The following is a 227,281-nucleotide window of genomic DNA, read 5'->3' on the forward strand; positions in this document are numbered from 1 at the left end:
CTCGCGGCGAAATCCGGTTCACCCCGGTCGCCGGAAACCGGCCCGGGGCCGGAGCGGAAGTCCGAACGGGCGGCGCGGCCGGCGAAAGGGACACGCATGCGAGGGGGCGTCGAGGACGGCCGCCTGTGGTGGCAGCGCGCGGTGGCCCGCGGTTTCGATCCGGCGCCCGCTCCCGACGGGCCCGTGGCGCTGGTGCGCGACGGCCGGGTGCTGCCGGACCACGACGCGCTGACGGCCCTGCCCACCGGCGGGCTCGGCGTCCTGCTGCCCACCTACGTCGCCCGCTGCGGACTCGACGAGCAGCGCACCGCTCTGCGGCACCTGCTCGACGCGCTCGCCGAGGTGCGCGCCTCCCGTCCCGGCCTGCCGCTGACCCTCTGGCTCGGGATGCAGTACGGGCCCGGAGAACTGGGCGAGGCGGTGCACCGGCTGCGCGCACTGACCGGCACGGCGGCGCGGGCGGAGGGGGCCGGGACCACCGCTGCTGCGGACGGGGCCGGGCCCACTGCCTCGGCGGGCGGGGCCGGGGCCGGCGCGTCGGTGGACGCTGTCGAGACCGGCACGTCGGCGGATGGGGCCGGGGCCGGCGCGTCGGAGGACGCTGCCGGCACCGTCCCGGCGCACGCGGCCGACACCACCGGGGCGGGCGCGGCCGGGGCCTTTCCGGCGGATGTGGTGGGGTTCGCGCTGCCGGGCCCCGGGAAGATCCGCACCGTCAACGCGGCCCTGCGCCTGTCCCGGCCGCTGGGGCACACCGGCTGGCTGTGGACCGACGACGACGTCCACCTCGCCCCCGGCTGCCTGGCCCGGCTCGTCGCCCGCTTCCAGGAGCGCGGTGCCACCGGCGCCGTCGGCGCGCACCTGGCCGCCCTGCCGCGCGCGTCGGCCGCCGCCCGCACCATGGACCGCGTCTCCCGGGTGACGACTCCGCCAGCGCCGTGCCCGGCGGCGGCCTGCATGCTCGTCGCCGCCCCGGTCCTGGCCGGGGGCATCCCGGCCCGCCGGCTCGCGGACGACGGCCATGTGCTCTTCGAACTCCTCGACCCGGCCGCGCCGGATCCGTGGCACGACCTGGAGGTGCTGCCCGAGGCCCGGGGTTCCTTCTACCGGGTCGGCCGGTCGCACGACACGCTGCGCCGGTTGCGCCGCTCCCTCTACAGCCATGTGACCTGCACGGCCGACTACCCGTGGCCGGTCGCCCGCCTCTACCTCACCGGGGTGCTCTTCCACGGCCTGTGGCCGCTGGCGCCCTGGAACGGTGACGGCGGATGGGCCTGGGGAGCCAAGCGGTGGACGGTCAAGGCCGTGCAGGCGGCCTGGTTCTGCTCGGTCGCCGCGGGCCTCGCCGCACGCGGCCTGCTGGGCCGCCCGCTGCGGCACGTGCCGTGGGGCGACGAGGGCGACTTCCGCAGCCCGGCGGCCGAGGGGCGGCCCACGGCCGTGGCGGCGGCCCAACGCTGACACACGACGGCCGCCCCCGCGCGGCCCGGGAAGGGAGACTGCGGTGCGGGCAACGGCAGACGAGAAACCGGCGGTCACCGTCATCCTGCCGCACTACGACTGCGCGGCCTACCTCGGCGCCGCCGTCGCCTCGGTGCTCGCCCAGGACCGGCCCGACCTGCGCCTGGTCGTGGTCGACGACTGCACGCCCGGCGAGACCTGGACGCACGCGCTGCGTCCGTACGCCGCCGACCCCCGGCTGTCGGTGCTGCGCGCCTCCCGCAACGTCGGGCACCTGCGGCTCAAGAACGAGGTGCTGCGGCGGGTGGACACCCCGTACGTGGCCTTCCAGGACGCCGACGACATCAGCCTGCCCGGCCGGCTGCGCCACCAACTCGCCCTGCTGGAGGGCGGCAAGGCCGACCTGGTGGGCTGCTCCTACGAGTACATGGACGCCGAGGGCCGGCGTTCGGGGCGGCGCCGGATGCCCCGCAACGGCAACCTGTGGCTGCGGCTGGGCCGGTCGACCGTACTGCTGCACCCCTCCAGCGTGGTCCGCCGCGAGGTGCTGGAGCGGCTCGGCGGATTCGACGGCACCGTACGGCTCGGCGCCGACACCGACTTCCACCTCCGGGCCGCGCGCCTGTTCCGGCTGCGCAGCGTGCGCCGCGTCCTGTACCGGTACCGGATCTGGCCCGACTCGCTGACCCAGGCGCCGGGCACCGGGTTCGGTTCCGCCGAGCGCCTGGCCTACACCCGGGCCATGAACGACCAGGAGGCCCGCCGCCGCGCCGCCCGCACCCGCGAGGAACTGCTGCCGCTGCTCGTCGCCCCGCCCAACGACGTCGAGTTCACGCTGCACCCGGTGGCACCGGCCGGATGAGCACCGTGGGAGCAGCGGACTTCACCGTGGTCGTCGCGGCGCCCGAAGGGGACTGGGAGCCGGCGCTGCGCGGCCTGGCGCGCCACGTGCCGCAGGCCGCAGCGGTCGTCGTGGTCACCGGCGGCCGGGAGCCGCGCGGACCGGGGGTGCGCGTCGCGCGTACAGCCCCCGGCGCCGCCGGCGCGGCCTGCCTGGCGGCGGCCCGTGCGGCGCGTACGCCCTACGTCGCGTTCCTCCAGGGCCGGGACGAGGTGCTGCCGGGCTGGCCGGCGCACCTCGCCCGGGCCGCGGCGGACGACGCGGGCCTGATCGAGTACGGCTGCCTGCGCCTGCGGCCCGAAGACCCGGTCGCCCCGCCGGACGCCGACGTGGACCTGGACGCAGACACGGACGTAGGCGCCGCGTACCGGCGCGACAATGACCGGACCGCCGTGAGCCGGTCCGGCAACCCGCTCGGCGGCCTGATCGACGGCATCGTCCTGCCGTCGATCGCACCCGGCGGTGCCCCCGTCGCCTACGCGGTCCGCCGGGACCTGCTCGAACCCCGGGAGGACGCCGCCGAGGGGGGTGTCCCGGCCGCGCGGATCACCGTGCCCCGGCTCCTGGTGCGGCGCCGGAGCGACGACAGCGCGGCGGCGGGCGCCGCCGCCCTCGCCGTCCGCGCCCATGTCCTGCGCACCACCCGCCTGTCGTCGCGCGTCACCGAGCCGGACCTCGAACCGCCCCGTCCGGGCCGCGCACCGGAGCTGGTCTCCGTCGTGCTCCCCGTCCGCGACGGCGCCCGCACGCTGCCGGCCCAGCTGGACGCGCTGGCCCGCCAGACGTACGACCGGCCCTGGGAGGTCGTCGTCGTCGACAACGGATCGACGGACGGCACCCGCGAGGTGGCCGAGGCGGCGCGCTCGGCGCTGCCCGCGCTGCGTGTCGTGGACGCCGCCGACCGGGCGGGCGAGAGCCACGCCCGCAACCGCGGGATCCGCGCGGCGCGCGGCGACCTCATCGCCTTCTGCGACGCCGACGACGTCGCCGCCGCGGGCTGGCTCGCCGCGCTGGCCGAGGCCGCGCCGGACGCCGGGCTGATCGGCGGCAGCCTGGACACCGCCCTGCTCAGCCCGGCCCACCCCGACGAACAGCCGCTCCCGATGACCGCGCAGACGGACTTCCTGCCCTTCGCCAGGGGCGCCAACTGCGCGGCGTGGACCGAGGTGCTGTCCGCCATCGGCGGCTGGGACGAGTCCTACGTGGGCGGCGGCGAGGACATGGACCTGTCCTGGCGCGCCCGGCTGTCCCACCACCGGGTGGGCTACGCGCCCGACGCCCGCATGCACTACCGGCTGCGCGCCGAACTCTCCTCGCTGGCACGGCAGAAGTGGAACTACGGCCGCTCCGGGGCCCGGTTGTACGACGCCTACCGGCACGCCGGGTTCCAGCGCCGCGACGGCGGCACGGTCCTCATGAACTGGTCCTGGCTGCTGCTGCACTCCCCCGACCTCGCCCGCTCACCCGGGCTGCGCCGCCGGTGGGTCCGCTACGGCGCCCGGCTCGCGGGCTTCCTCGCGGGCAGCGTGGAGCAGGGCGTCGCCTATCTGTGAGGGTCCGGCGCCCGGGGACGGCGGTGCGGGTCAGGTGCCGGTGGCGCCGCCGCGGGCCGCGTCGACCAGGGCGTGCAGGCAGGCCATGAACAGGCGGTGGGTTCCGGCCGCGTGCTCCTGCTGCAGGATGGTCGCGAAGTACTGGCTGAGCGCGGCACCGACGGCGGCACCGACGACGGCGTTCATCGGATGGTCCGCGGGCAGTTCGGTGGCGGCGGCCAGGGCGGGGCCGGTGATGCGTACCGCCTCGGTGATCTGGCTGCTGCCGTGCGCCCTGAGCGCCGGGTTGGCCTCGTACATCGCGGTGAGCAGGGCGACGAGTTCCGGGTCCAGGGCGTCGGCCTCCCCGGTGAGCCAGGCGTCGACGACGTCGAGGAACCCCGAGCCGGGCCGGTCCCTGAAGACGGCGGTGAGCCGGGCCGCGATCTCGTCGGGCACCGACAGGGCGATGTCGTGCTTGGAGGGGAAGTAGAGGGAGACCGTGCGCGGCGCGACGTCGGCCGCCTCCGCGATGTCGGCGATGGTCGTGCCGTCGTAGCCCTGCTCGGCGAACAGGCGCATCCCCGAGCGTCTGATGGCCTCGCGGCGTCTGGCCTTGCTGCGCTCCCGGTGGGACGTGGACGCCCTCGTCTCGCCAGTCATGGCCGTAGCGTAGTCGGCGCGGCGGGCGCGGGCGGCCGGCGGCGGGCCGCCGCCCGGCTCACGGCCGACCGGGGAGGCCGCATTCGCCGGAGGGCGGTGTCACGACCGCTCCGCGCCCGCCGCACCGCCGCCTACTCCTCGGGGGCGATACGGGCGCCGGTGGCGCGGTGGGTCACCGAGATCGCCTCCATCGGGCAGGACTCGGCCGCGTCGACCAGTTCCGGCGCGGGCGCGGCGGTCTCCGACGTCGGGTGCGAGGCACCGTCCCGCACCTGGAACCTCCCCGGTGCGACGCCCGCGCAGATGCCGGTGGCCATGCACGCCTTCTCGTCGACCCGGACGCGCCACACGTCCTCACCCGGCCCCAGGACCGCGCCGGGACCCGGCCGCTCGGGCCCGTCGTCGCGGCCGCTCATGCCGCGTCCCAGGTCACGAGCATCTTCTCCAGACCCTTCACCCCGGCGCCCGCCTTCCACACGAGGTCCTCGCCGGTGCCGGCCAGGCGCAGGCCGGGCAGCCGCTCCAGCAGGGTGCACAGGGCCACCTGCAGTTCCATCCGGGCGAGTTGGGCGCCCAGGCAGTGGTGCGGGCCGTGGCCGAACCCGACGTGCGACGCCTCCTGGCGGGTCAGGTCGAGTCTTTCCGGGCAGGTGTAGACGGCGGTGTCGCGGTTGGCCGCCGCGTTCGAGGCGACGACGGGTTCGCCCGCACGCACCACTCCGCCGCTCAGTTCGACGTCCTCCAGGGCGTAGCGCGCGATCCCGGCACTGCCCAGGGGCACGAAGCGCATGAGTTCCTCCACGGCCTGGGGCACCAGGTCCAGGTCGGCGCGGAGCCGGGCCAGCTCGTCGGGGTGGCCGAGCAGCGTGTACACGAAGTTGGGGATCTGGCTCGCGGTGGTCTCGTGGCCCGCGACCAGGACGCTGACCCCCATGGCGACCAGTTCGTCCTCGGAGAGCCGGTCCTCCTCGTCCCGGGCCGCCACCATCACCCCGAGCAGGTCGTCCCGGGGCTCCTTGCGCCGCTCGGCGACCAGTGCGGCCATGTAGGCGGACAGCTCGTCGGCGTAGCGTTCGACCTCCTCGGGGCGGAAGCGGGTGGTCGACAGCAGGGCGTCCGACCAGAGGCGGAACCGTGTCCGGTCCTCGAAGGGCACCCCCAGCAGTTCGCAGATGACCGTGACGGGCAGCGGGAGGGCGAAGTCGGCCACCAGGTCGGCGGGGGCGCCCCGGACCGTCATCGCGTCGACGAGGCCGTCGGCGATCGCCTGGGCCCGCCTGCGCAGCTCCTCCACGCGGCGCGCGGTGAACGCCTTGGCGACCACCCGCCTGAGCCGGGTGTGCTCGGGCGGGTCGAAGGCCAGGATGTTGCCGGCCAGGCCCCGGTGGTACCGCGTCCTGGGTTCGTCCCGCGCCACCGCCTCGGCCCGGCTGAACCGTGGGTCGCCCAGGACGGTCTTGACGTCCTCGTACCGGGTCACCAGCCAGGCCGGTTCTCCGTGGGTCAGACGCACCGGGCACAGCGGCTCGCTGGTGCGCAGCTGCTCGAAACGCGGCTCGATGTGCAGTTCGTCGGTCTCGTGGAACGGAAACGCCTGGGGGTCGCTGATGGTCATGAGGTGCCGCCTCTCGGTGGGGGAAACCATCTGCAGGGGCTGTCCGCACGGGCGGGAGGCCGCCGGCCGACCCGGCATCGGGTCCGGTCGGCGCACGAGGTCCGGCCGTCGCACGGCCCGCGGCGCGCCTCGGCCGCCCGGAGCATCACATTTCGTCCATGTTCGAACCGTAAGCAATCTTGCAGCCGGACGCAATATTGCTTTCGGACGCATGCAGGTTGACTGCATATGGGCGGTGGACGGACTGCTCATGGGCGGCGGACGGCGGCGACGTGGGCGGCGCGTAGGGTGTGGGGGTTCCGATCAAGCCATGACAGGCGGTCCGCCTCCGCGCCGCCGCCCGGCGGCTCGTGGCAGGCACCGAGGAAGCTGGAGTCACGTGAGCGAGACCGAGACCGGGGTCGTCACCGCGCCCCGCCCGCTGCTGCTGGAGGACGGCCGGCCCGCCGTCGCGGCGTGGTCCCTGGACCCCGGCATGCTGCACCTCAACCACGGGTCCTTCGGCGCCGTCCCGCTGGTCGCCCAGGAGCGGCAGAACGCCCTGCGGGCCGAGATGGAGCGCGCGCCGGTCGTCTGGTTCCCCCGGCTGCCCGCCCGGATGGCCGCGACCCGCGGCGCCGTCGCCCGCCATCTGGGCGTCGAGGCCCGCGACCTCGCGCTGGTGCCGAACGCGAGCGCGGGCGCGAGCGTCGTCCACGCCGCCCTGGCCGCGCAGCCGGGCGGCGACATCGTCGTCACCGACCACGGCTACGGCGCGGTCACCATGGGAGCACAACGCCTCGCCCGCCGCTGGGGCCGCCGCGTCCGCACGGCCCGCGTGCCGCTGGCCGCCGACGCGGACCAGGCCTACCGGGCGGTGATGGCCGAGGTCGACGACGGCGTCGCGCTCGTGGTGCTGGACCAGATCACCTCGGCCACGGCCCGCGGGCTGCCCGTGGAGCGGGTCGGAGCGGAACTGGCCCGGCGCGGCGTCGCACTGCTCGTGGACGGCGCCCACGCCCCCGGCCTGCTGGCCGCCCCGCTGGACGGTCTGGTCTGCGACGCCTGGGTCGGCAACCTCCACAAGTGGGGCTGCGCGCCGCGCGGCACGGCGGCGCTGGTCGCACGCGGGCCGCTGCGCGAGCACCTCTACCCGCTGATCGACTCCTGGGCGGCGGACGAGCCGTTCCCGGACCGGTTCGACCAGCAGGGCACCCTGGACGCCACCGGTCCGCTCGCGGCGCCCGCGGCCCTGGACTTCGTCGAAGCCACCTGGGGCTGGGACACGGCCCGCCGCTACATGGACGAACTGGCCGACTACGGCGCCCGGGTGGTCGGCGCGGCGTTCGCCGGCTCGGCGGGGCCGGTGGAGCGCGCCGAGGTCGGCATGCCCGTGCCCGGCATGCGGCTGGTACGCCTCCCCGACGGGCTGGGGACCAGCCGGCTCGCGGCGGACGCCCTGCGCGACCGGGCGACGGCCGAACTGGCGGCGGAGACCGCCTTCACCAGTTTCGACGGGGTCGGGTACCTGCGCCTGTCGGCCCACGTCTACAACACCCCTGCCGACTACGAGCGGTTCGCCGAGTCCTGCGTCCCGGTCGTGCACGCGTGGGCGCGCCGGGCCCGCGCCGGGAGCTGACCGCAGCCGAGGGGCACGGTTCTTCGAAACCAGCCCCCGCGATCACGTGTCTTCCCCACCGACCGACGACCGCGGCCGCCGAACGGCGGCCGGGCGAGCAGCCGATCCCCGGGGGGAGACATCCGTGCGTATCCGTTCCGTCAGCTCCGCGCGGACGGGCGCGCGCGGCGCGGCCGTCGCCACCGCACTGGTCGCGGTGGGCACGCTCCTGGCCGGCGCCGGGCCCGCCGCCGCGGTGAAGGGCGGCGGTCCCGCCACCACCGCGGCGCGTCCGTACACCATGCTCATCGAATGCGACGGCAGCCAGTTCTGCGGCGGGACGCTCGTCGCACCCCCCAAGGTGCTCACCGCCGGACACTGCGTGCAGGACGCCGGCAAGGTCTCCGCGCTGCGGGTGATCGGCGGCCGGATCCGGGTGGACGGCACCGGCGGGACGGTGCGCCGGGTGGCCTCCTACCGGCTCGACTCGCGCTACGGCTCGCCCGGCGCCGCGCACGACGCGGCAATCCTCACGCTCGACCGCCCGATGCCCTACCGGACGATCCCGGTGGCCGGGCTGCGGGACGCCGCTCTGGTCGCCGACGGCCGGACGGCGCTCGTCCTGGGCTGGGGGCGCACCGGCCCCGGCACCGCGGCCACCCGGCTGAAGCAGGCCCGGCTGGTCCTGTCCCCGCTCGCCCGCTGCCGGCCCTACGCCGACACGGACACGGACCCGGCCCAGATGCTGTGCGGCACGTCCCGGCCGGGCAGCGCCGACAGCGTCTGCCCGGGCGACTCCGGGGGGCCGCTCGACGGCGGCGGGAAGGTCGTCGGGATCGTGTCGGCCGGCAACAAGTACTGCGACGGCCAGTACCCGGTGTCGCTCTTCGTGCGCGCCGACGCGGTGGCGGCCGATCTCGGGATCCGCACCCGCTGACGCCGTCCGGCCTCACCGGCCGAACCGTACGGGCAGGCTCCGCGGGCCCCGGATCATCAGCCCGGGGCGCCAGGTGATCGCCGCCGGGTGGATGTCCAGGGCCAGATCGGGGCAGCGCTCCAGCAGGGTCCGCACGGCGATGCGCGCCTCCAGGCGGGCCAGCGGCGCGCCCAGGCAGTGGTGGATGCCGTGGCCGAACGCCACATGGCCGCGGGCGTCGCGGGTGATGTCGAAGCGTTCGGGGTCGGAAAAACGCCCGGGATCGCGGTTGGCGTCGGCGATGGCGACGAGGACGAGTTCACCGCCGCCGGGGACGACGGTGTCGCCGATCGTCACCGGCTCGGTGGTGAAGCGGTAGGTGGGGGTCTCCAACGGGCCGTCGTAACGGAGCATCTCCTCGACGGCGGCGTCGATCAGCGTGAGGTCCGCGCGCAGGGCGGCCAGTTGGCCGGGGTGGGTGAGCAGCGCGAGGACTCCGTTGGAGATCAGGTTGACGGTGGTCTCGTGGCCCGCGACGAGCAGCAGCCAGGCCATGCCGACCAGTTCCTCGTGGGAGAGGCGGTCGCCGTCGTCGTCCTCGCCGTGGATCAGCGCGCTCAGCAGGTCCTCGCCCGGCCGTTGCCGCTTGTCCGCCACCAGTTCCCGCATGTACCGGGCCATCGCGTCCGCGGCGGCCCTGCGCTGAGCGACGTCGGCCGCGCCGATCGCGTCGTTGGACCAGGTGCGGAAGGACGCGCGGTCCAGGCCGGGGACGCCGAGGAGTTCGCAGATGACGGAGATGGGCAGCGGGAAGGACAGGGCCTCGACGAGGTCGGCACGCCCGTCGGGGGCGCCGAGCATCCGGTCCAGGAGCGTGTTGGTGGTCCGCTGGACGCGCGGGGCGAGTTCCTCGACCCGGCGGGCCGTGAACTCACGGGCGACCAGTCGGCGCAGCCGGGTGTGGTCCGGCGGGTCGTACCGGAGCATGTGGGGTCCGGAGGAGACCGTTCCCAGCGGCAGCGCGGGCGACGCCTTCGCCCAGTCCTTGGAGAGTCCGGCGTCGGCGAGCGCGGCGCGGCCGGCCTCGTACCCGACGACCAGCCAGGCCTCCGCGCCCCCTTCGGGCATCCGGATGCGGTGCACCGGCCCCTTCGCCCGCAGCCGGGCGTACACGGGATGGGGATCCCGGGTGAACGACTCACCGAGCGCGGCCAGATCGACGATGCTCATGGACACTACCCCCTCGTCACGGCCCGTCGACTGTAGACCCCCGCCGCCCCGGCCCGCGCCCCCCTTTCGCGATCGGCGGGTGACCCGGGCGCGTCAGCCGGGCCGGCGGCCGGGGCCCAGGTCGGCGTGGACGGTCGCGGTGCCGTCGGCGATGACGACCTCGGTCGTGAGGGACGGGCGGTCGGCGACGCCGACGGTGTACGTCCCCGGTGTCAGACCGGCGACCCCGTACGTGCCGTCCGCGGCGGACGTGGCCGAGCCGACCGCGTCGCCCCGCTCGTTCAGCACGGTCAGGCGGGCACCGGCGAGGGGCCTGCCTGACTCGGGGTGGCGGACGGTGCCGCGCAGGGCCGCGGCACCGTCCAGCACGATGTCGTGCGGGGCCGTCCGGTTCGCCGCGGTGAGCCGGACGGTGCACGGCCGGTACCCCTCGGCGGACACGATGAGGCTCCAGTGGCCCGGCCCGGGGTCGGGCAGCGTGAAACCGCCGTCCTCGCGGGCCCGGGCGACGTCGTGCTCACGGCCGTGCTCGTCCACGACGGTCAGGGTGGCCCCGGCCGGCGGGCCGTCCGCACCGCCGCGCACGCGGCCCCGCAGGGCGGCCCCGGTGGCCGCGCGGACCGGGCCTGCCGGACGCGGCACGCCGACGGGACCGGCAGGCGCCGGGGCGCCCGGGCGACCGCGGACGAGCGAGGCGGCGGCAGCGGCCAGGGACATGGCGATGGCCAGCGAGAAGACGACGACGAGGCCGTGGTGGAACGGCTGCGCGATCAGGTGCGGGAAGTACTCGCGGCCGGTGAGGTGCGCGGCGGCGGACGGCGAGAGGTGGCCGAGGATGTCCGGCCCGAGCAGGTTCTGGATGGGGTTGTAGCCGAGGAACGCGGCGAACAGGACGCCGACCGGGGGCAGTTCGGCGACCGTGTGGGCGGCGTCCGCCGGGACGCCCTGGGCGGTCAGGCCCGAGGCCAGGGTGTGGGGCAGGGTTCCCGAGAGCCCGGCGACCATGAGCGAGAAGAACACGCCCATGGACAGCACCATGCCGGCGTTCTGGAAGGTGGCCCGCATGCCGGAGGCGGCGCCCCGGGCGTCGGCGGGCACGCTGGACATGATGACGGAGGTGTTGGGCGCCGCGAACAGGCCCCCGCCCAGTCCGTTGAGGAGGATCAGCCCGGCGAAGACCCAGTAGCCGAAGTCGCTGGGCAGGACGAGCAGTCCGGCGAACGACACGGCCATCACCACGAACCCGGACGCGGCGAACAGCCGTGCCCCGAACCGGTCGGACAGCGCCCCGGCCACGGGGCCGGCGAGCAGGAAGCCGATGGTCAGCGGCAGCATGTAGATGCCGGCCCACAGGGGAGTGTCGGCGTAGTCGTAGCCGTGCAGGGGCAGCCAGATGCCCTGGAGCCAGATGATGAGCATGAACTGCAGTCCGCCTCGGGCGACGGCACCGAGCAGGGTGGCCGCGTTGCCGCCCGCGAAGGCGGCGTTGCGGAACAGGCCGAGCGGGAACATCGGCTCGGGCACCTTGGTCTCGACGAGGCAGAACACGCCGAGGAGCACCAGGCCGCCGATCAGTCCGGCCATGACCCAGGGGTTGGTCCAGCCCATGGTGTGGCCGCCGTAGGGCTGGATACCGTAGGTGATCGCGGCGAGCAGCACCGTCAGACCGGCCGCGAAGGTGACGTTGCCCCACCAGTCCATCCGCCCCGGCCTGCGCACACCGGTCTCGTGCAGCGACTTGTACGCCCATACGGTGCCGATCAGACCGATGGGCACGTTGACCCAGAACACGGACCGCCAGTTCCAGGTGACGAGCACACCGCCCAGGACCAGGCCGAGGAACGAGCCCGCGATGCCGGCCACCATGTTGACGCCCAGAGCCATGCCCCGCTGCCGTGCCGGGAAGGCGTCGGTGAGGATGGCGGCGGAGTTGGCCATCAGCATCGACCCGCCGACCGCCTGCACGATGCGCCAGCCGATCAGCCACAGCGCCCCACCGCCGCCGTGGAACGGGTCGAGCGAGAGGACGACCGAGGTGAGCGTGAAGATGAGGAACCCGGCGTTGTAGATCCGCACCCGGCCCTTCATGTCGCCGAGCCGGCCGAGGGCGACCACCAGGACGGCGGTGACGAGCATGTAGCCCATCAGCATCCACAGCAGGTAGCTGACGTTGGCGGGTTCGAGCGGGTCGAGGCGGATGCCGGTGAAGATGCCGGGCAGCGAGATCAGCACGATCGAGCTGTTGATCGTGGCGAGCAGCATGCCCACGGTGGTGTTGGTCAGGGCCACCCACTTGTAGCCGGGGTGGTCCACGCCGATCCACGATCTGCGGCCGCGCTGCTGGACGGTGGTCATCACGTGCTCCCGGTGGGCTGGTGTTCGGGAAGCGGGGACGGTTGCGCGCTTTCCTCGAGCATCCGCAGCACGAGCGGCAGGGCGGTCCGCATCGCCGCCCCGAGGGCCCGCTGGTCCTCGTCGGGCAGGGCGGCCAGCAGCTGGGCCAGTCGGGCGTCGCGGGCCTTCCTGCGGGCGGCCAGGACGGCGCGGCCGGTGGCGGTGAGGGTGATCAGGCTGACCCGGCCGTCGTCGGGGTCGCCGACCCGTGCGACGAGGTCCTGGGCCCGCAGTCGCTGCACCAGCTGGGTCATGGACGGCTGGGTGACGCCCTCGGCCGCGGCGAGCGCGGTCAGCCGGGCCGGGCCGTCGCGTTCGAGCCGGGCGAGGGTGGCGGCGGCGGTCAGACTCAGCTGGCGCCGGTCCGTCAGTGCCCTGATCACCGCCGAGGCCACGTCGGCCAGGGCCCGTGCGGTGTCCTCCGTGCCGGGTGCGGAGTGCGACTGGTCCACGCTTCCTTCGTATCACGCTCCTATATAGGTGTCCTATCAAATGACGGTAAGGAAAGGGGCCGTCACGGCCCTTGCCGCGTCTTCCGGGTGGCGCGGTAGAGCGCCTCGGAGGTGGAGAGCAGCTCGCGCTGCTCCTCCTCGGAGCCCACCATCGGCTGCGATCCGTGCAGCGGCACCTGCGCGCTCTCCGGCAGGAACTTCACGGTCACCAGGCCGATGACACCGGCCAGCATCAGGTAGTAGGCCGGCATCAGGTCGTCCCCGGTGGCGTTGACCAGGGCCGCGGTGACCAGCGGGGTGGTGCCGCCGAACGCGGCGACGGCGAAGTTGAAGCCGATGCCCATGGCGGCGTAGCGGATGGCGGTCGGGAACAGCGCGGGCAGGGTGGCGGCGCTGGGCGCGGCGAAGCCGGCCAGCAGCGTGGAGAGGATGAGCACGCCTGCGACCGGCGGCCAGGTGCCGTGCATCTTGAGCAGCAGGAAGGAGGGGATGGCGAGGACGATCATCGCGGCGGCGGCGACGGCGTAGACGGGGCGCCTGCCGACGTGGTCGCTGAGCCGGCCGATGAAGGTGATCAGCAGCACGATCCACACCATGCCCATCAGCACCAGGAGATCGGCCGAGCTGCTGGAGCGGTGGAGGGTCTCCGTCTGATAGGTGGGCAGGTAGCCGGTCACCATGTAGTTGGTGACGTTGTAGAGCAGCACGATGCCCATGCAGATGAGCAGGGCTCCCCAGTGGTTCTTCACGATGGTCTTGAACTCGCTGCCCGCCGACTTCTGCGCGAGGCTCTTCTCGTGCTCGTCGAGCTGCTGCTGGAAGGCGGGCGACTCCTCCAGCTTGAGCCGCATGTACAGGCCGATGACGCCGAGCGGCCCGGCGATCAGGAACGGGATCCGCCAGCCCCACGAGAGCATCTGGCCGTCGCTGAGCAGGAAGTTCAGCACGGTGACCAGGGCGGAGCCGAGCGCGTATCCGACGAAGGTGCCGAAGTCCAGCCAGCTGGAGAGGAAGCCACGGCGGCGGTCGGGCGAGTACTCGGCCACGAAGGTGGTGGCGCCGCCGTACTCGCCGCCGGTGGAGAAGCCCTGGACCATACGGGCGAGCAGCAGGAGCACCGGCGCTGCGAGGCCGATCGTCCCGTAGCTCGGGATGAGGCCGATGGCGAAGGTGCCGGCCGCCATCATGATCATGGTGGTGGCGAGCACCTTCTGGCGTCCGAGGCGGTCGCCGAGGGGGCCGAAGAAGAGACCGCCCAGGGGCCGCACCACGAACGCGGCGGCGAAGGTCGCGAAGGAGGAGATCACCTGGGCGCCGGGTGAGGCACCGGGGAAGAAGACCTTGCCGATGGTGGCGGCGAGGTAGCTGTAGACGCCGAAGTCGAACCACTCCATGCAGTTCCCGAGGGCGGAGGCCCCGACCGCGCGCCTGAGCAGCGGCGGCTCGACCACCTGCACGTCCTCCTTGCGCAGCGCACGCCTGCTGCGCCGCAGTCTGCGGGTCAGTTCCTCACGGACCTGCCGGGGCAGGTGCGCGACGGTCCCCCGCAGTCGCTCCCCGCTGGAGGGGCCCGTCTGCCCCTCAGGTGTCACGTCCACGACCCGTCACCTCGCCCGTTCACTCGCCTTTTGCCCGCTTTGCACTGTTCGTAATGTATTGGCATTCTGCTGAAGATCGGCAACATGTGTGCTGGGTCGGCTGCCCCGATGCACGCTCTTCACGCACCGCCCGAGTGCGCCGTTTGCGCCCCGCGGCGCCGGTGCAGTGTGTCCTCATGGTGATGAAGCGTGTACTGCGGGTCACGGTCCAGGCTCGCCCGGCGGCGGTGCCGGGCCCCGCCGCCGGGCGGTCGCGGCGGTGTGCCGCAGGGCGCCGTGCAGCTGTTCGCCGAGTGTTCCCCGCGCCGTCACCGCCGGGAGCCGCGGTCGCTTCGCCCGCCGGTTGTCATCGGTCGCAGCAGGCGACCGGCACCGCACGGCTCGTGCGGCCGCGGTCATCGAATGGGGAGGACGCCATGGGTCACCAGCGCAGGTCCGCCGCGCGCACACGAGTCCTGCTGAGCACCGCCGCGGTGCTCGGCGTCATCACGTCGGGCGGGCTGTGGGGCACGGCGCAGGCCGCGGCGCCCGGCCCGGCCGCGGCGGCCACCACCTGGACGACCACCACGGTCGCACCGGGCGTGCAGGTGCGCAGCGCCACCCTCAAGAACCGCGGCGCCGAGCCTCTCTGGACGGTCACCGTCCAGGCCCCCGCCACCGGCCGCCTCAGCGGCTCCGCGACCTGGGCACCGGTGGGAGCGCGGTACTGGGCCGACGCCACCGCCGAGCGGCTGCGGGCGGGCGGCTTCGCACCGCGGGTGGAGAAGGTGTACTGGCCCGCCTACGCCGACACCCCGCACGGCGTGATGGGCCTGCGCGTCAGAGTGGGCACGTACGCCACCGAGGCCGCCGCGCGGAGGGCGGCGCAGGCGGTGACGGCGGCGGGCTTCCACACCGCGGCGGACTGGACGGGCTACGACGCCGACCAGCCCGCCGACCGGCAGAACGTGCACGTCGCCGTCGTCGATCCGCAGCGGTTCCTGGGCACCGTGCAGGGCACCCACGACGGCGACGTGGCCCGGCGCGCGACCACCTCGTCGGTCGCCGCGAAGCTGGGTTCCGTGGTGGGTGTCAACGCGGGGTTCTTCGTCACCTCCGACGCCGACGGCGTCCAGGGCACCCAGTCGGGCATCAGCGCGGACGACGGCGAGCTGCAGTCGATGGCCGCCGGCTCCCGGGCGGCGCTGGTCATCGAGGACGGGGGGCGGCGGGCTCGGGTGGCGGATCTGACGACGACGGTCACCGTGTCCGCCGGCACGTACGGCCACGAGGCCCAGGGCATCAACCGGACGCCCGGACTCGTCCGCGACTGCGGGCGTCCGGGCGCGACGCCCAGCGAGCGGCCCTGGCAGGACGTGACCTGTCACAGCAGCGACGAGCTGGTGCTGTTCACCGACGAGTTCGGTGCGCGGCTGCCCACCGGGCCCGGCGCCCAGGTCGTACTGGACGCGCAGGGCCGCGTGGTGTCGGCCGGCGCCCGGGGCGGCTCCGTCCCGGCGCACGCGAGGGTCGTCCAGGGGATCGGCCCGGCCGCCGACTGGCTCAGGGCCCACGCCCGCAAGGGGCAGCGGATCGAGGTCCGCGAGGACGTGCGCGACACCGCGGGACGGAGCGTACGGCTCGGCCGCGGCGACAGCATCGTCAGCGCCGCCCCCACGCTGGTCAGCCGCGGCCGCACCCGCATCGACGCGGCGGCCGAGGGGGTCGTCGACCCCCGGGACCTGTCCTTCGGCTACGCCTGGGCCAACGCACGCCAGCCGCGCACCATGGCCGGGGTCGACGCGCGGGGCCGGCTGATCCTGGCGACGGTGGACGGCCGCCGTATGGACGGCAGCGAGGGTTTCACCCTCCAGGAGGCCGCCTCGTTCATGCGCTCGCTCGGTGCCGTGGACGCCCTCGCCCTCGACGGCGGTGGCTCCACCGCCATGGCCGTCGACGGGGTCCTGGTCACCAACCCCTCGGACGCGACGGGCGAGCGTGCGGTCGGCGGCACCCTCCAGGTGCTGCTGTCCCGGCCCCGTCCGTGACCCGCGCGGGGGCGGTCGGGTCCGGTCCGCCGGGCCGTCCCCGCGCACGGGCCGAGGCGCGCGCCCGGGTGCGCGCGGCCGGTCAGTCCGCCTGCGGCGCGGCGGGGGCGACGGCCGTGGGGTCCGCGGTCGCGGCCGGCCGGGGCGTGTCGCCGGACGGCCCGGCCGTTCCGGACGCCTGCGCGGGGGCGCCGGGGCCGGGGGCGGGCGTCGAGCGGTGCCGCCGGGCGCCGAGGAACCGGTAGAGCACCGCCGGGACGACCAGGCCCACGATCCAGGAGATGTCCGCGCCGCCCAGCGGGCCGACGAACGATCCGGTGTAGAAGCTCGTGGACAGGAACGGGAACTGGGCGGCGAGTCCGATGCCGTAGACGAGCAGGGCCTCCCAGCGCCAGCCGCCGTAGCGGCCGTTCGGGTCGGAGAGGGCGGGCAGGTCGTAGCGTTCCTTGGAGATGAGGTAGTAGTCGACCAGGTTGACGGCCGACCACGGGGTGAAGAACGTCAGCAGGAAGAGCAGGAAGTCGGCGAAGGAGTCCAGGAAGGAGTTCCGCCCGGCCAGCGCGACGGCCGTGCCCGCGACCATGATGGCGGCGATGTAGGCCGTGCGGCCGCCCCGCGTCAGGACCCGCTGACCGCGGAAACCGCTCACGCTGGTCACGATCGACATGAAGCCGCCGTAGGTGTTGAGCACGTTGACGGTCAGTTTGCCGAGCGCGATGACGAAGTAGAGGAAGGACGCGATCAGGCCCGCGCCGCCCAGGCCCACGACATAGCCGACCTGGTCGTCGAGGAAGGCCGTGCCCGCAGTCGCCGCCACGAGGACGCCGAAGGCCATGGACCACTGGGCGCCCAGCACGGTGCCGGCGAGCGTCCAGCCGAAGGTCGCGCGGGGCGAGGTCGTCCGGGGCAGGTAGCGCGAGTAGTCCGCAACGTACGGCCCGAAGGCCAGCTGCCAGGACGCCGACAGGGACATGGCCAGCAGGAACATCGGCAGCGCGAAGTGGTGCTGGTGGGCTACGTGCCCGAGGTCGATCCGGCTCAGGAGCCGGCCGCCCAGGTAGAGGAAGCTGAGCGCGCACACCACGCTGGCCACCCGGCCCAGCGCGTGGATGACGCGGTAGCCGACGGTCGCCATCACCGCGGTGACCAGCGCGAAAATGATGATGCCGGGCACCGGGCCGAGGTGGGTCAGCTTGCCGACGGCCTGCCCGGCGAGCACCGATCCGCTGGCGAAGAAGCCGACGTACATCACCACGACCAGGGCCAGGGGCACGACCGCTCCGCGCACCCCGAACTGGGCCCGCGAGGAGATCATCTGCGGCAGCCCGAGCCGGGGCCCCTGGGCCGAGTGCAGGGCCATGACGGCGCCGCCGAGCAGGTTGCCGGCCAGCAGGCCGACCAGCGACCAGACCACGTCGCCGCCGAGGACCACGGCGAGGCCGCCGGTGACCACCGTGGTGATCTGGAGGTTGGCCCCCAGCCAGAGAGTGAACTGCGAGAACGCCGTGCCGTGGCGCTCCTCGTCGGGGACGACGTCGATGGAACGTCGTTCCACAAATGCCTGGGCCATTTCCTGCTCCGTCCTGGTAGGCGCCGGACGATGTCGCTTGGCCGGGCGAGCGCTCGGACCGACTGCATATGGCTATGCAGACTATGGGTCGATGAATGGATTGCCAATAGCCTGTCCGCAGATCGGTCCTGGGCGAGGGCCCCGGGCGACCCCGAGCCGCCCCGATCGGCCCCGCTCGCCCCCCGCCGCCTGATCGGCCTCCGGGGACGGGGGCGCGGGGGCGGGTGCCGGCTCCGGGGCGGGCACGGAGGAGGGCTCGGGGGCGGAGGAGGGCTCGGGGGCGGAGGAGGGCTCGGAAGAGGGCTGGGGCTCGGAGGCGGGCGAGGAGCCCGGCGCGGTGATGCGGGCGACCGCGTCCGCCGTCAGCGCCCGGTCGTGCGGCCGGGTGTCCAGCGCGCGGTGCAGGGAGAGGCCTTCGATGAGCGCGTCGAGCTGGCGGACCGTCACGGGGTCGAAGTGCCGTCCCAGCACCCGCCGGCTCGCCTCCATCCAGGCTCGGGTCAGTTCCCGGTAGGCGGGCTGCCGGGCGGCCAGGGTGTACAGCTCATGGGTGAGCACCACGTCCCGTCGGTCACCCTCCGAGATCCGGTGCACGAGATCGGTGACCGCCGCCCTTGCCTCCTGGGGCGTGGTGGCGGTGCCGAGGAACTCCTCGAAGAGGGCGACGACACCGGCGGCGAAGGCGGTGAAGGCCTCGCGCAGCAGTTCGTCCATGTTCTGGAAGTGGTACGTCATCGACCCGAGGGGGACGCCCGCGCGGGCCGCGACCTTGCGGTGCGAGGTGCCCGCCACCCCCTCTTCGGCGATGAGGTCCAGCGCCGCCGCGATGATCCGCTCGCGGCGGCGGGGGTCGACATGTCCGGTCGCCACCGGGCCCCCTAGAGGGCGCGGGTCACCCGGGCGGGGTTGCCCACGGCGACCACGTCGGCCGGAATGTCCTTGGTGACCACGGCACCGGCCCCGACGACGCTGTTGTCGCCGATGCTCACTCCGGGCAGCACGATCACGCCGCCGCCGAGCCAGACGTTGTCCCCGATCGTGATCGGGCGGGCCGCCTCCAGCTTGTCACGGCGGGGCTGCGGCTCCAGGGGATGGACGGGCGTGAGCAGCTGGACGTTCGGACCGATCTGGCAGTCCTCGCCGATCGTGATCGGGGCGACGTCGAGGGCGGTGAGGTTGTGGTTGACGAAGGTCCTCGCGCCGATGCTGATGTGGCTGCCGTAGTCGACACAGAGCGGCGGCCTGACGTGGGCGTCCGGGCCGAGGCTGCCGAGCAGCTCCTCGATCAGCGGCCGGGCCGCGTCGACGTCCTCGGCGTAGGCGGCCTGGTACGCCGCGGTCAGGCGTACGGCACGCTGCGCCTGGCGGGCCAGGTCCGGGTCGTCGGCGATGTAGAGGTCACCGGCGAGCATCCGCTCCCGGTTCGTACGGGGATCGCCGGCGAAGTAGTCCATGCGTACGATCGTACGCCTCCGAAGTGTACGTCCGTACGCACGCCGGCGGACGAGCCCGGCGCCACTCCCCCGGGGGGCAGCGATGCCGCGCTCCGGGGTCCGGGTCCGGAGTCCGGAGCCCGGTTCAGGCGCCGCCGCAGGAGGCGCGGACCTTCAGTTCCGGCAGCAGTTCGACCCGGTGGACCGGCAGGGCCGCTCCGTGCCGCAGCCGGCGCAGCAGCAGGTCGACGGCCGCGGCGCCGACGGCCTTCTTGGGCGGGGCCACGGCGGTGAGCGGCGGCGCCCCCAGGGCCGCGAAGACGTCGTCGTAACTGATCAGCGCCAGATCCTCGGGCACGGCCAGACCTCTCGCACGCAGCAGGGCCGGAAGCTGGATGGCGTCCTGGTCGTTGTGCACGAGCGCGGCCCGCACGCCCTTCTCGACGCCCTCGGCGAGCTTGCGGCTCACCTCCTCCGGAGCCGTGGCGGGGTCGTCGATGTCGATCACCGGCCGCGGCGTCAGCTCCAGCGACTCACACGCCTCGGCGTAGCCGCTGCGCACCTTCATCGCGGTCCAGGTGTCGCGGCGGGCGGCGAGGGCGACCGTCTCGTGGCCCAGCTCGGCCAGGTGGCGCAGGGCGAGCAGGACTCCGTGGTGGTGGTCGGAGCTGACGGAGTCCAGCTCCGCGGCGGGGGTGCCGGCGGCGGCCCGGCGTTCCACCAGCACGGTCGGCACCGGCAGTTCGTTGAGCCAGCGCCGGTCCTGGGTGTTGTTCGTGGACATCCAGTTGGGCGTGAGCATGAGCCCCTCCGCGCCCGACCTGAGGAGCTGTTCGGCCTGGACGCGGTCCGAACCCGGGTCGTAGGAGGAGATGCCGAGCACCAGATGCGCTCCGGCGTCGGCGGCGGCGGCACGCGCCCCGGCGATCACTTCGTCGAAGTACTGGCTGACAGTGTGGCTCACGGTGGGCACGATCAGGCCCAGGGTGCGGGCGTCGGACGGCACACCGGAACGCTCCTCGGGGACCGAGACCGAGCCGTGCGCGCGGCGCAGCAGGCCGGCTTCGGCCAGGGCGGCGACATCACGGCGTACCGTGACCGCAGGCAGGTCCAGGCGGTCCGCGAGGTCCGTCACCCGGACCGTGCCGAGCTTGCGGAGGATCTCGAGGATCCGCGTCCGGCGCTCGTCCGCCGCGATCGACATGGCGGTCCCTTTCTCAGTGGTCCGACTCTCTTTCCAGGATATCATTCGATCTCAAATTGATCTAGTGCTCATTACTTGGCCACTCTTGTCGTTCCGATCGCTCCGTGACCGATATTCGATCGAGTGGTTCATCCGTATTGACTCGGCCACCGGTCTCCGCGTCTCCAGTCCTGGCCGTCGCAGCCGGTACGACCTGCCGCTCGGCGACCACGACGCGACGGTCCAACCGCCTCAGGGCGGGGGCCGCGACTACCGGGGTGCGCCGGTCTCGTCCACGGCCGAGCCCGGCCGCGGCGCGTACGACGGCCCCGGGCTGTGACCGGCGGCCGTCGGCCCCGGCCCCTGCCGCGCCGCCGGCCGGACCGCGCCGGCGGTGACGGTGACGCCGTCCGCGTGGAACAGCGCCTCGCAGCCGCCGCCGGGCCGGTCGCAGCCGTCGGGCCGGCCGCCGCCGGGCCAGTGGACGAGCAGCCGGTGCCCCTGCGGCACGGCCTCGGCCTCGATCGTCACGGCGATCGGCGCGGCGGTGTCCGTACCGGTCAGCCGCATCGCCGAGACGAACAGGCACTCCTCGCCGGTGACCGTGCCGGTCAGCACCGGGAGCGCCGCGGAGGGCCCGAAGGCGGTTCCGGCGGGCACGTCCCGCGTCCGCGCGGTGTGGAATCCGTGCAGCACGACGGCCTCGGACAGCAGCGCGGGCCCGCCGGTCCGCTCGGCGCGCACGTGCGCCCGCCCGTCCGTGCGGGTGGTGCGCACCGTGTGCCCGGCCACGGCCCATCCGGTGTGCCGTACCCCGGTTCCGGCGGCGGCTCCCCGGACCAGGTGGGCATGGACCTCGAGGTCGCCCGAGACGAGCACCAGGGAGGTGACGGCGACGCCGGGCAGTTCGGCGCCCGCGATCCGGGGGCGGTGCGCGGAGGCGGCCCAGCCGTGGCCCGCGCCGAGCGGGTGGATCGGGCCGCGGTCGCCGGCCTCGCCGCCGACCAGCAGCGTGAAGTGGTTGTCCAGGGTCCCCTCGAAGACCGGCCGGTGGCGGTGGAGTACGCGAGGCGGGCGTACAGCGGATCGTCCGGCAGCACCTCGTCGGCCGGCTGGTCGTCGCTGCCGTGGTTGTGCAGGCGCACCAGCCCGTCCGCGGCGGTGGACTGGACCAGCCAGCCCGGCGCGGGCAGCACGAGGACGGTGTCGGCCCGCTCGGCCGGGGCGGGTTCCTCGGTGGCGGTCCACACCGGGTGGTCCGGCGGCAGCAGCAGCCCGAGGAAGCCCTTGCCCGCCCAGTACGGCGAGGCGGGACCCGAGTACGGCTGCACCAGCGGCGGGCAGGGGCCGTACCAGCCGAGCGTGAGGAGGCCGTCCCCGTCCACGGCGCCCCGGTCGAGGAAGTGGCGCAGGGCGCCGGAGGCGAGGCGCCGCGTGGTGCCCGGCGTCAGCGGGGTCCGGTCCGTCAGGGCGCCGGCCCACAGCGCGGCGGCCGAGGCGAACCGGGAGATGAGCGAGCGGCCCTGGTGCAGCGGGGCGCCGTCGGAGCCGAAGGTGTGCGCGTACTGGCGCAGATGGGCGGCGAGCCGGGTGCCGTAGCGGTCGAGCAGGCCCGTGTCGCCCGACAGGTGGGCGTGCAGGACGGGGTAGAGGTGGAAGGCCCACCCGTTGTAGTGGTCGACGGCGCGCGGCCGGCCGTCGGTGTACCAGCCGTCGCCCAGGTACCACCGCTCGATCCTGCCCAGGCCCTGCTCCACGGCGCGTTCGGCGGCCTCGGTGTGATGGCCCGCCTCGGCCAGGAATCCACCGACGGTGACCTGGAAGAGCCACCAGTTGTTGTCGACCGGGGTGTGGTGGAGGGCGCCGGCGAGCCAGTCGGCCGCGCGGGCGCGGGTGGGTGCCGGGAGGCGGTCCCACAGCCACGGGCGGGTCAGGCGCAGGGCGAGCGCGACCGAGGCCGCCTCCACCATGGCCTGCCCACGGTCGGCGACCGCCGGCCAGGCCACCGGATCGCGGCCGGTCAGTTCCCTGTCGGTCGTGGGGGAACGGGTGCCGGCGGTCAGTCCCTCGGCGTACCGGTCGAGCAGTCCCCGTGGGCCCCGGCCGCCGGCACCCGCGACGCGGAACGCGGCCAGCAGGAACGTGCGGACGTACCCCTCCAGCGCGTCCGAACGCGGACCGGACCGACTCGGGCGCGGGCCGGGCAGCGCGATCAGGGCGTGCCCCGGGCCGGCGTGCCGCAGCGCGGCGCCGAGCAGCCGGTCCGCCGCCGTCTCCCAGTGGGCGCGGGTCCAGCCGGTGTACGGGCTGAGCGTGCGGTCCTCGGGCGGGAAGGGCGGAAGGGACATGTCGACGGCTCCTGGCTCGGGATGCCGAATCTAGGAGACTGTCCGATCGATCGTCAATGCTGTTGATCGAATGATCCGCCATCGCGGCGCCGGTGTCATGAAATACGCAGCATATGCCCATCCGCCCCCCTCCTCCATCTGATCAGGTTCGATCGTTCGATCGATAGGTATTGACTTCGATCGGATGTGTTCCCAAGATGTGCCTACCCGGGCCCGGCGGCCACGGAGTCCGGCAGGCCTCGTCGCCGCCGGTTCCCACCGGGCACCTTCCACCCGTCACGTCCCCAGGAGCCGAGCCATGTCCGCTGCCCCCGCCCGCAGTCGCAGAGCCCTCCGCGCCGCCGCCGCGCTCACCGCCGCCGCCCTGTCCGCCACCCTCCTCGCCGCCTGCGGCGGCGGTGGCGACGACGGGCCCTCGGCCGGTGCGGGCAAGGCCGTGGACATCACGTTCTGGGGCTGGGCCAAGGGGACCAAGCAGGTGGTGGACGCCTTCAACGCCTCCCACAAGGACGTCCACGTCAGCTACGAGGAGATCCCCTCCGGCTCGGCCGGCGGCTACGCCAAGCTGTCGAACGCCGTGAAGGCCGGCAACGCCCCCGACGTCTTCAACGTCGAGTACCCGCAGCTTCCCGACTTCGTCAGCCAGGGCGCCGTACAGGACATCAGCCAGTACGTCGACTCCGCTCTGAAGAACAAGTACCTGCCGCAGGCGGTGCAGTTGACCACGCTCGGCGGCGCCACGTACGCCCTGCCGCTGGACGCCGCCCCACAGGCCTTCTACTACCGCAAGGACCTGTTCGCCAAGGCCGGCGTCAAGGCGCCCACGACCTGGGACGAGTTCCGCTCGGCCGCCGAGAAGCTGAAGAAGGCCGAGCCGGGCAGCCGCATCGCCACCTTCTTCCCCGACGACCCGACCACATTCGAGGCGATGGCGTGGCAGGCCGGCGCCCCCTGGTTCGGCACGGCCGGCGACACCTGGCAGGTGAGTCTGGAGGGGGCCGGGACCCAGAAGGTCGCCGCCTACTGGCAGAAGATGATCGACGACGATCTGGTCCGGGTGGAACCCTCGTTCAGCCAGCAGTGGACGGCCTCCTTGCAGAAGGGGCAGACCGCCGGCTACCTGGGCGCCTCGTGGGGCGGCGGCGTGCTGAAGGCCACCCTCCCCAAGGACCAGGCCGGCAAGTGGGCCGTCGCCCCGCTGCCCTCCTGGAACGGCACCCCGGCCAGCGGCATGCTCGGCGGCAGCACGTTCGCCGTCTCCAAGGACAGCAAGAAGGCCAAGGCCGCCGTGGAGTTCGCCACCTGGGCCACCACCACCGCCCAGGGCATCCAGGCCCGGATCTCCTCCGGCGACTCCTCGGCCTACCCGGCCGACCCCGAGCTGGTCCCGGTCGCCGCGAAGGCCTTCTCCACCGAGTTCTACGGCGGCCAGGACATCTACGCCGTCTACAAGAGCGGCGCGCGCTCCATCGGGCAGAAGTGGACCTGGGGACCGGCGATGGGCGTCACCAACAACTCCCTCAAGGACTCCTTCGGCAAGCTCGCCTCCGGCTCCGGCAGCATCGCCCAGGCACTGGCCACCGCGCAGAAGGACACCGTCGGCGAGATGAAGACCCGCGGCCTGAAGGTCTCCGCGCGATGACACCGACCGCTCCCACGGCAGCCCGCGCGCATCCCGCCGCGCCCTCCCGTACCGCTGCCGCCCGGCGGCGGCGGTACGGGGCGCCCGCCGTCCTGCTCGCACCGTTCTTCCTGCTCTTCACCGCCGCCACCCTGGTCCCGATCGGCTACGCCGTCTACCTGAGCCTGTACGCGGAGCACCGTTCCGGCCTCGGCTTCGGCGGCAGCGAGACCGTCTTCACCGGCCTCGGCAACTACACCCGTGCCCTGGGCGACAGCGCCTTCCGCGGCGGCTTCCTCAACCTCCTCCAGTACTGCCTGCTGTACATCCCGCTGATGATGGCCCTCGCCCTGGCCCTCGCCCTGCTGCTGGACTCCGCGCTGGTGCGGGCGCGCCGCTTCTTCCAGCTCGCGCTGTTTCTGCCGCACGCCGTGCCCGGCACCATCGCCGCGCTGGTCTGGGTGTACCTCTACACGCCCGGCATCAGCCCGGTCATCGGCGCGCTGAACTCCCTGGGCGGCCGGACCGACCTGCTGGGCCACCCGTTGCCGGCCGTCGTCAACATGGCGGTGTGGGAGTGGACCGGCTACAACATGGTGATCTTCTTCGCCGCACTGCAGGCCATCCCGCGCGAGGTCCTGGAGGCCGCCGTGGTCGACGGCGCCGGACCGCTGCGCACCGCGCTCAGCATCAAGCTCCCGCTGATCCGTTCCTCGCTCACGGTCGTCGGCCTGTTCACCGTCATCGGCTCGCTGCAGCTGTTCACCGAGCCGGTGATCCTGCACGGCGCCACGCCCAGCGTCGTCTCCACCTGGTCCCCCAACATGTACGCCTACACCGCGGCCTTCGAGCGGCACGACTACGGCCTGGCCGCCGCGTCCTCCGTCCTGCTCGCGCTGGCCGCCGCCGCGCTCTCCTTCGTCGTCACCCGCGCCACCCGCGGCCGGGGCGAGCGGGCCCGGTCCCAGCACGCCACGGAGGCCGCCGTATGACCACCGCCACCGCACAGCCCGGTGCCGCCCGCGGACGCGGCCGTCCCTGGTCGCTGTCCCGGACCGCCGTCAACGGCGCCCTGGTACTGGCCACCGCCTACACCCTGCTGCCGCTCGGCTGGCTGCTGACCGCCGCCGCCAAGAACACCGGCGACCTGCTCGGCGGCCGTGCTCTCTCCCCCTCCACCTGGCACCTCGGCGCCAACCTGCACGCCCTCGTCACCACCGGCGACGGCATCTACTTCCGCTGGTACCTCAACTCCCTGCTGTACGCCGGGATCGGTGCCGTGCTGTGCGCGCTGGTGTGCGTGTGCGCGGGATACGCCTTCCACGTCTACGCCTTCCCCGGCAAGGAGAAGCTCTTCGGCCTCGTCCTGCTCGGCGTGCTGGTGCCGACCACCGCGCTGGCCCTGCCGATGTACCTGCTCGCCTCCAAGGTGGGCATCGTCAACACCTTCTGGGCCGTCTTCGTCCCCAGCCTGGTCAACCCCTTCGGGGTCTACCTGGCACGGGTCTTCTGCGCCGGATACGTGCCGGGCGAGGTGCTGGAGGCCGCCCGCATGGACGGCGCCGGTGAGCTGCGGACCTTCTGGTCGGTGGGTCTGCGCATGGTGATGCCCGGCTTCGTCACCGTCTTCCTGTTCCAGTTCACCGCCATCTGGAACAACTTCTTCCTCCCCCTGGTGATGCTTTCCGACAACCGGCTCTTCCCCGTCAGCCTCGGCCTGTACAGCTGGAACACGCAGACCCACGCATTCCCCGAGTACTACCCGCTGGTCGTCACCGGCTCCCTGCTCGGCATCGTCCCGCTGGTCATCGCCTTCGTCGCCCTCCAGCGCCACTGGAAGGCCGGCCTCACCGCAGGAAGCGTCAAGTGACGTCCGCCCCTGCCGCACACGTACCGGAGAACCGAGTGTCCAACCCCCCCGACAGCCCCTTCGCGCGGCCGGACACGGCGCCCCGCGCTCACCGGCGTCCGCGCACCCTGCTGGCCATGCACACCGACCTCGCCGCCCGGCTGATCGACCCGGCCACCCTGACCCGGCTCACCACGCTCGCCGACCTCGACCCCGCCCTCGTCGTCGACGACTTCGCCGCCCCGCGGGCCGCCGCCGCGCTGCGCGAGACCGAGGTCATCGTCAGCAGCTGGGGGTGCCCGCCGCTGGACGAAGCGGTCCTGGACCGGGCGCCCGCGCTGCGAGCCGTCATCCACGCGGCCGGTTCGGTCAAGCACCACGTCACCGAGGCCTGCTGGCGGCGCGGGATCCAGGTCACCTCGGCGGCCTGGGCCAACGCGCTGCCGGTCGCCGAGTACACCGTGGCCGTCGTGCTGCTCGCCAACAAGCAACTCCTGCGCATCCGGGACGACTACCGCACCCGGCGCGCCGACCACGACTGGCAGGCGGCCTACACCGGCGCCGGCAACTACCGGCGCACGGTCGGTGTCGTCGGCGCCTCCCGCATCGGCCGCCGGGTCCTGGAACTGCTCCGCCCCCACGACCTCGACCTGCTGTTGCACGACCCCTACATCGGCACCGCCGAGGCCGCCGCGCTCGGCGCCCGCGCGGTCGAGCTGGACGAGCTGTGCGCGGGCAGCGACGTGGTCACGGTGCACGCGCCCGAGCTGCCCACCACACGGCACCTCATCGACCGCCGCCGCCTCGCCCTGTTCCGCGACGACGCCACCTTGGTCAACACCTCCCGGGGCTCCCTCGTCGACCAGGACGCGCTCGTCGCGGAACTGCGCACCGGCCGGCTCAACGCGGTCCTGGACGTCACCGTCCCGGAAGTCCTGCCCGCCGACTCGCCGTTGTACGACCTGCCCAACGTCCTGCTCACCCCGCACGTCGCGGGCTCCCTCGGCGGCGAACTGCACCGCATGGCGGCGGCCGCCGCCGACGAACTGGCCCGCTACACGGCCGGCCTCCCCTTCGCGCACGCCGTCCGCCGCGAGGACGCCACGCGCTCGGCCTGACCCGGCCGGGGCCGAGGGCGCGAGCGTAGGAAGCGGCCGAGCGGCCGGCCCTGACCGCCGGACCTCCGGACCACGCAGTCCGCGCGGCGCACCGACGCCCGACGCGTCGTCACCGACGCATCGTCAACAGCGCCCCGCCAAAAGGCCGGCGGGCGGGCCGGGGCGGGTCCGCCCGCCCCGGCCGCCCTCGACGCACGCCTCCCTCCCCGGCGCCTGCACCCACTCTTGACGAGTACACGTACAGGCCGAAGAATGAGCGCCGCTTCTGACAACGTTGTCCAGTTGCTCGCGGAGAGGGGCTGACGCCCATGAGATGGATCCAGCGCATACGCGGCGCGGGAACGGCCGTGACCGCGGCCGCACTCCTCGGCGCCGCCCTGGCCGCGCCCACCGCCCAGGCCGCCACCGCCCGGAACGCGCCGCTCACCGATCTCGTCAACCCGTTCATCGGGACCGAGAACGAGGGCAACACCTATCCCGGCGCGGCCGTGCCCTTCGGGATGGTGCAGTTCTCGCCGGACACCGGGCACAACACCGGGTACGACCACTCCCAGAACCACATCCGGGGCTTCTCCCTCGTCCACCTCTCCGGCGTCGGCTGCGGACTCGGCGGCGACCTGCCCGTGCTGCCCACCACCGGCGACGTCACCGAGACCGACTACGCCAAGTACCAGGCGGAGTTCAGCCACGACACCGAGAAGGCGAGCCCCGGCTACTACAAGGTCGGGCTGAAGAACGGCATCGACGCCGAGCTGAGCGCGACCGCCCGCACGGGCGTGCAGCGCTACACCTTCCCGGCCACCGACAAGGCCAACGTCCTGCTCGACGCGGGCCAGTCACTGCACCGCACGCTCTCCACCAAGGTCGAGGTGCTCGACAACCGGACCGTGCGCACCGCCATCACCGGCAGCGGCTTCTGCCAGGACACCAAGCCGTACACCGTGTACACGATCACCCGCTTCGACCGGCCCTTCACCGCGTACGGCACCTGGGACGGCTCCACCGTCACCGCCGGGTCCCGGACCGGGCAGGGCGGGGCGTACGTCCGCTTCGACACGACCAAGGACCGTACCGTCGAGGCGACGACGGCCCTGTCCTACGTCGACGCGCACGGTGCCGCCCTCAACCTCCGCGCCGAGGGCGGACGTTCCTTCGACAAGGTCCGCAAGGCCGCACAGCGCGCCTGGGAGGACCGGCTCGACGACGTCCGGGTGCGGGGCGGTGGCGACACGCTCCGCCGTACCTTCTACTCGTCCCTGTACCGGTCCTTCCTCGCGCCCAACGTGGGCAGCGACGTCGACGGCCGCTACACGGGCTGGGACCAGCGCGTCCACCGCGCACGGGGTTTCACCTACTACCAGAACTGGTCGCTGTGGGACACCTACCGCACCCAGTCCCAGCTGCTGTCGCTGCTCGCGCCGCGTGAGGCGCGCGACATGGCGATCTCCGTCATCCACATCGACGAGGAGAGCGGCTGGCTGCCCAAGTGGGGCTACGGCACCGTCGAGACGAACATCATGACCGGCGACCCGGTCACCCCGTTCCTGACCAACGCCTACCAGCAGGGCCTGCTCAAGGGCTACGAGGACCGCGCCTACCGCGCCCTGAAGAAGAACGCCGACGGCGTGCCGCCCGCCGACTCCCCGGCGGTGGGCCGCGAGGCCAACAAGGAGTACCTGGCCGAGGGCTTCGCGCCCTACATCAAGGGCCGCCCGCACGCCAAGCCCGGCGACTCGGACTACGACCACGGCCCGTCCGCGACGCTGGAGTACGCCCTGTCGGACGCCATGCTCGCCGAGATGGCCCGTGGCCTCGGCCATGACGCGGACGCGGCGCGCTATGCCGCTCGGGCGCAGAACTACCGGAAGATCTTCGACGCCTCGACCGGTTTCTTCCGGGCCCGCGACGCCTCCGGCGCCTTCACCGGGCCGGCCGACCCCGCCCAGAGCGAAGGGTTCCACGAGGGCACGGCCTGGCAGTACCAGTGGCTGGTGCCGCAGGACCTGCCCGGCATGATCGGCCTGATCGGCGGCAAGCAGGCGGCCAACGACCGGCTGGACTCCTTCTTCGCCTACGACCGGCTGGTGAAGGACCCCGCGAAGACCGCCCGCGAGGTGTGGGTGAACGGCCCGTACGACTACTACAACGCGGACAAGTACAACCCGCAGAACGAGCCCGACCTCATCGCGCCCTACACGTACCTGTCGACCGGACAGCCGTGGAAGACGACCGACGTGGTGCACGCCGCCCTGACCCTGTTCACGGACACGCCGACCGGCATGACCGGGAACGACGACCTGGGCACGATGTCCGCCTGGAACGTGCTCTCGTCGATCGGCGTCTTCCCGGTGCAGCCCGGCTACGACACCTGGGGCCTGTCCACCCCCGTCTTCGAACGGGTCGACCTGACCCTCGACCGGCACTACTACCCGCACGGCGCCCTCACGATCACGGCGCCCGGCACCTCCGACACCCGGCACTACGTCCAGTCGGCGCGCGTCGACGGCTCCGCCTACGGGCGCACGTATCTCACGACGGGCGACCTGCGGCACACACGGTCGCTGGCGTTCACCGTCGGCGCTGAGCCCTCGGCCTGGGGCACGGACGCCCAGGCCGGTCCTCCCCCGCTGAACTGACCGCTGCGGCGGCCCCGTTCGCAGAGGCCGCACCCGGCCCGGTGGCGCACCCGCCCGCCACCGGGACCGGGCCCCGGCCCCGGCCCCTGGCGACGTGCCGCCCCGGGCCCGGGGTCACTTGCTCACGGCGAAGCGCATCAGGGCGTGCTCGTCGCCCTGCTTGATCTTGCCCGTCACATTGATCACCTCGAGCTTCCACGAGCCGCCCGCCCGCACCGCCTTGGCCACGGCGCAGCCGTTGTCCTGGGTGAGCAGGCTGGGCCAGATGTCGGCGACCTGCTGGCTGGTCCCGCCCGTGGCGTCGTACACCTTGAAGCTGATGTTGCGGGCCTTCTGGAAGGAACTGCCCTTCTTGAAGGCGGCGGCCACGAACACGATCGAGGTGATCTGCTGCGGGATCCGGGCGAACTCCACCGTCACCGTCTCGTCGTCGCCGTCGCCCCGCCCGGTCTGGTTGTCCCCGCTGTGCACCAGCGAGCCGTTGCCCATCGGATCGAGCGAGTCCAGACCGGCCAGGCGCACCGGGTCGCCGCCCTGCATCGCGACGGCGATCAGGTCCAGATCCGTACCGGTCTTGCGGCGCAGCATGCCCATCACGCCGCCACTGGCGCCCGCCGTGGGGTCCCACGACACTCCGATGGACAGATGGGTGACACCGTCCAGGTCCGCCGGGCCGTCTTCCTTCGTCAGCGTAATCATCCGTTGATCATCCTCTGGTCATGGGACTTGCGACACCCAAAGTGTGCCTGGGGTGTCCGGCACGCTCCACGGCGGGTCCGTCCTGCGCCCGTTCGCCCGGAAATCTCCCCGGGTCCCGAACCGGCCTTTCCGTCGGCGGGGCGCCGCAGGAGCGGCGGCCGGGGAAAAGCGGATGCGGGGGGACTTCGGTCCGTGTCAGGCTCCGCCGGTGAATCGTGCTCAGATCTCCCTGCTCGCCCATGCCGACCACCCGATCGCCGCCCCGCTCGACGACGACTCCGTCCGCCTGCTGCTGGACCGGGTCCTGCCCCACGTGGACGCCCGGGTGCTGGACCTGGGCTGCGGCGGTGCGGAGTGGCTGCTGCGCGCGCTCGCCGCGCGCCCCCGGCTGCGCGCCGAAGGGGTGGACGTCTCCGCCGACGCCCTGGCCCGCGCCCGTGAGGCCGCGCACGCCCTCGGCGTCCAGGACCGCCTGGTGCTGCACCGCGAGGACGCGGCCGATTTCGCTCCCGCGCACACCTTCGACGTGGTGCTCAGCGTGGGGGCCACGCACGCCTTCGGGGGCCTGCGCGCCACTCTCGCGGCAGCCCGCAGGCACCTGGCGCCGGGCGGACGGGTCCTGATCGGGGACGGGTTCTGGGAACGGGCGCCCTCCCCGGAGGCCGAGGAGGTGCTGGGGGACCTCGGCGACCTCCCGTCCGTCATGGACACCGTCGCCGCCGGCGGCTGGACCCCCGTCGGCGGGCACATCAGCGCGCGCGGCGAACTGGACGCCTACGAATGGGCGTGGACCGGATCGCTGGGCTCATGGGCCCTGGACCACCCCGCCGACCCGGACCGCGACCAGGCCCTCGCGGCGGCCGGCACCCACCGTGACGAATGGCTGCGCGGCTACCGGGACTGCTTCGGCTTCGTGTGCCTGGTCCTGCGTCCGACGTCCGGATGAACCGGCGAACCGGGTGAACCTGCGCGCGGAGGGACCCACGTCCGGACGGCTCGGCGTGCGGGCGGACCGGCGGCCGGGCGGGGCGGTGCCTCAGTCGAGCCGTCTGCAGCGCAGGAAGAGCTGCACCTCGGGCGGTGCCCCGGCACCGTCAGGGGTGTGGGGCGCGTACGAGCGCGAGGACTCCTCCACGACTTCGAAGCCGGCCCGCTCCACCACCGCGCGCAGATCGCCCCGCGGATAGCCGGAGACCCGGATGGTGCGGCCGAGGAACGGCACGGGGAGATCGTCCGCGTCGGCCTCGACCATCGCGAGCGCGAACAGGCCTTTGGGAGCGAGCAGTTCACGGACCGAGGCCAGCGCGGCCGGGATCTCCGCCCGGCCCAGCATGAGCAGGGAGAAGAAGGCCGCGACCGCGTCGAACCGCCCGAGGCCGACGGGACCGTGGGGACCGATGTCCGCGATGTCGGCCTGGTGGAACCGCGCTCCGGGCACCCGCGCACGGGCCAGCGCGAGCATCCCGGCCGACAGGTCGACGCCCACGACGTCGAGGCCCGCCCGGGTCAGCCGCCGGGCCGTGGGTACGCCCGTGCCGCACCCCAGGTCCAGGACCCGGGCCCCGGCGGGCAGGGAGGCGATGAGCCAGTCGGTCGCCGCGATCTGCCCCTCCTTGTGCGGGAAGGCGGCGTCGTAGCTCTCGCCGATGGAGTCGAAGGCCTCGGCCTGCCCCGTACGGTCACGCGGCGGCACGCCGTGGCCGCAACCACCGGTGGGACCGCTCATGCGATGTCTCCCCCTCGCGCCTGGTCGTGTGCCGTGCGGAGCGTCCACCGGCACGCACGGTGTGACGTTACCGTCCGGGCGGGGGCCGCGGGAGGTGACCGCAGCACACCGCGCGGACCGCGGCCGGGGCCACGGTCCGCGCGGTGCGGGCGGTGCGGGTGGTGCAGGTGGTGCCTGCGGTGCGGGCGGGGAGGTGGGCCGCCGGGGCGTCAGTGCACGCGGGCGACCTCGTGCAGCGCCTTGGCCAGACCGTTGGCCCACAGCTGGTTCACACGGGAGCGCTCGGTGGCGTTCGGGTAGCGGTTGGTGCAGGACGGGCCGGGGCCGCCGCCCGACATCAGCTCGCTGCACGGGCCGCTGTAGTGGTCCGGCAGCCCCAGCACGTGCCCGGTCTCGTGCGCGACGACGCGGATCGAGTCGTACTGCTGGTTCTGCGAGTAGTCCAGGAAGATGTAGCCGCTGCCGTGGCCGTCGGTGGAGGCGTAGGAGCCGTTCGAGGGGTCGTTGCCCTCGTAGTAGGAGAAGTCGCCGCCGCCCGAGGTCGCCGCCAGCTTCACGTTCGAGACGGAGCTGTTCCAGATCGAGGCGGCGCTCGATATCTGGGAGCGGAAGCTCGGTGCCTGGGAGGCGTTGTAGTAGACGGTCACCGACTTGAGGTTCGGGTGGGCGGCCTGCTTCTCGGCGACCGACTTCATCACGGCGTCGAAGAACGCCTGGTTGTCGGCGGCGTGTCCGGCGGAGCCCGTGTACCGGGCGACGGGGGCCTTGGCGGAGGAGGCGACGGCCGGGGCGGTGCTCTGGGCGGCGCTCGCCGGCATCGCGGTGCCCAGCGCGGCGGACGCCAGGCCGAGGCCGAGCGCGAGGGCCACGAGTCTCCTGGAGGACTTCGGGGACTTGGCGGTCGTGGAACGCGACATCATGGGGGGCTCCTACTCGTTCGTCGTGGGGTGTGAACGATCGGTTGCGCATGAGTCTCGGGCAGGCCGACGCCCGGGGGATGATGGCAACTGGGGATAGCCCGGAGCTATCGGCGGCCGACTCGTACGGTTCCGTCGGTATTTGAACGTCTGGTGCGGTGCGGCCGCACCGCCCTACGCTCCCCCTCATGGAGCTCGAGGTGAGGCATCTGCGCGTGCTCTGCGCCATCGCCGACACCGGCAGTCTGCACCGGGCGGCACGCGAACTCGGCGTGGCACAGCCCTCGTTGAGCACGCAGCTGCGCCGGATCGAGCACGCGCTCGGCGGTCAGCTCTTCGTCCGTGCGCGCACCGGCTGCCGGCCCACCCCGCTGGGCCACGCGGTGCTCAGCCGGGCCCGCCCCCTCGTCAGCGAACTGAGCGCGCTGGTCACCGAGACCCGGGCGGCGGCCGCCCGCGCGTCCGGCGGCCCCCGCCTGCGCATCGGCGCCACGGCGAGCCGTGCCCTGCCGGGCTGGCTGCGAAGGCTGCGCGCCCGTACGCCCCGGACGGAACCGACGCTGCAGATGGACGTCTCCGCGAACTCCCTGCTGGCCATGGTCGCCTCGGGCCGGCTCGACATGGCCTTCGTGCACGAGGTCGAAGGCAGTCCGCTGCGTGTGCCGCCCGGGCTCCGCGTGCGGGTGCTGGTGGAACGCGAACCGCAGTTCGTCTCCCTCGCCGTCGACCATCCGGCGGCGGCGCGCCGCGAGGTGCGGCTCGGCGATCTCGCGGCGGACCGCTGGATGGTCGACTCCACGGTCGACGGCGAGTGGGACGCCCTGTGCCGGGTGCTGCGCTCAGCGGGGCTGCAACCCGACATGCTGCACGGCGACTACCTCACCGCGTACTCCCTGGCCGCCACCGGTGAGGTGGTCACCGTCAGCCAGCCCACCGCGCGCCCCCGTTCGGACCTCGCCATCCGTCCTCTCCAGGGCGACCCGATCGGTGTGCGGCTGCTGCTCGCGGCCCGCACGGAGGCCGAACTCGACTGCGGTTACGCGGAGTTGGAGGAGGCCTACTGGGAGGCGGCGTTCCAGGCGCCGGCGTACCGCGAGTGGCTGAGCCGGACGGGCGCTCCCGCCGCCGGCGCCGTTCCCCCGCCACCGCCCGCGCGGAGCGCGGCCCCCTGTACGGAACAGCTCACCGGTCGGCGGGTCCCGGCCCGCTGACGCCCACCGCGTCCGGGCCCGCGAGCCCGGACGTCCTGGCACGCACGGGCACCGGCCGCCGCGGCGCGGCTAGCGCTCTGCGGCGGCCCCGGTCGCCCCGGTCGCCCCGACGGCGAGCGTGTCGCGCATCGCCCGGGCGGTGCCGACCGGGTCGTAGTCCTCGGGGACGCCCGGGACCAGGATGATATCGCCCTCGATGTGGCGGGAGCGCAGGGGCGCGATCTCCTGGTAGGCGGCGGAGTCCCACCAGGCCCGCGCCTCCTTCATCCCGGGGAACCCGATGACGACGACGTGCCCGGGCCAGGCGCCCTCCTTCACCTCGTGCCCGCCGGCATGCACCAGGAAGCGACCGCCGTAGGGCGCGAAGGTGGCGGTGATGCGCTCGATGTACTCGGCGATCTCCGGGTGCGGGGCGGCGTCGCGCAGGTGGCCTATGACGTAGGCGGGCATGGCGTCCTCCGGTCGGTGGGGCGGGCTGCGGTGCGTACGCGGTGATCCTCGCACCGGGGCGGGGAGGCGTCGATGACCTCTCGGGTAAGCACCGCTCAGGGCGGCCGGTCCGTCAGTCGGCCGCGTGCGCCGGGCGTGCCTCGCGGCCGCCGGGGTGGCGGTGGCGCCAGGCCCAGAAGACGGCGCAGGAGACGACGGCCCAGGCCGCGAGGACCAGGAACGGGAAGGCGTGCTGGTGACCGGCGAAGTAGACGGCGGTGTGCTGGGCGTTGACCGAGGCGCCGGGCGGCAGCCAGCGGCCGATCCGGCCGAGGGGGGAGGGCAGCAGGGGCCAGGAGACCGCGCCGCCGGAGGAGGGGTTGCCGAGCAGCACCATCAGCCCCCACGTCGGCAGCATGGCCCAGCGTCCGAAGAGGGTGTTGAACATGGTGAAGACCATGCCGGACGTGAACATGGTCAGCGCGAGGATCAGCCAGGACTCGACGAACGGCAGGCGCAGGGCGCCCAGCATCCAGTCCACGACGGCGGCGATCACGAAGCCGCCCAGCAGGGCGTAGGCGGCGGTGAAGGCGATGCGTTCGAGTGGGTTCAGCGCCCGGGCGTGGACGCTGAGCTGGATGGCGCCGACGAAGCCGATGATCACGGCGGCGAGCGAGATGTAGAAGATCGCGAGGCCGCGCGGGTCGCCGTGCTGGAGCGGGTTGAGGTCGCGCACGGTGACGGGGACGCCGGTGCTCTGGCCGACCTTCTCCGCGGCCTCCTCCAGCACCTGGGCGACCGTGGCGCCCGAGGCGCCGGACACGTCGAGGACGACGGTTCCCCGGCCGGCTGGGATCTCCAGCACGGCGAACACCTTCTGGTCGTCCACCGCCGTGCGCGCCGCGGGCAGGCTGGGGTACGGGTGCAGCTTCAGCGAGGCGGCGAGCGCCTGCTCCATGCCGGTGACGAAGCGCCCGCCCTGCGGCTGGTCGTAGGCGCCGACGACCGCCGTGGGGATGGTGTGCGGGGTGGGGTTGGCCATGGCGTACGTGTAGGAGCCGGCGAAGAGTCCGGCCGCGGCGGCGAGGATCAGCGTCAGAACGGTGGCGGGCAGGAAGGGCGACTTCCGGAAGGCGGCCCAGCGCTCGCCCGGGGCGGGCGGCCGGCCGTGCTCACCGTGCGGCAACTCGGACATGGCGACCACGCTAGGTCATTTCACGGTGACTCCTCGCACCGAGCGGCCGGTGCGCGCGCCGTACGTACCGCCACCCCGCCGACCGGACGATTCCCGCCGCGGAGGGTCTCGGCGTGCACTTTTTACGGTCCCCGGTGCGCCCATACCGGACAAACCCGTGTGATTTGGAGGAACGCCGGCTTCTGCCCGACCATGGGCGTGCCCGGCGATCCCGGGCCCTGTTAGACGAGAGGCGCACCACTTCCATGCACGTCCCCGGGACCGCCCCGCAGTCGGCTCCGGCCCCGCGGGAGAACCCCGCGGCCCCCGCCCCGGCCGGGCACACCCCCGCCGGTGAACCGGCCGCTCCTGCCTTGGGCAGGCACTCCCGCCGCTTCGGGCTGCCCGTCGCCACCGCCCTGGTCATGGGCAACATCATCGGGGGCGGTATCTTCCTGCTCCCGGCGTCCGTCGCCCCCTACGGCACGGTCAGCCTGGTCGCCTTCGGCGTGCTGACCGTGGGCGCCATCGCGCTCGCGCTGGTCTTCGGCCGGCTCGCCCAGCGGGACCCGCGCACCGGCGGCCCCTACGTCTACGCCCGTGAGGCCTTCGGCGACTTCGCCGGCTTCCTGGCCGCGTGGGCGTACTGGATCACGACCTGGGTGTCGAACGCGGCGCTGGCCGTGGCCGCCGTCGGCTACCTCGACGTGCTGGTCCCGGTGAACGATCACCGCTGGACGGCGTGCCTGGCCGCGCTCGCCCTGCAGTGGCTGCCCGCACTCTCCAACTTCGCGGGCACCCGGTACGTGGGTGCCGTGCAGGTCGTCTCCACCGTGCTGAAGTTCGTACCGCTGCTGCTGGTCGCGGTCGGCGGGCTGTTCTTCTTCGACCCGCACAACCTCGGCCCGTTCAACGCGAGCGGCCACAGCGCGGTCGGCGCGGTCTCCGCCTCCGCGGCGATCCTGCTCTTCTCCTACCTCGGCGTGGAGTCGGCCGCCGTCAGCGCGGGCGAGGTCAAGAACCCGCGGCGCAACGTCGGACGGGCCACCGTCATCGGCACCGCCGGCGCGGCCCTCGTCTACCTGCTGGGCACGCTGTCCGTCTTCGGCACGGTCGCCCACAGCCGTCTGGTCGGGTCCTCCGCGCCCTTCTCGGACGCCGTGAACGCCATGTTCGGCGGCTCCTGGGGCGGCTGGGCGGTCGCGCTCGCCGCACTGGTGTCGATGACCGGCTGCCTCAACGGCTGGACCCTGCTCAGCGCCCAGACCCCGTACGCCGCCGCCCAGGACGGCCTGTTCCCCGCCGCCTTCGCACGGCGGCGGCGCGGGGTGCCGACCGTCGGTGTCGGTGTCACCGTCGTCCTCGCCTCGCTGCTCACCGTCTACAACTACACGTCGGGCTCGGCGAAGGTCTTCCAGGTCCTGGTGCTCGTCACCACGTTCACCGCGACCGTTCCCTACCTGCTGGCCACCGCCGCGCAGATCTTCCACCTCGTCGCCGGGCGCGGCCACCTGGTGAACCGGGCCCGTCTGGCGCGGGACTGCGTGGTCGCGGCCGTCGCGGCGGCCTTCTCGATGTGGCTGGTGGCGGGCGCGGGCTACGCGGCCGTGTACCAGGGAGTGCTGTTCCTGTTCGCGGGCGTCCTCGTCTACGCCGTGATGGCGGCCCGCCGCCCCAGGACGCCGTAGCCTCCCTCCGCCGGGTGCGCGCGGGATCGTCCGGCCGACCGGGCCGTACGGAGGAAGCCGGACGGTCCGCGCCGCCTCCTCCCACCCCGCCGACCGGGTGAGGACCGGGCGTGGCGTGCGCCGGGGCAGGTACGCGGCGGCCTCCTGCCGGCCCGTCGCCACGGCGGGGGGGGCGGGCGCCGCCGGTGCTCAGCGTCCGAGGAAGTCGAGCAGGTCCCGGTTGAAGCGCTGCTTGTCCCCGTCGACCATGGCGATGCCGTGGCTGCCGCCCTCGTAGACCTTGAGTTCGGCGCCGTGGACGAGCTGCGCGGTCTTGCGCGCGGTGGCGTCGACGGGCACGATCCGGTCGTCGTCGCCGTGCACGACCAGGGTCGGGACGTCGAACTTCGCCAGGTCGCCGTGGAAGGGCGTGGTGCCGAAGGCGTCGACGCAGGCGACGGCGCCCTCGACGGTCTGGGCCATGGCCATGTACCAGAACGCGTCCCGGTTGCCCTGAGTGACCCCGCCGCCCTCGCGGTCCGCGGAGAAGAAGCCCTCGGAGGTGTCCTTCCAGAACTGCGAACGCTCCTTCAGGATGCCGGCCTTGAGGTCGTCGAAGACGCTCTGCGGGACACCCTCGGGGTTGTCCGGGCCTTGCAGCATCAGGGGGGTGATGGCGGACAGGAGCACGGTCGAGCGCACCCGTCCGGTGCCGTGGCGGCCGATGTAGCGGGCGAGTTCGCCGCCGCCCATGGAGTGCGCCACCAGCGTGACGTCGCGCAGGTCGAGGTGGGTGAGCAGGTCGTCGAGGTCGTCGGCGAACGTGTCGAAGTCGTAGCCGTCGTAGACCGGGGTGGAGCGGCCGTGGCCTCGGCGGTCGTGGGCGATGCCCCGGTATCCGGCGTCGGCGACCGCCTTGAGCTGGTCGTACCAGGCGTCGCCGTTCAGGGGCCAGCCGTGGATGAACACCACCGGCCGTCCCCGCCCCCAGTCCTTGTAGAAGATCTCGACACCGTCTCGCGTGGTGCACACGGGCATGCTCGACACCTTTCGCCGGTCGCAGCAGGTCGCGGGATGTCCCGGGAGAAGTCGGGAACACAGGTGAAGCAGGGGAAACACGGGGGAGGAGAGCACGCGCACGCGCGGCCGGACACCGCCGGGGGCTCAAGCGCCCGGCACGGGCACGCCCCGGGCGCTTCCCTCCTCCATCGTCCCCGCCGACGCCGCCGCCGCAATTCGGCCGGGCACGACCACGAGATCGTGCGCCGGTTAGTTTGACGAGCGTCAGGGTCTGTCCGGCGGCAGCGCCGGCCCCGTTCCGGAAGGTGGCACGATGCCCAGCAGCCCGTCCCCGCACACCGACCTCACCGACCTGCCGGCCCTCGCCGGTCTCTACCGCGATCTCCACGCCCACCCCGAACTCGCCTTCTGCGAACACCGCACCGCGCTGATCGTGGCCGAGCGGCTGGGCGCCTGCGGGTACGAGACCGCGACCGGTGTCGGCGGTACGGGCGTCGTCGGCGTCCTGCGCAACGGCGACGGGCCCACCGTGGCGCTGCGCGCCGACATGGACGCCCTGCCGGTGGAGGAGCAAACCGGCCTGCCCTACGCCAGCAGCGCGCGGGCGACCGACGGGAACGGCAACGCGGTGCCCCTGATGCACGCCTGCGGCCACGACGTCCACGTCAGCTGCCTGCTGGGCGCGGCGGCACGGCTCGCGGCGGACCGCTCCTCGTGGCGCGGCACGCTGCTGCTGGTGTTCCAGCCCGCGGAGGAGGTCGGCCGGGGCGCGGGCGCGATGATCGACGACGGTCTCTTCGAGCGGTTCGCCCGGCCGGACGTGGTGCTCGGCCAGCACGTGGCGCCGCTGCCCGCGGGCTACGCCGGGCTGCACGCCGGGCCCGCTTTCGCCGCCTCCGACTCGCTGCGTGTGGTCCTGCACGGCAGCGGGGGCCACGGTTCGCGGCCCGAGGCGTGCGTCGACCCGGTCGTGATGGCCGCCGCGACCGTGCTCCGTCTGCAGGGCGTGGTCGCCCGGGAGGTCGCGGGCACCTCCACCGCGGTGGTCACCGTGGGCGCCCTGCACGCCGGGACCAAGCCGAACATCATCGCGGACCACGCCGAACTGCTGCTGAGCGTGCGCACCTACGAGCCCGCGGTGCGCACGTCGGTCCTGCGGGCCGTGGAGCGGATCGTACGGGCCGAGGCCGCCGCCTCCGGCGCGCCCCGCGATCCGGAGATCTCCGTGACCGAGTCGTTCCCGGCGGTCGTCAACGACCCCGAGGCGTCGAAGCGGACGCGGCGGGCGCTCGCCGGGGCCCTGGGCGAGGCACAGGTGGTCGATCCCGGGCCCGCGACCGCCAGCGAGGACGTCGGCATGCTCGCCGAGGCCGCGGGGGCCCCGTGCGTCTACTGGCTGCTGGGCGGCGCCGACCCGGCCGAGTTCGCCGCCGCCCGCACCGTCGAGGACGTCGGCCGGGTGGCCCGCGCCCTGCCGTCCAACCACTCCCCGCTGTTCGCCCCGGTGGTCGAGCCGACGCTCCGCGCGGGTGTCGCGACCCTGTCCGCCGCCGCCCGGGCCTGGCTCACGGCCAGGTGAACGACCGGGACACCGCCACGGGGTGACACGGCCGCACGCTCACCCTCGCCAGGCTTCGCGGGGCCGGCCGGTCCGCGGCCGACCGGCCCGGCTGTTCGACGACCGAATGGCCGAAGTCCTCGCGCAGGACGACGAACGGCCCAGTGGCGGGGCTGTTCGCACAGGACGGTGAACGGCCTCGGTCTCCGGCGCGGGACGGTGCGGGCTCGCGCACGCCACCCGTCCCGGAGGGTCGCCCGGCGGGGACCCTGCCGGCAGCCGCCCGACGGGACCCGGAGGGCGACGCGCGCCCGCAAGCGCGCCGGGAGGGGCGCCGTTCCCGGCCCGCGCGCGGCGCCCCTCCCCGTCGTCACCGCACGTAGTACCGGCGGTGGGAGCGGCTCAGACGACCTCGATGAGCAGGTCGCCGCCCTCCACCTGCTGGATGCGGTTGATGGCCAGCCGGCTCACGCGGCCCGACTTCGGGGCCGTGATCGCGGCCTCCATCTTCATCGCCTCGATCGTGGCGATGGTCGCCCCGGCCGCGACCTCCTCGCCCTCGGCCACCGCGAGGGTCACCACACCGGCGAACGGCGCCGCCACATGCCCGGGGTCGCCCCGGTCCGCCTTCTCCGTCACGGGCACGTCGGAGGCGGCGGCGGTGTCCCGCACCTGGATCGGGCGCAGTTGGCCGTTGAGGGAGGACATCACGGTCCGCATGCCGCGTTCGTCCGCCTCGCCGACGGCCTGCAGCTCGATCAGCAGGCGTACGCCGGGTTCGAGGTCGACGGCGTACTCCTTGGCGGGGCGCAGGCCGTAGAAGAAGTCCTTGCTGTCCAGCACGCTCGTGTCGCCGTAGGCCTGGCGGTGCTGTTCGAAGGCGCGCGTGGGCCCGGGGAACAGCAGCCGGTTCAGGGTCGCGCGCCGGGACTTGTCCAGGCCCTCGCGGTCCTCGGTGCTCAGCTCCGCGACCGGCTTGGCCTCGGCCCGGCCTTTGAGCGCCTTGGTGCGGAAGGGTTCCGGCCAGCCGCCGGGCGGGGTGCCGAGCTCGCCGCGCAGGAAGCCGATGACGGAGTCGGGGATGTCGAACCGGTCCGGGGTCTGCTCGAAGTCCGCCGGGTCGACGCCCGCGCCCACCAGGTGCAGTGCGAGGTCGCCGACCACCTTGGAGGAAGGGGTGACCTTCACCAGGCGGCCCAGGATCCGGTCGGCGGCGGCGTACATCGCCTCGATGTCCTCGAAGCGGTCGCCGAGGCCGAGGGCGACCGCCTGGGTGCGCAGGTTGGACAGCTGCCCGCCGGGGATCTCGTGGTGGTAGACGCGTCCGGTGGGCGAGGCCAGGCCCGCCTCGAAGGGGGCGTAGATCCTGCGGACGCTCTCCCAGTACGGCTCCAGGTCGCCGACGGCCTTCAGGTCCAGGCCGGTGGGGTGCTCGGAGTGGTCGGTGGCGGCGACGAGCGCCGACAGCGACGGCTGGGAGGTGGTGCCGGCCATCGAGGCGACCGCGCCGTCCACCGCGTCGGCGCCGGCCTGGATCGCGGCGAGGTAGGTGGCGAGCTGACCGCCCGCGGTGTCGTGGGTGTGCAGGTGGACCGGGAGGCCGAACTCGCGGCGCAGCGCCGAGACCAGCGTGGCCGCTGCGGGCGCCCGCAGCAGTCCGGCCATGTCCTTGACGGCCAGCACGTGTGCGCCCGCCTCGACGATCTGCTCGGCCAGCCGCAGGTAGTAGTCCAGGGTGTACAGGCGCTCGGCGGGGTCGGAGAGGTCGGACGTGTAGCACAGGGCGACCTCGGCGACGGCTGTCCCGGTCTCCCGTACGGCGTCGATGGCCGGCCGCATCTGGCCGACGTCGTTGAGCGCGTCGAAGATGCGGAAGATGTCGATGCCGGTGGCCGCGGCCTCCTGCACGAAGGCGTCGGTGACCTCGGTCGGGTACGGGGTGTAGCCGACGGTGTTCCGGCCGCGCAGCAGCATCTGCAGGCAGATGTTGGGCACGGCCTCGCGCAGGGCGGCCAGGCGTTCCCACGGGTCCTCGGCGAGGAAGCGCAGCGCGACGTCGTAGGTGGCGCCGCCCCAGCACTCCAGGGAGAGCAGGCCGGGCAGGGTGCGGGCCACGGCGGGGGCGACGGCCAGGAGGTCCTTGGTGCGCACCCGCGTGGCGAGCAGTGACTGGTGGGCGTCGCGGAAGGTGGTGTCGGTGACGCCGAGGCCGGGTGACTCGCGCAGGTGCCGGGCGAAGCCTTCGGGGCCGAGTTCGACCAGCCGCTGCCGGGAGCCCGCGGGCGGCTCGCCGGCGGGCAGCGGCGGCAGCTTGGTGACGGGGTCGACGGTCCCGGGGCGCTCGCCGTGCGGCTTGTTGACCGTCACGTCGGCGAGGTACGTGAGCAGTTTGGTGCCGCGGTCGGCGGAGGAGCGTGCGGTGAGCAGGTGCGGGCGCTGTTCGATGAACGAGGTGGTGACCCGCCCGGCCTGGAAGTCGGGGTCGTCGAGGACGGCCTGGAGGAAGGGGATGTTGGTGGACACGCCGCGGATGCGGAACTCGGCCACCGCGCGCCGGGCCCGGCCGATCGCCGTCTTGAAGTCCCGTCCGCGGCAGGTGAGTTTGACGAGCATGGAGTCGAAGTGGGCGCTGATCTCCGTACCGGCGTGGGTGGTTCCGCCGTCGAGGCGGATTCCGGAGCCGCCCGGTGAGCGGTAGGCGCTGATCCGGCCGGTGTCGGGGCGGAAGCCGTTGGCCGGGTCCTCGGTGGTGATCCGGCACTGCAGGGCCGCGCCGCGCAACCGCACGGTGTCCTGGGACAGTCCGAGATCGGCCAGGCTCTCGCCGGCGGCGATGCGCAGCTGCGCCTGGACCAGGTCGACGTCGGTGACCTCTTCGGTCACCGTGTGCTCGACCTGGATGCGCGGGTTCATCTCGATGAAGACGTGGTGGCCCGCGCGGTCGAGCAGGAACTCCACGGTGCCCGCGTTGCGGTAGCCGATCTCGCGGGCGAAGCGGACCGCGTCGGCACAGATGCGCTCGCGCAGGTCCGGGTCCAGGTTCGGCGCGGGGGCGAGTTCGATGACCTTCTGGTGGCGGCGCTGGAGCGAACAGTCCCGCTCGAAGAGGTGGATGACCTCCCCGGTGCCGTCGGCAAGGATCTGCACCTCGATGTGGCGGGGTTCCACGACGGCCTTCTCCAGGAAGACGGTGGGGTCGCCGAAGGCGGAGGCGGCCTCGCGGGAGGCGGCCTCGATGGACTCCCGCAGCGCGGCCGGGTCCGCGACCCGCCGCATCCCGCGCCCGCCGCCGCCCGCGACGGCCTTGACGAACACGGGGAAGCCGATGTCGTCGGCGGCCCGGACCAGTTCGTCCACGTCGGTGGAGGGGGCCGAGGAGCCGAGCACGGGCACCCCCGCGGCCCGGGCGGCGGCCACCGCGCGGGCCTTGTTGCCGGTCAGTTCGAGGGTGTCGGCGTCCGGGCCGACGAACGTGATCCCCGCCCGCTCGCAGGCGCGCGCCAGTTCCGGGTTCTCGGACAGGAAGCCGTAGCCCGGGTAGACGGCGTCGGCGCCCGCCCGGCGCGCGGCGCCGACGATCTCGTCCACGGAGAGGTAGGCCCGTACCGGGTGCCCCGCCTCGCCGATCTCGTAGGCCTCGTCGGCCTTCAGCCGGTGCAGCGAGTTGCGGTCCTCGTAGGGGAAGACGGCGACGGTGCGCGCGCCCAGTTCATAGCCGGCGCGGAACGCGCGGATGGCGATCTCGCCGCGGTTGGCGACCAGTACCTTGCGGAACATCTGGATCCCTTCGGCCTGCCGGTGACGAGGACCATGGTGTCGGTCACACCTCCGGCACGCCATGTGAACCGGGCCACTTGTCGCGCTCACGGGTGCGCGCGGTCGTCCGACGGGCCGTCAGAAGGTCCGGTTCGGGGCCCGACTGTCGCGTATCGTCCGCGGAATTGTCAGTGATCGGTAACAGCGGGATCCCCCGAGGGGGTTTCCCCGTCATCCTGGGTGCACGGCAACACGGAAGACGGCGAGAAGCGGGGCGGGACATGGTGCGGCATGGCGGCGGACGGGGTTGGCACGGGCGGGTGCTGGCGGCGGCTCTCGGGGTGACTGCGGTGGCCGCCGCCACCTCGGTGTGGACCGCGCAGGCCGATCCCTCGGGCGGGGGCAAGGCGCAAGCGGACGCGTCGGCGAGCGCGGACGCGGCGGGCGCGCAGGGTTCGGCCGCGAAGGTGGCGGTGACCATCGCGCACGCCTCGGACAAGGGAGCCCGGGGCGTCAACATCACGATCGACGACGGGCCGGACCCCCACTGGACACCGCAGGTGCTGGAGGTACTGCGGGAGAACGGGGTGAAGGCCACCTTCTGCATGGTCGGCACGCAGGCGAAGGCGTACCCGGACATGGTGAAGGCGGTGGTGGCCGCCGGGCACCGGCTGTGCGACCACACGGTGTCGCACGACACCGCCATGGACCACAAGTCGCAGGCCTACCAGTCGCGGGAGATCCTCGACGCCGAGAAGATGATCACGGAGGCGTCGGGCGGCGTCCGGCCGATGTACTACCGGGCGCCGGGCGGGGCGTTCACCCCGTACAGCCGTCAGCTCGCCGCGTCCCGGGGGATGCGGCCGCTGGGCTGGAACGTGGACACCAAGGACTTCGAGCACCCCGGCACCCCGGCCATCGTCGCCACCGTCAAGCAGGAGGTCCGCAACGGGCCGACCGTCCTCTTCCACGACGCGGGCGGCGACCGCGCCCAGACCGTGGCCGCCCTGCGTGAGGTGCTGCCCTGGCTGAAGCAGCAGGGGTACTCCTTCGGCTTCCCGGTGCGCTGACCGCGCCCGGCCGGGTACGGCCCGGCCGGGTACGGCGTGAGGTGAGCGGCGGCCGGGTGGTGCGCTCCTGTCGGTTCAGACGGGGCGCGCCGCCCGGCCGCCGCCGTCCCCGGCCGGCGCGGCGGGCCCGACCTCCCGACTGGCGGCGAGGGCCGCGACCGTGACGGCGGCCCAGCCCAGCGCGGTCGCGACGGTGGCCGCCCGGCGGACGCGTCCGGTGACGCCCGTCCCGAACAGCGCCGCGTCGCCCACGTCGGAGGCGATGCGGACGAGGGTGGCGGTGACCAGGGCGGGGCCGCGGGGGGCGAGCAGCATGGCCAGCCCGCTCGCGGCGTCGCGCCACGCGAGTGGGCGCAGGGCCATGGCGGTGTGTGGATGGGTGTTCCCCTCCGGGTCCACCAGGCCCACCGGGCGGGCCAGCCAGTCCGGGCGGTACGCCGCCACGACTCCGTACACGGCCGTCGCCGCCCCGACCGAACGCAGCAGTCCTGTACGCACCGAACGCACCTCCGTTGACGAGAAACCCTGTGTGAGAGCAGGATCAGCACAACCGTGGAAGTCCTGTACGAGCGACTGGCTCTGGCTGCCCTGTTTTCTGTGCGTACATACCCACTTGCGCCTTTTTGGGTGCACAGCGGAGGAGTACTACCCCTAACAGGAGGCGGTCATGATCCTCCTCGGTGTCATTCTGCTCGTCGTCGGTTTCGTCACCGGCATCTCGATCCTGTGGACCATCGGCATCATCCTGGCCGTGATCGGCGCGGTGCTGTGGGTGCTCGGCTCCATGGGGCACGCCGTGGCCGGCCATCGCCACTATTGGTGACCGCCCGCACGGTCGCCCCGCCGTCATCCGCTCTCCCGCGCGCGCCGCGCCCAGCCGGTGCTCCGCTCCGCGCGGGTCCGCCGTACCCACTTGGCCCACCGCGCGCACGGACCCGGTCTATTCCGCGTGGGGCTGGGTAACCGGAGAATCGGAAGAGCAGTAACACAATGTGACAGTTTGAGGCAACCGTATGGCCATCCCGCTTAGGCAGAAGGCGTCGGATGAGCCGGACCGGTACAGGAGCACGCCCGCCGCACTGCGCTGGGACGCCCGCTGGGACAGCGGGGCGATCACCGCCGCGGAGGCTCGCGCGGCCGTCGGCAGATTCCTGGACCGCGTTCGTGTCACCGGCCGCACACCCGTCCCCGAACGCGTGGAACAGGACGCGCAACTGGTGGTCAGCGAGCTGATCACCAATGCGGTACGGCACGCTCCGGGCCCCTGCGGGCTGCGCCTGGAAGCGGAGCCCGAGACCGGGCTCGTCCGGATCAGCGTATGGGACACCTCGCCCCAGCCGCCCCGGCCCCGGCCGCGCGACGGCCGCCGGGTGGGCGGGCACGGGCTGGAGATCGTCGGCGCGCTCAGCCGCAGTTTGACCGTCACGGACCGTGACAGCGGCAAGGAGATCACCGCACAGCTGCGGCTGCCCTCCCCGTCGCGGGAGGGCTGAGCCGCCGGTGGCCGGTCCGGCAGCCCGGTAGGGTGCCAGGCCCTCTCCAGGGCGGTCCGCCGGCGCCCGGTGCCCGCGGCCTCCGGCTGCGGATGCGTCGCCGGGACGGCCGGGCCATGCTGGAGGAGGACCACGCCGTGAAGCCGTGAAGGAGTACGCGATGAGCATGATGGACAAGCTCAAGGGGCTGCTCAAGGGGCATGAGGAGCAGACCGGCAAGGGCATCGACAAGGGCGGTGACTACATCGACGAACGTACTCAGGGCAAGTACCGCGGCCAGGTGGACACGGGCCAGGACAAGCTCCGGGAGCAGCTCGGCGACCAGGACCGGGGCCCCGGCACCGGCCAGCCGCCGCGCTGAGCTGCGGCTCACCCTCTGAGGACGTTCATCACGGTGCGCGCACCGGGGCGGCGGTGCCCGGTCAGGGAACGCGGGCGACGCCGGCGTAGATGCCGCTGCCCTCGGGGCGCGGCGCCGGGGGCCGCTGGTACCACTCGGTCGCCGTCACGAGGCCGGGCTCGACGAGATCGAGGCCGTCGAAGAAGCGCGCGACCTCCCCACGGGTGCGGAAACCGAGGCGGATGCCGCCCTTGGCGTACTCGGCGGTGACCTGCTGCGCCAGTTCCGGATAGAGGTCGCAAGCGGCGTGCGAGAGCACGAGGTAACTGCCCGGGGGCAGCGCGGCGCGCAGTGCGTGGACGATGCCGTGGGCGTCCTGGTCGTCCGGCACGAAGTGCATCAGCGCGATCAGGGAGAGGACCACGGGGCGGTCGAAGTCGAGCACCCTGCGGGCGTGTTCGAGGATCTGGTCCGGGCGGCGTACGTCGGCCTCGATGTAGTCGGTGACGCCCTCGGGCCGGCTGACGAGCAGGGCCTCCGCATGGCGCAGCACGATCGGGTCGTTGTCGGTGTAGACGACCTTGGCGGTGGGGACGGTGCGCTGGACGATCTGGTGCAGGTTCGGCTCGGTGGGGATGCCCGTGCCGACGTCGAGGAACTGGTCAAGGCCGCGGGAGGCGAGCCAGGCCGCGGCCCGGTTCATGAACGCGCGGTTCTGCCGGGCGGCGTCATGGGCCTCGGAGGGCAGCTTGCGGCCGACGGCCTCGTCGACGGGGTAGTTGTCCTTGCCGCCGAGCAGCCAGTCGTACACCCGGGCGGGATGTGCCCTGCTGGTGTCTATCTGCGGGGACGGGAGGTCGGGGGTGCCGGTCGCCATGGCGGACTCCGTCGTGCGAGTGGATCAGGCGGTGATGTCGATCACCGCAGTCTCGCACACTGTTTCCCGTCCCCGTAAGCGAGTTGGGCGTGCCCGGCGTCACGGCGAGGTGGGCGCGCCGCGCGTCACGACGGGGCCGGCCGCTCCCCGTACACGCGGTGCGGTTCCGCGTCGGCCCACTTGACGTCCAGGCCGAGGCCGGGCCTGGAGGGGTCGGGTCGCAGGGCTCCGCCGTCGGGCGGGAGGGTGCCGTCGAACACCAGGTGCTCGAAGCGGACGTGGTCGTGGAAGTACTCCAGGTGCCGCAGCCGCCGCACGGCGCAGAAGGCGTGGGCGGAGACGGCCGGGGCGCAGTGGGCGGAGAGGTCGAGGTGCCGGGCCGCCGCGAGTCCGGCGACCTCCAGGAGTGCGGTGATGCCGCCGCATCGGGTGACGTCCGCCTGGAGGCAGTCCACCGCGTCCCCGTCGACGAGGTTGACGAAGTCGCGGCTGTTGTAGGCGTACTCCCCCGCGGTGATCTCCAGCCGCGCCGGGCCGTGCCGGCGCAGGGACCGCAGGCCCTCGATGTCCGCGGAGCTGACCGGCTCCTCGAACCACCGCACGTCCCACTCCTCGTGGAACCGGTGCGCCCAGTACAGCGCCTCCTTGCGGCCCAGCGCGCCGTTGGCGTCGGTGAAGACCTCCGGCTCGTCGCCGATCGCCCGGCGCACGGCGGTCAGCCTCCCCGGGTCGCGCCCGGGGTCGCGGGAGGTCTTGAGCTTGACGCGCGGGATGCCCTGCTCGACCCAGCCGGCCAGTTGCTCGGCGAGGCGGTCCTGGGGGTAGTTGGTGAAGCCGCCGCTGCCGTAGACCGGCACCCGGTCGTGGTGGGCGGGCAGGACGTGGACCAGGGGCAGTCCCAGCAGCCGGGCCTTGAGGTCCCACAGGGCGATGTCGGCGGCGGAGACGGCCATGGCGCCCACACCGGGGCGGCCGGCGTTGCGGATCCGCCGGCCCATCAGTTCCCACAGTGCCGGCGGCGAGCAGATGTCCCGGCCCGTCAGCAGCGGGGCGAGCGTGCCGGACAGGAAGGCGGCGACCGACAGGTCCCCGTAGGTGTAGCCGAGGCCGGTCCGTCCGCCGGCGTGCACCCGGACGAGGACCATGGTGGTGGAGCTCCACTCCAGGGTGCCGTCCTGTTCCTCGCCGTCCGGCCCGTCGGTGGGCAGTTCGAAGGCGTGGACGTCGACGGCGTCGATCCGCGCGGGCTCCATGGCTGTCTCCTTCGGGGGTCGGCGCTGCCGTTCTGTGCGTGTGACCCGCGGGCCGGGTGCGTAAACGGCACGGCCGCACGGGCCACCGTCCCGGCGCACGCGGCGGGCGCGACACACCGGGTGGGTCACCCCTGGGGCGGAACGTGCGCGGCAGGCGGCGGAAGTCCTGCATGAGGCGGTCGCGGAGCGGGTCCGAATGAAGCACTCCGTGCGCCTATCCCGACCCGTCCTGGACGCCGGGCGCAGCCGTCCACCGATGGGAACCCGCCGTGCAGACCTCGACCAGCGTCCCGGGACGCGGTGCCCGTCGCACCCTGCCCTCCCGGCCCTCCGGCACGCACTCCGACGGCGACGAGGGCCTCGTCCAGGTCCCCTGCACGGGCTTGGTCGAGGCGGTCGGCCGGTGCGGCCCGCGGCGAGGGCGCGCGTTCCTGCCGTACGCGGTGCCGGCCGTGGCCGGGGAGGTCCGGCGTCATGTGCGCGACTGCGCGGGGGGCCTGCGGGGCCTGCGCGCCCGGTGGGACGAGCACTCGCGGCTGCGGGCGGCCCAGGTGCCGCCGCGCCGCTCGGGGCACGGCGACGGCGGCAGGCCGGCGGAGCCGGAACGGGCCGCCGGAACGGGCCGCGGGGACGGCCCGGGAGGACGTCCGGCCGGCCCTCCGGGCGAAGCGGGCGCGGCGTCCGGCGCCGCTGGACGAGGAGCGGGGGTCCGGCCGCGCGGGGCCGCGGGCCGAGACGCCGGGCGCCCAGGAACCCGCGCTCGACCGGGCCACCGAGCGGGTGGCGCCGCGGGGCGGGCCGCGCGCCCTGCCCGCGCGGGGGCGCCGGGTGCTGGGCCCGTACTTCCCGGAGCCGCCGACCCGGTGGCGGGTGGCCCGGGCAGTGGGTCTGGCCCGGACGCACGTGTCCCGGCCGGCCGCGCCGAGTTGCGCGCGGCCGCGGGGCCGCCGGGCGTGGCGGTGCGGCGCGCCGCCGGCGCACGGGCGCCGTCGGGGGCGCCGGGCCACCGCCGCGCCGCACCACCGATGCCAGTTCTCGCCCACCGGCGGGCGGCCACTCCCCCGCTTCCCGCCGCGGAACCCGAGGTGATCCATGCGTGTCCTGCTCGTCCATCCCAGTGCCCTGATGTACTCGGAGATCTTCCTCAGGCTGGAGCCGCTCGGCCTGGAGCGGGTGGCCGCGGCGGCCCGTGACGCCGGGCACGAGGTGCGGGTGGTCGACCTCCAGGTGCTGCGGCACCGGGATCTGCGCCAGGTCGTGCACTCCTTCCGGCCCGAGGCGGTCGGCTTCGGGCTCAACTACCTGGCGAACATCCCGGAGGCCATCGGCCTGTCCCGCGCCGTCAAACAGGTGCTGCCGCGGTGTTTCGTCTTCTTCGGCGGGCACAGCGTCTCCTTCGTCGCCGACGACGTGCTGCGCCAGGCGGGCGGGGCCGTCGACGCGGTGGTGCGGGGCGAAGGGGAACCGGCCATGGCGCCGCTGCTGCGGGCGGTGCGCGAGGGGGGCCTGCAGGAGGTTCCCGGGATCGTCACGACGGACGGGCACGGTCTGGCGCCGCTCATGATGCACGGCATCGACGAGCCGCGCCCGGCCCGCGATCTGATGCGCCATCGCCGCCGCTACTTCATCGGCGAGCTGGACCCCTGCGCCTCGATCGAGTTCACCCGCGGCTGCCCCTGGGACTGCTCCTTCTGCTCCGCCTGGACCTTCTACGGCCGCAGTTACCGCAAGGCGAGCCCGCGCGCCGCCGCGGACGAGCTGGCCTCCATCGCCGAGCCGAACGTCTTCATCGTCGACGACGTCGCCTTCATCCGGCCCGAGCACGGCAACGACATCGCCGCCGAGCTGGAACGCCGCAGGGTCCGCAAGCAGTACTACCTGGAGACCCGCGCCGACGTGCTGCTGCGCAACACCGAGGTGTTCGAGCGCTGGACCCGGCTGGGCCTGCGCTACATGTTCCTCGGCATGGAGGCCCTGGACTCCGAGGGCCTGGACCAGTTCCGCAAGCGCGTCGACCCGGACGACAACTTCCGTGCCCTTCAGACGGCGCGGCGGCTGGGGATCAACGTCGCCATCAACCTCATCGTCGATCCGGCCTGGGACGAGGAACGCTTCCGCCTGGTGCGCGAGTTCGCCCTGACCGTGCCGGAGATCGTGCACCTGACGGTGATGACCCCCTATCCGGGCACGGAGATCTGGCACACCGAGTCCCGGCGGCTGACCACACGGGACTACCGCCTGTTCGACATCCAGCACGCCGTGGTCCCCACCACGCTGCCCCTGCACCGCTTCTACGAGGAGCTGGTGCGCACCCAGTCCGTCATCAACCGCAAGCACCTCGGGCTGCGCACCGCGTTCGGCGCGGCCCGTGTCCTCGCCGACCGGCTGGCGCACGGCCAGACCAACTTCGCCCGGATGCTGTGGAAGTTCAACCGCGTCTACAACCCGCAGCGCCAGCTGGCCGACCACCGGCGCCCCGTCCGTTACCAGCTGCCGCTGCCGCCGCGGGCCCCGGTCGGCGACCGCCGGCAGCTGTACATCCACACCCGGCCGGTGCCGCGTCGTGGGCCCGGGGCCCGGCCTTCGGACGGGCCGGCCGACCGGACGCCCTGAGGCGGCGGCGAGTCACTGGTTCAGCGCGTGGAGGACGCTCATGTCACACACACATCCCGGTCTGGAGGCGTCGCGGCGGCCCGCGCGTCCTCCCCGGGGCAGCACCGGCGAACGGGTCCGGGACTACCTGACCACGACGGACCACAAGAAGATCGGCAACCTGTACCTGGTCACCTCGTTCGGCTTCTTCATGGCCGCCGGCATCATGGCGATGCTGATGCGGGCGGAACTGGCCCGTCCGGGATTGCAGATCATGAACGAGGACCAGTACAACCAGCTGTTCACGATCCACGGCACCGTCATGATGCTGCTGTTCGCGACACCGACGTTCGCCGGGTTCTCCAACGCGATCATGCCGTTGCAGATCGGTGCCCCGGACGTCGCCTTCCCCCGGCTGAACGCCCTGACCTACTGGTTCTTCCTGTTCGGCGGGATCACCGTGGTGTCGGGGTTCGCGGTCGACCTGGGCGCGGCGCCCTTCGGCTGGTTCGCGTACGCGCCGCTCAACAGCGCCGAGCACAGCCCCGGGCACGGCGGCGACCTGTGGGCCATGGGGCTGGTCGTGGCGGGGCTGAGCACCACCCTGGGCGCCGTCAACTTCATCGCGACGATCCTGTGCCTGCGCGCGCCGGGCATGACCATGTTCCGGATGCCGATCTTCACCTGGAACGTGCTGTTCACCTCGATCCTGGTGCTGCTGGCCTTCCCGGTGCTCACCGCGGCGCTGCTGGCCCTGGAGGCCGACCGCAAGTTCGGCGCGCGCATCTACGATCCCGCCAACGGAGGGGCGCTGCTGTGGCAGCACCTGTTCTGGTTCTTCGGCCACCCGGAGGTCTACATCGTGGCGCTGCCGTTCTTCGGCGTGGTCACGGAGATCATCCCGGTCTTCAGCCGCAAACCGGTCTTCGGGTACGTCGGCATGGTGGGAGCGACCATCGCGATCACCATGCTGTCGGCCACCGTGTGGGCCCACCACATGTTCGCCACCGGCGGGGTCCTGCTGCCGTTCTTCTCCATGCTGTCGTTCCTGATCGCGATTCCCACCGGGGTGAAGTTCTTCAACTGGATCGGCACGATGTGGAAGGGCAGTCTCTCCTTCGAGACCCCGATGCTGTGGACGGTCGGGTTCATGGTCACCTTCCTGCTGGGCGGGCTCAGCGGGGTCCTCATCGCCTCCCCGCCGCTGGACTTCCACCTCACCGACAGCTACTTCATCGTGGCCCACCTGCACTACGTGCTCTTCGGGACGATCGTCTTCGCGACGTTCGGCGGCCTGTACTTCTGGTGGCCCAAGATCACGGGGAAGCTGCTGGACGAGCGGCTGGGCCGGATCCACTTCTGGACGCTCTTCGTCGGCTTCCAGACGACCTTCCTCGTCCAGCACTGGCTCGGTGAGAGCGGCATGCCGCGGCGCTACGCCGACTACCTCGCGGCCGACGGGTTCACGGCGCTCAACACCATCTCGTCGATCGGCGCCTTCCTGATCGGCCTGTCCACCCTGCCGTTCCTCTACAACGTGTGGAGGACGGGCCGTCACGGCACGCAGGTGGACGTGGACGACCCGTGGGGGTTCGGCCGCTCCCTGGAGTGGGCGACGTCCTGTCCCCCGCCCCGGCACAACTTCACGGCGCTGCCGCGCATCCGGTCCGACTCGCCCGCCTTCGACCTGCACCATCCCGATGTCCTGCGGGAGCTGCCGCCCGCCGGGCATGGGGCCGCTGAGCCCACACCCGACACCCTGGGGACGCAGAGCGAATGAAATCCGAGGCCTACCTCTTCGCCGGCGTGGCCGTGTTCTTCCTGCTCACCGACGCGGCCTACATCTGGTTCGCGCGGGAGCCCGCGGGCATCGCCGCGCTGACGGTGTCCTGCTTCATGTCGTCCGTGATCGCCTTCTTCTGCCTGATCAACCACCGGCGCAAGGGCGCGCGCCCGGAGGACCGGGCCACCGGGGAGATCCGGGAGCGCAGTGGTCGCGTCGACTTCTTCCCCCCGCACAGCGGGCACCCGGTGGTGACCGCCGCCGGGGTCACGCTGTGCGCCGTCGGGGTCGTGTACGGGTTCTGGCTCTTCATGATCGGCTTCGGTGTCCTCGCCGCCGGGCTGATCGGCATGGTGCTGGCGTTCGTGGGCCGCCAGGACGGCTGACCACCCGGCGGACTCGCGGGACTTCCATGAGATTTCGGGATAAATGGCGCATAAGTCACCCATACGGGGGAACCCTTGCATAGAGCAAAGGAACCCCCTTTTGGAGAGGAGACGACAGGAATGTCGTATCCACATCGCTCCAGTGACACGGGCGCCCATCCGGAGATGATGGGCTCGCATCCCGAGATGGCGGAGATGCGGGAACGGCTCGAGCGCACCGCCTCGAGCGGCCCGGCGATCGCCATCGAGGGCCTGGTCGTCCTGGCCGGCCTCTACGCCGCGATCTCACCGTGGGTCGTGCACTTCGCGATCCAGCCCGCCCTCACCGTCAACAACCTGATCGTCGGCATCACCATCGGCGTGATCGGGCTCGGCCTGGCGCTGGCCCCGGAACGCATGTTCCGGCTGGCGTGGGCGCTCGTGCCGCTCGGCGTGTGGCTGTTCATCTCCCCGTGGGTGGTCACTCTCACACACGGCGCGCGGGCGGGCATCATCTGGAACAACTGCTGGGTCGGTGCGGTGACCGCCGCCCTGGGCCTGGCCGCGATGGGACTGACGATCGGCGTCGGACGCGGTCGTCGCGCCCACCACTGACACAACCCACCGCTGACACGAAGGAACACGTCGTGCCCGCACGCCCCGTGCGGACACGGCGTGTGTCACTCCTCGGCGGGGCCCGCACCGCCCGCCACCGGATCGGCCGTGCGGCCGGCGATCTGCAGGCGCTCCTCCGCCGTGGTGGGCATGTCCACGCGCCGGCCGTAGTACCAGGCGCTGAGCGAGGCCTGCAGACGGCGCCGCAGCGGAGCACCCGGGCCAGGGTGCTCCAGCGGCAGCGGGATGTCCCTGACCAGGAGCTTGTAGCGGTGCCGCGGGTCGATGCCCTCGTGGCTCTCCGCCATCCCGCCGGGCAGGTCCTGGTACACCACGCCCGTCTCCTCGCCCTCCTCCAGCAGCTGCCGCTCGTGCCGTTGCAGCGCCAGGCAGATCCGCTTGGTGATCAGATAGGCGAGGACGGGCCCCAGGAAGAACGCCACCCGGAAGATCCAGGTGAGGCCGTTGACGGAGACCTGGAAGGTGGTGGCGATCACGTCGTTGCCGCCGGCCAGCAGCAGGACGGCGTACCAGACGACGGCCGCGACACCGAGGCCGGTGCGCACGGGCCGGTCGCGCGGCCGGTCGCACAGGTGGTGCTCCACCAGGTCGGCGGTGATCCACCGTTCGAAGGCCGGGTAGCAGTAGAGCACGAGGAACAGCAGGGCCGGCAGCACCACCGCGGGCAGTACGACGTTCCACATGAAGGTGTGTCCGGCGACGTTCCACTCCACGCCGGGCATCAGCCGCAGCGCGCCCTCCAGGAACCCGACGTACCAGTCCGGCTGGGCGTCGGTGGAGACCTGGTCGGGGACGTAGGGGCCGTAGTCCCAGATGGGGTTGATCTGGGCGATCCCCGCCAGGACGGCCATCACGCCGAACACGATCAGCTGCAGCCCGGTGGACTTGCCGACGAAGGAGGGATACATGGGCTGCCCGACGACGTTGCGGTTGGTCTTTCCCGGCTCGGACCACTGTGTGTGCTTCAGGTACACCACCATGATCAGGTGCAGGGTGATCAGGGCTACCAGCAGCCCCGGCACGAACAGGACGTGCACGATGTACAGCCGCCGGATGATCGCCTGCCCCGGGAAGGGGCCGCCCCAGGCGAAGAAGGCGAAGTACGTGCCGACCACCGGGATCGACTGCACGATGGAGTTGGCGGTGCGCAGCCCCGTGCCGGAGAGCAGGTCGTCGGGGAGGGAGTAGCCGCAGAACCCCTCCAGGAGGGCCAGCAGGAACAGGGTCACGCCCACGAACCAGTTGATCTCACGCGGCCTGCGGAAGGCGCCCGTGAAGAAGATCCTCAGCATGTGCACCCCGATGGCCGCCACGAAGACCAGGGCGGCCCAGTGGTGCATCTGCCGCATCAGGAGCCCGCCGCGCACGCCGAAGCTCAGGTCGAGGGTGGTCTGGTACGCCTTCGAGACCAGCAGTCCCCGCAGCGGTCCGTACGTCCCCCGGTACGGCACCTCGGCCAGGCTCGGATCGAAGAAGAGCGTCAGGAAGCTCCCCGTGAGCACCAGCAGGACGAAGCTGTACAGGGCGATCTCGCCCAGCAGGAAGGACCAGTGGTCCGGGAACGCCTTGCGCAGCAACTGCCCGGCCAGTTCCGAGACCGGCGCCCTGCGGTCGGCGACGACGTACGCCTGGAACGCGGCCTGCCGCGCCCTCGCCTCGACCCGCGCCCTGCGCCGCCGCATCAGCACGCCCGCATCACGCCCCTTACACGTCTGTACGTGTCATGACGTCGCACGCCGTGACACATGTCGTCTCCGGCGTCCGCCGGGCGACCCCGGTGGCGCGGCGGGCACGGAACGCCCGCCTGCCAGGTGCTTCAATCTTGGGTGTGCGCTCCGGGCGCATCGCGCAGGCGTGCCGGGAGCACCCCCATTGCCACACGGCGGACCCCCGCGGTGCCGGTCGCGACGGACCGGTCGGCGAGGCGCGCGCCGAGCGGCCCGGCGCCTCAGCGAGGAGCAGGAGTGGACAGTCGTAGCGGCATCGTCGACCAGCTGACGCGGGACCACCAGCGGATCCGGGGCCTTTTCGACCGCATCCGGTCCGCCCGCCCGGGCAGCGGCGAGCGGTCGGCCCTGGTCGAGCGGGCCTGTGCGGAGCTGGTGCGGCACACGGTCGTGGAGAAGGCCTACCTCTACCCGGCGGTGCGCCGGTACCTGCCGGACGGTGACCGGTGGGCGGAGCGCGAACTGAGCGCGCACCAGGAGCTGGAGGAGCTGCTGGTGGACCTGGAGGCCGCCGCCCCGGACGGCGAGGAGTTCGGGCAGCTGCTGCTCACGGTCGTCACCAGGACGACGGAGCACATCGTCGAGGAGGAGCAGCTGCTCTTCCCCCGCCTGCAGGCCCTGTGCCCCGCCGAAGCGCTGCGGGAGCTGGGGGCCAAGGCGCGCACCGCCGCCGCGTCCGCGCCGACCCGCCCCCGTCCCGCCGCCCCCGACGCGGCCCCTCTGGTCAAACTCACCGCCCAGGTCTGGGGCCCGCTGGACCGCCTGAGGGATCTGGCCTCGCGCCGCGGACGCAGGTGAAAACGCCCGGCCTCCGGGTGGTCGGGGCGAGGGCGCGTTCCCGGTGGTCGCGCCGCGGCGGTGACGCGGCGCGCTCGTGGTGGATTCGGCGCGTCGGCCCTCGCCGGGAGGGGTACTGCGGAGCTACGGACCGCACCGCACCGCCCGTGCGGGGGCCGGGTCCTTCTTCGCGTACCCGCCGGGCCGGGGCCCGCCGGCGGGTACGCCCGCGGCCACCGCCGTATCCGCCGCAGCGCCGGACCCGAAGGAGTCCGCCCGTGAACGTCGATCGCGAACTCGCGCGGATCGAGAAGCACCTGATGACGCAGGACCCGCTCCTGGCGTCGAAGCTGAAGACGTTCGAGCAGATCACCGCCCCCCGGCCGAGGGCGGCGGGCCGGCGGCACGCGTTCCTCCTCGCCGCCGTCGCCCTGGCCCTGCTCGCCCTCGCCTCCGCCCTCGCCGCCGGCACGGCCACCGAGCACCCCAGGCCGCCCCAGGTGGTCCGGGAGCATCCGACGGGGACCGGTCAGGAGCGGGATGGCCGGTGACGGCGGGGCCGGGTGGACGCCCGTGCGTTGCGGCCGGGCGGGCGCGCGTGCAAAGTGGCGGTCGTGAAGCGCCACGTGCCGCGGGTCCGGCAGGCGGTGCTCCGCCTGGAGCACCGGCTCGGCGCCTACGCCCTGGTCCGGCGCGGCCGCGACCTGGAGCTGATGCACCGGGCCATGGGCTTCGCCACCCTCTCCCTCGTCACGCTGGCGCCCCTGCTCATCGTCGTGGCCGCCGCCGATCCGCTCGGCGAGGGCGGGTTCGCGTCGTGGCTCGTGGACGGCATGGGGCTGTCGGGCCGCTCCGCCCGGGTCCTGACCGACATCATCACCCCGCCGGTCAAGGTGATCGGCACCACGAGCGTGTGGGGCGGGATCCTGCTCGCCGTGTTCGGGGTGTCCTTCGCGGGCAGTGTCCAGAACGGCTACGAACGCATCTGGGGCCTGCCGCCGGGACCCTGGCACCGGGTGTGGCGGCAGGTCACCTGGCTGGGGGTACTGACCGCGTACCTGTACCAGGAGGTGCTGAACGGGCACCAGTTCCACGGGCTGCCCCGGATCGCGGTGTCCGCGACGACGGGGGCGCTGTTCTTCTGGTGGGGCCAGCACTTCCTGCTGGGCGGCCAGCTCCGCTGGCGGACCCTGCTGCCGGGCGCCCTGGCCACCATGATCGGCCTGGGCGGCCTGCGCGTCTTCTCCTACCTGGTCTTCACCCCGCTCATCGTCGACAACGCGATCAGTTACGGCACCGTCGGGATCGTCCTCGTCGTCGAGTCGTGGCTCACGGGGGTCGGTTTCGTCGTCTACGGCGGCGCCATGTTCGGCCGCTGGTTCTGCGAGCACCACTGGACGCCGCACAGGAAGTAGCGCGCCCGGCGGCCCGGGTGGGGCACCCGGCCCCGTGCAGGTTTGGTGAAGCGGGCGGCGGGATACTCCGTGACCGCCCAGCCCGTCCGAACCGCGGGGTGCCCGCAGCCCGGCTCCGGGGCCCCGCGTTCCCGTCGCAGCCGAGGTCGGTCGCCGTGTCCCACGCTCCTGCCCGGTCCCGCTCCGCCGCCGTACCGATCAGAGCCGCCGTCGCACGGACGCCGGGCGTCCGGACCGGCCACCGCGGTCCGCCCCGGTGCGCGCCGCGGCGCCCGCGCCCGGCCGCGGGCCGGCCCACGAGCCCGGGCGAACGCCGGTGAGCGCACTGACGATCGTGCTCGCGCTGTGCGCGGCCCTGTCCAACGCCTCCGCGTCGGTGCTCCAGCGGCGGGCCGCGACGGACGAGTCCACGAGCGGCTCCGGGGCGCGGCAGGCGCTGCGCTGGCTCGTACGGGTGCTGCGGCGTCCGTACTGGCTCGCGGGCGCCGGGCTGCTGGGGCTGTCCACCCTGTTGCAGGCGGCGGCGCTGGCGGTGGGCAGTCTGTCGCTGGTCCAGCCCCTGCTGGCCAGCGAGCTGCTGTTCACGCTGGCCGTCGGCAGCGTCGTCTTCCGGCGGCTGCCGGACCGGCGGACCTGGCTGGCGTTCGCCGCGCTCGCCGTGGGTCTTTCCCTCTTCCTCGGGGCGGCCTCGCCCTCGAAGGGACAGACCACGGCCGAGCCCCGCCTCTGGCTCCTGGTGGGCGCGGTGGTCCTCGGTGTGGTGGCCGCGGTCGTGGCCGCGTCCCGCCTGGTGCGGGGCGCCGCGCGGGCCGCGCTGCTGGGGCTGGCGTCCGCGGTGTCGTTCGCGGCGACGGCCGCGCTGCTCAAGGAGGTCATGGGGCGGCTCGGGCAGAGCGGCGTGGGCGCCGTGCTGACGCAGTGGCCGCCGTACGCGACGCTCGTGGTCGGCGGGCTCAGTTTCCTGCTGCTGCAGAGCGCCTTTCGCGCCGGGAGCCTGACCGCGTCCCAGCCCGCGCTCACCCTCGGGGACGCGCTGACGAGCGTCGCCCTGGGCTGGGTGCTGTTCCAGGAGTACATCGGGCTCGGCGTGCGGGTGGTGCCCGAGGCGATCGGGGTCGCCCTCATCGGCGCGGGCAGTGTGGGGCTGGCCCGTGCCACGGCCACCGACGGCGGCTGGGACACCACGCCGGACGAGCGGGGCGGACCGGGCTCCGACGCCGAGCGGTCCGCCTCCCAGCGGTCCTGACCGGGCCTGCGCGGCCCACGCCGTCTCTCCCGCGGAGGCCCCTGGGATCCCCAGGGCCCCCTCCGAGCCTCCTTCCGGGGAGTTCACTCCTCCCTCAGCAGGGCCTCCACCGCCGCGTGCAGTTCGGCGGGGGTGGTGCCGCCGACCGTGCGCACCGTGCCCCGGCCGTCGACGAGCACATTGGTGGGGACGCCGCGGATGCCCAGGCGGGCGGCGTACTCGCCCGTGCCGTCCAGGAGCACGGTGGCACCGATGTCCCAGACCGCGGCGAAGTTCGCGGCCTCCTGCCGGGGGTCGGTGTTCTCCCAGACGTTGATCAGGATGACGTCCAGCCCGGACCGGGCCGTACGGCGGCGCAGCTGTTCGAGGACCGGCGCCTCCGCGTTGCACGGGCCTCACCAGCTGGCGAAGAAGTTGATCACGTATTTGCGCTCGGCCCACTCCCGCGACGTGCGGATGCGGCCGCCGCGCAGGTCGGGCAGTTCGAACGCGGGCAGCGGCCGGCCCACCAGGGGATGCACGGCGGGCAGGACCGGCCCCGGCAGCCAGGGGCGGTGCACGAAGCTGAGGGTGCCGCTGCCCGCGTTGGACACCAGCAGGGTGTCGGAGACAGGGTCGAGGGCGCAGTCCCCGGGGGCGTTGCCCACGGTGATGCGGTGGGCCTCGCGGCCGGTCGCGGCGTCCAGGACGCTCACGGTGCCGGCGCCTCGGTTGCAGACGTACAGCCGCTCGCCCGCCGCGTCCACGCACATGCCGACGGGCGCCCGCTCCACGGGCACCTCGTCGAGCACGGCGCCGGTGCCGAGCGCCACCCGGGTCACCGTGCCGTGCAGGGAGCTGGCCACGTACAGGTGTCCGGCGGCCTGGTTCGCCACCGCCTTGCAGGGGCCCTCGCGCACGGCGATCCGCCCCAGCGGGCGCAGCGCGGCGGCGTCGAACACGGTGACGGAGCCGGCCATGAAGTTGGCGCAGTAGCCCCGGTCGCGCTCGGTGTCGACGGCGATGCTGCCCGCGCCCAGTTCGGCGGGCACCGTCCCGACCACCTCCAGACGGTCGGCGTCGATGGCGGTGACCGTGCCGTCGGCGGTGTTGCCGGAGTAGACCCGGCGCAGCCCCGGGTGGTGGCCGAGCCCGGCGGGGTAGGCCCCGACCGCCAGCTGCGCGAGACGGGCGCCGGTCACGGCGTCGAGCACCGTGACCGTGTCGGAACGCGCGTCCGCCGAGAAGATCCGCCCGGTCGGCCGGTCCAGGACGATCGGGATCGGCTCCCGGCCCACCTCGGCCCGCCACACGGGGGCGGCCCGGTCCAGGTCCAGGGCGACGACCGCGTCGCTGCGCGAGCAGGCGACGTACACGCGCCGCCCCTCGGGGTCGACGACGACCGCCTCGGGACCCTTGCCCACGGGGCAGTGGACCCGTACCCGGTGGGAGAGGTCGACGGAGCAGGCGGGCCCCTGCTCCGGCCGGTCGCGGTCCTCCATGTCTGAGGGGTGCACGGATGGGGGCGGGTTCAAACAGGGAGGCCGGCCCGGGGGTGCCTCTAGGCCTGGTGCGCCTCCAGTGCCGCTCGTACGCCTGATTCGACGGCGCCCTCGATCCACGACGGCTTGACCGAGGTGTGGTCCCCGGCGAAGCGCAGCGGGCCCTCCGGGGAGCGGATGTACCCGAGGAGTTCCGTGTGCTGGCCGGGGAGCAGTACGGACGCCTCGCCGTAGGCGTAGGGGTCGCGCAGCCAGCTCTGGGTGCGGCCGGCGCCGGTGTAGAAGACCTCCAGCCGCTGCCCGTAGACCTGCTGGAGGCCGCGCAGGGCGTACGGGTAGCGGGCCTCGTCGTCGAAGGAGTCCCAGCGGGAGGCGTCGTCGGCCCAGCTGTAGGAGGCCAGGACCACTCCGCCCTTGCTGCCGGGCACCGGATGCGAGGGGTTGATCATGAAACGGTTGGAGTTGTCCGAGACGGACCCGCCGCCGACGATGTGGGCGGCCTCCGGCTGGTCGCGGCCGACCCAGCGGGTGGCGGCGTAGTGGGCGCGCTGCGCCGGGCTGATGTGGCCGCGCGGCACGGAGGGGTGGGCGCCGAGCAGGCTGCCGTCGGCGGGTGCCTTGCCGCGCCGGTAGTCGTCGTAGAGGCCCGGCCTGATCGCGTCGAGCGCGCGTTTCCAGTCGGCTTCGGTGAACTCCCACCAGCGGCGGCTGAACTCCAGCAGCACCTTGGTCGCGCTGTCGTAGTGCAGTTCGGCGACGGCACGGCGTTTGCCGTACGTCATCAGCGGGGCGACCTGCACCTGCCGCAGCCCGGAGAACGGCACGGTGACGATCGCCAGGTCGGCGGTGAACTGCTCGCGCACTACCTTGCCGTCGCGGCCCTCGGAGACGGTGTCGATCCAGACGTGCGGACCGTCACGGCGTACGTGCGGGGCGTCGTCGGAACCGGTGGCCCGCTGCCGGTCGGCGTCCCAGTACTCGATGCGCGTCGCGCGCCGGTCCGGGCGCAGCACGTCGGAGACCTGGTGCAGCAGCGCGTCCGGGAGCGTCGCCGTGCCGCCGACCAGCTCCCAGAAGGCGGTGTCCGGGCTGATCAGGGACTGGCTGATGAAGCTGTGGATGAAGGACAGCGGCAGCCGTGAGGTCAGGTTCTCCAGGGTGCCGATCAGATCGATGGTGCGCTCGTCGAAACCTGCCTGCTCCGTCAGGAACCGGAACATGGACCAGTCGCCGTAGCGCTGGACGACCCGCGCCCAGCCCCGCACCCGTTCCGGCATGGGCTTGTCGATCCGCTTGCCGTCCGGTCCGACCGTGCTGAACTCGTCGCGCACAGGGTCGAGGGCGCTGCCGAGGATCTTCGAGGAGGGCGTGTCCCAGTACTTGCGCGGCACGCCGAACGACTGGTTGACGCGGCGCGGGGAGCGCGCGTACTCGGAGCGGCGGACGCGGATGCCGTTGACGTGCAGCCAGGCGTGGTTGACGGGTTTGCCGGAACCGTCGACGTCGATGAGGTGGAACGGCCGTTTCTTCAGCCCGAGCTGGTCGATCAGGTGCATCACCAGCGGGTGGCTGCCGGGAATGCGCATCGCGCCGGCCTCCGCGTACTGCCGCCGGTCGGTGAACGGCTGCGCGGCGTGCTCGTGGCCTCCGGTGCGGAAGGTCTTGATGCGGCCTCCTACGCGGTTGCCGTTGGCCTCCAGCAGGGTCACGTGGTGTCCGGCGCGCTTGAGCAGCCAGGCGGCGACGAGTCCGGCCGGGCCGGCGCCCACGACCAGGATCTTCTTGGCTCCCTTCGTGCGGGCACGGGGCAGTCCTGAGCCGAGGATCTTCTCGTACTGCGGTACGAGGGGTTTGTCGTGGGCGTCGACGACCAGCAGGGCACGGGCGACGGCGAGGCAGGTGTCCCAGTCCGCGGTGGCGCGGGGTACCGAGGGGGCCTGCCGCGGGTCGGCGGGAGCGGCCGGGGCGCCCGGTGCGGCCGGGGGCGCTGCCGCGGAGGCGGGTTCGCCGGTGCCCAGGGCGAGGGCGCCGGCGCCGGCGGCCGTACCGGCGGCGGTCGTGAACCGCCGCCGGGACAACGGGGGTTGGCTGGCTGCGGTGCGGAGTTCATGCATGGGTCCTGGATAGGGCACCGGCCGGGCGCCCCGGGCAGGTGATGATCACCGGTCACCTGAACGAGCGAGCGTGGGGGTCGACACGCCCTCGTGCGGCGCTCGTTCACGAGGGTGCGCGCTTCCGCACGCCCCCCGGACGCGACCGGCGGTCTGGAGGAAGGGGTTTGCCCCGCTCCCCCGCCGCGAGGTCATGGACCGGGTGCCGCCTCCGCCGCCGTCCGGCCGGGTCCCGGCACCGCCGGGGGGTCCTCCTCGGCCAAGGTCACCTCGACGCCGCCCGCGCAGCGCGCCACCACGTTGTAGAGGAAGGTGCACAGCGTCGTGAAGACAGTGACCAGCACGACCGTGACGACGGCGAACAGCGTCACCGCGCTCGCCGGCGGCCAGGGGTCCTGGCCCAGCAGCCGCAGCAGGATCCACACCGGCGGCATGGTGACGGCCGCGCACAGGACCAGCCCCAGCGAGAGCAGGAAACCGGACACCATCAGCGTCCACGGTTCGGCGGTGTCCAGGCGCAACCGTGCGCTGCCGGAGTACCAGGGCCGCGGCCCGGGACCGGTCGTCGGCGGTTCCGCTCCGGCGGCGGCGCCGGTGGCGGTGGCGGTGGCGCTCTCGGTGCCGGTGGCGCTCTCGGTGCCGGTGACCATCTCGGCCCCCGTGGCTGTGCTGGCGGCGGCCTCCGTGGCTGTGCCGGCTTCGGCGGCAGCCCCTGCGGCTATGTCCGCTTCGGCGGCAGCCCCTGCGGCTATGTTGGCTTCGGTCTCGGTCTCGGTCTCCGTCTCGGTGGCTGTGTCGGCACCGGTTCGGGTCTCGGTGGCCGCGCCGCTGCCGGCGGCGGTGGCCGCGCCGGACCTCCGGTCGGCGCGTGCAGCACCCTCCGTGCCCTCGGCGCGCTCGGTACGTCTGCTGCTCCGGCCCATGTCTGTCTCCTCCACAGGTGAGAGTCACGGCACGGCGCCCGGCGGTCCGCTCGTCACCGCGTCGGGCGAGCGGAACCCGGGCCTCGGCGGAGCCGCGGAATCCATGCGCCTTCGACGCTATGCGCGGCGGTGCGGGCCCGCACGCGCGGTTCACCCGAACGGCCGGGCGGCGTCCGGCGACCGGGGCGGGCGGGGGTGCCGGGGCGGCCGTCGGTGATCCGTAGGCGATCTGTCGGCGGCGGTTGACACGTTGGGTGACGGGCAGCCCGCCGCGGGCGCCCCGGCCCGTCCGTCCGCCGCTCGCAAGGGAACCGCCATGTCACCGTCCACCTCCTCCGTGCCGCACTGGGACGTCGACCGGCCGCCGCGCGCGGACGGCCGCGTCTTCCTGGTCACCGGCGGCAACGCGGGTATCGGGTACTTCGTCGCGGAGCAACTCGCCGCCTCGGGGGCCGAGGTCGTGCTGGGCAGCCGCGACCCGCGGCGGGCCGAGGCCGCGAAGGCGTCGCTGCGCGACCGGGTGCCCGGTGCTCGCGTGCGCGCCGTGCGGATGGACCTGGCCGACCTCTCCTCGCTCCCGGCCGCCGTGGAGTCACTGGGGGTGCAGCGGCTCGACGCGGTCGTGCTCAACGCGGGGATCGCGCTGGACGACCCGCCGCGCCGGGTCTCCGCGGCGGGCCACGAGCTGATGTTCGCGACCAATCACCTCGGTCACTTCGCGCTCACCGCACGGCTGATGCCCCTGCTGGCCGCCGCCCCGGCGGCCCGGGTGGTGACCATGGGCAGTTTCGCCGCCAGGTCCGAGCGGCTGGACCTGGCGGACCCGCACTCCGCGCGCGACTACCGGCCCAAGCGCACCTACGGCCGGTCCAAGCTCGCGCAGATGTACTTCGGTCTCGAACTCGACCGGCGCCTGCGTGCCGCGGGCAGCGCGGTGCGCAGTGTGGTCGTGCACCCCGGGGGTGCCCTGGACTCGCTCACCCCGCCACGCCCGCTGGTGCACACGCGGACGGCGGGCGCGCGGCTGCTCGGTCTGCCGGCGGCCACCGTGCTCCAGGGCAAGGACGCGGGCGCCTGGTCCGCCGTGCGGGCGGTGCTCGACCCGGCCGTGCGGGGCGGGGAGCTGTGGGGTCCGCGCGTCCTGGGGCTGCGCGGCAGGCCGCGTCGCGAGCCGGTCTGGCCGCACCTCACCGACGGCGCCGTCGCCGCCGAAGTCTGGCGTCTCAGCGGCGAGTTGGCGGACGTCGAACCGCGGGTGGGAGAACGCTGAGGGGCGGAGAGCCTGAGGGGCCGGGGACCCAGGGACCGGGGGCACAGAGGCCGGCGAGGGACGCATCCTTGGCCCGCCCCTCGGTGGATCAGCGGTCGGCCGAAGACGCGTCAAGGGCGCGGAGCGGCCGTCTCGAGGCGCACGAAGGGGATCGACTCCCCCACCCTGCGGTAGGAGGCCTCGCTACCGTCCACGGCGAAGCCCATGTAGGCGCACAGGCGCCGGGCGAGGCGGGGGTGGCGGGGCGCGTAGCGCGCCATGATGTCGCCGCCCTCCTGCGGCGGCAGGAACCGCGCGGTCACCCGGTGGCGGCGGTTGCCGACCTGGATCACCGTCTCCGGTCGCCTGCGCAGGTTCTGGTACCAGTCCGCGCGGGGCCCGAATCCGGAGACGATGGTCCAGCTGCCGCCCGCCGGGTCGCGGGTGACCACTTCGAGGACCACGGTGCGGTCCAGGCCCGACGTCCGCCCGGTGTGGTGCAGCAGGAGCATCCGCTGCCCGAACAACGGGCCCAGTCCCGCCCGGTACAGGCGCAGGGGCAGGCGGGCGACGGTGCGCCGCCAACCGGTGGGCGGCGGGCGGTGTTCGGCCGGTTCCGGCTGCGCGTCCATGGCGCGGAGTCTAGGGGAGCGCGCCGCCCTCCTGAAGGGCCCGGTGCGAATGCCGGGGGCCCGGGCGGAGACCGACCATGCGCCAGATCCGCACCTCGCGGATGATGCCGGGAATCTCCTTGGCCAGCAGTGCGAGCGCCAGCGCGCCCATCACCGCGGCCTCCGCCGCCAGTACCTGCCTGCCTGTCATCCCGGCTCCTTCCCTCTTCCGGCTTGCCCTGCCTGCCCTGCCTGCCCTGCCCGATGCGCCCGGTGCCGTGTCCACGCCCACGGTGTCCACGGTCGTCCGGCCTCGTCCGGCCGCCTCCGCGCTCAGCTGCTCATCCGGGCTCACCCGGGCGAGATGTTCGGCATGGCTTTCAGGATCGCGTTGTGCTTCTTCCAGTGGATGCCGGTGGACCGGCGGGCGTCGGACGTACCGTCCTTGTGGTGGCCCGGCTGGCGGTGGTAGGGCCCCTCGTTGCCTTCGTGCAGCCCGGTGACGTGCCCGGGGGTGTCGGGCCGCACGTCGGGCCTGCCGACTCTGATCCTGCCCATGGTCAACTCCTCACGGTCGCTGCGCCAACTGCGCGAAGAAGTCGTCGACGGCGCCCCACACCCGGTCGCCGCCGGACAGTCCGCGCCATTCCCGGCGTACGACGGCGACCAGCCGGAAGCAGTCGTCGACGGGAACGATCCAGTGGTGCTCGGCGCCGCGGGCCGTGTGGACGAGGAGGGCCTCCACGCCGGGTTGCAGGGTCGCCAGCGACGGGCAGCCGTCCACCAGCCGGCGCCAGGCGCCGGGGTCGGCCTCCCAGCGGGTGGCCCCGGCCGGGCTGGGCCAGTGCCCGGTGGGGATGCCGTCCTGCCCTACCACGAAGAAGGCCAGTCCGACCGGCGCCCCCAGCGCGGCGGTGTCCACCGGGGGCAGCCGCAGGCGCCGCGAGGGCACCAGCCGGTAGTGCCCGCCGCCCGCGGCGTCGTCGGCGAAGAGCAGCGAGCACGCCCGGCAGGCGCACATCAGCTCAGCTCCGCCGTCGGTCCCGGTGTCGAGCAGGTGCCGGTGGTCCTCGGTCACCACCGCGCCGCACAGGTCGCAGCATTCCTCGGCGCCGGTCCGCGCGTCGGCGGCACCGCGGATCAGACGTGCCAGCGTGCCGGCCATGTCAGGCGCGCCAGTAGGGGTCGTAACCGCTGGTCAGCTGGGGTTCGTTGTGCCGCCACTTCGGTTCCTTGTTGACGGCCATGCTGGTGATGCCGCGCATCCGGCGGATGAACGCGCCGTACGGCCTGATGAGGACGGCGGACAGGCTGCCGCCGGTGGGCTCGTCCATGAAGGGCATGAAGGCGTCGGGGAAGCCGGGCATCGTGCAGCCGATGCAGATGCCGCCGACGTTGGGGCAGCCGCCCACCCCGCCCATCCAGCCGCGCTTGGGCACGTTGCAGTTGACCACCGGCCCCCAGCAGCCCACTTTCACCTGGCACTTGGGCGAGTTGTAGTCCTTGGCGAAGTCGCCCTGCTCGTAGTACGCGGCCCGGTCGCAGCCCTCGTGCACCGTCTTCCCGAACAGCCACTGCGGGCGCAGCATGTGGTCGAGCGGCGGAGGCGGCGCGGTGCCCGCCGCGTGCTGGAGCACCCAGGTGAGGGTCTCCATGAAGTTCTCGGGCTGGATCGGGCAGCCGGGGACGTTCACGATGGGCAGGGCGCCCTGCGACTTGAAGTCCCAGCCCAGGTAGTCCGCGAGGCCCATGGAGCCGGTGGGGTTGCCGGCCATCGCGTGGATGCCGCCGTACGTCGCGCAGGTGCCGACCGCGACGACGGCCCAGGCCTTGGGTGCGAGCCGGTCGATCCACCAGTTGAGGGTGAGCGGTTGGCCGGTCTCCAGGTCGTTGCCGAACGAGGTCCAGTAGCCGTCGCCCTCGATGATGTTCTGGTTGGGGACCGAGCCCTCGATGACGAGGATGAACGGGGCCAGTTCGCCCCGGGCGGCCGCCCGGAAGGGCGCGAGGTAGTCCTCGCCGCCCAGGCTCGGCGAGAGCACCTTGTTGTACAGGTGCACCTTCGGCAGCCCGGGGACGAGTCCGAGCACGACGTCCTCGATCGCGGGCTGGCCCGAGGCCGTCATGGAGACCGTGTCGCCGTCGCAGCTCATGCCCTCGGAGATCCAGAGGATGTGGATCTCGTCGAACCCTTCCCGGTCGCGGGTGCCCTGGGGCTCCTGCCCTGCGTGGGTGGTGCCGCTCTCGATGGTCATGTGCTCGGCCTCCCCTGGAGACGGTCGCGGAGTCGGTCGTAGGCGGCGGCCAGTGGGGCGGCCACCGTCAGCGCCGGAGGGTGGTCGGGCGCGTGCGGATGGGGACGGGTGGGGGCGCCCTGCTTGGCCTGGTCGAGGAGCCGGCCCAGTTCGTCGAGGTCCTGCTGGGTCACGTGCTCGCGCAGTGCGGGCATCAGCTCGGTCTCCTGCGCGCGTACGTGCGCCTCGGCCTCCCGCCTGAGCCGGGCCATGAGGTCGCTCTCCCGTGGGTCGCCCGCGGGCAGCTTGTCGAGGGAGAGCAGCAGCTGCTTGACGGCCATGTCCTCGCCCAGGTGCTCGTCCGCCCTGCGCGTGCCGTCCGGCAGGGCCTTCCTGGCCAGCGGGTAGACCATCATCTCCTCGAGCGCCGCGTGCTTGGACAGTTCGCGGACCATCAGCTCGACCACGCCGCGCCGCTGCGTCGGCGAAGCCGCGGCGTGGTAGTCGCGGAAAAGTTGCTCCACCATCCGGTGGTCGTGTTTCAGCAGCTCGATCGCGTCCATCGCTTCTTTCCTCGTCCAAGGCGGCGATCCGCGGCACGGCGGGCGGGCTCGGGCGCGGGTCCTCGGCGGACGACGCACGGAGCGCGGGGGACGGTCCGTCCCCGCCCCAGGCTCACACAGGTCGCCCCCGGCCGCTCGTTCGGCCGGGCCGGACGCGGCGGGCGCGGGCCGCCGTCGCGGCGGTACGCCGCCGTGACCGGGGGGTTTCTCCCACCGCGCCGGTGGCACCCGGAGGGAGCACCGGCGCGGAGCACGGCGGCGGGAACCGGCGGGACGGGACGGACGGGAGACGTGGACATGGGATCACCGGGCGAGGACAGCACGGCGGGTGCGGGCCGGATGGGTGACGCGGCGGCGCGGCTGGGCCAGGACGCGGCGGAACTGGCACGCCACGAGATCCGGGCGGTACGGGACGATCTCGTGGCCGGCCTGCGGGCGTTCGGGGCGGGCGGCGCGCTGATCGCCGGTTCCGGGGTGTGCGGGCTCCTGGCTCTGTGGGCGGCGCACGAGGCGGCGCTGCGGGGCCTGGAGACGGTCATGCCGCGCGGCCGGGCCGCGGCCCTGCTCGCCGGCGTCTACGGGTCCGGTGCCGCCGCCCTCGCCCTGGCGGCCCGCGACCGCGTGAACGCCGCGGCCCGGGCGGCCGCCGAGGCCCTGGAGAAGGAGGCGGACGACCTGCGTCCCGCCCCTGCGGCGCCCGGCCCCGACTCCACGCCGGGCCCGAAGGCTCCCGACCCCGGCGCCTGAACCGCACCGCCCCGACCGCGCGCAGTCCGCGCACAGCCCGGAACACACACCCTGAGCCGCGGCCGGCCTGAACCGAACACAGCCCCGGGCGCCGCCCGCCGCCCACCCGTCGGCGCCCGGCGGACGCCCGCGCCCGCCGCACGCGCGCCTCACCGCGCCCGCGAACCCGGCCCCGCCTCAGACCTCCCGTTCGGGCCAGCCGAGGAGGCGCGCGCCGATGACCGCCGTCTGCAGGGTGTACCGGTGCATGGGGTCGGCCGGGTCGGCGCCGGTCAGCTTGTGGATGCGCTCCAGGCGGTAGGTGAGCGCCCGGACGCTGAGGCTGAGGCGGCGCGCCGCCTCGGCGGCCGTGCAGCCCGCGTCGAAGTACGCGGTGAGCGTGTCCAGCAGCGGCTGGGCACCGCCACGAGCGCCGCGGAGCGGGCCGAGCGTGTCGCGGACGAGGTCGGCCATGGCCTGCCGGTCACGGGTGAGGACGGGGTAGACGAGGAGGTCCGCCGCGCGCAGCACCGGTTCCCGGAGTTCGAGGCGGGCGGCCAGGTCGAGGGCGTTGAGGGCCTCCTCGTAGGAGTGGACCACGCCCCCGGCACCGGGGTGCGGGCGCCCGATGGCGACCCGGCCGCCGTCCGTGGCCGCGTAGGCGTGCTTGGCGAAGAACGCGAGGACGTCGTCCTGGTCGCCCGGGGCCACGCAGACGAGCCGGCCGTCCTTGGTGGTGAGCAGGACGCTGCGCTCGCCGAACCGGGCGAGCAGCGAGGTCTCGACGTGCCGGGTGGCGGGGTGGGTGTCGTCGACGGGTTCCGTGCCCTGGGCGACCGCGACGGCGTGGGCGCGGGAGAAGAGCAGCCCGAAGCGTTCGGCGCGTTCCGCCAGCCGGCCCAGGTCGCTGCGCCCGTAGAGCAGGTCGTCGATGAACTCGCGGCGGGCGGCTTCCTCCTGGCGCATGGCGAGCTTCTGGGCGCGTTCGTGGCCTTCGGCGAACGCGTCGATGGCCTGTTCGACGGCGGCGAGGAACCGGTCCACACCGGCGGCCTGCAGCGCGGCGGAGACCGCGCGGGTCTCGGCGAGGTGCCGGTGGACGAGCCGGCGCAGGCCGTGGCCGGCCTCCGCCGCCCGCTCCCCCTGGGCCCGCAGGCTCTCCAGTTCGTCCCGGGTGAGGCGGCGGCCCGTGACGCACACGTCGGCCAGGATCCGGGTGTAGCCCGCCAGGTATTCGTCGGGCACCTCTGGCCGTGTCACGGACCCTCCCCCGCCTTGATCGGTCGTCGGCGTTGTTCTTAACGCACTCCGAACGGCAGTACCAAACCCGGGCCGTACGCCCTGCCGCGCGCGGCCGGGCCCGGGGCCGCCGGGCGGGCCACCCCTCTGAAGGATCGATTCACCGGGGGGTTTAGCATATGAGCGCTGCCTAGCTCGAAAGAGAAACCTGTGACTGTCAACGACGACTCGTTCACCAACTGGAAGCACCGCGAGGAGATCGCGGAGTCGATGATCCCGATGATCGGGAAGCTCCACCGGGAGCGGGACGTGAACGTCCTGCTGCACAGCCGCTCCCTGGTGAACAAGTCGGTGGTGAGCATTCTCAAGACCCACCGGTTCGCGCGGCAGATCGCCGGCGAGGAACTGTCGGTCACCGACACGCTGCCCTTCCTGGAGGCGCTCACCGCGCTGGACCTCGGCCCGTCGCAGATCGACATCGGCATGCTGGCGGCGACGTACAAGGCCGACGACCGGGGCCTTTCCGTGGCCGAGTTCACGGCCGGGGCGGTCGCGGGCGCCACCGGCGCGGACAAGGCCGAGCGCCGCGAGGGACGCGACGTCGTGCTCTACGGCTTCGGCCGCATCGGCCGGCTCGTCGCCCGGCTGCTCATCGAGAAGGCCGGCTCCGGCAACGGGCTCAGGCTGCGTGCGATCGTCGTCCGCGGGGGCGGCGAACAGGACATCGTCAAGCGCGCCTCGCTGCTGCGCCGCGACTCCATCCACGGCCAGTTCCAGGGCACGATCACCGTCGACGAGGCGAACAGCACCATCCTCGCCAACGGCAACGCGATCAAGGTGATCTACGCCGACGACCCCTCGTCGGTGGACTACACGGCGTACGGCATCAAGGACGCCATCCTCATCGACAACACGGGCAAGTGGCGTGACCGCGAGGGCCTGTCGAAGCACCTGCGCCCCGGTGTCGGCAAGGTCGTCCTGACCGCGCCCGGCAAGGGCGACGTCCCGAACATCGTGCACGGCGTCAACCACGACACCCTCAAGCCGGACGAGCGGATCCTGTCCTGCGCCTCGTGCACCACGAACGCGATCGTCCCGCCGCTGAAGGCGATGGACGACGAGTTCGGCGTGGAGAGCGGTCACGTGGAGACCGTCCACTCCTTCACCAACGACCAGAACCTGCTGGACAATTACCACAAGTCCGAGCGCCGTGGCCGCAGCGCGCCGCTCAACATGGTGATCACCGAGACCGGTGCCGCCTCCGCCGTCGCCAAGGCGCTGCCCGACCTCGAGGCGAGGATCACCGGCAGCTCGATCCGGGTCCCGGTGCCGGACGTCTCCATCGCGATCCTCAACCTGCGGCTGCGGCGCGAGACCAGTCGCGAGGAGGTCCTCGACCACCTGCGCGAGGTCTCGCTGACCTCGCCGCTCAGGCGGCAGATCGACTTCATCAGCGCGCCCGACGCGGTCTCCAGCGACTTCATCGGCTCGCGCCACGCCTCGATCGTCGACGCGGGCGCGACCAAGGTCGAGGGCGACAACGCCATCCTCTACCTCTGGTACGACAACGAGTTCGGCTACTCCTGCCAGGTCATCCGGGTCGTCCAGCACGTCTCCGGCGTCGAGTACCCGACCTACCCGGCGCCCGCGGTCTGACCCGGGCGCCCGGCCCGCCGCACGATCCGGCACCCCCACGCGTACAGGGTGCCGGATCGTCCAGGTGCCGCGGCGGGCACCCCGCCGGTGCGGGGCGCGGGCGGTGTGTGAAACTGCCGCCATGATCCGTGCCGCGACCCCCGCCGACGTGCCCGTCATCCACACCCTGATCCGCGAACTGGCCGAGTACGAGAAGGCGCTCGACGAGGTGCGTGCCTCGCGGGAGCAGCTCGCCGAGGCCCTGTTCGCGGAACGTGCGGCGGCCTGTGCGCACGTCGCCGAGGACGCCGACGGCGAGGTCGTGGGCTTCGCCCTGTGGTTCCTCAACTTCTCCACCTGGCGCGGCGTGCACGGCATCTACCTGGAGGACCTGTACGTACGGCCGCAGGCCCGCGGCGGCGGCCACGGCAAGGCCCTGCTGACCGAGCTGGCCCGCATCTGCGTCGAGCGTGGCTACGAGCGCCTGGAGTGGTCGGTCCTGAACTGGAACCGCCCCGCGATCGACTTCTACGAGGCCCTGGGCGCCCGCCCGCAGGACGAGTGGTCGGTGTACCGGCTGACGGACGAGGCGCTGACCGCGCTGGGCGGGCCGGCGTAGCGGATCTCCCGCGGTCCGGCGGACGTCCGAGGCGGGCCCTCAGCGTTCCCCGGCCGTCCCGGGCGGCGGGAGAGGGCCCCCGATGCGAAAATGTGCGCGTGGGGTCCTGCCCGTGGATGGGGATGACAGCATGGGCGTCAGCGGTGCCGCGTACAGCGCCTTTCCGGGCGATCCGCTCGCCATCACGTCCGCGGCCGTGGCGATCGTCGACTCCGAGGGTCTGATCGTCCGCTGGAGCCCCGGCGCCCAGGAACTGCTCGGCCGTCCGGCCCCTGAGGTGCTGCGGCGGCCCGTGGGAAGCCTGTTCGCCGGCGGGGACCCTGCCGCGGTGGTGCCCCGGCTGCGCCGGATCCGCCGGGACTGGGAGGGCGTGGTGGCCCTGCGTCACCGGGACGGCCACACCGTCCGGCTGGCCGTCCGTGTCTGTCCCCTGGCCGCCGGGACCGGGCCCCCCGAATGGCTGGTCGCCGCGTGCGACGCGGCGGACCGGCGCCGGCGGGAGATGGACGCGGCGCTGGCCCGCGGGCTGCTGGAGCAGTCGCCGCTCGGCGTCGCGGTACTGGACACGGCGATGCGGTACCGCTGGGGCAACGCCGCGATGGCCGCCATGGAAGACCCCGCCGAGTCGGCGCGCGGCCCGGCACGGGCGGGTGCCGACGGCGCCGAGGACCCCCGCCGGGGCGCCGCGGGCGCGCAGGGCGCGGGTCCGGGTGCGGCAGGCACGGGTCTCACGGGCACCGCGGGCGGGGGCCGTACGCGCGGCGGCCGGGCGAGGGCGTCGCCCGTGGTGTCGCGGCAGGCCAGGCAGACCCTGCTCTCCGGCCACTGCCACGTCACCCTCGACCCCGTGCCGCCCCGGCCGGGCCCCCGGGGCGCGCTGTGTCCGGGCGGCTCCAGGCTGCGCGCGTTCTTCCCCCTGAAGGACGCCTCGGGCCGGACGCTGGGCATCTGTTACACCGCCGTCGACCTCACCGGCCGGGATCCCGCGCGCCAGCGGCTGGCGCTGCTCAACGCCGCGAGCGAGCACATCGGGACCTCGCTCGATCTCGACCGGACCGTACGGGAACTGGCGGAGGTCCTCGTCCCGCAGATCGCCGACTTCGTCGCCGTGGACCTCCTGGACGTGGTCCGGGCGCGGGGGATGACGGCCGCGTGGCCGGAGCGCCGTGCGGCGACCCTGCGCCGGACCGCCCATCTGTCCATCCAGGAGGACGAGCCCGACCGGGTCGTGGGGGAGGGCGAGCCGACCCGGTACCCGGTCCGCTCGCCCCAGCGGCGCTGCCTGGCCACCGGCGAACCGCTGCGCGTGAGCGCCGTCGGCCTCACCACCCCCTGGGTCGCCGACGACCCCGCCCGCTGGCACAAGCTGATCCGGCTCGGCGTGCACACGCACCTGGTCGTCCCGCTGCGGGCGCGCGGCGTCACCATGGGCGTGGTCACGCTGATGCGGTGGAAGAACCCCGACTTCTTCGACGAGGACGACCTGCTCCTGGTGACGGAGCTGGTGGCGCGGGCGGCGGTGTGCGTGGACAACGCACGGCGCTACGCCCGTGAGCACCGGGCGGCACTCACCCTCCAGACCAGCCTGCTGCCGCCGGCCCTGCCCGCGCACAGCGCCGTCGAGGTCGCCCACCGGTATCTGCCGGCCGACGCGGAGTCGGGCGTGGGCGGCGACTGGTACGACGTCATCCCGCTCTCCGGTGCCAGGGTCGCGCTCGTGGTGGGCGACGTGGTCGGCCACGGACTGCACGCCGCGGCCAGCATGGGACGGCTGCGGGCGGCCGTACAGACCCTGGCCGATCTGGACCTGGCCCCCGACGAGTTGCTGGCGCGCCTGGACGACCTGGTCGTGCGGCTCTCGGAGGAGGCGGAAGCGGCCGCCGAGGGGCCCACGGAGGTCGGCGCGACCTGTGTGTACGCCGTCTACGATCCCATCGCCCGCAAGATCGTCGTGGCGCGCGCGGGGCATCCCAGTCCGGCGATCGCCCATCTGGACGAACCGGTCGAGTTCCCCGACATCCCGGCGGGGCCGCCGCTCGGGCTGGGCGGGCTGCCGTTCGAGTGCGCCGAGGTACCGGTGGAGGAGGGAAGTGTCATCGCGCTCTACACGGACGGGCTGATCGAGGCGTCGGACCGGGACGTCGACGTCGGAATGGAGCGGCTGTGCTTCACGCTGGCCCATCCGGACCGGCCGCTGGAGGAGATCTGCGACGTCATGGTCCGCACGCTGCTGCCGGACCGCCCGCGCGACGACGTGGCGTTCCTGATCGCCCGGACCCATGTGCTCAGCTCCGACCGGGTGGCCTACTGGGAGGTGCCCGCCGACCCCGCGCAGGTGCACGTGGCGCGCGGCGCCGTGGCCGGGCAGTTGTCCCGCTGGGGGCTGGCCGAGGCGGCGTTCAGCACGGAGCTGATCGTCAGCGAGCTGCTGACGAACGCCATCCGGCACGCCTGCGGTCCGATCGGCCTGCGCCTGATCCACGAGCGGACCCTGATCTGCGAGGTGTCGGACGGCGCCAGTACGTCGCCGCACCTGAAGCGGGCGCACAGCACGGACGAGGGCGGGCGCGGCCTCTTCCTGGTCGCCCAGGTCGCCCTGCGCTGGGGCACCCGGTACACGGGCTGCGGCAAGACGATCTGGGCGGAGCAACAGCTGCCGCGCGGGGACGCCTGAGCGCGTCCCCGCCGGAAAGCGCGCCCCCGCCGGGAGCCGGCGTCGGTCAGCGTTCCTCGCGGAACAGGACGTGCCGGGCGGCGACCGGGTCGTACTTGCGCAGGACGAGCCGGTCGGGATCGTTGAGACGGTTCTTCCGGGTCACGTAGGTGACGCCGGTCCCGGCCGTGGACTTCAGCCGGACGACGGGGCGCACGGTGGTGCGTGCCATGTGATCCTCCTTTCGGCCGCATCCTGGATCGATCCAGACATCGCGACCGGGTGCGTCAACAGCGGGGGCGGCGGCCGCATTCCCCGTTCGGCGCGGGCCGGCGGAACCCCGATGAAACCGGCATACCGGTCGCCCGGCGGGTGAGCGCAGTGCTAGAACTGGGAGCATGATCGGACGTTCCCGCCGGTCCCGGTCGAAGGCGGCAGCGCCGCGCGAAGGCCGGCGGTCCGCTGATCCGTCCCGTCGCCCGGAGCCGCCGCCCTCCCCCGGGCGCCGCCGGCCCTCGCCCTGGGGCCCCGGCACGCTGGCCGCGCAGGTGTTCCTGCTCCAGGTCATCGTCGTCCTGGTGCTGGTCGCGGCGGCGGCCGCCGCGCTGGTCCTGCAAGGCCGCTACGACGGCGAGAACGACGCCCGCAAGCGTTCCCTGGCCGCGGCCGAGGCCTTCGCCCACGCCCCCGGCACCGCCCTCGCCCTGAAGGCCCCGGACCCGACGAAGCTGCTCCAGACACCGGTGCTCCAGGCGCAGGCGGGCGCCGGCATCGACTTCATCTCCGTGCTCGACGTCCACGGGGTGCGGCTCGCCGACACGCAGCCGCGGCTCGTCGGGACCAGGGCGATGGACGTCAGCCGGGCGATCACCGGCGAGACCTTCACCGACACCTTCCACGGCAAGCCGGCCGACGCGGTGCGCGCCGTGGTGCCGGTCATGGACGCGAGCCGCCGGGTGGTCGGCGTGGTCAGCGCCGGGATCCAGGTCGAGAACCTGGGGCACCTGCTGGACCAGCAGGTGCCCATGGTGCTGGGCTCGGCCGCGCTCGCCCTCGCCCTGGCGACCGCGGGCACGGCCCTCGTCAGCAGGCGGCTGCGGCGGCAGACCCACGGTCTCGGCCCCGCCGAGATGACCCGGATGTACGAACACCACGACGCGGTGCTGCACGCGGTGCGCGAGGGCGTGCTGATCGTCGGCGCCGACGGCCGGCTCCTGCTCGCCAACGACGAGGCGCGCCGCCTGCTGGCCCTGCCGGCGGACGCCGACCAGCGGCACGTCACGGAACTGGGGCTGGCGCCGGAACTGACCCGGATCCTGGTGGCGGGCGAGGTCGTCTCCGACGAGGTGTGCCCGGCCGGTGAGCGGCTCCTGGCGGTCAACACCCGGCGCACCGCCCCGTACGCGGACGCGCCGGGCCTGGTGGCCAGTTTCCGCGACACCACGGAGCTGCGGGCCCTGTCGGGGCGCGCGGAGGTGGCGCGGGGCCGCCTGACCCTGCTGTACGAGGCCGGGGTGCGCATCGGCACGACGCTGGACGTCCGGCGCACCGCGGAGGAACTGGCCGATGTGGCGGTGGACCGGCTGGCGGACGTGGTCACCGTGGAACTCCTGGAGGCCGTGCTGCACGGCGAGGAGCCCACGGGGGCGGTGCACCGCATGCGCCGCACCGCGCTGCGCGGCTCCCGGCACCCGTTGCAGCCGGTGGGCGATCTGATCCAGTTCGTGGTGGCCGACACGCCGATGGTCGCGGCGCTGCGCCGGGGCAAGGCCGTACTGGTGCCGGACCTGCGGGCCGCCGCGGACTGGCGGGCCCAGGATCCGGAGGGCGCGCGGCGGGTGCTGGCCTCCGGCATCCACTCGCTGATCGCGGTGCCGCTCAGGGCGCGCGGCGTGGTGCTCGGGATGGTCAACTTCTGGCGGGGCGCCGGGTCGCCGCGGTTCGAGGAGGAGGACGTCGCGGTCGCCGAGGAGCTGGGGGCGCGGGCGGCGGTCGCCATCGACAACGCCCGCAGGTACTCCCGCGAGCACGCCATGGCCGTGACGCTGCAACGCAGTCTGCTGCCCAGGGACCTGCCGGAGCAGGACGCGCTGGAGGTCGCCTGGCGCTACCGCCCGGCGCAGTCGGGCGTGGGCGGCGACTGGTTCGACGTCATACCGCTGCCGGGGTTCCGGACGGCGCTCGTCGTCGGTGACGTGGTGGGGCACGGGCTGCACGCGGCGGTGACCATGGGGCGGCTGCGGACCGCGGTGCTGAACTTCTCCTCGCTGGACCTGCCTCCGGACGAACTGCTCGGCCACCTCGACGAGATGGTGGCCCGCCTCGACACCCCTGCCGAGGGCGCGGACGGCGAGGGCTCGCTGGTCACCGGGGCCACCTGCCTCTACGTCATCTACGATCCGGTGGGCGGGCACTGCACCTTCTCCCGCGCCGGGCACGTCACGCCCGCCCTGGTGGACCCGGTGGGCCGGGTGACCTTCCCCGACCTGCCGCTGTCGCCGCCGCTGGGGGTGGGCGGTCATCCGTTCGAGACCGGGGAACTGGTGCTGTCCGAGGGCAGCCGCATCGTCCTGTTCACCGACGGCCTGGTCGAGGACCGGCGGCGGGACATCGACGAGGGGCTGACGATGCTCGCCTCGGCGGTCGGGCACCCGGACCAGACGCCGGAGGACACCTGCCGGGCGCTCATGGAGACGATGCTGCCGGAGCACCCGAGCGACGACGTGGCCCTGCTGGTGGCCCGCACCCGGCTGCTCGATCCGTCCCGGGTCGCGGTCTGGGACGTCCCGTTCGACGTCAGCGCGGTCTCGCGGGTGCGGACGGAGGTGAGCCGGCGGCTGCTCGACTGGGAGCTGGAGGAGTCGGCGTTCGCCACGGAACTGATCCTCAGCGAGCTGCTCACCAACGCGATCCGCTACGGCGCTCCCCCCGTGCGCGTGCGGATCCTGCTGGGCTCCACCCTGGTCTGCGAGGTGTCGGACGGCAGCAACACCTCCCCCCGGCTGCGCCGGGCGGCCACGACCGACGAGGGAGGCCGGGGCCTGTTCCTCGTCTCGCAGTTCGCGGACCGGTGGGGCACGCGCTACGTGGCGAACGGCAAGGTCATCTGGGCGGAGCAGAGCCCGGGCGGCGCCCGGCAGCCGGACCCGTCCGCGCTGCTCGACCAGCTGGCCTGGTGAGGGGCGGGCTCGCACCTGGCGGGGGGCGGACGCACAGGAGTGCGGGCCCCGGCCGGCTGACGCGCGGTGACCGCTCCTCGCGCCTTATTAGACGCTGAGTCAAATTACTGAACCGTAACCTGCCTGCTGCTACCGGCGGTAACAGCAGGTGGGTACGGTCTCGTTCCACACTTCCCCGCCCGCGCGCCCGGCCTCACCCCAGGAGGTTCCCCATGCCCGCGTCCAGAAGGCTGCTCGCCGCGGCCGTCGCCGCCGCCTCGTGCCTCGGCGTCCAGGCGCTCCCGGCCGCCGCGGCCACCGGCTCCGGCCCGGTGGTCTCCCGCGGCGTCACCATCCCCGAGTTCTACAACCCGCCCGCCCAGCTGCCCGCCGCCGACGGCGCCCTGATCCGCAGCGAGCACCTCCCGCTCGCCCTCAGCCTGCCGAGCCTCGACGGGCCGCTGCCGGGCCGGGCCACCCGCCTGATGTACAAGTCGACCGACTCGAACGGCGCGCCCGTCGCCGTCACCGGCGCCTACATCGAGCCCACCGCGCCCTGGAAGGGCACCGGAGCGCGCCCCCTGGTCGTCGTCGCGCCCGGCACCATGGGCCAGGGCGACCAGTGCGCGGCCTCGCTGGGCCTGGAACACCCGCTGTCCCTCAACGGCCGGACGGTGTCCGTCGGCTACGAGGACCTGTCCGTCTACCGGCTGCTGGCCCAGGGCACCGCCGTCGTCGTCACCGACTACGTCGGCCTCGGCGCCACGGACCGGCTGCACACCTACGTCAACCGCGTCGACGGCGCCCACGCCGTCCTCGACGCCGCCCGCGCCGCACGCGCCGTCGCGGGGGCGTCCGTCACCGCGGCCTCACGCGTCGGGCTCTTCGGCTACAGCCAGGGCGGCGGCGCGACCGCCGCCGCTGCCGAACTCCAGCCCTCCTACGCCCCCGACGTCCCGCTCGCCGGGACCTACGCCGGCGCACCGCCCGCCGACCTGACCGAGGTCACCGAGGGCATCGACGGCAGCGAGCTGGCCGGCGCCCTGGGCTGGTCGCTCAACGGCTTCCTGCAGACCGACCCGGAGCTGCGCCCCATCGCCGAGGCCCACCTCAACGCCGCCGGTAAGGCCGCCCTGGCCGACCTGTCGACCATGTGCGTGGGCGACGCGATCCTCCACTACGGCTACGCCAAGAGCACCAAGTGGACGACCGACGGGAAGTCCCTCGGCGCCATCATCGGCGCCGACGCCACACTCCGGGCCTTCCTCGACACCCAGCGCATCGGCAGGCTGGAGCCGGCCGGGCCGGTGCGCGTGGCCACCGGCGTCAGCGACGACCTGGTGCCGCACGGCCAGGCCCGGCAGCTCGCCGTCGACTGGTGCCGCAAGGGCGCCGACGTCACCTACGCGCCGGTCGTCCTGCCGAACGTCGTCAGCCCCCTGCTCAACCACTTCGGACCGCTGCTCGCCGACCAGGGCACCGCCGTGTCCTGGCTCACCGACCGCCTGGCCGGCAAGCCGGCCCCGTCCAACTGCCTCACGATGCCCGTACAGCCCTGACCCGCCCGCCGCCCCGGCAGAGCACGCCAGCGGGCCGCCCCGTCGCCGGCGGGGCGGCCCGGTACGTCCGTGGCTCGGCCGTCAGACGGAGCTACGGCTCCTGCGGCGCAGGGTGAGGTACGTCCCCGTGGCCCCGACGGCCAGCAGCGCGCCCGCGCCGATGCCCAGCGCGAGGGCCGGTGAGGAGGCGTCGGTGGACGCGGCGGCGCTCTCGAAGGCCGGGCCGGGCGTGATGGACGTCGTCCCCGGCGCCACGGAGCGGATCGGCCCGACCGACCTGACCGAGCCGTCGCGGTTCAGCAGCACCTGCTTGCCGTTGGGGTGACGGAAGTCGAACATGCCCGCCAGCGAGCCCGCGGTCGCGTCGAAGGAGTGGTCACCGATGCGCCCGGTGTGCCAGTTGTCCTCGATGAACCGGATGATCGACGCCTGGTCGGTCTGGGTGTGGTCGACCTTGTTGACCTTGCTGTACGGGGAGATGACCAGCAGCGGCTGACGGGTGCCGGGGCCGCACCGGTCCTGGTAGCCGCCGGCCGCCTTGGGCCCGGCCTGGCAGGCGGGGCTGTCGGTGGCCTTGCCGTTGGAGCCGACCGAGGTGTCCGTCGAACCGTTGCGCACCTGGGCGTAGGCGTGGTCGTACCAGCCGTCGGAGTCGTCGTAGGCGATGACGATCGCGGTGGACTTCCACTGCGGCGAACTCTGGATCGCGTTGATCTGGTCGACCAGGAAGTGCTGTTCGTCGATCGGGTCGGAATACCCGGCGTGCCCGTCCTGGTAGGAGGGGGCCTTGACGAAGCTGACGGCCGGCAGCCTGCCCGCCTTCAGCGCCGCGGAGAGGTCGGTCAGGTCGTAGTTGTGGTTGGCCCGGCCGTCGTGCCCGATCTCGGCGACGTTCCTCGGCGGCAGGTGGTGCGGGTTGGCCGTCGACCTGTAGTACGCGAACGGATTGTGGTGCGGGCTGTAGTCGACGACCTGGGCGCCGCCGACGTTGGCGTGCGCGGTGTCGCACTTGGCGTACTCGCCCTGCGCGCCGCTCCATGCGGTGGACGGCCGGAAGCCGCCCTGGAACCAGCCCCAGCTGACGTGCTTGCGGTTGAGGAGGTCGCCGATGTTGCGGCCCTTCATCACCGCGAGCGCGTTGCGGCTGGTGTGGTTCTTGCCGGCGCAGTCGTCGAAGGCGGGGTCGGGGTCGTTGATCATCGTGCCGACACCGTTCGCGTCGGGCGACTTGACGGTGTACGGGTCCGGCGTGGACGTCTGCTTCGGGTTCTGTGTGCCGGAGGCCGGGTCGACGGAGATGATGCCGTGCGTCTGGCCGGACGCCAGGTTGATGGCGCCCGGCGTGGACGGGCCGTAGTTCGAGCCGAAGGAGCGGTCGCTCAGGGCGTAGTGCTGGGCGTAGTTCCACATCGCGGTGACGGTGTTGCCGTCGTAGTAGTCCATGACGAGGCCCGGCTCGCCGAACAGACCGCCGCTGCACTTGCCGACCTCGGTGTTCTGCACGAACTGGTCGGCCCTGCCGCCGTTGTAGGCGTACTGCTCGGGCCCGTAGGAGTGGTTCTGGTCGCAGGTGACGGCCTGCTCGGGGGTGAGCCGCTTGGGCGCGTACTGGTTGGGGTTGTGCTCCAGCAGCCCGGCGTGCGCCAGGGTGTCGATGTCCTTCGGGGTCCTCTTCGACGCGGTGAACTTCGTGCCGTCGGTGTTGGCGGCCTTCGGGTAGGTGGCGAAGTAGTGGTCGAAGGAGATGTTCTCGTCGAAGAGGACGACGACGTGCTCGACGGGCGTCGCGGTCGCGCCGCGCCCGTGCCCCGCGGCGGGCACGGCGGCCCAGCCGGGGGCGGCTCCGCCCAGGACGGTGAGCGCCGCGGCGCCGGCCAGCGCCCCGAGGCTGCGCATCGTTGCTCGTCTTCCCCTGCTGGCCATGTGGGTCCACCTTCCGGGCGGGATCGTGGCTGCGGCGTACGGGCTGGGATGCTCCGCCGCGCCGGCGGCGCGGCGGAGGAGCCATGATGACGCGGGAATGAACACCGGGTCAGGCAACCAGAGACAATTCTTGACCCTGTATTGACCAAACAGGGGAGCAAATCGCGCCTAACCGATCACGGCGCGCCCCAGGAGAGCACGTCCGTACCAGTCCTCCTCGTTCCTCACGCCGGGCAGGGCGAAGAAGTACCCGCCGCCGAACGGCTTGATGTAGTCGGTCAGCGGCTCCCCTTCGAGCCGCTTCTGCACGGTTTCGAACTGACGGGCGAGATCCTGCTGGTAGCAGCAGAAGAGCAGGCCCATGTCCAGGTTGCCGTTGGCGTCCATGCCGCGGTCGTAGTTGTAGGCCCGGCGCAGGATGCGCTGGTCGGCGGTGGCGGCGGTGCGCGGGTTGGCGCGGCGGATGTGGGCGTCCAGCGGGATCACGTCGCCCTTGGGGTCGTCCGCGTAGTGGGGGGTGTCGTCCTCGAAGTCGCCGTCCAGGGGCGCGCCGGACTCCCGGGCCCGGCCGAACATGCGTTCCTGCTCGGTGAGGGAGACCCGGTCCCAGAACTCCACCAGCATGCGGATCAGCCGGACCACCTGGTAGCTGCCGCCGACCGCCCAGTCCGGTTCACCGCCGCCCTTGCCCACCCACACCAGCCGGTTCATCTCCCGGGCGTCACCGGCGTCCGGGTTGGCCGTGCCGTCCTTGAAGCCCATCAGGTTGCGCGGGGTGCCGGAGGGGCGGGGCGGGGAGGCGAAGCCGTCCAGCCGCCAGCGGACCTGGAGGCCGCCGCGCGTGTGCCGGGCGATGTCGCGCAGCGCGTGCAGGACGGTGTCCGGGTCGTCGGCGTGCAGGTGCAGACTGAGGTCGCCGTGGCACCATTCGGGCCTGAGGTCGTCGTCGGGGAAGGACGGCATGGCCTCGAGCCGGCGGGGGCGCAGCCCGCCCAGCCCGAAACGGTCGTCGAAGAGCGCGGCGCCGACGCCGACGGTCACGGCCAGCGCCCCGGAGGGCAGCCGGCCGCCCAGCAGGCCGGAGTCGGCGGGCGGGCCGGTGATGCCGACCGGCTCGGGCGTACCGCCTGAGGTCAGGAACCGGGCGCGCTCGGTCAGGGTGCGCAGGAGGCCGGTCAGTTCCGCCCGGTCGGCGGCGGTGACGTCGAAGGCGACGAAGGCGGCGCAGCGGCGCGGGGCGGCGAGCACCGACTGCTGGTGCGGGCCGTGGAACGGCGCGACGGCCGGTACGACGGGCCCGGCCGGCCCCGCGGTGAGGCCCGGACCGGCGGCAGCGCCCCCCGAGGCGAGTCCGGCACCGGCCAGCGCCGCCCCCCGCAGGAACCGGCGCCGCCCCACACCGGACGGCGGTCCCGCCGGCTCCTCGCACGCCGGGCCTTCGGCGCCCCGGCCCCCCGGCGCCCGCCCCACCGTCTCGCACTGGCCCGGCCGCCCCACTCCACCGGCCGGCTGCCCGCCCTCCACCGCGGCGGGCCCCGCGGCTCCTCCGCCCCGCCGCGGCGACGTGTCCCGCCCGGACCGCCCGCCCCACACCGTCCGCCCCGACCGATCCGCCCGTTCCGCCCGTTCCGCCCCCAGGGACCGCGTCGCCCCCTCGGACCGATCCGTCCCTCCCGTTCCCCCGAACGGGCCGGCGGCAGCGTCCGAGGTCGTCATGACGTCCTCCGCGGGTCGCACAGCGTGGCCACGGAGGCCAGTCGTTCCACCAGGTCGCCCAGCACGGCGTCGGTCCTTTCGCGTCGGGTACGGCTCAGCCGGTCCAGCGGCGTCCAGCGCTCCCCGTGCCGGAAGCCGTCGAGGAGGCTCCTGGCCCGCTCCATCCCCCGGTCCAGGCCCGCCAGTGCGGCGTAGCGGCCGGCGAGCAGCGGGTGCAGCCGCGACAGGACGGCACGGGTGCCGTCGAGGTTGGCCCGGGCGGTGGCGAGGGCGGAGCCGCTGCCGTAGTCGGTGCGGCCGGTCAGTTCGAACTGCACGGTGTTCTCCAGGATCTCGTGCGCCCGCAGGCCGAGCTGGGCCGGGTCCATGCGGGCCTGGGACCACGTGTCGCGCAACGCGGTGACCGCCCGCACCAGGGCCGCGGCCGGGGCCCGCAGGGTCCGGGCGCCCTCGCCGTGCCACAGGCCGTACTCGATGCGGTGGAAGCCGGTGAAGGACGGGTCGTGGACGCCGCCGGGCAGGCCCGCGTCGGTGCCGTTGATCCGCCCGTCGGCGTCGCCGAAGGCGTCGTAGGCCGCGCCCAGCCGCTCGTACTGGAGGTGTGCGGGCAGCCACGCCGTACGGGCCCGGCCGAGATCGCCCCGGTCGATCGCTTCCCGCAGCCGCCCGGTCAGCCGCACCACCTCGTCCAGGCCGCCCGCCACCCACTTCTGGTAGTCGATCGCCGGGGGGATCAGGTCGTGCTGGGTGATCGCGGCGGCGGCCGGGCCGGCGGTGCCGCGGTCGACGCGGACCGTCGGCCCGGTCACCGCGTCGGCGTCCTCGGGCACGCACCGGAACGTGTACGCCCCCTTGCCCACGCGGACGGTCAGCGTCCGGGTGGTGCCGGGACCGATGCCCTCGACCTCCCCGTACACGGCGTGGCTGCGCGGGTCCTCCAGGTAGACCTCGGCGGCCCGGTCGGAGACGTTGCGGAGTTCGAAGACCTGGACGCCGGGCTCGGGCTCGTCCCAGCCGCGCCCGCACCGGGCGGACGACACCTCCACGGTGGTGTGCGGCAGTCCGTCGGCCGAAGCGCCCGTGCCGCGGGAGGTACGGGCGGACGTCAGCGCCCCGGCGGCCCCGAGCACCAGGACCAGCAGCAGCGCCACCGCCGGCACCGCCACCCCGATCGCGGCCCGCGGCCCGATCCGCCGTACGCCCGAGCCGGGCACCCGCATTCCGGTCCTCCCCAGGTCCGCCCCGTGTGGTCGCGTCGTGCCGGACGACGGCCACCACCCTGGCAGACGGCCGGGAAAACCGGTACCCACGGGTTTCCCGAGGTGCGCCGGTGTGTCGCCCCGGTGCAGTGTGGAGGCGTGGGTGACTGGCAGCGACGCCTGACCGGCCGTGCGCAGCCGCGGCCATGGGGCCATGTGCTGCTGCTGGTCTCCGCCGTGCTCATCGTGCTCATCACCGTCTCCGACCTCGTGACCCCCACCGACATCCACCTCGGGCCGCTCCTGGTGATCGCGCCCGCGATCACCGCGTGGGCCGAGGGCCCGTGGACGACGGGCTGCGTCGGGGCGCTGTCGGTGGCGGCGCAGGCGTTCATCGGCTGGCACTCCCACTTGTTGCTGTCGCGGAACGTGGTCGTGCAGGTGGTCTCCCTCGCGGTGCTCTCCGCGCTGATCGTGGCGCTGTCCGTGGTCCGCGACCGGCGCCGCCGGGAACTGGCGCAGGTCCGGTCGGTCGCGGAGGCCGCGCAGCGCGTCCTGCTGTGGCCGCTCCCGGACCGGCTGGGATCGTTGCAGCTCGCCTCCCTCTACCTGGCCGCGGAGGACGAGGCGTCGATCGGGGGCGATCTGTACGCCGCCGCCCGTACCGGGAGGGGCGCCCGGCTGCTGATCGGTGACGTGCGCGGCAAGGGCCTGCCGGCGGTCGGGGAGGCGGCCCTGCTGCTCGGCGCCTTCCGCGAGGCCGCCCACCACCACACCGCCCTGCCGGCGCTCGCCGCGTCCCTGGAGCGCAGCATCACCCGCTACCTCGCCGACTTCGAACCGGAGGAGGAGGCGGGGGAACGGTTCGTCACGGCGCTGCTGCTGGAGGTCCCGGACGACGAACCGGTCGTCCGCATGACGAGTTGCGGACATGTGGCGCCTCTGCTGCTGGAGCAGGACGGCGGCGGCGTCAGTGTCCCGGACCTGAACCCCGCACCTCCGCTCGGCGTCGGGTTGACCGATGCCGGCGGCTCCACCGTCGACGTGCTCCCCTTCGGGCCGGGCGACACGCTGCTGCTGTACACCGACGGCGTGGTGGAGGCACGCGACCGGCACGGTGCCTTCTACCCGCTGACGGAACGCACCCCGCAGTGGGCCGGGTGCGCCCCCGAGGTGCTGCTCGACCACGTCCGGCGCGATCTGATCGCCCACACCGGCGGGCGCCTCGGCGACGACGTCGCCCTGATCGCGGTCCGCCGGGAGCCGTCCGCCTCCGCCGCCGCCAGGGTCGGCCGTGCCCTGCACGGCGCGCGCCCGGACGACGCCCCGGCGGCCGGGGCACAGCCGGAGCAGGCACGGCGCGGACAAGCCTGACCGGAGCAGTCCCGGCGGGAACAAGCCCGACCGAAGCAGGCCCTGCGGGACAAGCCTGGCCGAAGCAGGCCGACCGGGACCGCGCCTGAGCGGAGCAGGCCGACCGGGACGGCGCCCGGCCGCAGACCGTCAGGGGCAGGCAATCGGACCGGGACTTTCCAATATGATCACCAAAGCTCGTATAGTGACCGACAGTTGACCAGCACGTGTCACCCGTCACCAGCCAGGACCTGCCCAAGGCCCCGAACGAGGGCCGCTCTCGACCGAGCGGCGGCCGCCCGAGGACCCGATTGATGACCGCGCCCACGCCTCACGGCGAGCGACCCACCGTCCGCACTCTCGCTCCCCTTCCCGCCCTCACCGCCGTCGTGTCCGTCGCCGCGGTCGCGGGAGCGGTCTCGGCGGCGCCCGCCTCGGTACGCGCCCCGCTCGCCTGGGGGACGGGCGCGGCGGCCGCCGTCCTGGTGGTCGCCGTCTTCCTGGCCGTACGCGCGGCGCAGGGTGCCCGGATCGCCCGGCGCCGGCTGCACACGGCGGTCCAGGACGCTGAGCGCCTGACCCAGGAGCGGCACCGGGTGGTCGAGGAGGCGCAGCGTGAACGGCAGCGCCTCATCGACGAACTGGCCCGTCAGCGCGCCGAGTTCGCCCAGTCCTTCGCCCACGAACGGGCCAGGCTCGAGGACGCCGCCGCCCGCGAGACCGACCGCCTCCGGCACGAGAACGCCCGGCTCACCGGTGAGCTGGAGCGGGCCGGGCGGGCCCGGGACGCGGCGATCTCCGCCACCTCCAACGCGGCCGGGCGCATGCAGGCGCTGACCACCGCCATGCTCGCCGACCTGAGGGCCATGGAGGAGCGCCACTCGGACGAGGAGGTCCTGGCCGACCTGCTCCACCTGGACCACCGCACCGCGCAGGCCGGCCGCCTCGCCGACTCGGTCGCCGTCCTGACCGGCGCCCGTTCGGGGCGCCGCTGGGCGCGGCCCATCGCGATGGAGTCGATCCTGCGCGGCGCGCTGGGCCGCATCGCCGCCTACCGGCGGGTGCGGGTGCACGCGACCAGCGAGACCGCCGTGGCCGGACACGCGGCCGAGGGCGTGATGCACGCGCTCGCCGAACTCCTCGACAACGCGGCCAACTTCTCCCCGCCGACGTCCGAGGTCCACGTCTACGTCGAGGAGGTCCCCGCCGGGATCATCCTCTCCGTGGAGGACAGCGGCCTGGTGATGGGCGACATCCAGTTGCGCCGTGCCGAGCAGGCCGTCTCGGGCGACGTCTCGGAGCTGGGCGGCCTCACCGGCACCCGGCTCGGGCTCGCCGTCGTGGGCCGCCTGGCCCGCAAGTACGGTCTCAAGGTGTCCTTCCGGCCGTCCGCGCGCGGCGGTACGGGGGTGCTGATGCTCGTCCCCCAGGACATCCTCACCAGCCCCGTCGCCTCCCCCGCCCGGCCCTCCGGACCGCCCGCGCGCGACACCCGCGAGGACACCGCCGGGGGCACCGACCGGGAGGCGGCGGCCCAGGACGGCCCGCGGGCACTGCCGGCCGGGACGCGGGCCCTGCCCGCCGCCGAAGCCGCCGACGCCGGCGGCCCGGCACCCGTCCACGAGAGTGTGCCCGACGGCACGGACGGCGAGACGGCCGAGCGGGCCGCCGGGCTGCCGAAGCGGCGCAGGGGCCGCACCCTGGCCGAGGCCGAACGGGCCCGGTCGGCGGCCCGCCCCCCGGCCCCGCGCTCCGCGTCCACGGCCGAGGACGCCAAGGCCCGCGCCGCCCGCTTCGGCAGTTTCCGCCAGGCCGTGCGCCCGGGCACCGGCGACCAGGCGGCGACGCGGCCCGACCCGGCCACCGGATCCGCGCCGGCCGGGGGCGACGCCACCGCCCCGCCCGCATCGGCCGGCTCCCCCTCACTCCCCACCGCGCACCCGGAAGGCGACCCCATCTCATGACCGGCCAGACCACCGCCGACGACCAGCTCACCTGGCTCCTGGAGGGCCTGTTGGAGCGGACCCCGGGCGCGCGGCACGCGCTCGTGCTGTCCCGGGACGGACTGAAGCTGTGCCGCACCCCGGAGCTGACGGTCGACCAGGCCGACCAGCTCGCGGCGATCGCCGCCGGCATCCAGTCGCTCTCCCACGGCGCGTCGGCCGAGTTCGGTGACGGCAGCGGCGGCGTGCGTTCGGCGATGACCGAGTTCTACGGTGGGGTGCTGTTCATCGTGGAGGCCGGCGAGGGCGCTCATCTGGCGGTCGTCACCACCGAGGACGCGGACGCCGGGCTCGTCGGGCACAACATGAGCGAGCTGGTGGAACAGCTCGGCGAGTACCTGAGCGCCCGGCCCCGGACCTCATGAGCAGGCCCGGCAGGGACGACGCCCCGGACCGTCTCTACACCATCACCGGCGGGCGCACCAGCTCCGGCCCCGACAGCCCCTTCGACCTGGTCACCCTGGTCGTCGCCGAGTCGCAGCCGGCGCCTGGGATGCAGTCGGAACACGCCGCGATCCTCCGGCTGGCCCGGTTCCCCACGGCCGTGGTGGAGATCGCCGCCGAACTGCGGCTGCCCGTGAGCATCACCAAGGTGCTGCTGTGCGACCTGCTGGCGGCCGGCCGCGTCAGTGCCCGTCATCCGCGCAAGGCAGCCGTTTACGACCCCGACATCCTGGAGCAGGTGCTCGTTGGACTCCGCAACCTCTGACGCCCGTACCCCGTTGGGTGCCTCCGCCGACAACGGTCTGAAGATCGTCGTGGTGGGCGGTTTCGGCGTCGGCAAGACCACCCTGGTCCGCTCGGTCAGCGAGATACGTCCCCTCAACACCGAGGAGACCATGACGCAGGCGGGCGAGGCGATCGACGACGTCAGCGGTGTGCGCGGCAAGACCGCCACGACCGTCGCCTTCGACTTCGGCCGCATCTCGCTGGACGCCCACAACGTGCTGTACCTGTTCGGCGCCCCCGGTCAGGAGCGGTTCTGGTTCCTGTGGGACCGGCTGTTCTCGGGGACCCTGGGTGCGGTGGTGCTCGTCGACACCCGCCGGATCGGCGACTCCTGGTACGCCATCGACCGCCTGGAGCACCACGGCACGCCGTTCATCGTGGCCTGCAACGACTTCGGCGGGCCCGCCCACGCGCACGCCGAGATCCGTGACGCGCTCGACCTGGATCCGCAGGTGCCGCTGGTGGACTGCGACGCCCGTTCCCGGGAGTCCAGCAAGCAGGTGCTCATCACCCTCGTGCAGCACCTCAAGGACCACTACGCCGGCCAGGCCGCCGAACCGGCCCTGCCCCGACAGGAGTTCGTGTGACGACCCCCGACGCCGTCCCGCTCGACGCCGTCCCGCTCGGCGGCCCCCGGTTCGGGACCGAACCCGCCGTCCTGTACCGGGAGATGCGGCGCGACCACGGCGCCGTCGCACCGGTGCTGCTGGACGGTGACATCCCGGCCTGGCTGGTGCTGGGCTACCGCGAGCTGCACCAGGTGACCGGTGACCCGGTGCTGTTCAGCCGGGACTCCGAGCTGTGGAACCAGTGGGAGAACATCCCCGGCGACTGGCCGCTGCTGCCGATGATCGGCCGCAAGCAGCCGTCGATCCTGTACACGGTCGGGGAGCGCCACCGCGAGCGCGCCGCGATGATCAGCAACGCGCTGGAGGCCGTCGAGCCGTCCGAACTGCGGCGCCACTGCGAGCGGTTCGCCGACGAGCTGATCGACGCGGTGTGCGCCGAGGGCACCGCCGACCTGGTCGCCGACTACGCGATGCTGCTGCCGGTGCGGGTCCTCGCCCGTCTCTACGGGTTCTCCGACGAGGAGGGCCCGGCCCTGGTGACCGCCCTCAACGACATGATCGACGGCCGGGAGCGGGCGATCGCGGGCCAGACGCACCTGGCGCGTTCCATGGCGGCGCTGCTCGCGGCGCGCCGGGAGCGGCCCGCGGACGACGTGGCCTCCCGGATGCTGGCCGACACCGGCGCCTTCAGCGAGGAGGAGGTCGCGCAGGACCTGATGGTGATGATGGCGGCCGGTCACCAGCCGACCGCCGACTGGATCGGCAACTCGCTGCGGCTGATGCTGACGGACGAACGGTTCGCCGCCTCCCTGTTCGGGGGCCGCAACAGCGTCGCCGAGGCGATGAACGAGGTGCTGTGGGAGGACACGCCCACCCAGAACGTGGCCGGGCGCTGGGCCAGCCGCGACACCCAGCTCGGAGGGCGTCGCGTCCGCGCCGGCGACCTGCTGCTGCTCGGTCTGCAGGGCGCCAACTCCGATCCCCAGGTACGCACCCACGGTTCGGCCCTCACCGGCGGCAACAACGCCCACTTCTCCTTCGGCCACGGCGAGCACCGCTGCCCGTTCCCCGCGCAGGAGGTCGCCGAGGTGATCGCGCGGACGGGCATCGAGGTGGTCCTCGACCGGCTGCCGGACATCGACCTGGTGGTGCCCCCCGCTTCCCTCACCCGTCGTCCCTCCCCCTGGCTGCGGGGGCTGACCGAGTTGCCCGTGCGGTTCACTCCGACCCCTGCCCTGGGAGGCACGTCACGATGACGACCGGCACCGAAGAAGCGACCGGCACCGACAGCACGCGCATCGCCCTCGATCCCTTCGTCACCGACCTGGACGGGGAGAGCGCCCGGCTGCGCGCCGCCGGACCGCTGGCCGCCGTCGAACTTCCCGGCGGCGTCCCGGTGTGGGCCGTCACCCACCACGCCGAGGCCAGGGCCCTGCTCACCGATCCGCGGCTGGTCAAGGACATCGAGGTGTGGGGTGCCTGGCGGCGCGGGGAGATCCCCGCCGACTGGCCGCTGATCGGCCTGGCCAACCCGGGCCGGTCGATGCTCACCGTGGACGGCGCCGAACACCGCAGGCTGCGCGCGCTGGTGGCGCAGGCGCTCACCCCGCGCCGCGTGGAGCGGATGCGCGAGCGCATCGAGAAGCTCACGCAGGACCTGCTCGACGGACTTCCCGCGGACGGCGGGACCGTCGATCTCAAGGCAGCGTTCGCCTACCCGCTGCCGATGTACGTCGTCGCGGACCTCATGGGCATCGAGACGGCCCTGCTGCCCCGCCTGAAGGTGCTGTTCGAGAAGTTCTTCTCCACGCAGACCCCGCCCGACGAGGTCGTCGCCACACTGACCGAGCTGGCCCGGATCATGGGCGACACGGTGGCCGCCAGACGTGAGGCGCCCGGCGACGACCTGACCAGCGCCCTGGTCCTGGCGTCCGAGGACGGCGACCACCTGACCGACGAGGAGATCGTCTCCACGCTCCAGCTGATGGTCGCGGCCGGTCACGAGACGACGATCTCGCTCATCGTCAACGCGGTGGTCAACCTGTCCACGCACCCGGAGCAGCGCGCGCTCGTGCTGTCCGGGCAGGCCGACTGGACGGCGGTGATCGAGGAGACCCTGCGCCACTCGACGCCCACCTCGCACGTCCTGATCCGCTTCGCGACCGAGGACGTGCCGGTCGGTGACCAGGTGATCCCGGCCGGGGACGCGCTGATCGTGTCGTACGGCGCGATAGGCCGCGACGAGCAGGCGCACGGGCCGAGCGCCGGCGACTTCGACGTCACCCGCGAGTCCGGGACGCGCCACATCTCCTTCGGGCACGGCCCGCACGTCTGCCCGGGCGCGGCGCTCTCCCGCCTGGAGGCCCAGGTCGCGCTGCCCGCGCTCTACGCGCGTTTCCCGCGCCTGGACCTCGCGGTGCCGGCGTCCGAGCTGCGCAACAAGCCCGTGGTGACCCAGAACGACCTGTTCGAGCTGCCGGTCCGGCTGTGCTCGTAGGGTGGGGGGCGTCCCGCCGGTCCCGGCGGGACGCCCGTCACCGCACCACCCGGAGAAACACCCGATGACCCACGTCGCGGACCTTGAGCGCTACAACGGCACGATGCGTTACCGGCGCACCGGACGCTCGGGGCTCGACCTGCCCGTCCTGTCCCTCGGCTACTGGCACAACTTCGGCGACGACCGGCCGTTCGAGACCCAGCGCGAGATCGCCCTGCGCGCCTTCGACCTCGGCATCACCCACCACGACCTGGCGAACAACTACGGCCCGCCCTACGGCTCGGCCGAGACCAACTTCGGCCGCCTGATGCGGCAGGACCTCGCGCCCTACCGGGACGAACTGGTGGTCTCCACCAAGGCCGGCTGGGACATGTGGCCGGGCCCCTACGGACAGGGCGGCGGCTCCCGCAAGTACCTGCTCGCCTCGCTCGACCAGTCGCTGAAGCGGACGGGCCTGGAGTACGTCGACATCTTCTACTCCCACCGGCTGGACGCGAGCACGCCGCTGGAGGAGACGATGGGCGCCCTGGACACCGCCGTCCGGCAGGGCAAGGCCCTGTACGTGGGCATCTCCTCCTACGACGCCGAGCGGACCCGGCAGGCCGCCGCGATCCTGCGCGAGCTGGGCACCCCGCTGCTCATCCACCAGCCGTCGTACAGCATGGTGAACCGCTGGATCGAGACGGAAGGCCTGCTCGACGCCGCCCAGGAGGAGGGCTTCGGCGTCATCGGCTTCACCGCCCTGGCCCAGGGGCTGCTGACCGGCCGTTACCTCGACGGCGTACCCGAGGACTCGCGGGCGGCACAGGGCACGTCCTTCGACACGGCGTGGCTGTCGGACGACATGCTGCGCCGGCTGCGCGCCCTGAACGACATCGCGGCGCGCCGCGGGCAGAGCCTCGCCCAGATGGCGCTCGCCTGGGCGCTGCGCGACGGGCGCGTCACGTCCCTGGTCGTCGGCGCCTCACGGGTCGAGCAGTTGGAGCAGAACGTGGCCGCGCTGGACAACCTGGACTTCAGCGCCGAGGAGCTGGCGGAGATCGACAAGTACGCCACCGACGGCGGCGTCGACCTGTGGCGCGAGGCCCGCACCGGCACCCTCTCCTGAACGGCGCACGCCGGGCGACGCACCACGGCGAAGCCCCCGCCCTGCACGGGACGGGGGCCTTGCGCGTGAGCGTTGGGCAGGCCTTGCACCTGCATCTCCCCGCGGGAAGCGGGGTGTCTTTCCTTGGACCACCAACGCGCGGCCGGGCGCCGGGAGTTCCGGCGGCCTGCTCGTGTTCCACGGTAGTCAAGGTCCGCCGCTCGCGCCTCACGGGACGCGCCCCGCTTCACCCGAACGCGCGAGCACGGCTGGTCAGCGCCCCGGTCCGTACTCGGGTGCGTCCCGGCCGAGCGGGCGCCGGCGGGAACGGCCGCATCCCCGGCTCCCTGGGTCGGCAGCAGACGTCGTACGGTGCGGGGCAGGGCGCCCTGCGATACGAGTACGGGCCGCCCCCGCCGAGGAGGCCACCTCCATGGACCGGATGCTCGCCGCCCGCCTGCACGTGCCGAGCCGCACCCTGCGCGTCGAAGAGGTGCCCCGCCCCCGGCCCGGCCCGGACGAGGTCCTGGTGAAGGTGGAGGCCGCCGGGGTGTGCCTGTCCGACGTGCACCTGATCGACGGAACCCTCAGCCCGGTGCTGCTGCGGGAGGACACCGTGACCCTGGGGCACGAGGTTTCGGGCACCATCGTGGAGACCGGGGCCGGGGTCACCCGGTGGACGACGGGGCAGCGGGTCGTGCTGCACGCCGGGGAGTTGCGCGACGGCGCCGCCCACACCCGCGGGGTGGACTACGACGGCGGCTGGGCCGAGTACGCGCTGTCCTCGGCCCACGCCCTGCTGCCGCTGCCCGACACCATCCCCTTCGAGCTGGGCGCGATCCTCCCCGACGCCGTGTCGACCCCGTGGGGCGCCATCACCGCCACCGGTGCGGTGCGGCCCGCCGAGGCGGTCGGCGTGTGGGGCGCGGGCGGGCTGGGGGTGCACGCGGTCCAGTTGCTTCGTGCCGTGGGCGCGTGCCCCGTCATCGCGGTCGATCCGAGCACCGCCGCCCGGGAGCGCGCCCTGGCCGTCGGGGCCGACCTCGCGCTGGACCCGGCCGACCCCGAACTGGGGGCCCGCGTCCGCACCGCGACCGGCGGGGCGGGCCTCGCGGCGGCGTTCGACTTCGCCGGAGTGCCCGCCGTGCGCGAGCAGGCCCTGTCCGTCCTGGCACCCAAGGGGCGGCTCGTCCTGGTCGGACTGACCGACAAGCCGCTCAGCGTCACGAACGGCACCCGGTTCAGCTACCTGCAGCAGCGGATCCTCGGCCACTACGGTTCCGACATGCCGGTGGCCCTCCCGGAGCTGCTCCGCCTGGTCCAGGGCGGTCGCGTGGACTTCTCCGCGTCGATCAGCGGGGTACTGCCGCTCACGCAGGCCGCGCGGGCGGTCGAGATGCTGGAGAAGAAGGAGGGCGACCCGGTGCGCCTCATCCTGCGCCCCTGAGAGTCCGCCCGGCAGGACGGCCGACCACGGGCGGCAGCACGGGTGTCAGATCGCGTGCGGTGCCCGTCGCGTGCGGTGCGGGTCCGGGGGCGGTCGGTGCCGGACCCGCGTCACCCGCCCCCGCGGCCCCGCCCTCGGTCCCCGCGGCCCCGCCCTCGGCCGCCTGGACCGGCAGGACAGGCCCCAGCAGAAGGCCACCCCCCAGCGCCAGAACCGCCACCACCTGCCGCCCGCCGATGCGTCCGACGTGACCGGACAAACGCCACCTCCTGGTGTCCGCCGGGCTGTCGCGCCCGGCACAGGGAGGCTGGCAGAACGATGATCACCGCGTCGGCGTGTCCGGTCCGGCTCCCCCGGAAGAGGGACACCCCGGCGGGAGGATGACGACAGTCACGGCCCGCCTACGGCGCCGTCCCCACCGCGCTCGGCCGCACCGGTCGTGGGAGCCCGCACCGCGTCCTGGACTGCAGGGGTCACTGCCCCACGCTGAACCCCTTCTTGGTGTAGGCGCATTCGGTGTAGATGTACCCCGAGCGCAGCTTGGCGGTGTCGGAGGCGGGCGACGAGGCGCTCGCGCCGCGCGGCTTGTGCAGGAAGTACGTCGTCCCGGGCGGCAGCGAGATCGTCCGCTGCGGGTAGTCCTTGCCGCTGTCGCCGCAGGGGTGGAAACCGCCGAGGGCCAGGGTGGCGCCGAAGGAGTACGCGGAGCAGCTGCCGCAGGCCTTGATGGTGACGCTTCCGGTGACCGGGCCCGTGTACAGGACCTCGATGTCGTCCGGGCTGTCGTTCTTGATCGTGACCTGGATGCCGCCGCCCGAGTCCGTCGTCGGCAGGCGCTTTCCGGCGGCGGGGACCGTCTGCGCGATCTGTGCCGCTATGGCGATCTTCTGCGCCCGGGCCCGGTTCCGGTCGTGCGGGTGGTCCCGGACGAAGTCGTTCATGCTGGTCAGGGATGCGGCGAAGTCGCCGTCCCGGTACTGGTCCACGCCGCAGGCGTAGACGCCGGAGGCGGCGCCGCGGCCCGCCCGTTCGGCGTCGGAGACCAGGGCGTCGGCGACGGCGGGCGCGGTGGCCGCGACCCCGCGGATCTGCGTGCCGAGGCCGCGCAGGCGGCGTACCGCGGTGCAGGGGTCGTCGCCCTGGGCGTCCTTGGCGGCCCGGTCCACGACGGACCTGACGGCCGGCTCGGCCTTGGCGGCCTGGCCCGATCGGGGGAAGGCGGTGAGCAGTTCACCGAAGTGCCCCGTCCAGCCGTCCTGGCCGCCGGTCAGCTCGTTGGACCCGCAGGCGTACAGCGCGTCTGCCAGGCGTGGGTCCGGCCAGGTGGCCAGGGCGCCCAGCGTCTGCTTCGGCATCCGGTCGGGGACCGTCCGCAGGTACTTCAGCGGTGCGATGGCCTCGCAGTACTTCTGCTGCTCGTAGGCCGCGCCGACCGTGCGGTAGTAGGCCGTCATGCGGTCCGGCAGGCGGTGGGCCGCGCGGGAGCCGGGGTGGTCGTGCCCGAGACCGGCGTAGACGGCCAGAGCCTCGCGGAATCCGGCCTGCGCGGTGTCGAACGGCTGGTTCGCACGGGCCCGTACGAGGTCGTCGGCCCGCTGGAGGCGGTCCAGGAGCATCTGCTCGGTGGCCTCGTCGCGTGCCCCGCCGTAGAGCATGCCGCCGCCGACCGGCACGGCCAGCAGCACCAGACCCAGCACCGCCGCCACGGGGGCGCTCGCCGGCCAGGACAGCCGCGTGCGCAGCCCGGCGACCGCCCCGTGTGCGGCTGCGGCCCCCAGGACCACGGCGTAGGCGACGAGGAGGGCGGCCGGGACCCCGTCGGGGTCGGCCGGCAGCGCCACGACGAGCAGGACCGCGGTCGCGGCCCAGCACAGCCCGGCCGGTATCCAGCGGCGCAGCAGCACGTAGCCCAGGCCCAGGCCGGTGAGGTTGAGGAGCGCCACCGCCACCGCGCGCACGGCGTCCGGCGCCGCGGGCGGCGGCGCGGGTGGTCTCGGCGGCATCGGTGGCACCACGAACGCGTCGGCCGCTCCCGGAAATTCCCCGGACATGTCGGCTCCCCCCGTCACTCTCTACCAGCATGTCGGCGATGTGCCAGTGTACGGGTCATCAGCCTTGCTCCGACAGGGAGTTCGGCCGCTCGGCACCCCGGACTCAGCGGCGCTGGGACGGCCGGTCAGGGAGCCGTCACCAGCGGGGGCTCGCCCCACTCGGCGGTCAGTCCGTGCCGCAGGGACCGGACCTGCGCCGCACCGATGCGTTCGGCGAGCACCGACTCGACGACGGCGATGGCGGCCTGGGCGCGTTCGTGCAGGCGCTGCCCCCGGCCGTCCCGCGGATCAGCCGGCCGCGCGCGGACTGCGGGTCGGGAACCTGTTCGAGCAGCCCCACGCCGACGAGCGCGTGCGCCGCCTGATGCGCCGTCTGCCGGGTCACGCCCATGCGGCGGGCGAGGTCGGACACCGTGGTGCCGTCGGTGTCGAGCATCGCGAAGACGGACGCCTGGGCCGTCGTCACCGGCTGCTCGCCCGCCGCCTCCATGCTCGCCAGGAGCGCGTCCTCGAACCAGCGTCTGGCCTCGGAGAACAGTTGGGGCGGGTTGGTGCCGCGATGACTCATGGCATCAGCGTACGCACCGCGCCGCGCAGTCGGGTGTGGTGGTGAAGCAGCGTTCCGCCTCGGCTTCGCCGAGGCCCGGCCAGAGGTGGCCGGCGCCCGGCACCGGCCGGAAGTCGACCGCCACGCCGGCCGCGCGCAGGGCAGCCGTGAGCCGTCCGCCCTGCGCACGAGGAACGATGGATGCTGTCGTCGGGTGCCGCGCAGCGTGGGGCACGGCGGTCAGCTCCCGGTGCGCCACTCGTGGTCGGGCAGGAAGGTCACGTCGTACCGCTGGGGCACGGTGGCTAACTTCTCCGGGGCGGGCACGAACGGCCGTCAGGATACCTGACAGCGAGTGTGGCGACACCCGACCACCGCCCCTCCCATGAGCCCTGTGCATGATTTCGTGAATCTTCAGGCATTGGACGCATGTGTCCCGCGTGATCGACCCTGGAAGGGCATGCACCCCCCACCACGAGGAGTCGATCGGTCCATGAAGGCGTCGCGCCGCGTCCCGTTCACCCCGCTGCCCCTCGCGGCGGCGGCGCGGGGAGCCGTCGCACTCGCCGTGCCGCTGCTGGTCGGCGTGGCCACCGGCCGCATCACCCCCGCGGTGATCGCGGGCATCGGCGCGCTGTGGGGGGTGAGCCAGGACGGCGACGACCCCTACCGGCTGCGGGTGCGGCGGCTGGCCTGCACGGGCCTGCCGGCCGCCCTCGGCCTGCTCGCCGGGGAACTCGCGCTGCGCAGCGGCCGGCCGGGCGCGGTGACCGTCTGCCTGGTCGCCGCCGCCCTGCTCGCGGGCTCCGTCAGCCTCCGCGGGCCGCTCGCCTCCGTGGCCGGCCTGCACCTCCTGCTCGGCGCGACCGTGGGCGGGGGCATCCCCGTGCCGGGGCCGTGGTGGCAGGCCCCGCTCGCGCTGCTCGCCGGGGTCGCGGTCGTGGTCGTGCTCTGCGCCACGCCCTGGCTGTGGCGGCGGCACGCCATCGAGCGGGCGGCCGTCCGCGCCGCCTACCGGGCCGCCGCCGAGGCCCTGTCGGCGGCGGGTTCGCCCGGGGCCGAACCCGCGCGGCGGCGGCTGACCTCGGTCCTCGACCACGCCCACCGGGTGATGGGCCGCCATCTGACCGGCCGCGCCCGTCCCGGCACGGAGCGGGACGCGCTGCGGACCGCCTTCCACACGGCGGTGCGGCTCGGCGAAGTGACCTCGGCACTGGTGTGGGAGGGACGGCCGCTGCCCCGGTGGGCCGGCCAGGTGCCGCTGCTGACGGCGGCCCGGCTGCTGCCCGAGCCCGGGAGGACGGCGTCGCGGCCCCCGGCCGAGACGGGCAAGGCGGACGGGACGGGCGAGACGGCGTCCCGGCCCCTGCCGGAGGCCGGAGACACCGCGGCCCCCGAGCCGGACTCCCCCGGCCTGCGTGCCCTCGCCGCCCTGGCCGCGGAGTGCGGCCGGACCCGCCCGGACGCCCCGGCGGCACGTCTCCCGGCGTTCCCCTGGCACGGGCGGGCCGCCCAGGTGCGCTACACCGTGCTGCTCGCGGGCTGCGTGCTCGTCGCCCAGCTGTGCGCCGTGCTGCTGCACGGCCCGCGCGGGTACTGGCTGCCGATGACGGTGGCCTTCGTCTACAAGCCGGACTTCGGCCCCGTGCCGCGCCGGGCCCTGCACCGCTGCGCGGGTACGGTCGCCGGGGTGGCCGCCATCGGCGCGGTGACCCTGCTGACGAGCGACACCTGCGTCCTCATCGGCGCCGTGGCCGCCTTCGGCGCGCTCATGGCCGTCGGAGTGCGCCACCACTACGCGCTCGCCACGACCGCCCTGACGGCGATCGTGTTCGTCCTCGTCGACCTGCTCGGCGACCACCGGGCGCTGTACTCGGCGCGCATCCTCGACACCGCCCTGGCCGCGGCCGTCGTCCTCGTCGCGCACCTCGCGCTGTGGCCCGACTCCGCGCAGGGCCGGGCGCGCGCGCAGACCGAGGCCGCCCTGGCCGCCGCCCGCCGCTACCGGGACCTGGCCCCCGGCGCCCCGGCGACACAGCGGCACGCACTGCGCCGGACGGCCTACCACCGGCTCGCCGAGGCCCGGCGGGCACTGGTCCACGCGCAGCGCGAGCCGGGTCGGCCCGGCCGAGGGGCGCGCGACCTGCCCGACCTGAGCGGTCTGGCGGACGCCGTCGGCGCGGCCGAGCGGCTCTGTGACGCCGTCAGTGCCCGGAACCTGGGCGCCGCGCCGGCCGCGTCCGCGCTGCGTGCTCCTCGCTGCGGCGTGGCGGGTGCGATGGGAGGATGAGCACGATGGATCTCCAGGTGCTGCGTGCGTACCAGGCGGTGGCCGAGGGCCTCACGGTGACGGAGGCCGCCGCCGACGCCCGTGTCACCCAGCCCGCCCTGTCGCGGGCACTGCACCGGCTGGAGGACGAGGTGGGCGCGGAACTGCTCCAGCGGGTCGGGCGTGTGCTGCGGCCCACCCCGGCCGGGCGGGTGTTCAAGGAGTACGTCGACGCCGCCCTGGACGCCTGCGACCGGGGGCGGCGGGCCGTGGCCGAGGTCGTCGACCCGGAGGCGGGCGTGGTGTCGCTGGCCTTCCTGCACACACTGGGCACCTGGCTGGTGCCCCGGCTCGTCACGGGGTTCCGGGAGGCCCTCCCGCAGGTCCGCTTCGAACTGCACCAGCACGAGGAGAACGGTCTGGTCCAGCACCTCCTGGCCGGCACCGCGGACCTGGTGATCACCAGCGGCGATCCGGAGCATCCGCTGATCACCTGGCGGCGGCTGCTGGTCGAACCGCTCTGGCTCGCCGTGCCCACCGGGCACCGCCTCGCCGAGCGCCCCCGGGTCCGGCTGGCCGAGGTCGCCGAGGAACCGTTCATCCTCCTCAAACCGGGCTACGGCCTGCGCAGCGTCACCGAGACCCTGTGCCGTCAGGCGGGCTTCGCCCCGCGGGCCGGCTTCGAGGGCGAGGAGGTGCACACGCTGCGCGGACTGGTCGCCGCCGGACTGGGCGTGTCGCTGATCCCGTCGTCACCGGACGCGGCGGCCGGCCCGGACTTCCCCATCCGCTACCTGGAGATCACCGACGTGCACGGTGCGCGCGACATCGGCATCGCGCGGCTCACCGGCCGCACCCTGCCGCCGGTGGCGCGGCGCTTCCTCGACCACGCGCTGCGGGCGACGGCCGCTTCGGCCGGCGAACCCGCCGGACGGGGGTGAGGGCGTCCCGTGGCCCGGCGCAGGAGCCCTCGTGCCCTCGCTGCGGACATGCCCTTGCCTGGAGCAATGGGGCGTACGGCACGGGGCCGCCCGGCACTCTGGTGGTTTGACCGAGCCCGTCGGGAGTCCCTGTGAACAGGCCGCCTGAGTCCCTCCGCGCGGACCGCCGCCCGCGGGCGGCGCGCGCAGCCGTACGCGCGTCCGGTCCTCCCGCGTCCTCGCGGGCGGCGGCGGGGCGGCGCGGGAGACGACGATGAGACGACCGTTCGGGCGCGGGTACGGCTCCTTGCGGGCGGCGCGCAGGAAGTCCGAGCAGCCGCGCGTGCCCGCGCCGCCCCCGTGGCTGCTCTGGCTGCCGGTCGTCTACCTCGCGGTGGTGCTGGCCATCGAACCGGTCACTCCGGTGGACTGGCCGGTGAGTTTCCTGCTCATCGCGCTGCCCCTGGTCGCCGCCTACGCCTACGGCCCCGTCGCGGTGGCAGCCGTCACCCTCTTCGCCATCGTGTTCGAAGGTGTGCTGGCGGGCACCCCGTGCTGCGCGGGCCGCACCGTGGGCTACCTCTGGGACCGCCACTACGTGGCCAACTACACCTGCACCGTCCTGGTCGGCGTGCTCGGGACGATCCTGGCGGTGCACCGCACGCGCCGCGAACGCACGCTCGCCACGGTGCGTTTCGTGGCGGAGACCGCGCAGCGGGTGTTACTGCGCCCGGTCCCCCGCCGGCTCGGCCAGGTCTCCGTGGAGACCCTGTACCTGTCCGCGGCGGCGGAGGCGCGCATCGGGGGCGACCTGTACGAGGCGGTGCCGACGGCGTTCGGGGTACGGCTGCTGGTCGGCGACGTCCGGGGCAAGGGGCTGGTCGCCGTCGAGACGGCGGCGACGATGCTCGGCGCCTTCCGGGAGGCCGCCCACGACGAGCCTGACCTGATCGGCGTCGCCCGCCGCATGGAGCGGAGCATGAGCCGCCACGCCGCGCAGCTCCCCGGCGGGGAGGCGGCCGAACGCTTCGTCACCGCGGTGTTCGCGGAGATCCCCGACCACGAGCCGGTCGTCCGCATCGTCAACTGCGGGCATCCGCCGCCGCTGATCATCAAGGAGGGCGGGGTCGCCGAGCTGCACGCGACCGACCCCTCCCCGCCCATCAACCTGGGCGTGCTGATCGGCGACGGCTACCACCTGGACGTCGAACCGTTCCGGCCCGGCGACCAGCTGCTGCTCTACACCGACGGCGTCACCGAGACCCGCGACCGCCAGGGGACCTTCTACCCGCTCGCCGACCGCGTCGGCCCCTGGGTCGGTCTCGCGCCCCGTGAACTCCTCGACCGCCTGCACGAGGACCTGGTCGCCTACAGCGGCGGGCACCTCGACGACGACCTCGCCGCGCTGGCCGCGTACCGCCTGCCCGGGGACTCCCGCGCCTGAACCGCCCCCGAACGACGACTCGCGGACCACTCGCGGACCGCTCCCGGACCACTGCTTGCCGACCAAAGGCGGACCGCGCCTGAGCCGCCGAGGTCCGCCCGTGGTTCAGCCGGCCGGTGCCGTCCGGTGGCCCGCCCGGTCGCGTCGCGCCAGCGCGCGCTGGGCCCGCGACAGTCCCGGCGGCAGCCTGCGGCGCAGCGCGGCGCGTGCGGCGTTGGCGCCCGGCGCGCCGTGGACGCCGCCGCCGGGATGGGCTCCGGCGGAGGCGAGGTAGAGGCCGGCCACGGGCGTCTCGGGACGTCCGGTGCCGGGCACCGGGCGGAAGACGAGCTGTTGGTGCAGGGCGGTGGTGCCGCCGTTGATGGAGCCGGTGTCGAGATTGCTGTCGAGCGCCTGGAGGGTGGGCGGGGCCAGGATCCGGCGGGCGCGGACCGTCGCACGAAAGCCCGGTGCGAACCGTTCGACCTGCCGTTCCATCCGGTCGGCCATGATCTCCTGCTCGCGGGTGTCCCACGCGCCGGTCAGCCCCTCGTCCGCCGCGTCCCCGGTGATCTCCCGGGGGACGTGCGTGTAGGCCCAGGCCGACTCGGTGCCGCGCGGGGAACGCGAGGGGTCCGCCGTCGTCATCTGGCCGAACAGCGCGAAGGGCCGGTCGGGGACCTGCCGCATGGCGATCTGCGCGGTGAACCGGGTGAGTTCGTCGAGGCCGTCCGCCAGGTGGACGGTGCCCGCCCCTGCGGTCTGCCCGGTCCGCCACGGCACGGGGCCGTCCAGCGCCCAGTCGACCTTGAAGGTGGCGAAGTCCCACTGGAAGCGGCGCAGGTCGGCGAGGAGCTGCGGGGGCAGGTGCTCGGGGTCAACGAGGCCGCCGTACAGCGCGGGCACGGACACGTCGGCGAGCACGGCCCGGTCCGCGGCCACCACGGCGCCGCCCGCGGTGCGCACGCCGACGGCACGCCCGCCGCGCACGACGACGTGGTCGACCCGCTCGCCGCAGCGCAGGGTGCCGCCCTGCGCGCGCAGCCGCCGGGTCAGGGCCTGGGTGAGGGCGCCGGCTCCGCCGACCGGGACGGGGAAGCCGTTCGTCTGGCCGAGCATGGACATCAGCCAGCCGAACCCGCCGCTGCCGGCGGACTCCGGCGCGAGGTCGGCGTGCAGCGCGTTGCCGGCCAGGAGCAGCCGGCCGCCCTCGCCGCGGAACTCCTCCTCCCCCATCCGGCGCACCGGGAGCAGCATGGTGCGGGCCAGCCGCAGCCCGCCCGCCCCCCGCAGCCGGGCGGCCAGCCGGGCCCCGGCCCTGACCGGCGGGAACGGCGCGAACAGGGCGTCCATCAGGTCGGGTCCCAGCCGCTGCCAGATCTCGTGCAGGCGCCGCCAGGCCGCCCCGTCCCCGGCGGCGAACGCGTCGAGGGAGGCCGCGGTGGTGTCGATGCCCCGGTCCAGGACGGCGCACCGGCCGTCGGTCAGGGGGTGGGCCAGCACGTGCGGGGCGTGGCTCCAGCGCAGGCCGTGGTCCTGGAGCCGGAGCCGGGCCAGGACGGGCGAGGCGGCGGCCAGCGGGTAGAAGGAGCTGAAGAGGTCGTTGACGAAGTCCGGGTCGACGCCCCTGTCGTGCCGCACCGCCCCGCCGGGTTCGGGCTGTTCCTCCAGGACCTCCACGCTCCAGCCCGCGTCGGCCAGCAGGTTCGCCGCCACCAGGCCGTTGGGGCCGGCCCCGATCACCACGGCGTCAGGCATGGCCGCCTCCCGCTCCGTGCGCTTTGGCGGTGTTTCGCGCGGCGGGGCGCGGCGCCCGGCGGGCGCGTGCCGCGTCGCCCTCGCACACCTTGGCGAGGCGGGCGAGCATGGCGCGGTGCCGGATCTGGATCAGCGCCTCGACGCCCATGTTGTGCACCACGCCGCCCGCGCCCTGCAAGGGGTGCTCGTCCACGATGACCAGGCAGTGCTCGCCCCAGGGGCGCAGTTCGACGGAGATGCGCGCGGTGCCCAGGAAGCCCGCTTGAGCCTCCAGTTCGAGCAGGGTGCCCTCCGCGCAGTTGCGGACGATGGTCTGGTTGGTGAGCCGCAGCGGTCCGAGGCGGACCTGGTACTCGATGGCGGAGCCGAGCTGCGGCCATCGTCCGCGCACGGGTTCGGAACGGGCCGTGCCAACGACCCACTCGGCGTAGCGGGTGCCGTCGGCGAGCAGGTCCCACACGGTCCCGGGTGTGGTCTTGATCAGACGGTGACGTACGGCCACGCGTGCCTCCGGGAGTCGCTGTCGTGCGGTCGCCCGCCCGAGTGCCCCTCTGGCGCCCCGGCCAACCGGCTCCCCGCGGCCGTGCCCGCTCCGCCGGCCGGCTACCCGCGTCCGGGTCCGTCCTGGTGGCCCGCGTGCGGGTCGGTCCCGGCCGGGCACGCCCCCGCGTCGGGTACGGGCGGCAGCGCGAGGTGGGTGAGGTCGCCGGGCGGCGGGGTCGTCACCGGCCACAGCGGGGCGGGGGTGCCGTCGGCCACCGCCGCCGGGGCGTCGGTGAGGTTCATCCGCTCGCGCAGGCGGCCGTAGAAGTCCATGGGGCCCAGCCGTACGGCCCGCAGCCGGCGCGGGGCGGCGTACACGCCGATCCAGTCGCCCGCGTCCAGCACTCCCCGCAACTGGCCGTCGATGCTGACGGCGGCCTGCCCGGACCGTTCCAGCACGCGCAGCGCCACGGGTTCGTCGGGCGCCGCCACCACCGAGCGGTTGAACGCCATGTGCGGGGCGACGGGGGTGAAGACGAGGGCGTCCGCGCGCGGGGAGACGACGGGGCCGCCGGCGGCGAAGCTGTAGGCGGTCGACCCGGTGGGGGTGGCGACGAGGAGGGCGTCGGCGGAGTACGACGCCAGGAGCCGGCCGGCGATGTAGACGCCGACGGACACCTGCCGGTCGCGGGCCAGTTTCTCCAGGACGATGTCGTTGAGCGCGGTGACGTTCAGGGCGATGCCCCAGTCGCCGCCGACCTCGCAGTCGGTGCGTACCCGGGGCGGGGGCAGCAGCGGGCGGCGGCCGTAGCGCATCAGTTCCTCGATGCCCGCGGGCACCTCCAGGCGGCGTGAGGCGCGCAGGGTGAGCAGCATGCGGCTCTCGACGGTCAGCCGGTCCTCGACCACGGCGTCCAGGGCGGCGCGCACGACCGTGGCGGGCACCTCGGTGAGGAAGCCGACCCGGCCGAGGTCGACGCCCAGGACCAGGGCGTCGTGTTCCGCGGCGAGGCGGGCGCCGCGCAGGAAGGTGCCGTCGCCGCCCAGGGTGACGATGAGGTCGGGGTCGCCGGCGGCCTCCACCTCCTCGCCCGCGCTGCGCCGGCCGCCGTCGTTCCACACGTCGATGTCGGTGCACCGCACGGCGCGCTCCTCGCACCAGGCGTGCACGGTCCGTTCGGCGGCCACGGCCTCGGGCCGCCCGCCGTGTACGACCAGGCCGATCCGACGCACTGTCACAGCTCCGGCGGGTTCCCCCCGGCGGGAGCCGGTAGCGCGGGAATCAGGTAAAGGAATCGCATGGTCCACTCCAAGGAATCATCTGGTCCAGACCAATCCGTTGACGTGCCCGCAACACCCTCAGGAAGCTGGTGCGACTTCCCCACCACCTCCCCTGGAGGCACGCAGTGACACGTCTTCGCGCATGTCTGGGCGCGACCGCCGCCGTCGGGCTCGCCGCCCTCGGCACCACCGCACTGGTCGCGGGCAACGCCTCGGGCGCGCCGAGCGCGCTGAGCAACCGCTGGTACGCCGCGGCCCCGTACCTCATGCCGCTGGACAACGATCCGCCGAACGCCGGCGCCATCATGGACGCCACCGGCCTCAAGGCGTTCCAGCTCGCCTTCGTCCTCGCCCCCGACGGCGGCGGCTGCTCGCCCACCTGGGACGGCAAGGCCGCGGTCTCCTCCGACACCGCCGTGAAGTCGGTGATCGACGCCATCCGCGCCAAGGGCGGTGACGTCTCCGTCTCCATCGGCGGCTACGGCGGCACCAAGCTCGGGCAGGCCTGCTCGGACGCGGCCGCCACGGCCTCGGCGTACCAGCAGGTCATCACCAAGTACGGCCTGCACGCCATCGACTTCGACCTGGAGGAGCCGGAGTACGAGAACACCGCCGCCATCAAGAACGAGATCGGCGCGGCGAAGATCCTCCAGCAGAACAACCCCGGGCTGTACGTCTCCGTCACCACCGCGGGGACCGCGGACGGCACCGGCTGGTTCGGCAAGCAGATGCTGCTGGAGGCCAAGTCCCAGGGATTCACCCCCAACAACTTCTCCATCATGCCGTTCGACGGCGGGTTCAACGGCGCGGCCTCCCAGACCGCGGCGCTGACCAAGTTCAACCAGGTCCTGCAGTCCACCTTCGGCTGGAACGAGGCGACCGCCTACGCCCACGAGGGCTTCTCCGGCATGAACGGCCGCAGCGACACCGGGGAGATGTTCCCGCAGAGCGACTTCCAGACCGTGCTGGACTTCGCCACCGGCCACAACATGGACCGCTTCACGTTCTGGTCGCTCAACCGCGACCGCCAGTGCTCGCCGCCCGACAACGGCGGCCGGACCTCGGGCACCTGCTCCAGCGTGCCGCAGAACTCCTGGGACTTCGCCAAGTACTCGGTGAAGTTCGCCGGCGCGACCCCGCCCACGACGCCTCCCACCACACCGCCGCCGAGCACCGGCTGCAAGACGGCCTGGAACGCGACCACGGCGTACACCGGAGGCAGCGAGGTCTCCTACGGCAAGCACAACTGGAAGGCCAAGTGGTGGACGCAGAACGAGACCCCCGGCGCCTCCCAGTGGGGCCCGTGGCAGGACGAGGGCGCCTGCTGACGGCCTGAGCGGCGGGCCGGCCGGGCCGCGGGCGATCCCCGCCGGCCGGCCCGCCGCGCACCGCGCGCTCAGGGCCGCTCGGCGACCGTCAGCAGCGCCGCGGCGTCCTCGACGGCCTCCAGGCTGTGCCTGGCCGGGGGCACGATGAGCAGGTCCCCGGCCATGCCGTCCCAGGAGGCGTCGCCGCTGCGCAGCCGGACGCGCCCGCGCAGCACCAGCACGGTCGCCTCGCCCGGGTTCTCGTGCTCGGTCAGCTCGGTCCCGGCGCGCAGGGCGATCAGGGTCTGCCGCAGCACGCGCTCGTGGCCGCCGTGGACGGTCTCCGCGCTGCGGCCGGTGGAGGAGGCCTCCGCCCGTTCCAGGTGCTCACGGGCGCGGGCGTCGAGGGAGATCTTCTGCATGGCTGCGCTCCTGCTGACGGACGAGGGCGGACGGGCCGGTCGGACGGGGCGGGGGGCCGGGGCTCAGTAGCGGACGCCGATGCGGCGCCAGCGGCGGCCGCTGGTGCCCGGCTCGGCGGGGTGGGCCGGGACCCGGCGCCGGTAGAGGACGTACGGACGCCACAGATACCACAGCGGGACGCTCCAGGCGTGCACCAGCCGGGTGAAGGGCCACACGGCGAGGATCGCCCAGGCCGCGGTGGCGTGGACCTGGTAGATCAACGGCGCGTGCGAGATGGCCGTGACGTCGGGGCTCCCGGCGAACAGGCCGCGGAACCACAGCGCGACGCTCTGCCGGTAGTCGTAGCCGGCGCCGAAGAGGTTGACGCCCATGGTCGGGATGATGCCCAGCACGATCACGACGGCCAGCAGGAGCAGCGCCAGCCAGTCGACGGGGCTGGTGGAGGCGCGCACGCGGGGCACGGTGGTGCGGCGGAAGGCGAGGACCGCGACCCCGGCGATCACGGCGAGCGCGGCGACGGTGCCGCCGATGGTGGAGAACCAGCGGTAGGTGTTCTCGGGGATGCCGAGCCACCGGGTGAAGGACTCCGGGACGAGGATGCCCAGCACGTGTCCCGCGATGGCCGCGAACGTGCCGTAGTGGAAGAGGGGCCCGCCCCACTTGAGCAGGCGCCATTCCTGGAGCTGCGTGGAGCGGCTGGTCCAGCCGAACTGGTCGTAGCGCCAGCGCCACACGTGGCCGACGGCGAAGGTGACCAGGGCGAGGTAGGGCAGGATGACCCACCACCACAGGTCCCAGGAGTTCATCGGTTCTCTCCGGTCGGGGCGGGGACGGACGCGGGCAGGGGCGTGGGGTGCGCCGAGGGGGCGGAGGCGGCGGCCATGTACTCGGGCGGGGCGAACGGCTCCAGGCCCACCTGTTCGGCGGGCGGCCCGTCCGCGGCGAGCCGCCGCCAGGTCTCGCGCTCGCGGCGGCCCGGCCGGGGCAGCCGTCCGCACACCGCCTCCAGTACGGGTGTGTACGGGTCGGACCGCTCGGCGAGGGCCCGGCGGAGCAGTTCGAGGCCGGCCCGGCACTGCACGAGGACGCGGTGCCCGGGCTCCGGGGCGAGCGCGGCGAACTCCAGCACGAGCGGGAGAAAGTCCGGCAGCTCGGACTGTGGGGGCTCGTGGCCGGCCCCGCGGTAGGTGTGCTTGAGGGCGAGCAGCGCCATGCCGCGGGCGCGGGTGTCGCCGTGCCGGTAGTAGGTCAGGTGCAGGGAGCGGCGCCGGGTGTGGTCGAAGGTGGCCACGTAGCGCTGGGCGGCCTCGGTGGGTGCCAGGCTCCGCAGGTGCTCGGCGACGGCGGCCAGCCGGGCCCGGTCGGCGGCGTCGGTGACGGCGGGCAGGACGGCGGTGACGTCGTCGAGGCAGGCGAGCGCGCCGGGGTCCGGGTAGCGCAGCAGGACGGCGGCGACGCGGTGCACGAGCGGGGTGTCCGCGGCCCGGTGCGGGGTGCGGCGCGGGCTCATGAGGCGTCCTTCGGGGTTCCGAAGAGTCCTGGTGCCGGGCCGTCGCCGTTCCAGCCGAGGAGGTTGAAGCGCACCTGTCCGTCGCTGTCGTGGAACTGGCTGCCGCCGCCGGGTGCCGTGAGGCCGGGCAGCGCGGGCGGCGGCAGCGGGCCGAGCCGGTCCGCCTCGCGCGCCCCTGAATCGCCCACGCCGCCGGGGTGGTCCAGGGAGCAGTGCTGGGCCATCAGCGCGCCCGATCCCTCGGCGTGCGCCTTGGGGACGACGTAGCGTTCCTCGTACTTGGCGACGGCGAGCAGCCGGTACAGGTCCTCGATGTCGTCGGCGCTCGCGCCCACGCGGTCGAGCAGTTCCCGGGGGGCGGGGTCGCCGAGCTGCCGGGCCCGCATGTGGGCGCGCATGGTGGTGAGTTTGCGCAGCACGCCCTCGACCACGGCGGTGTCCCCGGCGGTGAAGAGGTTCGCCAGGTACTCGACCGGGATGCGCAGCGCGTCGATGGCGGCGAAGATCCGGTCGGGGTCGTCGTCGTGGTAGCCGGTGGCGTGCACGGCGTCGGCGACCGGGGAGAGCGGGGGGACGTACCAGACCATCGGCAGGGTGCGGTACTCCGGGTGCAGGGGCAGGGCCACCCGGTGTCGTTTGATCAGCGCGTACACCGGTGAGCGCCCGGCGGCCTGGATCCAGTCGCGGGCGACGCCGTCGCGTTCGGCGGCCTCCTGCACCCAGGGCTCGCCGGGGTCGAGGAAGACCGACAGCTGTGCCTCGTACAGGTCCTTGTCGTCCTTGACGGAGGCCGCGCCGAGGACGGCGTCGGCGTCGTAGAGCAGCACGCCCAGGTGGCGCAGCCGGCCGACGCAGGTCTCGGAGCAGACGGTGGGCTGCCCGGCCTCGATGCGCGGATAGCAGAAGGTGCACTTCTCGGCCTTGCCGGTGCGGTGGTTGAAGTAGACCTTCTTGTAGGGGCAGCCGGAGACGCAGAACCGCCAGCCGCGGCAGCGGTCCTGGTCGACGAGGACGATGCCGTCCTCCTCCCGCTTGTACATCGCGCCCGAGGGGCAGGAGGCGACGCAGGACGGGTTGAGGCAGTGCTCGCAGATGCGCGGCAGGTAGAACATGAAGGTGTGCTCGAACTCCATCCGCACGCGTTCGGCGAGTCCCTTCAGGTTCGGGTCGGCGGCGGCGTACTCACCGGCGCCGGCGAGGTCGTCGTCCCAGTTCGGGCCGTGCACGGGCCGCATGTCCCGGCCGGTCAGCTGGGACTTGGGGCGGGCGCTGGTGAAGCTGTCGGACAGGGGCGCGGTGGTCAGGCTCCGGTAGTCGTACGTCCACGGCTCGTAGAAGTCGTCGAGGGAGGGCAGTTCGGGGTTGTAGAACAGGCTGAGCAGCTTGCGCACCCGGCCGCCGGACCTGAGCGTCAGCCGGCCCCGCCGGTTCAGGGTCCAGCCGCCCTTCCACTTCTCCTGGTCCTCGTAGCGGCGCGGGTAGCCGGCGCCCGGCTTGGTCTCGACGTTGTTGAACCAGATGTACTCGGCGCCCGGCCGGTTGGTCCAGGTCTGTTTGCAGGTCACCGAGCAGGTGTGGCAGCCGATGCACTTGTCCAGGTTCATCACCATCGCCACCTGGGCCATGACCTTCACGTGAAGTCGACCTCCTGTGCGCGGCGGCGGATGACGGTGATCTCGTCCCGCTGGTTGCCGGTGGGACCGATGTAGTTGAAGCCGTAGCTGAACTGGGCGTAGCCGCCGATCAGATGGGTGGGTTTGATCATCAGCCTGGTCAGGGAGTTGTCGCCGCCGCCGTGCAGTCCCGAGGTCTCGGTGCGCGGTACGTTCAGGTGGCGGTCCATGGTGTGGTACATGAACACGGTGCCCTCGGGCATGCGGTGGGTGACCACGGCGCGGCAGGCGACCACGCCGTTGCGGTTGTACGCCTCGATCCAGTCGTTGTCGGCGGCGCCGATCCTCTCCGCGTCCAGGGGGCTCATCCAGATCACCGGCCCGCCGCGGAACAGCGTGAGCATGTGCAGGTTCTCCTGGTACTCGGAATGGATGGACCACTTCGAGTGCGGGGTCAGGTAGCGCACGACGAGTTCGCGGTGCCCGGCCGGGTGGCGGCGTGGGTCGCCGACGTGGGCGAGCATGTTCAACGGAGGTCGGTAGATCGGGAGTTGTTCACCGAACTCGGCCATCCAGTCGTGGTCGAGGAAGAAGTGCTGGCGGCCGGTGAGGGTGTGCCAGGGTTTGAGGCGCTCGACGTTGACGGTGAAGGGCGAGTAGCGCCGGCCGCCGGACTCGGTGCCGGACCACTCGGCGGAGGTGATGACCGCGCGGGGCTGGACGCGGGTGTCCTCGAAGGTGATGCGGTCGCCGGAGCGTTCCTCGGCCAGGTCGGCGAGCGGGACGCCGGTGCGTTCCTCCAGGGCGCGCAGCGACTGCACGGCGACCCGCCCGTTGGTGGTGCCGGACAGCGCCAGGACGGCCTCGCAGAACTGGTCGTCGCGGGCGATGGACGGCCGTCCACCGGCGACCCCGCCGCGGACCGTGCCGTTGCGCGCGCGCAGGTAGGCGATCTCCTCCCCGGGGTTCCAGGTGAGGCCCTTGGTCGAGGTGCCGAGGGTGTCGATGAGGGGGCCGACGGCGGCCATCTTCTCGGCGACCTTGGTGTAGTCGCGCTCGACCACGATCAGTTTCGGCAGGGTGCGGCCGGGGACGGGTTCGCACTCGCCGGCCCTCCAGTCACGGACCCGGCCGTGCGGCTGGGCCAGCTCGTCCGGGGTGTCGTGGGCGAGCGGGGCCGCGATGACGTCACGGCGCACGCCGAGGTGGCCGGCGGCCAGACGGGAGAACTCGGCGGCCATCGCGTGGAAGATGTCGAAGTCGCTGCGGGTCTGCCAGGGCGGTGCGATCGCCGGGCTGAAGGCGTGCACGAAGGGGTGCATGTCGGTGGAGGACAGGTCGTACTTCTCGTACCAGGTGGCCGCCGGCAGCACCACGTCGGAGAACAGGCAGGTGCTGGTCATCCGGAAGTCGACGGCCACGGACAGGTCGAGCTTGCCGACGGGCGCCTGCTCGCGCCAGGTGACGTCCGCGGGACGCAGGTGGGGCGGGGTCTCGGGAGCGGTCACCGCGTCGTCGGTGCCGAGCAGGTGGCGCAGCATGTACTCGTGGCCCTTCATCGAGGACGCGAACAGGTTCGCGCGCCAGATGAGCAGCACCCGGGGGAAGTTGGCCGGGTCGTCCGGGTCCTCCGCGGCGAACCGCAGCCGTCCCGCCTTCAGTTCGCCGACGATGTGGTCGGCGACCTCCTTGCCGGCCCGTTCGGCCTCGTCGCACAGGTCGAGCGGGTTGCGGTCGAACGCCGGGTGGGAGGGCATCCAGCCCAGCCGGGCGGCGAGCGCGTTGCAGTCGGGCAGCGTACGGCCCGCCAGGCGGCCCTGCCCCAGTTCGCTGGTGAGCACGTCGGCGGGGAAGGCCTCGTAGCGCCACTGGTCGGTGGCCAGCCAGAACAGCGGGGTGCCGACCATGTGCCGGGTGGGCCGCTGCCAGTCCAGGCCGAAGGCGAGGTGGAACCAGCCGGTGAGCGGGCGCACCTTCTCCTGGCCGACGTAGTGCGCCCAGCCGCCGCCGTTGACGCCCTGGCTGCCGGTGAGCATCACCAGGGACAGGAAGCTCCGGTAGATCTGGTCGGAGTGGAACCAGTGGTTGGTGCCCGCCCCCATCGCGATCATGGACCGGCCGCCGGTGCGTTCGGCGTTGCGCGCGAACTCCCGGGCGACCCGGGCCGCCGCCCCGGCCGGCACGGAGGTGATGGCCTCCTGCCAGGCGGGGGTGCAGGGCACGGCCGCGTCGTCGTAGCCGGTGGGCCACCGGCCGGGCAGACCCTCGCGGGCCACCCCGTACTGGGCCATGACGAGGTCGAAGACGGTGGTGACCAGGCGGCCGCCGATCCGTGTGACCGGCACACCCCGCCGCAGCACCGACCCGGACTCCCCCGGCCCGGTGTCGAAGCGCGGCAGGTCCACCGCCACCGCCTCGCCGCCCGGCCGCCCGTGCAGGGACAGCAAAGGGTCGACGCCGTCGAGCCGCAGGTTCCAGCGGGGGCCGTCCTCGGGGGACGTCCAGCGATAGCCGAGCGATCCGTTCGGCACGACCGCCTCGCCGGTGCGGGCGTCCAGGAGCACGGTCTTGAAGGCGGCGGCCTCCTCGCCGCCCGCCCCGGGCAGGTCCGCCGCGGTGAGGAACTTGTCGGGCACGTACGCGCCCTCGCGCTCGCGCAGGGTCACGAGGAAGGGCAGGTCCGTGTAGGTCTTGGCGTACTCGGTGAAGCGGGGGACCTGCCGGTCGCGGTAGAACTCGGTGAGGATGACGTGGCCCATGGCCATGGCGAGCGCGCCGTCGGTGCCGGGAGCCGCGGCGAGCCAGTCGTCGGCGAACTTGGTGTGGTCGCCGTAGTCCGGGGAGACCACGACGACCTTCTGGCCGCGGTAGCGCGCCTCCGTCATGAAGTGCGCGTCGGGCGTGCGTGTGATCGGCAGGTTGGTGCCCCACACGATCAGGTAGCCGGCGTTCCACCAGTCGCCGGACTCCGGTACGTCGGTCTGGTCGCCGAACACCTGCGGCGAGGCCATCGGCAGGTCGGCGTACCAGTCGTAGAAGGAGGAGATCGTCCCGCCGATCATCGACAGGTAGCGGCTGCCCGCCGCGTAGGAGGCCATCGACATCGCCGGGATCGGCGAGAAGCCGACGATGCGGTCCGGGCCGTACCGCTTGACGGTGTGCACCTGCGCCGCCGCCACCAGTTCGGTGGCCTCCTGCCAGGTGCAGCGCACGAAGCCGCCCTTGCCGCGGGCCCGCTTGTACGCCGCGCACCGCTCGGGGTCGGAGGTCAGCCACTCCCACGCCGCGACGGGGTCGGCGGTGCGGGAGCGGGCCTGCCGCCACAGGTCCAGGAGCGGGCCGCGCACGTAGGGGTAGCGGATCCGGGTCGGCGAGTACGTGTACCAGGAGAAGGAGGCGCCGCGCGGGCAGCCGCGCGGCTCGTACTCGGGCGAGTCGGGGCCCACGGACGGGTAGTCGGTGGCCTGGGTCTCCCAGGTGATGATCCCGTCCTTGACGAACACCCGCCACGAGCAGGAGCCCGTGCAGTTCACTCCGTGGGTGGAGCGCACCTCCCGGTCGTGCCGCCACCGCTCCCGGTAGAACTCGTCGGCGGCCCGGCCTCCGTCCCGGTAGAGGACCCGCCGGTCGGGCGACTGCTCCCCGGGGAAGAAGTACTGCGCCGAGCGCATCAGACGGTCGAGAGCCTCACCAGAGCGGTCGGTGCTCACACGCTCGCCTCTCTCGCGCAGGACCCGGGCGACGCGTCCTGCCCATGTGGGGACCCGGCCGTCGCCAGTCTTGATCGTCACCGACCGGACGACAAGCGGCCAATCGCGCGAATCATCACAAAAGCCTCCTACCGGAGGGCGGCGTAAGGTGATCGTGCCGGGGCACTGAGGGGGAACGAACGGGCCCCGGTCCCTGGCGGAAGGTGCCTGGCATGTCAGAGGATCCATGGCTGCCGGAGCCGGAGGACGAGGCGGCCGGGCGGGTGACCGCCGCGCTGGAGGAGATCGGCCGCCGGGCCGGGTCCAGGTCCTTCGAGGAGCTGAGCGCCCAGGTGCGGCAGCTGGCCCTCGGGCAGCGCAGGCTGCGCCGGCTGCTGGACGCCGTGGTGGCCATGAGCGCGGACATGGACACCAGGGCCCTGCTCCAGCACATCGTGGACGTGGCCGCCGACCTGGTCGCGGCCCGCTACGGTGCCCTCGGGGTGCTCGGGGACTCCGGCGAGTTCGTCGACCTGATCACCGCGGGCGTGGACGCCGAACGGCTGAAGGGCGAGTCCGGGCTGCCGCAGAGCCACGGGCTGCTGGGCAGCCTGATCGCGGACCGCAGGCCGCTGCGCGTCGACGACGTGGCCTCCGACCCCCGCTCGGTCGGCTTCCCCGAGGGCCACCCCGTGATGCGCACCCTCCTCGGGGTGCCCCTGACGGTGCGCGGGACGGTGTACGGCAACCTGTACCTCGCCGACAAGTACGACGGGACGCCGTTCGGCGACGACGACGAGGCGCTGCTGACCGCGCTGGCCAGCGCGGCGGGCGTCAGCATCGAGAACGCCCGGCTGTACGAGCGGCTGAAGCGGGCCACCGAGCAGTTCCAGCGCCGGATGCTGCCCGTCCTGCCCGATCTGGCGCCGCTGCGCATCGAGGCGCGCTACGAGCCCGCCTCCGAGCTGCCCCGGCTCGGCGGGGACTGGTACGACGCGACGCCGCTGCCCGACGGCGCCGTCTTCGTCGTCGTCGGCGACGTCACCGGCCACGACGTGGAGGCCGCGCCCCTGATGGCGCAGATCCGCAACATGCTGCGGGCCCTGGCCTTCGACCGGTGCGGGCCGCCGAGCCTGGTCGTGGACAAGCTCGACCGGGCGCTGAGCACGTACGGCGACCCGACGGCGGCCACGCTGGTGGCGGCCCGGATCGAGCACGAGGCGGGCGTCGGTTACACCGTGCGCTGGACCAACGCCGGGCACCCGCCGCCGCTGCTGGTCACCGCCGACGGCACCGTGCACGTCCTGGCTCCCGAGCAGCACGGCATCCCGGTCGGCGTCGATCCGGCGCTGCCCCGCCCCGACCACAGCCGCCCGCTGCCCTGGGCGAGCACCCTGCTGCTGTTCACCGACGGCCTGATCGAGCGCCGCGGCCAGGACATCGACGCCGGCCTGCGGCAGCTGGCCGAACGCGCGGCCACCCTCGCCACCGCCCCGCTGCACGCGCTGTGCGACGCGCTCATCACCCGGCGGGACGCCTACGACGACGACGTCGCGCTGCTGGCGCTGCGGGTGCCGAGCGCGCCCGAGCGGCGGCCCCGGCCTCAGGAAGGGCAGCCCGGGTCGTGATCGGGCGGGTCGGGGTCCTCGCCGGTGCGCGCGTGCGGGGGAGGGTCGAAGTGGACGGTGATCTTCTCGAAGCCCTTGAAGGACTCGGTCGTCGCGTAGGACCGGTAGGCCCGCTGGTCGCCCGCGCTGAGGTGGACGCGCTCGGTGAACGGGCTGAGCAGGCTGCGGGGCCACAGCCGCATGCACCGCACGGCGCCGACCTCGGCCGTCACGACGTAGACCAGCGCGCCCAGGTAGATCCAGGCGAGCAGGCCGAGCACGATGCCGAACAGGCCGTACGTGGCCGTCGCCCCCTGCAGCACGTGGTCGACGTAGTAGGTGCCGCCCCACAGCAGCGCCTGCCAGGCGCACCCGGCGCCGAGCGCCGGAGCGCACAGCACGCGCAGGGGCAGCCTGCGCCGGGTCAGCAGCCGGTAGCTGGCGATCAGCAGCGCGGCATTCAGCAGGACGGCCAGCGCGGTGGCGGCCACCCGGACGCCGACGGCCAGGCGGGCGCCGAACAGGCCCGAGGCCCACTCCGCCGCGGTGGACAGGCCCGTGGTGACGCCCAGGCCGAGGGCGAGCAGCGACAGGAACTTGAGCCCCTTCCAGCGGGAGCGGAACGGGTCGGGCCGGGCGTGCCGGGGCACGGCGAAGATCTTGTTCAGCGTGTGCTGGGCGGCCTGCGCGACGTTCAGCGCCCCGTAGCAGCTGCCGGCCACGCCCACCGCCACGGCGATCGCGTTGCCCTGGAAGGAGTGGATGTTGTGGGCGATCTGGTCCCCGATCACGGGGAACTCGCTGAGGGCCGAGTTCAGGACCGCGTGCTGGAGGTGCGGGCTGCTGCTGAGGACGGCGCTGAGCACGGCGACGAGGAAGAGCAGCAGCGGGAAGAGCGCCAGGAAGCCGTAGTACGTGATCAGGGCGGCCAGGTAGGCCGCCTGGTCGTCGTAGAACTTGTAGACCACGGCCAGCGGCAGCCCCGCCCAGCGGTGCCGTCGCTGGTAGGAGTCCACCCGGGCCAGCACTCCCATGCGCTCTCCCACACGGTCGGCCGTGGCTCGGCTGCCGCGCACACCGCCGCCCGTTCCAAGTGCCCTGGCCAGGGCGTCCCATGCCATACGGCCAGTGCTGCGGCCGGAAAGGTCAGCCGGTGAACCCTTCCGGTCGCGGCACTAGCTAGGTGAGGGACTCCCGGTCCGAGGCCGGCCACACGTACGGCAGGTCGTCCGGCACCCCCGGGAACAGGCCGGCGTACCGTTGCGGGTCCTTGCGCACCAGCGCGGAGCGGTGGCTGCGGTGCAGGGCCTCGTCGCCGAGCCAGGGCGGCAGCTCACCGGCGGCGGCCAGCTCGGCCTGCTCGCGCACGCGCAGGCCGGGGCGGCGGGCGGCCAGGTCGGCGACGAGCGTGGCGGCACAGCTGTCCTGGTGGCCGTACTCGCGCCAGACGCGGCAGACGTCGAGCCCGTAGCGCACGAGGGCTTCCTCGTAACCGGCCCACATGCGCACGGCCGGATGCCGGCGCCACCCGTAGCCGGGGACGGTGAGCCCGCGCAGCACCTGCAGCGCCTCGACCCGCTGCTTGCCCAGTCTACGGCGGTCGAGCACCCGCGCCGACTCGGTGAAGTCGGCGTACGGCAGGAAGGTCTGCATGGCACCGTCCGCGGGAGGTCGTGGGCTTCCTCGTCGTCCGGGCAGTCTGCCGCCTTCCGGCGCCGCGGGGGCCGCGGGCTGCGCCGGACGGAGCAACCCGGTGAGCCGCAGGGGCGGAGGCCGAGTGAGGCGGGTGCCGGTGGTGGAAGGGATGGCGCACACGCGAACCGAGGAGGCCGGATGCCCGATGCCGTGGCCGAGAACGGCGTTGCCCGCGCCGGATCGGCCGTCGACGCCGCCGCGGGCTCCGGCCCCGGAGACGGGACCGGTTTCGCGCGGCTGGGCGCGGTGGCCGACGCCGTCCTGTACGAGGGCTACCTGCTCTACCCCTACCGCCGCTCCTCCCCCAAGAACCGGGTCCGCTGGCAGTTCGGGGTGCTGCTGACCCGCGACCTGGTGGAGCGCGACGGGCCGGTCACACCCGGCCCGTCGGGTTCCGCCGACTCCTGGTACCAGCGCACGGAGTGCCTGCTGCGCATCCTGCGGCCGGACGCCGTGCTGCGGGTGCGGGTGCGCTACCTCCAGGTGCTGCGCAAGCAGGTGGAGGAGGCCGGCCCCGACGGCCGGCACCGCCCGGTCGAGTCGCTACGCACGGACGACGGGGCGGTGCACCTGACGTTCGACGAGGCGGTGCCGCGCGAGGTCGACGTCACCGCCGCCCTGGCCGACCTGCTCGACGGCACGGAGCACGCCGCCGCGGTGGGGTCGCCCGCCGGTACGCGGACCGAGCCGCTGCCCGCCCGCGCCGGCCGCGTGGTGCGCCGGTGCGAGGAGGTACGGGCGCGCACCACGCTCACGGCCGAGCGGCTCGGCCCCGGCCTGGTCAGGCTGCGGGTGCGCACCGAGAACACGGGCGCGGCCCCGGACCCGGGGGTCTCCCGCGACGAGGCGCTGCGCGGCGCGCTCGTCGCCGCGCACACCCTCATCGGCGGTACGGGGGTGGAGTTCGTGTCCCTGATCGATCCGCCCGCGGAGCTGGCGGACCTCGTGCGCGGGTGCCGCAACGCGTTCACCTTCCCCGTGCTCGGCGGCGCGGAGCCGGCCGGTGAGCGCCATGAGGGCGTCGCGGACATGCTGCTCTCCGCCCCGATCATCCTTCCCGACCGGCCGCAGGTGGCACCCGAGAGCCCGGGCGACCTGCACGACGCCGCGGAGATCGACGAGATCCTGACACTGCGCACCATGCTGCTGACGGACGCGGAGAAGGCCGAGGCACGCGCCACCGATCCGCGCGCGGCCGAGATCCTCGACCGGGTCGACACCATGCCCCCGGAGGTCTTCTCCCGCCTGCACGGCGCCATCCGCTCCCTGGCGCCCGCGGGACGTGAGCGTGCGGCGGTCACGGCCCCGTCGCCCGAGGCCGCCACCGACGTCCCGCAGGCCGGTGCGGCCCGGCCTGTCCGGTGGCGGGAGGGCGGTGACGGCGGGCTGTCGCCGTCGACCGACATCGTGCTGGTCGACGGGGTGCCGGTGGGCGCCGGCAGCAGGGTGCGGCTGCGCCCGCGCCGCCGGGGCACCGACGCGCAGGACATGTTCCTGGAGGGACGCGCGGCCCGTGTCGCCGCGCTCCGGCACGACGTGGACGGCAGCGTGCACCTCGCCGTCACCGTCGACGACGATCCGGCGGCCGAGCTGCACAGCTGGTACGGCCGCTTCCACTACTTCCGCCCCGACGAGGTCGAGCCGCGGCACACGGACGGCGAGGAACGAGGTTCACTGACATGACGGCGACCGAGGCACACGCGGCGGGGCGCAAACCCGCGCAGATCGTGGACATGTCCTGGGATCCGATCACCCGGATCATCGGGAACCTGGGCATCTACACGAAGATCGACTTCGCGAACAGGGAGGTGGTGGACTGCCGTTCCACCTCGTCGCTGTTCCGCGGGTACTCCGTGTTCATGAAGGGCAAGGACCCGCGGGACGCCGGTTTCATCACCTCGCGCATCTGCGGCATCTGCGGCGACAACCACACCACCTGCTCCAACTACGCCCAGCAGATGGCCTACGGCGTGAAGCCGCCGCCGCTGGCCGAGCACATCACCAACCTCGGCGAAGCCGCCGAGTACATGTTCGACCACACGATCTTCCAGGACAACCTCGTCTTCGTCGACTTCTGCGAGGCCATGGTCAAGGCGACCAACCCGTCCGTCCTGGCCCGCGCGGAACGCACCCAGGCGCCCCGCGGCGACATCCACGGCTACCGCACCATCGCCGACATCATGCGCGCCTTCAACCCGTTCGAGGGCGAGGTGTACAAGCAGGCGCTGAAGGTCTCCCGGGTGACGCGGGAGATGTTCTGCCTGATGGAGGGCCGGCACGTCCACCCCTCCACCCTCTACCCGGGCGGGGTCGGCACCGTGCCCTCGCCGACCGCCTTCACCGACTACCTCTCCCGGCTCCTGCACGTCATCGACTTCGTCAAGCAGGCCGTCGCCATGAACGACGACGTCTTCGACTTCTTCTACGAGGCCCTGCCCGGCTACGAGGAGGTGGGCCGCCGCCGCGTCCTGCTCGGCTGCTGGGGCGCGTTCCAGAACCCCGGTGTGTGCGACTACCGCTACGAGAACATGAACACCTGGGGCCGGTCGATGTACGTCACCCCGGGCATCATCGTCGACGGCCGGCTGGTCACCAGCGACCTCGTCGACATCAACCTCGGCCTGCGGATCCTGCTCGGCTCGTCCTACTACGACGACTGGGCCGGCGAGCAGCCCTTCGTCACCCACGACCCGCTCGGCAACCCGGTGGACATGCGCCACCCGTGGAACCAGACCACCGTCCCGGTCCCGCAGAAACGCGACTTCGACGGCAACTACAGCTGGGTCATGAGCCCGCGCTGGTACGACCAGGGCAGCGGCGACCACCTGGCCCTGGACACCGGCGGCGGCCCCCTGGCCCGCCTGTGGTCCACCGCCCTCAACGGCCTCGTCGACACCCCGTACATCAAGGCCACCGGCCACAGCGTGCGCATCACACTGCCCCGGGGCGACACCCTGCCGGAGACGACCCTGGAGTGGAAGATCCCCCAGTGGTCCAACACCCTCGAACGCGACCGGGCCCGCCCCTACTTCATCGCGTACGCCGCCGCCATGGCCCTGCAGTTCCTGGACGAGGCCATGGCCCTGGTGCGGGCCGGGGAGACGAAGGTCTTCGAGAACTTCGAGGTGCCCGAGGAGGCGATCGGCTGCGGCTTCCACGAGGCGGTCCGCGGAGTCCTCTCCCACCACCTCGTCATCAAGGACAGGAAGATCGCCAACTACCACCCGTACCCGCCCACCCCCTGGAACGCCAGCCCCCGCGACCAGTACGGCACCCCGGGTCCCTACGAGGACGCCGTCCAGGGGCAGCCGATCTTCGAGGAGAACGGCCCCGACGACTTCAAGGGCGTCGACATCATGCGCACCGTCCGCAGCTTCGACCCGTGCCTGCCGTGCGGCGTCCACATGTACACCGGCAACGGCAGGACCCTCACCACCCTGCACTCCCCCACCTACGGGGCCTCCCATGGCTGAGGCGGCTGACCCGCCCGTCTCCGGACGGCTCACGGATGACGAGGCCGAGGAGCGGCTGGCCCGGATCGACGGGCTGCTGGCCGAGCTGGAGTCCGCGCCGGGCCCGACCGTGCGCCGCGCGCTGGAGGCGGTACGGCTGCTGAGCGAGGTCTACGGCGAGGCGCTGGCCCGGCTGCTCGACCACACGGGCTTGGAGCCGGCCGGGCGGCCGTCGCCGGGCGAGGACGAGTTGGTGGGGCATCTGCTGGTGCTGCACGGCATCCACCCCGAGCCCGCCGAGCGCCGGGCCGCGCGTGCCGTGGAGCGCCTGCGGCCCGCCGTGCGCGAGCGTGGCGGCGACGTGGAGTGGGCCGGCGTGGAGGGACGGGTGGCCCGGGTGCGGGTGAGCGAGGGCGGCGGCGGGTGCGGTGGGGGCTGCGGCGCGGCCTCCTCCCCTCTCCTGGAGGCCGTCCGTGAGGCGGTGCTCGCCGCCGCTCCCGAACTGGTCGCGGTGGAGCGGCTGCCGGAGCCGTCCGCGCGGCGGGCGGCCCCCGCGTTCGTCCCGCTGGACGCCCTGGCCCGCCCGGCCACCCGGGGCTGACGGTGCACGAGGTGTCGATCGCCACGGCCCTCGTGGAGCGGGCCGGGGAACTGGCCCTGGCCGAGGGCGCGGACACCGTCTCGGCGGTGACCGTGCGGGTGGGCGAGCTGTCCGGAGTGGTGCCCGACGCACTGGACTTCGCCTTCGAGGTGGTGCGCGCGGGCACCGCGCTGTCCGGGGCCCGGCTCGTCGTCGAGCCGGTGCCCGCGCGGGCGTACTGCGCCCCGTGCGCGGCCGAGTTCGCGGTGGGCATGCCGCCGTTCTTCTGGTGCCCGCGCTGCGACAGTCCCTCACAGGATCTGCGCAGCGGACGGGAGCTGGCCATCACGTCGATCGAGACGGCATGAGCAGCGGCTGATTGACGGCGCGTCAGGTCTGAGCAACGAGGCGGCGGCCCGTCGGTGCGCGGTGCACCGGCGGGCCGCCGTCGTCGGGGCGGGTCAGCAGATACGGGGCAGTTGCTCCCCCAGCGGCAGGTCGACGACCCGGGTGCCGCCGAGACCGGTGGAGACGACGACCATGCCGGGGTGTTCGACGACGCACTCCCCGATGTGCGCGGCGCCGGTGCCCTGCGGGTGGGCGCGCATCGCCGCCAGGACCGCCTCGGCCTCGGCGGCCGGCACGAAGGCGACGAGCCTGCCCTCGTTGGCGACGTACAGCGGGTCCAGGCCCAGGAATCCGCAGGCGTTGGCGACCGCGTCGGGGACGGGCAGGGCCCGCTCGCTCAGCCGGACACCGGTGCCGGAGGCGCGGGCGATCTCGTTGAGGGAGGCGCCGAGGCCGCCGCGGGTGGGGTCGCGCAGCACGTGCACGTCCGGGGTGACGGCCAGCATGGCCGCGACCAGGTCCGCCAGGGGCGCGGTGTCGCTGGCGATCTCGACGCCGAACTCCAGGCCCTCGCGGACGCTCATGATGGCCACGCCGTGCAGGCCGATCGGGCCGCTGACGAGGACCGCGTCGCCCGGCCGGGCGCGCTGCGGCCGGATGTCCACGCCCTCGGGGACCAGTCCGACCCCCGCCGTGGTGACGTACACACCGTCGCCGTGCCCGGCCTCCACCACCTTGGTGTCGCCGGTGGCGATGGTGACGCCTGCCGTCTCGGCCGCAGCGCCCATGGCGCGGGCGATCCGGTCGACGACGGCCAGTTCGACCCCCTCCTCAAGGACGAACGCCGCCGACAGGAAGGCGGGGCGGGCGCCGCTCATCGCCAGGTCGTTGACGGTGCCGTTGACGGCCAGGTCGCCGAGGCTGCCGCCGGGGAAGAACAGCGGCCGTACGACGTAGGAGTCGGTGGAGAACGCCAGGCGCGCACCGCCGAGGTGGAGGACCGCGGAGTCGCCCATGGCGGCGAGGGTGGGGTTACCGTAGGCCGGGGCGAAGACGTCCTGGATCAGTTCCGCGGACAGGGCGCCGCCCCCGCCGTGGCCCATCACCACGACGGGCTGGTCGCGCAGGGGGGCGGGGCAGGTCCAGTTCGCGGGGTCGACGGCCGCGTCCGGGCTCGCGAGGTCAGCCAACGGTGTTCAACTCCTCCTGCGGGGCGGGCGATCCCTGGGGGGTGGGGCCGTTCATCCGGCGGTACAGGTAGTAGGCCGCGCAGGCGCCCTCGCTGGAGACCATGGTGGCGCCCAGCGGGGTGCGCGGGGTGCAGGCGGTGCCGAACGCGGCGCACTCGGTGGGTTTGATCAGCCCCTGCAGCACCTCGCCGGCGCGGCACACGGCGGGTTCCTCGGTGCGGATGCCGGTCACATCGAAGCGGTGCTCGGCGTCGTAGGCGCGGTAGGCGTCCGACAGCCGCCAGCCGCTGGCGGGGATGCGGCCGATGCCGCGCCAGGAGCGGTCGGCGACCTCGAAGACCTCCTGGAGCATCCGAAGGGCGGCCGGGTTGCCGCTCTCGCGCACCGCGCGCGGGTAGGCGTTGTCCACCCGGTGCTCGCCGCGCTCCAGCTGGTGGACGGTGCGCCGGATGCCCTCCAGGATGTCCAGGGGTTCGAAACCGGTGACCACGATGGGGACGCGGTGCCGTTCGGCCAGCTCCGGATACTCGTCGGTGCCCATGACGCTGCACACGTGCCCGGCGGCGAGGAAGCCCTGCACCCGGCAGGCCGGGGCCGTCATGATCGCGTCGATGGCCGGGGGGACCCGGACGTGGGAGACGAGCAGGCTGAAGTTGTCCAGGCCGAGACGGCGGGCCTGGTGCACGGCCATGGCGTTGGCGGGAGCGGTCGTCTCGAAGCCGATGGCGAAGAACACCACCTGCCGGTCCGGGTGCTGCCGGGCGAGCCGGAGCGCGTCGAGCGGCGAGTACACCACCCGTACGTCGCCGCCCTCGCCCTTGACGCGGAACAGGTCCCGGTCGGTGCCGGGCACCCGCAGCATGTCCCCGAAGGAGCAGAAGATGACCTCGGGGCGGGCGGCGATGTCCAGTGCCTTGTCGATGACCTCGAGCGGGGTCACGCACACCGGGCATCCCGGCCCGTGGATCAACTCCACCTCTTCCGGCAGCAGTTGGTCGATGCCGTGCCGGATGATGGAGTGCGTCTGGCCGCCGCAGACCTCCATCAGCGCCCAGGGCCGGGTGACCGTCGAGCGGATCTCGTCCAGCAGCCGCCGGGCCAGGGCCGGGTCGTTGAACTCGTCGATGTACTTCATCGGGCCTCACTCCCGCTCTCGTCACGCGCCGCCGGGGCCGCCCAGGCGGGCGGGGCCGGGCGTCCGGCCTGCTGCGCCGCCTGCTCCCAGGCGTCGCCGAACTCCTCCTCCAGCAGCCCCAGTTGTTCGAACAGCTCCAGGGACGCCCGGGCCGACTCCTCGTCCAGCCGTTGCAGGGCGAAGCCGACGTGGACGATGACGTACTCCCCCACCCGCAGGTCGGGCAGGTACTCCAGGCACACCTGTTTGCTCACCCCGCCGAAGTCGACCAGTCCGGTGAGCGGGTCGGCACGGTGGTCGATGGACACGACCTTGCCGGGCACTGCCAAGCACATGGGTCACTCCGTCTCGTCGCTGTCTGAGAGCCGCCCGGCGATCACGAGCTGCCCGAGGGCCAGTCCGCCGTCGTTCGGCGGGACCTCGCCGTGCCGCAGGACCGTGAAACCGTCGCCGGCCAGCAGTACGGCGCACTCCTCCTCCAGCAGCCCGTTGGCGAAGACGCCGCCGGTGAGGACGACGGTGGTCAGGCCGGTGGCGCGGCGGGCGCGCCGGCAGATCCGGGCGACGGCCCGCGCCACCCCCCGGTGGAAACGCGCCGCGAGCACCGGCGTGGGGGTGCCGCGTCGCCGGTCGGCCAGGAGCGCCTCCAGCATGGGCGCCGGATCGCAGCCCACGGGCCCCGGTCCGGCGGTCAGCCCGAAGGGGTACGCCACCGCCTCCGCGTCCCGGGCCTCGGTGGCCGCCGCCTCCAGTTCCAGGGCGGCCTGGGCCTCGTAGGCCGCGCGGTGGCAGACGCCCGCGAGGGAGGACACGGCGTCGAAGAGGCGTCCCATGCTGGAGGTGGGCACACAGGCCAGTCCGCGTTCCAACTGCCGCCGCAGTACGGTCACTTCCCCGTCCGTGCAGGCGGCTACGCTGGGCAGGCCGGGCTCCCACGGCAGCCCCGCGGCCCACAGCCGGGCGAGCGCCAGGCGGCACGGGTTGGCGACGCCCGCGTCGCCGCCGGGCAGCGGGGCGGGGGTCAGGTGGGCGAAGCGCCGGTAGCCCGCGTAGTCGGCGAGCAGGAACTCGCCGCCCCAGACGGTGCCGTCGTCGCCGTAGCCGGTGCCGTCGAAGGCGACGCCGATCACCGGCGTCGTGCCGTCCAGGCCGTGCTCGGCCATCGCAGAGGCGATGTGCGCGTGATGGTGCTGGACGAACACCGGTCCTGACGAGCCGAGTCGAACGGCGCGGCGCCGGGCCTGGCGCGCGGAGTGGTAGCCGGGGTGCCGGTCGGCGGCGACGAGCGCAGGGGCGACGCCGGTCAGGTCGAGCAGGTGCCGCTCGGCCTCGCGGGCGGCGCGCAGGGTGGCCAGGTCGCCCATGTCGCCGATGTGCGGGCCGAACCAGGCCTGGTCGCCCTCGCCGACGCAGAGGGCGTTCTTCAGGTCGCCGCCCACCGCGAGCGCGGGACGTACGGGGACGGGCAGCGCGAGCGGGCGGGGCACGTGGCCGCGGGAGCGGCGCAGCACCTGCTCGGTGCCGTCGGGGCGGACCCGCAGGAGCGAGTCGTCGCACGGGGAGGCGATGGGCCGGTCGTGCACGAGCCAGGCGTCGGCCAGTCCGGCCAGCCGGGTCAGCGCCTCCCCGTCGTCCGTGACGATGGGTTCGCCGGAACGGTTGCCGCTGGTCATGACCAGGGCGCGGGGGCCGGGCGGGTCCCCCGGCAGGCCGAACAGCAGCGAGTGCACGGGGGTGTAGGGCAGCATCACGCCGATGTGCGGGCTGCCGGGACACACGGCGTCGGCCAGGCGCAGCCCGTCGGGGCAGGCGCGGCGGCGCAGCAGGACGATGGGGCGGCGGGGGCCGGTGAGGAAGGCCCGTTCCCGGTCGGTCGGGGCGGCGATCCGCTCCGCGGTGGCCAGGTCCGCGCACATCACCGCGAACGCCTTGCCGCCGCGTTCCTTGCGCGCGCGCAGGGTGGCGACGGCGTGCGCGTCGGTGGCGTCGCAGGCCAGGTGGTAGCCGCCGACCCCCTTGACGGCGACGACCCGCCCGGCGGCGAGCAGGGCCCGCGCGCCCGCCAGCGCCTCGGCGTCCCGCGCCGGGCGCGGGCCGCTGCCGTCGGCGGGCACCAGGCGCAGCCGGGGCCCGCAGTCGTTGCAGGCGACGGGCTGGGCGTGGAAGCGCCGGTCGGCGGGGTCGGCGTACTCCCGCGCGCAGGCGGGGCACAGCGGGAAGCCGGCCATGGTGGTGGCGGCGCGGTCGTAGGGCATCGCGGTGGCGACGGTGAAGCGGGGACCGCAGTGGGTGCAGGTGATGAAGGGGTGCCGGTGGCGGCGGTCGGCCGGGTCGGCCAGTTCGCGCAGGCAGTCGGCGCAGGTCGCGGTGTCGGGCGGGAGCTGGGTGCGGCCGGCGGCCTGCTCGGTGGGGCGGATGGTGAACGGGTGGGTGGCGCCGGTGGCGGGGAGGTCCTCGTGGCCGATGCCGGTCACGGCGGCGAGCGGCGGGGGTTGCGCGGCCAGCCGTTCGCAGAACCGGCCCACGCCGTCCGCCGGTCCCTCGACCTCGATCAGCACGCCGCCCGCGGTGTTGCTCACGAACCCGGCCAGCGCCAGGTCGGCGGCGAGGCGGTGCACGTACGGCCGGAAACCCACGCCCTGCACCGTGCCGCGCACGGTGAGCCGGCGGCGCACCGGGCCGGTGGCGGGTGCGGTCATGAGGCCGGTGTGGTCGCCGGCTGCGGGCGGGTGTGTCCACCGGAGTGGTCCGGGACCTGGGCGTGGTCGTCGTGTCCGTGCGGGTCGCCGTCGTGTCCGTGCGAGTGGTCGTCGTGTCCGTGCGGGTCGCCGTCGTGTCCGTGCGGGTCGCCGTCGTGTCCGTGCGAGTGGTCGTCGTGTCCGTGCGAGTGGTCGTCGTGTCCGTACGGGTGGTCGTGCTGTCCGTGTTCGTCGTCGTGGGCGTGGCTGTGCGGGTGCGGTGCGAGGGGCGGTCGGTGCGGTGGGGCCTGGTCGCGGACGGCGAGCGCGCGTTCCAGTACGGTGTCGACGCCGTCACCGGTGCGCGCGCAGGTGCGTACGATCTCCACCCCGGGGTTGACCTGCTGCACGTTCGCGCGGAAGGCGGCCTCGTCGAAGCCGGCCGGCCCTGCCAGGTCCGTCTTGGTCAGGACCACCAGGTGGGCGGAGCCGAAGGCGGTGGGGTACTTCAGCGGTTTGTCCTCGCCCTCGGTCACCGCCATCAGCACGATCCGCAGGGTCTCGCCGAGGTCGTAGGAGGCCGGGCAGACGAGGTTGCCGACGTTCTCGACGAACAGCACCGCGGTCCGTGCGGGCAGCCAGCCCGTGAGCCGGGTGCGCACCTGCCGGGCTTCGAGGTGGCAGAGGCCGTCGGTGAGCACCTGTTGGACGGGCGCGCCGGAACGGGCGAGGCGGCGGGCGTCGTTCTCGGTCGCCAGGTCCGCCGTCAGCGCGGCCACCGGGATGTCGAGGGCGACCGCACGGGCCAGCACCCGGCCGAGGAGTTCGGTCTTGCCGCTGCCGGGACTGGACAGCAGGTTCACCGCGCTCACGCCCCGCCGGGCGAGGTCCTCGCGCAGGTCGCGGGCCAGGTGGCCGTTCTTGGAGAGGACGGCCTGCTCGACGTCGACGGACCGGCACATGGCGGTTCTCCTCACGGTGGGTTCAGGAGGGGGCCGCTCGCGCACAGCGACCGGCGCCTCACTGATCGTGGACGCCGCCGGCCGTCAGGTGCGGCAGCGCGGCCGTGCGCGGTGTCCCGGATTGGTCCGGGCGGCTCAACGGCAGGGTGGCGGCGGGGTCGTCGAGCAGGAGGGGGACGAGGGTGCGCAGGGCGTCCACCGCGGGGCCGACCGCCCGGCGCACGGGGTCGCTGAGTCCGGGCGCGATGTCCGCGTCGGCGCCCGTCCTGGCCGCGGGCTCGCAGGCGAGTACGAGGACCCGGGGAAGCGGCCCGTCGCCCAGGTGGGCGGCCAGGGCGAGCACCCTGGCCGGGTCCATGCCGTGCGCCTCGGGCGGGATGCCGTCCGGGGCGGTGCGGTCGGGCGGGTCGGGCTCGATGAGGGACAGCGTGCCGGGCCGGTGTCCGCGCGGGGCGGCGTCGACGAGGACTGCGGTGTCGTAGCCGTCCAGGAGCGCGTAGGCGAGGTCGAGGCCGCGGATGCCGAAGTCCCGCGCCCGTACGCCGTCCGGCAGGGGCCGGGCGGCCAGGGCGCGCAGCACTTCGGGGCCGAAGGCGTCGTCGGCGAGGAAGATGTTGCCGACGCCCGCGATCAGCAGCCGGGCCGGGGGCGGCGCGGTCACCGTGTGCTCCCGCCGAGCGGGTCGGCGGCCGGGGCGAGGGGGTGGGCGGTGCCGGAGGGCGTCTTGCGGACGAACGCCGAGCGCAGGGCGTGGTAGGGGGCCGCGGGGTCGAAGAAGATGGCGTGCATGCGGGCGAGTTCGGCGCGACGGTGCTCGGCGAGGGGCCGTACCGACTCGTCGCGGGCGCGCGCCGCCGCCTTGGCGGCGATCCGCCCGCCCAGAGCGGGGGTGCCGGCCAGTTCGGCGGCGAGACGGTCCACCTCGGTGGCGAACTCAGCCGCGCAGGCCGGGACGAGACGGTCCACCAGGCCGAGGCGGTGGGCGGCGGCGGCGCTCACCGGCAGGGCGTCGGTGGTCAGTTGCCCGGCGGTCCGCCCGCCGACGCGGCGCGGCAGGCTGTAGGTCCAGTACTCCGAGCCGTACAGGCCCATGCGGCGGTAGTGCGGGTTGAGGACGGTACCGGTGCGGCACCAGACCTCGTCGGCGGCGAGCGCGAGCATGACGCCGCCGGCCGCGGCGTTGCCGCCGAGCGCCGCGACGACCAGTCGGTCGGTGGTCCGCAGTACGGCCTCGACCAGGTCGTTCATGGCGTTGAGGTTGGTCCAGGACTCGGCGGCCGGGTCGGGGGCGGCCTCGATGACGTTCAGGTGGATGCCGTTGGAGAAGAAGTCGCGGGCGCCGCCGAGGACCAGGACGGAGGTCGGGCGGGTCAGGGCGTGGCGGTAGGCGGCGAGCAGGCGCCGGCAGTGGTCGGTGCTCATGGCCCCGCCGGGGAAGGAGAAGCTCAGGAAGCCGGTGTCGCCCTGCTGCCGGTAGCGGATGTCGCTCCAGGTGTCGCGCCCGGCGGGCAGTTCGAGCGGGGCGGGCTCCGCCCGGGGCGCGCCCGGGCCGAGCACGGCGGCGGCCGGGCGTTTGAAGGGCGCAGGGTCGCCGGAGTTCTTGCGGGGTCTGAGTTCCGGGATCCACACGGCGCCGTCCGCGGTGGCCCGGCACACCGCTCCGGCCCGGGTGGCGAGCAGGTCGCCGGGGCGCCCGCGCAGCCGGTCCTCGGGGTGGCCGCCGTGCAGGAAGACCTCGCGGCCGAGGATCTCGTCGAGCACGCCGGGCTGGGAGTCGGCGGCGCGGAGCTTGCGCAGCACGGTGGCGGTGCCGTCCTCGGCCCAGTCGATGCGCCGCCGGGCCTGGCGCAGCGGGTCGCGCCACACCACGCGTACCGAAGGGTCGCTCTGCGGCAGCGGTTTGAACGCACCCTCCTCGTAGCGCCGTACGGCCAGCAGTACGGCGGCCGCCGCCGCGTCGGAGGCCTCGTTGCGGTACAGGTCGCTCTTGCCCGTCCGCGCCGTGCGGAAGGGCGTCGACGCCCAGATGTCCCCGGCGTCCATGGCGGCCTCGGCCCGCAGGACGGTGACGCCCCAGTGCGGGGCCTCCTCCGTGATCGCCCAGTCGAGGGAGGACGGACCGCGGTCCCCCGGCGGTCCCGGGTGCACGACGAGGCAGGTGTGCTCCCGCCACAGGTCCTCGGGCAGTGCCGTCTTCAGCATCGGCGCGATGATCAGTTCCGGACGGGAGCGCGCCACGGCGGCGCGGACGGGGCCGGTGCCGTGCGAGGCGAGGACGACGTCCACGCGGTATCCGTGGTCGGTGAGTTCGGCGTAGACGCGCTGGGTGAGGCTGTTGAACGCGCTCGCGACGAGCAAAATGTCCATGACATGGCATGATGTCCGTTTCATCGGTCGCCAGGAAGGACCGCGACGGCGTTTCGCCCGGGTCGGCGCGCCCGCGTGCTCCGTCCGGTCCGCGCGTCCAGGGGTGGCGAAGCCTCTTGGGTGGTGCGGCCCGACACGCGGAACGAATTGAACTACTTTCCGTTCATATGATGTAACAGTCTGCGCATGAACTGGCAGCAGAACATCGACAGGGCCCCCGTCCGCCTTGACCGGGCCCCCGTCCCTCACCCTCGTCGTCGCGGACTGCGCGGGGCACTGCTGGTCGCGGTGACCGCCGCCGCACTGGCCGGCGGCCCCCCGGCCGCGGCGGCGCCGGCCGGCGCCCTCACCGCCGACTGGGACGCCATCGCCGCGTGCGAGTCCAGCGGCAACTGGCGGGCGAACACCGGCAACGGCTACTACGGCGGACTGCAGTTCGCCCAGTCCAGCTGGATCGCGGCCGGCGGTCTGAAATACGCGCGCCGGGCGGACCTGGCCACACGCAGGGAGCAGATCGCCGTGGCCAGGCGGCTCGCCGCCCTCCAGGGGATGTCGGCCTGGGGCTGCGCCTGACGGCGGGCCGTCAGGCGGCACGCGGCAGCCGGCAGCCGGGCCCCCGGAAGGGCCGTCAGAAGGGGCGGTGCGCCTGCTGGGTGGCGATGGTCACCCAGCAGGCCTCCGAGAAGGCCTCGATGCCCCACCGGCCGCCGCAACGCCCCTCCCCGGAGGCCTTCGCCCCGCCGAACGGCGCGATGGGCGCGTCGGCCACGGACTGGTCGTCGACGTGCACGGACCGACGACGGTCCCGGATTCGGGGCGCACCGGTCAGCAGAGCACGGCCAGGGCGCCCGGCAGGACCCGGGCCGTGACGGGGAGGGCCGCGTCGACCTCGCCGTCGGCGCCGTAGGGGATGTCGCGGTCGGCCTCGACGCGGATCTCCCGGCCGCGCAGGATCCGGACCTCGGGCCGCCCGGCGTGTCCGCCGGACTTCAGCTCGTTCATGAGCGTGAAGAAGAGGCGCCGGGGAGCGGCTCGGATCAGGACCACGTCGAGCAGGCCGTCGTCGACGCGGGCGCCGGGCGCGATCATCCGGCCGGAACCGTAGTAGGCGGAGTTCGCGGCCACCACGGTGTAGCCGCGGTGGCTGTGCTCCTCGCCGTCGACGGTGACGCGGTAGGTCGCGGTGCGCCAGGTGGCGACGGCCCGCAGCCCCCCGGCGTAGTACGAGGCGGCGCCGCGCAGCAGCCGGGCCTGGTTGGCGTGCCGGTTGGCGAGCGCGTCGACGCCCGCGTACACGCTGCCGAGGACGACGGTACGGGGGTGGACCGCCGACTCCACCTCGATGGTGTCGACGCGGTGCGGGGCGTGGTGGAGGAGCACCCGGGCCAGTCCGGCCGGGTCGGCGGGCAGGTCGAGCGCCCGGGCGAAGTCGTTGCCGCGGCCGGCCGGCACCAGGCCGAAGAGGGTCCCGGTGCCGCTGAGCGCGCCGCCGACGCCGCCCGCGATGCCGTCGCCGCCGACGGCGAGGACCACCCGGCCGCGCTCCCCGGCCCGCCGGGCGAGGTCCCGGGCGTGGGCGAGGCTGCGGCTGTACTCGGTCTCGAGGCCGGCGCCCGCCTCCCTCAGCAGCCTGCCCACCCGCAGCAGCGCCGCGGCGCCGGCGGAGCCGCCCGCGGTCGGGTTGACGATGGCGGTGAACTGACGCATCGATGGGCCTCCGGGCGGAGTGAGGACGCGGACGGGGAGGGAGGACAGGGGTGGGGCGGGATGCTCCACGGGCCGGTCGGCCAGGGGTCCCGGGCACCGACCTCGGCCTGGTGCGGACCCGGCGCGTCGGCCGCCGTACGTACTGGCCCGGGCGTCAGGCACCCGGAGGCGGGTCCTGGGGCAGCAGCACCCCGGGGTTGAGCAGACCGGCCGGGTCCAGGCGCCGCTTGACGGCCCGCAGGGCCTCGACGCCGAGCGGTCCGGCCTCCCGGACGTACGCGTCGCGGTGGTCGGTGCCCACGCCGTGGTGGTGGCTGATGGTGCCGCCCGCCGCGAGGATCGCCTCGCCCGCGGCGCGCTTGGCGGGCGCCCAGTGCGCCACGGGGTCCTTCCCCTGCGCGCTGACGACGGTGAAGTAGAGCGAGGCGCCGTTCTCGTAGACGTGCGAGATGTGGCACATGACCAGCGGCGGGGTGCCCGCCTCGGTGAGCGCCGCGGTGAGCGCGTCGCGGACGGCGGCGTACAGGTCGGGCACGCGCGACCAGAAGGCGGCGGTCTCCAGGGTCTCCGCGAAGGCGCCCACGTCCAGGAGCGCGTCGCGCAGGTACGGAGCCGAGTAGCGGCCGTTGGCCCAGCGCTCGCCCGGTTCCTCGCCGAGCGGGGTGCCGCCGCACTCGCGCAGCACGGTCGCGGCCCGTTCCCTGCGGTGGGCGACGTCCTCAGCGGTGCCCTCGAAGCCGGCGATGGCCTGGCAGCCGGCGGACGCCTCGGCGAACGAGGCACCGATCGCGTCCGGCTGGGCCAGGCCGACCAGTGTCTCGGTCTCGTCGGACAGTCGCAGCACGGTCGGCCGCGGGCCGTCCTGGGCGAGCCGGCGCAGCGCGTTCGCGCCCTCCTCGAAGGAGGCGAACCGCCATCCTTCGTAGAGACGGGTCCGCGGCAGCGGGCGCAGGCGCACGGTCACGGCGGTGATGACGCCGAACGCGCCCTCGGAGCCGAGGACGAGCTGGCGCAGGTCGGGTCCCGCGGCCGAGCGCGGGGCGCGACCGGCCTCCAGGGTGCCCTCGGGTGTGGCGAGGGTGAGGCCGAGCACCATCTCGTCGAAGCGGCCGTAACCCGCGGAGGCCTGGCCGCTGGAGCGGGCGGCGGCGAACCCGCCGATGGTGGCCCACTCGTAGGACTGCGGGAAGTGGCCGAGGGTGAAGCCGTGCTCGGCGAGCAGGGCCTCGGCGTGCGGGGCGCGCAGGCCGGGCTGGAGGGTGGCGGTCCGCGAGACGGGGTCGAGGGCGAGCAGGCGGTCCATGCGGCGCAGGTCCAGCGCGACGAAGGGGCGCGGGCCGGACGCCCCGTGCTCGGGGGCGAGTCCGCCGACGACGGACGTGCCGCCACCGAAGGGCACGAGGGCCAGGTCATGGGCGGCGCAGGCGCGCAGGACGGCGAGCACCTCGTCGTGGCCGGCGGGGAGCACCACGGCGGCCGGGAGGTCGGTGAGGTCACCGCCGCGGATCCGGAGCAGGTCGGGGGTGGACTTGCCGCGGGTGTGGCGGATACGCGCCTCGGCGTCGGTGCGGACGTACGGCTCGCCGCCGACGGCCTCCGCCAGGGCCCGGTGGGCGGCGGCGGTCAGCGGGGAGTCGGGGACGCTCAGCTCTTCCAGGGCGACCGGTGCGGCGGCGCCCGGGCGGACGCCGAGCAGGTCGCGCAGCAGCCCGGTCACCGGGGCGGGCAGCGGTGCGGCCTCGGCCGGGTCGCCCCAGCCGCTCCACAGCATGTCCATGGGTTGTTCCTCACCGGTCGGATCGAAGGGGCGTTACACTGTTACACATGACGCCTATTCGTCACAACGGTTCGGAGAGCGGGACCGGAAGCGGGAGCGGGAGCGGGATCGGAAGCGGCAAGGACACCTCGGGCGGCGCGGGCTCCGGGGCGGCGGGTGCCTCGGCCGCGGGTTCCGCCTCGCCGCCCGGTGATCCGGTACTCGACGCCGTGCGCGACTGTGTCCTGGCCGTCGGGGTGCGTCGTACGACCCTGACGGACGTGGCCCGGCGCGCGGGGGTCTCCCGGATGACCCTCTACCGGCGCTGGCCGGACGTCCGCTCCCTGGTGGGCGACCTGATGACCCGCGAGTGGATCGGCGTGGCCACCGGCGCGATGCCCGAGCCGCGGCCCGGGACGGCCACCCGCACCCTGATCGTCGACGGACTGGTGGCGGGGGTGGCCGCGTTCCGGGCGCACCCCCTCTTCCGGAAGATCGTCGACGTGGACCCCGAGCTGCTGCTCCCCTACGTGCTCGACCGGCGGGGGGCCAGCCAGGACGCCCTGCTCGAACTGGTCACCGACGCCCTGCGCGAGGGCCACGCCGACGGGTCGGTGCGCCCCGGTCACCCCGCGCGGCAGGCGCGGTCGCTGCTGCTGGTCGTCCAGTCCTTCACGTTGTCGCTGCGCACGATGACCGACGAGGACGATCCCGAGCTGAGCGCGCAAGCGTTCCTCGGGGAACTGCGGACCCTTCTGGAGAGGACCCTGACGCCATGAGCCCCGCCCGCTCCCGCACCGGCCCCGCGCAACCCGCCGAGGCGGCCGGCCCCCCTGCCGATTCCTCGCTCAGCGCCGCCCGGCGGGCGCGCGAACTGGCCCTGACCGTGGGCGGTCCGGCCGTGGACGTCCTGGTGGTGGGGCTGGGCGCCACCGGCGCGGGCGTGGCGCTGGACGCCGCGGCACGCGGGCTGTCCGTCGCCGCGATCGACGCCCACGACCTGGCCTTCGGCACCTCGCGCTGGAGTTCCAAACTCGTGCACGGCGGACTGCGCTACCTCGCCTCCGCGCAGCTCGACGTCGCCCACGAGAGCGCGGTGGAACGCGGGGTGCTGATGGAGCGCACCGCGCCTCATCTGGTCGGCGCCCAGCCGTTCGTCCTGCCGCTGACGCCCTTGGTGTCCCGGGGCCAGGCCGCCCTGGCCTGGGCGGGACTGCGCGCGGGCGACGGCCTGCGCCTGGCCGCGCGCACCGCCCGCGCCACCCTTCCGGCGCCGCGCCGGATGTCCGCCGTGGAGACCCGCCACCTCGCGCCCGCGCTGCGCGCCACCGGGCTCCGCGGCGGCCTGCTGTCCTGGGACGGGCGGCTCGGCGACGACGCCCGTCTGGTCACCGCCGTCGCCCGTACGGCGGCGGCGCGCGGGGCGCGGATCCTGACCCGTGTGCGGGCCCTGGAACTCACCGCGTCCGGCGCCCGCGTACGGGACGAACTCACCGGCGAGGAAGGGGAGATCCGCGCCCGCGCCGTGATCAACGCCGCCGGCGTGTGGGCGGGCAGCCTGGTCGACGGCATCCGGATCCGGCCCTCCCGCGGCACCCACCTCGTGCTGCGCGCCGAGCGTCTGGGTCCGCTGCCCGCCGGGCTGCACATCCCGGTGCCGGGTGAGACCAACCGTTTCGTCCTCGTCCTGCCCCAGGGCGACGGCCGGGTCTACGTCGGGCTCACCGACGAGCCCGTCGACGGTGGGATCCCGGACGTTCCCGAGGTCCCCGAGGCGGACATCGGTTTCCTGCTGGACGTCCTGGGCTCCGCGCTGGAGGCGCCGGTCCGCCGCGCGGACGTGGTGGGGGCCTTCGCCGGGCTGCGGCCGCTCCTCGACACCGGCCCGGAGGACGGGTCCGGCGCGACGCCCCGCACCGCCGACGTCTCGCGCAGGCACGCGGTGCTCACCTCGCCGGACGGTGTGATCACCGTGGTCGGCGGCAAGCTCACCACCTACCGCCGGATGGCCGAGGACGCCGTCGACGCCGCCGTGGTTGCGCGCCGGCTGGCGGCGGGGCCTTCCCCGACGGCCGCGCTCCCCCTCGTCGGGGCCGCCCCGCCCCGCGTTCTCGCCGCTCTCCCGGCGCCGCGCCGCCTGGTGCGCCGCTACGGCACCGAGGCCCCGGCCGTGCACGCCCTGGGCGCGGCCGACCCGGGGCTGCGCGAAGCCGTACTGGAGGGCCACCCGGTCACCGGCGCCGAACTGGTGTGGGCCGTGCGCCACGAGGGGGCGCTCGACGAGGCCGATCTGCTCGACCGGCGCACGCGGATCGGGCTGGTCCCGGCCGACCGGGCCGCGGCGCTGCCCACGGCCCGGAGCGCGGTGGGCGAGGCGCTGGGGTCCCGTTGAGGGGACGGTCCCAGGGCCTCAGCGAGGGGACGAGAGGGGCAGGGCGGCCGGTCTGTTGCCGAGGGCCCCTCACCTCGGTGACCCGCACGGAGCCGCGGCGGCGGTGACCGTGGACGGCGGCGCTGCCGCCGGGTGGGCCGGTCGCCTTGCCGGCCCCGCCGCCCGCCCAGGCCGTGCGCGGCGGCGGTCGTGCGGCGGCGCCCTCCCCGCCGCCGTCGCTGTCACGGCTCGGGGCCGGGCTCGGGGACGGGCCTTCGCAAGGCGGTGACCGGCCGAGGCTGAGCGCACGGGGCCCGGGGACGAAGACGACCTCGTCGAGGGGGGTTCAGGCCGCCAGGGTCTCGTCCCGTTCCAGGCGGGCCAGGAGCTGGGCGCGGTGCAGGGCGGCCACCGGGCCGAGGAGGTCGGGGTGGCGCAGCAGCGCCGCCGCCGAGCTGTCCCGCTCGTCGGGGGTGAGCAGGCGCCGGAACTCGACCGGCGGGTGCGCCGTACGACCGTCGTCGGCGAGCGCGGCCACCGCGCGGCCGGCCAGGGCGGGGTCGGTGAGCAGGCAGGCCGCCCAGCTCGCCACGACCTCGTCCACCCAGGTGCGCCAGGCGTGGGTGTCCGGGTCCCCGCCCCCGGGCCCGGGGACGTCGGCTCCGGTGACCCAGTCCAGGCGGCCGGAGCCGCCGGGGCCCGACATGCCGACCAGCGCGGCGTCCATGGGTGTGGGGTAGCGCAGCCAGGCCGCGACCGCCACTGCCTGGCGTGCCTGCATCTCGCACAGGGCGGACGCCAGCGCGCCGCCGGACGCCGGGTAGGCGGCGGTCAGCCACTGGGCGGTCGCCGCGATGAGGGGGGAGAGATCTTCGAGCACTGCCGGGCCGTTCGCACTGGTTCACGGACACACGGACGCAGGGACTGCCTGGAACCGTAGTCCGCTTCACGGACACAGGGACTACCTGGAACCGTAGTGCGCGGCCCTTGCCCCGCCTATGGCGCAGGCCTCCTCCGGGACGTGGCCTTGACCACAGCGACGGGCGCCGCGGGCGAGGCCGGCCGGAGGAGGCCCTGGTCTCGGGGGGGGGCGGGAGGGGTCAGGCCTCCCCGGGGAACCGTTCCCAGACGCGGTGCGCGCCCAGGAGGCGGGTGATCTGCTCCAGCGTGGCGGTGCCGCTGTCGGCGACGATCACGCCGGGCGCGTCGGTGGGCACGCCCGCCGCCTCCAGCGCGGCCTCGGCTCCCTTCCAGGCGCCGATCGCCTTGCCGTGCCGGAAGGCCTCGGACAGCAGCAGGCCGACCCGGGGGTCATGGGTCGCCTGCTGCACGGAGGCCAGGGGGGACTTCGCGTCACGGGCGCCGTAGGCGTCGGCGCCCACGCCCGGTGTCCCGGACAGCAGCACGGCGTCGAACTCGACGGACCGCGCGGTGGCGTAGGTGCGCTGCACGGACAGCGGGTCGGCGCCGTCACCGAGCACGCCGCCGGTCGGTGCGACGACGAGGGGCACCATGCCGCCGGCGAGCACGGCCTCGCGCACGGCCCGTACGCCGTCCAGGTCGCCGTCCGGACCGGCGATGATCCCGATCACCCTGCCGTCCGTGGGCCAGGTCCGGCCGACCTGCGACAGCGCGGGGCTGGGCGCGACGTCGGCGAAGGGCACCGTCGCCTCGGGCGCGGGCAGGCCGAGCCCGGCGGCGACCTCGGCGCACAGTTCGGGGTCGATGTTGGCCAGCACCTGCAGCCCGCGCTCCTTGACGGCCTGCTCGTAGCACTTGCCCAGCTCGAAGGTGTAGGCGCCGATGATGTGCTCGCGCTCGACCGGGGTCATGCTGAGCCAGAACCGGCGGGGCTGGCTGAAGTGGTCCGCGAACGTCTCGGGCGCCTCCCGGACCTTCTTCGCCTCCGGGATGCGCACGGGAGTCTCGATGTACGCTCCCGTGTCGGCCCCCGCGGTGAACGGGCAGCCGCCGTCGAGTGAGTTGGGCCGGTAGGGCGCGACGCCGCGGTGCACGGCCGTCTGGTGGAGGCCGTCGCGCAGCATGTCGTTGACGGGCGCGTGCGGGCGGTTGATCGGGATCTGTGCGAAGTTGGGGCCGCCGAGCCGGGTGATCTGGGTGTCCAGGTAGGAGAAGAGCCGCCCGGACAGCAGCGGGTCGTCGGTGATGTCGATGCCGGGGACGAGGTGGCCGGGGTGGAAGGCGACCTGCTCGGTCTCGGCGAAGAAGTTCGACGGGTTACGGTTGAGGACGAGCCGTCCGACGGGCTGCACGGGGGCGAGTTCCTCGGGGACGATGTTCGTCGGGTCCAGCAGGTCGATGCCCTCGAAGGTCTGCTCCGGGGTGTCGGGGAAGGTCTGGATGCCCAGCTCCCACTCGGGAAAGGCGCCCGCCTCGATGGCGTCGGCCAGGTCACGGCGGTGGAAGTCCGGGTCGACACCGCCCACGATCTGGGCCTCCTCCCACACCAGGGAGTGCACGCCCAGCTTGGGCTTCCAGTGCCACTTCACCAGCGTGGTGCGTCCCTCGGCGTCGACCAGGCGGAAGGTGTGGATGCCGAAGCCCTCCATCATGCGGAACGAACGCGGGATGCCCCGGTCCGACATGTTCCACAGGACGTGGTGGGTGGCCTCGGTGTGCAGGGTGACGAAGTCCCAGTGGGTGTCGTGGGCGCTCTGCGCCTGCGGGATCTCCCGGTCGGGGTGCGGCTTGGCGGCGTGCACGATGTCGGGGAACTTGATGGCGTCCTGGATGAAGAACACCGGGATGTTGTTCCCGACCAGGTCGAAGACGCCCTCGCTGGTGTAGAACTTGGTCGCGAACCCGCGCGTGTCACGCACGGTGTCGGCGGAGCCGCGCGACCCGAGCACCGTGGAGAACCGTACGAAGACCGGCGTCTCGACGTCCTTGGCGAGGAAGGCGGCCTTGGTCACCGAGGTCGCCGTGCCGTAGCTGGTGAAGACGCCGTGCGCCGCCGCGCCGCGGGCGTGCACCACGCGCTCCGGGATGCGCTCGTGGTCGAAGTGCATCACCTTCTCGCGCAGGTGGTGGTCCTGGAGCAGTACGGGGCCGCGCGGACCCGCCTTGAGCGAGTGGTCGGTGTCGTAGAGCCGCGCCCCCTGCGCGGTGGTCAGGTAGCTCCCGCTCTGCGCCATACGGGCGCGGTCCGCACCGGTCGGCTGTCCGGTGGGCGAGACGGTGTCGGGTCCGCTCTGGTCGGGCTTGGGCGGCAGCGGGCCGCGCGGCTGCGTGGGCTCGACGACGGAGGGGGACTCGGATCCCGGCTTTCCCGGGATGCCCTCCTCAGGCCCCGCGCCGTCGCCCTGGAGTGCGTCGGCCACCTTGTGGGCTGCCTGCTTGATGGGGTTGGCCTCGCTCATGCGTACCGTTCCTCCACTCCTGGCCGTCACCACGGTGCGTGTGCTGCGGCCCTCTGCTCTCCGATTGCCGGTCGCCCCGACGGGGTCGTCGCCTCCGGCCGGTGCCGGTCCTGCCGTGCCACCCGAAAGATTCGGGCAAACACCCCTTAACGGGCATCGACCCTGTCAATCTCTCACGGCACGGAGGACGGCGCACGGGACCCGTCACGGCGGGGTGACCCTCCGGCCACACCGCGTACCCAGGCAGCGCCTCTCAAGCCCTGCGGAAATGGCCCCGGCCGAAGGGAGCCGCCCGGGACACGCCCGACGCGTGGCCCCAGCGCCGCCATGCCGCCGGGACGCGAGCATCCCGGCCGAGCCCCGCTGTGTCGGGACGGGTGCGCCGGGTACCCGACCGGGCATCAGAAGGGCACCGGAACAGGCGGACGACCCGCGGGGCCGGGGCCGAGCCGGGGCGGCCGCCCCGGCCGGGCACCGCCGGCCGGGGCGGCCGACCGGTTCCCGGCGGCCGTGAGTGCGGCGGAGGGAGCGGTCATGGCAGGGGACGGAGGCGGGACGGCCCCGGCGCGGCGGGCCGGACCGCCGGGTCTTCGTCTGGCGGCGGGCGGTGCGGGGCGACCCGCGCACCCCCCACCACGGACGCCGCAGGAGCGGGAGCAACTCCCCCGGGACCGCAACCAGGCGATCCTGGAGGCGGCCAAGCAGGTGGGGGCCCTCCTCAAACGGAAGGGGCACCCCTTCGCGCTGGCGGGCAGCGTGGCCGTGTACGCGCACGGCGGGAGCGAGAACCTGCAGCACGACGCCGACTTCTGCGTCCTGCCCGAGGACGCCCGGGCGGTGGCGGCCACCCTGCGGGAGAACGGCCTCACCGTCTACGAGCCGCCGGAGGACTGGCTCATCAAGGCCACCTGCTTCGACCAGGACATCGACGTGATCTTCGTCCTCGCCCACCAGCCCGTCTCCCGGGAGATGCTCGGCCGGGCCGAGGAACTGCCGGTGGACTCCGTACGCATGCCCGTCCTGGCCCCGACCGACCTGCTGTGGAGTCTGATCGCCGCCTTCTCCGAGCACCACTGCGACTTCGGCGCCGTGCTCCCCATCGCGCGCGCCCTGCGGGAGAAGGTCGACTGGGAGCGGGTCCGGCGTGCCTGCGGGGACGACCCCATGCCGGCCTCCTTCTTCTTCCTGCTCGAACGGATGAACGTCATCGCCCCGCGGAGGGCGCCGAGGGAGCGGTCATGAACCACCACGGCGGAGAGCGGACGTCCGGCCCTCCCGCGTGCGGGGACAACCTGGAGTACCGCGTCGCCCACCTCAGGGAGCGCATCGCCGGCGGCCCGCTCGGCGAACTGGGGGTACGGCTGGAGGTGCGCGGCGAGAGCGTGCTGCTCACGGGAACGGTCCCCTCGGCGCACTGCCGCGAGGAGATCTGCGGCCTGGTCGACGCCGAGCTGGCCGGCCACCGGGTCCACTGCGACGTCGTCGTCGCCGACGCCTCCTCCCCCGACCACGCGGAGGACCTCGCATGATCCGGATCGCCGCCGTCGGGGACATCCACATGGCGCCCGAGACCCAGGGCACGCTCCGGCCCGCCTTCGAGACGCTGCCCGAGTGCGCCGACCTGCTGCTGCTGGCGGGCGACCTCACCCGGCACGGCACGCTCGAGGAGGCCCGGGTGGTGGCCGACGAGATCAAGGGCCTCGCGGTGCCGGTCGTGGCGGTCCTCGGCAACCACGACCACCACGACGACCGGCCCGAGGAGGTGGCCGCCGTCCTGGAGGACGCCGGCGCCGAGGTGCTGGAGGGGCGTGGGGTCGTCGTGGAGTGCGGCGGGGCCCGGGTCGGCGTCGCGGGGACCAAGGGGTTCGGCGGTGGCTTCCTCGGCCGCAGCGCGGGCGAGTTCGGCGAGCCGCTGATGAAGGAGTTCGTGCGGTGCAGCCGCCGCTGCGCCGACGGCCTGCGCGCGTCGCTCCAGCGGCTGGGCGAGCAGGGCTGCGACGTACGGATCGCCCTCACGCACTACTCGCCCGTCCCGGAGACGCTCGCCGGTGAGCCCCTGGAGATCTACCCGTTCCTAGGCAGCTACCTGCTGGCCGAGGCCGTCGACACGGCCGGCGCCGACCTGGCCGTGCACGGCCACGCGCACGCCGGTACGGAGAACGGCATGACCAGCGGCGGCGTCCGCGTGCGCAACGTCGCGCAGCCGGTCATCGGACGCGCGTTCCACGTGTACCACCTGCACGGCGCCGATGCCGGAGAAGCCTGAGCAGCAGGGCCGTGACCGCGCCGGCCGCCCGCACACACGGGCGGCCGGAGCCCAAGCGAGCGCCGGAGCGCACACGAGTGCCGGAGCACACACGAGCGCCGGAGCCCACGCGGGCGGCCGGGCACACGCGAGCGCCGGGCCACACCTGGGCACCGCTGCCCGTCCGCGGCCGATTCCGTACCCTGGGGCCGTGCACATCTGTTTCGTCTGCAGCGGGAACATCTGCCGATCCCCCTCCGCCGCGCTGGTGTTCGCGGAGCACCTGCGCCGGGCGCGCCTCGACGGCGAGGTGCGGGTCAGCAGTGCCGGCATCGGCCCCTGGCACGCCGGGGAAGCCATCGACGCGCGGGCCGGCGAGGTGCTGGCCCGGCACGGCTACCCGGTCGAACACGTGGCCGCGCAGGTCGGCGCCGAGCACCTGGACGCCGACCTGTTCCTGGCCATGGACCGCGGCCACGAGAAGGCGCTGCGCCGTCTCGTCGAGGACCCGTCCCGGGTCCGGATGCTGCGCTCGTTCGACCCGGGCGCGACCGGTGACCTCGACGTCCCCGATCCGTACTACGGCGGCCCGGAAGGGTTCGACGAGGTGCTGGCGATGATCGAGTCCGCGGTGCCCGGCCTGCTCGCCTGGACGCGGGAGCGCCTGGGGCCGTGACCAGCCGTCCCAGGGGTGCCGACGGTCCCGCTGCTGCCGCGGCCCGCCTGACCGGGTGCCGCGCGACCGGCGAACGCCCGGTGACCGCAGCGCTCACCGAGGTGACCCTGGACGACGGCCGGGTGGTGGTGGTCAAGCACGGTGACGACCCCGGTGCCGTACGCGCCGAGGCGGCGGGCCTGCGCTGGCTCGCCGACGCAGGCGCCGTACGGATCCCCGCGGTGCACGGCCACGACCGGCGGTGGCTGGTGAGCGACCGGATCGCCCCGGGCCCGCCGAGCGCCCGCGGCGCGGCGCGGTTCGGCCGCGACCTCGCCGCCCTGCACGCCGCGGGCGCACCCGCGTTCGGAGCGCCGCCGCCCGGCGGCCCCGAGGACGCCCGTATCGGACGCGCGCCCCTGCGCAACGTCCCGGGCGCCGACTGGCCGGCCTGGTACGCCGAGCACCGGGTGCTGCCCTACCTGCGCCGTGCCGTCGACGACGGCGCGCTGCGCCCCGCCGGGGCGGCGGTGATCGAGGACGTCCTGGACCGCCTGCCCGAGCTGGCGGGCCCCGCGGAACCGCCGGCGCGGCTGCACGGCGACCTGTGGAACGGCAACGTCCTGTGGGACTCGCAGGGTGAGGTCTGGCTGATCGACCCGGCCGCGCACGGCGGGCACCGGGAGACCGACCTGGCCATGCTTCACCTGTTCGGCTGTCCGCACCTGGACCGGATCCTGGACGCCTACCGGGAGAGGGCGCCCCTCGCCGACGGCTGGAGCGGGCGCGTAGGCATCCACCAGCTGTTTCCCCTGCTGGTGCACGCGGTGCTGTTCGGCGGCGGGTACGGCGAACAGGCGGTCGAGGCGGCCCGTACGGCCGGAAGCTGACGGCCACAGGGGCCTTAAGCGCGGGGAGCGTCCGTGAGTGGCCGGGAGCGGCCGGAAGCTGACGGTCATGGGCCCGGAAGCGGCCGGGACGGTCCGGGAGCGGCCGGGAGCGGCCGATACCGCCGACGTGGCGAATCTCGCTCCGGGCGGATGGCCCGTTTGCCATCGCCACGGGTGAGCAGGCGGTCTCCTGGACGCCTGTGTGCCGGCAGAGAGGAGCCCTCATGGCGGGCAATGGAGACGAGCTCCGGGAGAACGACGCCGATCGCGGTGCCGTCAGACGCCATCGCCTGTTGTTCCGGGCCGCGGAACGCCGCAGGAACCCCCCGCTGCGGCGGACCGACATCACCGTCACCGACGAGCGTGCGGTACGGCGCGCGGTGAAGGCCGCCTCCCTGGGCAACGCCATGGAGTGGTTCGACTTCGGCATCTACAGCTACCTGGCCGTCACCATCGGTCACGTGTTCTTCCCGTCCGGGAACGCCACGGTCGAGCTGCTGTCGTCGTTCGCGACCTTCGCCGTGTCGTTCCTGGTGCGTCCGCTCGGCGGCATGGTGTTCGGCCCGATGGGCGACAAGATCGGCCGCAAGACCGTGCTCGCCATGACCATGATCATGATGGCGATCGGGACGTTCGCCATCGGCCTGATCCCGTCGTACGCCGCGATCGGCTTCTGGGCCCCGGCGCTGCTGATCTTCTTCCGGCTGGTGCAGGGCTTCTCCACCGGCGGGGAGTACGGCGGTGCCTCCACGTTCATCGCCGAGTACGCGCCCGACCGGCGGCGGGGGTTCTTCGGGAGCTTCCTGGAGCTGGGCACGCTCGCCGGGTACGTCGGCGCGTCGGGCCTGGTGACGCTGCTGACCACGTTCCTCGGCAGCGACGGGATGGAGTCCTGGGGGTGGCGCGTGCCGTTCCTGGTGGCCGGTCCCATCGGGCTGGTCGGCCTGTACCTGCGGCTGCGGCTGGACGAGACGCCCGCGTTCCAGAAGCTGGGGGACGCCTCCGTGCACCGGGCGTCCGAGGCGGCGTCCGCGGTGGAGACGACCGCCAAGGGGGATCTCGCCAAGATCTTCCGCCAGTACTGGCCGTCCCTCCTGCTGTGCGTCTGCCTGGTCGGCGCCTACAACATCACCGACTACATGCTCCTGTCGTACATGCCCACCTATCTGTCGGACGAGCTGGGCTACTCCGAGACGAACGGCCTGCTGGTCCTGATCGGCACCATGGTGGTGCTGATGCTGCTGATCAACCAGGTGGGCAGGCTCTCCGACCGGATCGGCCGCAAGCCCGTCCTCATGACCGGCATGCTGGGCTTCCTGCTGCTGTCGGTGCCGGCGTTCCTGCTGATCGGACAGGGCGGCACGGTGTCGGTGACGGTGGGGATGCTGATGCTGGGGCTGTCCCTGGTGTGCATGCTCGGGACGATGTCGGCGGCGCTGCCCGCCCTGTTCCCGACCGAGGTGCGCTACGGCTCCCTGTCCATCGGGTACAACCTGGCCACCTCGCTCTTCGGCGGGACGACCCCGCTGGTGATCACCGCGCTGATCTCGGTCAGCGGCAGCCGGCTGATGCCCGCCTACTACGCCATGGCCGCGGCGCTGGTCGGCGTGGTCTCCGTGGTGTGCATGAAGGAGACCGCGCGCCGGCCGCTGGCGGGGTCCCCGCCCGCCGTGGCGACCGCGGAGGAGGCGGCGCAGATGGTGGAGAGCCAGGCGCCCGCTCCCAGGTTCTGAACCGCCGGACCGGAAGCCGCGCGACCGCACCGCCGCGGGCCGTTGCTCCCGGACCCGCCGGCGCGCGGATCCGGGAGCATTGCTCACAGGTGCGGCCGGTGCCCCCGCTCCTGGTGGGGGAAGCTCTGGTCGGCGCCGGCCAGTGTGGCCTGGGCAGCGTGGCCACCTCTTCCCTGGCCTTCTCCGGCTGCTCCGCCGTGTCGTGCGGCAGCCGGGGCGGGCGCGGGCGGCTGCGGGAGAGACGGAAGGGGGAGGTGAAGTCGCCGAACGTCTCGCGCCGCCGGATGCTGATGTTCGGTTCCTCGACGCCGGTGAAGACCACGAAGTCCGCGCCGGCGGCCGCCGAAGCCGCGTACCCCCTTGAGGGTTGCGAAGTAGTGGTCGAAGGACCGGTTCTCCTGCATCAGCAGGACGACGTGCTCGATGTCGCGCAGGGAGCCGTGCCGGGGCGGCTCGGCGGCGACGGCCTTCTGGACGCTCGGTGGGAGGAGGGAGAGCGTCGCGGCGCCGCCCAGCGCGCCGGCGGCCGAACCCAGGAGTCTGCGGCCCGCCCCGGGGGTGGACGGGCCGCCGACCCCTGTCTGCCCCCTGCGGCGGGGGGAGATTGGGGCAGCGGGTGAACAAGTGACCAACGGGTGCACAGCAGTTGACCAAGCCGTGGCCCACGCCGGCGCGGCGCCACCGGGCTCGCGGCCCACGGCTCCGGAGCGCCCGCCCCCAGGGGGCCCGCGCGTCGTGAGCGGCCGGACGTCATCCGGGTTGCCTCGCAAATGTCCCGGTTTCGTCACCAAGTGGCACTGTCGTCACAGACGTTGCCTTCACGGCTGTCGTCCGTGCTAGGAAATACGTCGTCACTGACCGGCGGGTCGCCCGAGGGGGGCTCGCGGGTCATGTCGTACCGGCCCGCGAGGGCCGCAGGGGGAAGAGGTAGCACCGCAATGAACCGCACACGCACGGCCGTCGCGGCCCTGGTCACCACCGGCGTCCTCACCACCGCCCAGCTGGGACTGGCGGGTGCCGCCTCGGCGGCGACCGCCACCCCGCAGAGCTCGGGGTGCCCGGTCGACATCGTCTACCCGAGCCGGTTCTACGTGGACCACAACGGCTGGGTGACGGGCGGCGGCCTGTACTTCGGCGTCAGGAGCAGGACCAGCCGCAGCTACAAGAACGTCACCTTCACCGTGACCGACGTCCGCAACCTCCGCTTCGGTTCGGCGACGGCCAAGGGCGGCCGGATCAGCCACAGGACGTCGAAGACCGTGTCCGTCTCCGCGCGGACCTTCAAGGGAAAGGCGAACCTCGGCTTCAAGGTCCGCACCCACCTGCTCAACACCCGCAACTACAAGCTGAAGTTCACCCTGCACGGTTCCGGCTGGCGGTGCGCCGTCGGCCAGGGCACCTGGGGGTCCTGATCCCGGCCGCGCCCATGCGGCTGTGAGCCGTCCCACCGGTGCCCCGGCCCCCGGCCGGGGCACCGGCATGCCATGATCGCGTTACGCCTTGCGACGGCGGACGAGAGGTACGCTGCGAAGGCCGGAATCCCTGGGCACGACACCCCCCGGGAGCGGCACACGCGGCCGGGAGAAGGGTGGTGTGCAGGGATGGACTGGCGCGACTTCGCCGAACAGATGGCCGACCTCGCCCGGCGTCTGCTGGCCCAGGACTCCCCGGCGGCGACGCTCGACGAGATCGCCTCCGCCGCGGTCGAACTCATCGACGGGTGCGAAGCCGCGGGGATCCTGGCCGTGCGCAAGGGGCGCGCCGTGAGCCTGGCCGTGACCGGGCAGATGGTCGAGGAGTCCGACCGCCTGCAGGGCGAGCTCGGGGAGGGACCCTGCTTCGACGCCGCCCGCCGGGTCAATGGCGACCGGGTCTTCCGCATCCCCGACCTCGGCGCCCCGCAGCCCGACTGGCCGCGGTACGCGCCGGCCGCCAGGGAACTGGGCATCGGCAGCATGATGGGCTTCCTGCTGTACACCGACGACCAGGACTTCGGAGCGCTGGACTGCTACTCCAGCCGCCCCGGCGCCTTCACCCAGGAGAGCGAGACGGCCGGCTGGCTGCTCGCCTCGCACGCCGCCGTCGCCCTGGCCGGCGCCCGCACCGTCGACCAGTTGGAACACGCGCTGGAGACCCGGCACGCCATCGGCGAGGCCATGGGCATACTCCGCGAGCGGCACCGGCTCAGCGAGGAGGACGCGTTCGCCGTGCTGCGCCGCATCTCCCAGCACCACAACGTAAAACTCCGCGACGTCGCCCAGAACATCCGCCAGAAGGCCCCCCACAAGCCCTGACCACGGCCGGCCACGTACTCGGCCCACGGCCCGGCCACATGCTCGGCCCACGGCCCGGCCGCAAGCCCGAGCCCCGGACAGGCCCGGCCTGGCCCCCGCCCGCACCGCGCCGCCGCCGGGCCGGGCAGGGTCGGCCCGCACCACCCGGACGGCCGTACCGGTGAGCCGGACGGCGGGCCCCGCCGGCACCGCACCGCCGCCGCGGGGTGCCGCGCCCGTCGGCCCGGTGGACGCCGCCCGGCGCGCGGCGCGCCGCCGCCGCGCGCGAGGGGGCGCCGAACGGACAGCGCGCGGTGCCGGCGAACGGCCCCCGGGCGCCGGGGGTGACGGGCCTCGCAACGAGGGGCCCGGCAGTGTAGACATGGCACATGGTCCGACTCCCGGGTCGAGCCGGTACCCGGTCGACCCGCCGTTTCGGCGGTCAGCGCCTCCAGCCGGCGCCCGGCCCCGCTCGCCGAGCGCGTGAGCGCGCCGAGCGGAGCCGGGCCGCGGGCGGCTGGTTCGCGCGGCTGCGGGCGGCCATGCGCGGCCGCAGCGTCGCCGGACAGGTGTTCGTGCTCCAGGTCGTCGTGGTGCTGCTGCTGGTCGTGGCCGCGGTGGTCGCCCTGGTGCTCCAGGTGCAGCACGACAGCACGCAGGAGGCCCGCAACCGGTCGCTGGCGGTCGCCGAGACGTTCGCCAACGCGCCGGGGACCAGCGCCGCGCTCACCGGCCCGAACCCGACGGCCGTACTCCAACCGCAGGCCGAGGCGGCCCGCAAGGCGGCGCACGTCGACTTCATCGTCGTGATGAACACCGCCGGGATCCGCTACACGCACCCCGTGCCGGGCCGGATCGGCCAGAAGTTCGTGGGCGCCATCGAACCGGCGCTGCACGGACGGCCCGTCGTGGAGGAGGTCAACGGGACCATCGGGCGGCTGGTGCAGGCGGTCGTACCCGTCAGGGCGCCCGACGGCAGGGTCGTGGGGCTGGTCGCGGCCGGCATCACCACGCACAACGCGGGGGGTCTGGCGGACCGGCAGCTTCCCGTGGTGCTGGGCGCCGCTGCCGTCGGCGTCGCCCTGGCCACCGCGGGAACGGCACTGGTCAGCAGGCGGCTGCTGCGCCAGACGCACGGGCTGGGCCCGGGCGAGATGACCCGGATGTACGAGCACCACGACGCGGTGCTGCACTCGGTCCGGGAAGGCGTGATCATCGTCGGCGGCGAGGGCCGGCTGCTCCTCGCCAACGACGAGGCGCACCGCCTGCTCGGCCTGCCCGCGGACGCGGAGGGCCGCGGGGTGCTCGACCTGGGTCTCGATCAGGGCACGGCGGAGCTGCTGGCGTCCGGGCGGATCGCCACCGACGAGGTGCGCCTGGTCGGCGACCGGCTGCTGGCGGTCAACCAGCGGCCCACCGACCTGGAGGGCGGCCCGTCGGGCAGCGTGGCCACCCTGCGCGACTCCACGGAGCTGCGCGCCCTCTCCGGCCGCGCGGAGGTGGCCCGCGAGCGGCTGAGCCTGCTCTACGACGCCGGGGTGGGCGTGGGCACCACCCTGGACGTGACCCGGACGGCTCAGGAGCTGGTGCGGGTGGCCGTGCCCCGCTTCGCGGACTTCGTCACGGTGGACCTGTACGACGCCGTCCTGCGCGGTGAGGAGCCCGGCCAGGGCGGCCCGATGCGCCGTACGGCGTCCGGCGGCATCCGCGAGGACGCCCCCCTGTACCCGGTGGGCGCGCAGATCCGCTTCGTCGCCTCGTCCCCGCAGGCGCACGGCCTCAGCACCCGCCGCCCGGTCCTGGAGCCGCGCCTGGAGGCCGCCCCGGGCTGGCTGGCGCAGGACGTGGAACGCGCCGGGCGGGTGGTGCGGTACGGCATCCACTCGCTGATCACCGTCCCGGTACGGGCGGGCGCCGTCGTGCTGGGCCTGGTCGACTTCTGGCGCTCGGAGAAGGACGAGCCGTTCGACGCCGAGGAACTGGCCCTGGCGGAGGAACTGGTCGCCCGGGCCGCGGTCTCCATCGACAACGCCCGCCGCTACACGCGCGAGCACGGCATGGCGGTCACCCTGCAGCGCAGCCTGCTGCCCCGCAGCCTGCCCGAGCAGGGCGCCCTGGACATCGCCTACCGCTATCTGCCCGCGCAGGCGGGGGTGGGCGGGGACTGGTTCGACGTGCTGCCGCTGTCGGGAGCGCGGGTGGCGCTCGTGGTGGGGGACGTGGTCGGCCACGGGCTGCACGCCGCGGCCACCATGGGACGGCTGCGCACCGCGGTGCACAACTTCTCCTCCCTCGACCTGCCGCCCGACGAACTGCTCGGACTGCTGGACGAGATGGTCGACCGGATCGACCAGGACGAGACGGCCGACGGCACCGCCGCGCCCGTGATCGGGGCGACCTGCCTGTACGCGATCTACGATCCCGTCTCCCGGCGCTGCGTGATGGCCCGCGCGGGCCACCCGCCGCCGGCCGTGATCGCGCCGGACGGGGCGGTGACGTTCGCCGACGTGCCCGCCGGTCCCCCGCTCGGGCTCGGCGGCCTGCCGTTCGAGACGGCCGAACTGGAACTCGCCGAGGGCAGCCGTCTGGTCCTGTACACCGACGGGCTCGTCGAGGACCGGGCGCGGGACATCGACGTCGGCCTGGAGGAGTTGCGGGGCGCGCTGTCCTCGGCCGGCGAGTCGCCCGAGGAGACGTGCCGCGCGGTGCTGGACTCGCGGCTGCCCCTCCGGCCGGGTGACGACATCGCGCTGCTCGTCGCGCGGACCCGGGCGCTGCACGCCGACCGGGTCACCGAGTGGGAGGTGCCCGCGGATCCGGCGGCCGTCGCCGACGTACGGGCCTCGGTGAACCGGCGGCTGGCGCGGTGGGGGCTCGAGGAGGCGGCCTTCACCACGGAGCTGATCCTCAGTGAGCTGGTCACCAACGCGATCCGGTACGGCAGCGCTCCCATCCGGGTACGGATGCTGCGCGACACCGCCCTGATCTGCGAGGTCTTCGACAGCAGCAGCACCTCGCCGCATCTGCGGTACGCGGCGTCCACCGACGAGGGCGGCCGGGGGCTGTTCCTGGTCGCCCAGCTCGCGGACCGCTGGGGCACGCGCTACACGCCCACCGGGAAGGTCATCTGGGCCGAGCAGTCCCTGTCCTGAACCCGATGCGCCCCCTCGTTCGTTCCTACGAATTCTCCGCGCGGTGGGTGACTGCATGTTCGAGCTTCTGGTAGGAAACCTTCCTATCAGTTGGCCTGCGGGTCAACTCCCCTCCCCCCACTCGCACTTGGAGCCCCCGTGGTGCATCAGAACCCCGAAACGTCCAGGACGGCCGGCGCCTCCCGCCGCGCCGTCCTCACCCTCCTCCGCGCCTGGCTGGCCGCCGTGCCCCTGCTCGGCGCCGCACCCCACGCGATGGCGTCCCCGGCGGCGGCGCCCGGCCTGGACGACCCGGCGAAGAAGGAGATCGCCATGAAGCTGGTGTCGAGCGCGGAGAACTCCTCGCTCGACTGGAAGGCGCAGTACAAGTACATCGAGGACATCGGTGACGGCCGCGGCTACACCGCCGGCATCATCGGCTTCTGCTCCGGCACCGGCGACATGCTCGACCTGGTCCAGCTCTACACCGACCGCAGGCCCGGCAACGTGCTCGCCAAGTACCTGCCCGCCCTGCGCAAGGTCGACGGCAGCGACTCCCACGCCGGACTCGACCCGGACTTCACCAAGGACTGGCGCACGGCGGCCAAGGACACCGCGTTCCAGCAGGCCCAGAACGACGAGCGGGACCGCGTGTACTTCGACCCGGCCGTCGCGCAGGGCAAGGCGGACGGGCTGCGCGCGCTCGGCCAGTTCGCCTACTACGACGCCATCGTGATGCACGGCGACGGAGACGACCCGACGAGCTTCGGCAGCATACGCAAGCGGGCGCTGCGCAGCGCCGAGCCGCCGGCGCGGGGCGGCGACGAGGTGACGTACCTGAACGCGTTCCTGGACGCCCGGGTGTGGGCCATGAAGCAGGAGGAGGCGCACAGCGACACCAGCAGGGTCGACACCGAGCAGCGGGTCTTCCTGCGCAAGGGCAACCTCGACCTGAAGCCGCCGCTGGACTGGAAGGTGTACGGCGACTCGTACCACATCGGCTGACGCGCACCGGCGGGCCGCGGGACCCGGCAGCGGGACCCGCGGCCGTCAGCCCAGGGCGCGGTCGAGGTTGTAGGCGGCGCTGATCAGGGACAGGTGGGTGAAGGCCTGCGGGAAGTTGCCCTGCTGTTCGCCGGTGCGGCCGATCTCCTCCGCGTACAGGCCGAGGTGGTTGGCGTAGGTGAGCATCTTCTCGAAGGCGAGGCGGGCCTCGTCCAGGCGCCCCGCGCGGGTCAGGGCCTCGACGTACCAGAAGGAGCAGATCGAGAAGGTGCCCTCCTCGCCGCGCAGCCCGTCCGGGCTGGTGCGCGGGTCGTAGCGGTAGACGAGGGAGTCGGAGACCAGGTCCTCGGTGAGCGCGTCGAGGGTGGACAGCCACTTCGGGTCGGTCGGGGCGATGAACTTGGCCAGCGGCATCATGAGGACGGCGGCGTCCAGCACGTCGCCGCCCTCGTACTGGACGAACGCCTGGCGCCGCTCGGACCAGCCGCGGTCCATGACGCGGCGGTAGATCGTGTCGCGGGCGCGCTGCCAGCGCGCCAGGTCGGCGGGCAGCCCGCGGTGGTTGGCCAGCCGGACGGCGCGTTCGACCGAGACCCAGCACATCAGGCGCGAGTACAGGAAGTTCCGGCGTCCGCCGCGGGTCTCCCACACGCCCTCGTCGGGCTGGTCCCAGTTGTCGCAGACCCAGTCCACCAGCGCGCACACGTCGTCCCACTGGGCGCTGGAGATCGGCTCGGCCCACTTGTCGTAGAGGTAGATGGAGTCGATCAGGGCGCCGTAGATGTCGAGCTGGAGCTGGTCGGCGGCGGCGTTGCCGACGCGGACCGGGGCGGAGCCCTGGTGGCCCTGGAGATGGGGCAGTTCGTACTCGGGGAGTTCGGTCCGGCCGTCGATGCCGTACATGATCTGCAGCGGGCCGGTGGCCTTGCCGTCGCCCGGGCTGATGTGCCGGGTGAGGAACCGCATGAAGGCCGCGGCCTCGCCGCTGAAACCGAGGCGCAGCAGGGCGTAGACCGCGAACGCCGCGTCGCGCACCCAGACGTAGCGGTAGTCCCAGTTGCGTTCGCCCCCGATGCGTTCGGGCAGGCTGGTCGTGGGCGCGGCGACGATGGCGCCGGTCGGGGCGTAGGTGAGGAGTTTCAGGGTGAGCGCGGAGCGGTGGACCATCTCCCGCCAGCGGCCGCGGTAGCGGGACTGCGCGATCCAGCGCCGCCAGTACGCCACGGTGGCCGCGAACTGCTCCTCCGCCTCGGCCCGCGCGCACCGGCGCGGAGCCACCTCGCCGCCCACCTGGTCCAGGGCGAAGACCGCCGACTCGCCCTCGGTGAGCTTGAAGTCGGCGCGGACGTCCGGTCCCTCGGTCTCCAGGGGCACGGTGGCGGTGAGGGCGAGGGCGGAGGCCGCGGACTCGAACAGGGCCAGGTGGCCCTCGATGCGCACCGTGTGCGGGTCGGCGCCGTAGCGGAAGCGGGGGGCCACGCGCGCGCGGAAGGGGACGGTACCCCGCACGCACACCACGCGCCGGATCAGGCGGTGGCGTTCGGCGTCGCCGCCGTCGCCGCACACCGGCATGAAGTCCTGCACCTCGCCGACGCCGTCCTCGGTGAAGAACCGGGTGATCAGCACGTTGGTGTCGGGGAAGTAGAACTGCTTGGTGCGGGCTCCCTGGGCCGCGGCGAGTTCGAAGCAGCCGCCCCGCTCGGCGTCCAGTACGGCGGCGAAGACGCTGGGGGCGTCGAAGGAGGGGCAGCAGTACCAGTCGATCGTGCCGTCGGTGCCCACGAGGGCGACCGTGCGCAGGTCTCCGATCAGGCCGTGGTCGGCGATCGGCACGTACCGGCGCACGCCCGCCACCGGCGGCGGGCTCGGTGTGTCGGCCATCGCTGCGGCCTCCCTGTCCGGTCGCGCGGTTCCCGGGGCCGGCCGCTCCCGGACGGCTCCGCGGGGCCTTTCCAGCTTACGGAGCGGGCGGCCGGAACGGAGGTCGTGGCCCGCGGGAGGTGGCAGCCGAGGCGGGGTTTCCCGGCACGGTGGGCAGGTACTCCTGAGGCGGGCCGGTCCCGGCCCGGCCGGTGCGGCGGGCCCTTCCGGATGCAGGGTGCGGCGCGGCGGGCAATCGTAGGAGGAGGTCCCGGTCCCGCGGCAGGGGCGGCGCAGTCCGGGCCCGGGCGGGGACCCGGCCGGACCCGAGGAGGACACATGTCGACGTCAGAGCCCGACGCATCCCGTTCGCCCGGAGCATCCCGTACGCCAGGGGAGCGCTGTACGCCGGACGACGTGCTCCACGCCCGTACCGGTACCGACGTCTCGCCCGAGGACGTCGTGCTGGCCGCGGGCCGTGACATCACCCCGCGCAACCTGGAGTGGGCCAAGCGCAAGATCGAAACGGAGGGGCCGGCCGCCCTGGACAAGCTGCTGCCCTAGGGTGCGGCGGACCGTGCGGTCCGCTGCTGCGGCGAACTGTACGGTCTGCCACGGGGCGGGGACCGGAGCTGTGGGTTCCGGTCCCCGCCCCGTGGCAGTCCCGTGGCACGGCCTTCCGGGCGGGTCACGGTGCCGGCGGTCTCGGCACGGTTGACACGGGTCCCACGGGTCCGACCTGTGCCTGACCTGTGCTGCGGCAGCTCGACCGGCTCGGGTGCCGCTCTCCAGGCGGCGTGGTGCCGGTCTCCGGGCGGCGGGTGCCGTCGCCGTGCGCCGTCAGCGCCGCGAGCCCTCGCCGGGCAGCGTGCTGTCGTCGTCGACGACGTGCACGGCGGCCTCCTCGGCGCCCGCGGCCCCGCCGTCGATACCCGCGTCGAAGGCCACCTCCTCCTTGGTGGTGTCGGTGTGCGCGCCCTCGTCGGGGGCGACCAGGCGCCCGGCGCGCTCGTCCCCCGCCTCCGGGTCGACCGGTTCACCCTCGCCGCCGGGCAGGTCGCCCACGTCGTCGCCGTCGGTCTCCCCCGCGTCGGGCCGTTCCTGGGCCAGCCGCCGGTCGAGGCTCTCGCCCTCGTGCTGTTCGGCCGCCGTGGTGCCGTACTTGTCGACGCCGAGCGGCTTCTGTGGCGGCGAGTAGCCCTCGTCGAGGGTGTCGTCGTAGGTCCGCTCGCCGATCGCGTCCTGCATGTCCAGCGGCGCGGCGTCCTCCTGCTCCTCGTTGCTCCCGGTGGGCTGGTAGGCGTCGTCGGCCATCGGATCGGTGCTCACGGATGCCTCCTTCTCGGCGGCTCGGGGTCGCGGTGTCGTGCTCCGCGTTTCCCGCCGCGCCATCTCCAATCCCGCTGCCGCCCGATTCACCGGGTCACACGCGCACCCGGGGCGTCGTGATCACTCGGCGTGGACTCCGTGGACGCGGCCAGGCCCGCCGTCCACTTCTCCTCGATGCGGCCGACCTTCCAGACCACCAGGGCGAGCACCCAGGTGACGAAGAACAGTCCGACGATGACGAAGCCGATGACGTTGAGGTCCAGGCCCGCGACCCAGTCCCAGAAGAAGCCGTGCAGTGCGAGCTTCTCGGCGAGCAGGCCGAGCAGTTCGACGGTGCCGATGATCAGGGCGACCGCCACGGACAGGCCGGTGATGGTGAGGTTGTAGTAGACCTTGCGGACGGGCTTGGAGAACGCCCAGCCGTAGGCGAAGTTCATGAACGAGCCGTCGATCGTGTCCAGCAGCGACATGCCCGCCGCGAACAGCACGGGCAGGCACAGGATGGCGTACCAGGGCAGCCCGGAGGCGGCGCCGGAACCCGCCAGCACCAGCAGCGCGATCTCGGTGGCCGTGTCGAAGCCGAGCCCGAAGAGCAGCCCCAGCGGGTACATCTGCCAGGGCTTGGTGATCGACTTCATGACCCGGCCGAGGATGCGGTTCATGAACCCGCGGCTGTTCAGCTGCTGCTCCAGCGCGGCCTCGTCGAAGTGCCCGGAGCGCATCTGCCGGAACACCTTCCAGATGCCGGCGAGGATCACCAGGTTGATGGCGGCGATGACGTAGAGGAAGGTGCCGGAGACGGTCGTGCCGATCAGGCCGGTGACGTCGTGCAGCTGCGAGTTGTCGTCGCGGACGGGGCCCGCCAGCGCCCTGACGCCCAGGGAGAGCAGGAACGCCAGGCCGAAGACGATGCTGGAGTGGCCGAGGGAGAACCAGAAGCCGACCGACAGGGGCCGCTGCCCCTCGTTCATCAGCTTGCGGGTGGTGTTGTCGATGGCGGCGATGTGGTCGGCGTCGAAGGCGTGCCGCATGCCGAGCGTGTAGGCGGTGACGCCGATGCCGATGCCGAAGGACTTGGTGCCGAGGCTGTAGTGCTCCGGCGCCACGATCCACACGAGGGTGAACCAGCCGATGACGTGCAGGGCGAGCACGAAGGCGGCCATGCCGCCGACCCTGGTCCACTCCTGCCGCGTCATGGAGGTGCGGACGCGGTGCCAGGGCGAGCGCTTGGCCTCGGCCGTGGCGGGGAGGAGCGGAGTGGGACCAGGGGCGGCCGTCATGGGAGGGGCTTTCCTTCGGTGGATGGTGCGAGAGGCCGCACTGAGGCAGCCTTCTGCCATGCTCTCCCATCTGCGCATCATGTGCAGTAAAGGCCGTGATTGGTCTTGACCATGGGAGGGGAAAGTCCGGCCCGGCCCCGGCCCGCGGCGCGGTACGCCGCGACCGGGCAGGTCAAGCCGGTGGGGGGCAGGTCAAGCCGGTCGGGCAGGTCGGACAGGTCGGGTCCGTGGAGCGGCCGGGCGGACGGCCGGTCGGCGGACGGCCGGTCGGGCGGATCAGGGCGGTGGGGCGGGGTCAGGGCGGTGGGGCGGGGTCAGGGCGGTGGGGCGGGGTCAGGGCGCCAGCAGGCCGCGGCCGAGCCAGTCGGCGGAGTCGCGTACGCCCGGCAGGACGTAGAAGTAGCCGCCGCCGGTCGGCGAGATGTAGTCGACGAGGGGCTCGTCGATCAGCCGGGTCTGGGTGGCCTCGAACTGGCGGACGACGTCCTGCTGGTAGCAGCAGAAGACCAGGCCCATGTCGAGGTTGCCGACGTTGTCGACGCCCCGGTCGTAGTTGTAGCCGCGGCGCAGCAGGCGGGAGGCGTCGGTCGCGGCGGTGCGCGGGTTGGCCAGCCGGATGTGGGAGTCCAGCGGGATCGCCGTGCCGTGCGGGTCCTTGGCGTAGTTCGGGACGTCGCTCTCCTGGGCGCCGTCCAGCGGGGCGCCGGTGTCCTTGCGGCGGCCGAACATCTTCTCCTGCTCGGTCAGCGACACCCGGTCCCAGAACTCCACGAGCATGCGGATGATCCGGATGACCTGGTAGCTGCCCCCGGTCGCCCAGGCGGGCTCGCCCTGGCCCTCGCCCACCCAGATCAGCCGGTCCGTCTCCCGGGCGGAGGTCACGTCCGGGTTGGCGATGCCGTCCTTGAAGCCGAGCAGGTTGCGCTGCGTGCCGGTGGGGCGCGGGGTGTTCTGGAAACCGTCGATGCGCCACTTGATCTGGAGGGCGCCGCGCGTGTGCCGGGCGATGTCGCGCAGCGCGTGCAGCACGGTGTCCTGGCGGTTCGCGCAGATCTGCAGGGACAGGTCGCCGTGGCACTCGGCGGCCCTGAGGTTGTCGTTGGGGAAGGTGCGCATCGCGGTGAGCCGGCGCGGCCTGGCCTTGGCGAGGCCGTAGCGGTCGTCGAAGAGGGAGGCTCCGACGCCGACGGTCACGGTGAGGGCGTCGGCGGGGACCTCGGGGCCGAGGATGCCGCTGTCGGAGGGCGGGGCGCCGACGCCGAGGTCCGTGGGGGCGCCGCCGGCGGTGAGGAAACGGGCCCGCTCGGTGAGGGTCTTGAACAGGTCCGCCAGTTCCCGGCGGTCGTCGGCGATGACGTCGAAGGAGACGAAGGCGGCGGCGGCCTGCGCGGGGGTGACGACCCCGGCCTGGTGGGCACCGTGGAAGGGGATCCGCGTCGGCTCGGAGCCGTCCGCGGCATGCGCCTGGCCGGTGCCGGTCTGGCTCAGCGCGAGCCCGCCGCCGGCCAGGACCGCGCCGGCGGCCCCGGCTCCGAGGGCCGTCCGGACGAAGGTGCGGCGGCCGTGACCGGCGGGGCAGCCGCCCGGCGGGGTGGGCGTGGCGGCGGACGGCATGGAGGGGTTCCCTTCGGTGTGGACCGGTGGTCGGCTCGGGGCGGTTCGGGGGGTGGGGCACGGCGCGCGGGGGGGGTCAGGCGGACTTGCGGATCTCCAGCAGGTCCGGCACGGGGGCGAGGTCTTCCAGGAGCTGCCCGGTGGCCCCGTCCAGGCGGGCCCGGCCGGCGGCGTCGAGCCGGTCGAGCGGGGTCCAGGTGTCGCCGTGGTGCGCCGCGTCGAGCAGCGCGCGCAGCCGGGCGGTGTCCCGCTCGACGGTGGGCAGCAGGCGCGGGGCGCGGCTGGTCAGCAGCGGCTTCAGTACGGTGAGCAGCTCGCCGGTGCCGGTGAGGTTGGCGTCGGTCGTGGCCAGCTCGGTGCCGCTGCCCTGGTCGGCGTCGCCGGTCAGCTCGAACTGGAGGGTGTTCTCGAGGATCTCGTGGGCGCGCAGCGGCAGGTCGCCGGGGTCGAAGTCCTGGCCGGGGAAGGCCTTGCACAGACCTGCCGCGTCGGCGGCGAGCCGCCGGGCCGGTGCCTTGAGCAGACCGGCTTCCTGCCCGTGCCACAGGCCGTACTCGATGCGGTGGAACCCGGTGAAGTCCTTGTCCGCGACGCCGCCGGCAAGGCCGTCCGGCCTGCCGTTGATCTTCTTGTCGAAGTCCTCGAAGGTGCCGTAGGCGGCGCCGAGGGAGGAGTACGTGCGGTGGGCGGTCAGCCAGTCGGCGCGGGCCGCGTCCAGGTGGCCGCCCTGGATGTCGTCGTTCAGCCGGGCGGTCTGGGTGACCAGGGTGGCCAGGCCGGCGTCGACGTAGTGCCGGTACTGCTGGAGCGGGCCCGCCAGGTCCTGCTCGGAGACGGGGACGACCGCCTTGGCCCCCGCGCCGCCGCTCACCCGCACGGCCTTGGAGGTGACCGCCTTGCCGCCGGTGGGCACACAGCGCCAGGCGTAGCTGCCGCCCGCGACGGTGGCGACCAGGTCGCGGGTGGTGCCGGGGGCCAGCCCCTCGATCTCGCCGTAGACGGCGTTGCTGGCCGGGTCGATCAGGTAGACCTCGGAGGTCTTCGAGCCGGTGTTGTGCATCTGGAAGGTCTGCCGGCCCGTCCGCGGTGCGGTGAAGCCGTTGCCGCACTCCGTCTCGGAGACGGCGACGGTCTGCGCACCGGCGGGCTTGGGCCGGCCGAGGGCCACGACGAGTCCCGCCACGACCGCGGGCACGGCGACGACGGCCACCGGGACGACCCAGGCGGGGCGACGGCGGCGTACGGGGGCGGCGGGCGCGGCCGGCCCGGAACCGGGCGCGGGCCCGGACTGGGGGCTGGGCTCGGACCCGGGATCGGACTCGGGATCGGACTCGGACGTCTGTGCCGGGCGGGTCTCCGTCCCGGGCCCCCGGTCGGACGTGGCGGCGGCCGGGTCGGCGGAGGGGACGGCGGGCGCGGCAGGGAGGTCGGCGGAGGGCGCGGCCGACGCTACGGCGGCGGCCGGCTTCGGGCTGCTCACCGGGGCGCCGCCCGCACCCGCACCCGCACCGCTCGCGCGTACGCCCCGCACGAAGAGGGTCATCACCACGGCGAGGTAGCCGACGTAGGCGACGACCTGGACCCAGGTCATCGCCGGGGTCAGGTTGAGGACGCCCTGGACCAGGGTGGCGTACCAGGAACTCGCGTCGATGCCGCCGCTCAGGTCGACGGCGTAGGCGGTGGAGCCGGGCAGGACACCGCCCTCCTGGAGGTCGCGCAGGCCGTAACCGAGGACGCCGGCGGCGATCACGATCAGGACGGCGCCGGTCGCGGTGAAGAACTTGGTGAGGTTGATCTTCAGGACCCGCCGGTACAGGCCCCAGCACAGGCAGGCCGCCAGGACGAGCCCGATCCCGGCGCCGGCCAGCGGACCGGCGGACTCACCGGCCGCGCGTGCGGTGGTCCACAGGAACAGGGCCGTCTCCAGGCCCTCGCGGCCCACGGCGAGGAAGGAGGTGAGGATCAGCATGCCCGCGCCCATGGCGAGCGCGCCGGTCACCTTCTGCTTGATCTCACCGGAGAGGCTGCGGGCCGAGCGGCGCATCCAGAAGACCATCGCGGTGACGAAGGCGACGGCCACCACGCTGAGCGCGCCGCCGAACGCCTCCTGCGCCGTCGCCGAGAGAGAGGCAGCCGTGAAGGTGAGGACGGCGCCGAAGCCGAGCGCGAGCGCGACGGCCGCCAGAACGCCGGTCCACACCTGCGGCAGCCGGGACCTGGCACCGGCCCGGACCAGGGTCGCGACCAGGATGGAGACGATGAGTCCGCCTTCGAGTCCCTCCCGCAGTCCGATCAGGAAACTCGGAAACGCGTCGTCCCACATGCCGTGCGGCCCTCCCCGGCACACCGCCCCGGCCACGGTGGGACCGAGTTAGCGAAGGCATGCCTTACTTCGGACCCCATCATGACTACACGCATGTAGTCAAAAGGTCATGGGGCGGCAATGGCAAGGCAAAACCGCGGCGGACCGGGGGCGACCCTCGGACCCCGCCACCCGGCCTCGATGCCCATGCGTCCGGCCTCGACGCCGACGCGGCTCGCCTCGACGCCCGGTTCACCCGGCCTCCACACCGATTCACCCGCCCGGACGATCACGGGAACGCCGCGCCGGTCGTTTTCGTCTACAGTGCAGTAGACGGTCTACAGATTTGTAGTCACTCCCGGCCGCCGCCCCGGGCGCCCCACGCGTGCCCGCGGTCCCGCCCTCCCCCGACGGAAAGAGCCCGCGCCGATGATCGCACCCCCGCTCCTGTCGTCACAGCTCGCTGTCAACGTGCTGGACGCCCAGTCGCTGCTGGCCGCCTTCGGCGTGCTGGGTGTCGGGGTGGTGATGTTCGCCGAGACGGGACTGCTCGTCGGTTTCTTCCTCCCGGGCGACTCGCTGCTGTTCACCGCGGGGCTGCTGTGCACGGGCACCGCCGACCGGGGGGTGCGGCTGTCGCTGGCCCCGCTGCTGCTCGCCGCCGCCGTGGGCGCGCTCGCGGGGTCGCAGTGCGGCTACCTGCTGGGCCGCAAGGCCGGGGGCGCCCTGCTCGCCCGCAGTCGCTCGCCCAGGCTGCACGAGGGCGCCCGGCGCGCCGAGGAACTACTGGAGCGGTACGGGTTCGCCAAGGCCATCGTGCTGGCCCGCTTCGTGCCGGTGGTGCGGACCGTGCTCAACCCGGTGGCCGGCGCGCTGGGCGTGCCCGTGCGGACGTTCACGCTGTGGCAGGTGGCCGGCGGTCTCGTGTGGAGCCTCGGGCTGACCCTCGCGGGGTACGCGCTCGGTTCGTCAGTGCCGAACATCGACAAGTACCTGCTCCCGGTGATCGCGCTGATCGTGGTGGTGTCGCTGATCCCGCTCGCCGCCGAGGTGCTGCGCTCCCGGCGCGCCGCGAAGGCCAGGGAGGCACGCGGATGATGCTCGCCCTCTCGGGCGCGTCGGTCGACGGCTCGCTCTACACCGACGTGGTGGACCTGGCCCGCCGCTCCCCCGCGTGGTTCGACGACACGGTCTCGGTGTGGTCGGCGTACGGTCTCGCGGTGTTCGCCGTGCTGATGGCGGCGGGCTGGTGGCGGGCACGCCGGGTGGACGCCGCGTCCGCCGTGACGGCGCTGGCGGTGCCGGTCGCCGTCGTCCTCGCCTACGTGGTGAACTCGCTCGTGAAGCTCGCCGTGCACGAGGTGCGGCCCTGCCGGACCCTGCACACGGTCACCCTGGAGGCCTGTCCGGCGCCCACCGACTGGTCCTTTCCCAGCAACCACGCGGCGATCGCCGCCGCGGCGGCGGTGGCACTCTTCTTCGTGTCGCGCCGTCTCGGGGTGATCGCCGTGGTGGCCGCCGCCGCGATGGCGGTCTCCCGGGTCTGGGTCGGTGCCCACTACCCGCACGACGTGCTGGCCGGCCTCGTGGCCGGCGCGCTGGTGGCCTTCGTGATGATGAAGGTGCTGGTACGCCGCCCGGAAGAGCTGGCCCGGCGGATCGCGGCGTCCCGGCTGCGCCCCTTGCTGGTCTCATGAGGCACCGGGACACCGCGGACTTCTCAGGGAGTGCGGCGCTCGGTGCCTGGGCCGCGTTCACCGTGGTCGCCCTGGTCGCCGCGGGCGGGCACGGCGCGCCGCTGGGGGTGGACCAGACGCTGCTGTCCTGGTCGGTCGGCCACCGTCCCGAGGTGGTGGTGGCCGTGGCGCGGGGGCTGACCGCCACGGGCACGGGCGTCGTCCCGTACGTGCTGGTCGCGCTGGCCGGGACGCTCCTGGGCCGCACGGCGCGGCAGCGTACGGCCGCGGCGGCCGTCGGCGTCTTCTGCCTGGCCGTGGGGCAGGCCGCGCGCCAGGGGGTGATGGAGCTGGTCGCCCGTCCGCGTCCGCCGCACCAGGACTGGGCGACGCACGCCTCGGGCTGGTCCTTCCCGTCCGGGCACACGACCACGTCGGCGGTGACCGCCGGTCTGGTGATCCTCGCGATACTCCTGCGCGCTCCGCGCGGCCGGACGGCGCTGTGCCTGGCCGTCGGCTGCTGGGGCGCGCTCGTGGGGCTGACCCGGGTCTATCTCGGGGTGCACTGGTTCACCGACGTCGTCGGCGGCTGGTTGTTCGCCGTGGGCTGGCTGGGCGTGTGCCTGTGCGCGGCCGTCAGGTGGCTGCCCCCGCGCTTCGTCGACGCGCTGACGACGCGCGCCACGGGTCGGGCGGAGGCGGCGGCCGTGCCGCAGGAGCCTTCGGGCGGGGCGGGGCGCTCGCACGCGGCGTGAGTCGGACGTGGGCTACCGGGCGACGAACCCACACATCACGACCGCCCGCGCTCACCCGGCACCGCACCCCGCCGACCCCACCCGCCGCGCTCACCCGGCACCACACCCCGCCGACCCCACCCGCCGCGCTCACCCGGCGCCACACTCCGCCGCCGCCTGCCGCGCTCACCCGGCACCGCACTCCCCCGCCCGCCGCACTCCCCCGCGCGCCGCACTCGCCCGGCCTCACACCGCCCGGCGGCGGATCAGGACGCCCAGCACCAGCAGGCCCGGTACCAGGGGAAGCCAGACCGTCAGGAGTCGGTAGCCGAGGACGGCGGAGGCCGCCGCCGCTGCCGGGGCGCCCGAGGTGGTCAGGGCGAAGGCGAGCGCGGCGTCCAGGGAGCCCAGGCCGCCGGGCGTGGGCAGCAGCGCGGCGGCGCTGCTCGCGGCGAGGTAGAGGAGTGCCACCCGGGCCGGGGGCAGGGGCAGCCCGACGGCCTCGACGACGGCGATCAGGACGAGGGAGTGCGCGGCGGCGAAGGCGAGCGAGCCGCCCCACAGGGCGGCGGCCCGCTGGGGCCGGGAGTGCACGGCCCGGATGTCCGCGCCCACCGTCGCGGCCACGCGGGCGCACCGGGACCGCAGCGGGCCGCGCAGCACCACCGTGACCAGGACGAGGACGGCCAGGACGCCGGCCACCGCCGTGATCGGGACGTGCGGGAGGCGCAGCACCCCCGGGCAGGCCGCGGCGAGGACGGCGATCAGGACGGACCGGGCCAGCGCGCCCGCCGCGGCCTTGACCGCGAGGGCGCCGGCCGCGCGTGCGGCGGGCAGTCCGCAGCGCATGAGGAAGCGCAGGTTGACGGCGCCCGCGCCCAGGCCCGCGGGCAGGACGTGGTTGGCGGCCGAGGCGGCGAACTGGGCGGCGACGAGCCGGGGGCGGGGCAGCCGTTCGGCCACGGCTCCCTGCTGGGCCAGGGCCGCGCACCCCCAGGTGGCCATGGCCGCGCTCGCACCCACCAGCAGCCAGCCCTGGTCGGCGACGGCGAGCCTGTCGGCGCCGGACTCGACGACGGGCCAGTGCCGTTGCCCGAGGTAGGCGGCGCACAGCAGGACCGCGAGCATGACCCCGGTGTGCCACCAGGTCCGGCGGCGCAGGACGGCGGGACGGGTGAGCAGCGGGGAGGTCATGTGGCGGGGCCCTTCTGCGCCGTCGGCGCGACGTACAGCAGCAGGTCGCCGAGCCGGTGGACGGGCCAGCCGCGGGCGTAGGCGGGCGGGGAGGCGCCCGCGGGGGCGAGCGTGGCGACCGGGATGCGCCGTGCGGTCTCCTCGATGGCGGCGCGTGTGGAGTTGGCGTTGGGGCCGTCCGTCGCGGCGGATCCGCAGCCGGTGTAGAAGGCGATGGGGAGGGCCTCCTCCCCGGTGAGCAGGCAGGGCGGGCGGACACCGAGGCCGTGCAGGGCCGCGGCGGTGCGGTTCCAGGCGCGGCGGTCGTCGGTGGTGCGGGCGACGGTGTGGTCGAGGACGGCGTACTGGACGGCGAGGTGCACGGCCAGGGCCAGGACGGCGACGCTCAGGGCGACCGGCCGCCAGTCGCCCTGTGGCGTGGTGACGAGGTGGGCGACGGCGTCGGCGACCGGGAGGGCGAGCAGGGCGTAGGCGGGCAGGAGGAAGCGGGGCGCGGCGTATCCGATCAGGAACAGGTAGGGGAGGGCCGCCGTGGCGGCGCAGGCCAGCGCCACCAGCGTGGGACCGCTGCGCCGGGCGCGCCGGGCGCACAGCAGCCCCAGCAGGGCGAGGACCGGCAGGGCGTACCACCAGGCCGTGACCAGGAGGTTCGGCGGCGCTCCGGTGCACGGGCGGCACAGGGTCCGCCCGCCCAGGCTGCGCAGCTGGTCGGTCACGGCGAAGTGCCAGCCGAGGCCGCCCTGGATGGCGGAGCCGTCGGCGAGCCGCCGCAGCGGTCCGCCGTAGTCGGCGTAGGCCTCGGCGATCCACTCGGCGGAGCCCGCGGCCAGTCCGGCCAGGAGGGCGATGAGCGGCTTGAAGTGGCGGCCGGGCAGCGCGAGGGCCAGCAGCGGGAGCACCACCCAGACCGCGTCCATGGGGCGCATCAGCGCCATGAGGGCGGCGGTGCCGGCCAGGCCCGCGAGGGCGGCGCGGTCCTGCGGGTCGGCGCGGGCCCGCACGAAGCAGCCCGCGCAGGCGAGCGCGCCGACGGCGACCCAGTAGTTGGGCATGGCCTGCGGGCCGTAGAAGAGGGTCACCCACAGGGAGGCGAAGAGGGCGCCGGCGAGGGCGCGGACGCGGGCGGGGAAGTGGTCGCGCCACACCCGCAGGGCCAGGTACAGCGCGAGGCCCGACAGCAGGGCGAGGAAGACGCGCAGCAGCACGGTGGAGGACGACCAGGAGGCGACGGGGGCGACCAGCAGGGAGACGCCGCGAGCCCGGGGGGCGCTGAAGAAGGCGGCCGGTGCGTGCGGGCTGACCTGGCTGACGTAGACGGTCTCGTCCCAGCCGAGGCCCATCGCGGGGCGTACCAGGAGCAGTTGGGCGAGGGTGAAGGCGGCGGCCACCGCCGCGACCGGTGGGTCGCCCCGGCGGCGGCGCGCCCGGCCGTCACCGGCCCTCGGTGCGGGACGCCGGTACCCGGCGAGTATGGCGTGCGTGTTGTCGGCCATCTCCACCCCTCATCCCTACGCACTGTAGGGTTTCTGACTCCACAGTGTGCGGGACCGGTGCGGGAGTCGGGCAGGACGTCAGGGAATCGTCGGGAAAACGTCACGGAAAGAATCGGCGAACTCGTATGGAAAAGCCCAAAAGATGAGGAAAGTGTTCGGATCTGCGGTTCACGGGCAGGTCGAGGACCAAGGACAAGCTAACCCGGCTCGGGGCGCTTCGCCGGGCGGGACACCGCCGGACACCCGGCATCCCTACGCGCTGTAAGGTTGAGGGCATGGCTGGCAGAGGGCCTCACGGCAGGACGGAACGGCGCAGTCCGGGCGAGTTGGAGAGCGAGGTCCTCGCCGCGCTGTGGTCCACGGAGCGCCCGCTGACACCGGCCGAGATCCAGCTGGAGATCGGTGGCGACCTGGCCTACAACACCGTGCACACCATCCTCAAACGGCTCTGGGACAAGGGGCTGGTGCTGCGGGAGGTCGACGGGCGGCGGGGCGCCTACCGGCCGGCGAAGAACGCCGCCGAGCTGACCGCCCAGGCCATGCACGAGGCCCTGGACCGCGGCCCCGATCCGATCGCGGCGCTGCAGCAGTTCGTGACCGGGCTGAGCGCCGAGGAGGAGCGGGCCCTGCGCGAGCTGCTGGCGGGAGGGCCCGCATGAGGATCGACGTCTACATCCCGCCGGCACTGTCCGTGCTGCTCTCGGTGATCAGCCCCGCGATCGGCCGCCGGGTGGCCCCCGCGCCGGCCGCGCGCGTGCTGACCGCCGCCGCCGTGGGGAGCGCGGGCGCCACCGTCTGGTCCCTCGCGCTGCTCGCCCTCACCCTCGCCGGCGACGCGCCCGCGTTCCTCGCGCGCTCCGGCGGGGACGGCCGCCGCCTGCCGGAGCCGGTGCCCGAGGTGATCGCAATCTTGGCCTGCCTGGCCCTCGTGGCCGTCGGCATCCGGCTGGGGCGCGCCGTCCGCGGCGAGTTCGGCACCCGCCGGGCGCTGCGGCGGCTGTGCGCGGGGCATCCCGGGGACACCGAACTGATCGTGGCCGCCTCGCCCGTACCGCGGGCGTTCGCCATCCCCGGCTCCCCCGGCCGGATCCTGGTCACGGCCGCGATGCTCGGCGCGCTGCGGCCCCAGGAGCGCCGGGTGCTGCTCGCCCACGAACGCGCCCACCTCACCCACCGGCACGCGCGGCTGGTGACCGCCGTGACGCTGGCTGTGGCAGCCGACCCGCTGCTCGGCCGGGTGCGCCCCACGGTCGCCTTCCTCGTCGAGCGCTGGGCGGACGAGCGGGCCGCGGCGGCGGTCGGCGACCGCACCGCCACCGCGCGGGCGCTGGCCCGCGCGGCCCTCACGGCCGGCCGGGCGGCCGGGCCGGCCGGCACGCTGCCCCTCACCGACCGCGCCGTCACCCGCCGGATCGCGGCCCTGCGTTCGGCGCCGCCGCCGCCCCTGTGGCCGGTCGCCGCCGCGGTGCTCGCCCTCGGCGCCCTGCCGGTCCTCGGCGCCGCCGACGCCACCGGCGACCTGCTGCGCCTCCTGCCGCTCGGCCTCGCCTGAACCCGGGCGGCCGAGCGACCGCCTCGGCGGCGCGGCGTGCCCGGTCAGCGCGCTCCGGGCCTGCGGTGCAGGGGCTGGTCCGGGGCCGGCAGGTGACGGGGCTGCGGGACCGGGCGGGTGACGGGCGTGCCCGGCTGGAGCGGGACCGCCTCGCCGTGGTGGCGGACCGTCAGCGACGGTCCGGACAGCAGGGTGTACGTGGCGGTCTCCTGGGTGAACTCCACGCGCAGCCGGCGGTCCCGGAACAGCATGGTGAAGGCCAGCCGGCTGAACCGCTCCGGCAGGCGGGGCGCGAACTCCAGGGTGTCGCGGGCCCGCCGGGTGCCGCCGAAGCCCACCACCAGCGCCATCCAGGTGCCGGCCAGCGACGCGATGTGCAGCCCGTCGCGGGTGTTGTGCTCCAGGTCCTCCAGATCCATCAGGGCCGCCTCGGACGCGTAGTCGTAGGCGAGGCGCAGGAAGCCCGCCTGCGCGGCGATGACCGCCTGCACGGCCGCCGAGAGGGAGGAGTCGCGCACGGTCAGCGGCTCGTAGTAGGCGAAGTTGCGGGCGATGTGCTCCTCGTCGAACTCGCTGCCGCAGGTGTACATGGCCAGCACCAGGTCCGCCTGCTTGATCACCTGTTTGCGGTAGAGGTCGAAGTAGGGGAAGTGCAGCATCAGCGGGTACTGGTCGGCGCGGGTGGAGGTGAAGTCCCAGCGCTGGTAGCGGGTGAAGCCCGCGCTCTGCTCGTGCACCCGCAGTTCCGCGTTGTACGGGATGTTCATGGACTCGGCGGCGTCCCGCCAGGCGGCGCTCTCCTCGTCGTCGGCGCCGAGCCGCTCGGCCTCCTTCGGGTGGCGCTCGACGACGTCCGCGGCGGCGCGCAGGTTCGCCCGGGCCATCAGGTTGGTGTACGTGTTGTCGTCGGCGATCGCGCTGTACTCGTCGGGTCCGGTGACACCGTCGATGTGGAAGGTGCCCCGGTGGTCGTGGTGGCCGAGCGAACGCCACAGCCGGGCGGTCTCCACCAGCAGTTCCATCCCGGTGTCGCGTTCGAAGTCCGTGTCGCCCGTGGCGGCCACGTACCGCACCACGGCGTGCGCGATGTCGGCGTTGACGTGGAAGGCGGCGGTGCCGGCGGGCCAGTACGCCGAGCCCTCCTCGCCCTCGATGGTCCGCCAGGGGAACGCGGCGCCGTGCAGCCCCAGCTGGGCGGCGCGCTCCCGGGCGGCGGGCAGGGTGTTCTGCCGCCAGCGCAGCGCCTCGGCCACGGCGTTCGGCGAGGTGTAGGTCAGCAGCGGCAGCACGAACATCTCGGTGTCCCAGAAGGCGTGCCCGTCGTAGCCCGAACCGGTCAGCCCCTTGGCGGGGATGGCCCTCTCCTCGGCCCGGGCGCCCGCCTGCAGCACGTGGAAGAGCGCGAACCGCACGGCCTGCTGGATCTCCTCGTCACCGTCCACCTCGACGTCCGCGCGCGCCCAGAAGTCCTCCAGGTACGCCCGCTGTTCCTCGGCCAGGGCCGTCCAGCCGCCGTGCGCGGCGGCGGCGAGGGCCGCGTCCACCTGGTCGCTCATCGCGGGCCGCGAGCGGGTGCCGGACCAGCCGTGGGCGACGAGCTTCTCCACCCGCAGCTTCTGCCCGGGTTCCAGGACGGAGGCGACCGTCAGCCGGGCGAGGTCCGGGTGGCTCTCGCTGCCGGTCGTGGTGCGCTCGGGGCCGGTGACGACGTGGTCGGCGGCCACCGCCACGCGCAGCCCGCTGCGCCGGGTGCGGTGCACCAGCCGCAGCCGGTTGCCGGAGGCGAAGTCCTCCTCCGGCTCCAGCGGTGCCTGCAGGGCCATCGCCGCGCGCGGGTCGCCGTTGGCCTGCGGCAGTTGCTCGTTGGCGACGAGTTCGGACTGGATGACGACGCGGACCGAGCAGTCGACCGGCTCCACCTCGTAGGCGATGGCGCCGATGGAGCGCTGGCTGAGGGAGACCATCCGGGTGGAGCGCACCCGGATGCGGGTGCCGGCCGGGGAGATCCACTCGCACGTCCGCTCCATCACCCCGCCGCGCAGGTCCAGGACGCGCTCGTGGGAGACGAGCCGGCCGTAGCGCAGGTCGAACGGCTCGTCGTCGACGAGCAGCCGCAGCACCTTGCCGTTGGTGATGTTGATGACGGTCTGGCCGGACTCGGGATATCCGTAGCCGGCCTCCGCGTACGGCAGCGGGTGCACCTCGTAGACGCCGTTGAGGTAGGAGCCGGGCAGGCCGTGCGGTTCGCCCTCGTCGAGGTTGCCCCGCCAGCCGACGTGGCCGTTGGAGAGGGCGAAGACCGACTCGCTCTGGGCGAGCACGTCCAGGCTCAGCTCCGTCTCGCGCACGGTCCACGGCTCGACGGCGTAGGAACGGTGGGTGATCACGCGGCACCTCCCTGTCCGGCAGGACCCCTTCGGGCGAGGAGTTCGGCGAGGTCCTCCACGACGACGTCGGCGCCGTGCGCGTACAGGGCGTCCTTCTGCCCGACGCGGTCGACGCCGACGACGTACCCGAAGCGGCCCGAGCGGCCCGCGTCCATGCCGGCCAGGGCGTCCTCGAAGACGGTGGCCCGGGCCGCCTCCACGCCGAGGTCGCGGGCGGCGGCGAGGAAGGTGTCCGGGTGCGGCTTGCCGGGGAGTCCGCGCTCGCGGGCGACCACTCCGTCGATGCGTACGTCGAACAGGCCTTCGGCGTCGATGGAGCGCAGCACGTCGACGGTGTTGGCGCTGGAGGACACGATCGCGGTCCTCAGGCCCGCTGCCCGCACCGCCGCGATGTAGCGCAGGGTGCCGTCGTAGGCCTCCACGCCCTCGGTACGGATCTTCTCCAGGACGAGTTGGTTCTTGCGGTTGCCGACGCCGTTGACGGTCGGGGCGTCCGGCGGGTCGTCGGGGGTCCCCTCGGGCAGGTCGATGCCCCGGGAGGCGAGGAAGGTGCGCACCCCGTCGGCGCGGGGCCGCCCGTCGACGTACTCGTCGTAGTCGACGACCGCGTCGAAGGGACGGTAGTCCGCGCCGTCCCGCTCGCGCAGGAACGCGTCGAACGTCTCCTTCCAGGCGGCCGCGTGCACCACCGCCGTCTTGGTGACGACCCCGTCGAGATCGAAGAGGCAGGCCACAATTTCTTCGGGCAGACCGAGCTCTGTCATACAGGCACCCTTCCCCACGACACGGCGTTGACGGGGTGTCGCACGCCACATCGGACGCACTTCGCCCGGATCTCCGTACGGCCGCGTGGGCGACGGCTCCGTGTATGGCGGCTTCGCGCACGACGGCCCACGCACGACAGCCCCACGCACGACGGCTCCCATGCACGATGGCTCCGTGCACGATGGCTCCGTGCACGACGGAACCCCGCACGACTCTCCGTGCGACTCTCCGTACGGTGACACACTGGCGCGTGTGCCGCTGACCTTCGACGACCTCCTCGACCGCGCCCGCGCCCTCCCGCGCGACGGGCACCGCGCCGTCCTCGGCATCGCGGGCAGCCCCGGGGCCGGCAAGTCGACCCTGGCCGAGCACCTGGTGCGGGCCCTGAACGGCGCGGGTGAACCCTGGGTCGCGCACGTCCCGATGGACGGCTTCCACCTCGCCGACGCCGAACTCGACCGCCTCGGACGGCGGAGCCGCAAGGGCGCGCCGGACACCTTCGACGCGGCGGGGTACGCGGCGCTGCTGCGGCGGCTGCGCGAGGAGTACACCGGGTACGGGGCCGGCGATGCCGAGACCGTCTACGCGCCCGGTTTCGAACGCGTCCTCGAACAGCCGCTGGCGGGCGCGGTCCCGGTGCCGCCGTCGGCCCGGCTGGTGGTGACGGAGGGCAACTACCTGCTGCTGGACACCGGCCCCTGGGCGCGGGTGCGCGCGCAACTGGACGAGGTGTGGTTCTGCGACCTCGACGAGGAGGAGCGCGTGCGCCGTCTCGTCGCCCGGCACGAGGAGTTCGGCAAGGGCCACGAGGAGGCCGTCGCCTGGGTGCGGGGCACCGACCGGCGCAACGCGGACCTGGTGGCGACCACCCGCTCGCGCGCGGACCTGGTCGTCCCGGCGGCGGTCCTGCCCGACCGCTCCCGGGTCCTGCCGCCGCCCTCGCGCCGGCCGGCGGGCGGGGCTCACGCCGTGTCCGGATCCCCTCGCGCGAGCACCGCCCATGACACTGAGTGAGCTATGTTGAAGCGCTGTGGGAGACAAAGGAGGCGCCTCGGTGCCATCGCCGCAGCAGGCTCGCGCGCAGGCGTCCGCCATCACCTCGGGCAGGTCGGCCGGGCAGGCCGAGGCCGCACCGGCGTCGCAGCTCAGGGCGCTCTTCGACGGGCCCCAGCTGTCTCCCGGGCAGCGCCGCATCGCCCAGTACCTGATCGAGAACATCGCGGAGGCGGCCTTCCTGCCGATCACCGAACTGGCGGACCGGGTGGGTGTCAGCCAGCCCTCGGTGACGCGGTTCGCGGGCGCGGTCGGCTTCAGCGGGTACCCGGCGCTGCGGGAGAAGCTCCAGTCCATCGCGCTCAGGACCCTCGCGGGCGGCCCCGGCACGGTCGAGGAGGACCGGGGCAACGAACTGCAGGCGGCGGTCGACGCCGAGATCGAGAACCTGGAGAACCTGCGCCGGGACCTGGCCGACCCGGAGCGGGTGATCACCGTCGGCCGCGAGCTGTCGCGGTCGGCGCCGCTGACCGTGCTGGGGCTGCGCATCTCGGTCTCGCTCGCCGAGTACTTCGCCTACGCCGCCCGGCGCATCCACCCGGACGTGCGGCTGGTGACGCTCGGCGGCAGCGTCGCCTACGACGCGCTCCTGCAGTCCCGCGAGGCCGGGGGGACCTGGGTGCTGGCCTTCTCCCTGCCACGGCACGCGCACGAGACCCTGACCGCCGTCCGCGTCGCCCGCGGCGCCGGACTCAAGGTGGCCCTGATCACCGATCTGGCGCTGGGCCCGGTGGCCGACGAGGCCGACGTCACCTTCGCCACCGGCACGGGTTCCCGGCTGGTCTTCGACTCCTACGCCGCGCCGGGCATCGTCTGCGCGGCCCTGCTGCAGGCCATGACGGACGCCGACCCCGAGCGCACCCAGGCCCGGCTGGAGAAGTACGAGCAGATCGCCGACCAGCACCAGTTCTTCCTCAAGGAATGACGGGACCCTCGGGAAGCGCGGCGTGGCCGCCGGCGGCCTCCGGGGCCGGTGCGCGCGGCAGTGGTCGGAACGTAAGGGGATCAGCCACCCCAATCCGGGCGTGAATGTTTTCATGCGCCTTGCAAAGCGGATGGCATATATAAATACTGCTCACGGATCGCGGCCCGGCGCCCCACGCACCGCCCCGCCCTCCACGACGCCGCACACCCGGAAGCGATGATCATGCCTGTGACGACCACGCGCGTCAGCCCGGACTGGCCCTGCCAGGTCAAGACACCCGGCAGCTACGACTGGGAGCGTTCGGCGACCAGGTGGCTGCGCGAACTGGTGCCCGCCCGCTACGGCAGCTATCCCGCCCTGCTGCGCCACCCCGTGCTGCTCGCCCGCCACGCGCAGATCCAGGTCCAGCAGGAGGTCCGGGTGGCCCGCACCGCCCTGCAGACCGCGCGCGCCGACCTGCCCCGCCTGGGCCTGCCCGAGTCGGTGATCGAACACACGATCAAGCTCTACGCCGGGGAACTCCTGCAACTCCAGCACATCGCGCGCAGCGTACGGGCCGTGACCGAGGCCCTGATGGAGCGCGGCGCGGGCCGCTGAGGACCGGCGCACCCGCCGGGCCCCCCGTCGCCCCTCGCACCGGGAAGCCCCCCGCGATGCGCGGCCCCGAGAAGTATGTGATCAGACCGGGATCGGACAGGTCCACATGTGCGATGCTCGTCGCGTGACCGGTGAATCCGTGCCCCCCGCGGAGCCCGGCGCCGTACCCGAGGCGGCGGCGCCGGCCGAAGGGGTGGCCGGGCCCCCGCACGCCGAGGCGGGCCGGTGGCAGGCCGAGGCCTACCGGCGGCACGAGGCGGCGGAGGCCGCGGCCGTCGTCGAGCGGGCCAAAGGGGCGCTGATGGCGCTGACCGGCTGTTCCCCCGAGGCCGCCCACGAGGATCTGCTGCGGCGGGCCAAGGCCGCGCGCCGCACGCTGGTGGAGGAGTGCCGGATCACGCTGGGCACCCTGGTGCCCCCGCTCAGCCATGCCACCGGCGCCGGCGAGGCCGACGGCGTCGCCGTCCTCGCCGAACTGGGCCGGGCCCTGGCCCAGGCGCAATCGCCCCAGGAACTCGCGGTGTGCCTGCTGGAGCACCTCGCGGCGCCCGTCGGCGCGGACGCCGTGATGCTCTGCCGGCGACAGCCCGCGGGCGCGCCGGTGCCCATCGGGTACGCGGCGACGGACGGCGCACCGGCCGAGCGGTGGCGGCACATGCCTGCCGAAGACGGGGGTGCCGCCCTGGACGCCCTCGTGGCCGGCGAGCCGCGCTGGCTGGACGATGACGCCGCGGTGCGCCCACGGGCCGGGCACCCGGGCGAGCACCGGCCCTCGCGCGCCTGGCTGCCCGTGCCCGGGGCGGACTACGGCGACGTGGCCCTCGGCGTCCTGCGCACCCGCGAAGGTCCGTTCGCTCCGCACGCCCGGGAACTGCTGCGCGGCGTCTCCTGGCTCTGCGCGGCCCGCCTGCGCGACTTCGGGCGGCGGCCGGAACAGGCTCAGGCCGGGGCGAGGGCGGCGGCACGGGCCCTGTTCGAGGCACTGCCCGGCGCGGCGCTGCTGCTCATCCCCGTGCGGTCGCCCGCGGGCGACGTCGAGGACTACCGCGTCGACGCCGCCACCGCGCAGGCCGCCGGGGTCCTCGGCGACGCGGGGCGGGACCTGGTCGGGCGGCGGTTCCTGGAATGCTGGCCGGCCGCCGCCGAGGAGCCGCTCAAGAGGGGCTGGCTGAGCGTGCTGGAGACCGGCGAGCCCTACGAGAGCGGGCCGTTCGCGCAGCAGGAGGCGGGCGCGTGTGGGCCGGGACTGTCCACGTACTCGGTGCGGGCCGCCCGGCTGGGCGACGCCCTAGTGGTGACCTGGCTGCGGTACGCCACCTCGGACCGGCAGCAGCAGCGCCTGGCCGACCTCCAGCGTCTCGGCCGTCTCGGCTGGGCCACCTGGAACCTGGTCACCGACGAGGCGGCCTGGTCGCCGCAGGTGTACCTGCTGTGCGACCGCGACCCGGGGCTCGGGCCGGTCCCGCTGGCCGAGCTGCCGGGCCTGGCGCTGCCGGAGGACGCACCGGCACTCGACCGTGCCGTGCGGGCACTGCTCGCCGGGGGCACGTCGTGCGACGTGCCGTTCCGGATCAGGACGACGGCCGGTGTGCGGCACCTGCGGGCTGTCGCCGAGCCCGTCCCGGACGCCACGGGCGCGCCGGCCGAGGTCCACGGCTTCGTCCAGGACCTGACCGCACAGCGCAGCGCGGAGCTGGCCCTGGTGGAGAGCGAGCGGACGATGCTCGCGCAGGACGGGATCCTGCGGGCCGAGCGGACGCTGGCGGGACGGTTGCAGCACGCGCTGCTGCCGCTGCCGCGCCGCCCGGTGCGCCTGGCCGGGCTGCAGGTCGACGTCGCCTATCTGCCCGCGGAGAGCGGGACCCATGTCGGCGGGGACTGGTTCAGCGCGATCGAACTGCCGGACGGGGACGCGTTGTTCGTCGTCGGTGACGTCGCCGGGCACGGCATCGACGCGGTCGCCACCATGGCGCAGCTCCGGTTCACCGCCAAGGGCATGCTCTTCACCGGCTCGTCACTGACCGGCGCGCTGGCCCGCCTCAACACGCTGCTGCTGCACTCCCGGGACACCAAGGGCACCGCCACCCTCGTCCTGGGGCGCTACCGCCCGGCCGAGCGGCGGCTCGTCTGGGCGCAGGCGGGCCATCTGCCGCCGCTGCTGCTGCGGCGGGGCGAGCCGCGCTACCTTCGGCGTCCGCTCGGTGTGCTGCTCGGCGCGACGGAGTCACCGGTCTTCGAGGAGGCCGAGTGCCTGCTGGAGCCCGGGGACCGGCTGCTGTTCTACACCGACGGTCTGGTCGAGCGGCCCGGCGAGGACATCAACCGGGGCCTGGAACGGCTCGCCCGGACCGCACGCGCCCACCACGCCGGGGCCCCCGGCTCCCTCGTACCGCTGCTGACCGCGATGCTGGAGGGCGAACGGCGCGACGACGTCTGCGTCCTGGACATCCGCGCGCCGGGGGAACCGGCGTAGCCACCGCTCTCAGTCGGCGGGGTGCCCCGGGGAGATGTCGAGCGCGTCCGAGAGGCGCAGCAGCGGTCCGGCCGGGGCGCCGGGGGCGCCGGAGTCCACCGGGTCGAGTACGAAGCCCACGTGGTCGCCTGCGTCGGTGCGCAGAAGGACGCGTCCGACGAACCAGGCGGGCGCGTCGTCGAGGACGACGGCGCCGTCCTGCCGAGCCGTGCAGCGGACGTGTGCGAACTTGTCCACGCCGTCGTCGCCCGTGTGCCCGCCGAACAGCTCGGCCAGCGCGTGCTGTTCCCGGGTCAGCACGTGCACGGCGAGCCGGTCCGCCCGCCGGGCCACCCGGAAGGTCCGGTTCGCCTTGGAGAGCCACACCACGAACCGGGGCGGACCGATGGAACACTGCGAGGCGAACCCGACCAGGCAGCCCGCCCGCTCTCCGTCCGCGGTGGCCGTCACCACGTACATGTCGGGGTCCAACCGGTCGGCGAACGCGTCCAAGCCCTTCATGCCGTACCACTTCCCCGCGCCGCGCCCGTGCACCGCGCGTCCGTCCGGATGACACCAGCCCAGCACACCCCGGGCCCGCCCGCCCGCTCGCCAACAGCCTGCAGTCCGGCAGCCGGGCCGATCTGAGGGAACTGAGTTCCCTCCAGAGGCTGCACCGAGTGCCGTCGCGCCGGTCAGGGAGTGCTACGTTCCCCTCCATGAGCTCCAGGAGCGCGGCGCCCGGCCGCGGTGAGAAGGCGCGGGCGGCGGGCGCGCGGCCGCCCATGCGGGACGCCCTGGTGGCGGCGGCGTTCCGGCTGTTCCTGGAGCGCGGCTACGAACAGACCACCGTGGACGACATCGTGGCCCTCGCCGGGGTGGGACGGCGTTCCTTCTTCCGCTACTTCCCCTCCAAGGAGGACGTGGTCTTCCCCGACCACGAGCGGTGCCTGGCCGACATGACGGCCTTCCTCGCCGCTTCCGGGCCGGACGACGACCCGGTGCGCCGGGTCTGCGACGCCGCCCGGCTGGTGCTGCTGATGTACGCGGAGAACCCGCTGTTCTCGGTGCAGCGCTACCGGCTGACCCGGCAGGTGCCCGGACTGCGGGCGTACGAGCTGTCGGTGGTGTGGCGCTACGAGCGGGCCCTCGCCGGGTATCTGCGCGACCGGTTCGCCGGGCGGGGCGACGGCACGCTGCGGGCGGACATGATCGCCGCCTCGGTGGTCGCCGCGCACAACAACGCCCTGCGCTCCTGGCTGCGTTCGGGCGGCCGCGGCGACGCGCGCGCGGCGGTGGACCGGGCGCTGGACCAGGTGCGGGAGGTCTTCGGCACCACGCCTGCCGCTCCCGCCGCGCCGTCCACACTCCACGCACCCGCCGCGTCGCCCACGCCCCTCGCACCCGCCGCAGCGTCCGCCCCGGCCCCCGCCGCCGGCCCCGCAGCCGTCACCGCCCACCCCGCAGCCACCCCCTCGGCCGGCCCGGTGGGCGAGGCAGAGGCGCGGGGCGCGGGGGACGTGGTCGTCGTCCTGGCCCGGCGGGGAACACCGCTGTGGGAGGTGGTGCGGGAGGTCGAGTCGGCGTTCGCCGAGGACCGTCCGGGCAGGCCCCGCACCGGATGACGGTACCCAGTGCCTTTACGTCTGGCACTCAGTGCCATAACCTGTCGCCGTGCACGGTGGCACGGCGACCGGGCACAGGCGTGCACGGGTGCCCCGCGCACGCGGGATTCCGGCCCAGTGCAGGGAGTTGACCAGCGTGTACCACGCTTCAGGAAACGCGACGCGTCCGGCCGCCGGTTCCGCCACCGGCCTGCTCGAACCCGGGCCCGGCGGCCGCGAAGCGCTCTGCTTCCAGCGCTGCGCCTGGTGCGGCACGGCCATGTACCACCGGCTGCTGTGCCCGGTGTGCCGCGGCAGCGAGCTGCGCACCGAGCACAGTGAGGGCACCGGCACGGTCCGGCACTCCACGGTGGTGCACCGCAACACACCCGCCGCGCGCAATGTGTCCCTGATAGAGATGAGCGAGGGTTTCGTCGTGCGCGGCCGGGTGACGGGTCCGCTCATCGGCATCCACGGCGGCGACCGGGTCCGGCTGACCACCGCGCAGGACCCGGTCCGCGGCGAGCCGGTCTTCCAGCTCGTCGACGAGCCGTACCGCGCCTGGAGCTGACCCCGCCCGGGCCCGGGCGGCACCCGCGCGCCCGGACACCCGGCGCCGTACGCCCGTGCCGCCGCGCCGTCAAGGCAGCAGCGAGCCGTCCGTCCGGGCCGAGGACGGCTCGCTCCCCGGGGTACGCACCCGCCGCTCCGGGCCCTCGGCGGTCCGGACCGCGAGGGCGAGCGCGAGGAGCGTGAGCACCGCGCAGACGACGTAGACGCAGCCCGGCCAGGCCAGCGTCAGCGGGTACGGGCCGGTCCGGGGCAGCCCGTCCTCGACACCGATCAGGCGCGGCACCAGGCGGGTGCCGGTGGCGGCCGCCCACACGGCGAGCGCCACCCGGCTCAGCGGTCGCCCGCGGTGCGGACCGTGCGCCAGCCAGATCATGGCGGGCAGGCACCAGATCCAGTGGTGGCTCCAGGAGACGGGACACACCAGCAGTCCGTACAGCTCCACCGTGAGGAGGGCGCCGAGCGGATCGTCCCGCCGCACCGCGGCGAACAGGGCGCGGGCCGCCGCCAGGGTGACGAGGGCGAGCACCGTCCACCACAGCGCGGAAGCCGTCACGTCCGGCCCGAGCAGCCTGGTGAGCGCGCCCCGCAGGGACTGGTTGCGCACCGACCCGACCGGGCCGACACGCCGGGTGTCGGTCACGAGGGCCGACCAGTAGCGCGCCGACTCACCGGGGGCGACGCACCAGGCGAGCGTGACGGACGCGACCGCGGCTGCGAACGCCCAGAGGCCTGCCCGCCACTGACGGGTCGCCAGCAGGTACAGGCCGGCGACGGCCGGCGTCAGTTTCAGGGACGCCGCCAGCCCGACGGCCGTGCCCCGGCAGGCCGCGCCGCGGCGAAAGGCCAGCGCGCCCACGACGACCGCGCCCAGCAGCAGGTTGATCTGCCCCTGGTCGAGGGTGTGGCGCACCGGTTCCAGCCAGGGTCCGGCGGCGGCCCAGAGCAGCGCGCGGTCCCGGACGCGGCCCCCCGGGCGCGGGCACAGCAGTCGCAGGGCGCCCGCCGTGAGGACGAGCACGGCGGCGAGGGAGAGGGCCCGCCACAGGGCGATCGCCGCCGTCCAGGGGAGGTGCGCCATCGGCAGCAGGGCCAGCGCGGCGAACGGCGGGTAGGTGAAGGGCAGTTCGGGGATGGGCGGCCCGGTGCGCACCACGTGGTCGTAGAGGCCGCCCGAGAGCACGTGCGGCGCGAGCGTGCGGTAGACCCGCAGGTCCAGGGGCTCGGCCGGGGACAGGAGCGCGGTCAGCACGTACAGCGCGAGGGACCCGGCCAGGCACCGGCCCGCGCGGGCGCTCAGCCACTCCCCCGCCGCCCGGCCCCGCACCGCCGGCGCCCTCACGGCCTCAGCTCCGCCATCTCGACTTCCTGTGTTTTCGCACGGCTTCGTCCGGTTCGCGCCGCCCTCTCGCGCCTTCAGCCGCCTTCCGCCCTCTTAGAGCTGCGGACAAAAGTGGGCCCCGGCGGGCGGTGTCCGGCACGCGCCCTCGCCGCGTTGCCGAAAGGCCCTGGTAGCTCCGCTACAAGTACCTTCCGGCGCCTTGCGATCGCACGCACCGGACACCGCCCGCTGATCGGAACCCACTTTTGTTCGCAGCTCTTAGGCCCCGTTCGGCCCCACTCGGTCCTGTTCGTTCCTGTCCGGCCCTCTCGTCCCAGGAACGACCGGCGGGGCGTGGACGTCACGGCCGGGTGCGCCGACTGGCGTGATCACGCCGCTGCCGCCGCTCACCTGCGACGCACAGGCAACCCACAGCGGTCAGGCGCCGTCCTCCGGGACATCAGTGGCCCCTGGGACAGCCGGGGCGCCCGAGTTCATGCAGCGGAGGAAGTCCGTGTTCCGAGGAGGGGACCATTGATCCGTGCCCGGCGAATAGGGGTCACCGCCGTGGCGTTGCTCGCCATGGCGGGGGCGGCGCCCGCGGCAGCGCAGGCGGCGCCGGACCGACAGCCGTCCGCCGCACGGCCGTTCACGGCGGCCGGTGACGGCGACACCGGGCTCCCGCCCGGATGGCGCGTCACCGGCTCCGGCAAGTCACGGCAGCTGGAGTGGCGTTCGGGCACCGCGGTGCCCATGGGGGACGCACGCGTCGAGTTCTACGCGGGCGACCGGCTGCTCGGCCGGCCACGGCCCGGCGGGGACGGCCGTACGTTCCGGCTCGGCCTGGACGCGGCACGAGCGCAGGACCTGAAGGAGCTGAAGGGACTTCAAGTACGCGCGGCCGGCCGCAGGCTGGACGCCGGGGGTACCGGCGGCGCCGCGCACGCGCCCGGCCGCGGCTCCCTGGCCGCGGCGCAGCCGCCCGCCCCGCTCCCCGCGAGCAAGGTCGACCCGGGCAAGCCGGGCCCGTACCGCACCACGAGCGGCGAGTACCAGCTCAAGTCGGTCCGGCTGCCCGGCTTCGCCGAACCCGTGGAGATGCGGGCCGTGGTGGTCGCGCCGCAGGGCGCCACCGGCCGCCGCCCGCTCGCGCTGTTCCTGCACGGCCGCCACGCCACGTGCTACAAGCCGCACACCGACGAGCTCCCCGGCGACTGGCCCTGCCCGGCCGGGACGCTGCCCATCCCGAGCTACCGCGGCTACCTCCAGGACCAGAGGCTGCTGGCCTCCCAGGGCTACGTGACGGTGTCGATCTCGGCCAACGGCATCAACGGGCAGGACTGGGCGGCCGAGGACGGCGGCGCCCAGGCCCGTTCCTCGCTCGTCCGGCAGCACCTGGCGCACTGGGCCGACTGGGCCGCGCACCCGGCCTCGGCACCGGACGCCGTACGCCGCGCGCCCCGGGCCGACCTGTCGCGCGTCCTGCTCGTCGGGCACTCGCGCGGCGGCGAGGGCGTCAACCGGGCCGCGATGGACAGCCTCTACCCCCCGCCCGCCGACCAGGACGGCTACCACGGCCGCACCCGCTGGCACATCAGCGGCACCGTGCTGATCGGCCCGACGGTCTTCGGCCAGAATCCGGTCGCCGACGTGCCGTCCGCGACGATCCTGCCCGGCTGCGACGGTGACGTCTCCGACCTGCAGGGCGAGGTGTACGCCGACGGCACCCGCGGCGTCAGCCGCGGCACCGCCCTGCACAGCGCCGTCTACGTGGTCGGCGCCGACCACAACTTCTTCAACACCGAGTGGACCCCGGGCAAGGCGCAGGCGCCGGCCGAGGACGACTTCTACGACGACCCGGACCAGCGCGATCCGGTCTGCTCCCCCGGTACCAGGACCCGCCTGACCGCGGACCAGCAGCACCGGGCCGGTGCCACCTACATCGCCGCCGCGGCCCGGCTGTTCGTCGCCGGGGACGACCGGGTGCGCCCGCTGCTCGACGGCACCGGCGTCCGCGCGCCCTCCGCCGACCCGGCGCGGGTGCTCACGCACGCCGTCGGCGCCGCGCGCACCGGCGGTTTCCTGCCCGACGGCCCGGCCACGGTGACCGGCGCCGGCCGGCTGTGCTCGGCGGTGGACCCGTCCGCGTCCGCCGCCTGCCTCGGCGAGGGCACGCCCGGTCGCTCACCGCACTTCGCGCAGTGGGAGACCGACCGGGAGACCGGTCGCCGCGCGGTGGCGCTGCGCTGGTCCGCCGCCGGTTCGGCGGTACGGATCCGGCCCGGCTCGCCCGTGTCGCTGAAGGGTGCCGACAAGCTCGCCCTGCGCGTGTTCGTCCCGCCGAACAGCACGGGCACCCAGCTGGACGTGGTCGTCACCGACGCCTCCGGGCACCGGGCGACGCTCGGCCGGGTCCGTGTCGACGGCCTGCCCGGCACCGATCGCACGGCCTCCTACTGGGCGCGCGAGGTGCGCGTCCCGCTGACCTCGGCCGTCCGCGCCGAGCTGGACCTCGGGCGGATCACGGCACTGGAGCTGACCCCGCGCACCCGTGCCGGGCAGGCCTGGCTCATGGACGCCTGGGGCTGGCGGCCGGGCACCCCGGCGGTGCGGCCGGCCGCGCTGCCCCGCGTCGACGTGGGCCGGCTCACGGTCAAGGAGGGCGACTCGGGCGTGCGCACCTACCGGGTGCCCGTGCGGGTGTCCGGGCACGGCAGCGGCCAGGTACGCGTGTACACCCTCGACCCGGTGACGAACCGGGCGACGGACCGGCTGGTGACGGTACGGCCCGGCGGGCACGACATCGACGTACCGGTCCGGGTGCGGGGCAACACCCGCTACGGCCAGGACCTGGCGAACGACATCGTGGTCAAGGCGGTCCGCGGCGCGGTGGTCGGCTCGTACCGCGGCGGGGTGACCGCCCGGAACGACGACCCGCAGCCGACGGTCACCGTGACGCCCGTCGCCGACCGGGTCACCGAGGGGGCGACGCTGAAGTGGCGGGTGAACCTGTCCGCGCCGGCCGACTCCGACTTCGGGGCCGTCTTCGTCGTCCGGCCCGTCACGGACGGTCCGGAGCTGTCCACCAAGGACGTCGACCCGCAGTGGCTCCAGGAGACCAGCGGCGGTGAGTCGCCCGACCCGGAGCGGGCGCTGTCCGCCGTCCAGAACCTGTACCTGTGGGTCCCGGTGCCGGCGGGCGAGGTGAGCACCGAGGTCAGCCTGCCCACGGTCAGGGACCAGGTGAAGGAGCAGCCGGAGAAGCTCCGCTTCCAGCTGACCGACGACGACGGGGAGGTGCACGAGGGCGCTCCGGTGCTGACGGGCACGGTCCTCGACGCCTCGTAGGGCCGTCCGCGCCACCGCCGGGTGGCTCCCGCGCGCCGGTCAGCGCGTGGGGGTCACCCGGATCCCGACGGTCCCCCGCTCGCCCCGGCGCAGCCGGCTGCCGAGCAGGGTGAGCCGTCCGACCAGGCCGTACTTGCGGGCGATGAGGGCCCGGTAGCGTGCGGTGGTGGCGGGGTCGCAGATCTCCGCGGTCGCGGGCACCTGGTCACCGGTCGGGTTCCCGCGCAGGTCGCACGGGCCGACCAGCACGTCGGCGCGGTGGCGGATCCGCTTGACCTTCCAGGAGTCGGCCGCCGTCCACACGCCGAGGGCGGCGCCGTCGCGCACGACCCACACCGGGGTGGCCACGGGCGTCCCGTTCCTGCGGTAGCTGGTGATCAGCACGTACTTGCCGGCCCCGAGCCGCGCCACCGGGTTCTCGTCCATGGGCGGCATCCTAGGCCGCCCCGGTCCCCGGGCCCGGTCCCGGCCCCTGCCGGACGCCTGATCCTGCCGGACCCCGCCCGCTGAACGCCGCGCGGTCGGGCCTCGTACGGAGAGCGGGCGGCGAGCCCGGCGACAGCGGCGGCCCGCTGTTCTCGGAGGGGATCGCGCTGGGGGTGACCTCGGGCGGCAGCGGCGACTGCGCGAGCGGCGGGACGACCTTCCTTCCAGCCGGTGACCCGGGCCCTGACCGCGCTGGGTGTGCGACTGATCGTGTCGCCGCAGACGCCGGCGCAGGCCCAGGCCCAGACCGGTCCGGGCGGGGCCCCGCCCGGCTCCCCGGCCCCGGTGCCGGGCCGCACGGGCTCGAAGGCGCTGCTGGACCGGTCGACGGACGCCAGGAACGCCGGGCCAGGACTGCTCGTCGTGGCGGGCAGCCTGGTCGCGTTGGCGGCTACTCGGTGGGTCCGCACGGAGCGGGACAGGGAGGCCTGTCGCCGGCGCTGCTCGTCGGCCCGGGGCTGACGACCGGTCGCCGGCGGACCGGCGCCGTCGGCGGACCGGTACCGCGACCGGTAGCTGTACGACAGTGCGCCCCGGCTCGCAGGGCCGGGGCGGGAAGGAACGAAGGGGTGGTCACGGAAGACCGCGGAGGGGGCCGGTGCCCGGCGGTGGCGCCAGGGCAGCGGGCGGGACGGACGGCGGGTCAGGCCGCCCGGTCCGAGTCCGGAGCGGCCGTGGCCCACTCCATGACGAGGCGCTGGTACACCTCGCGCTGCTCGGTGGTCAGTGTCCCGCCCGACCGGCGCCACAGGGCACGGATCTCCTCGTTGACCTCCGCGGCCGATCGCTCGGAGGCGGCTTCAACAGTGGTGGACATGCTGTGAAGCATATGCCGATCGGCGTGAAGGCGTTGTGAGTAAGTACGACCGATTCGGACATACCGGACCGTGTTGCTCATCACGTCGATCCACGACAACACGCCCGCCCCGCACCGGTTCTCAGGTGCCCGGCTTGCGGCCGTAGACGAAGACGTCGTCGCCCTTCTTCAGCAGGGACCAGTACTTCTTGGCGTCCTTCGGCGTCATGTTGACGCAGCCGTGCGAGCCCGGCGGGTTCCACATGCTCAGACCCACGGAGTGGAACGCCTGACCGCCGTCGAAGAACTGACTGTAGGGCATCTTCACGTGGTACAGCGTCGAGACGTGGTCGATGTGGCGCCAGTAGATCTTCTTCAGGCCGGTACGGGTCTCGTACTTGTCGCGTCCGGTGCGTACCGGCACGGGACCGTACACGAGCCGCTTGCCGTCCTGTATCCAGCTGAGCTGGAGCGTCAGGTTCACGCAGGCTATGCGGCCCTTGCCGGTCGGGCACCTGCCGTCCTTGTTCGGGTTCTTCCCGACGGCCTTCTGCTTGTTCATGAGATCCATCACGCCCCAGGTGACCGGGCCCGCGTACCCGATGGTGGGGGTGATGCCGTGCTTGCTCTGGAAGGCTTTGATCGCCTTGCAGTCGGCGGCCGACTGGCGGCCGTCGACGGGTCGGCCGAGGAACTTCTCGACCTTCTTCTGGTACGGCCCGGTCGACGTGGTGCAGCTCGTCGCCGCCTGTGCCGGAGCCGTGCCGAGCGCGAGCGCGAGCGGCGCCACCAGTCCGGTGACGCCGAGTACGACGGCTCCGCGTCTGGCCATGTGCCTCATGGCGGGCTTCCCCCTCGGTTGGTTCGGGTGTCCGTGGTGGTGGTGTCGGACAGTTAGACCGCCGGGCGGGCGCTTCGGTTGTAAAGCGGCTCACTTCGAGACGAAACGGTGACACTGGGCGCCGCGCAGTCGTCCGGCGGGCAGGCTGCGGCCGTAGGCGACCAGGAGCAGGTCCTGGGCGGCGCCGTACAGCGGGGCGCCGGTGCCGAAGGACCAGTCCAGGTCGTCGGCGACCAGGCGGACCCCCCGCAGATCGGTGCCGAAGACGCGGAAGGCCCGGGGGTCGATGGCCTCCAGCACGATCCGCAGGCGCTCCGCGGGCACGGTCCGGTCGTGATCGAGGGCGACGGTCACGTCCAGCCCGTGCACGACGTCGTGCGCGAGCGCCGCGCGGAGTCCGCCGACCGGCGGGCGCCACGGGTGGTGGGCGTGCTCCCGCAGGAACGCGGCGAGCCGGGCGTCGCGGTGGCGGGCCGCGTCCCGGCGGGCCAGCCGGTCCGTCATGCGGTGCAGGCTGCCGCGGGACTTCACGAGTTCCCACAGCACACTGCCGAGCGAGTGGCGAAAGCCCATCGACATGTGGGCCACGACCTCCCGCACCCGCCACCCCGCGCAGAGGCTGCCGGCCTCCCACTGGGCGGGCGTCAGCGCGGCGAACAGGTCGGCCAGGTCCCGGCGTTCGGCGGCGATGACCTCGGTGATCTCGTCCGTTGTCCTCATGCGTCAAGGATCTTGGCGGGTGGCGCGCACGTCCAGGAACGGATGCGTCCGGTGGCTAGCATCGCCGGTTATGGAACTCAGGCAGCTGCTGTACTTCGTCGCGGTGGTGGAGGAGGCCAACTTCACGCGGGCCGCCGAGAGGCTGCATGTGGCGCAGCCGGGGGTGAGCGCGCAGATACGGCGGCTCGAACGGGAGCTGGGGCAGCCGCTGTTGGACCGCTCGGGCCGCTCGGTGCGGACGACGGAGGTCGGCGAGGCCGTACTGCCGTACGCGCGGGCGGCCCTGGCCGCGGCCGCCGGGGCGCGGCAGGCGGTCGCGGAGTTCACCGGGCTGCTGCGCGGGCGCGTCGCGCTCGGGCTGGTGCCCGGGGCGCTGGGGCACGCGATCGACGTGCCCCGGCTGCTGGCCGGCTTCCACACCGCCCACCCCGAGGTGGAGGTCTCGCTCGCCGAGGACACCTCGGAGCGGATGCTGACGGCGCTGCGCCGCGGCGAACTCGACATCGCGGTGGCCGGGCTCGCGGACGGGGATCCGCCGGGGGTGGGTTTCACCGTCGTGGTCGACGAGCCGCTGGTGGCGGCGGTGGCCCCGGGCCATCCGCTGCTGGAGGTGTGCACCGGTGCCGCCCCGCTCCCTCCCGCGGCGCTGCGTGGTCACCCGCTGATCAGTCTCCCGGTGGGCACGGGGGTGCGCGGCGTGCTGGACCGGATCTGCGCCGACGCCGGTTTCCGGCCACGTATCGCGTTCGAGGCCGCGGCACCGGACGCGCTGCTGCGGCTCGCCGAGCGCGGCCTCGGTGTGGCCGTGCTGCCCCGCCCCGAGACGGGCACCCGGCTGCGTACGCTCCGGATCGACGACGCGCGGGCGCGCGGCCGGGTCGCCCTGGCCTGGCGCACGGACGGCCCGGCCGGACCGGCGGCCCGGGAACTGCTGCGCCGGCTCCACCGGGCCCTGCCCGGACCCGCCGGCCCGGCGGACGGCGGCGGGAGCGGGTCCGTCGCCCCGTCCTAAGCCCTGTCGTCCCGGTCCCTCGCCGGGGCCCGGCCGGTGCGACCCGTCGCGTGGATCGCCGTGTGGAAGCCGGTGTCGACCGCGGTGAGACCTCCGTCGACGGTCAGCGTGGTGCCGGTGATCCAGGCGGCGTCGCGGGAGGCGAGGAAGGCGACGGCGGCGGCGATGTCCTCCGGTTCACCGACCCGGCCGAGCGGGTACAGCGGGCGGACCCGCTCCAGGTCGGCCTCCCGGCCTTCCCATGCCGAGGTGCGGATCGTTCCGGGCACTACGAGGTTCACGCGCACCCCGCGCGCGGCGGCGTGCCCGGCGAGCGTCCGGGTGAGCGAGACGAGGCCCGCCTTCGCCGCGCTGTACGCGTGATTGCCGAAGTCCTGGAGGCCGTTGACCGAGCCGATGCCGACGATCGCGCCGCGGCCGGACGCCGCCAGGTGCGGCAGCGCGGCCCGCCAGCAGCGGTGGACGCCGGTCAGGGTGATGTCGAGGTCGCGGTCCCACGCCTCGTCCGTGCCGTCCTCGAAGAGCGGGGTGTCCGGGGTGCAGTGGGCGGCACAGGTGACGAGGACGTCGAGCGCGCCGAACGCGTCCACCGCGTGGGCCACGGCCGCCTCGACCGACGCCCTCTCGGCCACGTCGCACGCGAACGCCCGGGCGGCGAGCCCCCGTTCGCACAGCCTTGCCGCGGTCTTCTCCGCCTCGGCGCCGTCCGTGTCGGTGACGAGGACCCGCGCGCCCTCCTCCGCCAGCCGCCTCGCGGTGGCCGCGCCGATGCCGCGCGCCGCCCCGGTGACGAGAACCCCGTGCCCCTCGAAACGCCTCGTGTCCGTCATGCGCCCGAACCTACTGCCCCGGCCGGCCGGCCGGGCGGATAGCGTGCACCGCATGTCCGCTTTCCTGCAGCAACTCCCCGCGCTCATAGGCGTCGTGATCGGCGCGCTCGGCTCGTACCTGGCGGTCGTGCGCAGTGACCGTGCCCGGTTCGCCCGCGAGCGTGCCACGCGCTGGGAGGAGCGGCGGCTCGCGGTGTACTCGGAGTACGCGCGGTCGCTGAAGAAGTCGGTCACGCTGGCCTACCGGGTGGCCGCCCACCTCGGCAACGACCCGCATCCGCATCCGCTGCCCCTGAGCGAGGCCGAGCCGCTGCTGACGGAGGCCGCCCTGGCCCGGGATCCCGCCGGTGAGGCGCTGATCATGCTGGGCAGTACGCAGGTGGTCGAGAAGGCCCGGACCTGGGTGCTGGTGGTGATGGACATGGAGCGGTTCCTGCGCGAGGGGCGGCGGGAGCCCGGGGCGTGGCAGGCGCTGATGGAGCGGCAGCGCGCCGCACGCCAGGGCTACTACGCCGCCGTACGCACCGATCTGGAGCTGCCGCCGGGTCACTCGGCCCGCTGGCCGCTGACCGGGGAGCAGCCGCCCGCGGGCGGTCAGCGGTAGCCGGTCGTGTCCGCCGGTCTGCCCGTGTCCTGGACCTCGGTGAGGTAGCGCCAGGCGTCGGGGCGGCTGCCGTCCAGGTCGGTGAAGCCGTACTCCCGGGCGAGGGCCCCGCTGGAGAGGGACCCTCCGTTCCAGCGGGCCACGTCCGGGTCGGCGGCGAGGGCGGCGACGGAGCGGCCGACGTAGCGGGGTGTCTCGGAGATGGCGAAGTGCGGGGCCTGTTCCAGGGCGTCGCGCCAGTTCTCCTCGCGCACCCCGAAGTGGTCGAGCATCAGTTCCGAGCGCATCCAGCCGGGGGTCAGGGCGAGCGCGGTGGCGCCGCGCGGACCGAGTTCGTGGCCGAGGGCGAAGGCCATGCGCAGGACGGACGCCTTGGCGAGGTCGTAGAAGAGGTTGATCCGGTAGGTGTCCCGGTTGTATTCGGCGGTGCCGTCGGTCATCTCGACGACCAGGCCCCCCGGGTTGCGCAGCAGCAGCGGCAGGGCGTGGTGGCTGGTGACGGCGTGCGTCTCCACGGCGAGGCGGAGCAGTCTGAGGCCGTTGTCCAGGTCGTGCTCCCACACGGGGGTGTCCCACTGGAAGAGTTTCTCGCCGCCCCAGATGTCGTTGACGAGCACGTCGAGGCGGCCCTGTTCGCAGGCGATGCGGTCGACGAGGGCGCGTACCCGGTCGGGTTCCAGGTGGTCGGTGGGGACGGCGATGCCGTGGCCGCCGGCCTCGGTGACCAGGTCGGCGGTGTCCTCCAGGGTCTCGGGGCGGTCGTACTCCGAGCGGCGGGCGCGGGTGGTGCGCCCGCTGACGTACACGGTGGCCCCGGCTGCGCCGAGTTCCACCGCGATGCCCCGGCCCGCTCCCCGGGTCGCGCCCGCGACGAGCGCGACCCTTCCTTCCAGTGGACGTGACGGACGTGACATGTGTCCGGCCTCCCGTGACTCTCGTGGTGCGGTGTGCTCGACGAGGGTCGCGTGGAAGCCGGACATCTTCTGTCGCCATTGCGGAACGGATCACGCGGTGGGACGCGATGGCGTGATCAGGCGCCGGGCCGCCCCCGCCGGCGTCAGTGCCCGCGGGCGATCCACTCCTGAAGGTGCGGGGCCTCCGCGCCGATGGTGGTCGCCTCGCCGTGGCCGGTGAGGACCTTCGTCCCGGGCGGCAGCGTGAGCAGGCGGTCGCGGATCGAGTCGATGATCGTCGGGAAGTGGGAGTAGGACCGGCCGGTGGCGCCGGGGCCGCCCTGGAAGAGGGTGTCGCCGGTGAAGACGACGCCGAGGCCCGGGTCGTACAGGCAGACGGCGCCCGGGGCGTGGCCGGGCGTGTGGATGACCAACAGGTCGGCTCCCGCCGCCTCGACGACCTGACCGTCGATCAGGTGCTCGTCGGGTTCCCGGCCGGGGTGGGTCATGCGCCACAGCGGCAGGTCGTCGCGGTGCAGCCAGATCGTCGCGCCGGTGAGGTCCGCGAGGGCCGGGGCGGCGTCGATGTGGTCGTTGTGGGCGTGGGTGCACACGATGGCGGTGAGCCGCCGGTCGCCCACGGCGGCGGCGATGGCCTCGGCGTCGTGGGCGGCGTCGATGACGATCGCCTTGTGGTCGTCACCGACGATCCACACGTTGTTCTCGACGTCCCAGGTGCCGCCGTCGAGGGTGAACTGCCCAGCCGTTACCAGGCGTTCGATGCGGGCCGCCATCACAGCACCACCACCGAGCGCAGCACGTCGCCGTGGTGCATCCGCTCGAACGCCTGCTCCACCTCGTCGAGCCGGATGGTCTCCGACACGAACTTCTCCAGCGGCAGCCGCCCTTGCAGGTGCAGATCGATCAGCATGGGGAAGTCCCGGGAGGGCAGGCAGTCGCCGTACCAGCTCGACTTCAGGGCACCGCCGCGTCCGAAGACGTCCAGCAGCGGCAGCTCCAGTTTCATCTCCGGGGTCGGCACGCCCACCAGGACGACGGTGCCGGCCAGGTCGCGGGCGTAGAACGCCTGCCGGTACGTCTCCGGGCGGCCGACCGCCTCGATGACGACGTCGGCGCCGAAACCGCCGGTGAGGTCGCGGACGGCGGCGACGGGATCGTGGTCCTTGGAGTTGACGGTGTGGGTTGCGCCCATGGTGCGGGCGGTCTCCAGCTTGCGGTCGTCGATGTCGACGGCGATGACCTTCGCGGCGCCCGCCAGGTACGCCCCGGCGATCGCCGCGTCCCCGACGCCGCCGCAGCCGATGACGGCCACCGAGTCACCGCGGCCGACGTTGCCGGTGTTGATGGCGGCGCCGATGCCTGCCATCACGCCGCAGCCCAGCAGTCCGGCCACGGCCGGGGAGACGGCCGGGTCGACCTTGGTGCACTGCCCGGCCGCCACCAGGGTCTTCTCCGCGAAGGCGCCGATGCCGAGGGCCGGGGAGAGTTCGGTGCCGTCGGTGAGGGTCATCCGCTGCCGCGCGTTGTGGGTGTCGAAGCAGTACCAGGGCCGCCCGCGCAGACAGGCGCGGCACCTGCCGCACACCGCACGCCAGTTGAGGACGACGAAGTCGCCGGGCGCGACGTCGGTGACGCCGTCGCCGACCGACTCCACTACGCCGGCGGCCTCGTGGCCGAGCAGGAAGGGGAACTCGTCGTTGATGCCGCCCTGCTTGTAGTGCAGGTCGGTGTGGCACACACCGCAGGCCTGGACCCGTACGACGGCCTCCCCGGGCCCCGGGTCCGGCACGACGATCGTCTCGACCCGTACGGGTTCGTTCTTCCCGGGTGCGATCACGCCGCGCACTTCCTGCGCCATGGTGGTGGTTCCCTTCCGTCGGCCGTTGTCCGTCCCTGTGACCCTACGCCGTGACCGGGCGGCGGCGGCACGGGATCCGGGGCCGCCGCCACCCGGTCGCCGCACGGGGGCGCACGGCTCAGTACCGGACCGCGGGCACCAGCCCGAACAGCGGGGAGACCAGGCCGGTGACCGCGTTCAGCCGGCTCAGCTCGTTCAGGTCCTTCACGTGGTGGAGCGAGGACAGCTGGTCGGAGACCGGGGGCACCTCGTCCTGGCGGCCGGCGGGCAGGCCGGTGCGCGCGAGCGAGTCGAGCAGGCCCACGGGCACCGCCCGGCCGACCACCGGGACGGCCGGTTCGGCGGCGCTCGCGGGCAGCGCGGCGAGCCCCGTCACAGAGGCGGTGAGAGCGGCGACGGCGACGATACGTCGAGTGGAGATCATGCCCTCAGCAACGCCGCCGGGTCCCGGCCGGACACGGGCGCGGCCCGCCGCTCACCCGTCAGGACGAGCCACCGGCCCACCAGGACGCGCACCGCTGCGACCCACCCGCCGGGAAGGAACCGGCACGGCCACCGACCGACCGCCGGGACGGGAGCCGGTGCACCAGCACCCCGGTGCCACCGCCGGAACGAGAGCCGGTGCACCCCGGTCAGCTGCCGGGACGGAAGCCGGCGCGCCCCGGCCCACCGCCGGGACGGGAACCCGTGCGCCACGGCCGACTGCCGGAAGGAGAGCCGGTGCGCCACGGCCGACTGCCGGAAGGAGAGCCGGTGCGGCACGGCCGACTGCCGGAAGGAGAGCCGGTGCGGCACGGCCGACTGCCGGAAGGAGAGCCGGTGCACCCCGGCCGACTGCCGGAAGGAGTGCCGGTGCACCCCGGCCGATCGCCGGGACCGAGCCGGTGCGCCCCCGGCACCCACCGCGACAGAGCCGTGCGGGCCGGGCGGCCGCGCTTGCCGGGGGCGGCGGGCCGGAGGACGCTCGAAGGAGAGCCCCGTGAACGGTCCGCGGCTTCGGGGCCCCGGGGCTCGTAGGAGGCCGGCATGGCGACCACGGCAGGTCCCGCGTTCGACACCGGTGCGCTGCGCCGGGGCATCGAGGGACACACGGCGTCCACGCTCCTGTCGCTCTACGCGGACGACGCCGAGATACGCATCGTGGACCGCGACACCCAGCCGAGTCACCCCAAGGTCCTCAGGGGCCGTGAGGAGATCGGCCCGATGCTCGACGACGTCTACGGCCGCGACATGACGCACCGGCTGGAGCAGTGCGTCGTCCAGGGCGACCACGCGGCGTACGTCGAGTCCTGCGCGTATCCGGACGGCGTCCGGGTGCTCGCCGAGTCGATGATCTCGCTGCGCGACGGCAAGATCACCGACCAGATGATGATCCAGGCATGGGACGAGTGACGAGGAGGGCCGCGAGGTTCCAGGTCAGCTCCAGGCTGACCTGGTCCTTTTCGGCCCGGGCCGGGCTGGGGCAGGCGCGTTCCCCGCTGTTTCGCCGGCCCCGTCCGGCCGGTGCGGCGGCCCGGTCCCTGACGTCCGTCCTGCTGCGGTCGGTGCTGCGCGCGGCGCGGCCCGCGGCCGGGCCTCCGGTGCCGTACGCGCGGCGCCGGCGCCGCGGCCGCCGCCGGTGAGCGGGGCCGCACCCCGGCGCGGAGTGCCGGCGGGGCCCTGGCATAGGCTGGGGCCGGGCCGTGACTGGCGCTGAGGTGGAGCACCACCGGGGAGCGGCCCCCGCCGAAGTCACAGCCGCGCGCCTGGGCGATCCGTCGAACGCTCAGGAGTGGACATGTCCCCAGCCCGCCTCATGGACGGCACCGCGCTCGCCCGGCGCATCGTCGAGGAGACCGCGCACAAGGCCGCCGACCTCACCGCCCGCACGGGCACCCGGCCGTGTCTGGCCACGGTGCTGGTCGGCGAGGACCCCGCCTCCGTGACCTACGTCAGGATGAAGCAGAACCGGTGCCGCACCGCGAACATCGCCTCCCGGCACGTCGAGCTGCCCGCCACGACCGGCACCGAGGAGCTGGTCGGCACGCTGCGGGCGCTGTCCGCGGACCCGTCGGTCCACGGCATCCTGTTGCAGCACCCCGTCGGCGACCACATCGACGAACGGGCCGCGTTCGAGGCGATCGCGCCCGAGAAGGACGTCGACGGCGTCACCTTCGCCTCCTTCGCCACGATGGGTTTCGGCCTGCCGGGGTTCGTCTCCTGCACGCCCGGCGGCATCCTGCGGCTGCTGGACGCCTACGACGTCGATCCGGCCGGGAAGCGGGCGGTGGTGGTCGGGCGCAGCGCGATCCTCGGCAAGCCGGTGGGCATGCTGCTGCTGGCCCGGGACGCCACGGTGACGTACTGCCACTCGCGGACCCGGGAGCTGTCGTCGGTGGTGCGGGAGGCGGACATCGTCGTGGCGGCCGTGGGCCGGCCCCGGCTGGTGCGCGGCCAGGACGTCAAGCCGGGTGCGGTGGTGATCGACGCGGGCTACAACGCGGGCAACGTCGGGGACGTGGACTTCGACTCCGCGGTGGAGCGCGCCTCGCTGATCACGCCGGTGCCGGGCGGCGTCGGTCCGATGACCATCGCCACGCTCCTGGAGCAGACGGTGGACGCCGCCGCCCGGCAGCTGGGGGCCTGACGGCACCGGCCGGGCGTCCCGGCGCCCGGCCGGTGGCGCTCCTGCGGCTGCGCGGGTGGCCGCGCCGACGTGGACGGGTCGTTCGCCGGTGGCGGGCGGTGCCGCGGCCATACTGGCCGACGTGCGCGTAACGATCATGACGGCGGGTTCCCGGGGAGACGTGGCCCCCTTCACGGGACTGGGGCACGGCCTGGCCCGGGCGGGTCATGCGGTCACCCTGGTCACCCACGGGTGCTTCGAGCCGCTGGTCGCGGGATCGGGCCTCGGTTTCCACGCGCTGCCGGTGGATCCGCGGGCCGAACTGGAGTCCACGCGCGGGCGGGGGCTGCACCGCAGTGCGACGGACGTGGGCAAGATGCTGCGGGCCGTGGGGATCGTGCGGGCGGCGCTGGCCCGGATGACGGACGACCTGGTCGTGGCGGCCGGGAAGAGCGACGTCCTGCTGCTGTCGGGGTCGCTGGGCCCGGTCGGGCACGCCATCGCCGAGGCGCTGGGCCTGCCCAGCATGGGCACGCACCTGCAACCGCTCTCGCCGACCCGCGAGTTCGCGCCGCCGCTGCTCGGCGGCGGCCACTGGGGCGCGGCGGCGAACCGGCTCGCGGGGCACGGGGTGAACCTCGCGGTGGAGCGGGTGTTCTCGGCGGCCGTGCCCACCGTGCGCGCCCGGCTGGGCCTGCCGCCCGCCCGCCTGGGCACCGGCCGCCGGATCCGGGCGGGGCTGCGGCTGCCGGTGTTCCACGGGTTCAGTCCGCTGGTGGTGCCCCGGCCGCGTGACTGGCGGCCGGGGCTTCGGGTGTGCGGCTACTGGTGGCCCTACGACCGTGACGACCTGCTTCCCGCGCGGGTGCGGGAGTTCCTGGACGCGGGGCCGGCGCCGGTCTTCGTCGGGCTCGGCAGCGCCACCGTGCCCGATCCCGAGCGGCTGAGCGGCACCATCGTGCGCGCGCTGCGCCGGGCCGGGCTGCGCGGAGTGGTGCAGCGCGGCTGGGGCGGACTCGCGGCGGCCGGCGAGGACATGCTGACGATCGGCGAGGTGCCGCACGCGGCGCTGTTCCCGCGGATGGCGGCCGTGGTGCACCACGCCGGCGCGGGCACGACCGCCGCGGGGCTGCGTGCCGGGGTTCCGGCGGTGCCGCTGCCGGTCCAGTTCGACGAGGGCTTCTGGGCCGAGCGCCTCGTCTCCCTCGGGGTGGCGCCGTGCGCCGTCCCGCTGCGCGGCCTGACCGCGGACCGCCTGGCCGCGGCTCTCGTCCGGGCCACCCGGGACCCGGCGCACCGGAAGTGCGCCGAGCGCCTGGGCGCCCGCATCCGCGAGGAGGACGGCGTCGCCCCGGTCCTCCAGGCGGTCGACGGGCTGACCGGCTGAGGGAGCCGTCAGCGCGGGCTCACCGCCCCGCCTCCTGTGCCACTCGCTCTATCGTCTGCACTGTCCGGGCCACCGCGTCCTCCGCCGTGAGGCGCTCGGCGACGCCGGCGGCGGCACGGGTGTGTGCGTGCCTGGCGTCCCGTACGGCCGAGTCGAGCGCCGCCGCCAGTCGTTCGGCGGTCAGCTCCGCGAACGGCAGGGGCCCGGGAGCGGCGCCGAGCGCGGTGAGCCGGGCCGCCCAGAACGGCTGGTCGGCCGCGACCGGCACGGGCACGGAGGGCACCGCGGCGCGCAGCGCCGCCGCCGAGGTGCCCGCCCCGGCGTGGTGCACGACGGCGGCGACGCGCGGGAAGAGCAGGGCGTGCGGCACGTCGCCGACCGTCAGGACGTCGTCGCCCGTGGCGGCGAGCCCGGCGCTGCCGGACTGCAGGACGCCGCGCAGACCGGCCCTCCGCAGGGCTCCCACCGCCAGTTCGCTCAGCCGCTCCCCCTCGCCGCGCGCCATGGAGCCGAACCCGACGAACACCGGCCGCCCTCCGGCCGTGAGGAAGTCCTCCAGTTCGGCGGGCAACCGCTCGTCCGGGCCGACGTACGGCCACCAGTTGCCGACGACGTCCAGTCCCGGCCGCCAGTCGGCCGGGCGGGGTACGACGGCCTCGCTGAAACCGTGCAGGACCGGCCAGTGCGCGGCCTCCTGGCGGCGTCGCGCGGCGGCGGGGCCGAGCGGCGGAAGGCCGAGGTCGCGCCGCAGCCCGGCGACGGCGTCGTCGTAGAGACGGTCGGCCATGCGCACGCCGAGGCGGCCGGCGGCGCGGTTGCCGAGGCGGCCCAGGGAGCGGGTGCCGGTGACGACGGGCGGGAAGTCGCCGGTCGGCGTCGTGGGCTGGAGGTAGGCGCCGATACTCGGGGTGCCCGTCGCCTCGGTGAGGTGCCAGCCGAGCGGGGCGGTGGTGGTGGACAGCACGAGCAGGTCGGTGTCGTCGCGCACCGCGTCGGCGAAGCCCCGCGCGAGCCGGTCGACGAACGCGGCGGCGCTGCGCATCAGGCCCCGCCGGCCGGTGACGTCGCCGTGGGCCCGGGGGTCGGCGGGCAGGCCGCGGAACTCCAGCCCGGCGCGGCGGGCCAGCGGCGCGAAGGTGTCGGGCGCGGCCAGGACGACGTCGTGTCCGGCCCGGCGCAGCCCGGCGCCCAGGCCCGTGTAGGGGTCGACGTCGCCCCGCGATCCGGCCGCGGCGATCAGTATTCTCATCGGTCCTCCCCGTCTTCGGTGCGGCGGGCGGCGTTGGCGTGCACGGCCTTGCCGAGGTAGGCGGCCAGGCCGGGGCGCTGCTGCGAGGGCGGGACGACGAGGGCGAAGGCGCGCGGGTCGGCGACGATGTCGTCCGCGATGCGCCGGTGCATGGCGGGCGGGCAGGAGGTGAACCAGCGGGAGATGTGCAGGCGGTGCTCCTCGGCGAGGTCCATGGCCCGTTCCCCGTCGGCGCTCTCGCCGTCGTCGAAGGCGGCGAGCAGTTCGGCGCGCCAGGCGCCCGCCTCGCGCATGAGCTGCCTCCAGTCCTCCTTGCTGTGCGCGGCGGCCCGTGCCATCGACTCCCGCTGTCCCCCCGAGTCGGCCCATTTCAGCTGGGCCTCGGTGGCGTAGCTGAGGTCGAAGGCGATCTCGCCGAAGACGTCGAAGCGTTCCTCGGGGGTGAGGGACACACCGGTCTGCTGGACCTCGATGGCGCGCTCGGCCACCTCGGCCAGCCGCCGCAGCCGGGCGATCTCCTCGCCCAGTCGCCGCTGCCGTGCCCGCAGGTGTTCCAGCGCGTTGGCCTGCGGGTCCTTGAGGATGTCGGCGATCTCGTCGAGGGAGAAGCCGAGTTCCCGGTAGAAGAGGATCTGCTGGAGGCGTGCCAGGTCGGCGTCGTCGTACAGCCGGTACCCGGCGTGGCTGCGGCCGCCGGGCGACAGCAGCCCTGCCCGGTCGTAGTGGTGCAGCGTCCGTACCGTCACCCCGGCGAACGCCGACACCTGTCCCACGGAGTAGCTCATTCACCTGCCCTTTCGTCGGCGTACAGCGTGAAGCCTGACGTAGGGGCAGGGTCAAACGCGGTCCCGGGCGCCGGGGCAGGTTCCGGCAGGTGCTCTTCGCGGTGGAGGGGGTTGTCGTGAACCGCGTCGCACCACTCGCCGTGCCCGGGGCCCGGTCATAGAGTGACGTACACCACGCTGGTCGCTGATTTCCCTCACGTACGCCCATTCGGTCTCTGGAGGGCCCATGACCCACATCTCGGTCACGGTGGACGGCACGACGTACGAGGACGAGGTGGAACCCCGTCTGCTGCTGGTCCACTACCTGCGGGACCGGCTCGGCCTGACCGGTACGCCGATCGGCTGCGACACCTCCAACTGCGGTGCCTGCACGGTCGAGCTGGACGGCATGAGCGTCAAGAGCTGCACGGTGCTGACCGTCCAGGCGGACGGCGGCGCGGTCACCACCGTCCAGGGGCTGGCCGAGGGCGACGCGTGGACGCCGTTGCAGCGCGCCTTCCACGAGCGGCACGCTCTCCAGTGCGGCTACTGCACCCCGGGAATGATCATGGCGGCGCGTGCTCTGCTGCGGGAGAACCCGCATCCGACGGGGGCCGAGGTGCGCAAGGCGCTGGAGGGCAACCTGTGCCGGTGCACCGGCTACCAGAACATCGTCCGCGCGGTGCTCGCCGCGGCCGAGGGCGCGCCGGACACCTCCGTGCCCGCGGAGGAGGTGACGGCATGACCGGCCAGGCCGTCGAGCGCGAGGTCGGGCGGGCCCGGCTGCGCAAGGAGGACGCCCGGCTGATCACCGGCCAGACCACCTGGACCGACAACATCTCCGTGACCGGGCTGCTGCACCTGGCGTTCCTGCGCAGTCCCATGGCGCACGCGCGCCTGGTCCGCGTCGACGTCTCCGCCGCTCTCGAACGCCCCGGCGTGGTCGCCGCGTTCGCCGGCCGCGACCTGGCCGACGGCCTGGGCTCGCTGCCCTGCGCGTGGCCCGTCACCGAGGACATGGTGCTCCCCGACCATCCGCCGCTCGCGCTGGAGGAGGTGCGGCACGCCGGTGACCCGGTGGCGGTCGTGGTGGCCCGCGACCGGTACGCCGCCGCCGACGCGCTGGAGGCGGTCGAGGTCGACTACGAGCCGCTGCCGCCCGTCCTGGACCTGGAGGCCGCGCTCGCCGAGGGCTCCGCTCTGGTCCACGCCGACAAGGGCACCAACCGCGCCTACGACTGGCCGCTGCGCGCCGGCGAGGACTTCGAGTCGGTCCGGGAGCGCGCGGACGTGGTGCTCAAGCGCCGCTACCGCCAGCAGCGGCTGATCCCCAACGCCATGGAACCGCGCGCGGTCGTCGTCACCCCGCTCGCCGCCACCGGCGAGTACACGGTGTACTCCGCGACCCAGATCCCGCACATCCTGCGGATCATGCTCTCCGTGGTCACCGGCGTCCCGGAGCACAAACTGCGGGTGGTCGCCCCGGACGTGGGCGGCGGCTTCGGCTCGAAGCTCCAGGTGTACGGCGAGGAGGCCGCCGCGCTGGCCGTCGCCCGCAGGCTCGGCCGGCCGGTGAAGTGGACCGAGTCGCGCTCCGAGGGCTACCTGGCCACCCACCACGGCCGCGGCATGATCCAGGACGTCGAGATCGCCGCGACCCGCGAGGGGAAACTGCTCGGCCTGAAGGTCGGCCTGCTCGCCGACATGGGCGCCTACCTGATGCTGGTCACGCCCGGAATCCCCATCCTGGGTGCGTTCATGTACCCGGCGATCTACAAGATGGACTCCTACGAGTTCGACTGCACGGGCGTGTTCACCACCAGGACCCCGACCGACGCCTACCGCGGCGCCGGGCGCCCCGAGGCCACGTACGCCATCGAGCGGGCCATGGACGAACTCGCCGCCGAGGTGGGCCTCGACCCGGTGGAGGTGCGCCGCCGCAACTGGATCCGGCACGAGGAGTTCCCGTACACCTCGATCGCGGGCCTGACCTACGACAGCGGCGACTACGAGGCGGCGACCGCCAAGGCCCTGGACCTGTTCGGGTACGACGACCTGCGCGCCGAGCAGGCCGAGCGCACCGAGCGCGGCGACACCGTACGCCTGGGCCTCGGCGTGTCGACGTACACCGAGATGTGCGGGCTCGCCCCGAGCCGGGTGCTGCGCGACCTCAGGTACTCGGCCGGCGGCTGGGAGGCGGCGAGCATCCGCATGCTGCCCACCGGCAAGGTCGAGGTGGTCACCGGGACCAGCCCGCACGGGCAGGGGCACGTGACCTGCTGGAGCCAGATCGCCGCCGACGCGCTGGGCGTTCCGTTCGAGGACGTCGAGGTGGTGCACGGCGACACGCTGGTGGCCCCGCAGGGCATGGACACCTACGGTTCGCGGTCGCTGGTCGTGGGCGGCGCGGCCGTGCACCGGGCGGCCGAGAAGGTGGTGGACAAGGCGCGCAAGGTCGCCGCCCACCTGCTGGAGGCCGACGAGGGCGACCTGGAGTTCAAGGGCGGCGTGTTCTCGGTGAAGGGCTCCCCGGAGGCGCGCAGGACCATCCAGGAGGTCGCCTTCGAGACGTTCACCTCGCACGACGTGCCCGAGGGCATGGAACCCACCCTGAACGCCGAACACGTGCTCGACCCGGAGAACTTCTCCTACCCGCACGGCACCCACCTGTGCGCCGTCGAGGTCGACACGGAGACCGGGCAGACCCGGATCCGGTCCTACGTCTGCGTCGACGACGTGGGGCGGGTGATCAACCCGATGATCGTGGAGGGGCAGGTGCACGGCGGCCTAGCCCAGGGCATCGCGCAGGCGCTGTACGAGGAGGCGGTGTACGACACCGAGGGCAACCTGGTCTCCGGCACCATGGCCGACTACCTGGTGCCCTCGGCGGCGGACCTGCCCGAATTCGTCACCGACCGCACGGAGACGCCCGCCGCCTCCAACCCGCTCGGGGTCAAGGGGGTCGGCGAGGCGGGCACGATCGCCTCCACGCCCGCCGTGGTCAACGCGATCGTCGACGCGCTGCGCCCGCTGGGTGTGCACGACGTACCGATGCCCTGCACACCGCAGAGGGTCTGGGAGGCGGTCCGGGACGCGCACTCGTCCCGGACGGCGGACGAGGAGGTCTCGGCATGATTCCCCCCGCGTTCGACTACGTGCGGCCCGCCACCCTGGACGAGGCCGTGCGCGTCCTCGCCGACGCGGGCGAGGACGCCAAGGTCCTGGCGGGCGGGCAGAGCCTGCTGCCGCTGCTCCGGCTGCGCCTGGCCTTCCCCGAGCTGGTGGTCGACGTCGGGCGGATCCCCGGGCTGCGCGGGGTCCGCGAGGACGGGGACACCCTGGTGATCGGCGCCCTGAGCACCCATCACGACGTGGTCCACGATCCGCTGGTGCGCCGCCACGCGGGGCTGCTGGCCCAGGCCACCGAGACGGTCGCCGACCCCGCCGTACGGCACCGGGGCACCCTCGGCGGCTCCCTCGCCCACGCCGACCCGGCCGGCGACCTGCCCGCGGTGGCCCTGGCGCTGGAGGCCGAACTGGTCGCCGTGGGGCCGGGCGGCCGACGCACGATCTTGGCGCGGGACTTCTTCGCCGACTACCTGCAGACCGCGCTCGCGCCCGACGAGGTGCTGGCGGAGGTACGGGTGCCCAGGCGCGACGGCTGGGACTTCCGGTACGAGAAGTTCCACCGGGTCGCCCAGTCCTGGGCGATGGTCGGCGTGGCCGCGCTCGTCCGGCGCGAGGGCGGGCACATCGCCGAGGCGCGGATCGCCCTGACCAACATGGGCGCGACCCCGCTGCGGGCCGCGGCGGCCGAGGAGGCGCTGGCGGGTGCCGGGGACGCCGACGCGGTGGCGCGGGCGGCGCGGTCGGCGGCCGAGGGCACCCGGCCCTCGCGGGACGCCTCCGCCTCGCCCGAGTACCGGGCGCACCTGGCCCGGGTGCTCACCAAGCGGGCGGTCCTCGCCGCCACCGGGACGGGGTGAGCGCCGATCACCCCCATCGACAGCCCCGAGCAGGCGCGGGCCCGCCTGGAGCAGACCGGCTACCTCGTCGACGACGGGCTCGCCGTCGCCTGCTTCCTGGCGCTGCGCCTGCACCGGCCGGTCTTCTGCGAGGGCGACGCCGGCGTGGGCAAGACGGCGCTCGCCACCGCCCTGGCCGAAGCGCTCGGCGCGCCGCTGATCCGGTTGCAGTGCCACGAGGGCATCGACGCCTCGCAGGCCCTGTACGACTGGGACTTCCCCCGCCAGCTGCTGCACCTGCGGGCGGCCGAGGCCGCCGGGGTCAAGGACGCCGACCGGCTGGAGCGCGAGCTGTACGACCGGCGGTTCCTGGTCGCCCGGCCGCTGCTGCGGGCGTTGCAGACCCAGCCGTCGGTGCTGCTGGTCGACGAGATCGACCGAGCCGACGACGAGTTCGAGGCGTTCCTGCTGGAGGTGCTCTCCGAGTTCCAGGTGACGATCCCCGAGCTGGGCACGTTGCGGGCGGAGGTGCCGCCGGTGGTCGTGCTGACGTCCAACCGCACCCGTGAGGTGCACGACGCGCTCAAACGGCGCTGCCTGTACCACTGGTTCGACCACCCCGGCTTCGCCCGCGAACTCGCCATCGTGCGCCGCCGGCTGCCCGGGGTGTCGGCGCGCCTCGCGGAGCAGGTGACCGCCCTGGTGCAGGCCCTGCGCGCCGAGGACCTGCTCAAACCCCCGGGTGTGGCGGAGACCTTGGACTGGGTCCGCGCCCTGGACGCGCTGGGCGCCGACGAGGCCGACGCGGAACTGGCGGTGGCCACGCTGGGATCAGTCCTGAAGTACCGCGAGGACACGCAGCGGGCACGCGGACTCGACTTCGCGGCGATCCTGGCGGACCGAGGGGCGGGGCGGGCGTGAGCGTGGGCAAAGCGGTCGCCGGTGGCCGTGGCGGGAACGGTGGCGGGAGCCGGGACGGTGGCGCCGGCCGCGGGGCCCGCGGCGGGGACGGTGGCGGTGCTCGCGCGGGCGACGGCTCCCGGGGCCCGCGCGCCGACGCGGTGCTGCTCGGCTTCGCGCGGGCCCTGCGCGCGGCCGGCGCCGGGGTGAGCACCGAGCGGGTCCACGCATTCCTGCGCGCGGTGGACGCGCTGCGTCCGGGGGTGCGGGCGGACGTGTACTGGGCGGGGCGGCTGACCCTGTGCGGGGACCGGGACGATCTGGAACGGTACGAGCGGGTGTTCGGCGCGTACTTCGGGCCGGCCTCCGGGGAGCCGGCGCCCGGGCGCGGACGGACCGCTCCGCCGCCCCGGCTCCGGCCCCGCGTGCGGGAGGCGCCCGCCGGGCGGCACGGCGGCGATGCGGGGGACCGGCGGCACGGGCCGCCCGTCGCCTCGCTCGCCAGTGCGGCCGAGGTGCTGCGCCACCGTGACGTCGCCGGACTCGACCCCGCCGAACGGGCCCAGGTACGCCGCCTGCTGGCGGCGTTCGCGCTGCGCGGTCAGTCGCGGCGCACCGCGCGGCGGCGCCCGGCCCGGCGCGGGGACGTCGATCCGCACCGCACCGTGCGGGAGTTGCTGCGGCGCGGCGGCGAGCCCGCACTGCTGCGGCGGCACGCACGGGTGGAGCGGCCCCGGCGGGTGGTGCTCCTCGTCGACGTCAGCGGCTCCATGGCACCGTACGCGGACGCGCTGCTGCGGTTCGCGCACGCGGCGGCCCGGGGCGGGCGCACGGAGGTGTTCACCATCGGCACCCGGCTGACCAGGGTGACCAGGGAGTTGTCCCACCGCGACCCGGACCTGGCGATGGCGGCGGTCGCCGAGGCGGTGCCCGACTGGCGCGGCGGCACCCGGCTCGGGGACCTGTTGCGCGAGTTCCTGGACCGGTTCGGGCAGCGCGGCATGGCGCGCGGGGCGGTCGTGGTGCTCCTGTCCGACGGGTGGGAGCGGGGTGATCCGCGGCTGCTCGCCGCCCAGATGCGCCGCCTGCACCGGCTGGCCCACCGGGTGGTCTGGGCCAACCCCCGTAAGGCTCGGCCCGGTTACGCGCCCCTCGCCGCGGGCATGGCGGCGGCCCTGCCGAGCGTGGACGCCTTCGTCGAGGGCCACAGCCTGGCCGCCCTGGAGCGACTGGCCGCGGTGGTGCGGGGCGCGGAGGCGGAGCCGGAAGGAGAGAGCAAGGGAAAGGACAGGGAGGACAAGGAGGACAGGCAGGACAGGCAGGACAGGGAGGACAGGGAGGCTGTGAAGGACGACGGGGAGGACAGGGGGGACGACGGGGAGGACAAGAAGGACAACAGTGACAGGGAGGAGGTACGGGAACGTGCGTGACATCTTCCCGGTGCTCGAACGCTGGTACGCGGCGCGCGTGCCGTTCGGGCTCGCCACCGTCGTCACGGTCAGCCGCAGCGCACCGCGCGACCCCGGTGCGGCCATGGCCGTGGGGCCGGACGACGAGGTGGTGGGCAGCGTGTCCGGGGGCTGTGTGGAGGGCGCGGTCTTCGACCTGGCCCAAGAGGTGGTGGCGAGCGGCGAGGCACGCCTGGCGACGTTCGGCTACAGCGACGAGGACGCGTTCGCGGTCGGGCTGACCTGCGGGGGCGAGATCGGTGTGCTGGTCAGGCCCGTGACCGCGGAGTCGGACCCGGCCTTCGGGGCGGTGGCGGCGTCGGTCGCCGCCGGGGAGCCGGTGACCGTGGCGACGGTGGTCGACGGCCCGGCGCCGCGCGGGGCGACGCTCGCGGTGTGGCCGGACACGGTGGCGGGGACGCTGGGCGAGCCCGGCCTGGACGTGGCGGTCACGGCGGACGCCCGTGGCGAACTCGCCCTGGGCGCCACCGGGACGCGGCACTACGGGCCGCGCGGCGAGCGCCGCGAGGACGCCGTCTCCGTGTTCCTCCACTCCTTCGCGCCGCCCCCGCGGATGCTGGTGTTCGGCGCGATCGACTACGCCGCCGCGGTCGCCCGGATCGGCGCCTTCCTCGGCTACCGGGTGACGGTGTGCGACGCCCGCCCGGTCTTCGCCACGCCGAAGCGGTTCCCGGACGCCGTCGAGGTCGTCGTGGAGTGGCCGCACCGCTATCTGCACGCGACGGACACCGACGGGCGCACGGTGATCTGCGTCCTGACCCATGACCCGAAGTTCGACGTGCCCCTGCTGGAGGAGGCGCTGCGCCGGCCCGCCGCCTACGTCGGCGCGATGGGCAGCCGCCGCACCCACCACGACCGCGTGCAGCGTCTGCTGGAGGCAGGGCTGACGCAGGCCGAACTGTCCCGGTTGCGCTCCCCGGTGGGCCTCGATCTCGGTGCCCGTACGCCGGAGGAGGTCGCCGTGTCCGTCGCGGCCGAGATCATCTCGCTGCGCTGGGGCGGCAGCGGGGCTCCCCTGACGGCGACAGCGGGAGCCATCCACGTGAACGGTTCCGCTTGAGCACGCCCGTGCGAGCACGTCCGTTCGGGCGCGCCCGAATGCGAGCGGGAAGAACCCGCCCGCGAGGAGGAAGACATGGAGTTGCACCACGGGTTCACCGTGCCCGTCCCCGTCGACGACGCCTGGCGGGCGCTCCTCGACATCGAACGCGTCGCGCCGTGCCTGCCGGGAGCGGCCGTGGAGGCGTACGACGGCAGGACCGTCACCGGCTCGGTCAAGGTGCGGCTGGGTCCGATCACGGTGACCTACAAGGGGACGGCGGTCTTCGAGGAGCAGGACGCGGCGGCGCGCCGCCTGGTGCTGGTCGCGAGCGGCCGGGAGACCCGGGGCCAGGGCACCGCGCGGGCCACCGTCACGGCCGCGCTGCGCGAGCAGGAGGGCGTCACGGAGGTGGCGGTGCGGACGGATCTGACGGTGACCGGGCGGCCGGCGCAGTTCGGGCGCGGGGTGCTGGCGGAGGTGGGTGACCGGCTGGTGGGGCAGTTCGCGGACTGCCTGGCGGAGCGGCTGGCCGCCGCGGCGCCGCAGGGTGCGGCGGAGAGGGCGTCCGGGACCGGGACACCGGGGAGAACGCCCGCGGCCGGGCCACCGGAGAAGGCGCCCGCCGCCGGGGCCGGCCCCGCCGCCGCTCCCGGTACCGGCAGCACTGCGGCCCCCGACCTCGCGTCGGCCTCCGCCGGCCGGGCGGCGAGCGCGGAGCCCCTGGCGGCGGCGAGCGCGGAGCACGTGGCGGCGGCGAGCCCGGAGCCCGTCGATCTGCTGCGCGCCGCGGGGGTACCGGTCGCCAAGCGCGCCGCCGTCGTGGTGGCGGGGGCTGCGGCGGTGGCGGCGTTGGTCGTCGCGGCGGTACGGAGGAGGGCGGCCCGGTGAGGGGCCGCCCCGAGGTCACACTTCCCTTTCTCGTTTCCGAATTCTCGGCGAGATCCGGGCCGCTCCGTGCGCGAAAGCGGCCCGGTGGCTGCGTACAGCTCTCACGGACCTCCTTCCAGCGGGGTGTGCCGCACATGTGCCGCAGAGGCGTGCACGCCTCATCCGTTGTGGGCCGCCTACCCCTCCTCGGGGGAACGAACCACCCAATTCCGAAAAGTCTCCTGAATCCGATAATTCACTGAAATTCGCTGGTCACAGCAGCACCATCAGGCCGTTGCGCACCATCCGCCCCTGACGGTGCACGACGAGGCCGCCCGCCGGGTGGGACGCACGACCTTCCTCACCCGGCCCGGCGCGGTGGGAGCCGGTGCAGTTCGACCTGCGTGAGGCGGCCGTCGGTGACCGTGGCGGTCATGTAGGTGCAGTGGGGCTGGCGCCGGCGGTCGGTCGGGGACCCCGGGTTGAGCAGCCGCAGCCCGGAGGGCGCCGTGGTGTCCCAGGGGATGTGGCTGTGGCCGAACACCAGCACGTCGAGGTCGGGGAAGCGCGCGGCGCACCGGGCCTCGCGGCCTCGGGCGGGCCCGGTCTCGTGCACGGCACCGAACCGCAGGCCGCCCACGTCGGCGTGGGCCACCTCGGGGAGCCGGGCGCGCAGGGCGGGGCCGTCGTTGTTGCCGTACACGCCGATCAGCCGGCGGCTGCGGCTCTCCAGCAGGTCGAGGGTGGCGGTGTCGACCCAGTCCCCGGCGTGGAAGACGACGTCGGCGCGCGGGAGTTCGGCGAGCAGCTGAGCGGGCAGATCGCGTGCGCGCTTGGGGAGGTGGGTGTCCGAGGTGAGGAGCAGACGCACGCCGTCAGCGTATCGCGGCAGGAAGTGCGCAGCGCGGAGAAGAACACAGCCGGAACCGAGCGGTTGAAGCAGCCGAAACCGACCAGCCGGAACAGAGCGGAACAGTCGGCGATGGGCAGCCGAAGCCGAACAGCTCAAGTTGAGCAGATGAACTGAACAGTTGAAACTGGACAGTCCAGGCTGATGAGTCTACGGTGACCGCATGGAGCAGAAGTCCACCGAAGCGCCCGACGGGATCTCCGCCTCCGCCGCCCGGGCCGCACGTGACCTGCGGGTGGTGTTCAGCCGGCTGCGCCGCCGCATCCGCGAGGTCGCCCAGGACGAGGACCTCACGCCCTCCCAGGTGTCCGCGCTGACCCTGGTCGGCAAGCACGGGGCCGCCACGGCCAGCGCGCTCGCCTCCGCCGAGGGGGTCAGGCCGCAGTCGATGGCGACGACGCTGGCCGCCCTGGAGCAGCGCGGCCTCATCCGGCGCAGCCCCGACCCCGACGACGGCCGGCGCCAGCTCGTCACCCTCACGGAGGGCGGTCGCGAGCGCATCGAGGGCGACCGGCAGATCCGTGAGGAATGGCTGACCCGCGCCCTGGAGGACCGGTTCACCGAGGCCGAACGGCAGACGCTCCTCGAGGCGTTCGGCCTGATGGAACGGCTGACGCGGTCGTGAAGGCCAGGCTCGCCCGCCGGGCGGCCGGCGAGCGCGCGGGCATACGCCCGGCTCCCGACGCCTTCGACCGCCGGCTGATCGCCCCGATGCTCCTGGGTTCGGTGCTGAACCCGGTCAACTCCTCCATGATCGCGGTGGCCCTCGTCCCGATCGGCACCGCCTTCGGGGCGCCCCCGGCGCAGACCGTCTGGCTGGTCTCGGCGCTCTACCTGGCGACGGCCGTCGGACAGCCCGTCATCGGGCGGCTGGTGGACATGTACGGCCCCCGCCGCCTCTACCTGACCGGTACGGGCCTGGTCGGCGTCGCCGGGCTGCTGGGGGCGCTCGCGCCGTCGCTCGGCGCACTCATCGGGGCGCGGGTGCTGCTCGGTCTCGGGACGTCCGCGGCGTATCCGGCGTCCATGCAGCTCACCCGGCGCGAGGCCGAACGCACCGGGCGGGACAGTCCGGCGGCATCCTCACCGCGCTCGCCGTCGCCAACCAGACGGTGGCCGTGGTCGGCCCCGCCCTCGGCGGTCTGCTCATCGGCGCCGGCGGCTGGCGTGCCGTGTTCACGGTCAACGTGCCGCTCTCGGCGGCCTGCCTGGTCCTCGGCGCCCTGCGGCTGCCCAGGGAGCCGAAGGGAGCGCGGGAGGAGGGCGCCGGGCGTTCCCGGCGGGACATCGACGCGGCGGGCATGGTCCTGTTCGCCTGCACGCTCGTCTCGCTGATGCTGTTCCTCATGGCACCGCGGGCGGACCGCTGGTACCTGCCCGTGCTCGCCGCCGCGGTGGGTGCCGCCTTCGCGGTGCGGGAGCTGCGGGCGGGGCAGCCGTTCATCGACCTGCGCGTGCTGGGCGGCAACACGCCGCTGCTGGCCACGTACGTCCGCCAACTGCTCGGCTACACCACCACGTACGCCTTCATGTACGGCTACACGCAGTGGCTGGAGGAGGGACGCGGGCTCAGCGCCTCGACGGCCGGGCTGGTGCTGCTGCCGCTGTCGGGCGCCGCGCTCGTCGTCTCCACCCTCACCGGACGCCGCGAGGCCGTCCGCGTCAAACTCGTGACCGGTGCCGCCGTCCAGGTCGCCGCCTGCGGCGTCCTGCTGCTGATCGGCTCCCGCAGTCCCCTGTGGCTGCTGCTCGCCGCCGGGGCCGTGATGGGCATCCCCCAGGGGCTGATCGGCCTCGCCAACCAGAACGCGCTCTACCGGCAGGCCGACCCGGCCCGGATCGCCTCGGCCGCCGGACTGCTGCGCACCTTCATGTACCTGGGCGCGCTGGGCGCCTCCGCGGCCACCGCGGGGTACTTCCCGCACCGCGCCGACACGGGCGGGCTGCACGGCCTGGCCCTGTTCATGATCGCCGGTTCGGTGCTGCTCCTGGTGAGCAGCCTCCCGGACCGGTCGCTGGCCCGGCTCACGCCCCGGGACCCCGGGAGCACCTGAAACACCCCACCCCCGGAATCCAGGGAACACCTGAAACACCCGACCCTCTGATCCCCCGCCCCCTGAAACCCCAGAGCCCCGCAATCCCCGTAATCCCCGAAAGCCCGGAAAGGCCTGAACCTCCATGGCGCTCACCGCCCTCGACCCCCGTACCGCCCTCGTGGTCATCGACCTCCAGGCAGGCATCGCCGCCGCGCCGACCGCGCCCCACACGGGCCCCGAAGTGGTCGCGCGCAGCGTGCGGCTCGCCGAGGCGTTCCGCGCCCGGGACCTGCCCGTCGTCCTGGTCCGGGTGTCCTTCGCCGCCGACTTCGCCGACGCCGTGCCCGGCCGTACGGAGGCGGCGCGCTCCGGGGGCGGCAGCCGTCCCGAGGGCTGGGACGTGATCGTGCCCGAACTGGCCGGCCACTCCGGCGACATCACTGTCACCAAGCACAACTGGGGCGCCTTCCACGGCACCGACCTCGATGTGCAGCTGCGCCGCCGCGGGGTGACGCAGATCGTGCTGACCGGCATCGCCACCAGCATCGGCGTGGAGTCCACCGCGCGCGCCGCCCACGAGCACGGCTACCACGTCACGCTGGCCACCGACGCGATGGCGGACATGGACGCGGAGGCGCACCGCGGCAGCGTGGAGCGGATCTTCCCGCGGCTGGGCGAGACGGGCACCACGGACGAGGTGCTCGAACTCCTCGCCAAGACGCACGGCTGAACGGACACGACGACGGGGGTGCGCGGCGCGGGTGCGCCGCACACCCCCGTCGGTCAGGACGGGCCCCTGTGCGCGGGGCGGACGGTCAGTCCTCGCCCCGTACGATGTTCCACTCGCCGCCTCCGTCGCCGCTCCCGCGCCCCGGTTGCGTTCCGCCGAGGTCCCCGACGGCCGGGAGACAGGTGCGCATGCGCTTCTCCCGGGCCCGGCGGGCCCGGGCCCAGCCCGTCTCGACGGGTTGGACGACCGGTTCCTCAGTGATGTGCGCGGTCACGGCTCCTCATCTTCCTTCTGCGTCCGGTGCGGCGGGAGGTCCGGTGCGGACCCCTTCGGTTCCTGGCCGGTCGGGTCCCCGACGGCGCCGGCGGCAAACCCGCCGGCATTAGGTCGGCCGAGGGTCCCCGCAGGTCACCTGCCGCCGGGGCCGCCGCTGCCGAAGGAGCCGCTGGAGCCGGGGTCCCAGCGCGGGCGGTCCTGGTCGTCGCTGCGCCGGGTGCCGGACGAGCCGAGTTCGTGCGGGGTGAGGCGGCGGCCGGTCTCCTCGGCGCGCGGCACCTCGTCGGGTTCGCGTCGCTGCCGGGTCTCGTGGACGGGCCCGGAGTCCGGCAGCGTCGGGTGCTCGCCGCCCCGCGGGGTCCGCGGTTCGCGCTGCTTCACCCTGATGCCGAACCGGACCGCCCAGATGAGCGCGCCGACGATGACGATGGCGCCGACGACGATGACGACGATCCCGAAGACCGACCCGGCGCCCCCGGCTGCTTCGTAACGGGAGGTGTCCATGCGCTTCGGGTACCCGCGGGGGCCAGGCGGATACGTCACGGTGGCACGGTCGCGGAGTCCGGACACGTCACGCTCGCAGGGCCGCGCCGCACCCACCGGCAGCGACGGCGACAGCGGGCGCGCCCACCGCGCGCCCGCCCCCGCCGCAGGGCGCTGCCGCACGGCACGGCCGTTTCCGGCTCCACGGCGGCCCCGGCGCGGTTCAGGAGCCGTCGGGTGCGGCGGTTCCGTCCTGCTCGGCCGAGCGCGCCGCCCGCTCCACGTCGGCCTCGACCCCGTGCCGTGGCCTTCCCTCGTCGTTGGCGTACTCGTTCAGGGCGGTCTGCAGGTCCCGGGCGAGGTCGCGCCAGGCGCGCAGGGCCGTCTCGTACGTCTCGCTCTGGGCGCCGGTCCACCGCTCCTGCGCGGGCGGCCCGTAGGTCGCCCGGAGCTGTTCGACCCGGGTGTGCGCCTCGTCGGCCGCGCGCTGCTTCGCCACAAGCTCTTCGAAGGTGTGTGACACAGCCCAGGACACTAGGCACGGCAGCCGGGCGCACGGCTCAGACCTGCCGTACCGGCGGTGCGGCGCACCCATGTGGCGGGTCGGCGGACGCGCCGGGCGGCCGGGCCGGGCCGCTCACTGCCCGAGCGCCGGTTCGCTCCACGCCTGTTCGCCACCGCTGACGGGCAGCGCGCCCCAGGCGGCCGGGACCGCCTCGACGAGGAGGATGCCGCGTACTGCCAGGCGGGCCGCGTCGGGGTCTTCGGTGACGCCCCACATGCGCAGGACGCGCCGGGTGAAGCGGCGGGCGTGCCGGGCCGCTGGGGCACCACCACACCGTCCAGCTCTCCCGCGGCAGGCGTACGGACAGGCCGTCGCAGCGCATCGGGAGCAGGGCGATGTCGTCGTTGCGGCGGGCGCCGGTGAGCGGTGCGTCGGCGACCGGTCCGAGACGGCCGGGGCCGAGGGCGGCCAGGGCGCGGGCGAGCCGGTCCAGGCCGGCAGTGAGCGCGCCCGTCCTGAGTCCGGCCCGCGCGGTCCTCGGTCCGCGCGCCGCAGCGCCCTCACCGACCACGTCGGCCATTGCGGCGCCTACGGGCCGTGTGCGCAGCCCCTGTGACGGTTCGCGGTTCCGGCGCGGGCCGCCCGGCATCGTTCGAACACCGCTCTTCGAACGTGTCTTGACGCATGCGTTCCGCACGGTGGTCTCGTGACAGACGTGACTGTCGGCGGCCCCCGCCCGGCTGGAAGGCTCGGTGCCGACCAGGGAGGCCCCGGCTGGAAGGCTCGGTGCCGACCAGGGAGGCCAGGAGGGGGGACGGACATGGACCAGCGCTACGAGGTGTACGCGCTCGCCGATCCGCACTTCTACGAGACGCCCGACCGGCTGTCGCAGGAGGGGCGGACCGCCACGCCGCTGTACGAGACGGCCCGGCGCGCGGTACCGCGGGGGTGGGAGTCGACCCGCACCGGCGACTGGCTGACGCTGACCCCGCTCGGCGCGGACGGCCGCCCGGCTCCCGGGCCGGCGCAGGGATGGAAGATCCACGCGTCGGCCACCCGCGACAACGCCGAACGGATCGCCGCGATCGTCTGGGACTACTGCGTGCCGCGCCGGATCCCCTTCAAGTTCGTCCCCGGCCCGCATCTGCTGCACCTGCGGAACACGAAGTACGCGGCGCGCGACACCAGCGGCAAGTTCGTCACCGTCTACCCGGAGGGCGAGGAGCAGCTGCACCAGGTGCTGCGCGAGCTGGGCGCGCTGCTGGAGGGCTTCGAGGGGCCGTACATCCTGACCGACCTGCGCTGGGGCGACGGCCCGCTCTACGTCCGCTACGGCGCGTTCGCGCGGGCCTTCGTCGTCGACGAACGCGGTTCACTGGTGCCCGCGGTGCGCGACGGCGAGGGGCGTCTGGTGCCGGACCGTCGGGCGCCGTCCTTCCAGGTGCCCGCCTGGGTGACGCTGCCCGCGTTCCTGGAGCCGCACCTGGCGGCGCGCAACACCACGACGGTCGGCGAACTGCCGTACCGCATCGAGAAGGCGCTGCACTTCTCCAACGGCGGCGGTGTCTACACGGGCACCGACACGCGGGACGGCCGCCGGGTGGTCCTCAAGGAGGGCCGGCCGCACGCGGGTCTCGCCGCGGACGGCGCCGACGCCGTGATGCGGCTGGAACGCGAGAAGAACGCCCTGGAACGGCTCGCCGGGACCGGGGTCGTGCCGGAGGTGCGGGACTGGTTCACCCTCGGGGAGCACCGCTTCCTCGTCATGGACTTCGTCGAGGGGCGGCCGCTCAACTCCTACTTCGGCGACCGGCACCCGCTGCTCACCCCGGACCCCGACCCGCGGGCCGTCGCCGCGTACACGGCGTGGGCGCTGCGGGTGCACGCCGCGGTGGAGCGGGCCGTGGCCGCGGTGCACGCCCGCGGGATCGTCTTCAACGACCTGCACGTGTTCAACATCGTCGTCGGGCCGGACGACGAGTCGGTGCACCTGCTGGACTTCGAGGCCGCCGCGCCGGCCGAGGAGGACGGCCGGCAGGTCGTCGCCCACCCGGGCTTCTTCGCCCCGCCGGACCGCACCGGACCCGACGTGGACCGCTACGCCCTGGCCTGCCTGCGGCTCGCCCTGTTCCTGCCGGTGACCACGCTCTTCGTGATCGACCGGGGCAAGGCGGCCCACCTGGCCCAGGTGATCGCCGAGCAGTTCCCGGACATCCCCGGGGACTTCCTCGACGAAGCCGTGGCGGAGATCACCCGCGACGGCGGCGCACCCCGCGCCGGCCGGGACGCCGACGCCGGCCACGACCGCCGCGCCGGCCACGGGTGGACCGGGAGCGCGGGCCCGAGGGGGGCGACAACGGGAGCCGCCTTCCCGGCGGGGCGCGGTACGCCCTCGTACCGGGACCCGGCGGACTGGCCCGCGAGCCGCGACTGGATGGTCGAGGCCCTGCTCGCCTCGGCGACGCCGGACCGCGAGGACCGGCTCTTCCCCGGGGACATCGCGCAGTTCACCGACGGCGGCGGCCTCGGCCTCGCGCACGGCGCGGCCGGAGTCCTGTACGCACTGGCCGAATCGGGGGCCGGGCGCTACGAGGAGGGCGAACGCTGGCTGCTCGCGCGGACCGCGTCCGCGCCACCGGGCACACCCTTCGGCCTCTACGACGGTCTCGCGGGCGTCGCGCACGTCCTGGACCGGCTCGGCCACCGCGGGCGCGCCCTGGACCTCGTCGAGGGCATCCTGCGCGAGCGCTGGCAGAAACTCGCCTCCGACCTGCGCGGCGGCCTGGCCGGCCTGGGCCTGGTCCTCGGCTCCCTGGCCCGCGCGACGGGCGAGACGGAGCTGCGCGAGCGGGCCGCGGAGGCGGCGCACCTGCTTACCGCCCGGCTCGCCGAGCCCCGCCCGGACACGCCCCGGCGGCGGGCCGGGCTGCTGCGCGGCGCGAGCGGAGTCGCGCTGTTCCTGCTGCGGCAGTACGAGTGGACCGGCGAACGCACGCTGCTCGAGGCCGCCGCCGTCGCGCTCCGCCGCGACCTGGAGCAGTGCGTGGTGCAGCCGAGCGGCGGCGGCCTGGAGGTCGACGAGGGCTGGCGCACCCTGCCGTACCTGGGCGACGGCAGCGCGGGCATCGGCATGGTCCTGGACGACTACCTCGCGCACGCGCCGGACGAGGAGTTCACCCGCGCCCGCGACGCCGTCCTCACCGCCGCCACCTCCCGCTTCTACGCCCAGCCCGGCCTCTTCCAGGGCCGCGCCGGAATGATCCTGCACCTCAGCCGCACCACGGCACCCGGCGCCACCCCGAAGCGGCTGGCCGCCCAGGTCGACGCCCTCGGCTGGTACGCGATGGCGTACGAGGGCGGGCTCGCCTTCCCCGGACACCAGATGATGCGGCTGTCCATGGACCTCGCCACCGGAACGGCCGGCTGCCTGATCGCGCTCGCGGCGGCACTCGACGGCGAGGCCCGGGCCGCCCTGCCGTTCCTGCCCCACCCGGCCGCGGCTCAGGCGGCCCCCACAGACGCGGCTCCGTGATCGACGGAGTCGTGACCCGACCCCCGTCCCCGACGTGGGAACCGACCGAAGCCCCGGCACCGTCCGGGGCCGACCGAAAGGACACAGCATGGCACTGCTCGACCTGCAGACGATGGAGTCCGACGAGATCCACGGCGGTGGCGGCGGCGCCAGCACGGCCAGCCTGCTGTCGTGCGTCAGCGCGGTGAGCGTCCTGCTCTGCCTCTGACCCGCACCGTCCGACCAACGGCTCCGGGCGGTCGTCCTCCCCTCGCGGGAGCGCGACCGCCCGGGGTCCGTTCCGCGTGAGAACGCGGTCCGTTCCGTGTGAGAACGCGGTCCGTTCCGCGTGAGAACCCGGTCCGTTCCGCGTGAGAACCCGGTCCGTTCCGCGTGAGAACGCGGTCCGTTGCGTGTGAGAGGCGAGGCAGAGGATGCCAGGCAGCACCCGTAGCCATGGCCGGGGCCACAGCCGGCGCCCCGCCCGTACCCGTGGCCGCAGGCGTGGGACGGCGCCGCCGGGCCCCGCCGGCGGCGTCCGGCCGGTGACCACCCGTACGCTGCTGCGCTCGGCCGTGCGCCACGGCGCGGGGCGCTGCGTCGCCCTGGGCCTGGTGAGCACGGCCGCGGCCGGCGCCGGACTGCTGCTGCCCGCCGTACTGGGCCGCACCCTGGACCTGCTGCTGAGCCGGGCACCGGCGGGCCGCTGGGTCGGTTGCTCCGTCGGTCTGCTGGCCCTGCTCACCGTCCTCGACATGGCCGAGACCGTGCTCGACGGCACCACCGGCGCCCGTGCGACGGCGTGGCTGCGCCTGCGGCTGACCGGACACGTCCTGGCCCTCGGGCCGCGCGCCACCGCCCGTTTCGGCTCCGGTGAACTCGTCGCCCGGCTCGTGGGCAGCGCCGCCCAGGCGGGCACCGCGCCCACCTCGATCGCCGCGGCCGTCGCGGCGGTGGCCGGACCGGTCGGCGCCGTGGTGGCGCTCGGCCTCCTCGACGTGTGGCTTGCGGTCGTGTTCCTGACCGGCGCGCCGCTGCTCGCGCTGCTGCTGCGGGCCTTCACCCGCGACGCCTCACAGTGCGTGACGCGCTACCAGGAGGTGCAGGGGCGGATCGCCTCGGCGCTCGCGGAGGCCGTGGGCGGTGCCCGCACGATCCGGGCGGCCGGCACGGCGGGCCGGGAAACGGCACGGATCCTGCGCCCCCTGCCCGAACTGTCCCGGGCGGGCCACCGCATGTGGCGCGCGCAGGCGCGGGCCGCCGCGCGGGCCGTCGCAGTGGCCCCGCTGCTGCACCTCGGTGTCGTCGCCGTCGCCGGGCTGCTGCTCGCCCGGCACCGGCTGACCGTGGGCGACGTCCTGGCCGCCTCCCGCTACGCGGTCCTCGCCAGCGGCATCGGCGCGCTGGTCGGGCAGCTCGCGGCGCTGGTACGGGCCCGAGCGGCTGCCGGCCGCCTCGCCGAGGTCCTGGCCGAGCCGGCCCCCGCCCACGGCGGGCGCCGGCTGCCGCCGGGGCCGGGGCGCCTGGAGCTGCGCGGCGTCACGGCACGGCGTGGCGGCCGTACGGTGCTCCACGGCGTCGACCTCACCGTGCCCGGCGGCACGACACTCGCCGTGGTCGGCCGCTCCGGCTCCGGCAAGTCCCTGCTCGCCGCCCTCGCCGGGCGCCTGTGCGACCCGGACGCCGGAGAGGTGCTGCTGGACGGGGTGCCGCTGCGCGAACTGACCCACGCCGACCTGCGGGGCGCCGTCTGCCACGCCTTCGAACGGCCCGTCCTGATCGGGGCGACCGTCGAGGACGCCATCGGCCTCGGCCCGGTCGCGCGCTCCCCCGAGCGGATCCGGCAGGCGGCCCGCACCGCCCGCGCGGACGACTTCGTCCGCCGCCTGCCCGACGGCTACGCGACCGCCCCGGCCGACGCGCCCCGCTCGGGCGGCGAGTCCCAGCGGCTGGGTCTGGCCCGCGCGTTCGCCCACGACGGCCGGCTCCTCGTCCTCGACGACGCCCTCTCCAGCCTGGACACCGTCACGGAGCACCACATCACCCACGCCCTCGCGCAGGGCTGTGGCCACACCACCCGCCTCGTCGTCGCCCACCGCGCGGCGACCGCGGCACGCGCCGACACGGTCGCCTGGCTGGACGAGGGGCGCGTACGGGCTGTGGGCACGCATGCCCGGTTGTGGCGGCAGGAGGGGTACCGGCGCGTGTTCGGGGAGGCGGAGGAGAAGCGCGTGTTCGGGGAGGCGGAGGAGAAGGAGGAGGACGACAGGCCAGGTGCCGTGGCCCCGGGCGCGGGGGCGGACGGGCCGGCTCAGGGGGCCCGGTCGTGAGCGCGGAGCGGGGCGGGCGCCCGGGCACGTCCGGCGCGGACGCAACCGGCGTGGGCACGCCTGTGCGCCCGCCGGCCACGGCGAGCGGTGCGTACCGGCGCGGCCTCGCTTTCCTGCGCGCCCGGTGGCGGGATCTGATCCGGCTGGGCGGGTGGTCCGTGCTGGAGACGGGGCAGACGTTCCTGCTCGGCTACGCGCCGGCCCGCGCCCTGGACTCCGGGTTCCTGGCGGGGCGGACGGGGGTCGGGCTGGCCTGGCTGGGGGTCGCCGGGGCCGGCGTCCTCCTCGGCGCGTACGGCACGGGACGGGTCTACCGTTCGGTCGCCGCGCTGGTCGAGCCGCTGCGGGACCGGCTCGTGGAGCGGGTCGTGGCGCGCGGGGTGCGGGAGGCGGACGGCGGTGCCCTGTCCGGGCTCACCCAGCAGGTGGAGATCGCGCGCGACACCTTCGCCGGGCTGGTGCTCGTCTCCCGGTCGTTCGTGGTCGCCGCGGCCGGCGCCGTCGTCGGCCTGTTCTCGCTGGCGCCGCCGCTCGTACCGGTGGTCGTGCCGCCGCTGGTCGCCGCGATCGCCCTGTTCGCGGTGACGCTGCGTCCGCTCGCCCTGCGCCAGGAGGCGTACCTCGCCGCCGACGAACTTCTCGCGGAGCGGCTGGGCGAGGTGTGCCCGGGGCTGCGGGACGTGACGGCCTTCGGTGCGGAGGCGCGGGTCGCGGCCAGTCTCGCCGAGTGCGTCGAGGCCGAGCGGCGGGCGGCGGGCGCGCTGGCCCGGTGGGGTGTCCTGCGGGTGACGGCGCTCGCCGTGGGCGGTCACGCGCCGGTCGTCCTGCTCCTGGTCGCCGCGCCGTGGCTGCTGGACCACGACGTGAGGCCCGGCGCGCTGGTGGGTGCCCTCGCCTACGTGACCCAGTCGCTCCTGCCGGCCCTGCAGAACCTGATCCACGGCCTGGGCGCCGGCGGCGCCCGCCTGACGGTGGTCCTGCGCCGCCTCGCCCCGGACAGCCCGGACAGCCGGGACAGCCGGGACAGCCGGGACAGCCGGGACAGCCGGGACAGCCGGGACAGCCGGGACAGCCGGGACAGCCGGTGTAACGACCCGGCCGTCCCTCACGGTACGGAACCGGGCCCCGCACCCGCCGCCCCCTGCGCCACGGAACCCGCACCCCGGCCCGTGCCCGGCTCAGGAACCGCCCCCGCACTCGCCCTCGCCTCCGTCACCTTCGCCTACGGCCCGCACAGCGAACCCGTGGTGCGGGACCTCGACCTCGTCGTCCCGCACGGCGCTCACCTGGCCGTCGTCGGGCCGAGCGGGATCGGCAAGTCGACGCTCACCTCGCTGGTCGCCGGGCTGCTGGAACCGGCGGCCGGGAAGATCGAGGTGTACGGGCGCCGGGTCCCGGGGTCCGGCGCCGCCGCGTGCCGGGTGCTGATCCCGCAGGAGGCGTACGTCCACACGGGGACGCTCCGGGAGAACCTCTCCCACCTGCGCCCCGCCCCGGTCCCCCCGGACGAGTTGCTCGCCGCGGCCGAGACGGTCGGACTGGCCCCGCTCCTGCGCCGCCTGGGCGGCCCCGAGGCCCTGGTCGACCCGGCGGCGCTGTCGGCGGGCGAGCGTCAGCTGATCGCGCTGACCCGGGCGTACCTGTCGTACGCCCCGCTCGTCCTGCTCGACGAGGCGACCTGCCACCTGGACCCGGACGCCGAGGCCCGCGCGGAGCGCGCCTTCGCCGCCCGGCCGGGGAGCACTCTGGTGGTGGTGGCCCACCGGGTGAGTTCGGCGCGCCGCGCGGACCGCGTGCTGGTCATGGACGGCCGGGACACCTCGTACGGGACCCACGAGGAGCTGCTGCGGGGCTGCGGGCTCTACCGGGAGCTGGTCGGCGGCTGGGCGCCCCCCGGTTCACAGCCAGCCCTCCCCCTGCGAGATGCGGATGGCGTCGATGCGGTTGCGGGCGCCGGTCTTGCGGGTGATGGCCGCCATGTAGTTGCGCACGGTCCCGTGGGACAGGTGCAGGCTCCCGGCGATCTCGGCGACGGAGGCCCCCTGGGCGGCCAGTGAGAGCACACTCAGCTCGCGCCGGGTCAGCGGCATCTCGGCGGCCTTGAGGAAGCCGAGGCCCAGCGACTCGTCGACGAAACGTTCCCCCGCGGCGACGCGCCGGATGCCCCGCACCAGGCGGTCCGGTGACCCCTTCTTGTCGACGTATCCGAGCGCCCCGGCCTCGATGGCCTGCCGTAACAGCCCGGGCCGGTCCGCCGTGGTGAGCACCAGCAGACGCGGCGGCCTGCGGCCCGCCTCGCGCGGACACAGCTCGGCCAGTGGCACGGGCCCGCGCGCCCGCGTGTGGTCGAGGTCGGCGGCGCACACGTCCGGCCGCACCGTCCTCGCCTGCGCCGGCGCGCCGCGCCACGGCGTCTCGTAGACCCCCAGGTCGGGCTCCCGGCGCAGCCACTCCGCCATGACCGATCTCACCAGACACGCGTCGTGCACCAGAAGTATCCGGATCACTGCCACCCCTTCGGTTCGCCCCTGCGCCGCTTCTCGTGATGATGGTGTGCGCGTGCCCAATTGTTGGGGGCGCGGACGCCCCCGGGGCGCGGAGAATTGGCCAACGCGGGGCGCGGGGGCGCACTCGCGGCGGCCGTCCGCCGCTACGCGCCCCAAGTCAGTGGGCATGAGCCGCGCCGCGCGGGGTACACGGGGCGCCCGACCGAGTCCCTTCCGCCCCGCTCGCCGTGCGGGGCGGACCGCCAGGGGAGAGCCTGGGTTCCCGGAAACCGTGGCGCGGCCCCGCGAGGAGGTGGTCGGCGTGTCCGACGGGCGGACGTCCGGACAGCCCCCGATGGCCGCCACCGGGCCCGTCGGCCGCCCCCTGCTGTCCCTGGCGCTCGCCGCCATGCTGGACGAGGTCCACGCGCACTCGGGCGCGGTGTACCTGCTGGCACCGGACCAGCCGGTGCTGGAGATGGCCGTGATGGCGGGCATGCCGCGGGCGTTCGCGGCGCCCTGGGAGCGGGTCGGGCTGAGCGCGCCCATCCCGGTCGCCCAGGCCGTGCGCGAGCGGCGGCTGATCTGGGTCGGCGGCGAGGAGGAGATGGCCCGCCGCTATCCGCGGATCGCCGTGGTGCTGCCGTACCCCTTCGCCCTGGCCGCGCTGCCGCTGGCCACCGGTGCGAACGCGTACGGGGCGGTCTTCGTGACCTGGCCGGACGCCCATCCGCCGGTGCTGTCCGACTGGGAGCGCGAGCACCTGAGCGCGGCCTGCGACCGGCTCGCGCTGCGGCTGGAGCGGGCGGCGGCGGAACAGCGCCCCGTACTCCCGGAGCCCGACCTGCTGGCCGCACCGCCCGCCGGTGGCGTGGCCGGCGCGCTCGGTTCGGTGGAGGCGGCCCGCATGACGGCCCGGCTGCCGTACGGGCTCGCCTCGCTCGACCTGCACGGCCGGGTCTCCTTCGCCAACCCGGCCGCGGCCGAGCTGCTCGGGCTGCCCGTCGCCGAGCTGCTGGGCACCCGGCTGTGGGCGTCGGTGCCGTGGCTGAACGACCCGATGTACGAGGACCGCTACCGCGCCGCGCTGCTCAGCCAGCACGTCACCTCCTTCGTGGCGCTGCGCCCGCCCGGTGAGTGGCTGTCGTTCCGGATGTATCCGAGCACCACCGGGCTGAGCGTGCGGATCAGCCGGGCCCGCGCGGTCGCCGAGCTGGACCGGCCTGCGCCCCGGCCCGGGGAGAGTCCGTCGCCGGCCGGCCTGGTGACGATCTCGCGGGTGCTGGGGCTGGCCGGGGCGCTGACCGAGGCGGTGGGCGTGCAGGACGTGGTGCGGCTGGTCGCGGACGAGATCGTGCCGGCCGTCGGCAGCCGGGCCCTGATGATCCTCGGTTCCCAGTCGGGGCGGCTGCACGTGCTCGGTCACCGCGGTTATCCGAACCTGCGGGCCGTCGAGCAGTTCCACGGCACACCGCTCACGGCGCCGACCCCGAGCACCCGGGTGCTGTCGACCGGGGTGCCCGCCTTCTTCGAGTCGCGTCGGCAGCTGGAACGGCTCTACCCGGTGCGGCAGCCGGTGCGCGACGGCTTCGCGGCCTGGGCGTACCTGCCGCTCATCGCGTCCGGCCGCCCGGTGGGCACGTGCGTGCTCTCCTACGCCCACCCGCACCCCTTCCCCGCGGACGAGCGGGCCGTCCTGACGAGCCTGGGCGGCCTGATCGCCCAGGCACTGGAACGGGCCCGGCTCTACGACGCCAAGCACCGGCTCGCCCACGGTCTGCAGCAGGCGCTGCTGCCCCGCTCGCTGCCCCGGCTGCCGGGCTTCGAGGCGGCCGCACGCTATCTGCCGGCCACGCAGGGGATGGAGATCGGCGGCGACTTCTACGACCTGGTGCCCACCCGGCCGCTGGCCGCGGCCGTGATCGGGGACGTGCAGGGGCACAACGTGACCGCCGCCGGGCTGATGGGGCAGCTGCGCACGGCGGTCCGCGCGTACACCACGGTCGGCCAGGAGCCGCAGGAGGTCATGGCGAGCACGAACCGGCTGCTGATGGAGCTGGGCGTCGAACTGTTCGCCAGCTGCCTGTACCTGCGGCTGGACCCGGCCGACGGCTGCGCCGTGATGTCCCGGGCCGGGCACCCGCCGCCGTTGCTGCGCCGGCCGGACGGGCGGGTGCGCGTGCTCGACCTCGCCGGGGGGCCGCTGCTGGGCATCGACGCGGCGGCGACGTACCCCACGACGCGGGTCGGCCTCTCCCCCGGTTCGGTCCTCGTCCTCTACACGGACGGGCTCGTCGAGTCGCCCGGTACGGACATCGAGGACGCGCTCGCCGAGCTGGGGCAGCGGCTCGGCGAGGCCGGGGACCTCCCGCTGGGCCGGCTGGCCGACCTCCTCGTGGAGCACAGCTCGGCGGCGCGGGAGCGGATCGACGACGTGGCGGTGCTGCTGCTGCGCGCCCGCGGGGACGACTGAGGTGCGGCGTGCGGCACCGGGAAGGCGCTCACATTCGGCGACGGGGCGATGACGGTGGGTAGGTGAACCCACCCGCGCAGGAAGCGGAACGCGTGCTTCAGCGAATCTGCACAGTGCGTGCCCAGTGAGGTCACCGGGCGGCGCGGATCTGCACAACCGCGCGCCCCCGGTGGCGCGTTTGGCGCGGAGTGCCGGATTCCGCGCCGGCTCGGCAAGAGCAGGGGTGAGCCGATGCCGTGCGGCTTGTGAAGAAGTGACCGGCAAGTCGTGCCCGGACATGCACGGATGAGGGCGTCGGCGCGGAAAGTTCCCTGGTGAGAGGCCTGGTCGAGTGGATGCGCCGGTTCCCGCCGTGCTTTGATCCATCGCACCGCGGGGCCCGCCGGACGCTTGCCACAGCGACGGCCGGCTGCCCCCGCTCGCGGCCTTCCGTCTGTCCGCAGCGGAAGCCGCTCCTCCAGTGAGAAGCCATACGAAGGGAAGTTCCAGCATGAACTCCACCCCCCAGGTCGAGACCGTCGAGATCTCGGACGCCGACCTCGACAACGTCTCGGGCGGTCTGTCCCTGAACGCCGTCGGCACCGTCACCGGCCTGGTGGACGGCGTCGCCCCGGTGTCCGGCCTGGTCGACACGGCCGTCGGCACCGTCGAGGGTGTGACCGGCCTGAACACCGCCCCGGTCACCAACCTGGTCGCCGGTCTCTGAGCGCTCCGCGCCGTGCCGGGTCCCGGAACCGTCCGCGGTTCCGGGACTCCCGGGTGCCCGGATGCGCGGGTGCCCGCACGCCAGGGCGTCCGGGCGCCTTGGACCAGCCGTACCGAAAGACCGCCCCGCACAGGCCTCTGCCACAGGTGAGGGAAGTTCCGTGCAGTTCCGCCAACAGGCCCTCGCCAAGCTCCGGTCGCCGGAGGAGCTCGACCTCCCGGTCCGGCTCGCCCGCCCCCGGGGCCGGCTCGTGCTGGGCGTCGTGCTCGTCGTCATGGCCGCCGCCTGCGCGTGGGCGGTCACCGGCTCCGTGGCCTCCACCGTCTCCGCGCCCGCCGTCCTGACCCACGGGCAGGGCAGCTACGTCCTGCAGAGCCCGGTCGCGGGCCAGGTCACCGGAGTCCTCGTCAAGGAGGGCGAACGCGTCCCGGCGAACTCGCCCGTGCTGAAGGTACGCACCGACCGGGGCGAGTCGGCCGTCCGCACGGTCGCCGCCGGCCGGATCACCGCGCTGGCCGCGACGATCGGCCAGATCGTCCGCACCGGCGCGGACGTCGCCGTCGTCGAGCAGGTGGCCCGCACCACCGACCCGCTGGTCGCGACGGTGTACGTGCCCGCGCAGAACGCCGCGGCCGTCCCCGCCGGCGCCGCCGTCGACCTGACCGTCTCCACCGTGCCCGCCGAGCGGTACGGCGTGCTGCGCGGCCGGGTGGCCTCGGTGGACCGCTCGGCCCAGTCCGCGCAGCAGATCGCCGCCTACCTCGGGGACAGCAGGCTGGGCGAGGAGTTCACCCGCCAGGGACGTCCGGTCGCCGTCCTCGTGCGCCTCCTCGACTCGCCCGCCACGAAGAGCGGTTACCGGTGGTCGTCCGCCGGCGGGCCGCCGTTCCGGCTCGACTCCATGACCTCGGCCACGGCCTCGATCCGGCTGGCCGACCAGCGTCCCGTCGACTGGCTGCTGCCGTGACCGGCGCCGGCCAGGCCCGCGGCCGACGGCGCGCCGCCCCGCCGCGGCGTCCGGTCCCCCGGGGGCGGACCCGCACGGTCCGTACGCCCACCGTGCTCCAGATGGAGGCCGTGGAGTGCGGCGCCGCCGCGCTCGCCATGGTCCTCGGCCACCACGGCCGCCACGTCCCGCTGGAGGAACTGCGCATCGCCTGCGGGGTCTCCCGCGACGGCTCGCGGGCGAGCAACCTCCTGAAGGCGGCGCGCGGTTACGGCCTGACGGCCAAGGGCATGCAGATGGACACCGCCGCCCTCGCCGAAGTGGCGGCACCGGCCGTCCTGTTCTGGGAGTTCAACCACTACGTCGTCTACGACGGCATGGGCCGCCGCCTCGGCCGCCGCGGGGTGTACGTCAACGACCCCGGCAAGGGCCGCCGCTTCGTGCCCATGGAGGACTTCGACAGCAGCTTCACCGGTGTGGTGCTGGTCCTGGAGCCGGGCGAGGGCTTCACCCGCGGCGGGCGCAGGCCGGGTGTGCTGGGCGCACTGCCCGCCCGGCTGCGCGGCACCGCGGGCACGCTGCCCGCGGCCGTGCTGGCGAGCCTGCTCCTGGTGCTGGTCGGCGCGGCGGTGCCCGCGCTCAGCCGCACCTACATCGACACGTACCTGATCGGCGGTCAGAGCGCGCTGCTGGGCGTGCTGTTCGCGTCGATGGGCGCGTGCGTCGCGCTCACGGTCGTCCTCACCTGGTTGCAGCAGACCAACCTGCTGCACGGCCGCATCGTCTCCTCCACGCTGTCGAGCGCCCGTTTCCTGCGCCACCTGCTGCGGCTGCCGGTGACCTTCTTCGCCCAGCGCAGCCCGGCCGACCTGGTGCAGCGGCTGCAGTCCAACGACGCGGTGGCGGAGACACTGGCCCGCGACCTGTCCGCGGCGGGCGTCGACGCGATCGTCGTCGTGCTCTACGCCGTGCTGCTGTACACCTACGACCCGCAGCTGACCTTCGTCGGCATCGGTGTGGCCCTGCTGAACGTGGTGGCGATGCGGGTGGTGGTGCGGCTGCGCGCGACCCGGACGGCGAAGCTGCGCGCGGACACCGCGCGGCTGACCAACACCGCCTACACCGGGCTCCAGTCGATCGAGACGATGAAGGCGACCGGCGGTGAGGACGGCTACTTCCGCACCTGGGCCGGGCAGCACGCCACGACGCTGGAGGAGCAGCAGCGGCTCGGGGTGCCGAGCGCCTGGCTGGGCGTGGTGGCGCCGACGCTGGCCACGCTGAACAGCGCGCTGATCCTGTGGATCGGCGGTCTGCGGGCGGTGGAGGGGCACATCTCGGTGGGTCTGCTGGTCGCCTTCCAGGCGCTGGTGACCCGCTTCACGGCGCCGCTGACCCGCCTCAACGGCGTCGCGGGCCGGATCCAGGACTTCGCGGCCGACGTGGCCCGGCTCAAGGACGTGGAGAGCTTCCGCGCCGACCCGCTGCACGCCCGCCCCGGCACCGGTGGTTCCACGCGCCGGCTGCGCGGCCAGGTGGAGCTGCGCAACGTCTCCTTCGGCTACAGCCCGCTGGACGAGCCGCTGCTGCGGGGGTTCGACCTGAGCGTGGGCCCGGGGCAGCAGGTCGCGCTGGTGGGCGGCTCGGGCAGCGGGAAGTCGACGGTCTCCCGGCTGATCTCCGGGCTCTACACGCCGTGGGAGGGCGTGATCCGCCTCGACGGCCGCCACCTCGCGGACATCCCGCGCGGGGCGCTGGCGGCCTCGGTGTCCTTCGTCGACCAGGACGTCTTCCTCTTCGAGGGCACGGTCCGCGACAACGTGGCCCTGTGGGACCCGTCGATCCCGGACGACGCCGTGCTGGAGGCGCTGCGCGACGCCGCGCTGCACGACACGGTGATGCGCAGGCCCGGCGGCATTCACAGCCGCGTGGAGCAGGACGGGCGGAACTTCTCCGGCGGGCAGCGCCAGCGCCTGGAGATCGCGCGGGCGCTGGTGCGCCGGCCCAGCATCCTCGTGCTCGACGAGGTGACGAGCGCGCTGGACGCGGAGACCGAGCAGGTCGTCATGGACAACCTGCGGCGCCGCGGCTGCGCCTGCGTGGTGATCGCGCACCGGCTGTCCACCGTGCGGGACAGCGACGAGATCGTCGTACTGGAGCGCGGCACGGTCGTCGAACGCGGGCGGCACGAGGAACTGGTGGCGCGCGGCGGCGCCTACGCGGCGCTGGTCAGGGAGCGGTGAGGGGAGCGGTGGGATGACGGCCGTCGGCGAAGGCGACCTGGTCCTCGGGGCGCTCGCGTCCCTGGGGACGCCCCTCGACTGCGCGGGCCTGGCGCGTCTGGACCTGGAGGGTCCGCAGGTGCTGTGGCTGGTGGCGGCCGGTGCGGTGGACCTGTTCGCGGTCGACGCGGCGCAGCAGGGCCACTGGCACCACCTGGGCCGGCTGGAGGCCGGCTCGCTGCTGCTCGGGCCGGTCGCGGGCCCCAGGCACACGCTGGTCGCGCGCCCGCTGCGCGACTGCGTCGTACGCCGCATCGGGCTGCGTGAGCTGTACCAGCAGGCGGGCACCCAGTCGTGGTCGTACGACGAGTACGGCAACCCCCAGTACGTACCGCCTGCCTCCAGCCCCCTGGAGTACGCGCTGGCACTCGGTGTCGGCCGGAGCCTGGCGGTCCTCTTCCAGGCTCCGACGGCCGGGGAGCGGGCCGGGGCGCCCGGCGACGACGACGTCTTCTGGATGCAGGTGCCGCCGGGCAGCGTGCAGTACGGAGCGCTCCACGGCGCCGAGGCCGCGGCCGACCTGCTGATGGACCCCGCCCTGTGGCAGAGCGTCGTGGACCAGCAGTACCGGCTGCTGACGGCGCTGGACCGCTGGATCGAGGAGCTGGAACGCGGCCACGAACTGCGCGCCGCGGCCGGCATCGAGGCCGGTGAGGCGGTCCGTGCCGAGGCCGACCGGACGCTGATCGCGTCCCTGGGCCGGTCCTCGGCGCGGCGGGCCACGGCCGCCGACGCGGACGCCACCTACGCGGCCTGCCGGCTGGTCGCGGGGGCCGCCGGGATCACGCTCGCCGCGGCCCCGCGGCCCGGTACCGGCGACGACCGGCTCGATCCGGTGGAGCGGGTCGCCCAGGCCTCCCGGGTGCGGACCCGGGCCGTACGGCTGGACGGCCGCTGGTGGCGGGAGGACGTGGGACCGCTGGTGGGTCACCGGGCGCTGTCGGGGGCGCCGGTCGCGCTGCTGTGGCGGCGCGGCGGGTACGTCGCCGTGCACCCGGGGACCGGCCGGGAGACCCCGGTCGAGAAGGCCAACGCGCAGGAGTTCGAACCGCGTGGGGTGATGTTCTACCGTCCGCTGCCCGACCGCCGCCTCTCGCCGCTCGCCCTGCTTCGCTTCAGCCTGCGCGGCACCGCGCGGGACCTGGTGAACCTGCTGGTCAGCGGGCTCGTGACGGTCGCCGTCGGGGCACTGGTGCCGATCGCCACGGGCAAGGTGCTCGGGAGTTACGTGCCCAGGGCCCAGCAGGGGCTGATCACGCAGGTGTGTCTGGCGGTGATGGTGAGCAGCGTGGTGGCCGCCGCCTTCACCCTCCTGGAGAACCTCACGGTGCTGCGGCTGGAAGGGCGGATCGAGGCGACGCTCCAGCCGGCCGTCTGGGACCGGCTGCTCAGACTGCCCACCGGGTTCTTCGCCGGGCGTTCCACCGGCGAACTGGCGAGCGCCGCCATGGGCGTCAGCGCGATCCGCCGGCTGCTGGCGGGGGTCGGCCCGGTGGTCGCCCAGTCGGTGACGGTGGGGGCGATGAACCTGGCGCTGCTGTTCTGGTACAGCCCGTCGATGGCGGGGGTGGCTATCGGCATGCTGGTGGTGATCGCCGCCGTGTTCCTGGGTCTCGGACTGTGGCAGGTGCGGTGGCAGCGGCGCCTGGTGGTGCTGGGCAACAAGCTGAACAACCAGGCCTTCCAGACGCTGCGCGGACTGCCGAAGCTGCGGGTGGCGGCGGCGGAGAACTACGCGTACGCGGCGTGGGCCGAGCAGTTCGCGCACAGCCGCGAACTCCAGCAGAAGGTGGGCCGGATCAAGAACCTCACCACCGTCCTGGGCGCGGTGTACCTGCCCGTGTGCACGCTCGTGATGTTCATGCTGCTGGCCGGTCCGGCGCGCGGCTCGATGTCGGCGGCGGCGTTCCTGACGTTCAGCACGTCGGTGACGATGCTGCTGACGTCGGTGACCCAGCTGACCGGGGCGTTCGTGTCGTCGGTGGCCGCGTTGCCGCTGTTCGAGGAGATCAGGCCGGTGCTGGACGCCGTGCCGGAGGTGCGGGCGGGAAGCACCCGGCCGGGGCCGCTGTCGGGCGCGGTCGAGGCACGGCGGCTGTCGTTCCGCTACGCCGACGACGGGCCGCTGGTCCTGGACGACGTGTCGTTCCAGGTGCGGCCGGGCGAGTTCGTGGCGATCGTCGGGCCGAGCGGCTGCGGCAAGTCGACGCTGCTGCGGCTGCTGATCGGCTTCGACCGGCCGCTGTCGGGCAGCGTGCTCTACGACGGCCAGGACCTGGCGGCGCTCGACCGGTCGGCGGTGCGGCGGCAGTGCGGGGTCGTGCTGCAGCACGCGCAGCCGCTGACCGGGTCCCTCCTCGACATCATCCGGGGCACCGAGCCGTGCACCCCGGAGGAGGCGATGGCGGCGGCGGAGCTGGCGGGTCTGGCCGAGGACATCCGGCGGATGCCGATGGGGCTGCACACCCTCGTCTCCGGCGGCGGGGCCGTCTCGGGCGGCCAGCGGCAGCGGCTGATGATCGCCCAGGCCCTGGTGCGGCGGCCGCGGATCCTCTTCTTCGACGAGGCGACCAGCGCCCTGGACAACGACACGCAGCGCACGGTGATCGAGAGCACCCGCAAGCTGGACGCGACGCGCGTCGTCATCGCCCACCGGCTGTCGACGGTGCTGGACGCCGACCGGGTGATCGTCATGGAGGACGGCAGGGTCGTCCAGCAGGGGGCGCCGGCCGAACTGCTCGCGGACACCGGCGGCCGGCTGCACGAGCTGGTGCGGCGGCAGCTGACCTGACACCGCTCCGCATCACGTCCCGCATCTCCGTCCCGCACCTCCACACCCCGCACCTCCCCCTGACACGGCAGCGTTTCTGCGAAACGTTGCCGTTTCGTTCGTCGTCGTCTAGGCTCGATGTGTACGAAACAGTTTCGTTTACGTGCTCTTTATCCGGTCGACACCTCGACGTCCCATGACTTCACCGGAATGGTTCCGACATGTCTGACAAGACCCTGACCGACGGCATCCGGACGGATGCCGTCGAAGCGGCGCCCGCCGCCTCGCCCAGGCGGTGGTGGATCCTCGCGGTCGTCGCCGTCGCCCAGCTGATGGTGGTCCTGGACGCCACCATCGTGAACATCGCCCTGCCCTCCGCCCAGCAGGACCTCGGCTTCTCCGACGGCAACCGCCAGTGGATCGTGACGGCGTACGCGCTCGCCTTCGCCTCCCTGCTGCTGCTCGGCGGCCGCATCGCCGACCTGTTCGGCCGCAAGACCGCCTTCCTCGTGGGCGTCGTCGGCTTCGCCGCCGCCTCCGCCCTCGGCGGTGCCGCCGGCGGCTTCGGCATGCTGGTCACCGCGCGCGCCCTCCAGGGCGTCTTCGGCGCGCTCCTCGCCCCGGCCGCGCTGTCGCTGCTCAACACCACGTTCACCGACGCGCGCGAACGGGCCCGGGCATTCAGCGTGTACGGCGCCATCGCCGGAGCCGGCGGCGCAGTCGGCCTGCTCCTCGGCGGCCTGCTGACCGACGCCCTCGACTGGCGCTGGACGCTGTACGTCAACGTGGTCATCGCCGTCGTCGCCTTCGCGGGCGGCTGGGTCCTGCTCGGCAACCACCGCGACGCCGCCGGCTCCAAGCTGGACGTGCCGGGCACCATCC

General features: G+C 74.1%; 187 protein-coding genes, 10 pseudogenes and 1 riboswitch (1 of these 198 cut by a window edge). Of the genes and pseudogenes, 104 read left to right on the forward strand and 93 right to left on the reverse strand.

Annotated features, from left to right (window positions below; all coding sequences use genetic code 11):
• Positions 1-96 precede the first annotated feature (96 nt).
• Genes AB0G56_RS00420 through AB0G56_RS00430 form a run of 3 tightly spaced genes read left to right on the forward strand, consistent with a single transcriptional unit; the run spans position 97 to position 3,915 of the window.
• A complete protein-coding gene (locus tag AB0G56_RS00420; RefSeq protein WP_360961277.1) occupies positions 97-1,461 on the forward strand; it encodes a glycosyltransferase family 2 protein in 1,365 nt (454 codons plus the stop codon).
• Between the two features lie 43 nt (positions 1,462-1,504).
• Complete coding sequence (locus AB0G56_RS00425) at positions 1,505-2,323, forward strand: glycosyltransferase family 2 protein (protein WP_360961280.1); 819 nt, start codon at positions 1,505-1,507, stop codon at positions 2,321-2,323.
• The gene (locus AB0G56_RS00430; protein WP_360961283.1) at positions 2,320-3,915 is read left to right on the forward strand and encodes a glycosyltransferase; all 1,596 of its coding nucleotides are present in this window, start codon (positions 2,320-2,322) and stop codon (positions 3,913-3,915) included. Before AB0G56_RS00425 ends, AB0G56_RS00430 begins: the two co-directional genes overlap by 4 nt.
• 30 nt (positions 3,916-3,945) lie before the next feature.
• On the opposite strand, the gene AB0G56_RS00435 is transcribed toward AB0G56_RS00430, so the two are convergent.
• The 3 genes from AB0G56_RS00435 to AB0G56_RS00445 form a co-directional block, all read right to left on the reverse strand.
• Positions 3,946-4,557, reverse strand: coding sequence for a helix-turn-helix domain-containing protein (locus tag AB0G56_RS00435; protein ID WP_360961286.1), 612 nt, complete (start codon positions 4,555-4,557; stop codon positions 3,946-3,948).
• Between the two features lie 131 nt (positions 4,558-4,688).
• The gene (locus AB0G56_RS00440) at positions 4,689-4,973 is read right to left on the reverse strand and encodes a ferredoxin (RefSeq protein WP_360961288.1); all 285 of its coding nucleotides are present in this window, start codon (positions 4,971-4,973) and stop codon (positions 4,689-4,691) included.
• Complete coding sequence (locus tag AB0G56_RS00445) at positions 4,970-6,172, reverse strand: cytochrome P450 (protein WP_360961291.1); 1,203 nt, start codon at positions 6,170-6,172, stop codon at positions 4,970-4,972. The genes AB0G56_RS00440 and AB0G56_RS00445 overlap by 4 nt, the downstream gene beginning before the upstream one ends.
• 379 nt (positions 6,173-6,551) lie before the next feature.
• Between AB0G56_RS00445 and AB0G56_RS00450 the strand changes: the two genes are divergently transcribed.
• Both AB0G56_RS00450 and AB0G56_RS00455 read left to right on the forward strand, forming a co-directional pair.
• The gene (locus tag AB0G56_RS00450; protein WP_360961294.1) at positions 6,552-7,790 is read left to right on the forward strand and encodes an aminotransferase class V-fold PLP-dependent enzyme; all 1,239 of its coding nucleotides are present in this window, start codon (positions 6,552-6,554) and stop codon (positions 7,788-7,790) included.
• 124 nt (positions 7,791-7,914) lie between these two features.
• The gene (locus AB0G56_RS00455) at positions 7,915-8,706 is read left to right on the forward strand and encodes a serine protease (RefSeq protein ID WP_360961297.1); all 792 of its coding nucleotides are present in this window, start codon (positions 7,915-7,917) and stop codon (positions 8,704-8,706) included.
• 12 nt (positions 8,707-8,718) lie between these two features.
• Here the strand turns inward: AB0G56_RS00455 and AB0G56_RS00460 are convergent, their stop codons facing one another.
• The 5 genes and pseudogenes from AB0G56_RS00460 to AB0G56_RS00480 form a co-directional block, all read right to left on the reverse strand.
• Positions 8,719-9,915, reverse strand: a complete 1,197-nt coding sequence (locus AB0G56_RS00460) for a cytochrome P450 (protein WP_360961300.1) — start codon at positions 9,913-9,915, stop codon at positions 8,719-8,721.
• A gap of 93 nt (positions 9,916-10,008) precedes the next feature.
• A complete protein-coding gene (locus AB0G56_RS00465; RefSeq protein WP_360962201.1) occupies positions 10,009-10,557 on the reverse strand; it encodes a carboxypeptidase-like regulatory domain-containing protein in 549 nt (182 codons plus the stop codon).
• 33 nt (positions 10,558-10,590) lie between these two features.
• Positions 10,591-12,270, reverse strand: a pseudogene (locus AB0G56_RS00470) (MFS transporter); the annotation flags it as partial.
• Positions 12,270-12,761 (reverse strand): MarR family winged helix-turn-helix transcriptional regulator, encoded by a 492-nt coding sequence (locus tag AB0G56_RS00475; protein WP_360961303.1) that lies wholly within the window; start codon positions 12,759-12,761, stop codon positions 12,270-12,272. The gene AB0G56_RS00475 and the pseudogene AB0G56_RS00470, both read right to left, overlap by 1 nt.
• Before the next feature lie 62 nt (positions 12,762-12,823).
• The gene (locus tag AB0G56_RS00480) at positions 12,824-14,359 is read right to left on the reverse strand and encodes an MFS transporter (protein WP_360961306.1); all 1,536 of its coding nucleotides are present in this window, start codon (positions 14,357-14,359) and stop codon (positions 12,824-12,826) included.
• Between the two features lie 416 nt (positions 14,360-14,775).
• On the opposite strand from AB0G56_RS00480, the gene AB0G56_RS00485 reads away from it, so the two are divergent.
• Entirely contained in the window at positions 14,776-16,386 is a 1,611-nt protein-coding gene (locus AB0G56_RS00485; protein WP_360961309.1) for a phosphodiester glycosidase family protein, read from the forward strand.
• A gap of 82 nt (positions 16,387-16,468) precedes the next feature.
• On the opposite strand, the gene AB0G56_RS00490 is transcribed toward AB0G56_RS00485, so the two are convergent.
• The 5 genes and pseudogenes from AB0G56_RS00490 to AB0G56_RS00510 form a co-directional block, all read right to left on the reverse strand.
• The gene (locus AB0G56_RS00490) at positions 16,469-17,956 is read right to left on the reverse strand and encodes a cytosine permease (RefSeq protein ID WP_360961312.1); all 1,488 of its coding nucleotides are present in this window, start codon (positions 17,954-17,956) and stop codon (positions 16,469-16,471) included.
• Positions 17,957-18,286: 330 nt separating this feature from the next.
• A pseudogene (locus tag AB0G56_RS00495) lies at positions 18,287-18,826 on the reverse strand (TetR family transcriptional regulator); the annotation flags it as partial.
• An 8-nt stretch (positions 18,827-18,834) separates the two neighbouring features.
• A complete protein-coding gene (locus AB0G56_RS00500; RefSeq protein ID WP_360961315.1) occupies positions 18,835-19,410 on the reverse strand; it encodes a sugar O-acetyltransferase in 576 nt (191 codons plus the stop codon).
• A 124-nt stretch (positions 19,411-19,534) separates the two neighbouring features.
• Positions 19,535-20,593, reverse strand: a complete 1,059-nt coding sequence (locus AB0G56_RS00505; RefSeq protein WP_360961318.1) for a substrate-binding domain-containing protein — start codon at positions 20,591-20,593, stop codon at positions 19,535-19,537.
• 534 nt (positions 20,594-21,127) lie between these two features.
• Positions 21,128-22,920, reverse strand: a pseudogene (locus AB0G56_RS00510) (DUF2264 domain-containing protein); the annotation flags it as partial.
• Positions 22,921-23,218: 298 nt separating this feature from the next.
• Between AB0G56_RS00510 and AB0G56_RS00515 the strand changes: the two are divergent.
• The 5 genes from AB0G56_RS00515 to AB0G56_RS00535 all read left to right on the forward strand — a co-directional run bounded on the left by AB0G56_RS00515 (position 23,219) and on the right by AB0G56_RS00535 (position 30,144).
• Positions 23,219-24,562: a sugar ABC transporter substrate-binding protein gene (locus AB0G56_RS00515; RefSeq protein WP_360961322.1), complete on the forward strand. Its 1,344-nt coding sequence runs from the start codon at positions 23,219-23,221 to the stop codon at positions 24,560-24,562.
• On the forward strand, positions 24,559-25,533 hold the full coding sequence (locus AB0G56_RS00520) for a sugar ABC transporter permease (RefSeq protein ID WP_360961325.1): 975 nt from the start codon (positions 24,559-24,561) through the stop codon (positions 25,531-25,533). Before AB0G56_RS00515 ends, AB0G56_RS00520 begins: the two co-directional genes overlap by 4 nt.
• Positions 25,530-26,411, forward strand: a complete 882-nt coding sequence (locus AB0G56_RS00525; protein ID WP_360961328.1) for a carbohydrate ABC transporter permease — start codon at positions 25,530-25,532, stop codon at positions 26,409-26,411. Before AB0G56_RS00520 ends, AB0G56_RS00525 begins: the two co-directional genes overlap by 4 nt.
• Positions 26,412-26,527: 116 nt before the next feature.
• Positions 26,528-27,508, forward strand: coding sequence for a hydroxyacid dehydrogenase (locus AB0G56_RS00530; protein ID WP_360962204.1), 981 nt, complete (start codon positions 26,528-26,530; stop codon positions 27,506-27,508).
• Between the two features lie 308 nt (positions 27,509-27,816).
• Positions 27,817-30,144, forward strand: a complete 2,328-nt coding sequence (locus AB0G56_RS00535; protein ID WP_360961331.1) for a GH92 family glycosyl hydrolase — start codon at positions 27,817-27,819, stop codon at positions 30,142-30,144.
• 114 nt (positions 30,145-30,258) lie between these two features.
• Here AB0G56_RS00535 and AB0G56_RS00540 read toward each other — a convergent pair whose 3' ends face one another.
• A complete protein-coding gene (locus AB0G56_RS00540) occupies positions 30,259-30,843 on the reverse strand; it encodes a TerD family protein (protein WP_360961334.1) in 585 nt (194 codons plus the stop codon).
• A gap of 208 nt (positions 30,844-31,051) precedes the next feature.
• Between AB0G56_RS00540 and AB0G56_RS00545 the strand changes: the two genes are divergently transcribed.
• Entirely contained in the window at positions 31,052-31,789 is a 738-nt protein-coding gene (locus tag AB0G56_RS00545) for a class I SAM-dependent methyltransferase (protein ID WP_360961337.1), read from the forward strand.
• Between the two features lie 90 nt (positions 31,790-31,879).
• Here the strand turns inward: AB0G56_RS00545 and AB0G56_RS00550 are convergent, their stop codons facing one another.
• Both AB0G56_RS00550 and snpA read right to left on the reverse strand, forming a co-directional pair.
• Positions 31,880-32,569, reverse strand: coding sequence for a class I SAM-dependent methyltransferase (locus AB0G56_RS00550; RefSeq protein ID WP_360961340.1), 690 nt, complete (start codon positions 32,567-32,569; stop codon positions 31,880-31,882).
• A 209-nt stretch (positions 32,570-32,778) separates the two neighbouring features.
• Positions 32,779-33,489 (reverse strand): snapalysin, encoded by a 711-nt coding sequence (snpA, locus tag AB0G56_RS00555; RefSeq protein WP_360961343.1) that lies wholly within the window; start codon positions 33,487-33,489, stop codon positions 32,779-32,781.
• Between the two features lie 185 nt (positions 33,490-33,674).
• Here snpA and AB0G56_RS00560 point away from each other — a divergent pair, with 185 nt between their 5' ends.
• Positions 33,675-34,697 carry a LysR family transcriptional regulator gene (locus AB0G56_RS00560; RefSeq protein ID WP_360961345.1) on the forward strand — a complete coding sequence of 341 codons (1,023 nt, stop codon included), beginning with the start codon at positions 33,675-33,677 and terminating at the stop codon, positions 34,695-34,697.
• 69 nt (positions 34,698-34,766) lie between these two features.
• Here AB0G56_RS00560 and AB0G56_RS00565 read toward each other — a convergent pair whose 3' ends face one another.
• Positions 34,767-35,147: a DUF1330 domain-containing protein gene (locus AB0G56_RS00565; protein ID WP_360961348.1), complete on the reverse strand. Its 381-nt coding sequence runs from the start codon at positions 35,145-35,147 to the stop codon at positions 34,767-34,769.
• 112 nt (positions 35,148-35,259) lie between these two features.
• On the reverse strand, positions 35,260-36,321 hold the full coding sequence (locus tag AB0G56_RS00570; RefSeq protein WP_360961351.1) for an ABC transporter permease: 1,062 nt from the start codon (positions 36,319-36,321) through the stop codon (positions 35,260-35,262).
• Between the two features lie 245 nt (positions 36,322-36,566).
• Here AB0G56_RS00570 and AB0G56_RS00575 point away from each other — a divergent pair, with 245 nt between their 5' ends.
• On the forward strand, positions 36,567-37,988 hold the full coding sequence (locus AB0G56_RS00575) for an amino acid permease (RefSeq protein WP_360961354.1): 1,422 nt from the start codon (positions 36,567-36,569) through the stop codon (positions 37,986-37,988).
• A gap of 189 nt (positions 37,989-38,177) precedes the next feature.
• Here AB0G56_RS00575 and AB0G56_RS00580 read toward each other — a convergent pair whose 3' ends face one another.
• The gene (locus tag AB0G56_RS00580; RefSeq protein WP_360961357.1) at positions 38,178-39,005 is read right to left on the reverse strand and encodes an alpha/beta hydrolase; all 828 of its coding nucleotides are present in this window, start codon (positions 39,003-39,005) and stop codon (positions 38,178-38,180) included.
• Between the two features lie 295 nt (positions 39,006-39,300).
• Between AB0G56_RS00580 and AB0G56_RS00585 the strand changes: the two genes are divergently transcribed.
• Positions 39,301-40,566, forward strand: a complete 1,266-nt coding sequence (locus AB0G56_RS00585; protein WP_360961359.1) for an amidohydrolase — start codon at positions 39,301-39,303, stop codon at positions 40,564-40,566.
• Positions 40,567-40,947: 381 nt separating this feature from the next.
• On the opposite strand, the gene AB0G56_RS00590 is transcribed toward AB0G56_RS00585, so the two are convergent.
• A complete protein-coding gene (locus tag AB0G56_RS00590; protein ID WP_360961362.1) occupies positions 40,948-44,322 on the reverse strand; it encodes a pyruvate carboxylase in 3,375 nt (1,124 codons plus the stop codon).
• A gap of 260 nt (positions 44,323-44,582) precedes the next feature.
• Here AB0G56_RS00590 and AB0G56_RS00595 point away from each other — a divergent pair, with 260 nt between their 5' ends.
• Positions 44,583-45,371, forward strand: coding sequence for a polysaccharide deacetylase family protein (locus AB0G56_RS00595; RefSeq protein ID WP_360961364.1), 789 nt, complete (start codon positions 44,583-44,585; stop codon positions 45,369-45,371).
• Positions 45,372-45,446: 75 nt separating this feature from the next.
• Here AB0G56_RS00595 and AB0G56_RS00600 read toward each other — a convergent pair whose 3' ends face one another.
• Positions 45,447-45,869, reverse strand: a complete 423-nt coding sequence (locus tag AB0G56_RS00600; RefSeq protein ID WP_360961367.1) for a hypothetical protein — start codon at positions 45,867-45,869, stop codon at positions 45,447-45,449.
• 169 nt (positions 45,870-46,038) lie between these two features.
• Here AB0G56_RS00600 and AB0G56_RS00605 point away from each other — a divergent pair, with 169 nt between their 5' ends.
• The 3 genes from AB0G56_RS00605 to AB0G56_RS00615 all read left to right on the forward strand — a co-directional run bounded on the left by AB0G56_RS00605 (position 46,039) and on the right by AB0G56_RS00615 (position 47,225).
• On the forward strand, positions 46,039-46,194 hold the full coding sequence (locus AB0G56_RS00605; RefSeq protein WP_360961369.1) for a DUF6131 family protein: 156 nt from the start codon (positions 46,039-46,041) through the stop codon (positions 46,192-46,194).
• A 190-nt stretch (positions 46,195-46,384) separates the two neighbouring features.
• Positions 46,385-46,864, forward strand: a complete 480-nt coding sequence (locus tag AB0G56_RS00610) for an ATP-binding protein (protein ID WP_360961372.1) — start codon at positions 46,385-46,387, stop codon at positions 46,862-46,864.
• Between the two features lie 160 nt (positions 46,865-47,024).
• A complete protein-coding gene (locus AB0G56_RS00615) occupies positions 47,025-47,225 on the forward strand; it encodes an antitoxin (protein WP_360961375.1) in 201 nt (66 codons plus the stop codon).
• Between the two features lie 61 nt (positions 47,226-47,286).
• Here the strand turns inward: AB0G56_RS00615 and AB0G56_RS00620 are convergent, their stop codons facing one another.
• Together AB0G56_RS00620 and AB0G56_RS00625 are read right to left on the reverse strand one after the other, a co-directional pair.
• Positions 47,287-48,081, reverse strand: coding sequence for an SAM-dependent methyltransferase (locus tag AB0G56_RS00620; protein ID WP_360961378.1), 795 nt, complete (start codon positions 48,079-48,081; stop codon positions 47,287-47,289).
• 125 nt (positions 48,082-48,206) lie between these two features.
• On the reverse strand, positions 48,207-49,334 hold the full coding sequence (locus AB0G56_RS00625) for an enolase C-terminal domain-like protein (RefSeq protein WP_360961380.1): 1,128 nt from the start codon (positions 49,332-49,334) through the stop codon (positions 48,207-48,209).
• 1,092 nt (positions 49,335-50,426) lie between these two features.
• Here AB0G56_RS00625 and hpnR point away from each other — a divergent pair.
• The 4 genes from hpnR (at position 50,427) to AB0G56_RS00645 (ending at position 54,689) form a co-directional block, all read left to right on the forward strand.
• On the forward strand, positions 50,427-51,947 hold the full coding sequence (hpnR, locus tag AB0G56_RS00630) for a hopanoid C-3 methylase HpnR (RefSeq protein ID WP_360961383.1): 1,521 nt from the start codon (positions 50,427-50,429) through the stop codon (positions 51,945-51,947).
• Positions 51,948-51,987: 40 nt separating this feature from the next.
• On the forward strand, positions 51,988-53,706 hold the full coding sequence (ctaD, locus tag AB0G56_RS00635; protein WP_360961386.1) for a cytochrome c oxidase subunit I: 1,719 nt from the start codon (positions 51,988-51,990) through the stop codon (positions 53,704-53,706).
• On the forward strand, positions 53,703-54,095 hold the full coding sequence (locus AB0G56_RS00640) for a cytochrome c oxidase subunit 4 (RefSeq protein WP_360961389.1): 393 nt from the start codon (positions 53,703-53,705) through the stop codon (positions 54,093-54,095). The genes ctaD and AB0G56_RS00640 overlap by 4 nt, the downstream gene beginning before the upstream one ends.
• A 120-nt stretch (positions 54,096-54,215) precedes the next feature.
• A complete protein-coding gene (locus AB0G56_RS00645) occupies positions 54,216-54,689 on the forward strand; it encodes an SPW repeat protein (protein ID WP_360961392.1) in 474 nt (157 codons plus the stop codon).
• 65 nt (positions 54,690-54,754) lie between these two features.
• Here AB0G56_RS00645 and AB0G56_RS00650 read toward each other — a convergent pair whose 3' ends face one another.
• The gene (locus AB0G56_RS00650; protein ID WP_360961395.1) at positions 54,755-56,398 is read right to left on the reverse strand and encodes a ubiquinol-cytochrome c reductase cytochrome b subunit; all 1,644 of its coding nucleotides are present in this window, start codon (positions 56,396-56,398) and stop codon (positions 54,755-54,757) included.
• A 276-nt stretch (positions 56,399-56,674) separates the two neighbouring features.
• On the opposite strand from AB0G56_RS00650, the gene AB0G56_RS00655 reads away from it, so the two are divergent.
• The 4 genes from AB0G56_RS00655 (at position 56,675) to AB0G56_RS00670 (ending at position 59,875) form a co-directional block, all read left to right on the forward strand.
• Positions 56,675-57,235 carry a hemerythrin domain-containing protein gene (locus tag AB0G56_RS00655; RefSeq protein ID WP_360961398.1) on the forward strand — a complete coding sequence of 187 codons (561 nt, stop codon included), beginning with the start codon at positions 56,675-56,677 and terminating at the stop codon, positions 57,233-57,235.
• 257 nt (positions 57,236-57,492) lie between these two features.
• Positions 57,493-57,765, forward strand: coding sequence for a DUF3040 domain-containing protein (locus AB0G56_RS00660; protein WP_360961401.1), 273 nt, complete (start codon positions 57,493-57,495; stop codon positions 57,763-57,765).
• 96 nt (positions 57,766-57,861) lie between these two features.
• Entirely contained in the window at positions 57,862-58,629 is a 768-nt protein-coding gene (locus AB0G56_RS00665; protein ID WP_360962207.1) for a ribonuclease BN, read from the forward strand.
• Positions 58,630-58,945: 316 nt separating this feature from the next.
• Positions 58,946-59,875 (forward strand): DMT family transporter, encoded by a 930-nt coding sequence (locus tag AB0G56_RS00670; RefSeq protein WP_360961404.1) that lies wholly within the window; start codon positions 58,946-58,948, stop codon positions 59,873-59,875.
• An 83-nt stretch (positions 59,876-59,958) separates the two neighbouring features.
• On the opposite strand, the pseudogene AB0G56_RS00675 reads toward AB0G56_RS00670, so the two are convergent.
• The 4 genes and pseudogenes from AB0G56_RS00675 to AB0G56_RS00690 all read right to left on the reverse strand — a co-directional run.
• Positions 59,959-60,258, reverse strand: a pseudogene (locus AB0G56_RS00675) (TlpA disulfide reductase family protein); the annotation flags it as partial.
• Between the two features lie 12 nt (positions 60,259-60,270).
• Positions 60,271-61,356, reverse strand: coding sequence for a hypothetical protein (locus AB0G56_RS00680; protein WP_360961407.1), 1,086 nt, complete (start codon positions 61,354-61,356; stop codon positions 60,271-60,273).
• Between the two features lie 59 nt (positions 61,357-61,415).
• Positions 61,416-63,470: an FAD-dependent oxidoreductase gene (locus AB0G56_RS00685; protein ID WP_360961410.1), complete on the reverse strand. Its 2,055-nt coding sequence runs from the start codon at positions 63,468-63,470 to the stop codon at positions 61,416-61,418.
• 188 nt (positions 63,471-63,658) lie between these two features.
• The gene (locus AB0G56_RS00690) at positions 63,659-64,390 is read right to left on the reverse strand and encodes a DUF3566 domain-containing protein (protein WP_360961412.1); all 732 of its coding nucleotides are present in this window, start codon (positions 64,388-64,390) and stop codon (positions 63,659-63,661) included.
• 316 nt (positions 64,391-64,706) lie between these two features.
• On the opposite strand from AB0G56_RS00690, the gene AB0G56_RS00695 reads away from it, so the two are divergent.
• Positions 64,707-65,660 carry an SDR family NAD(P)-dependent oxidoreductase gene (locus AB0G56_RS00695; RefSeq protein WP_360961415.1) on the forward strand — a complete coding sequence of 318 codons (954 nt, stop codon included), beginning with the start codon at positions 64,707-64,709 and terminating at the stop codon, positions 65,658-65,660.
• A 110-nt stretch (positions 65,661-65,770) separates the two neighbouring features.
• Here the strand turns inward: AB0G56_RS00695 and AB0G56_RS00700 are convergent, their stop codons facing one another.
• The 6 genes from AB0G56_RS00700 to AB0G56_RS00725 form a co-directional block, all read right to left on the reverse strand.
• Entirely contained in the window at positions 65,771-66,271 is a 501-nt protein-coding gene (locus AB0G56_RS00700) for a nitroreductase family deazaflavin-dependent oxidoreductase (RefSeq protein WP_360961418.1), read from the reverse strand.
• Between the two features lie 10 nt (positions 66,272-66,281).
• A complete protein-coding gene (locus AB0G56_RS00705) occupies positions 66,282-66,461 on the reverse strand; it encodes a hypothetical protein (protein ID WP_360961421.1) in 180 nt (59 codons plus the stop codon).
• A gap of 140 nt (positions 66,462-66,601) precedes the next feature.
• Positions 66,602-66,808, reverse strand: a complete 207-nt coding sequence (locus AB0G56_RS00710; protein WP_360961424.1) for a hypothetical protein — start codon at positions 66,806-66,808, stop codon at positions 66,602-66,604.
• 10 nt (positions 66,809-66,818) lie between these two features.
• Positions 66,819-67,415 (reverse strand): DUF5947 family protein, encoded by a 597-nt coding sequence (locus AB0G56_RS00715; RefSeq protein ID WP_360961427.1) that lies wholly within the window; start codon positions 67,413-67,415, stop codon positions 66,819-66,821.
• Between the two features lies 1 nt (position 67,416).
• Positions 67,417-68,505 carry a hydrogenase expression protein HypE gene (locus AB0G56_RS00720; protein ID WP_360961430.1) on the reverse strand — a complete coding sequence of 363 codons (1,089 nt, stop codon included), beginning with the start codon at positions 68,503-68,505 and terminating at the stop codon, positions 67,417-67,419.
• Entirely contained in the window at positions 68,502-69,047 is a 546-nt protein-coding gene (locus tag AB0G56_RS00725; RefSeq protein ID WP_360961433.1) for a hemerythrin domain-containing protein, read from the reverse strand. The genes AB0G56_RS00720 and AB0G56_RS00725 overlap by 4 nt, the downstream gene beginning before the upstream one ends.
• Positions 69,048-69,344: 297 nt before the next feature.
• Here AB0G56_RS00725 and AB0G56_RS00730 point away from each other — a divergent pair, with 297 nt between their 5' ends.
• Positions 69,345-69,794 (forward strand): phage holin family protein, encoded by a 450-nt coding sequence (locus AB0G56_RS00730; protein WP_360961436.1) that lies wholly within the window; start codon positions 69,345-69,347, stop codon positions 69,792-69,794.
• Positions 69,795-69,971: 177 nt separating this feature from the next.
• Here the strand turns inward: AB0G56_RS00730 and AB0G56_RS00735 are convergent, their stop codons facing one another.
• Complete coding sequence (locus AB0G56_RS00735) at positions 69,972-71,033, reverse strand: helix-turn-helix domain-containing protein (RefSeq protein ID WP_360961439.1); 1,062 nt, start codon at positions 71,031-71,033, stop codon at positions 69,972-69,974.
• A gap of 189 nt (positions 71,034-71,222) precedes the next feature.
• On the opposite strand from AB0G56_RS00735, the gene AB0G56_RS00740 reads away from it, so the two are divergent.
• The 3 genes from AB0G56_RS00740 to AB0G56_RS00750 all read left to right on the forward strand — a co-directional run bounded on the left by AB0G56_RS00740 (position 71,223) and on the right by AB0G56_RS00750 (position 75,940).
• Entirely contained in the window at positions 71,223-72,668 is a 1,446-nt protein-coding gene (locus AB0G56_RS00740; protein WP_360961442.1) for a glyceraldehyde-3-phosphate dehydrogenase, read from the forward strand.
• A 121-nt stretch (positions 72,669-72,789) separates the two neighbouring features.
• On the forward strand, positions 72,790-73,266 hold the full coding sequence (locus AB0G56_RS00745) for a GNAT family N-acetyltransferase (RefSeq protein WP_360961445.1): 477 nt from the start codon (positions 72,790-72,792) through the stop codon (positions 73,264-73,266).
• Positions 73,267-73,396: 130 nt separating this feature from the next.
• Positions 73,397-75,940 carry a SpoIIE family protein phosphatase gene (locus AB0G56_RS00750; RefSeq protein WP_360961448.1) on the forward strand — a complete coding sequence of 848 codons (2,544 nt, stop codon included), beginning with the start codon at positions 73,397-73,399 and terminating at the stop codon, positions 75,938-75,940.
• A 46-nt stretch (positions 75,941-75,986) separates the two neighbouring features.
• Here the strand turns inward: AB0G56_RS00750 and rpmG are convergent, their stop codons facing one another.
• Positions 75,987-76,151, reverse strand: a complete 165-nt coding sequence (gene rpmG, locus AB0G56_RS00755) for a 50S ribosomal protein L33 (protein WP_037855128.1) — start codon at positions 76,149-76,151, stop codon at positions 75,987-75,989.
• Positions 76,152-76,317: 166 nt separating this feature from the next.
• On the opposite strand from rpmG, the gene AB0G56_RS00760 reads away from it, so the two are divergent.
• Positions 76,318-79,098: a SpoIIE family protein phosphatase gene (locus AB0G56_RS00760; protein ID WP_360961451.1), complete on the forward strand. Its 2,781-nt coding sequence runs from the start codon at positions 76,318-76,320 to the stop codon at positions 79,096-79,098.
• Positions 79,099-79,310: 212 nt separating this feature from the next.
• Positions 79,311-80,636: a lipase family protein gene (locus tag AB0G56_RS00765; protein WP_360961453.1), complete on the forward strand. Its 1,326-nt coding sequence runs from the start codon at positions 79,311-79,313 to the stop codon at positions 80,634-80,636.
• An 81-nt stretch (positions 80,637-80,717) separates the two neighbouring features.
• Here the strand turns inward: AB0G56_RS00765 and AB0G56_RS00770 are convergent, their stop codons facing one another.
• The 3 genes from AB0G56_RS00770 to AB0G56_RS00780 all read right to left on the reverse strand — a co-directional run bounded on the left by AB0G56_RS00770 (position 80,718) and on the right by AB0G56_RS00780 (position 85,495).
• Positions 80,718-82,559: an alkaline phosphatase family protein gene (locus AB0G56_RS00770; RefSeq protein ID WP_360961456.1), complete on the reverse strand. Its 1,842-nt coding sequence runs from the start codon at positions 82,557-82,559 to the stop codon at positions 80,718-80,720.
• Between the two features lie 168 nt (positions 82,560-82,727).
• Positions 82,728-83,957, reverse strand: coding sequence for an iron uptake transporter deferrochelatase/peroxidase subunit (efeB, locus tag AB0G56_RS00775; RefSeq protein ID WP_360961458.1), 1,230 nt, complete (start codon positions 83,955-83,957; stop codon positions 82,728-82,730).
• 314 nt (positions 83,958-84,271) lie between these two features.
• Positions 84,272-85,495, reverse strand: coding sequence for an EfeM/EfeO family lipoprotein (locus AB0G56_RS00780; protein ID WP_360961461.1), 1,224 nt, complete (start codon positions 85,493-85,495; stop codon positions 84,272-84,274).
• Positions 85,496-85,633: 138 nt separating this feature from the next.
• On the opposite strand from AB0G56_RS00780, the gene AB0G56_RS00785 reads away from it, so the two are divergent.
• From AB0G56_RS00785 to AB0G56_RS00825, 9 genes are all read left to right on the forward strand, one after another.
• The gene (locus tag AB0G56_RS00785) at positions 85,634-86,848 is read left to right on the forward strand and encodes a PP2C family protein-serine/threonine phosphatase (protein ID WP_360961464.1); all 1,215 of its coding nucleotides are present in this window, start codon (positions 85,634-85,636) and stop codon (positions 86,846-86,848) included.
• 293 nt (positions 86,849-87,141) lie between these two features.
• Positions 87,142-88,791 (forward strand): ATP-binding protein, encoded by a 1,650-nt coding sequence (locus tag AB0G56_RS00790; RefSeq protein ID WP_360961467.1) that lies wholly within the window; start codon positions 87,142-87,144, stop codon positions 88,789-88,791.
• Positions 88,788-89,195, forward strand: a complete 408-nt coding sequence (locus AB0G56_RS00795) for a roadblock/LC7 domain-containing protein (RefSeq protein WP_360961470.1) — start codon at positions 88,788-88,790, stop codon at positions 89,193-89,195. The genes AB0G56_RS00790 and AB0G56_RS00795 overlap by 4 nt, the downstream gene beginning before the upstream one ends.
• A complete protein-coding gene (locus tag AB0G56_RS00800; protein ID WP_360961473.1) occupies positions 89,192-89,539 on the forward strand; it encodes a DUF742 domain-containing protein in 348 nt (115 codons plus the stop codon). The genes AB0G56_RS00795 and AB0G56_RS00800 overlap by 4 nt, the downstream gene beginning before the upstream one ends.
• Entirely contained in the window at positions 89,520-90,146 is a 627-nt protein-coding gene (locus tag AB0G56_RS00805; protein ID WP_360961476.1) for an ATP/GTP-binding protein, read from the forward strand. Before AB0G56_RS00800 ends, AB0G56_RS00805 begins: the two co-directional genes overlap by 20 nt.
• Positions 90,143-91,384, forward strand: a complete 1,242-nt coding sequence (locus AB0G56_RS00810) for a cytochrome P450 (RefSeq protein WP_360961479.1) — start codon at positions 90,143-90,145, stop codon at positions 91,382-91,384. Before AB0G56_RS00805 ends, AB0G56_RS00810 begins: the two co-directional genes overlap by 4 nt.
• Positions 91,381-92,625, forward strand: coding sequence for a cytochrome P450 (locus AB0G56_RS00815; RefSeq protein ID WP_360961482.1), 1,245 nt, complete (start codon positions 91,381-91,383; stop codon positions 92,623-92,625). The genes AB0G56_RS00810 and AB0G56_RS00815 overlap by 4 nt, the downstream gene beginning before the upstream one ends.
• Before the next feature lie 64 nt (positions 92,626-92,689).
• Positions 92,690-93,733, forward strand: coding sequence for an L-glyceraldehyde 3-phosphate reductase (gene mgrA, locus AB0G56_RS00820; RefSeq protein WP_360961485.1), 1,044 nt, complete (start codon positions 92,690-92,692; stop codon positions 93,731-93,733).
• 412 nt (positions 93,734-94,145) lie between these two features.
• Positions 94,146-95,159: a zinc-binding dehydrogenase gene (locus AB0G56_RS00825; protein WP_360961488.1), complete on the forward strand. Its 1,014-nt coding sequence runs from the start codon at positions 94,146-94,148 to the stop codon at positions 95,157-95,159.
• Between the two features lie 473 nt (positions 95,160-95,632).
• Here AB0G56_RS00825 and AB0G56_RS00830 read toward each other — a convergent pair whose 3' ends face one another.
• The 3 genes from AB0G56_RS00830 to AB0G56_RS00840 all read right to left on the reverse strand — a co-directional run bounded on the left by AB0G56_RS00830 (position 95,633) and on the right by AB0G56_RS00840 (position 97,992).
• Positions 95,633-97,210 carry a hypothetical protein gene (locus tag AB0G56_RS00830; protein WP_360961491.1) on the reverse strand — a complete coding sequence of 526 codons (1,578 nt, stop codon included), beginning with the start codon at positions 97,208-97,210 and terminating at the stop codon, positions 95,633-95,635.
• A 166-nt stretch (positions 97,211-97,376) separates the two neighbouring features.
• Entirely contained in the window at positions 97,377-97,778 is a 402-nt protein-coding gene (locus AB0G56_RS00835; RefSeq protein ID WP_360961494.1) for a MarR family winged helix-turn-helix transcriptional regulator, read from the reverse strand.
• Positions 97,779-97,782: 4 nt separating this feature from the next.
• Positions 97,783-97,992: a hypothetical protein gene (locus AB0G56_RS00840; protein ID WP_360961497.1), complete on the reverse strand. Its 210-nt coding sequence runs from the start codon at positions 97,990-97,992 to the stop codon at positions 97,783-97,785.
• A 258-nt stretch (positions 97,993-98,250) separates the two neighbouring features.
• Here AB0G56_RS00840 and AB0G56_RS00845 point away from each other — a divergent pair, with 258 nt between their 5' ends.
• From AB0G56_RS00845 to AB0G56_RS00855, 3 genes are all read left to right on the forward strand, one after another.
• Positions 98,251-100,047, forward strand: a complete 1,797-nt coding sequence (locus AB0G56_RS00845) for an FUSC family protein (protein WP_360961500.1) — start codon at positions 98,251-98,253, stop codon at positions 100,045-100,047.
• Positions 100,044-100,967: a LysR family transcriptional regulator gene (locus AB0G56_RS00850; RefSeq protein ID WP_360961503.1), complete on the forward strand. Its 924-nt coding sequence runs from the start codon at positions 100,044-100,046 to the stop codon at positions 100,965-100,967. Before AB0G56_RS00845 ends, AB0G56_RS00850 begins: the two co-directional genes overlap by 4 nt.
• Positions 100,968-101,220: 253 nt before the next feature.
• Positions 101,221-102,390 (forward strand): PP2C family protein-serine/threonine phosphatase, encoded by a 1,170-nt coding sequence (locus AB0G56_RS00855; protein WP_360961506.1) that lies wholly within the window; start codon positions 101,221-101,223, stop codon positions 102,388-102,390.
• Positions 102,391-102,495: 105 nt separating this feature from the next.
• Here the strand turns inward: AB0G56_RS00855 and AB0G56_RS00860 are convergent, their stop codons facing one another.
• From AB0G56_RS00860 to AB0G56_RS00870, 3 genes are all read right to left on the reverse strand, one after another.
• Positions 102,496-104,127 carry an NAD(P)/FAD-dependent oxidoreductase gene (locus AB0G56_RS00860; protein WP_360961509.1) on the reverse strand — a complete coding sequence of 544 codons (1,632 nt, stop codon included), beginning with the start codon at positions 104,125-104,127 and terminating at the stop codon, positions 102,496-102,498.
• Complete coding sequence (locus AB0G56_RS00865) at positions 104,120-104,629, reverse strand: SRPBCC family protein (RefSeq protein WP_360961512.1); 510 nt, start codon at positions 104,627-104,629, stop codon at positions 104,120-104,122. Before AB0G56_RS00865 ends, AB0G56_RS00860 begins: the two co-directional genes overlap by 8 nt.
• Before the next feature lie 101 nt (positions 104,630-104,730).
• Complete coding sequence (locus AB0G56_RS00870) at positions 104,731-105,849, reverse strand: NAD(+)/NADH kinase (RefSeq protein ID WP_360961515.1); 1,119 nt, start codon at positions 105,847-105,849, stop codon at positions 104,731-104,733.
• 167 nt (positions 105,850-106,016) lie between these two features.
• Between AB0G56_RS00870 and AB0G56_RS00875 the strand changes: the two genes are divergently transcribed.
• Positions 106,017-107,219, forward strand: a complete 1,203-nt coding sequence (locus AB0G56_RS00875) for a carbohydrate-binding protein (RefSeq protein WP_360961518.1) — start codon at positions 106,017-106,019, stop codon at positions 107,217-107,219.
• A 68-nt stretch (positions 107,220-107,287) separates the two neighbouring features.
• Here AB0G56_RS00875 and AB0G56_RS00880 read toward each other — a convergent pair whose 3' ends face one another.
• The 5 genes from AB0G56_RS00880 to AB0G56_RS00900 all read right to left on the reverse strand — a co-directional run bounded on the left by AB0G56_RS00880 (position 107,288) and on the right by AB0G56_RS00900 (position 114,415).
• Positions 107,288-107,620, reverse strand: coding sequence for a cupin domain-containing protein (locus tag AB0G56_RS00880; RefSeq protein ID WP_360961521.1), 333 nt, complete (start codon positions 107,618-107,620; stop codon positions 107,288-107,290).
• Positions 107,621-107,683: 63 nt separating this feature from the next.
• On the reverse strand, positions 107,684-108,427 hold the full coding sequence (gene narI / locus AB0G56_RS00885) for a respiratory nitrate reductase subunit gamma (RefSeq protein WP_360961524.1): 744 nt from the start codon (positions 108,425-108,427) through the stop codon (positions 107,684-107,686).
• Positions 108,424-109,131, reverse strand: coding sequence for a nitrate reductase molybdenum cofactor assembly chaperone (narJ, locus tag AB0G56_RS00890; protein ID WP_360961527.1), 708 nt, complete (start codon positions 109,129-109,131; stop codon positions 108,424-108,426). The genes narI and narJ overlap by 4 nt, the downstream gene beginning before the upstream one ends.
• Positions 109,128-110,765: a nitrate reductase subunit beta gene (gene narH, locus AB0G56_RS00895; protein WP_360961530.1), complete on the reverse strand. Its 1,638-nt coding sequence runs from the start codon at positions 110,763-110,765 to the stop codon at positions 109,128-109,130. Before narH ends, narJ begins: the two co-directional genes overlap by 4 nt.
• Positions 110,762-114,415: a nitrate reductase subunit alpha gene (locus tag AB0G56_RS00900; protein ID WP_360962210.1), complete on the reverse strand. Its 3,654-nt coding sequence runs from the start codon at positions 114,413-114,415 to the stop codon at positions 110,762-110,764. Before AB0G56_RS00900 ends, narH begins: the two co-directional genes overlap by 4 nt.
• A gap of 251 nt (positions 114,416-114,666) precedes the next feature.
• On the opposite strand from AB0G56_RS00900, the gene AB0G56_RS00905 reads away from it, so the two are divergent.
• On the forward strand, positions 114,667-116,061 hold the full coding sequence (locus tag AB0G56_RS00905; RefSeq protein ID WP_360961533.1) for a GAF domain-containing SpoIIE family protein phosphatase: 1,395 nt from the start codon (positions 114,667-114,669) through the stop codon (positions 116,059-116,061).
• On the opposite strand, the gene AB0G56_RS00910 is transcribed toward AB0G56_RS00905, so the two are convergent.
• Together AB0G56_RS00910 and AB0G56_RS00915 are read right to left on the reverse strand one after the other, a co-directional pair.
• Positions 116,037-117,074, reverse strand: a complete 1,038-nt coding sequence (locus AB0G56_RS00910) for a YhjD/YihY/BrkB family envelope integrity protein (RefSeq protein WP_360961536.1) — start codon at positions 117,072-117,074, stop codon at positions 116,037-116,039. The two genes, AB0G56_RS00905 and AB0G56_RS00910, sit on opposite strands and share 25 nt — an antisense overlap.
• Before the next feature lie 145 nt (positions 117,075-117,219).
• The gene (locus AB0G56_RS00915; protein ID WP_360961538.1) at positions 117,220-117,693 is read right to left on the reverse strand and encodes an MSMEG_6728 family protein; all 474 of its coding nucleotides are present in this window, start codon (positions 117,691-117,693) and stop codon (positions 117,220-117,222) included.
• A gap of 180 nt (positions 117,694-117,873) precedes the next feature.
• Here AB0G56_RS00915 and AB0G56_RS00920 point away from each other — a divergent pair, with 180 nt between their 5' ends.
• From AB0G56_RS00920 to hypA, 4 genes are read left to right on the forward strand one after another with little or no spacing between them, the layout of a single operon-like run.
• Positions 117,874-119,418, forward strand: a complete 1,545-nt coding sequence (locus AB0G56_RS00920) for a hypothetical protein (protein WP_360961541.1) — start codon at positions 117,874-117,876, stop codon at positions 119,416-119,418.
• The gene (locus tag AB0G56_RS00925) at positions 119,415-121,208 is read left to right on the forward strand and encodes a nickel-dependent hydrogenase large subunit (RefSeq protein ID WP_360961543.1); all 1,794 of its coding nucleotides are present in this window, start codon (positions 119,415-119,417) and stop codon (positions 121,206-121,208) included. Before AB0G56_RS00920 ends, AB0G56_RS00925 begins: the two co-directional genes overlap by 4 nt.
• Complete coding sequence (locus AB0G56_RS00930; protein WP_360961546.1) at positions 121,201-121,788, forward strand: NifU family protein; 588 nt, start codon at positions 121,201-121,203, stop codon at positions 121,786-121,788. Before AB0G56_RS00925 ends, AB0G56_RS00930 begins: the two co-directional genes overlap by 8 nt.
• Positions 121,789-121,790: 2 nt before the next feature.
• On the forward strand, positions 121,791-122,135 hold the full coding sequence (gene hypA, locus AB0G56_RS00935; protein ID WP_360961549.1) for a hydrogenase maturation nickel metallochaperone HypA: 345 nt from the start codon (positions 121,791-121,793) through the stop codon (positions 122,133-122,135).
• Between the two features lie 93 nt (positions 122,136-122,228).
• Here hypA and hypE read toward each other — a convergent pair whose 3' ends face one another.
• The 7 genes from hypE to AB0G56_RS00970 are packed head-to-tail and all read right to left on the reverse strand — an operon-like array spanning position 122,229 to position 130,447.
• Positions 122,229-123,305: a hydrogenase expression/formation protein HypE gene (gene hypE, locus AB0G56_RS00940; protein ID WP_360961552.1), complete on the reverse strand. Its 1,077-nt coding sequence runs from the start codon at positions 123,303-123,305 to the stop codon at positions 122,229-122,231.
• Positions 123,298-124,440 (reverse strand): hydrogenase formation protein HypD, encoded by a 1,143-nt coding sequence (gene hypD / locus AB0G56_RS00945; RefSeq protein WP_360961555.1) that lies wholly within the window; start codon positions 124,438-124,440, stop codon positions 123,298-123,300. Before hypD ends, hypE begins: the two co-directional genes overlap by 8 nt.
• A complete protein-coding gene (locus AB0G56_RS00950) occupies positions 124,437-124,775 on the reverse strand; it encodes a HypC/HybG/HupF family hydrogenase formation chaperone (RefSeq protein ID WP_360961558.1) in 339 nt (112 codons plus the stop codon). Before AB0G56_RS00950 ends, hypD begins: the two co-directional genes overlap by 4 nt.
• 3 nt (positions 124,776-124,778) lie before the next feature.
• Positions 124,779-127,139, reverse strand: a complete 2,361-nt coding sequence (gene hypF / locus AB0G56_RS00955) for a carbamoyltransferase HypF (protein ID WP_360961561.1) — start codon at positions 127,137-127,139, stop codon at positions 124,779-124,781.
• Complete coding sequence (gene hypB / locus AB0G56_RS00960) at positions 127,136-128,080, reverse strand: hydrogenase nickel incorporation protein HypB (protein ID WP_360961564.1); 945 nt, start codon at positions 128,078-128,080, stop codon at positions 127,136-127,138. Before hypB ends, hypF begins: the two co-directional genes overlap by 4 nt.
• Before the next feature lie 58 nt (positions 128,081-128,138).
• Complete coding sequence (locus tag AB0G56_RS00965; RefSeq protein WP_360961567.1) at positions 128,139-128,741, reverse strand: hydrogenase maturation protease; 603 nt, start codon at positions 128,739-128,741, stop codon at positions 128,139-128,141.
• Positions 128,738-130,447 (reverse strand): enoyl-CoA hydratase-related protein, encoded by a 1,710-nt coding sequence (locus tag AB0G56_RS00970; RefSeq protein ID WP_360961570.1) that lies wholly within the window; start codon positions 130,445-130,447, stop codon positions 128,738-128,740. Before AB0G56_RS00970 ends, AB0G56_RS00965 begins: the two co-directional genes overlap by 4 nt.
• Positions 130,448-130,633: 186 nt before the next feature.
• Between AB0G56_RS00970 and AB0G56_RS00975 the strand changes: the two genes are divergently transcribed.
• A complete protein-coding gene (locus tag AB0G56_RS00975) occupies positions 130,634-131,020 on the forward strand; it encodes a transglycosylase family protein (protein WP_360961573.1) in 387 nt (128 codons plus the stop codon).
• Positions 131,021-131,075: 55 nt separating this feature from the next.
• Here AB0G56_RS00975 and AB0G56_RS00980 read toward each other — a convergent pair.
• The 3 genes and pseudogenes from AB0G56_RS00980 to AB0G56_RS00990 form a co-directional block, all read right to left on the reverse strand.
• Positions 131,076-131,237 (reverse strand): annotated as a pseudogene (locus AB0G56_RS00980) (aldehyde dehydrogenase family protein); the annotation flags it as partial.
• A gap of 35 nt (positions 131,238-131,272) precedes the next feature.
• Positions 131,273-132,154, reverse strand: a complete 882-nt coding sequence (locus AB0G56_RS00985; protein WP_360961576.1) for a diacylglycerol kinase family protein — start codon at positions 132,152-132,154, stop codon at positions 131,273-131,275.
• Positions 132,155-132,308: 154 nt separating this feature from the next.
• Positions 132,309-133,931 carry an FAD-binding oxidoreductase gene (locus AB0G56_RS00990; RefSeq protein ID WP_360961579.1) on the reverse strand — a complete coding sequence of 541 codons (1,623 nt, stop codon included), beginning with the start codon at positions 133,929-133,931 and terminating at the stop codon, positions 132,309-132,311.
• A gap of 209 nt (positions 133,932-134,140) precedes the next feature.
• Here AB0G56_RS00990 and AB0G56_RS00995 point away from each other — a divergent pair, with 209 nt between their 5' ends.
• On the forward strand, positions 134,141-134,689 hold the full coding sequence (locus AB0G56_RS00995; RefSeq protein WP_360962213.1) for a TetR/AcrR family transcriptional regulator: 549 nt from the start codon (positions 134,141-134,143) through the stop codon (positions 134,687-134,689).
• Positions 134,686-136,302: a glycerol-3-phosphate dehydrogenase/oxidase gene (locus tag AB0G56_RS01000; protein ID WP_360961581.1), complete on the forward strand. Its 1,617-nt coding sequence runs from the start codon at positions 134,686-134,688 to the stop codon at positions 136,300-136,302. Before AB0G56_RS00995 ends, AB0G56_RS01000 begins: the two co-directional genes overlap by 4 nt.
• Positions 136,303-136,627: 325 nt before the next feature.
• On the opposite strand, the gene AB0G56_RS01005 is transcribed toward AB0G56_RS01000, so the two are convergent.
• A complete protein-coding gene (locus AB0G56_RS01005; RefSeq protein WP_360961584.1) occupies positions 136,628-137,161 on the reverse strand; it encodes a hypothetical protein in 534 nt (177 codons plus the stop codon).
• A gap of 220 nt (positions 137,162-137,381) precedes the next feature.
• Positions 137,382-139,661: a catalase gene (locus AB0G56_RS01010; protein ID WP_360961587.1), complete on the reverse strand. Its 2,280-nt coding sequence runs from the start codon at positions 139,659-139,661 to the stop codon at positions 137,382-137,384.
• A gap of 534 nt (positions 139,662-140,195) precedes the next feature.
• On the opposite strand from AB0G56_RS01010, the gene AB0G56_RS01015 reads away from it, so the two are divergent.
• From AB0G56_RS01015 to proP, 6 genes are all read left to right on the forward strand, one after another.
• On the forward strand, positions 140,196-140,903 hold the full coding sequence (locus AB0G56_RS01015) for a nucleotidyltransferase family protein (protein ID WP_360961590.1): 708 nt from the start codon (positions 140,196-140,198) through the stop codon (positions 140,901-140,903).
• Positions 140,900-141,190 (forward strand): hypothetical protein, encoded by a 291-nt coding sequence (locus AB0G56_RS01020; protein WP_360961592.1) that lies wholly within the window; start codon positions 140,900-140,902, stop codon positions 141,188-141,190. Before AB0G56_RS01015 ends, AB0G56_RS01020 begins: the two co-directional genes overlap by 4 nt.
• Positions 141,187-141,927: a metallophosphoesterase gene (locus AB0G56_RS01025; protein ID WP_360961595.1), complete on the forward strand. Its 741-nt coding sequence runs from the start codon at positions 141,187-141,189 to the stop codon at positions 141,925-141,927. Before AB0G56_RS01020 ends, AB0G56_RS01025 begins: the two co-directional genes overlap by 4 nt.
• A 190-nt stretch (positions 141,928-142,117) precedes the next feature.
• Positions 142,118-142,582 (forward strand): low molecular weight protein-tyrosine-phosphatase, encoded by a 465-nt coding sequence (locus AB0G56_RS01030; protein ID WP_360961598.1) that lies wholly within the window; start codon positions 142,118-142,120, stop codon positions 142,580-142,582.
• Complete coding sequence (locus AB0G56_RS01035; RefSeq protein WP_360961601.1) at positions 142,579-143,451, forward strand: fructosamine kinase family protein; 873 nt, start codon at positions 142,579-142,581, stop codon at positions 143,449-143,451. Before AB0G56_RS01030 ends, AB0G56_RS01035 begins: the two co-directional genes overlap by 4 nt.
• 224 nt (positions 143,452-143,675) lie before the next feature.
• On the forward strand, positions 143,676-145,184 hold the full coding sequence (gene proP, locus AB0G56_RS01040) for a glycine betaine/L-proline transporter ProP (RefSeq protein WP_360961604.1): 1,509 nt from the start codon (positions 143,676-143,678) through the stop codon (positions 145,182-145,184).
• Positions 145,185-145,528: 344 nt separating this feature from the next.
• Here proP and AB0G56_RS01045 read toward each other — a convergent pair.
• A pseudogene (locus tag AB0G56_RS01045) lies at positions 145,529-145,720 on the reverse strand (alkaline phosphatase family protein); the annotation flags it as partial.
• Between the two features lie 402 nt (positions 145,721-146,122).
• On the opposite strand from AB0G56_RS01045, the gene AB0G56_RS01050 reads away from it, so the two are divergent.
• The 4 genes from AB0G56_RS01050 to AB0G56_RS01065 all read left to right on the forward strand — a co-directional run bounded on the left by AB0G56_RS01050 (position 146,123) and on the right by AB0G56_RS01065 (position 151,593).
• Complete coding sequence (locus tag AB0G56_RS01050; protein ID WP_360961607.1) at positions 146,123-146,596, forward strand: hypothetical protein; 474 nt, start codon at positions 146,123-146,125, stop codon at positions 146,594-146,596.
• Between the two features lie 189 nt (positions 146,597-146,785).
• On the forward strand, positions 146,786-147,478 hold the full coding sequence (locus AB0G56_RS01055; RefSeq protein WP_360961610.1) for a GAF and ANTAR domain-containing protein: 693 nt from the start codon (positions 146,786-146,788) through the stop codon (positions 147,476-147,478).
• Positions 147,479-147,846: 368 nt separating this feature from the next.
• Positions 147,847-150,609: a SpoIIE family protein phosphatase gene (locus AB0G56_RS01060; RefSeq protein ID WP_360961613.1), complete on the forward strand. Its 2,763-nt coding sequence runs from the start codon at positions 147,847-147,849 to the stop codon at positions 150,607-150,609.
• A gap of 138 nt (positions 150,610-150,747) precedes the next feature.
• Positions 150,748-151,593, forward strand: coding sequence for a chitosanase (locus tag AB0G56_RS01065; protein ID WP_360961616.1), 846 nt, complete (start codon positions 150,748-150,750; stop codon positions 151,591-151,593).
• 45 nt (positions 151,594-151,638) lie between these two features.
• Here AB0G56_RS01065 and AB0G56_RS01070 read toward each other — a convergent pair whose 3' ends face one another.
• Positions 151,639-153,474 carry a glycoside hydrolase family 15 protein gene (locus AB0G56_RS01070; RefSeq protein ID WP_360961618.1) on the reverse strand — a complete coding sequence of 612 codons (1,836 nt, stop codon included), beginning with the start codon at positions 153,472-153,474 and terminating at the stop codon, positions 151,639-151,641.
• 318 nt (positions 153,475-153,792) lie between these two features.
• Between AB0G56_RS01070 and AB0G56_RS01075 the strand changes: the two genes are divergently transcribed.
• Positions 153,793-154,017: a hypothetical protein gene (locus AB0G56_RS01075; RefSeq protein WP_360961620.1), complete on the forward strand. Its 225-nt coding sequence runs from the start codon at positions 153,793-153,795 to the stop codon at positions 154,015-154,017.
• Between the two features lie 276 nt (positions 154,018-154,293).
• Here AB0G56_RS01075 and AB0G56_RS01080 read toward each other — a convergent pair whose 3' ends face one another.
• The 4 genes from AB0G56_RS01080 to efeU all read right to left on the reverse strand — a co-directional run bounded on the left by AB0G56_RS01080 (position 154,294) and on the right by efeU (position 159,999).
• Entirely contained in the window at positions 154,294-154,782 is a 489-nt protein-coding gene (locus AB0G56_RS01080; RefSeq protein ID WP_360961623.1) for a DUF5709 domain-containing protein, read from the reverse strand.
• Between the two features lie 86 nt (positions 154,783-154,868).
• Positions 154,869-155,978 carry a HoxN/HupN/NixA family nickel/cobalt transporter gene (locus AB0G56_RS01085; protein ID WP_360962216.1) on the reverse strand — a complete coding sequence of 370 codons (1,110 nt, stop codon included), beginning with the start codon at positions 155,976-155,978 and terminating at the stop codon, positions 154,869-154,871.
• A 417-nt stretch (positions 155,979-156,395) separates the two neighbouring features.
• Positions 156,396-157,676: an iron uptake transporter deferrochelatase/peroxidase subunit gene (efeB, locus tag AB0G56_RS01090; RefSeq protein ID WP_360961626.1), complete on the reverse strand. Its 1,281-nt coding sequence runs from the start codon at positions 157,674-157,676 to the stop codon at positions 156,396-156,398.
• A gap of 76 nt (positions 157,677-157,752) precedes the next feature.
• On the reverse strand, positions 157,753-159,999 hold the full coding sequence (efeU, locus tag AB0G56_RS01095) for an iron uptake transporter permease EfeU (RefSeq protein ID WP_360961629.1): 2,247 nt from the start codon (positions 159,997-159,999) through the stop codon (positions 157,753-157,755).
• A gap of 408 nt (positions 160,000-160,407) precedes the next feature.
• Here efeU and AB0G56_RS01100 point away from each other — a divergent pair, with 408 nt between their 5' ends.
• The 3 genes from AB0G56_RS01100 to AB0G56_RS01110 are packed head-to-tail and all read left to right on the forward strand — an operon-like array spanning position 160,408 to position 162,409.
• Positions 160,408-161,076 (forward strand): DedA family protein, encoded by a 669-nt coding sequence (locus AB0G56_RS01100; RefSeq protein WP_360961632.1) that lies wholly within the window; start codon positions 160,408-160,410, stop codon positions 161,074-161,076.
• On the forward strand, positions 161,073-161,675 hold the full coding sequence (locus AB0G56_RS01105; RefSeq protein WP_360961635.1) for a phosphatase PAP2 family protein: 603 nt from the start codon (positions 161,073-161,075) through the stop codon (positions 161,673-161,675). The genes AB0G56_RS01100 and AB0G56_RS01105 overlap by 4 nt, the downstream gene beginning before the upstream one ends.
• Positions 161,672-162,409 carry a phosphatase PAP2 family protein gene (locus tag AB0G56_RS01110; protein WP_360961638.1) on the forward strand — a complete coding sequence of 246 codons (738 nt, stop codon included), beginning with the start codon at positions 161,672-161,674 and terminating at the stop codon, positions 162,407-162,409. The genes AB0G56_RS01105 and AB0G56_RS01110 overlap by 4 nt, the downstream gene beginning before the upstream one ends.
• Positions 162,410-162,634: 225 nt before the next feature.
• Here AB0G56_RS01110 and AB0G56_RS01115 read toward each other — a convergent pair whose 3' ends face one another.
• Both AB0G56_RS01115 and AB0G56_RS01120 read right to left on the reverse strand, forming a co-directional pair.
• Positions 162,635-163,582: a lysylphosphatidylglycerol synthase domain-containing protein gene (locus AB0G56_RS01115; RefSeq protein WP_360961641.1), complete on the reverse strand. Its 948-nt coding sequence runs from the start codon at positions 163,580-163,582 to the stop codon at positions 162,635-162,637.
• On the reverse strand, positions 163,579-165,075 hold the full coding sequence (locus tag AB0G56_RS01120) for a hypothetical protein (RefSeq protein WP_360961643.1): 1,497 nt from the start codon (positions 165,073-165,075) through the stop codon (positions 163,579-163,581). The genes AB0G56_RS01115 and AB0G56_RS01120 overlap by 4 nt, the downstream gene beginning before the upstream one ends.
• 275 nt (positions 165,076-165,350) lie before the next feature.
• Here AB0G56_RS01120 and AB0G56_RS01125 point away from each other — a divergent pair, with 275 nt between their 5' ends.
• The gene (locus AB0G56_RS01125; RefSeq protein WP_360961646.1) at positions 165,351-165,734 is read left to right on the forward strand and encodes a BlaI/MecI/CopY family transcriptional regulator; all 384 of its coding nucleotides are present in this window, start codon (positions 165,351-165,353) and stop codon (positions 165,732-165,734) included.
• Complete coding sequence (locus tag AB0G56_RS01130; RefSeq protein WP_360961648.1) at positions 165,731-166,627, forward strand: M48 family metalloprotease; 897 nt, start codon at positions 165,731-165,733, stop codon at positions 166,625-166,627. Before AB0G56_RS01125 ends, AB0G56_RS01130 begins: the two co-directional genes overlap by 4 nt.
• 44 nt (positions 166,628-166,671) lie before the next feature.
• Here the strand turns inward: AB0G56_RS01130 and AB0G56_RS01135 are convergent, their stop codons facing one another.
• Complete coding sequence (locus AB0G56_RS01135) at positions 166,672-169,014, reverse strand: glycosyl hydrolase family 65 protein (RefSeq protein ID WP_360961651.1); 2,343 nt, start codon at positions 169,012-169,014, stop codon at positions 166,672-166,674.
• On the reverse strand, positions 169,011-169,778 hold the full coding sequence (locus AB0G56_RS01140) for a beta-phosphoglucomutase family hydrolase (RefSeq protein WP_360961654.1): 768 nt from the start codon (positions 169,776-169,778) through the stop codon (positions 169,011-169,013). Before AB0G56_RS01140 ends, AB0G56_RS01135 begins: the two co-directional genes overlap by 4 nt.
• A 253-nt stretch (positions 169,779-170,031) precedes the next feature.
• Between AB0G56_RS01140 and AB0G56_RS01145 the strand changes: the two genes are divergently transcribed.
• From AB0G56_RS01145 to AB0G56_RS01160, 4 genes are all read left to right on the forward strand, one after another.
• The gene (locus AB0G56_RS01145) at positions 170,032-170,793 is read left to right on the forward strand and encodes a nucleoside/nucleotide kinase family protein (RefSeq protein WP_360961657.1); all 762 of its coding nucleotides are present in this window, start codon (positions 170,032-170,034) and stop codon (positions 170,791-170,793) included.
• Between the two features lie 40 nt (positions 170,794-170,833).
• Positions 170,834-171,757, forward strand: coding sequence for a MurR/RpiR family transcriptional regulator (locus AB0G56_RS01150; protein WP_360961660.1), 924 nt, complete (start codon positions 170,834-170,836; stop codon positions 171,755-171,757).
• A 216-nt stretch (positions 171,758-171,973) separates the two neighbouring features.
• Positions 171,974-172,354 (forward strand): hypothetical protein, encoded by a 381-nt coding sequence (locus AB0G56_RS01155; RefSeq protein WP_360961663.1) that lies wholly within the window; start codon positions 171,974-171,976, stop codon positions 172,352-172,354.
• Positions 172,355-172,460: 106 nt separating this feature from the next.
• Positions 172,461-174,827 carry a SpoIIE family protein phosphatase gene (locus tag AB0G56_RS01160; protein ID WP_360961666.1) on the forward strand — a complete coding sequence of 789 codons (2,367 nt, stop codon included), beginning with the start codon at positions 172,461-172,463 and terminating at the stop codon, positions 174,825-174,827.
• A 9-nt stretch (positions 174,828-174,836) separates the two neighbouring features.
• Here the strand turns inward: AB0G56_RS01160 and AB0G56_RS01165 are convergent, their stop codons facing one another.
• Positions 174,837-175,328, reverse strand: a complete 492-nt coding sequence (locus AB0G56_RS01165; RefSeq protein ID WP_360961669.1) for a flavin reductase family protein — start codon at positions 175,326-175,328, stop codon at positions 174,837-174,839.
• Positions 175,329-175,525: 197 nt separating this feature from the next.
• Between AB0G56_RS01165 and AB0G56_RS01170 the strand changes: the two genes are divergently transcribed.
• Positions 175,526-176,431, forward strand: coding sequence for a TetR family transcriptional regulator (locus AB0G56_RS01170; protein ID WP_360961672.1), 906 nt, complete (start codon positions 175,526-175,528; stop codon positions 176,429-176,431).
• A 136-nt stretch (positions 176,432-176,567) separates the two neighbouring features.
• Positions 176,568-176,981 carry a hypothetical protein gene (locus tag AB0G56_RS01175; protein WP_360961675.1) on the forward strand — a complete coding sequence of 138 codons (414 nt, stop codon included), beginning with the start codon at positions 176,568-176,570 and terminating at the stop codon, positions 176,979-176,981.
• A gap of 69 nt (positions 176,982-177,050) precedes the next feature.
• Here the strand turns inward: AB0G56_RS01175 and AB0G56_RS01180 are convergent, their stop codons facing one another.
• A complete protein-coding gene (locus tag AB0G56_RS01180) occupies positions 177,051-178,322 on the reverse strand; it encodes a glycosyltransferase 87 family protein (protein WP_360961678.1) in 1,272 nt (423 codons plus the stop codon).
• A 513-nt stretch (positions 178,323-178,835) separates the two neighbouring features.
• Between AB0G56_RS01180 and AB0G56_RS01185 the strand changes: the two genes are divergently transcribed.
• A complete protein-coding gene (locus AB0G56_RS01185) occupies positions 178,836-181,649 on the forward strand; it encodes a hypothetical protein (protein ID WP_360961680.1) in 2,814 nt (937 codons plus the stop codon).
• Positions 181,650-181,688: 39 nt separating this feature from the next.
• Here the strand turns inward: AB0G56_RS01185 and AB0G56_RS01190 are convergent, their stop codons facing one another.
• The gene (locus tag AB0G56_RS01190) at positions 181,689-182,075 is read right to left on the reverse strand and encodes a PPOX class F420-dependent oxidoreductase (protein WP_360961683.1); all 387 of its coding nucleotides are present in this window, start codon (positions 182,073-182,075) and stop codon (positions 181,689-181,691) included.
• 122 nt (positions 182,076-182,197) lie between these two features.
• Here AB0G56_RS01190 and AB0G56_RS01195 point away from each other — a divergent pair.
• A pseudogene (locus tag AB0G56_RS01195) lies at positions 182,198-182,597 on the forward strand (trypsin-like serine protease); the annotation flags it as partial.
• Between the two features lie 181 nt (positions 182,598-182,778).
• Here the strand turns inward: AB0G56_RS01195 and AB0G56_RS01200 are convergent.
• From AB0G56_RS01200 to AB0G56_RS01210, 3 genes are all read right to left on the reverse strand, one after another.
• On the reverse strand, positions 182,779-182,964 hold the full coding sequence (locus AB0G56_RS01200; protein ID WP_360961685.1) for a hypothetical protein: 186 nt from the start codon (positions 182,962-182,964) through the stop codon (positions 182,779-182,781).
• 109 nt (positions 182,965-183,073) lie between these two features.
• Positions 183,074-183,772: a L,D-transpeptidase family protein gene (locus AB0G56_RS01205; protein WP_360961688.1), complete on the reverse strand. Its 699-nt coding sequence runs from the start codon at positions 183,770-183,772 to the stop codon at positions 183,074-183,076.
• Between the two features lie 90 nt (positions 183,773-183,862).
• A complete protein-coding gene (locus AB0G56_RS01210; RefSeq protein ID WP_360961691.1) occupies positions 183,863-184,492 on the reverse strand; it encodes a maleylpyruvate isomerase family mycothiol-dependent enzyme in 630 nt (209 codons plus the stop codon).
• A gap of 70 nt (positions 184,493-184,562) precedes the next feature.
• On the opposite strand from AB0G56_RS01210, the gene AB0G56_RS01215 reads away from it, so the two are divergent.
• A complete protein-coding gene (locus tag AB0G56_RS01215; RefSeq protein ID WP_360961694.1) occupies positions 184,563-185,504 on the forward strand; it encodes a LysR family transcriptional regulator in 942 nt (313 codons plus the stop codon).
• Here the strand turns inward: AB0G56_RS01215 and AB0G56_RS01220 are convergent.
• Positions 185,501-186,334 carry an SDR family NAD(P)-dependent oxidoreductase gene (locus AB0G56_RS01220; protein WP_360961697.1) on the reverse strand — a complete coding sequence of 278 codons (834 nt, stop codon included), beginning with the start codon at positions 186,332-186,334 and terminating at the stop codon, positions 185,501-185,503. The two genes, AB0G56_RS01215 and AB0G56_RS01220, sit on opposite strands and share 4 nt — an antisense overlap.
• 52 nt (positions 186,335-186,386) lie before the next feature.
• Here AB0G56_RS01220 and AB0G56_RS01225 point away from each other — a divergent pair, with 52 nt between their 5' ends.
• The gene (locus AB0G56_RS01225; protein WP_360961700.1) at positions 186,387-186,938 is read left to right on the forward strand and encodes a hypothetical protein; all 552 of its coding nucleotides are present in this window, start codon (positions 186,387-186,389) and stop codon (positions 186,936-186,938) included.
• On the opposite strand, the gene AB0G56_RS01230 is transcribed toward AB0G56_RS01225, so the two are convergent.
• From AB0G56_RS01230 to AB0G56_RS01245, 4 genes are all read right to left on the reverse strand, one after another.
• Positions 186,929-187,852 carry an SDR family oxidoreductase gene (locus AB0G56_RS01230; protein WP_360961703.1) on the reverse strand — a complete coding sequence of 308 codons (924 nt, stop codon included), beginning with the start codon at positions 187,850-187,852 and terminating at the stop codon, positions 186,929-186,931. The genes AB0G56_RS01225 and AB0G56_RS01230 overlap by 10 nt on opposite strands.
• A 143-nt stretch (positions 187,853-187,995) precedes the next feature.
• Entirely contained in the window at positions 187,996-188,625 is a 630-nt protein-coding gene (locus AB0G56_RS01235) for an MBL fold metallo-hydrolase (RefSeq protein ID WP_360961706.1), read from the reverse strand.
• Positions 188,625-189,710 carry an S-(hydroxymethyl)mycothiol dehydrogenase gene (locus tag AB0G56_RS01240; protein ID WP_360961709.1) on the reverse strand — a complete coding sequence of 362 codons (1,086 nt, stop codon included), beginning with the start codon at positions 189,708-189,710 and terminating at the stop codon, positions 188,625-188,627. Before AB0G56_RS01240 ends, AB0G56_RS01235 begins: the two co-directional genes overlap by 1 nt.
• 118 nt (positions 189,711-189,828) lie before the next feature.
• A complete protein-coding gene (locus tag AB0G56_RS01245; protein ID WP_360961712.1) occupies positions 189,829-190,134 on the reverse strand; it encodes a hypothetical protein in 306 nt (101 codons plus the stop codon).
• 602 nt (positions 190,135-190,736) lie between these two features.
• On the opposite strand from AB0G56_RS01245, the gene AB0G56_RS01250 reads away from it, so the two are divergent.
• From AB0G56_RS01250 to AB0G56_RS01260, 3 genes are all read left to right on the forward strand, one after another.
• Complete coding sequence (locus AB0G56_RS01250; protein ID WP_360961715.1) at positions 190,737-191,102, forward strand: nuclear transport factor 2 family protein; 366 nt, start codon at positions 190,737-190,739, stop codon at positions 191,100-191,102.
• Positions 191,103-191,382: 280 nt separating this feature from the next.
• Positions 191,383-191,468, forward strand: a riboswitch (ZMP/ZTP riboswitch).
• Positions 191,469-191,487: 19 nt separating this feature from the next.
• Positions 191,488-192,336 (forward strand): bifunctional 5,10-methylenetetrahydrofolate dehydrogenase/5,10-methenyltetrahydrofolate cyclohydrolase, encoded by an 849-nt coding sequence (locus AB0G56_RS01255; RefSeq protein WP_360961718.1) that lies wholly within the window; start codon positions 191,488-191,490, stop codon positions 192,334-192,336.
• A 136-nt stretch (positions 192,337-192,472) separates the two neighbouring features.
• The gene (locus AB0G56_RS01260) at positions 192,473-193,702 is read left to right on the forward strand and encodes a glycosyltransferase (RefSeq protein WP_360962219.1); all 1,230 of its coding nucleotides are present in this window, start codon (positions 192,473-192,475) and stop codon (positions 193,700-193,702) included.
• A 19-nt stretch (positions 193,703-193,721) separates the two neighbouring features.
• Here the strand turns inward: AB0G56_RS01260 and AB0G56_RS01265 are convergent, their stop codons facing one another.
• A complete protein-coding gene (locus AB0G56_RS01265) occupies positions 193,722-194,951 on the reverse strand; it encodes a glycosyltransferase (protein WP_360961721.1) in 1,230 nt (409 codons plus the stop codon).
• The gene (locus tag AB0G56_RS01270; protein WP_360961724.1) at positions 194,948-195,736 is read right to left on the reverse strand and encodes a MerR family transcriptional regulator; all 789 of its coding nucleotides are present in this window, start codon (positions 195,734-195,736) and stop codon (positions 194,948-194,950) included. Before AB0G56_RS01270 ends, AB0G56_RS01265 begins: the two co-directional genes overlap by 4 nt.
• Before the next feature lie 226 nt (positions 195,737-195,962).
• On the opposite strand from AB0G56_RS01270, the gene AB0G56_RS01275 reads away from it, so the two are divergent.
• The 7 genes from AB0G56_RS01275 (at position 195,963) to AB0G56_RS01305 (ending at position 203,979) form a co-directional block, all read left to right on the forward strand.
• On the forward strand, positions 195,963-196,460 hold the full coding sequence (locus tag AB0G56_RS01275; protein WP_360961727.1) for a (2Fe-2S)-binding protein: 498 nt from the start codon (positions 195,963-195,965) through the stop codon (positions 196,458-196,460).
• A complete protein-coding gene (locus tag AB0G56_RS01280) occupies positions 196,457-198,850 on the forward strand; it encodes a molybdopterin cofactor-binding domain-containing protein (RefSeq protein WP_360961730.1) in 2,394 nt (797 codons plus the stop codon). The genes AB0G56_RS01275 and AB0G56_RS01280 overlap by 4 nt, the downstream gene beginning before the upstream one ends.
• A complete protein-coding gene (locus AB0G56_RS01285; protein WP_360961733.1) occupies positions 198,847-199,701 on the forward strand; it encodes a xanthine dehydrogenase family protein subunit M in 855 nt (284 codons plus the stop codon). The genes AB0G56_RS01280 and AB0G56_RS01285 overlap by 4 nt, the downstream gene beginning before the upstream one ends.
• Positions 199,702-199,707: 6 nt before the next feature.
• Positions 199,708-200,601 carry a MoxR family ATPase gene (locus AB0G56_RS01290; RefSeq protein WP_360962222.1) on the forward strand — a complete coding sequence of 298 codons (894 nt, stop codon included), beginning with the start codon at positions 199,708-199,710 and terminating at the stop codon, positions 200,599-200,601.
• 140 nt (positions 200,602-200,741) lie between these two features.
• Positions 200,742-202,010, forward strand: a complete 1,269-nt coding sequence (locus AB0G56_RS01295; RefSeq protein WP_360962225.1) for a VWA domain-containing protein — start codon at positions 200,742-200,744, stop codon at positions 202,008-202,010.
• Positions 202,003-203,109, forward strand: coding sequence for an XdhC/CoxI family protein (locus AB0G56_RS01300; protein ID WP_360961736.1), 1,107 nt, complete (start codon positions 202,003-202,005; stop codon positions 203,107-203,109). Before AB0G56_RS01295 ends, AB0G56_RS01300 begins: the two co-directional genes overlap by 8 nt.
• A gap of 75 nt (positions 203,110-203,184) precedes the next feature.
• Positions 203,185-203,979 (forward strand): SRPBCC family protein, encoded by a 795-nt coding sequence (locus AB0G56_RS01305; protein ID WP_360961739.1) that lies wholly within the window; start codon positions 203,185-203,187, stop codon positions 203,977-203,979.
• A gap of 340 nt (positions 203,980-204,319) precedes the next feature.
• Here the strand turns inward: AB0G56_RS01305 and AB0G56_RS01310 are convergent, their stop codons facing one another.
• On the reverse strand, positions 204,320-204,829 hold the full coding sequence (locus tag AB0G56_RS01310) for a metallophosphoesterase (RefSeq protein ID WP_360961742.1): 510 nt from the start codon (positions 204,827-204,829) through the stop codon (positions 204,320-204,322).
• Between the two features lie 202 nt (positions 204,830-205,031).
• Between AB0G56_RS01310 and AB0G56_RS01315 the strand changes: the two genes are divergently transcribed.
• From AB0G56_RS01315 to AB0G56_RS01325, 3 genes and pseudogenes are all read left to right on the forward strand, one after another.
• A complete protein-coding gene (locus AB0G56_RS01315) occupies positions 205,032-205,493 on the forward strand; it encodes a MarR family transcriptional regulator (protein ID WP_360961745.1) in 462 nt (153 codons plus the stop codon).
• 86 nt (positions 205,494-205,579) lie between these two features.
• Positions 205,580-206,922, forward strand: a pseudogene (locus AB0G56_RS01320) (MFS transporter).
• Between the two features lie 124 nt (positions 206,923-207,046).
• Positions 207,047-207,634 (forward strand): hydrolase, encoded by a 588-nt coding sequence (locus AB0G56_RS01325; RefSeq protein ID WP_360961748.1) that lies wholly within the window; start codon positions 207,047-207,049, stop codon positions 207,632-207,634.
• 85 nt (positions 207,635-207,719) lie between these two features.
• Here the strand turns inward: AB0G56_RS01325 and AB0G56_RS01330 are convergent, their stop codons facing one another.
• From AB0G56_RS01330 to AB0G56_RS01345, 4 genes and pseudogenes are all read right to left on the reverse strand, one after another.
• Positions 207,720-207,908 (reverse strand): hypothetical protein, encoded by a 189-nt coding sequence (locus tag AB0G56_RS01330; protein ID WP_360961751.1) that lies wholly within the window; start codon positions 207,906-207,908, stop codon positions 207,720-207,722.
• A gap of 134 nt (positions 207,909-208,042) precedes the next feature.
• Positions 208,043-208,414 (reverse strand): DUF6479 family protein, encoded by a 372-nt coding sequence (locus tag AB0G56_RS01335; RefSeq protein ID WP_360961754.1) that lies wholly within the window; start codon positions 208,412-208,414, stop codon positions 208,043-208,045.
• A gap of 202 nt (positions 208,415-208,616) precedes the next feature.
• Positions 208,617-208,916: a hypothetical protein gene (locus tag AB0G56_RS01340; RefSeq protein WP_360961757.1), complete on the reverse strand. Its 300-nt coding sequence runs from the start codon at positions 208,914-208,916 to the stop codon at positions 208,617-208,619.
• 114 nt (positions 208,917-209,030) lie between these two features.
• Positions 209,031-209,394 (reverse strand): annotated as a pseudogene (locus AB0G56_RS01345) (PAS sensor protein); the annotation flags it as partial.
• A 324-nt stretch (positions 209,395-209,718) separates the two neighbouring features.
• Here AB0G56_RS01345 and lanKC point away from each other — a divergent pair.
• The 4 genes and pseudogenes from lanKC to AB0G56_RS01365 all read left to right on the forward strand — a co-directional run.
• The gene (lanKC, locus tag AB0G56_RS01350; protein WP_360961760.1) at positions 209,719-212,430 is read left to right on the forward strand and encodes a class III lanthionine synthetase LanKC; all 2,712 of its coding nucleotides are present in this window, start codon (positions 209,719-209,721) and stop codon (positions 212,428-212,430) included.
• 88 nt (positions 212,431-212,518) lie between these two features.
• The gene (locus AB0G56_RS01355; protein WP_360961763.1) at positions 212,519-212,638 is read left to right on the forward strand and encodes a SapB/AmfS family lanthipeptide; all 120 of its coding nucleotides are present in this window, start codon (positions 212,519-212,521) and stop codon (positions 212,636-212,638) included.
• A gap of 316 nt (positions 212,639-212,954) precedes the next feature.
• Entirely contained in the window at positions 212,955-214,739 is a 1,785-nt protein-coding gene (locus tag AB0G56_RS01360; protein ID WP_360961766.1) for an ABC transporter ATP-binding protein, read from the forward strand.
• Between the two features lie 1,247 nt (positions 214,740-215,986).
• Positions 215,987-216,358: pseudogene (locus AB0G56_RS01365) on the forward strand (ATP-binding cassette domain-containing protein); the annotation flags it as partial.
• Between the two features lie 279 nt (positions 216,359-216,637).
• Here AB0G56_RS01365 and AB0G56_RS01370 read toward each other — a convergent pair.
• Positions 216,638-217,246 carry a response regulator transcription factor gene (locus tag AB0G56_RS01370; RefSeq protein ID WP_360961769.1) on the reverse strand — a complete coding sequence of 203 codons (609 nt, stop codon included), beginning with the start codon at positions 217,244-217,246 and terminating at the stop codon, positions 216,638-216,640.
• Positions 217,247-217,538: 292 nt separating this feature from the next.
• Between AB0G56_RS01370 and AB0G56_RS01375 the strand changes: the two genes are divergently transcribed.
• The 6 genes from AB0G56_RS01375 to AB0G56_RS01400 form a co-directional block, all read left to right on the forward strand.
• Positions 217,539-219,698: a SpoIIE family protein phosphatase gene (locus tag AB0G56_RS01375; protein ID WP_360962228.1), complete on the forward strand. Its 2,160-nt coding sequence runs from the start codon at positions 217,539-217,541 to the stop codon at positions 219,696-219,698.
• Positions 219,699-220,188: 490 nt separating this feature from the next.
• Entirely contained in the window at positions 220,189-220,404 is a 216-nt protein-coding gene (locus tag AB0G56_RS01380; RefSeq protein ID WP_360961772.1) for a type A2 lantipeptide, read from the forward strand.
• Between the two features lie 160 nt (positions 220,405-220,564).
• Complete coding sequence (locus AB0G56_RS01385; protein WP_360961774.1) at positions 220,565-221,371, forward strand: HlyD family efflux transporter periplasmic adaptor subunit; 807 nt, start codon at positions 220,565-220,567, stop codon at positions 221,369-221,371.
• A complete protein-coding gene (locus AB0G56_RS01390) occupies positions 221,368-223,590 on the forward strand; it encodes an NHLP family bacteriocin export ABC transporter peptidase/permease/ATPase subunit (RefSeq protein ID WP_360961777.1) in 2,223 nt (740 codons plus the stop codon). Before AB0G56_RS01385 ends, AB0G56_RS01390 begins: the two co-directional genes overlap by 4 nt.
• Before the next feature lie 13 nt (positions 223,591-223,603).
• Positions 223,604-226,420, forward strand: a complete 2,817-nt coding sequence (locus tag AB0G56_RS01395) for an NHLP bacteriocin export ABC transporter permease/ATPase subunit (protein ID WP_360961780.1) — start codon at positions 223,604-223,606, stop codon at positions 226,418-226,420.
• Between the two features lie 200 nt (positions 226,421-226,620).
• On the forward strand, positions 226,621-227,281 hold the beginning of the coding sequence (locus tag AB0G56_RS01400) for an MFS transporter (protein WP_360961783.1). It continues 842 nt past the right edge of the window; the window shows 661 of its 1,503 coding nt (coding positions 1-661); its start codon is at positions 226,621-226,623; the stop codon falls past the right edge of the window.

It is taken from the genome of Streptomyces sp. NPDC021356, from assembly GCF_040641015.1.
Lineage (GTDB): Bacteria > Actinomycetota > Actinomycetes > Streptomycetales > Streptomycetaceae > Streptomyces.

What these genes read in the sequence shown, in the direction of transcription:
- AB0G56_RS00420 (WP_360961277.1), top strand. Translation starts at nt 97, where the DNA reads ATGCGAGGGGGCGTCGAGGACGGCCGCCTGTGGTGGCAGCGCGCGGTG.
- AB0G56_RS00430 (WP_360961283.1), top strand. Translation starts at nt 2,320, where the DNA reads ATGAGCACCGTGGGAGCAGCGGACTTCACCGTGGTCGTCGCGGCGCCC.
- AB0G56_RS00435 (WP_360961286.1), bottom strand. Translation starts at nt 4,557, where the DNA reads ATGACTGGCGAGACGAGGGCGTCCACGTCCCACCGGGAGCGCAGCAAG.
- AB0G56_RS00440 (WP_360961288.1), bottom strand. Translation starts at nt 4,973, where the DNA reads ATGAGCGGCCGCGACGACGGGCCCGAGCGGCCGGGTCCCGGCGCGGTC.
- AB0G56_RS00445 (WP_360961291.1), bottom strand. Translation starts at nt 6,172, where the DNA reads ATGACCATCAGCGACCCCCAGGCGTTTCCGTTCCACGAGACCGACGAA.
- AB0G56_RS00460 (WP_360961300.1), bottom strand. Translation starts at nt 9,915, where the DNA reads ATGAGCATCGTCGATCTGGCCGCGCTCGGTGAGTCGTTCACCCGGGAT.
- AB0G56_RS00485 (WP_360961309.1), top strand. Translation starts at nt 14,776, where the DNA reads ATGGGTCACCAGCGCAGGTCCGCCGCGCGCACACGAGTCCTGCTGAGC.
- AB0G56_RS00490 (WP_360961312.1), bottom strand. Translation starts at nt 17,956, where the DNA reads ATGGCCCAGGCATTTGTGGAACGACGTTCCATCGACGTCGTCCCCGAC.
- AB0G56_RS00500 (WP_360961315.1), bottom strand. Translation starts at nt 19,410, where the DNA reads ATGGACTACTTCGCCGGCGATCCCCGTACGAACCGGGAGCGGATGCTC.
- AB0G56_RS00505 (WP_360961318.1), bottom strand. Translation starts at nt 20,593, where the DNA reads ATGTCGATCGCGGCGGACGAGCGCCGGACGCGGATCCTCGAGATCCTC.
- AB0G56_RS00515 (WP_360961322.1), top strand. Translation starts at nt 23,219, where the DNA reads ATGTCCGCTGCCCCCGCCCGCAGTCGCAGAGCCCTCCGCGCCGCCGCC.
- AB0G56_RS00520 (WP_360961325.1), top strand. Translation starts at nt 24,559, where the DNA reads ATGACACCGACCGCTCCCACGGCAGCCCGCGCGCATCCCGCCGCGCCC.
- AB0G56_RS00525 (WP_360961328.1), top strand. Translation starts at nt 25,530, where the DNA reads ATGACCACCGCCACCGCACAGCCCGGTGCCGCCCGCGGACGCGGCCGT.
- AB0G56_RS00530 (WP_360962204.1), top strand. Translation starts at nt 26,528, where the DNA reads ATGCACACCGACCTCGCCGCCCGGCTGATCGACCCGGCCACCCTGACC.
- AB0G56_RS00535 (WP_360961331.1), top strand. Translation starts at nt 27,817, where the DNA reads ATGAGATGGATCCAGCGCATACGCGGCGCGGGAACGGCCGTGACCGCG.
- AB0G56_RS00540 (WP_360961334.1), bottom strand. Translation starts at nt 30,843, where the DNA reads ATGATTACGCTGACGAAGGAAGACGGCCCGGCGGACCTGGACGGTGTC.
- AB0G56_RS00550 (WP_360961340.1), bottom strand. Translation starts at nt 32,569, where the DNA reads ATGAGCGGTCCCACCGGTGGTTGCGGCCACGGCGTGCCGCCGCGTGAC.
- snpA (WP_360961343.1), bottom strand. Translation starts at nt 33,489, where the DNA reads ATGATGTCGCGTTCCACGACCGCCAAGTCCCCGAAGTCCTCCAGGAGA.
- AB0G56_RS00560 (WP_360961345.1), top strand. Translation starts at nt 33,675, where the DNA reads ATGGAGCTCGAGGTGAGGCATCTGCGCGTGCTCTGCGCCATCGCCGAC.
- AB0G56_RS00565 (WP_360961348.1), bottom strand. Translation starts at nt 35,147, where the DNA reads ATGCCCGCCTACGTCATAGGCCACCTGCGCGACGCCGCCCCGCACCCG.
- AB0G56_RS00570 (WP_360961351.1), bottom strand. Translation starts at nt 36,321, where the DNA reads ATGTCCGAGTTGCCGCACGGTGAGCACGGCCGGCCGCCCGCCCCGGGC.
- AB0G56_RS00575 (WP_360961354.1), top strand. Translation starts at nt 36,567, where the DNA reads ATGCACGTCCCCGGGACCGCCCCGCAGTCGGCTCCGGCCCCGCGGGAG.
- AB0G56_RS00580 (WP_360961357.1), bottom strand. Translation starts at nt 39,005, where the DNA reads ATGCCCGTGTGCACCACGCGAGACGGTGTCGAGATCTTCTACAAGGAC.
- AB0G56_RS00585 (WP_360961359.1), top strand. Translation starts at nt 39,301, where the DNA reads ATGCCCAGCAGCCCGTCCCCGCACACCGACCTCACCGACCTGCCGGCC.
- AB0G56_RS00590 (WP_360961362.1), bottom strand. Translation starts at nt 44,322, where the DNA reads ATGTTCCGCAAGGTACTGGTCGCCAACCGCGGCGAGATCGCCATCCGC.
- AB0G56_RS00595 (WP_360961364.1), top strand. Translation starts at nt 44,583, where the DNA reads ATGGTGCGGCATGGCGGCGGACGGGGTTGGCACGGGCGGGTGCTGGCG.
- AB0G56_RS00605 (WP_360961369.1), top strand. Translation starts at nt 46,039, where the DNA reads ATGATCCTCCTCGGTGTCATTCTGCTCGTCGTCGGTTTCGTCACCGGC.
- AB0G56_RS00610 (WP_360961372.1), top strand. Translation starts at nt 46,385, where the DNA reads ATGGCCATCCCGCTTAGGCAGAAGGCGTCGGATGAGCCGGACCGGTAC.
- AB0G56_RS00615 (WP_360961375.1), top strand. Translation starts at nt 47,025, where the DNA reads ATGAGCATGATGGACAAGCTCAAGGGGCTGCTCAAGGGGCATGAGGAG.
- AB0G56_RS00620 (WP_360961378.1), bottom strand. Translation starts at nt 48,081, where the DNA reads ATGGCGACCGGCACCCCCGACCTCCCGTCCCCGCAGATAGACACCAGC.
- AB0G56_RS00625 (WP_360961380.1), bottom strand. Translation starts at nt 49,334, where the DNA reads ATGGAGCCCGCGCGGATCGACGCCGTCGACGTCCACGCCTTCGAACTG.
- hpnR (WP_360961383.1), top strand. Translation starts at nt 50,427, where the DNA reads ATGCGTGTCCTGCTCGTCCATCCCAGTGCCCTGATGTACTCGGAGATC.
- ctaD (WP_360961386.1), top strand. Translation starts at nt 51,988, where the DNA reads ATGTCACACACACATCCCGGTCTGGAGGCGTCGCGGCGGCCCGCGCGT.
- AB0G56_RS00640 (WP_360961389.1), top strand. Translation starts at nt 53,703, where the DNA reads ATGAAATCCGAGGCCTACCTCTTCGCCGGCGTGGCCGTGTTCTTCCTG.
- AB0G56_RS00645 (WP_360961392.1), top strand. Translation starts at nt 54,216, where the DNA reads ATGTCGTATCCACATCGCTCCAGTGACACGGGCGCCCATCCGGAGATG.
- AB0G56_RS00680 (WP_360961407.1), bottom strand. Translation starts at nt 61,356, where the DNA reads ATGGAGGACCGCGACCGGCCGGAGCAGGGGCCCGCCTGCTCCGTCGAC.
- AB0G56_RS00685 (WP_360961410.1), bottom strand. Translation starts at nt 63,470, where the DNA reads ATGCATGAACTCCGCACCGCAGCCAGCCAACCCCCGTTGTCCCGGCGG.
- AB0G56_RS00690 (WP_360961412.1), bottom strand. Translation starts at nt 64,390, where the DNA reads ATGGGCCGGAGCAGCAGACGTACCGAGCGCGCCGAGGGCACGGAGGGT.
- AB0G56_RS00695 (WP_360961415.1), top strand. Translation starts at nt 64,707, where the DNA reads ATGTCACCGTCCACCTCCTCCGTGCCGCACTGGGACGTCGACCGGCCG.
- AB0G56_RS00700 (WP_360961418.1), bottom strand. Translation starts at nt 66,271, where the DNA reads ATGGACGCGCAGCCGGAACCGGCCGAACACCGCCCGCCGCCCACCGGT.
- AB0G56_RS00705 (WP_360961421.1), bottom strand. Translation starts at nt 66,461, where the DNA reads ATGACAGGCAGGCAGGTACTGGCGGCGGAGGCCGCGGTGATGGGCGCG.
- AB0G56_RS00710 (WP_360961424.1), bottom strand. Translation starts at nt 66,808, where the DNA reads ATGGGCAGGATCAGAGTCGGCAGGCCCGACGTGCGGCCCGACACCCCC.
- AB0G56_RS00715 (WP_360961427.1), bottom strand. Translation starts at nt 67,415, where the DNA reads ATGGCCGGCACGCTGGCACGTCTGATCCGCGGTGCCGCCGACGCGCGG.
- AB0G56_RS00720 (WP_360961430.1), bottom strand. Translation starts at nt 68,505, where the DNA reads ATGACCATCGAGAGCGGCACCACCCACGCAGGGCAGGAGCCCCAGGGC.
- AB0G56_RS00725 (WP_360961433.1), bottom strand. Translation starts at nt 69,047, where the DNA reads ATGGACGCGATCGAGCTGCTGAAACACGACCACCGGATGGTGGAGCAA.
- AB0G56_RS00730 (WP_360961436.1), top strand. Translation starts at nt 69,345, where the DNA reads ATGGGATCACCGGGCGAGGACAGCACGGCGGGTGCGGGCCGGATGGGT.
- AB0G56_RS00745 (WP_360961445.1), top strand. Translation starts at nt 72,790, where the DNA reads ATGATCCGTGCCGCGACCCCCGCCGACGTGCCCGTCATCCACACCCTG.
- AB0G56_RS00750 (WP_360961448.1), top strand. Translation starts at nt 73,397, where the DNA reads ATGGGCGTCAGCGGTGCCGCGTACAGCGCCTTTCCGGGCGATCCGCTC.
- rpmG (WP_037855128.1), bottom strand. Translation starts at nt 76,151, where the DNA reads ATGGCACGCACCACCGTGCGCCCCGTCGTCCGGCTGAAGTCCACGGCC.
- AB0G56_RS00760 (WP_360961451.1), top strand. Translation starts at nt 76,318, where the DNA reads ATGATCGGACGTTCCCGCCGGTCCCGGTCGAAGGCGGCAGCGCCGCGC.
- AB0G56_RS00765 (WP_360961453.1), top strand. Translation starts at nt 79,311, where the DNA reads ATGCCCGCGTCCAGAAGGCTGCTCGCCGCGGCCGTCGCCGCCGCCTCG.
- AB0G56_RS00770 (WP_360961456.1), bottom strand. Translation starts at nt 82,559, where the DNA reads ATGGCCAGCAGGGGAAGACGAGCAACGATGCGCAGCCTCGGGGCGCTG.
- AB0G56_RS00780 (WP_360961461.1), bottom strand. Translation starts at nt 85,495, where the DNA reads ATGCGGGTGCCCGGCTCGGGCGTACGGCGGATCGGGCCGCGGGCCGCG.
- AB0G56_RS00790 (WP_360961467.1), top strand. Translation starts at nt 87,142, where the DNA reads ATGACCGCGCCCACGCCTCACGGCGAGCGACCCACCGTCCGCACTCTC.
- AB0G56_RS00795 (WP_360961470.1), top strand. Translation starts at nt 88,788, where the DNA reads ATGACCGGCCAGACCACCGCCGACGACCAGCTCACCTGGCTCCTGGAG.
- AB0G56_RS00800 (WP_360961473.1), top strand. Translation starts at nt 89,192, where the DNA reads ATGAGCAGGCCCGGCAGGGACGACGCCCCGGACCGTCTCTACACCATC.
- AB0G56_RS00815 (WP_360961482.1), top strand. Translation starts at nt 91,381, where the DNA reads ATGACGACCGGCACCGAAGAAGCGACCGGCACCGACAGCACGCGCATC.
- mgrA (WP_360961485.1), top strand. Translation starts at nt 92,690, where the DNA reads ATGACCCACGTCGCGGACCTTGAGCGCTACAACGGCACGATGCGTTAC.
- AB0G56_RS00825 (WP_360961488.1), top strand. Translation starts at nt 94,146, where the DNA reads ATGGACCGGATGCTCGCCGCCCGCCTGCACGTGCCGAGCCGCACCCTG.
- AB0G56_RS00830 (WP_360961491.1), bottom strand. Translation starts at nt 97,210, where the DNA reads ATGTCCGGGGAATTTCCGGGAGCGGCCGACGCGTTCGTGGTGCCACCG.
- AB0G56_RS00835 (WP_360961494.1), bottom strand. Translation starts at nt 97,778, where the DNA reads ATGAGTCATCGCGGCACCAACCCGCCCCAACTGTTCTCCGAGGCCAGA.
- AB0G56_RS00845 (WP_360961500.1), top strand. Translation starts at nt 98,251, where the DNA reads ATGAAGGCGTCGCGCCGCGTCCCGTTCACCCCGCTGCCCCTCGCGGCG.
- AB0G56_RS00850 (WP_360961503.1), top strand. Translation starts at nt 100,044, where the DNA reads ATGAGCACGATGGATCTCCAGGTGCTGCGTGCGTACCAGGCGGTGGCC.
- AB0G56_RS00855 (WP_360961506.1), top strand. Translation starts at nt 101,221, where the DNA reads ATGAGACGACCGTTCGGGCGCGGGTACGGCTCCTTGCGGGCGGCGCGC.
- AB0G56_RS00860 (WP_360961509.1), bottom strand. Translation starts at nt 104,127, where the DNA reads ATGCCTGACGCCGTGGTGATCGGGGCCGGCCCCAACGGCCTGGTGGCG.
- AB0G56_RS00880 (WP_360961521.1), bottom strand. Translation starts at nt 107,620, where the DNA reads ATGCAGAAGATCTCCCTCGACGCCCGCGCCCGTGAGCACCTGGAACGG.
- narI (WP_360961524.1), bottom strand. Translation starts at nt 108,427, where the DNA reads ATGAACTCCTGGGACCTGTGGTGGTGGGTCATCCTGCCCTACCTCGCC.
- narJ (WP_360961527.1), bottom strand. Translation starts at nt 109,131, where the DNA reads ATGAGCCCGCGCCGCACCCCGCACCGGGCCGCGGACACCCCGCTCGTG.
- AB0G56_RS00900 (WP_360962210.1), bottom strand. Translation starts at nt 114,415, where the DNA reads ATGCGCTCGGCGCAGTACTTCTTCCCCGGGGAGCAGTCGCCCGACCGG.
- AB0G56_RS00905 (WP_360961533.1), top strand. Translation starts at nt 114,667, where the DNA reads ATGTCAGAGGATCCATGGCTGCCGGAGCCGGAGGACGAGGCGGCCGGG.
- AB0G56_RS00910 (WP_360961536.1), bottom strand. Translation starts at nt 117,074, where the DNA reads ATGGGAGTGCTGGCCCGGGTGGACTCCTACCAGCGACGGCACCGCTGG.
- AB0G56_RS00915 (WP_360961538.1), bottom strand. Translation starts at nt 117,693, where the DNA reads ATGCAGACCTTCCTGCCGTACGCCGACTTCACCGAGTCGGCGCGGGTG.
- AB0G56_RS00920 (WP_360961541.1), top strand. Translation starts at nt 117,874, where the DNA reads ATGCCCGATGCCGTGGCCGAGAACGGCGTTGCCCGCGCCGGATCGGCC.
- AB0G56_RS00925 (WP_360961543.1), top strand. Translation starts at nt 119,415, where the DNA reads ATGACGGCGACCGAGGCACACGCGGCGGGGCGCAAACCCGCGCAGATC.
- AB0G56_RS00930 (WP_360961546.1), top strand. Translation starts at nt 121,201, where the DNA reads ATGGCTGAGGCGGCTGACCCGCCCGTCTCCGGACGGCTCACGGATGAC.
- hypD (WP_360961555.1), bottom strand. Translation starts at nt 124,440, where the DNA reads ATGAAGTACATCGACGAGTTCAACGACCCGGCCCTGGCCCGGCGGCTG.
- AB0G56_RS00950 (WP_360961558.1), bottom strand. Translation starts at nt 124,775, where the DNA reads ATGTGCTTGGCAGTGCCCGGCAAGGTCGTGTCCATCGACCACCGTGCC.
- hypF (WP_360961561.1), bottom strand. Translation starts at nt 127,139, where the DNA reads ATGACCGCACCCGCCACCGGCCCGGTGCGCCGCCGGCTCACCGTGCGC.
- hypB (WP_360961564.1), bottom strand. Translation starts at nt 128,080, where the DNA reads ATGTGCCGGTCCGTCGACGTCGAGCAGGCCGTCCTCTCCAAGAACGGC.
- AB0G56_RS00970 (WP_360961570.1), bottom strand. Translation starts at nt 130,447, where the DNA reads ATGGACATTTTGCTCGTCGCGAGCGCGTTCAACAGCCTCACCCAGCGC.
- AB0G56_RS00975 (WP_360961573.1), top strand. Translation starts at nt 130,634, where the DNA reads ATGAACTGGCAGCAGAACATCGACAGGGCCCCCGTCCGCCTTGACCGG.
- AB0G56_RS00985 (WP_360961576.1), bottom strand. Translation starts at nt 132,154, where the DNA reads ATGCGTCAGTTCACCGCCATCGTCAACCCGACCGCGGGCGGCTCCGCC.
- AB0G56_RS00990 (WP_360961579.1), bottom strand. Translation starts at nt 133,931, where the DNA reads ATGGACATGCTGTGGAGCGGCTGGGGCGACCCGGCCGAGGCCGCACCG.
- AB0G56_RS01000 (WP_360961581.1), top strand. Translation starts at nt 134,686, where the DNA reads ATGAGCCCCGCCCGCTCCCGCACCGGCCCCGCGCAACCCGCCGAGGCG.
- AB0G56_RS01010 (WP_360961587.1), bottom strand. Translation starts at nt 139,661, where the DNA reads ATGAGCGAGGCCAACCCCATCAAGCAGGCAGCCCACAAGGTGGCCGAC.
- AB0G56_RS01015 (WP_360961590.1), top strand. Translation starts at nt 140,196, where the DNA reads ATGGCAGGGGACGGAGGCGGGACGGCCCCGGCGCGGCGGGCCGGACCG.
- AB0G56_RS01020 (WP_360961592.1), top strand. Translation starts at nt 140,900, where the DNA reads ATGAACCACCACGGCGGAGAGCGGACGTCCGGCCCTCCCGCGTGCGGG.
- AB0G56_RS01025 (WP_360961595.1), top strand. Translation starts at nt 141,187, where the DNA reads ATGATCCGGATCGCCGCCGTCGGGGACATCCACATGGCGCCCGAGACC.
- proP (WP_360961604.1), top strand. Translation starts at nt 143,676, where the DNA reads ATGGCGGGCAATGGAGACGAGCTCCGGGAGAACGACGCCGATCGCGGT.
- AB0G56_RS01050 (WP_360961607.1), top strand. Translation starts at nt 146,123, where the DNA reads ATGAACCGCACACGCACGGCCGTCGCGGCCCTGGTCACCACCGGCGTC.
- AB0G56_RS01055 (WP_360961610.1), top strand. Translation starts at nt 146,786, where the DNA reads ATGGACTGGCGCGACTTCGCCGAACAGATGGCCGACCTCGCCCGGCGT.
- AB0G56_RS01060 (WP_360961613.1), top strand. Translation starts at nt 147,847, where the DNA reads ATGGTCCGACTCCCGGGTCGAGCCGGTACCCGGTCGACCCGCCGTTTC.
- AB0G56_RS01070 (WP_360961618.1), bottom strand. Translation starts at nt 153,474, where the DNA reads ATGGCCGACACACCGAGCCCGCCGCCGGTGGCGGGCGTGCGCCGGTAC.
- AB0G56_RS01075 (WP_360961620.1), top strand. Translation starts at nt 153,793, where the DNA reads ATGTCGACGTCAGAGCCCGACGCATCCCGTTCGCCCGGAGCATCCCGT.
- AB0G56_RS01085 (WP_360962216.1), bottom strand. Translation starts at nt 155,978, where the DNA reads ATGACGCGGCAGGAGTGGACCAGGGTCGGCGGCATGGCCGCCTTCGTG.
- efeB (WP_360961626.1), bottom strand. Translation starts at nt 157,676, where the DNA reads ATGCCGTCCGCCGCCACGCCCACCCCGCCGGGCGGCTGCCCCGCCGGT.
- efeU (WP_360961629.1), bottom strand. Translation starts at nt 159,999, where the DNA reads ATGTGGGACGACGCGTTTCCGAGTTTCCTGATCGGACTGCGGGAGGGA.
- AB0G56_RS01100 (WP_360961632.1), top strand. Translation starts at nt 160,408, where the DNA reads ATGATCGCACCCCCGCTCCTGTCGTCACAGCTCGCTGTCAACGTGCTG.
- AB0G56_RS01105 (WP_360961635.1), top strand. Translation starts at nt 161,073, where the DNA reads ATGATGCTCGCCCTCTCGGGCGCGTCGGTCGACGGCTCGCTCTACACC.
- AB0G56_RS01110 (WP_360961638.1), top strand. Translation starts at nt 161,672, where the DNA reads ATGAGGCACCGGGACACCGCGGACTTCTCAGGGAGTGCGGCGCTCGGT.
- AB0G56_RS01115 (WP_360961641.1), bottom strand. Translation starts at nt 163,582, where the DNA reads ATGACCTCCCCGCTGCTCACCCGTCCCGCCGTCCTGCGCCGCCGGACC.
- AB0G56_RS01120 (WP_360961643.1), bottom strand. Translation starts at nt 165,075, where the DNA reads ATGGCCGACAACACGCACGCCATACTCGCCGGGTACCGGCGTCCCGCA.
- AB0G56_RS01125 (WP_360961646.1), top strand. Translation starts at nt 165,351, where the DNA reads ATGGCTGGCAGAGGGCCTCACGGCAGGACGGAACGGCGCAGTCCGGGC.
- AB0G56_RS01130 (WP_360961648.1), top strand. Translation starts at nt 165,731, where the DNA reads ATGAGGATCGACGTCTACATCCCGCCGGCACTGTCCGTGCTGCTCTCG.
- AB0G56_RS01140 (WP_360961654.1), bottom strand. Translation starts at nt 169,778, where the DNA reads ATGACAGAGCTCGGTCTGCCCGAAGAAATTGTGGCCTGCCTCTTCGAT.
- AB0G56_RS01155 (WP_360961663.1), top strand. Translation starts at nt 171,974, where the DNA reads ATGATCATGCCTGTGACGACCACGCGCGTCAGCCCGGACTGGCCCTGC.
- AB0G56_RS01160 (WP_360961666.1), top strand. Translation starts at nt 172,461, where the DNA reads ATGTGCGATGCTCGTCGCGTGACCGGTGAATCCGTGCCCCCCGCGGAG.
- AB0G56_RS01165 (WP_360961669.1), bottom strand. Translation starts at nt 175,328, where the DNA reads ATGAAGGGCTTGGACGCGTTCGCCGACCGGTTGGACCCCGACATGTAC.
- AB0G56_RS01170 (WP_360961672.1), top strand. Translation starts at nt 175,526, where the DNA reads ATGAGCTCCAGGAGCGCGGCGCCCGGCCGCGGTGAGAAGGCGCGGGCG.
- AB0G56_RS01190 (WP_360961683.1), bottom strand. Translation starts at nt 182,075, where the DNA reads ATGGACGAGAACCCGGTGGCGCGGCTCGGGGCCGGCAAGTACGTGCTG.
- AB0G56_RS01200 (WP_360961685.1), bottom strand. Translation starts at nt 182,964, where the DNA reads ATGCTTCACAGCATGTCCACCACTGTTGAAGCCGCCTCCGAGCGATCG.
- AB0G56_RS01205 (WP_360961688.1), bottom strand. Translation starts at nt 183,772, where the DNA reads ATGAGGCACATGGCCAGACGCGGAGCCGTCGTACTCGGCGTCACCGGA.
- AB0G56_RS01210 (WP_360961691.1), bottom strand. Translation starts at nt 184,492, where the DNA reads ATGAGGACAACGGACGAGATCACCGAGGTCATCGCCGCCGAACGCCGG.
- AB0G56_RS01215 (WP_360961694.1), top strand. Translation starts at nt 184,563, where the DNA reads ATGGAACTCAGGCAGCTGCTGTACTTCGTCGCGGTGGTGGAGGAGGCC.
- AB0G56_RS01220 (WP_360961697.1), bottom strand. Translation starts at nt 186,334, where the DNA reads ATGACGGACACGAGGCGTTTCGAGGGGCACGGGGTTCTCGTCACCGGG.
- AB0G56_RS01225 (WP_360961700.1), top strand. Translation starts at nt 186,387, where the DNA reads ATGTCCGCTTTCCTGCAGCAACTCCCCGCGCTCATAGGCGTCGTGATC.
- AB0G56_RS01230 (WP_360961703.1), bottom strand. Translation starts at nt 187,852, where the DNA reads ATGTCACGTCCGTCACGTCCACTGGAAGGAAGGGTCGCGCTCGTCGCG.
- AB0G56_RS01235 (WP_360961706.1), bottom strand. Translation starts at nt 188,625, where the DNA reads ATGGCGGCCCGCATCGAACGCCTGGTAACGGCTGGGCAGTTCACCCTC.
- AB0G56_RS01240 (WP_360961709.1), bottom strand. Translation starts at nt 189,710, where the DNA reads ATGGCGCAGGAAGTGCGCGGCGTGATCGCACCCGGGAAGAACGAACCC.
- AB0G56_RS01245 (WP_360961712.1), bottom strand. Translation starts at nt 190,134, where the DNA reads ATGATCTCCACTCGACGTATCGTCGCCGTCGCCGCTCTCACCGCCTCT.
- AB0G56_RS01250 (WP_360961715.1), top strand. Translation starts at nt 190,737, where the DNA reads ATGGCGACCACGGCAGGTCCCGCGTTCGACACCGGTGCGCTGCGCCGG.
- AB0G56_RS01255 (WP_360961718.1), top strand. Translation starts at nt 191,488, where the DNA reads ATGTCCCCAGCCCGCCTCATGGACGGCACCGCGCTCGCCCGGCGCATC.
- AB0G56_RS01260 (WP_360962219.1), top strand. Translation starts at nt 192,473, where the DNA reads ATGACGGCGGGTTCCCGGGGAGACGTGGCCCCCTTCACGGGACTGGGG.
- AB0G56_RS01265 (WP_360961721.1), bottom strand. Translation starts at nt 194,951, where the DNA reads ATGAGAATACTGATCGCCGCGGCCGGATCGCGGGGCGACGTCGACCCC.
- AB0G56_RS01270 (WP_360961724.1), bottom strand. Translation starts at nt 195,736, where the DNA reads ATGAGCTACTCCGTGGGACAGGTGTCGGCGTTCGCCGGGGTGACGGTA.
- AB0G56_RS01275 (WP_360961727.1), top strand. Translation starts at nt 195,963, where the DNA reads ATGACCCACATCTCGGTCACGGTGGACGGCACGACGTACGAGGACGAG.
- AB0G56_RS01280 (WP_360961730.1), top strand. Translation starts at nt 196,457, where the DNA reads ATGACCGGCCAGGCCGTCGAGCGCGAGGTCGGGCGGGCCCGGCTGCGC.
- AB0G56_RS01285 (WP_360961733.1), top strand. Translation starts at nt 198,847, where the DNA reads ATGATTCCCCCCGCGTTCGACTACGTGCGGCCCGCCACCCTGGACGAG.
- AB0G56_RS01305 (WP_360961739.1), top strand. Translation starts at nt 203,185, where the DNA reads ATGGAGTTGCACCACGGGTTCACCGTGCCCGTCCCCGTCGACGACGCC.
- AB0G56_RS01315 (WP_360961745.1), top strand. Translation starts at nt 205,032, where the DNA reads ATGGAGCAGAAGTCCACCGAAGCGCCCGACGGGATCTCCGCCTCCGCC.
- AB0G56_RS01325 (WP_360961748.1), top strand. Translation starts at nt 207,047, where the DNA reads ATGGCGCTCACCGCCCTCGACCCCCGTACCGCCCTCGTGGTCATCGAC.
- AB0G56_RS01335 (WP_360961754.1), bottom strand. Translation starts at nt 208,414, where the DNA reads ATGGACACCTCCCGTTACGAAGCAGCCGGGGGCGCCGGGTCGGTCTTC.
- lanKC (WP_360961760.1), top strand. Translation starts at nt 209,719, where the DNA reads ATGGACCAGCGCTACGAGGTGTACGCGCTCGCCGATCCGCACTTCTAC.
- AB0G56_RS01355 (WP_360961763.1), top strand. Translation starts at nt 212,519, where the DNA reads ATGGCACTGCTCGACCTGCAGACGATGGAGTCCGACGAGATCCACGGC.
- AB0G56_RS01380 (WP_360961772.1), top strand. Translation starts at nt 220,189, where the DNA reads ATGAACTCCACCCCCCAGGTCGAGACCGTCGAGATCTCGGACGCCGAC.
- AB0G56_RS01395 (WP_360961780.1), top strand. Translation starts at nt 223,604, where the DNA reads ATGACGGCCGTCGGCGAAGGCGACCTGGTCCTCGGGGCGCTCGCGTCC.